The following is a 230686-nucleotide window of genomic DNA, read 5'->3' as shown; positions in this document are numbered from 1 at the left end:
TTTCCCATGGTGTTTGTACTGTGAGGTTGGAGAGAGAATTATGGGTATTCAAGTGACCTCACTACTAATCCGAGGATTAATTGGAAAGGAAGGCCATTTGCGGATTTGTACGCGGGTATAGTGAAAAGGATATTATTCAATGAAAAAAATATATGAAAAAGACATCATAAACCGGCTCAATGCTGTAATTAGCCCATTTTTACCTGTTTAGATCAGCTAAAAAATTTCTCAATGCCTGGCCTAGAGGTGGTGCTAGGCCATCTTCTGCTGCGTAGTTTTGCCGTAGCTTTATGCCCCACCTAGTGGCCTAACGCCCAGAAAATCCACCCCACCCAACCTCTTCCTACTGATGATGAATGTAGCCGTAATCGGTTCCGGCACCATGGGCAATGGCATTGCGCACGTCTTTGCTCAGCATGGTTTTCCCGTTTCTCTTATTGATATCAACCAACCGGCGCTAGACAAAGCCCTGGCCACCATTAGCAAAAACCTTGACCGGCAGGTTGCAAAAGGCACCCTTTCTGATACTGCAAAAACGGACACCCTCGGCCGCCTGACTACCTTTACCAGTGTGGCAGAAGGCGTAAAGAATGCTGATTTGGTGGTTGAAGCTGCCACGGAGAACGTAGAGCTGAAGCTGAACATTTTCCGGGAGCTTGACCAACACGCCCCCGCCCAGGCCATCCTGGCGTCCAACACCTCCTCAATCTCCATCACCAAAATTGCGGCCGTTACCCGGCGCCCCGCTCAGGTTATTGGTATGCACTTCATGAACCCGGTGCCGGTCATGAAGCTGGTAGAGGTAATCAGGGGGTATGCTACTTCGGATGAGGTAACGGAGCGCGTGATGGAGCTTTCCCGCCAGTTGGGCAAAACCCCAACCGAGGTGAATGACTACCCCGGTTTTGTGGCCAACCGCATTCTGATGCCAATGATCAACGAGGCTATCTACTCCCTGTATGAGGGTGTGGCCGGCGTTGAAGAAATTGACACTGTGATGAAGCTAGGTATGGCTCACCCCATGGGCCCGCTTCAGCTCGCCGACTTTATTGGCCTGGATGTGTGCCTGGCCATTCTGCGCGTGTTGCATGAAGGCCTGGGTAACCAGAAGTACGCCCCCTGCCCTTTGCTGGTGAATATGGTAATGGCGGGCCGCCTGGGCGTGAAATCGGGCGAGGGATTCTACTCCTGGGGCCACGGCACCAAAGATCTGGTGCTAGCAGAGCGGTTCCAGAAGTAAGCTTGCCTTTCAGTAAAACAGCGGCCTCCCAAGTGCACTTGGGAGGCCGCTGTGGGTTTATGGGTATTACAGATGGCTAAACTTTTTCACCCCGAATTTCCTTATTAGCGTATGACCGTTGAGCTGCTGCCCCTTGCGTTTGCAAGCAGTAGCAGCAGGCTGCCTGGCCCATGGGCTAGGCCTATTCTTATCACTTCAGAACGTTAGAAATACATGGAACAGGCAACGTTTGGTGCTGGCTGCTTTTGGTGCGTAGAAGCAGTATTTCAGAACCTTAATGGCGTAGAAAAAGTAGTGTCTGGCTACACGGGCGGCAAAATTGCCAACCCCACCTATAAGGAAGTTTGCAGTGGCCTTACGGGCCACGCGGAGGTAATCCAGATTACCTATGAGCCCAGCAAAATCACCTTTGAGGAGTTGCTGGAAATTTTTTGGAAAACTCACGACCCCACCACCCTTAACCGCCAGGGCGCTGACACGGGCACCCAGTATCGCTCGGCTATCTTCTACCACAATGAGGAGCAGCGGCAGCTGGCAGAGGCCTACAAGCAGAAGCTCAATGAGGCCCACGCCTTTCCTAATCCCATCGTGACGGAAATTGTGCCGCTGCCTACTTTCTACGTGGCAGAAAACTACCATCAGGATTACTTCAACCAGAATGGCCAGCAGCCTTACTGCCAGTTTGTGGTAAAGCCTAAGGTTGACAAGGTGCGCCAGGTGTTTGGGCACAAGCTCAAGTCGGCGGCAGGCGTTTAACCTGGGTGCCACCAGGCTACTAGTAACACAGCAAAAGGCCGCCCCGACACTGTCGGGGCGGCCTTCTCATTAGCAGCACTACTACTAACCTGGCCTAATACTGGCCTAGCGCGTTATCTGCTGCTCAATCTGAAACGGGCCGTGCTCCTGGCCCAGCACATAGTACAGGGCCAGCTTGTTGTAAAGCAGCCGTATGTAGGGCTGCGGCTCGTTAATCTCTAGAATCTGGTTGTCCTTCACGGCAATGAAACCCGTGAGCTGACCAGGATACGCACCATCCTCGCCTACTGCCGGAATGGGCTCAAACGGCGACACGTTGGTGACCGGAATGTAAGCCAGTTTTGGCAGCTCAAACAGGGTTTTGTCGCCAATTGGGATAAAGCCTTTTACGGAGGAGTAGCGGTAGTTGGGGTTCCAGAGCCAGTGCCCGTCAAAGATGTAATACTCCTGGGTACCCAAGCGCAAAAACTCCCGCAACTGAATATTTACTCCAATGCGCCAGTTGGTGCGCTCCTGCAGGGCATTCTGGATTACCGAGAGGCGTACGGGGTCGGGGGTATCGGAGAGCGGCTGGGTAAGGCGGGCCTGTACCACCAGCTCGCAGCCGGCGTACAGATTGAGTAGATGCTGGCGCCAGGCGTTTACCGGGCCTAGTTCGTAGGCCTCCTGCCGGGTCAGCTCGAAGAAGTTATAGGTGTAAGGGCCGGCAATGGCTACACCATCGCGGCCGTTGGGCTCGGCCCACTCCACCAGAAAACACGGGCGGCTTTTACCATCCACCCAGGGCAGCTCCCGATTAAAGGCTACCCGCATCTGAATGGATTCTGGCTCAATTCCCAGCTCCTGGGCAATGTACTCGCGCACTTCATCGCGGGCCTGCGCCGCGGAAACAACTTGTGGGTGTTTACTCATAAGAGAAGGTAATGGAGCGCGTTAAACAGCAACGTTGTGCTCGCGCAGAGCATCGTTGAGGGAAGTCTTGAGGTCGGTGCTAGGCTTGCGCTGACCAATAATGAGGGCGCAAGGCACGTGGTACTCACCGGCCGGAAACTGCTTAGGCAACGAGCCCGGTATTACCACCGAGCGGGCCGGCACGTAACCGCGATATTCCTTAGGCTCAGCGCCCGTTACGTCAATAATGCGGGTGCTGCCGGTGATGGTAACCCCGGCACCAATTACGGCTTCCTTACCCACAAAGCAGCCTTCAACCAGAATGCTGCGTGAGCCTACGAAGGCGCCATCTTCTACAATTACCGGAGCCGCCTGCACGGGCTCTAGTACGCCACCAATGCCCACGCCACCGCTCAGGTGCACACCCGCGCCTATTTGCGCGCAGGAGCCCACTGTAGCCCAGGTATCTACCATGGTGCCCTCGCCAACCCACGCGCCAATGTTCACGTAGCTCGGCATCATAATTACGCCGGAAGCCAGGTAAGCACCGTAGCGCGCCACGGCCGGGGGCACCACGCGCACACCCTGCTGCTCATAGTTGCTCTTTAGGCGCATCTTGTCGCGGAACTCAAAGGGGCCCACCTCAATGGTTTCCATTTGCCGGATGGGGAAGTACATGATAACTGCCTTTTTCACCCAATCATTCACCTGCCAGTCGGCTCCTTCGGTAGCGCCGGGCTGGGCTACGCGCAAGCGGCCCTTGTCAAGTTCTTCAATGATGTGGTGAATAGCCTCAGTGGTAGCAGCCTGCTGCAGCAAGCTACGGTCGTTCCAGGCGGCTTCTATGGTGTGTTGGAGGTCGGACATGAAAATGAGGGTGTCAGTAAATGAAGGTCAGTTTTGCGTAGTAAGCCATTGGTACAGGCGGGCAGACTAACAACTGCCACCCAACACCCAACAACTCACAAGCAAACTTACCATCTTCACGGCCAATATGCCGCGTTTCGTTACCATTTTACTCGCCTCCGTGCTTAAGCCGCTGGATGACACCCGCATGTTAGACAAGTTTGCCCGCACGCTGGCCCAGCGCCCAAACACCCAGGTGCACGTAGCTGGCCGCCTCGCTCCTGCCCCTGCTGGTCTGCCGAGTAACGTCTACACGCATGCCTTACTGGAGGGCACGCGCCTGAGCTGGGCTCGCCTGCAGGCGCAGTGGCACTACTGGCGGCTTTTGCAGCGGGTGCAACCCACCCTGGTAATTGTACACGCCCCAGAACTACTGCCTCTTACTGTGCTGTGGCAGGCGCTAGGCCAGGGTGGGCGCTTCGTGTATGATGTTCGGGAGAACTATGCGCTCAACATCCAGACTCAGCAGGTGTACCCGGCCTGGGCGCGGGGGCTGCTGGCGGGGCTGGTCAGGTGGCTGGAAGCGCTGGCGGCTCGGCGCGCCACTGCCGTGCTGCTGGCTGAGCGGAGCTACGCCGAGGAGCTGCCTTTCCTGCAGCCGGAGCACACGCTGATTATTGAAAACAAGTACCAGCCTTATACTGCTTCCCATCAGCAAAAGGCGCTAGGCCCCCTCCCGGCTACCTCTGAACCCTTGCGCCTGCTGTACTCAGGTACTATCTCCGCATTAAACGGCGTATTCGAGGCGCTAATCTTCTGGCACCAAGTACGGGCAGTGTGGCCGCTGGCTCACCTCACTATCATGGGGTTTTGTCAGCAACCGGCCCTGCTGGAGCGCCTGCGTGCCGCCGTGGCCGAGGCGGGCGCTGGCGTAACCCTGGTTGGGGGCAATACACTGGTGCCCCACGCCCATATTGTGGCTGAAATCGGGCGTAGCCACTTAGGTCTTTTGCCTTACCGGCCGCACCCAAGCACTGCCCAGTGCATTCCTACCAAGCTGTTTGAGTACCTCGCCCACGGCCTGCCCATGGTACTGCCGCCGAACCCGCTTTGGCGGGGCATCGTGGAGCCATATCAGGCCGGAGTCTGGGTTGATTTTCAAGCTCTAGGCCACTCCCCGCTCTCAAAAGCCACTTTACTAGCCCTATTACGGCAACCTTTTTACCCAGCCGGAGTCCCTGAGGAGGCATTTTGGTCCTCCGAAGCGGAAAAGTTACACCACCTTATGAATTCTATAAAGTAACTGCCGACCTTTGCGGCCCGTTTACGAGGTAGGATTCCGATTTTCTTTACATTCGGCTCCCTTTTTCGTCCTGTACCTCGCAACTCCCACCTGATGAGTAACACCCTACGATTTTCTGAAATTGCCGGTGTAGGCCACTACGTGCCCGACCGTGTTGTAACCAACGCCGATATTACCAGCCTGATGGAAACCACCGACGAGTGGATTCAGGAACGCACTGGCATTAAGGAGCGCCGCTGGTTTGAGGAAGGCAAAGACACCACCGCCAACATGGCCGCTAATGCGGCCCGCAAGGCTCTGGAAATGGCCGGCCTCACCCCCGACGATGTACAGATGATTGTCTTCGCCACGTTGTCGCCCGACTACTTTTTCCCTGGCTCCGGCGTGCTCTTGCAGCGTGAGCTGGGCATTAAGGCACCCATTCCGGCCTTCGACGTTCGCAACCAGTGCTCGGGCTTCGTGTACTCGCTCTCAATGGCCGATCAGTTCATCAAGACGGGCATGTATGACACGGTGCTGGTAGTGGGCTCTGAGATTCATTCCTCGGGCCTCGATATCAGCACCCGCGGCCGGGCCGTATCCGTTATTTTCGGTGATGGCGCCGGTGCTGTGGTACTGCGCCCCAGCACCAAGGAAGGCCATGGCATTCTGAGCACCCACCTCCACTCTCAGGGTGAGCACGCCGAAGAGCTGATTGTAAAGGAGCCAGGCTCCAACCGTAACAACCGGGTACAGTACGTGGTAGACAATGAGCTTGACATGTACCCCCACATGAACGGACAAAATGTGTTCAAGCATGCCGTTGTTCGTTTCCCGCAGGTAATCAAGGAGGCCCTCGACCAGAACGGCTACCAGCCCCAGGACATCGACATGCTGATTCCGCATCAAGCTAACCTGCGCATTACGCAATACGTGCAGCAGAAAATGGGGCTTTCCGACGACAAAGTCTATAGCAACGTGCAGCGTTATGGCAACACCACGGCTGCCTCAGTGCCCATTGCGCTAAGCGAGGCTTACCAGGAAGGCCGCATCAAGCGCGGCGACCTAGTGTGTCTGGCTGCCTTCGGCTCCGGCTTTACCTGGGCCTCTGCCCTGATTCGCTGGTAACAGCTTTAATGATCAATTAACAATGAGCAATTAGCAGTGACCAGCCCTCAGCTGGTAAGCGGAGACTCCGCTATTCATTGTTAATTGCTCATTGCTCATTGTTAATTTAGTTCACGTGCCTAGCTACACCGAGGAGAACTACTTAAAAGCCATCTATAAACTGGCCGAAGCTCAGCCGGGTGTTGAGGTCAGCACCAACCGGGTTGCGGAGGTGCTGCAGACGCGCGCGGCTTCCGTGACGGATATGCTGCGCCGCCTGGGTGAGAAGGGCCTCCTGCACTACACCCGTTACCGGGGCGTATCGCTGACGGAGGAAGGGCGGCGTTTGGCGCTGCTCACTATCCGTAAGCACCGGTTGTGGGAAGTGTTTCTGGTGCAGCAGCTCAACTTCAGCTGGGACGAGGTACACGACGTAGCCGAGCAGATGGAGCACATTGACTCCGACCTGCTCATTCAGCGCCTCGATGAATTCCTGGGCTTCCCACAACTCGACCCCCACGGCGACCCAATTCCGACGGCTGAAGGAGCCATCCTGCGCCCCCAGCACCGCCTGGTCGCCGACCTGCTACCCGGTGACCGGGGAACCGTTGTAGCCGTCAAAAACACCTCTGTTCCGTTCCTGCAATACCTGGATAAGGTTGGGCTTAACCTCGGCACCAAGCTTGAAGTATTGGATAAGATAGTATTCGATAACTCACTTGAGATTAGAATAAATAACACAGACAAATACCTGATATCTTCGGAGGTAAGCCGTAACCTGTACGTGACGGATTGATACCTAAATTAAGCACATCAAACCAGAACGTCAGGTCGAGCTGGTAGAGACATCTCGCGTGCCGACGTTTGGAACACGTGACCTTGCACTTCAGCACAGAGCACTAGGCACTAGGGTGCATGCCTGACAATACCCTTCCTGCGTCAGGAGGGCGTGTTTTTAAGTGAGCTACCCCTGCAACATCAGCACAGGAAGTGTTTCGCATGCTCGACGTGATGACGTATTGAAAGCAGATAAGTGCTCCTATCGGCATTTAACACTAACCCTGCATTCTACCTCCCTGTAAAGGCCTACCCACAGTAGTTGCTAGTGGCCTAGGCCACTACCGCGTACCTTTGCAGCTGTATCACTCATTCAGTTCCCGTGGCCTTACCACTCCCCGTTTCGCTTTCCGATACCATTGTGGCGCTGTCTACCCCACCGGGCTCAGGTGCCATTGCCCTCGTTCGTCTTTCGGGCCCGCAGGCCATCAGCATTACCGACAAGGTATTTGGGGGTAAGCGGCTGCAAGACCAAGCCGGACACACGCTCCACTTCGGTACCATCCGCGACGGGCAGAGGATTATTGATGAGGTGGTGGTATCTCTTTTCCGGGGCCCCAACTCCTATACCAAGGAAGATGTAGTGGAAATCAGCACCCACGGCTCCGACTTTATTGTGCAGGAGTTGCTGGCCCTGCTGGTGCGCCGCGGGGCCCGGCTAGCTGAAGCCGGCGAGTTCACCAAGCGAGCCTTCCTGCATGGGGCCTTTGACTTGGCCCAGGCTGAAGCCGTGGCCGACCTCATTGCCGCTGACTCGGCCCTGTCGCACCAGGTAGCTATGCAGCAGATGCGTGGGGGCTTTTCCCAGGAGCTGCGCGACCTGCGTGCCCGTTTAGTACAGTTTGCAGCCTTGCTGGAATTGGAACTCGACTTCGGTGAAGAGGACGTGGAGTTTGCTGACCGGACTGGCCTAGTGCAATTACTCCAGGAAGTCCAGGCCCTGGTTCACCGCCTGCTCCGCTCCTTTGAGCTCGGCAACGTTATCAAGCATGGCGTAACTACCGTTATTGCCGGGCGGCCCAATGCTGGCAAGAGTACCCTGCTTAACGCCCTGCTTAACGAGGAGCGCGCCATCGTTTCGGAAGTAGCCGGCACCACCCGCGACCTGATTGAAGATGAGGTCAGCCTTGATGGTATCCGTTTCCGGTTCGTAGATACCGCCGGCCTGCGCGATACCACCGACGTGGTAGAATCCATTGGGGTAGAGCGCACCAAGAAACGAGTACTACAAGCCGCTTTGGTTGTATATCTATTTGATATCACGACTACTTCCCCCCAAGAGCTTCAAGCAGAAATTGAAGCATTGCAACTTCCTGCAGCTGTCCCGGTGTTAGCCGTTGGCAACAAGCTTGATGTAGCTTCCGACACCGAAATTGCTGCCTTCCGCTCCCGTCCCGGCACCGCACTAATTGCCGCCTCTCGTGGCGATGGCCTCGACGAGCTACGGGAAACTCTGCTCAACGTAGTGCGCGGCGAAGGGCTTGACCGAACCGGCGGCACGACCATCGTCACCAACGTACGCCATGCCCGCAGCCTCGAGCAGGCCGCTCAGCATCTGGATGCTGTGCTGACTGGCCTAGCCACCGGCAGCGGCACCGAGCTGCTGGCCGCCGACCTTCGCCATGCCCTCGCTGACCTTGGCCAGATAACCGGTGAAATCAGCAACGAGGACCTGCTCACCAGCATCTTCACCCAGTTCTGTATTGGCAAGTAGGTAAGTGGCCTAGGCCACCTTCATACAGGCACATCAGTGTACCAGCACCTGGCGGAACGGATTTTTGCTGCCTACATGAGGTATCCTGCTGGAACTAGGTGCGTTCTGTCACTTATTGCCAGGTTATTCCTGACATAAGTGCTGTTGTAGCCAGGCCGGATAGTGCAACCTGATGGCATACCGCCTAAACTCACCTGGCTCGACGGGAGCCTTTCCGGAACAAGTGCTGTTGATATACTTGGTTGCCACTAGTCTTAACATCTGGTGGGCGGCTTCTGGCTCTGTACTAACATTGTAGCTTGTAACTGACACAATTTTCAGAGTCAAACTTATCGTTAAAAGGCAGTTACCCTTATCAACTTATATTCCTTCATCAAAAAAATAGTCTCTATACCACATATTTCCCACGTGGTCCTTTTCTTTGTGGCTTCACCTCAACGGCAAACAACAACCGGGCGGGTTTTGTAGTATAGACGCCAACTGCTCATGGGGATTCCGACTACTGGTAACTCCGTAGTCTTGCCCCGTAACCCACCCTCTAACCCACGCTTATGGCAGAATCTGCTGAACTTATCCTCGACGGGAAATCCATCTCTCTCCCCGTTATTGAAGGCACCGAACACGAAAAAGCATTCGACATCGGTAAGCTGCGTGACCAAACGGGCTACGTAACCCTGGATTCAGGTTATAAAAACACCGGTGCTACCAAGAGCGCCATCACCTTCCTTGATGGTGAGGAAGGCATTTTGCGTTACCGCGGGTATCCTATTGAGCAGCTGGCGGAGAAATCCAGCTTTATTGAGGTGGCCTACCTGCTGATCTACGGCAAACTGCCCACCCAGGCAGAACTTGCAGACTTCAGCAACCAGATTACCAAGCACACGCTGGTGCATGAAGACGTTCGGAAGATTTTCGACGGCTTCCCCTCGGCCGCTCACCCCATGGCTATTCTCAGCAGCCTGATCTGCGCACTCACTGCCTTCTACCCTGAAAGCGTATCGCCAGATCTGAACAAGGAGGAGATTGACCTGAATGTAATTCGGTTGATGGCCAAGCTGCCCACCATTGCCGCCTGGACCTACAAAAACCAGATGGGTCATCCGCTGAACTATCCGCGGAATGACATGGACTATTGCTCCAACTTCCTGCACATGATGTTCAGCTTCCCCACGGAGAAGTATGAGCTCAACCCGGTAGTTGTAAGCGCCCTCAACAAGCTGCTGATTTTGCACGCCGACCACGAGCAGAACTGCTCTACCTCTACCGTACGTCTGGTGGGTTCGGCCAATGCTTCGTTGTATGGCTCGGTATCGGCTGGTATCAACGCTCTATGGGGCCCGCTGCACGGTGGCGCCAACCAGGAGGTTGTTGAGATGCTGGAAGCTATTGAGCGCGACGGTGGTGACACCAGCAAGTTCATTGCGAAGGCCAAAGACAAGAATGATTCTTTCCGTCTGATGGGCTTCGGCCACCGCGTGTACAAGAACTTTGACCCGCGTGCTACCATCATCAAGAAGGCAGCCGATGAAGTTCTGACCGCTCTGGGTCTGGAGAATAGCCCTCTGCTGAAGATTGCCAAGGAACTGGAGCAAGCCGCTTTGACCGATGAGTACTTCGTGCAGCGCAAGCTCTACCCGAACGTTGACTTCTACTCTGGCATCATTTACAAAGCGTTAGGTATCCCCACCGAAATGTTTACGGTAATGTTTGCCCTGGGCCGCCTCCCCGGCTGGATTGCCCAGTGGAAAGAAATGCGCGAGAACAAAGAGCCTATCGGTCGTCCTCGTCAGATTTACACCGGCGAAACGGAGCGCGACTACGTATCCATTCAGGACCGCAACTAGTTTGCTCTTGTTAAGAACAACAAAAAAGCCTGCTGTTAGCGGGCTTTTTTGCGTTCTAAGGGCTTGTCACTGACTATCGCAGGTTCACGGCCGTCATGCTTAGTTTCGTTTGATCATAGAGCGCCATTTGACGGGGACGCAGAATGGTGGCCAAGTCCCACTCATAGCGCATTTGCACGTTAGCCATGGCTTCATCCAGAGCGGTGGCATCGTTGGCTAGCTGCTTGCGCAGTTCGGCGGTTTCAGTTAGCAGGCGCAAGTTTAGCTGGCGCACTTTTACATATTGGCCTTCACTCAGAGGAAGTTTCTCAGCCATCTGACGAGTCATGGCTTTAGCCCGCTCGCTCAGGCGTGAACCATCAGCTGGCGCAGCAGCTTGCGCAGTTCCAACGTAGCACATAGCACAAAGCAGCAGAAGAGTAGCGAAGTTTTTCATGGTGGGTAGAGTTAGGATTGGAAGGAAGAAAAGAATAAGACAGCGCCAGTGAATTTGCTTACTGACAAAAGCTCTATAGGTATGTGAGGGCACCGGAAAATTCAGAGGGCCTGCGTAAACAGGCCCTCTGGAAAGATGTTAGTGATTGGTTTGGCCGAGAGCCGTCATGCTAGTGCGTGCCTGCTGATACAAGGCTATCTGATTAGGGCGCAACAGACCCATAAGATCTGCTTCATACTTCGCCTGTGCATCAGCCATGCGTTGATCCAAGGCGGCTGGGTCACCGGCCAACCGGCTCTTAAGCTCATCCATCTCGGTGAGCATTTGCGTATTAAGCTGCTTCAGGCGCAGATACTGCCCTTCATCGAGCCGGGCTTTTTCAGCTACAGTACGCGTGAGGGCAGTGGCGCGCGCCTTTATGCTAGAAGTACCATCGCCCTCAGAGTTGGGAGTGGCGCTGGAAGCTAACTGCAGACCAACCATTAGGAAAGCGAAGAAGTAGGCTTTTTTCATAGTAGCGAAAATGTAGAATGAGTTGAATTGAAGGGCAGAGTACAATTCAAGGTGTTGAAAACACTGTCTGAGTACTAGGTGAACATCTAATGTTTCAGCAACCTCGATATCCAAATATACAAATCACTATTTAATAAAAAAATGAATTTTTATAACTATTCTATTCTATAACTTTTGCAAGATTATAGTACAAATCTCATTACCAGCCCTTTATTATGATCACATAAAAGAATGCCTATAAACAAAAAAAATCCATCTGCTTATGCAAATGGATTTTTAACAGCACTGTGGGTTCGTTTAGGGCTACAAGATTCTCAACTCAATCCGGCGGTTCTGCTGCCGGTGGGAGTCAGAGTCATTGGGCACTAGGGGTTTTGTTTCCCCATAGCCCTTAAAGCGTAACCGCGTTGCTTTAACTCCTTGGCCAACCAGATAGGTGTACACCGATTTGGCCCGGTTCTGAGAAAGTGAGAGATTGTCATCATCAGACCCTACATCATCTGTGTGCCCGGAAATCTCAACCTGAATATCCGGGTACTGTTTCATGAAAGTAACCAAGCGGCTAAGCTCAGTCCGGGACTTTGGCTTCAACTCATACTCGTTGGTATCAAAAAACAGATTATTAAGCACAATACTTCGGCCAGCCCGTACGGGCTCCAGGTAGATGTCCAGCGTTAGGGGGTCAAACGTGCGCTTGTCGCTGTAGTCGAAGCTCAGGCTCTTCATGAGGTACTTACCGGCAGCAGCATACATAGCGTACTGGCGGCCTTCGTTTAGCACCACGGTATATTCGCCGTTTTCAGCGTCGGAGCCTACGTATTGCACCAGCTCATCAGTATTGAGGTCATACAGCTGCACATCAGCCTGAATGGGCTGTTTTGTAACAGCATCAAACACGCGCCCCTGGGTATATGTGCTGGTTTCGCGCGCCCTAATCACTTCGGGCACCTCGAAACCAAACAATTCTACAGGCCGGTCGCGCTCTTGCTTTACGCCTGGCTCAGCCGCCCGCGAACGGGAGCAGAAGCCACGGCGGTTATCCGAGCTGATAAACAAGGAGGCTTCGTTCTCAAAGGTGTTGAGCGGATATCCCAGGTTGGTGGGCATACCCCATTTACTGGGCGCCTGCAGCTCGCAACGGTATATATCCAAGCCACCCATCCCCACAAGGCCATCGGTCACGTAATATAGCGTAGTGCCGCTAGCGTGAATGAAGGGTGCCATGTCTTTGCCCAAAGTATTTACCGGCTCCCCTAAATTGCGGGCGGGCGTCCAGTTGCCGTCGGCGTCGAGTGTGGTTACGTAAATATCTTCCTGCCCTTTGCCACCGCGCCGGGTACTGGTAAAGTAAAGGGTGCGGCCATCTGCCGAAAGACTAGGTTGCGAGTCCCACTCTGGTGAGTTAACGCTTCGGCCCAGGTTTTGCGGCTTGCTCCAGTTGTTGCCCGTTCGCCGGGAAATATACAAGTCACAGTTTCCCACCGAATTAGGTCGGTCGCAGGAGGCAAACACCAGCGTTTTACCATCGCCGGAGATAGTGCCAGCGCCTTCGTTGTAGGGTGTGTTAATAGCTGGCGAAATGGAAGTGGGCTCCCCAATGACACCCTCTTTGGTGAAGCGGCTTACAAAGAGGTCTTCTCCGCTATCAGCCATAGGCCTGCCGGTGAAGAGCAGAAAACGGCTATCGGCAGTTAAGGCAGGGAAATATTGAAAGCGAAAGTTGTTGAGAGGCTGGCCCAGGCGTTCAGGTTGGGGCCCAGTTGGGGCTGCCATGGCCTTCTCAGCAAACTCACAGTTGAGTAGCTGCCGTTGCGCCCGAGGTGCGTTACGTAAATTTCGGGCACCAGACTTCAGGTACTTACGGTAGCTATCGGCAGCCGTCTTGTACTCGCCAAAAGTCATAGCCAGCTCGCCCAGCGTGTAAAACTCATTGGCATGGCTGGCATCAATTGCAATCTTGCTCACGCCGTTGCGATAGGCCTCAAATGCCAAGCTGTTTTCGCCCATAGCCTTTAGCAGCGAGCCTTTCATCAGGTAAGGCTCCCCCAGCGAGGGAAACTTCTCGTTCAGCTGGGTGAGGGTTTCCAGTGCCTTGTCAAAGTCGCGGTCCTTAGCCTGACTTTGTGCTTTTTCCCAAAGGTTTCTGGCCTTGGTATTCGTAGTTGCCAGTTTGGCCTGCGCTGCGGCACTCATGGGTGACAGCCCGCCGGCCAACAGTAGCACAAACAAGGGAGCAGAAAGCAGACGGCGCATAAATAAGCAGAAGGATACTACGGAATGTCGAGAAACTTGTGGGTCTGTAACGAGACCTGCCACTTCGGGTTTTCCTTCACATAGTCAACAATGAGGGGCATCATCTGTGGGGCTTTGCTCCACTCAGGCTGCAAATACAGCCGGCAGCCTGGGCTAACCATTGCCGCATGCTGCTCTGCCCAGACAAAATCTGACTTGTTAAACACAATGATTTTCAGCTCGTGAGCCGCTGCCAGCACCTCTGGCAAGGGCGCTTTGAATTTCTTGGGCGAAACGCAAATCCAGTCCCAGTCCCCACTCAGGCGGTAAGCCCCAGAAGTTTCAATCCAGTTCTGGCACCCGGCGCTGTGCAGGGCCGCTGTTAGAGGGCCCAAATCGTGCATCAGCGGCTCACCCCCAGTGATTACTACGTTGCGCCCAGCATGGGCAGTAGCTGCCGATACAATATCCTCGATGCTTGCTTTGGGGTGCGCGTCTGCATCCCACGACTCTTTCACATCGCACCAAACGCAGCCCACATCGCAGCCCCCAAGGCGCACGAAGTAGGCGGCTCGGCCTGTATTAAAGCCTTCGCCCTGAATGGTGTAAAACTGCTCCATCAGGGGCAGTGCAGGTGCCGGGGCCCCACCTGTCGGGGCTACCGACGTAATAGGAAGTACGTGCAGCAAAACGGGTATTCTAAAACGGTAAGCCGGGCCGTCAGACAGAAGGTGATAGTTCAGCACCAATTCTATTTACTGACGGCCCGACTTTAAAAGTAGTATAACGCCACGAAATCTAAAAGCCTGAAGTAGCTTTAATTGGATTTTAAGAGGCGATTATCAGTTACTTGCAATGCAGAATCGGTTGGCAGCCTGTAGCTGGCTTTGCCGTGTGTCCCCTACACTACTTACTTTGGGTATACCTCACCCTTAGCGGCGCGCAGGGTATTTAGCAGTAGCATGGCAATAGTCATGGGGCCTACACCACCCGGTACAGGGGTAATGTAGGAACTCAATGGTGCTACCTCAGCGAAGTTAACATCACCTTTTAGGGCCCAACCAGATTTTTTCGTAGCGTCTTCTACGCGGGTGGTACCCACATCAATTACTACGGCACCAGGCTTTACCATATCAGCCGTTACGAACTCTGGGCGGCCCAGTGCGGCCACCAGAATATCAGCGGTACGGGTAATCTCGGCCAGGTTCTGAGTACGAGAGTGACATAAAGTAACGGTACAGTTACCAGGCTCTAAGTTCTTAGCCAATAGTATACTAACCGGCGTACCTACTATGTTCGAGCGCCCGATCACCACGCAATGTTTGCCATCGGTGGGCAGTTCATACCGCCGCAGGAGCTCCACAATACCAGAGGGCGTAGCCGGCAGCAAAGCTGGCAGGCCTGCTACCATCCGGCCAATGTTCATGGGGTGGAAGCCATCTACATCCTTCTCGGGGCGGATAGCCTCGATTACCTTTTCGGACGAAATATGGCGAGGAAGCGGTAGCTGCACAATGAAGCCATCAATGTTCTCATCTTGGTTTAGCTCCTCAACCTTAGCCAGCAATTCTGCTTCCGTGATGTCGTCTTCGTACCGCAGCAGGGTACTCTCAAACCCCACCCGCTCGCAGGCAAGCACCTTGTTGCGCACGTAGGTTTCAGAGCCACCATCATGGCCAACCAGAATAGCGGCCAAATGTGGCACCTTTTGACCAGCAAGTTTGCGCTGAGTTACCTCAGCGGCAATTTCTTCTTTAATGGCCTCGGCGGTATGCTTGCCGTCGATGAGGCGGTATGTGGTGGCGTCGGGGGCAGTGGTCATGCTAGGTATAGTTAGTGCTGTTCTTGGTTTTTCTTGGCTGCGTGGGCGGCTATGGCCTCATTGCCGGCCGCCATCAGGGCTTTCTCCATTTCAGGCCAGTCGTTGCGCCAGCGGAACTTCTGCTCTTGGCCTTTACGAATTTTTTCCAGCTGCTCAGGGCTCGTACAGTTCTTGGTTAGGCTGTTATTCATCTGTTTTGGATAATCATACCACGCCGTGCAAAGAAGTGTATGAGGTGAAAAATGGTGTAAGAGGAACGCAAAAAAAACGCGCCCTTGCGAGGCGCGTTTCAGTCTTTAATCGATTTTCAATACGGCCAGGAAGGCCTCTTGAGGTATTTCTACGGAGCCCACTTGGCGCATCCGCTTTTTGCCTTCTTTCTGCTTTTCCAGCAGCTTGCGCTTCCGGCTGATGTCGCCGCCGTAGCACTTGGCCAGTACATTTTTGCGCAGAGCCTTCACGGTTTCGCGGGCAATGATTTTTTGCCCGATGCTGGCCTGTATGGCAATTTCGAACATCTGGCGGGGGAGCAGTTCGCGGAGCTTCTCGCACAAGCGGCGGCCCCACTCATAGGATTTGCTGCGGTGCACAATGGCCGACAAGGCATCGACCTTTTCGCCGTTCAGCATGATATCCAGCTTCACCATGTCCGACTCGCGGAAGCCGATCAGCTCATAGTCGAGCGAAGCGTAACCGCGGGAGATGGTTTTCAGCTTGTCGAAGAAGTCGAACACGATTTCTGACAGTGGCAGCTCAAACGACAGCTCTACCCGCTCACTGGTCAGGTAGCTCTGGCCTTTAATGATGCCCCGCTTCTCCATGCACAGCGTGATGATGGGCCCTACATAGTCGGCAGCCGTAATGATCTGGGCCTTGATGAAGGGTTCTTCAATCAGCTTGATGGAATTTGGCTCCGGCATTTCGGAGGGCGCATTGATGGTCAGGAGCTGATCTTTGGTACCCGTGGCGTGGAACTGCACTGAGGGCACCGTGGTAATCACCGTCATGTTGAACTCGCGCTCCAGACGTTCCTGCACAATCTCCATGTGCAGCATACCCAGGAAGCCGCAACGGAAGCCGAAGCCCAGGGCCACGGACGTCTCAGGCTCCCATACCAGGGAGGCGTCATTGAGCTGCAGCTTTTCCATGCAGGAACGCAACTCCTCGTACTCGGTGGTATCAACGGGGTAGATACCGGCGAATACCATGGGCTTCACATCAGCAAAGCCCTGAATGGCTTCCATGGTAGGCCTAGCTACGTGCGTAATGGTGTCACCGACCTTTACTTCGCGGGCTTCTTTGATGCCGGAAATCAGGTAGCCCACATTGCCGGCGGAAATTTCGGGGCGGGGCTCCTGGTTGAGGCCAAGAATACCAATTTCGTCGGCGCCATATTCTTTGCCGGTGGCCATGAAGCGGAGCTTATCGCCCTTGCGCATGGTGCCGTTCTTAATGCGGAATAGTACTTCGATACCCCGGTAGGAGTTAAACACCGAGTCGAAGATGAGGGCCTGCAAGGGAGCCTCCGGGTCGCCCTGAGGCGCGGGAATACGCTCGCAGATGGCGTTCAGGATGGCTTCAATGCCAATGCCCGACTTACCCGAGGCCGGAATAATCTCATCCCGGTCACAGCCAATGAGGTCTACAATTTCATCTGACACTTCCTCCGGCATGGAGTGGGGCAGGTCAATCTTGTTGAGAACCGGGATAATAGTGAGGTCGGAACCGATAGCCAGGTACAGGTTCGAAATCGTCTGGGCTTCGATACCCTGCGAAGAATCCACGATTAGCAGAGCGCCTTCGCAGGCAGCAATGGAGCGGGATACCTCGTAGCTAAAGTCGACGTGACCAGGCGTGTCGATCAGGTTCAGCGTGTATATCTCCCCTTTATAGGGGTACTGCATCTGGATGGCGTGGCTCTTGATAGTGATGCCTCGCTCCCGCTCCAGATCCATGTTGTCGAGCAGTTGCGCTTGCATATCGCGCTTCGATACGGTACTGGTAAATTCCAGTAGTCGGTCGGCCAGGGTGCTCTTACCGTGGTCGATGTGGGCGATGATGCAGAAATTGCGGATGTTCTTCACTAGAGGCAGTTTTTTCCAAGGGCGAAGGTACTAAAATTGCCTCGTAAATGCTAACTGAAGCGGTTATTGCACCGTCAGCTAGCCCTATTCTACATTCTTGCTAGCCCTTTAGCATGGTTGGTTTGCCTAGGCCTGGGCGGTATTACAGGTCTATAACAGACCTAGGCCACAGACGTTCCCTGTAGTTTTTGGTGCTGACCGATATCAATCGGCCTCGCTTCCGGTTAAGTAGTGGCTAGCAATAGGCAAAATACCGTTGTAGGCAAAATCATTACATCTACTTAACCCCCAATCAACACCATGGGAATCTCCCTCGAACTTGCTCAACAAGCCATACACGCCGCTCATCAGAAAGCCCTCGACATGGGCGTTAAAATGAATATTGCCGTGGTTGACGCCGGCGCCAACCTAACGGCCTTCATCCGGATGGATGATGCCTGGCTCGGCTCTCTCGACATCTCCATCCGCAAGGCTAAAACTGCCCGCTACTTCGATATGCCTACCGGCGACCTGGGCAAGGCTTCGCAGCCAGGTGGCTCTCTCTACAATATTGAGCACTCAAATGGAGGCCTAATTACTTTCCCCGGAGGCATCCCAATTCTAGACGCTAGCGGCCGCGTTATTGGAGCCATCGGCGTGTCGGGCAGCACCGTAGAAGACGACCACGCCGTAGCGGAGGCGGGCGTGCGGGCCGTAGAAAACCAGTAGTATTAGTGGCCTAGGCCACTCAATGCAGCCGGACTGCCCAGCGGCGGTCCGGCTGTTTTATGTAGGTCAGTTACACAACTAGGTGGCTAGCGACCAACTGGGCGTAGCCAGGCCAAAATATCTTCACTGAAGAGCCTGGCCATTATGCGTAGCTGTTACGTCGAGTTGAGAGAGTCATTTCGCCTGTGTCGTTGGGTTACTACAGTAACCTCAGCACGCCAGATGCTTCCATTAGTTCAGGATGACGTTTTGCTGTGCCAATGAACGCTATTGAGTTTGGTTTATGCCATTAAATCTTCTTACAAAAATTGTTGCGCAGCTCGGCATTTTACCCGGCGTATTCGTTAGCAACTACTCTTGTTATACCTCAGCCTGATTTTACATGCCCGACTATCTCCCGCTGGAAGATTATGGCCTCATTGGCAACCTGCATACTGTGGCGCTGGTGTCGAAGCTTGGCTCCCTGGATTATCTGCCCTTTACTCGCTTTGACTCGCCCACAATATTCGCGGCGCTGCTGGATGCGGAAAATGGCGGCTCCTGGGTACTGCAGCCGGTTGGCACTGACGTACAGAGCAAGCAGCTATACCTGCCTGACACGGGCGTGCTGCTCACCCGCTTTTTCACGCAGGGCGGCATTGCGGAGCTCACCGATTTTATGCCCGTAAAGCGTGAGGCGCAGAACTGTGCCGTGGTGCGGACCGTGCGCGTAATCAAAGGCGCTATTGAGTTTCAGATGCGCTGCTGCCCCCGCTTTGATTATGCCCGCACTTCCCATGAGGCCCACCCGCAGGATGATGCCACCATTCTATTCAAGAGCAGAGGCCCCGACGGTTTTCAGTTTCGGTTGCTGGGCAACCAGCCGTTTGCACTCACAGATACGTGTGAGGCCACGGGCCGCTGGACCCTGAAAGCCGGCGAAACGGCCAGCTTCGTGATTGAGGCTACCCCAGTTGATGACCCCACATTTATTGCCCGCGACCTGCACCACTATACTGAGGCTGCCTTCGATGACACACTTACCTTTTGGCGCAACTGGGTGGAAAGCAGCACCTACACCGGCCGCTGGCGCGAAACGGTACTCCGCTCTGCCATTACCCTGAAGCTGCTGACATCCCTTCAGCACGGCTCAACGGTGGCGGCTGCTACGTTTGGCCTGCCGGAGAGTATTGGCGGGGAACGTAACTGGGATTACCGCTACACCTGGATCCGGGATGCCGCCTTTACCATGTATGCCTTTCTTCGATTGGGCTTCACCCTGGAATCAAAAGCCTTTCTGCGCTGGATTATGCAGCGCTGTCAGGAGCTTACCGATGCCGGCGACCTGCAGCTGATGTACGCCGTAGATGGCACCTCCGACCTCCCCGAGCAGGAGCTAGGCCACCTCAGTGGCTATCGGAACTCTCAGCCAGTACGCATTGGTAATGGCGCGGCCAAGCAGTTTCAGCTGGATATTTACGGGGAGCTGATGGACACCATTTACCTCTACAATAAGTATGGTGGCGGCATTACGTACAACTTCTGGGAGCAGGTTTGCCGCTTGGCTAATTACGTAGCCGAAAACTGGCGACGCCCCGACCACGGCATTTGGGAGGTGCGCGACGAAGAGCGCGAATTTCTCTCGGGGAAGATGATGTGCTGGGTGGCCCTGGACCGGGCCGTCCGCATTGCCCGCGACCGGTCGTTTCCCGCCCCGTTGGTGGAGTGGCTGCGGGTGCGCGATGAGATATACGAGGAAGTTTACCACAACTTCTGGAGTGAGGAGAAACAGTCGTTTGTGCAGTACAAGGGTAGCAACGTGCTTGATGCATCGGCCCTGCTCCTGCCTCTGGTCAGGATGTTTAGTCCGGCTGAGCCACGCTGGCAGGCTACCATGCGCGCGATTGAGAAGGAATTGCTGCTAGATTCCCTGCTTTTCCGATACCACAGTGAGGGCGGCGCCACCGATGGCCTCACCGGGGAGGAAGGCACCTTCACCATGTGCTCCTTCTGGTACATTGAAAACTTATCAAGAGGCGGTGAGCTTGACAAGGCGCGCCTATTGTTTGAGAAGCTGCTGGGTTTTGCCAGCCCTCTAGGCCTGTATTCTGAGCAGATTGGGCCGCAGGGCCAGCAGATTGGCAACTATCCGCAGGGCTTTACTCACCTGGCCCTCATCAGCACGGCCTTTCAGCTCAACCGCGACCTGGATGCTCGGCGAGCCGGCACTCCCGGCGGCCACCAGTTCGTATGAGCCTGACGCGCGCAGTAGTCTGTAGTAACCGCCGGATGTGGAGGTATACGTAGAGTGCGTGGGCTTAGCACTTGGCAGACCCAAGCCAGGACCACAGACTGCCCTACAGTGATGACGCCCTACCTAACTGGCGGAGCTCAGCGGCAGGAATATGCTAGGCTCTATCTTTTAAGCCGGTGTTCAGGGGGTTAGCTCAACCTTAACAGAAAGGCCGGGCGAGGCGTAAGGTATTGAGCAGATTGCATACCTCAATTTCTTGTTCACTTAACCTCTCCCCTCTTATGAGCATTCAATTGAACCCCGACGCTGTAAAGTTTGCCAAGCAACTCATTCAGGATGGCAAACTGAAGAATGACAAAGGCCACTGGGGCCAGCACAACCCCGATACCAGCGCCGAAAACAAGTTCTTGGATACCCACGAAATTCAAGAATACAGCCAGTGGCACCTGGGCCTGGACAAAAGCAAAGGCGAAGACACCAAAGGCCGCTACCACTTCCCCTACGGCGATTTCAAAACTGTGCACCGCGACGGCCTGATTGCCGCCAAGGAGCGCGCTGCCCAACAGGGCTACCGCGACATTGAAAAAGCCGCTGACGAGCTGCTGCAGACGCTGGAGAAAAAAGCCGCACAGTAATTGCTCCTAACTGAATACCCCACACCTGGGCCGCCACCAAGCAGCCCAGGTGTTTCTTTTGTGTATCTACCGGTTCACTTTCCGTTCTACTGCCTCCTAGCTTCCGCCCATTCTGCTCCGTACTTACTGCCGGTGGCAGCTTCCTGGCTGGGACTTCTCCCCTCCATGCCTCCTAAGCTTTCCCTCCTGTTTTCCTTTTTGCTGGTTAGTGCTAGCCTGCGTGCTCAAACCATCATTGAAGGCCGCATTATCAATACTAAAACTGGTGAGCCAGTGCCCTTCGCCACCCTCGGCGTGCCGCGTCGCAGCATTGGTACAGTAGCCGACGAGCAGGGCCACTACTTATTGCGCCTACCTGCTGGCCTGACAGATACCCTGATAGTTTCCAGCGTTGGATTTTCCCGCGAAGTAGTGCTGCCAAAAACCCTTGCCGCCGGCCAACGGGAGTTTCAGCTGGCGCCACAAGAGCAGACCCTACGCGATGTAATAGTGGAACACCGCCGCGTGCATCCTAGCCTATTAGGCCGCAACAATGCGAAAGGTGATATACTGTGGCTGGCGGGCTCTAGCGGCAAGGAGACGGTAGACGATGAATGGGGCTGGGAATTCGGCACCTTACTCAAGCCCACAAAACGCACCTACCTAGAGGAGTTTCACGTCTTTCTGGCCACCAACACCTACGAGCACCTGCGCTTCCGGCTGAACCTCTACGCTGTAGAGCAGGGCCGGCCCGGCCGAGTATTAGTCACGCGCGACATTCAACTTATTTGCACCAACAAGGAACACGGTTGGCAAACCATTGACCTGCGCCCCTACGCCCTGGAGCTAGAAGCCCAGCCTGTATTTGCTACTATTCAATGGCTGCAAAGCGAGAAGAAGGACCCGTGGGATAAGTACTTCTCCATCCCCGTCACGCGCCAAGCCAAGCAAGTAGTAGTAGAGCGCGAAAACAGCGAAGCCGCCTGGACTACCCACCCCATGCAGCCCAGCCTCTACTTCACCGTCATGACGGAGTAGTGAACTTAGTTATTATCTAGGCCAGTAGGAGCTGCAAATCGCGTTGGGCTTTGCTCATTAATGCTAGTAGTATTCACCTAACTGTATAAACAGCTTATGATATTACGTCTTACTCAGGCGTCATTCGGGCCTGTGGCGTTCGGATTACCCATTACCCTATTTTTCATCTTAATTATTGCGGGTTGCGCACCCCTGCTATCAGCTGTTATCGGGTTGGTATCCTGCGTAGGAGCACATTGGCTTGTACAAACAGGTTTAGAAATAGATACTACTAACAGACTTCAACGTACTTACTACACGGTCCTAGGTGATGTAGTAGGCTCTTGGGAACCGCTGCCCCCAATAGCAGGGGTGACACTTAAGTATTTTTCTACTGTCACTCACAATACCACCCCCTCATCAAAAAACAGTTGGGGAATCTGGAAGGATGATCACAAACGCAACGAAGAACTCATTGTCATGCTTTCAGTTGCCCAGTCCAACACAGGTATCACCTTGCAAGCATTTTCAATAGACAGACTGCAGGCGGCCCATGATTTTGGCCAGAGCTTAGCCAGCCAGTTTGGTGTTCCTCTCAATATATATTTGCCGCCTCACCTTGCTGCCCCACGCTGATACTCTTCTTTTTCACCGAACCACTCACAAGAACCTTGGTAATGAAAAGCCCTAGGCCACCTCGCCGGGGCTTTTTTCGTACCTTCGCTACCCCAAAATCCACCCAAATTCCCCCGCGCTATGCAAGCAGCTCCCGTAGCTCCGTATAAGCCTCAGAACCACATTCGCATCGTGACGGCGGCCGCCCTATTTGATGGGCACGACGCCGCCATCAATATCATGCGCCGTATCATTCAGAGCAGCGGTGCCGAGGTAATTCACCTAGGCCACAACCGCTCGGTGCAGGAAATTGTGGACTGTGCCATTCAGGAAGACGCCCAGGCCATTGCCATTACCTCCTACCAGGGCGGCCACAACGAGTACTTCAAGTACATGCACGACCTGCTGAAGGAACGCGGCGCCGGCCACGTGAAAATCTTCGGGGGCGGCGGCGGCGTAATTCTGCCCACCGAAATCGAGGAGCTAGAGGCATACGGCATCACCCGCATCTACTCGCCCGACCACGGCCGCGCCATGGGCCTGCAGGGTATGATTAATGATCTGCTCCAGAAGTCGGACTTCCCGACTGGCCAGAACCTGAACGGCGAGGCTGGCCACGTGAAGGAGAAAGACGCCCGCAGCATTGGCCGCCTGATTTCCGCCGCCGAGAACTTCCCCCAGGAGTTTGAGCGCGTGAAAGGCCAGCTGATTGCCGATTTTCAGCAGTCGGAGTTCGGCTCTGACCAACGGATTAACAATGCTTCCTCGGAGCCCAAGAAAGCCCCCATCCTAGGCATCACGGGCACGGGTGGTGCTGGTAAATCGTCGTTGGTGGATGAGTTGGTGCGCCGCTTCCTGCTCGACTTCCCGGAGAAGACCATTGCCATCATCTCCGTTGACCCCAGCAAGCGCAAAACCGGCGGGGCCCTGCTCGGCGACCGAATTCGGATGAACTCCATCAACTCGCCGCGGGTGTACATGCGCAGCCTTGCCACGCGCCAGAGCAACCTCGCCCTGAGCCGCTACGTGCAGGACGCCGTGGATGTGGTGCGGGCCGCCGACTTCGACCTGATTATCCTCGAAACCTCGGGCATAGGCCAGTCGGACACTGAAATCATTGAGCACTCCGATGCCAGCCTTTACGTGATGACGCCCGAGTACGGCGCCGCCACCCAGCTGGAGAAAATCGACATGCTCGATTTCGCCGACGTTATTGCCCTCAACAAGTTCGATAAGCGCGGCGCCCTCGACGCTCTGCGCGACGTGCGCAAGCAGTTTCAGCGCAACCACCAGCTCTGGGACAAGCCCTTGGACGAGATGCCCGTATTCGGCACCATCGCCTCGCAGTTCAACGATCCCGGCATGAACCGCTTGTACCGCGCCGTGCTGGCTACCGTAGAAGCTAAAACGGGCGTACCGTTTGCGTCCCACCTCGAAACCAGCAAGGAAGACTCGGAGAAGATTTATATCATTCCGCCCCACCGCACGCGTTATCTTTCTGAAATAGCCGAAACCAACCGCCAGTATGACCAGTGGGTTCAAAAACAAGCTGACACTGCTCAGCAGCTCTATGGAATCAAGCAAGCCATCGGAGCCGTCGAAAGCCTCGGAAACGCCACTGGCGGATCTGGCAGCGGGCACGGCAGCCACGCATCCGGAGCAGGAAGCCTCGTGGCCGGTCTGGAGAGCACCTTCGAGGAAATCAAGCTCCGTCTGGACGGGCAAAATTGGAAGCTTCTGGAGACCTGGCCGCAAAAGGTAGCTGCCTACAAAGCCCCGGAGTTTGTGTTTCAGGTGCGCGACAAAGAAATTCGCATCCAGACGCATACTACTAGCCTTTCTAACCAGCAGATTCCGAAGGTGAGCATGCCGCGCTACACCGCGTGGGGTGATTTGTTGCGCTGGCAGCTGCAGGAGAACGTGCCCGGTGAGTTCCCCTACACCGCGGGTGTGTTTCCCTTCAAGCGCGAGGGCGAAGACCCCACCCGTATGTTTGCCGGCGAAGGCGGACCCGAGCGCACCAACCGCCGCTTCCACTACGTATCGGCAGGCCTCCCAGCCAAGCGCCTGAGCACGGCCTTCGACTCCGTGACGCTCTACGGCGAAGACCCCGACCACCGGCCCGACATCTACGGCAAAATTGGTAACGCCGGCGTGAGCATCTGCTGCCTCGACGACGCCAAGAAGCTCTACTCGGGCTTCAACCTGGCTAACCCCACCACCTCGGTGTCGATGACCATTAACGGTCCGGCGGCTACGTTGGCGGCTTTCTTCATGAACGCGGCCATCGACCAGCAGTGCGAGCTGTACATTAAGGAGAATGGCCTGGAGGACGAGGTTGAGACCAAGATCAATCAGATCTATCAGGAGAAAGGCCTGGAGCGCCCCCGCTACCAGGGTGAGCTGCCCGCCGGCAACGATGGCTTAGGCCTCATGCTGCTCGGCGTAACCGGCGACCAGGTGCTGCCCGCCGACGTGTACGCCACCATCAAGGCGCGCACGCTCAGCCAGGTGCGCGGCACGGTGCAAGCCGACATCCTGAAGGAAGATCAGGCCCAGAATACCTGCATCTTCTCCACGGAGTTTGCCCTACGCCTCATGGGCGACGTGCAGGAGTACTTCATTAAGGAGAAGGTTCGCAACTTCTACTCGGTGTCGATTTCCGGCTACCACATTGCCGAGGCGGGCGCTAATCCCATTACTCAGTTGGCTCTCACCCTCAGCAACGGCTTCACCTTCGTGGAGTACTACGTGAGCCGGGGCATGGACGTGAACGACTTCGCCCCCAACCTGTCGTTCTTCTTCTCCAACGGCATCGACCCCGAGTACGCCGTAATTGGCCGCGTGGCGCGCCGCATCTGGGCGAAGGCGATGAAGCTGAAGTACGGCGCCAACGCCCGCTCGCAGATGTTGAAGTACCACATCCAGACCAGCGGCCGGAGCCTGCACGCCCAGGAAATCGACTTCAACGATATCCGCACCACGCTGCAGGCCCTCTACGCCATTTATGACAATTGTAACTCCCTGCACACCAACGCCTACGATGAGGCCATCACCACGCCCACTGAGGAATCGGTGCGCCGGGCCATGGCCATCCAGCTCATCATCAACCGCGAGCTAGGCCTAGCTAAGAACGAAAACCCGCTGCAAGGCTCCTTCATCATCGAGGAGCTGACCGACCTGGTAGAGGAAGCCGTACTGCTGGAGTTTGACCGGATTACGGAGCGCGGCGGCGTGCTGGGCGCCATGGAAACCATGTACCAGCGCGGCAAGATTCAGGAGGAAAGCATGCACTACGAGATGCTCAAGCACACGGGCGAGTATCCAATCATCGGCGTGAACACCTTCCTCTCCTCTAAAGGCTCACCCACGGTCATCCCGGCCGAGGTTATCCGCGCCACGGAGGAGGAAAAGCAGTATCAAATCACGATGCTGCAGAACCTGCACGCCCGCAACCAAGGCACCACTGAGCAGCGCCTGAAGCAGCTGCAGCAGGTGGCAGTAGCTAACGGCAACCTCTTCGAGGAACTGATGGAAACCGTGAAGTTCTGCTCCCTAGGCCAGGTGACTAATGCCCTGTTTGAGGTAGGCGGTCAGTACCGGCGGAATATGTAATTGGCTAGTTTACGCTAATGCAAAAGGGTGCTACCTTGCTGAGGTAGCACCCTTTTATGTTTTTATGGAAACTATATACATTCGTTTTTCTGACTTACGCCGCGCAGCAGAACAAGTACCAACCTTTGTAAAAGAGGCTCTTTGGTGGGAAGATGCCTATAACCTCCGAACGGGTATTGAGGAAGACATGGGTTGTGGTGGAGAGGACACAGAAGAATTACTTCTGAGTTTCTCTGAACGGTTCTCTGTTGATATATCAAACTTCGACTTTACCGGCCTTATCAGTTCAGAACCTGGGTCAGATGGCAATCCTCTCTATACCTTTTTGCTTCTATTTTATGTAGCCGTTTATCTTATAGCCTGGGTCGTCAAACTTTTAGTGGGTATATTCTATTGGCCATTTAATCCCAAATCAGCTACGAAGCTTATTAAAGAGCCTATTGGCAATCCATTCGCTTCTGAACTCCAACAGCCCAAATCACCCCAAGAGATATTAACTATTGGTGATTTAGTCGCATCAGCAGCAGCTGGGCACTTTGTAAAGCGGGAACGGGTGCGTTTTGTAATAGTACGCCCTGATCACTCCTAGAGCCTACTGCAACAGGTAGCTAACGGCAACCTCTTTGAAGAGTTGATGGAAACCGTGAAGTTCTGCTCCCTAGGCCAGGTAACCAATGCGTTGTTTGAGGTAGGCGGGCAGTATCGCCGGAATATGTAATTACAGCAGGTATCGAAATGGCACTGCACAACAAATCCTTTTTCAGTAACCTAAATCTTCAAACCGGTGGTTTTCCATCTTGGGATTCTATATCCGACGAAGAGTGGCGGAACGTGCTTAGCAATTACGTTTTCAAGATTTCTGACAGCTTTGCTTTTAATAGCGTTTTTAAAAAAGCAGATTTGTTTCCAGAAGGATTAAACTACTTTGCCGATTGGGAGCTTCACATCACTGGCTTGGCTGAAGCCGAAGGTGATATAGTTTGCAAATTTCGGCTCAATGATAATTGCCGATCTAAGCTTTTAGAATATGAATTTGCAGTTCACCATTTTGAAAGCGAAAAATTTCTTAACTATTATGAATTCGATAGCCTTTACTTTTTCAGTGATGACCGATTAATTACTATTTACATTAATCATGAAAGTGAGATTATGTTTCTCAATTTGAATGACAATGAAGATGCACTAATTGACACTTTAGAACCACATATTAAGAGCTCTTTTATCGATTCTTCTGTTTTTAGAGAAGCTATCATAGCGAGCAGAAAAACTTGAATTAGTGAGTTTCCTATCTCATCGACACCCTGCCTTCCCAACCCCGTGAAGGCAGGGTGTTGTGCGTGAAGGGGTCCCGCCCACCTTACCCATCCGCCCGCTACTCCAAGCTGCGCCAAGCTTCGGCAGCGGCGGTGGGTGGCAAGGTTGTTTACGGGAGCTTTAAGGATAGATCGGCAGGCCTATGAGCTTAATAAATCATTGCGAGAGGACCGGTAGGCCGCCTAACAAGCTTAAAACTATTAGGGGAAGGCGGGTGGAAACCTTATTAGGTACGAGTTTATTACAGCCTAATTAGCCCCAGCCACACCACAGCAACCCTAGCCTCCTCTGCCGCCCCAGCGGCGCGGTTGTGTTACGGTCAACAGGATTGCTATAGAGTTGCTACAAAGATGACAGCTCCCCTTATTCCTGGCCCTGCTCGGCGAGGATACGCTGGGCGATGTCGGTGTGCTTATCGTCGGCTTGTTTGGCTTCCTGCACGCAGGCTTTCAGGTTTTGCTCGGTTTGGGTGAGGCCGGCGGAGGCGGCATACGAGGCTACAGTGCCGAAGGAAGCAATCCAGTAGTGCAGGGCTAGTTGGCCGCTGGCGATGATGCCCAGGTCGCGCGCAGGGTCGGAGGTAGCTTTGGCCCGGATTTCCTTGCTCACGCGGTAATGGGCCTCCAGGATTTCATTGTTCTGGTTTTCGGCACCGCCTACTTCGGCAATGGCGTCCTCAATACGCTGAGCCCACTTCTTGGAAGTTTCGTTGCCTTCCTGCAGGGCGGCTTTCAGCTCGGGGTGCTTGGCATCGTTGGGGATTTCGTCGGTGGCTTTGGCTGCCACTTGGCTGCCGGCGCGCTGGGCCGATAAGCCATCTTTAATGAGTTGTTTCAGGTCGTCTGTGTTCATAGCTCAAAAGGATATAAGGTCAAGAGCAAGTAGTTCGTGCTCTGCCATTTCAACGGACCATATCCTGCTTGGTTTACCTCCGCAGGCATCAGCAACCACGGAGTATTTGATTGCCGTTGAGGCCTTATTATCAATATTTTACACGCACTGCTCATTAAATAATCCCTTCATAAAAGGGAGTAAACTCAACTGTTGAAATTCCCTAAATACAATTATAGTAGCTATACCACGTCTTGGGCTTTTGTTCTATTTATATCTTAAGAACAAAGAGCTATAAATCAGCAACATATCATTCACGTAGAAACGAAATTGTTATGAATGGGTCCCCCTTTCGTTTCACGCACAAATCGTTCTTAAATAATACTCTCTTGTTTACCGCGAACAGGGCAAACCAAGGACAGTTAAATTCTAGTTAACTCGCTCTTTAGGACTGACATGTGCGTCTAGCTTAGCCGAAAATGACAATATCCTGTAGGTAGCATTTCTGAAGCAGAGGGCCTATTTCTCGGTCGGCAGCAGCGGGCGATTGGCCTAGCCATGTGCGGAAGCCACAAGCTAAGCAGTGGCCTAGCGGCGCCTTCAAGCCAATGGAAACGGCAACAGCTACGCCCGACTGGGTGGGCAGCACATCTAGGACCTTGGCAACTACGTAAAGCACCCCAGATACCTCTGGCTTTACCTGTCTGCGATTTGGAGAATGAGTTTACTAACCGTGTTTCTGGTGCTGGTCACCTGTTCTTCCCTTCAACAGCAGCCAACTGACCTCCCCACTCAGGCACCCGATACCACCCTGCTCTACACCAAGCGGCGCGTGGTGCTACCAGAGGTGCCCCAACGCGGCCGCATCCTCGACCGCCACGACTCAGTGTTAGTGGCCACCCGCCCGCAATACCTACTCAAGCTCCCGCGCCGCCCGCCCCTCGATACCTTGGCGCTAGGCCAATTGCTAGGCTGGGGGCCCACCACCATCCGGAAACGCATTGCCGATGCCCTGCCTTATGAGGAAGCCCCGGCAGGCTACCCCGTCCAGCTCCGGCTTACGGCCACCGAGGCGGCGCGGGTACGCCGCAAAAGCGGCGAGTGGCCTAGCCTTACGCTAACGGAAAGCCGCCAGCGCGCCTATACCACCAGCGTAGGGGCCCACGTGTTGGGCTACTCAAATGCCGAGGCAGAATCCTTCTACAACCAAGCTAAGCGCTACCGCCGGGGCCGTTTCTACCAGCTGCGCAACGGGGGTATTGAGGGCTATTATAATGGCATTCTCAATGGGCGCCGGGGCGTTTTGCACCCCTTGGTGGATGTGCAAGGCCAGACGCAGGGCAGTTGGGCCCCCGATACTGCCTTCCAGCAAGGTCAGGACCTGCACCTAACCCTCGATGTGAAACTGCAGGCTTACGCCGAGCAACTGCTGGGCCGCCGCAAGGGCTACCTGGTGGCGCTAGACCCACGTACCGGCGAGATACTGGCCTACGTGTCGGCACCCATATACAAGCCCGCCACTATTACCGCGCCTGATCTGGCCGGGGTGCGGGCCAAGCTCTTGCAGCAAGAAGGTATGCCGCTGATTAACCGGCCCGCGATGCGCGCCAACCCACCTGGCTCCGTATTCAAACTGGTGAATGCCGCCGTGGCCTTGCAACTTGGCTCCATCACTCCCGCCACTGGTTTCCGTTGCGACCAGAAACTCATCAGCTGCGTGCATCGGCACCCTTCCCCTAGCAACCTAACCGCCGGGCTGAAATATAGCTGCAACCCCTACTTCTACCAGGTAATGGGGCGAGTCATCAACTACGTACCCGACAGTCTGGTGCAGGATACCGTAGCGGCCCGCCACGCCAACCTGGCCCAGTGGCGCCGCTACGTCCGGTCCTTTGGCCTCGACTCGGTGCTGGGCGTAGACATCCCGCGCGAGGCTCCCGGCTTCCTCCCTACCCCCGAATACTACGACAAGGCCCGGGGTACCACCCGCTGGCGCTACCGTTCCATCTATTCACTCAGCATCGGGCAGGGCGAAATCAACCTCACTGGCCTACAGATGGCTACTATGGCGGCCATCATTGCTAACCGGGGCTGGTACTACCCACCCCACCTGGTGCGCAGCATCGGGGACGGCGGGCCGCTGCCGCGCTTTACTGAAAAACGCTACACCCTCATCGACAGCGCTAACTTTGCGGCCTTGGTACCCGGGATGATAGCTGTCATGCAAAAGGGTGGTACCGCCGACGCCTCGAGCTTAGAAGATGTGGGCATTACGGTGGCCGGCAAAACGGGAACGGTAGAAAACGACGAAGGCGACGACCACGCGGCCTTCGTGGGGTTTGCCCCCGCCGACAATCCTACGATTGCCATTGCGGTGTATATCGAGTACGGGGGCTTTGGGGCGGATGCTGCAGCGCCCTGCGCCACCCTAGTCATGGAAAAGTACCTGCGGGGCAGCATTGCTGCCAAGCGCAAGAGCAGGGAAGCCCGTATTCAAGGCCGGGCCCGGCATGGGTACTGAGTGGTTCTGCCTAATATCAGTCGGCGGCCAGGGGCAGTTCATCTGCCCCTTGTTGGCACCTGGTGAGTGCCCTAAGGCAGCCTCGGGCCGTTGAGAAACGCTAGAGTCCGCGGCCCGGCTTGCGGTTAGGTCGGCCTGATGTATGATCAGTCCTGATCCGAAAGTCAGGCCTCCTGTATGGGTACAGCGGCACACCAGTTGCGGATATAACAGTAGTAAAACCGTTAATCTTAAAGCATGAAAGATCCTGAGAAGTCTCCCGGAGTAGCTCCCGTAACGCTTATTCGAGCCTTTGGCGTGGGCAGCGGGACCTTGCTGGTGGCAGGCATTGTGATTGGGTCGGGCGTGTTTAAGAAAATTGTGCCGCTGGCGCAGAGTGGCCTAAGCGCGGAATGGATACTGGCCGCCTGGATGGCGGCAGGTTTGGTGACCATCTGCGGCGCCCTGAACCTGTCGGGCATGGCCTCGCTCACCGAGGAGTCGGGGGGCGTGTATGAGTATTTGCGGCTGTCGTTTGGCAATTTCGCCTCCTTCCTGTTTGGGTGGACGGATTTTGCCATCATCGGCTCGGCTTCGGTGGCGGCGCTGGCTTTCATCTTCGCCCAATCCGTGAATGCACTCCTGCCCCTACCCAACCCAGCCCAGGCCTGGGCGCACCTCTCTGTTGGCGGACTCATTTATCCCTTCGCCGACTCCGGTATCAAGATACTAGCCATCGGCACTGCGGCCGCACTTACTTGGGTGAATTACCGGGGAGTGAGCGACAGCGGGCGACTTAGCAACATGTTTACGGCCGCAAAAATTGCGGGTATACTTCTGCTCATCATGGCGGGCTTGTTTCTGGCTTCGCCCGACTCCGGCAGCACATCGGCGGTGGTAGCGCCCGTGCGGGAAGTATCGCTGGCCAGTGCCTTTTTTGGCGCTCTGCTAAGCGTGTTCTGGGCCTACGATGGCTGGGTGGACCTGTCCTTTGTGACGGGCGAAATCAAAAACCCGCGGCGCAATGTACCCCGCGCCATTGTTGGTGGGGTGAGCATAGCTATTGTGCTGTATGTGCTCATCAACTACGTATACCTGCGCACCTTGCCCCTGGCCCAGCTGGCAGCCGTAGGGCCTAATGAAATTGGGGCGGCCGTGGTGGCAGAGGCATTATTAGGCAGATGGGGAAAAACGGGCGTAACAGTCTTGATTCTGGTGAGCGTGTTTGGCACCCTCAACTCGGTGTTGCTCTCCCACACCCGCGTGCATTTTCGTATGGCGCAGGAAGGATACTTCTTTAAATCAGCAGCGGCGGTGCACCCCCGCTTTCGTACCCCGTACCGCGCCCTGTTTTTTACCCTGACCTGGAGTAGCCTGCTGGTTATATCCGGCACCTTCGAGCGCCTGACGGATTTGGTCATTTTCGCCACCTTTCTATTCTATGGTTTGCTGGCCGTGGCGGTAGTAAAAATGAAACGACAGGGCCGCATTCCGGGTCCAGTGCCGGGCTACCCCTTCGTGCAGATCATTCTGATTCTGTTTGCCCTCACGTTTACCGGGCATACGCTCATTACGCAGCCCACGCAGTCGCTGCTAGGCCTAGGGCTTATCCTGACGGGTCTCCCCTTCTTCGTGTACTTCCGTCGGCAGCAGGCTCGTGCGTAAACAGTAAGCCGGTAAGCAAAGCCGGTGTCTAAACATGGAGTAGTTACCAGGCTAAAAGCTTAGCCTTTTATCAACTCAATGAAAGGGATAAATCAGCCCAGATTTGGCACAAAATCAGGTCAGCACGAATTACGTTTTTCTGTATTTGGCTACTGCTGTCACCTTTACCCCAGGAAGCACAGGCCCCACTTCAGCCAAATGTCTAGCTTTGCCTGATGCGTATGGCTTTCAACAGATGGCAAAATAAATTACTGGCCCTGCTAATAGGCCTAGCCGCCTGCTCATCGCCCGAACAACAAACCAGCGCCCCAGCCCAAGACCCCACAACGGGCGAAGTGTATGCCCGGCAGCGCGTGGTGGTGGCTGACTCCCTCATCCGGGGCCGCATCCTCGACCGCCACGACTCAGTGCTGGTGGATACCCGCCAGGTATTTCTGCTGAAGCTGCCGCGCCGCCCCCCGCTTGATACGCTGGCGCTAGGCCAGTTGCTGGGCTGGGATTCTACTACCGTTCGGCGACGAATTGCGGAGGCCCTGCCCTATGAAGAGGCACCCGCCGGCTACCCGGTTCAGCTTCGCCTTACGGCGGCTGAAGCCCGCCGCGTCCGCCGCGACAGCGCGGAGTGGCCCACACTCACGCTTAGTAAACGGTACCAGCGGGTGTATACTACTGCGGCAGGTGCGCCGGTGTTGGGCTATAAAAGCAGCGAGGCGCGGGGCTTTTATAGTCAGGCCAAGCGCTACCGCCGGGGCCGCTTTTACAGGTTGCGCAGCGGGGGCGTAGAAGCGTATTATAATGGTTTGCTCACCGGCCGACACGGCTACCTGCACCCACTGGTAGATGCTAAGGGTAAGCAACACGGCACCTGGGCGAAAGACACCACCTTCCAGCAAGGCCAGGATCTGCACCTGACCCTGGATGTGAAATTGCAGGCCTACGCAGAGAAACTGCTGGGCAACCGCAAGGGCTACCTGGTGGCCCTAGACCCACGTACCGGCGAGATACTGGCCTACGTGTCGGCGCCGGTGTATGATGCGGCTACCATTACCGCGCCCGACCGGGCCGGGGTGCGTGCTGAGCTGCTGGCCCATGAAGACCTGCCGCTGCTCAATCGCCCGGCCATGCTGGCTAACCCGCCCGGCTCGGTGTTTAAGCTCGTGAATGCGGCCGTGGCCTTGCAACTTGGCTCCATCACTCCCACTACGGGTTTCCGCTGCGACCAGGCGCTGATCAGCTGCGTACACCACCACCCCACCGCCAAAACCCTGACGCTGGGCCTGAAATACAGCTGCAACCCGTATTTCTACCAGACGATGCAGAACCTCATCAACTACGTACCCGACAGTCTGGTGCAGGATACCGTAGCGGCCCGCCATGCCAACCTGGCCCAGTGGCGCCGCTACGTGCGCTCGTTCGGGCTTGACTCGGTGCTGGGGGTAGATGTGCCGCGCGAGGCCCCGGGTTTCCTGCCTACCCCCGAATACTACGATAAGGCCCGCCGTACTACCCACTGGACGTACCGCTCACTCTACTCGCTCAGCATCGGGCAGGGCGAAATCAACCTCACTGGCCTACAGATGGCTACTATGGCGGCCATTGTGGCTAACCGGGGCTGGTACTACCCACCCCACTTGGTGCGCAGCATCGGGGACGTCGGGCCCCTGCCACGCTTCACCGAGAAGCGCTACACCCTCATCGACAGCGCTAACTTTGCGGCCTTGGTGCCCGGCATGGTGGCCGTGATGCAGAAAGGCGGCACCGCCGACGCCTCCAGCCTTGCCGATGTAGGCATTACGGTGGCGGGCAAAACCGGCACCGTCCAGAACGATGAGGGCGACGACCACGCCGCCTTTGTGGGTTTCGCGCCGGCTAGCAACCCTACAATAGCCGTGGCGGTGTACTTAGAAAACGCTGGGTTTGGTGCTACCGCCGCTGCGCCCTGCGCGGTAATGGTGATGGAGAAATACCTGCGCGGCAGTATTGCCCCCAAGCGCAAGCGTTGGGAAAAGCGCATTCAGCGTAGGGCACAGGGAGGGTATTAAGCAGTAGTGCGCGTACCTGAAGAAGGCGGCTCTGCCAGAGCAATTTGCACTATCGGATACAGCGGCTGGCACGCACTACGCCGCGGGCTGAGTACCCGTATAGGATAGGCTGGTCGCTTATGTTCACTCTAATCTGGTGCAATTAACGGCAACGTTATTTTGCACTTAATTGCCCCAGACGCTTTAATTTAAAGCCCCTGTCAGCCCTGTATTTCATAATACGCAATATCATTTTCTGATTTATCTTTATTTGCATAAATACAAAAAGCCCTTGAAGTATACTTCAAGGGCTTTTTGTATTTAGATTAGTGTCATAAATTATTATAAACCATCGGCCCGATGGTTATATTCTTTGAATATCTGGCCTACAGCTACGTATACCTTGTCCTTGTTCTTATCGAATACGTTGCCATCGGTAAGGCCGGAGGCATAGCCATGCCATACCTCTAACCCTTTTTCACGGTCAATCATCTGTAGCAGAATACTGCCCTTGTCCAGCTGTACTTTTTGTTGAGCATTGTAGGCGTAGGGCTCATTGGCTCCCCAGTATCCAGCACCCAGGTTGTCATTGCTGACGATTTCGGTGGGTTGCTCAAACGAGCGGAAGTTTACCACCAGGTCGCCGCCCGTTGGCATATATGTATAGCCCCTAGAGGCCATTTCGTGCTCAACTGCATCTACCACCATTCTCTTGAACAGCAGATCATTGAGAAAGAAGATACTGTTTTGCGGGTTGGAAATCTGTGAAGACCACGAGTACGTCTTGTATTTACCAAAGTCGGGGCTATCCGAGGCGTTGGTGGCTAGGGTAGTCCCTACCGTAGCATTGGTATCCCCGAGTTGGTCACTGCCTACCTTTACTCCGGATTCAGTCGCGCATCCGGAGGCAGCTAGGGCAAAGAAAGTGAAGAGTAGAATGGAGCGGGTCGTTTTCATGGCTGTAGTTTGTTAGGTTATAGGTTGTTCAACCTGAAGAGCTAGTACTGCCATTTTATACGCCAGCAAATATCCATCGTTTGAAATAATACCTATTGTACAAAAATATACAACTAACTAAAAATCAAAATCAATTCTAGTTTTATCAAATATAGTATTGATTTAAAATCACTCACCAACTTATCTCAAGCCGCAATACGGGATTTATCAATTCTTATTTAACCTCTGATGCCAATTTAATTTTCTGAATCAAGTTCAATTTCACCTGCCTACTAGTTTCGCCAGCGGTAAAGGATACATTACAACCATACTTTTCGCTATGGCTTCTTGAGGCAAGCGCGTGCTTGCTAGCCATACTAAACTTAATGCTGGATACTTTGGCTTGATTTCCGTATGTTCTCTATGCCCAAGACAATCACTATCGCTAAAAACTCCGCTCACCCACTTACTGTCAACCGGCTTGGTTACGGTACCATGCGCCTTACCGGGCCTGAGATTTGGGGTGAGCCCGCCAACCGCCCTGAAGCACTGCAGATCCTGCAGACTGCTATAGCAACGGGTCTAAACTTTATTGACACCGCCGACTATTACGGCGAGGACGTAACTAACCGCCTCATTGCTGAGGCCTTGCACCCCTACCCGCAAGACCTGGTGATATGCACCAAAGTAGGTGCCACCCGCCGCCCCGATAAAAGCTGGGTACCCTTCAATACCCCCGAAAACCTGCGCACCAGTATTGATAACAACCTGCGCACCCTCCGGCAAGATCAGATTCAACTGGTGCACCTGCGCCTGATGGGCCACGGCCCGGTGCCGCTCGAGGAGCAGCTCGGCGCCATGTTTGACATGCAGCGCGAGGGTAAGATCCTGCACATAGGCCTCAGCAACGTGACCCGCGAAGAGCTGGAAACTGGCCTGGGGCTAGGCCCCATTGCCACCGTAGAAAACATGTACAGCTACGCGCAGCGCACCACCGTGCAGCTACCTCATGGCGCTAACCCCGGCGGTGAGGAAGTGCTTGACCTCTGCGAGCAACACGGCATTCCGCTCATTCCCTTCTTCTCCCTCATACATGGATTGCCCAAGGCCGGCAACAGGATTGCCGAAATAGCCCGGAAGCATAACGCCACGGAAGCTCAGATTAACATTGCCTGGCTACTGCACAAGTCGCCTTGGATCCTGCCCATTCCCGGCACCTCATCGCTAGGCCACTTGCGAGAAAACCTGCAGGCAGCGGCTATTCAGCTTAGCTCCGAGGATATGGCCTATTTGGGCTAATCGGTGGGGTTTTGGGTGGGGCCTAAGCAACCTCACCCTCCCCGCCCGACTCTATTCATCACACTAGGTTTACTTGGTAAGATGAAAAGCATTAGTTGGTACGTTCTACTTATACCCCTTCTGCTAGGGGTGGCCCCTGCCCATGCTCAGTCGTTGGCAGGCATTTGGCAAGGTGTAGAAACCGACACGGGAGAACGAGAGCCGAATGCCACCTGGCCCGCTGAGCTGCGCCTGCAGAAGGGAAAAGGCAACACGCTGTTTGGAGTTCTATATCAGCAGGTAGGCGGGCAGCCTTGGGTTACCGTAACGTTTAAGGTACAGGCTACTCCTACCCCTACGGGTATGGAGTTAATGCACCAGCAGAAACTTAATGAAACTGGCCGCACACCGGGCTCTTACTGGTGCGAAGGCTCTATCACGTTCACCTACGACCCTAAGCTGGAGCGACTAACCGGGCATGCTACCTATACCCCCATTGGTAACTGCGACATCGGTACGTTTACTTTTTACCGCGTCAAGCTGAAGTCGCCGGCTAAAGTAGCGGCCGGCGTCGAAAGCACCATTCGGGTATCGGGCCGCAACGTGCTGTGGTACGCCGATGCCGACCTGAAGCAGCCGGTAACCACCGGTAATACCTACCGTACCAAGCTCACCAAAACCACTACCTTTTACCTTACTCAGGGCTACTATCCTACCCGGCAGAGTGCAGTAGTGCCCATTACCATTCAGGTTACGGGCAAAGCGCCGGCTAGGCCACCCGCCACGCCGGTAGCTCCCACTCGCCCGGAGGTTGCCCGCGCTGATACCGCGCGCCCCGTTCTTGCGCCAGTGCTGGCCCCCCAGCCAGTAGTGCTGCCTACCGTTTTGTTTAAGCTTGGCACACCCGAACTGCTACCCGAAGGCCTTCCAGCGCTTGATCAGTTAGCGGCCGAACTGAAGGCTAGGCCACTACTAAAGCTGCGGGTAGCGGGCCACACCGATAAAATTGGCGAGCCTGAGAAAAACCTAGTGCTATCAGAGCAGCGCGCCGAGGCGGTGAAGGCATATCTGGTGAAGGCCGGTGTGGCAGCAGAACGCCTTAGCACGGTTGGTTACGGAGACTCCCGGCCCCTATATCCCTCCCCCGATGCCCGCAACCGGCGCGTAGAGGTAGAAGAAATAAAGTAACAGGTAGTCCCCGGAGATGGGTTGTCTACTGAAAAACGCCTAAGCTTGTCTTTTAACTCCCAGACAAGCACATGAAGCAACAGTACCAACTACCCCTACTAGTAAAGCTAAGCACAACCCTGCTGCTAGTACCGCCTCTTAGCTCCTGCGATGCAGTATTCGGGAAGGAAATAGCGCGCCTCCCTATTAATGCCATTAGCACACAGGGGCACGAAGTGGTTAGGGAGGTTTCAGTACAATTGAAAAAAGACGAAAATATAGCCGTGTGGTCAGATATGGACATGGCGTATGAGGGAGAGGCGCCCGTGCAGTTTCAGGTTGAGATGCTAAAGGACGGAAAAGCCTTCAACCAACTCGCCATTGACCCCACTGATAAAAACATCACCATTGGAGAAGTAAAAACCTCTATCAACGGCAAAACCAACTGGCGCTTCTCAGGAAAAAACGCGGCATTTACAGTTCCAGAAAATGCTACTTACCTTTTCAGAGCCCGGTTGGTGGCTGCTGACAACCCCAGCTTAAAAATTGAAAAGGCGGAACTGGTACTCAAGAAATAGACTTTGCCCCAGCTGCGAGTGTGTGCGGCCATTAGCTTTACTCTTGTAGCAACTTCACTAGTGTAGCCCCCCCAACTACGTTGTTCTCCATGCTCAAACAGCTCATAGTAGCTTCGGTCACCCTAATGGCCACCTCCGTTGCCAGCCTGGCCCAAAGCCAGCCCGCCACCACTTGGAACAACAAGCAGTGCGCCGTAGTACTCACCTACGACGACGCCATTGATGTGGACCTCGACAACGCGGTGCCCGCCCTCGACTCCATGAAATTCCGGGGCACGTTCTACCTGATTGGGTCGTCGCCGGTAGTGGCTAAACGCTTGCCAGAGTGGCGGCGGGCCGCTCAGCGGGGACATGAGCTAGGTAACCACGCCCTCATGCACCCCTGCGACGGCAGCTTGCCCGGCCGCAGCTTTGTGACTCCCGACAACGACCTAAGCAAATACACCGTGAGCCGGGCCGTAAGTGAGATACGGGCCAATAATGTCCTGCTGAATGCTATCGACGGTAAAACCGCCCGCACCTTCGCCTATCCGTGCGGCGACCTGCAGATTGGGGGCGTGAAGTTTTACGACCAGCTGAAGAATGATTTTGTGGGTGCCCGCGGCGTAACAGGTGGCCTACAAACCGCGGCCGAGGTTGATTTAACCAACATTGATAGCTACATGATTAATGGCCAAACGGGCGAGCAGCTGATTGATCTGGTGAAAAAGGCCCAGCAGTCGCACACGCTGTTGGTGTTCCTGTTTCATGGTGTGGGCGGCGGCCACGGTCTTAATGTTGATCTGAAAGCGCACCGCCAGTTGTTGCGCTACCTGAAGGCCCACGAGAAAGATATTTGGGTGGCTCCTATGGTGGAGGTAGCGGAGAAAATCAGAGCTGTGCAGGGAGGCTCACACCCAGGCAAAGCCAAGGAATAGGGCCACTTACCCTATTGCGTCTCACTCAGAAAGGCCCGTTCCTATCAAGTTCAGGAGCGGGCCTTTTTGAGTGCGGCGCAAAGAACCAAGCCGTTATTTAGCGCTGTTGGGAGCAAGCTGTAGCTTTTGCTGGCGGCGTGCCTCCTCCTTCTCATAGAACGCCAGTTCTTGCCGATAAGGAGCGTAATTCCAGTTTGGGCGCGTAGCAACAGCTTTACGGGTTGCCTCAACAATAGCCTCATGCTGAGCGGCTGGCAGGAAAGACTGCACTGAATCTGCCAGCAGGGCCATGTGGCGTTCAGCCAGCAGGGCTTCCAGGGCCTGAATTTCAGGACCTCCTTTGCCTTTAAAAGTTTCCGGGGTGGTGCGTTTAACCGGTACTGTTTGCCCCTTGTAGCTGAAGGACGTTACCCCAAGCCCCGTAACCGGTGCAGCTCCAGCACCAGGTACCGATGCACTGGCAGAAGCGGCATTTTTTGTGGGTGCCGGATGTGATTTTCCGGCTTTTTTCTGCCGAGCCGCCATGCTGGCCGCACTTACGGCCAGCCGGGTGCCGCCCAGCAGCAGACTCATTTGAGCCTGTGCAAATTGCGCTGATAAAAGAAAAAATAGTGCAAAAAAGCATTTCATAGAGTTCAATATGTGTTAGAGACACAACAAGCTAACAATTAATTGTGTATTTTCAAGAACAGGCCTACTGCAATGAAAGCTAGTACCTATGACAGCTATTCATTCAATAGCAAGGCCCTGCACGTGCTTGCTGAAGCATGCGCAGGGCCTTGTAGTATATATAGTAGTGTGGGCTAGGCCACTTACAGGGTTACTTTGCCTGTTTCGCCGCCAGATACGCCGGAGCCGCTGCTGATACTGTTACCCCCTACATCGCCATCCTGAGCATTGCCGGGGGCGTCATAGTTAGGGGCCCCAGAGCGCACTCGGGCACCTTTGATTTCCTGGCCGCCTTCAGTGCCCCCGCTGCCGGAATTATCATCGGCGTTCATGCCGGTGTCGTGGCTACCGGGAAACTGCTGGCCCTCAGGCTGGCGTTGTTCGGCTGATTGTGAGGCGTCGGGGGTTTCATTGCGCGTGTTCATAGCAAGTGGGGTTAGGCTAGTTGATCGGGAGAAAGGATGCTCTGCTATACGGAGTGCTCAGGGCTAGCGTTGGCATCCAGCATACCACTACCCCATCAGACTACTGCCTACCCATTGGGTTTGCAGGTGGCCTAAACACACAAGAGCGTGCTGCCCGTCAGGTGTGGCAACACGCTCTTGCAATTACTATATGAGTACGTTACTTAATGAAGTTACCGGCAATTGCCAGTACCGTGTCGGGGTCCAGGGGTTCATCAAACGCTTCGGAGGCCTCTGCCATTGTCACGCCGAAAGCCGTGACCAGATTAACGCCCGCTTGCGTTACGTTAGCCTCACTAGGGTACGTTTCGGCGGGCATGCCGGGGCCGTAAACGGGGGCAGTGTACATGGGTGCCGGCCCGCCGTTGTCGTCGCCGGATATCCAACTTTTGGGGTTGGAAGTAAGCGGACCGGGTAAGCCCTGTGGGCCGCCCCTCCGCATGGTGCGGATGTGGGAGGCATGGCGAGCCTCTACGGAGTGAATGCCCAGAGCAGCCTCCAGAATAGTATTGTTGCTGATGAGCAGTGGAGCCCCTCCTTTATACGCCCTAACGCCCGTATCCTCAAAGGCCTGGGCTACGGCAAAGTAGGTTCCTGCGTTAGTAAACACATCAGGAAACAAAGCTGGCCTCTTGCCCCCCTTAGAGCCGGTATAGTCGAAAGCTCTGGCGCCGGGGTCTGGAATGGCTGCACTGCCCAGCACACTCCGCAGAAAATCTACGTGATTGCGCTCATCGTTGCGAATTATAGTTACAGACTCGCGCGCCGAGCCCGTAAGCAGGCCCGGGGCGTCAAGCCCCATCTGATAAAAGTAGTACTCGAGGTATTCGAGGCCGAGGGCAAAGTTGAGAACGTAAACAATCTGCTCACTCAGGCCCGTGGATTTGGGTTTGCCGTAGGCTTTCTGGAGCATGGAGCCCATTGCCAGCGGCACAGCCGCTACGGCTAGCTTCTTACCGAAGCCCGCAAAATGGCGAAACATCTGGCGCCGCTGATCAAGCCGCTCATAGACTTCCGGGTCTACACGCTCGATTTCAGAAATCAGGTTGAGGATATTCATGGGTAGGTTTTTGAACGATATGAGAACAGAAATGAAAACCTACCCTACTCGCGGGGTAGCTTGCTGACGTTGATTTTAGATCCGGGCTTGAGGTACTTATTGGCCATGGATGCTACCTGGGAGGGGCGCAACGATCTTTCTACGCTGGTGCTGGGATCCACAATATCCGGCGTAACGAAGGTGTTGTACTGAATCAGGTCGCGGATAAGCGCCGCGTGGCGCGCCTCCACCGACACAATTTTGCCGGCAAGGCCTAGGTAAACCGGGTTGCTGATGAGCGGGCCCGCCCCGTTGTATGCCGCTACTCCCAGGTCTTCAAAAGCCTTGGCAGTTGCCAGCACGCTGGTGCGGCTACCGAAGTTGACGCTTGAGAAGTCGGGCTCCAGATCTTCGATGGGGGTTCCGCCGTTAGCAGCAATGCCCGCTTTTAGAAACTCCCGGTGGATGCGCTCATGAGCCTCAATATCCTTGAAGACTGACTTTTCTGCCGGCGAGGCAGAAGCAAAGTACCCTCCGCGCAATACTTCGGCATAAAAAGCAGCTTCCAATTGCTCCAGAGCATAGGCAAAGTTCAGGATACCAAAGTCGCCGCTTCCTACATTTACTACGCGGTTATTGTCATCCTTGCTGTCACTACTCGCCGCCTCACTTAGCTCCTTGTCTAGCTGGTTGTCGTCGCAGCCGGCTAGTACCAGTCCTGTCAATACTACTCCGGCCCCGGTAAAGCGCAAAAATGATCGGCGCTTTAATGGTGTGCTGGCGTTGCCTTCAGGCAATGCAGCCGCGGAACTCTCGTTAAAAAGCTCAGTCATGTAGGTAGGATTTAAGCATGAAAAAAAATTACATATCTCAGCTACGAACCGCAGTTTGACTTCGGATTTACGCTGCCTGAATTCTATACAGGTATGTATAAAAACCCGTATTTATCGCGCTTATAATTGCACAAATGCCTGACTAACTAAACTTTACCGCTAACCAAATTAAGGCTTCACATGCTCTTGCCTAACTCAATCCCTACCACTGCGCCTGAATTGATTTGAGCTAACTTACAGGCCGGTAGCTACCCTTCGTAGTTACATCTGAAGATTACGCGAGTGGGCTTACCTTTAAAAGGCAACTCCGTAGTATAAAGTCCTATTTACCCTTGTAAGGTAAGGGCTTGCTCTCGAGAAGTTAACGGAACTACTATGACCAGGCTCTGCTGGCAGTAGGCGTAGTAGCAGTGAGGTATTGCCACTTATAAGCAGAGAGGAAAGCGTGTTTCTTGTAGTTTAGTAGCCGGGCTTTGGGTTCATTTCTGACTATCTACTATGCACCATATCGTAAGGGCACTAGGCCACTTCAGCTCCATTGTAGTGTTGCTGCTTCTGCTGATGCTAACCTCCCCAGCTACTGCCCAGCAACTCCCGGCCCCCCGCGATACTTCCTTCAGCACCCATAGTGCCTACACCAAGGCCAAGAAGCAGTACCCTAACATCAGTATTGCCCGTCCGCTCGTGCCGCGGGGCGTTAAGAGCCAGGCCAATGTTGCATACTGTACCCGCGGCACTCACGCACTCCAACTGGATGTGTTTTATACCAAACATAAGCGCCGGCAGCTAGTACCCGCCGTGCTTATTGTGCACGGCGGTGGGTGGCGCTCCGGCGACCGAAGCCAGCATGTGCCGCTGGCCCAACAGCTGGCGGGCAAAGGGTACGTAGCCGTAACAGCTGAGTACCGCCTCTCAACGGAAGCGCCGTACCCCGCCGCCGTACTAGACCTCAAAGCGGCCATCCGGTGGATGCGGGCCAACGCCCATAAGTATTCCATTGATACCACCCGGATTGCCGTGTGGGGATTTTCGGCGGGTGGGCAGTTGGCGGCACTGGTGGGCACAACCAATGGAGCCTCCCTCTTTGAGGATAACACCTGCTACCCCACGCACAGCAGCAATGTACAGGCCATTGTGGATGCAGACGGCATCCTGGCGTTCATTCACCCGGAGTCTGGGGAAGGAGATGATCGGAAGAATACCTCGGCAGCCACCTACTGGTTTGGCAGCCCCAAGACTGAACACCCTGAGCTGTGGGAGCAAGCGTCAGCCTTAACTCATGTGAGTGCGCAAACCCCACCTATGCTGTTCATAAACAGCGGGGTAGACCGTATGCACGCTGGCCGCGATGATGTGCGACGAAAGCTCGAACAGTATGGTGTTTACACTGAGATGCACCAGTTCCCGGAGGCCCCTCACCCCTTTCCCTTATTCAATCCGTGGTTTGAGCCCACGGTGCAGTACACGATTGATTTCCTGAACAAAGTATTTAAAACGCACTGAGGCTGGCACTTGTGGCTCAAGTAAGCTCTGCCGGGGGTTAAGTGATAAAGGCTGGTTCAACTCGTTTTATTGAAGCTACTTGCTGTGCTACCGCACTGGCAGCGTGCAACCTTCCGGGGCGAGGTCAGTAGGATAAGTAGATTTCCCACTACTCTGAAACTGCTTAACCTCCACCCTACTATGGCCACTAACTTCCATCCCTCAAACGAACAGAACAGTGCCACTGATCCTGCCAAGCTGGGCGCCGACCAAGGCCCCGGAGCCTCGCCGGAGGCCGATCCGCGTGATATGTCATCGGTACTGGCCGACCCAGGTAACTACCGCGACCAGGTAGCCTTACGGCATCCTGGCTCTACTGAGGCCACACCAGGAGGCACCGCCGCTCCCCAGCAAGGCTCAGAATTTGATCAGCAACGGCGCCAAGGTGCCACCGGCAGCGGCGACAATTCCGGCGCCGTAGGTGCGGGCGAGGGTATGGGTCGGGCAGGCTTTAACAACGACGAAGACCGTGGCTATGATCAAAGTGGGCACCGAGGTGGCCTAGGTGCCAGCGGAGGCCACGAAGATCTGTCAGACCGAGCGCTACCCTCCGACCAAAATGCCTTTACCGGTGGGTATGGCGGTGCCGACTATACACAACCGTCTTCCTCACAAACCAAGGATCTGGGCCTGAATAGCCCTAAACCCACTACTGGTGGAGCAGCACCTGATACACAAAATGCCGTGAACGAGTCGGATTAGGTTGGCGTGGTTTACTGAGTGCTTATGGGAGGTTCGGATGATGCCAGCCTCGTTTGTCTCCTACTCATCAAGTTGGCCCTCGCCATGCCCAAGCAACCTTCCGTAGCCTCACTTTTAAAGCGCTTTGATCGGTGGGCTACGCCCACTTTGGTGGCAGTAGGGCTGGCATTGCTGGTGCTGGAAACCATCCGTCCACTGCGGCGGCGTACCCGGCCCCGGACAGAACGCTGGTCGCGCAACTTGGGGCTGGCTGCCCCTTCGCTGGTGGCCATGCGCTTTACGCTGTTACCCGCGCTGGCGGGGCTTACCTACTGGGCCACCCGTAGGGGCTTTGGGCTGTTGCTGCGGCTACCCCCACCCCTGCGGATAACGGCCGAGCTGTTGGTGCTTGATTACGTGGCCTATACCTGGCACCGGCTGCTGCATGCCCCGGTGCTGTGGCGTTTGCATCGGGTGCACCACATTGATCTTGACATGGACCTGACCACAGCCTGGCGCTTTCACTTTGGTGAGATGCTGGCGAGTATCCCTTACCGGGCTGGGTTACCGGCCCTGCTGGGTGTCAGGCCAGGCACGGTACTGGCCTACGAGGTGGCCTTTGAAGCGTGCACGGCATTTCATCATAGTAACTTACGGCTGCCACTCAACTTAGAGCGCCACGTAGTGAAATGGCTGGTAACGCCCCGGGCGCATGGCATTCATCACTCAGTAGTGCACCGCGAAACGCAAAGTAACTTTGGCGTAGGCCTCACTCTTTGGGACCGGCTGCATCACACCTTACGCCTCAACGTGCCTCAGCAACAGATTACCATTGGCACGCCCGCCTTCCCCGACGCGGATGCGCAAACAATTAAAGATTTGCTTCGGCTACCGCTAGCGCCCCTGCGTCCATGGGTCCGCCCCGATGGCACCGTCCCAACCAGGCCCGAACCCATCAGCCCCCTGCATCAACTGGCCGAGTAAGCTTCTCCCACAGAAGTTTCTCCCTGAGGCTACTATCCTAATGCTACGCCAGGCTATGGATACGGCTGGGGTTAGGTGAAAAACTGCCACCGATCTGAGCAGAGACAAAGCATGACGGTCTCGCGAGTTGCTTTCAATGCTGCCCAGTAAAGCTATGAACGTGCGATTAGGAAACCCTTACGGAACGTATCTGCCCTGACTGTCAGGTTTTACCTTTCAGACTAAATAACTCGCGCCTTCTATCAGCCACTAAAGCCCGCTTAATTGCCGCCTGCTGAAGTGGCCTGGCACCCACTCAAGCACGCAAGGATGCGAGTGATCATTGAAGTGTGAAGGCTTGCATGTTTGCCTATGCGCTACAAAACATCGTTTAAATACCACCTTTTTATAGGCATAACTATTTATTTATCAAACCATTGACAATCAATATACAAAGCTTAGCATCAGGTATTCTAACCTCCTGTTGCTGAGGCCTTATCCAAATACAAGCAGCCTTCTCTGCCGACAAGAGGAATAAAAATGCTTGTCTATTTTTCGGTTGCGGAACGGTGGTAGCTCAGCTTGCTTTGCCTATGCTAGCAGTTAGCACACTTGTTCACGCTACCCACTTATCACACATGGAGTCGTTGTTTTTTCCTTCTTCCGCCGAGTGCTATCAGGCGCTTGTGGCCAAAGACGCTACGTACGAAGGCCGCTTTATTGCGGCGGTAAAAACTACGGGCATATTCTGCAGGCCCACGTGCACGGCCCGCAAACCCAAACCAGAAAACGTAGAGTTTTTTGCCACGGCAAAACAGGCTATGCTCCGGGGGTACCGGCCCTGCAAAGTATGTGCTCCCCTGCGGGCCCCCGATGCCACTCCCGCGGGGATTCAGGCCTTGCTGGAAGCACTTGCCCAGCAGCCCGCCGTGAAAATCACCGATGAGGCCTTGCGCCAAAAAGGGATGGAGCCGGCAACCGTGCGGCGGTGGTTTCAGCGTCAGCACGGCATTACGTTTCAGGCCTACCAACGGCTTAACCGGATCAATGTAGCCTTCAAAAAGCTTCAGGGCGGAGAATCGGTTACGGCAGCGGCCTTTGAGAGTGGCTATGAATCATTGAGCGGATTTCAGGACTCCTTTAAAGCGGTGTTTGGAGTTTCACCTCAGCAGAGCCGGCAACAGCAACTCATTCAGCTTACCCGCCTAGAAACGCCCCTTGGCACCATGCTGGCCTGCGCAACGGAGCAAGGCGTTTGTCTGCTGGAGTTTACCGACCGCCGGATGCTGGAAACAGAGTTGAAAGACCTGGCTCGTCGGCTTAATGCTCCCATTATTCAGGGTGATAATCCCTATTTCAGCGTGCTACGCGCTCAGCTGGCAGAATACTTTGCCGGCACCCGGCAAGAGTTTACCGTGCCGTTGTTTACGCCCGGCACCCCATTTCAACAGGCAGTGTGGCAAGAGCTGCAGGCTATTCCGTACGGCACTACCCGCTCCTATGGCCAGCAGGCACAGGCCTTACAGCGCCCCTCCGCCGTGCGGGCTGTTGCCTCAGCCAATGGCATGAACCGCGTGGCTATTCTAATTCCCTGCCACCGAGTACTTGGTGCCGACGGGCACCTCACGGGCTACGCCGGGGGCCTGTGGCGCAAACAGTGGCTGCTTGATTTGGAAGCCGGGCGCCGGGTGGCTTGAGCTACCTCTTCGCCATATGGGTACAACATTGTGGCTTTTACCTGCTCCTGAGTGCGCTATAAAAGACTCTCTACGTTGAAAAAACGCCTATTCACTTTGTTAACCGGTAAGGTAGTAAGACACTTCCCGTAATTGGGAGGCGAAGCGAATGGTATGCTTGTTGCCGAGCTCCACGCGCACCTGAATATCTGCCTCATGTTTCCTACCGAAGATTCATTTCGCACTGCCCTGCAGAAAGGGCAAATGAGCACTGCCGCTATTTTGCTGGCCCAGCTAATAGTTGCTCGCTATGAGCAGCACGCCCACTTGGGGCTGGTGCAGGAGGTGCAAGTGCATCAGTATTGCGCGCAGTTGCTGGAACAAGGTGCCAGTATGAATGCCGATACGTTGCTGGAAGCCGCCCAGCAATACATGCCCGCGTAAGCCACTTTTGCGTACGCAGGGGGTATGAGCACTACCCCACTTCCCTTCCCAGAGACTCCGGAACAGCCCGAAAAGTCCGATAGTGATTCATCACTGGAACAGCTCGCGGCCATCACCGGCCTATTCAATCCCGACCAGATTGTGGAGGAACTCAGGCAGCTTGATGAGCTTGACGCTGCTCAAGATCAAGTTTTACCCCCTGGCCCTGGTTCTACTGAATGAGGGCTAATTATCGCTTCTGCACGCCTATGTGCCAGTGCACACTGCCCCCGGCAACACACAATACGCCCCACGGACAGAAGGCCTGCTTACTAGCGGGCCTTCTGTCCGTGGGGCTATGGCATTACGGCTTATACGGTCTGGCGGCAATATCTGCGCTGCAAGGCTAGGCTGGTTTCCGGGCACTTTCGTACTATAGCGCCCCAATATTTGCTGCTGCCCTACCCATGAAAAGCTACTTTCAGGAGTTCCAACGCATTACGGCCAGCCAAACCTACGCTGAGCTGGCAACGGTGCCCGTACCAAAGCCAGAATATTTCAACTGGACCGCTGAGATATTTGAGGGGCTACATACTGCCCAGCACCCGGAAAAGGAGGCGTTGGTGCTGGTGGGTGACGATGGCGAGGAGCAGCATTTTAGCTACTCCGCACTAAGCCAGCAGGCCAACCAATTGCTTAATTTCTGGCGCCGGCATGAGGTAAAGCCTAGTGATGCGGTGCTGCTGATGGTGCCCGTAGTGGCCGAACTGTGGTTCACTTACCTGGCGGGTATTAAGGGTGGACAGGTGCTCATTCCCACGGCCACCATTATGTCGGTACCTGACCTGGCCTACCGCTTCGGGCGTTTGCTGCCCGCGGTGGTAGTTGCCGATGCGGAGAATGCTGAAAAGATTGATTTAGCTGAGCAGCAGGTAGGCCAGCGCATTCAGCTTAAAATGCTGGTTGGTGAAGGAGCCCGGCCGGGCTGGGTACTTTTCTCCGACTGTGCTGCGGAAGCTTCTACCGCCACAGCTGAAGCCACGCACGCCGACGACCCGCTGTTTCTATTCTTCACCTCGGGCACTACGGGTATGCCTAAGATTGTAACGCACACCCACTTCTCCTACCCCGTAGGCCACCTCAGCACCGCCGCCTGGATTGGCATCCGCCCCCACGATATCCACTGCAACATCTCGCAGGCTGGCTGGGCTAAGTTTGCCTGGAGTAGTTTTTTTGCTCCCTTGAGCGTAGGCGCCACTCTATTGGTGTACCGGCAAAGCGGTAAATTTGCGGCTGCTCCCCTTCTGAAAGTACTAGCGCAACAGGGTGTTACTACGTTTTGCGCTCCTCCCACGGTGCTGCGCCTTCTTATTCAGGAAGACCTACAGGCCTACCGGTTTACGTTTCGGGAGTGCGTGAGTGCCGGTGAGCCCCTCAACCCCGAGGTTATTGATGCCTGGCAGCGGGGCACGGGGCGGCTTATTAGGGATGGGTACGGGCAAACAGAAAGCACCGCCATGGTGTATAACCTTCCCACTAGTGAGGTTAAGCTGGGCTCGATGGGCCAGCCCTCTTTTCTGTATAAGGTAGTAATTGCGGATGAACAAGGCCAGGAATTAGCTCCCTACGAGGAAGGGCACATTGCCGTGCGCATGGATACCGGCCGGCCCAACGGCATTTTTAAGGAATATTTCGGGGAGCCGGAGCGCGGGGCCAGTGTGTTTCAGCACGGCCTATATTACACCGGCGACAAAGCCTACCGCACTCCCGATGGCTACCTGTGGTTTGTTGGCCGCGATGATGACGTAATAAAGTCATCGGACTATCGGGTGGGGCCGTTTGAGGTAGAAAGTGCGCTGGTGGAGCACCCGGCCGTGGTAGAAGCGGCAGTTGTTGGCTCACCCCACCCAATTAAGGGTCACGAAATCAAGGCTTTTATCATTCTACACCCGTCGGCGCAGGCCTCTGCCGCTACGGCCACCGAGCTGTTCCGGTTTTGCCGTGAGCAGCTGGCGCCGTACAAGATGCCGCGCATTCTGGAGTTTGTAACGGAGCTGCCCAAAACTATCAGCGGTAAAATCAGGCGGATAGAATTACGTGCGCAGGAGGCCGAATACCGTCAGCAGGCAGGGGCTACCAAACCGCAGGAATACTTTTACCACAAGGCCGGCTAGTGGTAAAGAGGTTCTGCTACGCAGGCCTAGGCCACTTCTCAGGCTAATACAGCCAGTTTACGCCAGGCTGGTTGTTGGCCTGAAGTAACTCTGGCCGGGGCGGCTCACGTAGAAAAAGCGTTTACCTGCTAGGGCTAAACATCCCGTCTGAACTCATCTTTGCCTGTGGCCTCCTCTCCTCTGGTTTCTCACGCCTTGCCTGGCGCCCACCCTGATGCCACACTGGGCATCAGCGACCGGCTGGCCCTGGAACGCACCCGTTTAGCCAATGAGCGGACGGTTCTGGCTTACCTACGCACCGGCATTGCGCTGGTGGTGGCCGGTTTTTCTCTGATTAACTTTTTCCGGGGCAATTTCTATGTGTGGGTGGGCGTAATACTGGTGCCCGTTGGCCTTGGCACGGTTGTACTGGGCTGGATCAGGTTCAGAAATAAGCGCCTTACCATTTTAGGTGTGTTGCACCGTCACCAGGCTCACCATCCCAGCACCTTGCTGGTAGAGGAATAGGCAAGCGGCTGGCACGCCACCTTATTTCACCACCAAGCTGCCGCGTAGCATGCCCATGCCGCAGGTAAACTCAAACCTGCCAGCCTGCTGGGGCAGCAGCTCAATGAGCGTAGTCTGAAAGGCCGGCAGCTCCCGCCGAATCCCGAAATCAGGAAACAACACTTCTTCGGAGCAGCTGGCTTCTTCATCGCGGTAAAAATGCAGCTGCACAGGCTTGCCCTTTTCCACCTCAATTACATCGGGTGAGTAGCCTCCTTTCACAGTGATATCAACCTCCTGCACCCCCGAGGAGGAAGATACCGCACTCACCGCCTCACGGGTTGAGAAAAAGAAGTACCACAGCACAAAAGCAATGAGGCTCAGGCCTACCAGGGTTACTAGTATTTCAGGACTTTCCATAGGGGGAAGTAGCATGCTTATGACTTAGCCCCTTCAAAGGAGCGCAGCCGCAGTGAATTGGTAAGCACCGATACGGAGCTCAGGGCCATGGCCCCGGCGGCCAGCATGGGTGAAAGGGCAATGCCGAACAGCGGATACAGTACCCCTGCCGCAATAGGAATGCCCAGCACATTGTAGATGAAGGCAAAAAACAGGTTCTGCCGGATGGTTCGGATGGTCTGCTTAGACAGCTGAATGGCCGTTACTACGCCCTGCAAGTCAGAGCGCATGAGCGTGATGCCGGCGGCTTCCATAGCTACGTCGGTGCCAGCCCCCATGGCCAGGCCAATATCGGCCTGCGCTAGCGCGGGGGCATCATTGATGCCGTCGCCCACCATGGCCACCACGCGGCCTTCAGCCTGTAGCTCCTGCACCTTGCCGGCCTTATCCTGGGGTAGCACTTCGGCAAAAAACCGCTTAATGCCCACCTGGTGCGCAATTTTTTCGGCGGTCTGCGGATTGTCGCCCGTCATCATTACCACTTCCAGGCCCATAGTCTGCAAGCGGTGAATTGCGGCAGCTGAGGTTTCGCGCACCGTATCGGCTACGCCAATTAGGGCGGCGGCCTGTCCCCCAATGGCAACGTATAGTACTGTTTTAGCCTGGCCCAGCAACTCGTTGGCTTGTGCTGCCAGCTCCGCAGACAGCTCTACCCCTGCTTCTGTGAGCAGGCGCTGGTTGCCAATAAGTACCTGCTCCCCGTTTGCGGTGGCGGTAGCACCGCGCCCTTCCACGGCCCGAAAGCCTTCCACTGCCGCGCGGGGCACCTGCTCAGCCTCCGCATACCGTACTACGGCCTCCGCCAGCGGGTGCTCAGACTGACGCTCCACGGCTGCCACTAGCTGGAGCACTTGGTTGATATCATAAGTCGCGGCTACAAGCACGTCCGTTACGGCGGGCTCTCCGCGGGTAATAGTGCCGGTTTTATCAAGCAAGATGGTAGTGACCTGGTGCGCTTTCTCCAGGGCTTCGGCGTTGCGGATGAGCACCCCATTTTCGGCGCCCTTACCGGTGCTCACCATGATGGCGGTGGGTGTAGCTAACCCCAGTGCGCAAGGGCAGGCAATGATTAATACGGCTACAAAGTTGACCAGAGCCAGTGGAAACCGCGTTGCAACGGGGGCCAGGTCAAACCAAAGCACGAAGGTGAGGATGGCGATGCAAACCACCGTGGGCACGAATACGGCGCTAACCTTATCGGCGAGGCGCTGAATGGGCGCCCGGCTACCTTGCGCATCCTCCACCAGCTTCACAATCTGCGACAGCATGGTTTCGGCGCCTACTTTGGTAACGCGAAAACGGAAAGAGCCGGTTTTATTCAGCGTAGCCCCAAAAACGCTGTCGCCAGTCTTTTTCTCCACTGGCAGACTCTCGCCCGTGAGCATGGCTTCATCCACGGCGGAGTGGCCCAGCACCACTACGCCATCGGTGGCTACCTTTTCTCCGGGGCGCACTACTACTACATCGCCAGGGCGCACCTGCTCAATGGGGAGGTCAATTTCCTGCTCTCCGTGCACTACGCGGGCGGTTTTAGCCTGCAGACTCATCAGCGACTTAATGGCGGCGGAGGTTTGGGTTTTAGCCCGTTGCTCTAGCACCTTCCCCACCAGAATCAGGGCGATAATGGTGGCAGTAGTATCATAATACACCTCCGGCATAAGGCCATGCTGCATAAAGAACTGCGGCGCCACGGTGGCCGCCAGGCTATACAGGAAAGCTGCACCGGTACCCACTGCAATAAGAGTGTCCATATTGGCCGCCCGGTGCAGGAAGGCGTTCCAGGCAGACGTATAAAACTCCCGGCCGCTGTACAGTAGTACTGGCAGGGTAAGACCCAGCAGCACATAGTTGAGCCCTTGCATATTGATACGGGCGGCTAATGCGGGCCATAGCATAACCATGGTGAGCAGCATAACCAGAGCAGCCAGTCCCACCGCCACCCACAGGCGGCGCTTAAGCTTTTGGTAGGCCACGGCTTTCTGCTGGTCTAGCTCAGCCTGGCGGTCGGCGGCGCTGGTATCGGGGGCGGCAGGGGCCGCTACTCCGTAGCCGGCCTTCATCACGGCCTCTTTCAACGTTTCCGGCGAGGCTTGGGTAGGCAGGTACTCCACGGTGGCCCGCTCAGTGGCGTAGTTCACTAAGGCTTTGTGTACGCCCGGCGTACGCGACAATGACTTCTCCACGAAGGAGGCACAGGAGGCACAGGTCATCCCCTCGATATCAAGGGTAGCCAGCGCAGTATCGGCGGGGGCCTGGGTGGGCGGAGCTACCTGCTCCCTGGCTGATTCAGCCTGCCGGGTTGCTGCGGCCGCCGGAGATGCTGCCGGTTCGGCGGCAACGTATTGGGTAGGGTTTGCCTCAAACTTATGTTGGCAGTTTGCGGAGCAAAAAACGTACTCTTTATCATGGAAGTGCGAACGATGCGTGGCCGTAGCCTCATCAACCATCATTCCGCACACTATATCTTGCTGATTCATAGCGTAAACGTCGGGCGTAAGGGAAATTACCTCCCTCCCTACAAATCAACAGCTCACAAGGGCCGTTGGCTGTACGGGATTCTGGATAAACGTTACAGAATTCCGTCGGGTGCCACTATCAGCAGTGCAACTAGCCGTGTTTAAGTGGTTTGTATCACCTAGCCAAACACCTTATGGCAAGCCGAAAGGCTTTCGGGTACGTCTTCAGCCAAATACCTCTGCGCCATGGTGGCCTAGCCAAGTCGCGCAAGCTCATAGCCTGAGTCGGTGGGCTTCCCTATAGCTCACCTAAGCGCTTGCCTTGTTCGCGGCCCAGGCCCAGGTGCTTGGCCTGGCCAATCATCTGGGCTGAGTAGATACCCCGGTGCCCCGAAAATAAGTAGGCCACTACGCACGCTAGCCCCAAATAAACGCCTCCCTGAATGCCAAATAGCTCCAGCCCCATGAGCGTACAGGCCAGCGGGGTGTTGGCGGCTCCTGCAAACACGGCCACAAAGCCCATGGCCGCCAATAGCGCCACCGGCAGCGGCAGCACCATTGATAGCGCGCTACCCAGCGTAGCCCCAATAAAAAACAGCGGGGTAACCTCTCCTCCCTTAAAGCCGCTACCTAGGGTGAGGGCCGTAAGCAGCAATTTCAGGGTGAAATCAAGTGGCGGCAGAGTCACGTGAAACGCCTCCACAATTACTGGCACCCCTAGGCCACTGTAGCGAGTAGTGCCCAAACTCCACATGGCTGCCACCACCAGCGCCCCCCCTAATACGGGCCGCAAGGGTGCGTAGGCCACCCGGGCAAACTGCCGGCTAACCCAGTGAGTAAGCGTTGCGAAACTGCGCGCGGTGAGCCCAAATAGCCCCCCGGCCAGTAAGGTGCAGCCCAGCCCAAGGGGCGTGAGAGGCAGTGCAGCCAGCTGCGGGTAGTGCGTGTGGCCTACGCCCCAGGCTCGGGTAACAAAATCGGCGCTGACGGCGGCCAGGAAGGCCGGTAGCACGGCATCGTACCGAATAGTGCCCAGCAGAAACACCTCCAGCCCAAATACTGCTCCTGCCAGCGGCGTACCAAACACCGAAGCAAAGCCGGCACTCATGCCCGCAATAAGCAACAGGCGCCGGTCGCGGGGCCGGAGCCGAAAGACGCGGGTAAGCTGGTCGGCTAGGGCGCCACCCATTTGCACGGCTGTCCCCTCACGGCCCGCTGAGCCCCCAAACAGGTGCGTGATAAGCGTGCCGCCCAGCACCAGCGGTACCAGCCGGAGCGGAATGAGCATGCGGGGCGCATGAATCTCCTCTAATACCAGATTGTTGCCGCGCGCTACCCTATCACCAAAGTAATGGTACCCAGCTCCTACAACCAGCCCGGCCAGGGGCAGCCACATAATGATCCACTCGTGCAGCTCGCGGTAAGTTGTTACCCACTCCAGAGAAACCAGAAAGTAGGCCGATGCCGAACCAGCCAACACGCCAATTAATGCGCTGAGCACCAACCACCGCAATATAAAATACAGGGTAGCAGGCAGGTTGAGGGCGCGCAGCCCTGAGAACAAGTGAGTAAGAGAAACGGGACGAAGAGGCATAAGGCGAACAACACGATGAAGCAGGCAGCCGCCCAACGTGAGCAGCCGTTCAGTAGGAATCATCAGCGCAGAGCCGGGGCTGCTGGCGGTTCGCGGTGGAAATCCATCACCATATGCTCAGCAAATATAGGTGCTGTGGCCTCAGAACCGCAATACTTGCGCTAGGTTACGCTACTGACAGCCCGTGGCACCAATTTCGCACAGATCATAAACATCTTATTTATAGAGTTTTACAGTATTACCATTGGTTTAAACACAACCCTACACATCTAACTTCGTTGCAGACCGGCCACTGCACCACCTGAGTGTTTAGGGTGCCTTCTTCATCAGGCTTTCTTCTCAAATAAATGATGCTTGCATAACACTTTCTTAACTTTTGCATAGTATCTTTGCACTCAATAAACTGAATTACATCAACATACATAAAGCACTATGAAAAAGAGCACTGCTGCCGTTTCTTCTCTACTTGTTCTGGGAGGCCTGGGGTCGTTGCGCTATCTGGCTGCTCAGGTACGCGACATGAACCTATTTTTCGACCTACGCGACGAAGAAGAGTTGCACTTCTGCTAAGTGGTGCCGCTCTTAGTCATTTCCACGAACTCCGCCCCCGGCGGAGTTCGTGGCGTTTAGGCCTACCCGTACTTGCGGCCCTACCTGTTAGGTGTGTTTCTGTGGAGTTGTGGTGCAATTCAGCCGTATAGTTTTTTGGCTATCACCCAGAGCTAGCTTCCTCTTTTGGCCGCTTGAGTGCACTAGAAGTAATAATCCGGCTTTCACCATCAAGGGGTTAGCAGCTCGGCATCAAAAAAACCGCATCCATTCCCGGCAGTTTACTGTACTTCACAGTTCGGCGGCTCGCGCGAGTCGCCGGTATTACTCACCGCTGCCGGTGCTGGCGCCTCCTGCCGAAGGGTAAGAGCCGCCGCGCGCCGCGCTGCATACCACACCAAATATGAACCTGACCAGCCTGAAAGAGCAGATCAGCTACATCATTGGGCGCGACATGGCCCGCAACTTTGCGCAACAAGGACTCGACATTGATGTTGATACGTTTGCGCAGAGCATGAAAGAAGCTCTGGGCGGCGAGCCCAGCCGCCTCACCCCCGAGCAAATGCAAGCCGCCATGCAGCAGCTGCAGGAGCAAATGGGTGTTGGGCAGGAAGAAGATGAATCTCAAGACTCCAACTCTATGAACAACAAAGCAGAAGGCGAAGCTTTCCTCGCGGAAAACAAGAACAAGCCCGGCGTGCAGACTCTGCCCAGTGGCCTACAGTACGAAGTGCTGACGGAAGGCACCGGCAAGAAGCCTGGCCTCGGCTCATCGGTTACTACTCACTACCACGGCACGCTCATCAACGGCAACGTGTTTGATAGCTCTTACCAGCGCGGCCAGCCGGCTACGTTTGGCGTAAATCAGGTAATTGCCGGCTGGACAGAAGCGCTGCAGTTGATGCCCGAAGGCTCTAAGTGGCGCCTCTACATTCCCTCTGATCTGGCCTACGGCCGCCGTGGCGCTGGCCGCGACATCGGCCCGGATACCGCGCTTATCTTCGACGTGGAACTCCTGAAAGTCAACAACTAAGCTATTGACATTTCAAGCCCCGCTTTCTGGAACAGCCCGCCCGCTTCAGGGGAGCTTTACCGGGTAGCGGGGCTTCTTTTTGTATGTCTATTCCGCCTCCCTCTTCTCCTGATCCCGCTGAGGATTCCTCCGCAGCTACTGGCCCGCCGCCCGCGGAGCCGGGCACGCCGCACCCTACTGCTCAGGCACCTCAAGCAGCTGATGGCACTCCCCTGCCTTTAGGTAGCCAGAACTCGGGCTTTTTCTTGCTGCCCCCACCCCCACCGGAGCAGTTTACCGTGGTGCGCAGTGAAGATGGCCGCATGGCCCTAACCAACGACACCCTGGAGGTGAACGGACAGGCCTACGGATGGCGGGAGCTGGCCGGCGTAGATGTGCAGCCGGTGCGCTGGCTGCTCTGGTTTCTGCTGGGCGGTTTTATACTGGCGGGCTTTATGCTGGGCTTTCTGCAGAACTGGCTGCGCACTATTCCGGCCGCGGCGGGCATGGCTCTTGGTGCGCTACTGCTGGCCTTTGGTACCCGTGGCTCTAACCGGTGGCGCCTGCACCGGCCGGGGCAGGAAGCTGTTTACTTCGCCTTGTCGGGGGCGGCGCGAAGCTGGCAGCAGCTGGCGGCCGAGGCCAACCGCCGCATTCGGAAGCGCCACGATGAGGCTGCCGCTGCCGACGAGTATTGGTTGCAGAGTTCCTGGAATGCCAGCCAGGCGGCTAAGTTAACCTCCTCACCGTCAGATCTTTTCTAGGCCACTCTTTACTTTAGGAGCCCCTTCGCCTACGTTTGCTTACGGCTGCTATTGCTGCATGTCCTACCTTTGGCGCCGCTTTCACACTAGCCATTACCCATTTATCCCCTCACATGGACGCAAAACATCAGCACACCGCTGTGTCGACGGCCGGTTTGCTTATCGCCCTCGGTATTATTTACGGGGACATTGGAACATCTCCGCTGTACGTGATGAAATCCATCATCCAGTCGCAGTCGGTAAGCCCGGGGCAAATTGATTCGCATTTGGTGTATGGCGGTATCTCCTGCGTTTTCTGGACGCTCACGCTCCAGACCACCATTAAGTATGTACTGCTCACCCTCAACGCGGATAACAACGGGGAAGGCGGTATTTTCTCTCTGTACGCCCTGGTTCGGCGGCGGGCGGGGTGGCTAACAATCCCGGCTATCATTGGGGGTTCTGCCCTGCTGGCCGACGGAGTAATTACGCCGCCCATTTCGGTTTCGTCGGCCATTGAGGGGCTTGAAGCCGTGTATCCGCATATTCCTACGGTGCCCATTGTTATTGGCATTCTGATGGCCCTGTTCCTGCTGCAAAGCTTTGGCACCCAGATTGTGGGCAAGGCATTCGGGCCGATCATGCTCATCTGGTTCTCCATGCTGGGCGTGCTGGGCGGGGTCTGGATTGCCGAACACCCCCAGATCCTGAAGGCCCTGAACCCCTATTACGCTTACGACCTGCTGGTGCATTACCCGGGCGGTTTCTGGCTGTTGGGGGCCGTATTCCTGTGCACCACCGGGGCCGAGGCCTTGTACTCCGACTTAGGCCACTGCGGCAAGGGCAACATCCGCATCAGCTGGATTTTTGTAAAAACGGCTCTGCTGCTCAATTATATGGGCCAGGGAGCTTGGCTAATTACCCACCAGGGCGAAATGCTGGGCACCCGTAACCCCTTCTATGAGCTTATGCCCGAGTGGTTCCTGCTCATCGGGATTGGTATTGCCACCATTGCGGCTATTATTGCCTCCCAGGCCCTTATTACGGGCTCATTTACGCTGGTAGCCGAAGCCATTCGCCTAAACATGTGGCCTAAGGTAAAGCTCAACTACCCCACCGATGTAAAGGGCCAGCTCTACGTACCTAGCATGAACCGCCTGCTACTGGCGGGCTGTATTGGAGTAGTGCTATACTTCCAGAAATCAGAGAACATGGAAGCGGCCTACGGCCTGGCCATTACGCTCACTATGCTCATGACCACACTGCTGCTTACCATGTGGCTGTACTCTAAGCGGGTGCCTATGGTGGCTATTGGCTTGTTTGTGCTGGTTTATGGTGCCATTGAGGGCTCCTTTCTGGTGGCCAACCTCATCAAGTTTCCTCACGGAGGCTGGGTATCATTGGCTATTGGGGCCACGCTTATGGGGGTAATGTACGTGTGGCTACGAGCTTATTACATCAAGCGCCGCCTCACCGAGTTTGTGAAGATTGAGCCCTACATGGAGGCCCTCAAGCAGCTCTCCGACGATGAATCCATTTCGAAATACGCCACCCACCTCGTGTTCATGAGCTCTGCGGAGCGGGCCTCGGAAATCGAATCAAAGATCATCTACTCCATTTTCCAGAAGCGGCCGAAACGGGCCGACATTTACTGGTTTGTGCACGTAGATACTACTGATGAGCCATATACCATGGAGTATAAGGTAACAGAGCTGGCCCCCGACGATGCCTTCCGCATTACCTTCCGCCTGGGCTTCCGGGTGGAGCAGCGCATTAACCTGTACTTCCGCAAAGTGGTAGAAGACCTGGTGCGTAACAAGGAAGTAGATATAACCTCCCGCTACGAGTCGTTGAGCAAGCAGCACGTAACCGGCGACTTCCGCTTTGTGGTGCTGGAGAAATTTCTGTCAGTGGAAAATGAGTTCCCGCTGGTGGAGAAGCTGGTCATGCAGGCCTACTTCTACATCAAGCAGTTCATTGCTTCGGAAGACAAGTACTTCGGTCTGGATACCAGCTCCGTGAAAGTGGAGAAAGTACCACTCGTAATTACGCCCGTCCGCGACGTGGCCTTAAAGCGGATTCAATAGCTTTCAAACCCTTCACACAAAAAGGCTCCTCTACCACCAGGCAGAGGAGCCTTTTTTGACTGCCATGTGGGGAGTGACGTGGAGTTTACGGTGGTGATGCAGCGCGCCTCCAACGATGTTAAGTCGCTTTCATTGGCTATGAGCGGTAATGCCCCTGGCACCGTGGGCGGCTCATCAGTAGCAACCAGCAGCATGGCCGGTATGGAATGGGCCCGCTCCCCACTGACACCCGCGCCCAGCTCATGAGCCGCCTTATTGCCGCCAGCAGCAGCTTTGGGTGGGGCCGTGTAGATGTGGCCACTGCAATAGGTGGCCTACCGCTTTAAGGTGTTGACTATGATTGTTGGTTGCTGCGTTCTGAAATATTAACCAGCTAATACCTGCCAGCAGCCAAACAAAAAGGCCCGATGCATACACTGCATCGGGCCTTTTTTAGGAAGTGGTGGTATGGTACGCTTAGCGTACAGGTAGCCACTTATTGAGCACGGTCTGCTGCTCAGCGGTTGGGTTGGTCTGGCGCTCAATGCGGTAGCGACGAGCCGAAGAAGCCAATAGCGGGAACGTTAGCTCCTTGGTTTGGCCTTCGCGGGCTACAAGCAGTTTCACCTGCGAGCCTACTGCGCGGTTGGTCATTAGCTTATTGGGGTCGTCGGTAACGCGCGCACCATCAACAGCCAGAATCTCGTCGCCCACACTTAGGCCACCTTGCCAGGCGCTGCCGTCGCGCAAGACACTGGAAACGGTTTGCTTGCCACCCGCAGCGCTGAAGTTTGCGCCCAGGGCTACGTCAGTAGCTGCAGCAGTAGCCACTGAAAGCTTCAGGCCAGCATAGCCCAGAGCTGTTTCGTAGGGCAGCGTTTCGGTGCCATATACATAGCGGCGGAAGAAATCATCAAAGCGGCGGCCGGCTACTTTAGCTACCGCATCCTGGTACTCCTCATCGGTGAAGCCCCGACCCAGCTTTTTATAGTACTGGTCGTAGAGGTAGCGCATTACATCGTCGAGGTGCTTCTGGCCTTTGGTTTCGTTGATTACCATCAAATCAAGTACGGCGCCAATTACCTCCCCTTTGTCATAGTAGCTGATGCCAGTATTAACCGAGTTTTCGTTGGGGCGGTAGTACTTAATCCAGGCATCATAGCTCGACTCAGCAGCCGATTGCTGCTTATTGCCGGGGGTGTTTTCTACGCGGTTGATGCTGTTGCTCAGGTCCCCAAGATACTCGTCGGGCGTCAGGAAGCCCGCGCGCTGCACAATCAGGTTTGAGAAGTACTCCGTACCGCCCTCACTCACCCACAGCATATGGGTGTAGTTTTCATTGTCGTAATCAAACGGCCCCAGCGCAATTGGCCGGATGCGCTTTACATTCCACAGGTGGAAGTATTCGTGCGCCACCAGGCCCAGGAAACCCTTCCAGCCAGCCTCCGAAGAGTACGCGTTGCGCGACACCGACAAGGTGGTAGAAAACAGGTGCTCCAAGCCACCCGTGCCCCGGTCAATGTTGTGCACAATGAACAGGTAGCGGTCCAGGGGGTTGCGGTCTACTACGCGTTGGGCCTCCTCACACACGCGCTTCATGTCACGCGTCAGGCGGGCTTCATCCACTTTCGGGTCGCCGTACATAGCCACCGTGTGGGGTGTACCATTGGCGGTGAAGGTGTAAATCTTCTGGTTACCGATTTCAATGGGGGAATCGGCCAGCTCATCGTAGTTGGATGAGGTGTAGGTAAACGTACCTCCGGCGGGCTTGAGGCTGGTGCTGACCTGCGTCCAGCCCTGGGCGGGGTGCACCTCCAGCGTACTGCCCAGCTGCTTGTTATCAGCGGGGTACATGAATACGCTGCTGCCATTAAGGTAGCCATGAGCGGCATCAATAAAGCTGGTGCGTACGCTCAGCTCAAACGCATACACGCGGTAGTTTACTTTAACTTCCTTGCCCTTGGCATGGTATACGCGCCAAGTATTCTTGCTAATCTTTTCAGTTCGCAGCTTCTCGCTGCCCGAGGTGGCCTGGAAGCCCTCTACATTTTTAGCAAACTCCCGCACCAAGTATGAGCCAGGAGCCCACACGGGCATTTTTAGGTCGGTGTAGGCCTTGTTAAAGCCGTTCAGCGTTGTTTCTACTTCAAAGTAGTGCGTTTGCGGCGCCGGCATCGACAAGACGTAGCGCAGCGTAGGAGACGCGGCAGAAGCCAGGTTGAACTGGCTTAGCAGTGCCACCAAGGCCGCCGCCAACAGCAAGCGGGTACGGGAATGGAGCATGGGTTGGGGGGAAGGATTGAAAAATGAGGTGATGAACCACGTAGCGCGGGTGCAGCCACTACCGGGTGGCCAAAGAACGGGCAAAACCACCTGAGGCTGCAAATGCGGATTGAAATTTGCGCTGTTTAGGTAGGTTAAGCTCCACCTTTAGCGGAACCTGAGCACTGCCCGCCCCGTTACGAACGATATATAGGCCCCGGCCACTTTGTTATGCGATACATTTGGCTTGTTTTCCTGACCTTAGCTGGTGTGCTGCTAGGCCGCCTGGCCTGGGTGCACCTACGTCCTGCGGCCGTGCCCGTAGCCACCGGCACCAGTGTTCCGGCCGCTACACCGGTGCAGCGCGTAGCTTATGTGGTCAGCAGCAAGCGGGTACCCGTGCGCGCCGATAGTATAGTGGCCTTTGCCATGCGCCAACTAGGCACCAACTACTGCTACGCCGGTAGTACTCCCGCAACCGGCTTTGATTGCTCGGGCTTCGTGAACTACGTTTTTGCCCGTTACAAAGTCCCTGTTCCGCACTCTACAGCCTTACTTATAAATATTGGCAGAAGTGTGCCGCGCCAGGAAGCCCGCCGCGGCGATATTGTAGTATTTACCGGTACGGCCAGCAATTCAACCTCTCCCGGGCACGCGGGCATTGTTATCTCTGACCCCGGCCAGCCCCTACGCTTTGTGCATTCCTCTTCAGCGCGCCGCGAGTCTGGCGTGAAAGTCAGCCAGGTAGAGGGCACCGACTACGAGCGCCGCTTTATGCAGGTCCGCCGGGTGCTATAGTAATTTGGTGATTAGCAGACTATATGCAGTGGCCTAGGAGCTCTGCTACTGCTTCGTTGTGCCATTTCGTAAACTCATCACTCCTATTTCAACTATCCCTAAAAAAGCGATGCCCGGTCGCCTATGCAGTACCATGTAGGGCTGCTGGGCGAACCGGGCATCTAATCCTTCAAATCTTACCAAGCGATGAGTCTGGGGTACAGCCCCATCATCCACTTATCAAGTAAGACCTTGCCAGAATGCGGGAATAACTCAAATAGGAGCGAATTCCGCGCGAAAGCTGTTGTTAAGCGCGTCCGGCGGTGAAGCGGACTACATTCGACAGGCTTGGCAGGATTTGTTTGGGACTACTAGACATTTTGTACCTCCTTTCTTTAGATCCGACATAACCCGGGCTTCGCTTCCCAGCACCTTAGGGCTGCTTGGCGGGGGCTGTAGCACTCGCTACGGTTAGTAAAGTTAAAATCCCCCCGGATGGTTCAAAATAAAAAGGCCATTATTTACGCGCCCCAGCCCGTTTACTGGGCATACCCTTGATGATCAGGGGCTTTATTTTTTTACCACGGTAGCAAATGCCCACTCTATTTTCTCTGGCCTCAAACTTGTCTATTCCTCTGCGCACAAACACTACAGGTAACTGGCTGGACTGATCAGTTTTTGTTTTATCTTTTTCACGAAAAACCCACACTTCCCTATCACCATGAGAAAAACCCTGTTCCTTTGTCTAACCCTGTTGCTTGGTGTGATTGGCGCTGCCTCGGCCCAAAAACTCTCCCCCTTGGGCGTCTGGACCAACTCCGAGAAGAAAGCCACCTTTGAGATTTACCAGTGTGGCAATAAGCTCTGTGGCAAAATTGTATCGCTCACGGTCCCGAACGATCCTAAGACCGGCAAGCCCAAAACTGACTCCATGAACCCCGACCCCAAGCTGCGCAGCCGTCCGCGCCTGGGCCTGGTATTTATGCAGGGCTTTGAGTATGACGAAGACAATAAGTGGGACGACGGTAAGATCTATGACCCCGAAAGCGGCAAAACTTACTCCTGCTACATGAAGATGGAAAACCAGAACACCATGGAGGTGAAAGGCTACATTGGCTTCTCGCTGATTGGTAAGTCTCAGACCTGGACGCGAGTACGCTAGATTTCACTAGTACTAGGCCATTATCTTGTAAGCGACGCTTCTACTCAGAAGCGTCGCTTTTTTGTTAATTATCTTACCGTTACTTGGTAGTAAGCATCATCAGCACTCCTTCCTATTGCTTTAGAGAGCAACTTATGACACAGCGCACTCCTTGGTTTATGCGTTTATCTGCCCTGGCCCTAGGCCTGTGCGTCTCAACCACAGGCTTGGGCCAGGGCCTCTCTCCCGTTGGTGTCTGGCTTGATGACTCCAGCAACACGCACATTGAGCTGTATACCTGCAACGATAAGCAGCTGTGCGGCAAGCTGGTGTGGCTGCAGCCCATGGCGGATAGCGCCGCCCGCAGGCCCCAGCTTGATGCTCATAACCCCGACGCTACAAAGCGCCAGCATCCGCTCCTAAACCTGCAGGTTCTGCGCGGCCTGCGCTACGATGCCAGTGACGCACGCTGGGAAGACGGCGAAATCTATGACCCCAATAATGGCCGCACCTACTCCTGCTATCTTCGCCTCCTTTCCAAAAACCGCCTGGAGGTGAAGGGCTACATTGGCTTTCCCTTCATTGGCCGCTCTCATTACTGGACGCGGGTGCGCTAGGCCTGGCTGTTTGTTTTTAGTAGAGCAGGTAAAAGGGAGCAAAACTACCTCACGGCCCTCTTGTAGCGTTGCAGGTCCGGGCCCCTCCTTCTATTTCTATATGCCGGCCGCTATAGCTAGGCTACAGAATTTCCTTGATTTTATATGATTTGCCCCGGAACGTAAACGTGTCGCCGGAGTGCGCCTGTGCCATGGCCTGGTACAAGGGTGAAAAGGCCGACAGCGCAAAGTACGGCTGCCCCTCCACCTTTATTTCGCCTAGGCTCACTGACACGTAGAACCGCTGCGAGTCTGTTACCACCACGGAGCCCAGGCCCGCCTGGTTGGGTAGTGGCTTTACCTCGGGCACCCGCCGTAACACCTGTAGGCCACTAAGAGCCTCATCTAACTGCCGCGCAAACAGGTCGCGCTGGCGCTGGCACACCTCCCGAAACGACTCCATAGCTTCCTCGGCCGTGTCGCCTTCGAGGGCGCTTTCTTGCACCTCCAGCATGGCCTGCCGGGCATTATGGACTTTCTCTTCCTGAATGCGGCGACACTCCGCCAATAGTTGGTGTTTGAGAACAGCAGATGCACGAGTTGTAGACATGGCAGAAGCTAGATTTCATTCATTAAGCAAGACAGAAATGGACCCATCCGGGGCGCTCCGGTTGCAGCTGCCTAGAAAACTATTTAAGCAGGCATATGTTACTCCTGAAACTCCCCCGCCCTTGTTACCCTTTCTCAAAAAACTTTTTTCATCAGGGTCTGCGGCTTCTGCCACTGATTGGCAGCCCCTGCAGCGCAGCGCAGCCGAAGAGCGGCTGCGGCAGCAATGGGTGCAGGAGCAAGTGTATCTGAACTGGATGGGCCCCTATTTTAAAGCCTATCATTACCAGAAAGCAGGCCTTCCCAACGCCACTTTTCGGGTGCAATTGCTCCACGAAGAAGGCCGGCAGGGTGCTTTGTTCTTTTACGATCCCAGCATTGGCCCCGGCAACTTCCGCCACCTCTTCGATTTTATGCGTGACCGGGTAGTGGCGCTTGGCTACAACCTTTCCACCTCCGATCAGCGCAGCGTCCACCACGCCTCCTATACAGAAACTATTTACAAGCATTTCCTAAAGCCCCAACCCCGCGACTGCACCCAAACGGGCCGTTGCAACCAGCTTTATGGCAACATCACCATTGATCTGGTAAGCATAAATGGGCAACCGGGTTTCCTGCGCCTCTTTAGCAACCCCTTCGCCAACGACATTTTTACCCCGGCCCACAGCTTTGACGAAATGCTGGCCGCCATTCTTGATATGCCGCCGGCCCCACCCGAAGTACAGAAGCTAATCAAGAAATACGCCCGCAAGTAATCTTGAGCCTAGAGCATAATCAAAGAGCGGGCTTCTTCTAATGAGGAAGCCCGCTCTTTGTGTGAAAGCTACAGTCTTGGGCTACACCTAGTCAGAAGCTCTGACAAAACGTGCGCGGGCCACACTTCCATCGGGTGAGGTGAGGCGCAGGTGATATATTCCGGGGGCTAAGGTGCGGGTATCAAGCACCGGCGCAGGAGCAGTAACTACCTGGCGTAACACCACCCGCCCGGTAGCATCAACCACCTCCGCCTGTGCGCGACTCAGCTTCAGGTCGGTAATTCGTAATTGGTGGAGGCAGGGATTAGGGTACACGTGTAAGGTAGTAACCGTAACCGCGTTCTTGGTGGCCAGCACCAGCCCGTTGTCTCGGGCTACCGAGCCGGCCCCGTTCAATATCCACTGGTCCGGGTCAATCACAATGTTACTGAGTATCCGGCTTTCAGTGAGGCCTAGGCCAGTCACGGGCTGATCTTGGCGCAAGCGCACTGTGCGGGAGGTGCCATCCGTAAACTCCAGCCGCAAATCTACCTCCGTATTGAAAAATGGCGTGACAGTGGGCATAGAAACCGATTCCGTTGACTGCAGATAAACTGTTTGCCCCACCTGATTCCAGCGCACAGCGAAAGTGGGGTACCCTTGGCCCCTGAACCACTGATCAAAGAAATACTGCAACGACACGCCGGCTTCTGCCTCAAATATGCGCTGCAGATCGCGGGTGCGGGCCGTGCGGCCGGCGTAAGTGGTCTGATAGGTTTTCAACGCCCTGAAGAACTTCTCATCATCAGTAAGCAAGTACCGCAGCATGTGAATAAGGGCCGCTCCCTTCTTATAGCTCAGGCGGGAGCTGAAAATCCGGTTCACATCCGAAGTATCCGACACAAATACGCTTCCGCTGGGAATGGTCATGACGGAGGCATGGGCCTGGTCCATCCACTGCCGCGCCGCCTGAGCCGTGGAGAACTGGCCTAGCGAGATGTACTCCCCGTACGAAGCAAAGCCTTCATTCAGCCAGATATCTTCCCAGGCCCCGCAGGTTACGTTGTCGCCGAACCACTGGTGAAATAGCTCGTGGGCGGTAAGGGTGAAGTTGAAGCCGCCCTGGGTGGTCATGGTCTGGTGCTCCATGCCGCTGCCCGTACCAATGGGCGCCATGCTGTGGCCGTACTTTTCTTTGGCAAATGGGTACAGGCCTACCAAGCGCGAATAGTTCTCAATGAAGCCCGGCGTACGGTCTATTTCAGTGCGGTAAGTAGTAAGCGCCGCCTGGTTATAGAGGTAGTTAACAATAGGGATGCGGGGACCTCCTACTGGATTGGCGTAGTTTACATACTCTACGTACGGCGCTACGGCCACTGAAATCAGGTAGTAGTCAATGGGGTACTTTGATTTCCACTCGTAGCGTACTTTGCCGTTGGGCTGGGGAGTTACGGCCTGCAGAAGCCCATTGGAGCCCACCTTATTAATGGCCGAGGTAGTTACCCACACTTCCGAAGAATCAGCCTTATCAGTGAGCACCTGCTTGCAGGGAAACCACTCATAAGCATTGTAGGGCTCTGAGAGGCTCCAGGTAGTGCTCACGCCGTAAGTAGGCGCAACCGCCGAGTTGAGAGCATTACCAATTGCCGCCGAGTTGCCGTTGGGGGCAGTGCCACGGTAGTAAATGAGCGCATTGAAAAACACCTGGTTGCCAACTGGCTGCTGCAAGGCGGCAGTTACATCGCCGGCCGCCCGGCGCCAACCCGGGCTCTTGCGGCCATCCACTACCACTGAGTCGATAACTAAGGTTGGGTACAGCTCAAACGCCAGGGAATCTAAGCCTGAAGTCAAGGAGCGGGCTTTGATGCGCACTGCCCCGGCTACGTTGCGGGAGTTGTTTTCCAAGCTGATATCCAGCTTATAAAAGCTCACATCATAGCGCGCCATACGCTGCCGATGGTTTAGGCTGGCATAGGCCACCCGCCCGGCATCACTGATGCGCGCCTGCGCGCAGCCCTCAGCAGCGCCTAGTATATCGGCGGGACGGGCCTGGTACGTGGGCAGTTGCGCCAGCGAAGCATGGCCTAACAGCAATAACCCTGTCGCTAACGCGGCGAAAACTCGGGACATATACAGAGTAAGTAAAATAGGAAACGGGATTACCAGCGCGACAATATACCCTGCCAAGATACGCCCCTGAAGCTGAAATATGCATGTAACGGATTGGGCTTAAAGCCACGCGGCCTGTGGCTTACTTGGCAAACCATGCCCTGGCTTAACGCAAAACGTCCCTGGCTCTCTGCAGAAGCCAGGGACGTAAACAGCTCATAGCCTAAGCTACTAGTACAGAAACAGAAAGGCAGCAAACAGCCCTACCCAGAGCACATCAATAAAGTGCCAGTACACGGTAATCATGTGCAGCTGCAAACGGCGGTACGGGTTGCGGATGAATACCAGGTTACGCACCCCATCACGGGAGGCATGAATGGTACGCAGCAACAATGCCAGCAGAAACAACATACCCCCAAAAAGGTGCACCACGTGCAAGCCCGAAATCAGATACACAAACGTGCCGGTAGCGGATTGGGGGTCGTTGAGTAGTACGCCCTGGGTGCGCAGCTCATTCCAGCCTAGCAACTGCAGACCGGCAAAAATACTGCTCAGCAGCAGCGTAGCGCCCAGGCAGCGTACCAGGTTCTGCATATCATCTTGCTGGTACAGTCGTTTTGCCTGGCTGATGGTATAGCTGCTCACCAGCAACACAATGGTGCTTAGGGAGAAGTAGCGCGGAAATGGATGGTTACCAATAGGGACATCAGTGGAGTAGCGCAGGCGCGCGTAGGCCACCACCAGCACCACAAACAACACCGTAATTCCAACCAGCCCTAGATATAGCATGACGAGCAAAACGGGCATCCGCTCCATCTTCTGGAAAGTGGAGGCGGCACGGCCAGCTCCTACTTTATCTCTATGTTCTCTGTCAGAATTCATCGGGCGGAAAAAATGGGCAGCTTCGTGGTTATGCAAACCAATCGGGAGCCCATTAGTTCCAGCCGGGAAGCACCGGGGGCACATAGGGGCGTACCAGCAAGATACGTAAAAATGCCACCCTGGCTGTTTCAATTTTCAGGCTTTTTGGACCTTAATTTCCCTTGAAAAAAGAGCCTATCTTTCCGAGGACGGCATTAAACGTAATTTTAGGGGAGTTGCCCGCGCCAAAGGTTACGTGCGTTTTGTTGGCCACGCGCAAATCCAGCACCAGCCCTAAGCGCAGGGCCAGTTCATTGAGTTGCTTTAAGGGGTCGGGCGCATTTGGGTCTTTGGCTTTTTTAGGCGCGCTGGGGTCCTTGGGCGGTCCGCTCGTAATCTTGTCAAACACCCGCTGACTTGGGAAATTAATTATTAGATAGGTCCCAACAGCCACAATTTTAACGTCGTCGCCATCCAGGGTAACCACCAACTGCGCATCTATCTCGAGGCCGCTAGCCAAGGGAAATAGGAGTTGCGGGTGGCAACGTGGCGGCCGGCGGGTTCTCGCCGCGGGTACGGATGCGCAAGGCTCCGTTGAGGCGCCACGTGGTAGGAGAGCTGGGGTTTTGCGCATTTGGCATTTGCAGCTCCATCTGATCGAAATTCAGAGCCAGCTCTACGCCGCCAGAAAGCTTTGAAAGTAAGGAAGCCGCGGTATCGGCCCAAGAGGGTTGGGAGTTTGGGTCAGGCATGATGAATGCGTGGTAAGAGAATGAAAGATGATAAAAGCCACCGGCCGTTCTTAGAAAGATGCCAGTTGCTTTAGGAGCGTATGCATGGCCGCCAGCCGAAAAATTTCTGCTTAGCAGTGATAATTCTCAACGATAGGGCCGCGCGCAAGTTACATCAGCCTCTGTAATCAGTGAGGTGGTGGCGTATTGGCAGGCCATTTGCACTGGCTTGCTGTAGTGCTTGGACTTTTGAGGTGGACCGAAGCCCAACCAGACAAAATCCTAAGCAGCTAAACTGCGTATGCAGCCAGTAACTACCCTTTCACCCTCCCTTGCTTTATGACTTCCCTTTCCCGTTTCCTTTCTTTTGCTTCCACGCTGGTACTAACGGCTGGTTCCGCGCTGGCCCAGCAGCAACCCGCTGCTGATGCCAGGCCTTTCGGCCTTACCGACAGAATGGAAATAGTGTATCAGCTACAGGATGGCAAAGGGAAACCCGTGGGCGTTATCCGGAACCGGGTGGTAAACTTCACTACTGAGCAAAACAAGAAACAAACCATCACTACTACCACGGCCCTGCTCAAGAGTGGGATGTATGATACTAAAAACAAGCTTGAGAACCTGCAGGACCTCCGCTATATGTGCCGCCAGGACACATGCTTTACCGATGGCACCAGCGAGTTAAATGCAGAAAGCCTTAGCTCGTTCCGTAACCGGCTCTTTACCTATGATCCGGTTCCGCTGGCCTGGCCTAACCACCCTACGGTGGGCTCTACCCTGCCTTCGGGGGGCGTTACGGTGCAAGTAAGCAGCACGGCCGTGGATATTGCCAAGGTGTATGCCACGGTTAAGAACCGGAAAGTAGTTAGTGGGCAAGAGCCAGTGACTACCCCAGCGGGTACTTTTCAGTGCTACAAGGTAGAGTCAGAGCGGGAACATGGCACTGCCGCCCGCGCCGACTTAATAATGCGTAGTTCTCAGCGGGTGGTTGATTACTATTCGCCGGAAATAGGCATGGTAAAAAGTGAGTTTTATGATAAAAAAGGTAATCTTGAGCAGGTTCGGTTGCTGACCATGCGCAACGGCTCAAGCGCGCAAGCAACAGAGCCACTGCATCAGAAAGTCAAAACCAAGCTTAAATAACCCCTCAGTTAACTTTTTGCGGATTATGGGTTTCAACGCTTTTCGTAATCTGCTGGCCGCTGCCGTAGTGTTGCTGCACCTGGGAGCCTGCCAGTCGGCGCCGGAAACGGCCGCTATTCAGGGTAGCTCCCCTGCCGCTACGCCAACCCTTACGGGTAAAACCTACGGGGAGGCCATTAGTGCCAGCGGGGCCCAACCGATAGCTACACTGCAACAGGTCCTCGGCAGTAGAGACTCGGCCCAGGTGAAGCTGGTTGGCACCGCCGATGCTGTGTGCCAAGCCAAAGGCTGCTGGCTAACCATGAAAACCCCGGACGGCCAGCCCATGCGTGTCCGCTTTAAGGACTACGCTTTCTTTGTGCCGAAGGACATTGCCGGTAAGACCGTGATAATTAATGGCTGGGCTCACCGCGAAACCGTTCCCGTTTCTGACCTACAGCATTACGCCCAGGATGCAGGTAAGTCAACGCAAGAGGTGGCAGCCATTACCGAGCCTGAGCAGCAGTATACCTTTGAAGCTGATGGGGTACTAGTAGCCGATTAACCCAGCCAGCAGTACTCCCCTTTTTTTTAGCAAGCTCCCTCGCACGTGTGAGGGAGCTTGCTGTTTTTTTAGCGTAATAGGTTCAGCAGTATTACTCTACTCCGCTAGCCCACTCGTTCTGAAAATATGGGCCGGCTAGACCCGTATTACCGCCTTTTCTTTGAGCACGACAAATGCCCAATGCGTAGCTTGCGCACCTGTTGGCGGCGTTTGGTTTGCCCATTCAGCTGCCAGCAACGTAAGCTTCTGAGCCACCCAAGCGAAGTTCCATGACCGACATTCAGCAACAGATAACCGCTTTAACGGAGCGGCTGCACCACCTCAACTATCAATATTACCAGCGTGACATTTCTGAAGTGCCTGACCAGGACTTCGACCACATGCTAGCAGAGTTGGCCCGCCTAGAGAAGGAATACCCCGAATTTGCCCACCCCAACTCTCCTACTCAGCGCGTGGGTGGCACTATAACCAAGCAATTTCCCACGGCTGAGCACCGCTACCCCATGCTCAGCCTTGGCAATACCTACTCAGAGGCAGACTTACGGGAGTTTGATGAGCGCGTGCGCCGGGGGCTGGAAGGCGCCGATGTAGCATATGTTTGTGAGCTGAAATTTGACGGCGTTGCTATGAGCCTGACCTATCAGGATGGGCAGCTCACCCAGGGCGTTACGCGCGGCGACGGTACCCGTGGCGACGTGGTAACCAACAACGTGCGCACGATCAAGAACCTGCCCCTGCACCTGCGCCCGGCAGCCAACCAGCCTAAAGAGTTTGAAGTGCGCGGCGAGATTTTTATGCCCCTACCGGTATTCGCAGACCTGAACATAGAGCGTGAGGCCAACGGTGAGCAGCTGCTGGCTAACCCGCGCAATGCAGCTAGCGGTGCGCTCAAGCTCCAGGACTCGGCACTGGTGGCGGCCCGCCGTCTGCGCTTTTACGCGTACGCCTACCTTACCCCAGGGCGGGGATCTTTCCCTACGCACAGCGCGGCCCTGGAGGCTATGTTGAGCTGGGGCTTACCCGTTTCTGATACCTGGCGCCGCTGCCACTCTATTGAGGAGGTGCTGGCCTTTGTGCATGAGTGGGACAAGCAGCGCTTCACGCTGCCCGTTGCCACCGATGGCATAGTCATCAAGGTTGATGACTTCCAGCAGCAGGAAATACTGGGGTTCACGGCCAAGAGCCCACGCTGGGCTATTGCCTACAAGTACCCCGCTGAAGCCGCCCGCACCCGCCTCAACAGCATCCAATACCAGGTGGGCCGTACGGGGGCAGTAACGCCAGTAGCCCTCCTCGACCCCGTGCCGTTGGCTGGTACCGTGGTGAAGCGCGCCTCAGTGCACAATGCCAACCAGATTGCGGCCCTTGACCTGCGCCTTAACGATATGGTATTTGTGGAAAAGGGTGGTGAAATCATTCCTAAAATTACGGGGGTTGACCTGAGCGCCAGGCCGGCAGAAAGTCAGCCTATTCAGTACCCTACAGAGTGCCCCGCCTGCGGTACGCCCTTGGTTCGGCCGGAGGGCGAAGCGCACTTCCGCTGCCCCAATGACCGCGGCTGCCCACCTCAGCAGAAAGCCCGCCTAGAGCACTTTGTGTCGCGCAAAGCTATGAACATTGATGGTTTGGGAGCCGAAACTGTTGGCCGCTTCTTTGACCTGGGCCTCGTGACCGATGCCGCCAGCCTCTACGACCTACCCGCCCATGCGGTCGAGCTGGCCCAGCTCGACCGCATGGGCGAGAAGTCGGTGCAGCGGCTTGTAACTGGCCTGGAGCAAAGCAAACAGGTGCCCTTTGACCGGGTACTGTTTGGCCTGGGCATCCGGTACGTGGGGGAAACCGTGGCCGAAAAGCTAGCCGCTCACTACCGCACTATAGAAGCGCTCAGCGCTGCCAGCGCCACCGATCTGGCTGCCGTACCCGAAGTGGGCGGCGTAATTGCCGAATCGGCGGCGGCGTGGTTCCAGGAGCCCGAAAATCAGGCTCTGATTAGTGGCCTACGGGCAGCAGGTGTGCAACTGGCGCTTACTGGTGAAGCTCCGCAAGCCGTTAGTGACCGACTAGCCGGGCTGACATTTGTGCTTTCGGGTGTGTTTGAGCAGCATAGCCGCGAAGACCTGCAGCAACTCATACAGCAGCACGGCGGTAAGGTAACGGGCAGCATCAGCAAGAAGCTCAGCTACCTAGTGGCCGGCGACAAAATGGGGCCGGCCAAGCGTGAAAAAGCTACTGAACTGAAAGTGCCCATCATCACGGAGGCTGACCTGCTGGCCATGTTACCAACCGGCACCACTGCGCCCGAGGAAGATGAACCGAACGATACCCCTTCCCTCCTGACAGCTGAATTGCTCCCGGCTCCGGATACCACCGGCAACACCACCGCTGACGAAAAGCCAGGTACTGGCCTAGGGAAGCAGGGCTCGTTATTTTAACAAGGGCTTACGGTTACTATACCCATTCCAAACGTGCGCCCCAAAAGGCTGGCTCAGGGCTGGTACTGGCCTATCTAAGGAACATTCTCCCGGACAGGCCAGTTACCCAAAAGCCAGCCGCCCCTACAACGTGCTCCGCTACTTCCTTACTTAGAACTCCATATGATCCGTTTTGCTTTTCTAGCCTCAGCTCTCTTCTTGGCCGCCACTGGTGCCTTCGCGCAGGGTCAACCCCAGTCAGGTTCTCCTGCTGCTGGCACCGCCCCAACCACAGTTGTAGCGCCCACGGTGCCCGTAGCCTCCTTGGCAACAGTACAGCGGGCACTGGCGAAACCCGGCGTGGTTCTGCTGGATGTGCGTACCCCTGAGGAGTATGCGGCGGGCCACCTCAGCAATGCGCAGAACGTAAATTTTCGGGCTGCAGATTTTACCACTCAGGTCAGTCAGCTTGACCCCACGAAAACCTATGTATTGTACTGCGCCTCCGGAAACCGCAGCGGCAAAGCCACGGTGCTCTTTCAGGAAAAAGGATTCAAGAATGTCATTAATGCCGGGGCCTTTAAAACGCTGCAGGAAGGCGGCGTGAAATAGCCACCTACGGGTGAGCATACTATCCTGAAACTGCTAGTGGCCTAGAAGCCATGGCCTCACCAAACACAACGGCCCGGCCCACCAGATAGGTGAGCCGGGCCGTTGTGTTTGGCACTGTACTATTGCTTAGAAGCTCTGTACAATGCTGTTATGCAGGGTGCGAGGACTCCAGTAACCGCTGGCAATAATCCGGCGGATGGTGAACAACGGGTCTTGCTGGTCGCGCTTCTCGGCCAGCACGAAAGCGGCATCCATACCGCGCTTCTTTAGCTCCGGGAAAGCCTCAGGGTTCCAGAGGCCGAAGGGATAAGCGAAGTAGTTGATCTTCTTGCCAGTAATTTCCTCCAGCTGCTTGGTGGGCTTCTCGATCTGGGTTACCCAATCCTGGCCCTGGTATTTCTTCACGTTGTGGTGGTCCCAGGTGTGCGAACCGATTACGTTACCTTCATCGGAAAGCTGCTTCACCTGTGCCTTAGTCATGTAGTTGGGGCGGCCCAGGCTCACGGTCATCACAAAATACACGGCCTTGTAGCCGTACTTGTCCAGCGTGGGCCGGGCAACGGTGAACTGGTCGAGGTCGGTATCGTCGAAGGTGAGCATGATGGGCTTGCTTGGCAGCGGCGCCCCGGTGGTGAGGTAGGCAAATAGCTGATCGGGCAGAATGCTGTGGTAGCCGGAGTCGGCCAGCATTTTGATCTGCGCCTTAAATTGCTCTACCGGTACGATGTAGTCTTTGGCTCCTTTCGAGTCTTTGGCGCGCCAGTCGCGAATCTGGTGGTAGCACAGAATGGGCACCTGGGGCCGGGCCAGAATGGCGGCGGCATCGGCACGCTTGCTGGCCGGGATGGTGGCCGGGCTGCCGGTGCTGATGTCGGCGGCGGTAGCGTTGCCAGCGGTGGTAATGGTAGCCGTAGAGGCTGAGTCAACGGCAATGGCCGTGGCAGATGCTGCATTTTCGGCGGCTGTGGCCGTTTTGGCGTCGTTGCAGGCCGTTAGAGCGCTGAGCGTGGCGATGGTGGCAGCTGCCAGCAACGGGTAATAAGTGAACTTCATGAAATGGGTTAACGCGACCGGCCCGGAGAGCCGAACTTTTACAGGAAACGAGCTGACCTTCGCCGTTGGCATAGTACCTTCGCTGCGGGTCTTCCCATTACAAATCAACCGCTAATTTCCCGCATGGACAAACTCCGTGGCACTGGCGTAGCCCTCGTTACTCCCTTCACTCCTACTCCTGATTGCGCCGTCGACTACGACGCTCTGCGCCGTCTAGTTGATTTTACCCTCGAAGGTGGGGTAGAATACCTCGTTATCAACGGCACCACGGCCGAGTCGCCGACTCTCACCACGGAAGAAAAGGCCGAGATTTTGCGCGTAGTGCGTGCGCAAGTTAATGGCCGCGTACCACTGGTGTATGGCATTGGCGGGAATGATACGGCCGCCGTAGTTCGCACCATTCAGAATACTGACCTATCGGGTATCACGGCGCTGCTCTCAGCCAGCCCCCACTACAACAAGCCCAGCCAGCGCGGCATCATTGCCCACTATGAGCGCATTGCCGACGCTTCGCCGGTGCCAGTGTTGCTTTATAACGTGCCCGGTCGCACCAGTTCTAACCTTACCGCCGCTACTACCCTGCTACTTGCCCAGCACGCCAACATCATTGGCATCAAGGAGGCCAGCGGCAACTTAGAGCAGTGTATTGCCATTGCCGCCGCTAAGCCAGAGGACTTCCTCTTGATTTCGGGTGATGATATGATGACCACTTCCCTCATCAGCTTCGGCGCCGTAGGCATCATCTCGGTACTGGCCAACGCCTTTCCGCGCCGCTTCTCCGACATGACCCGTCACGCCCTGACCGGCGACTATAAAGCAGCCAGCCAGTTGCTGTTCGGCTTTGTAGAGCTCAACCCGCTGATGTATGAGGAGAGCAACCCGGTGGGCGTAAAGGCCGCTTTAGAAAGCCTTGGCGTATGCTCCGGCTCCGTGCGCCTCCCCCTCGTGGATGCCTCGGAAGGCCTCAGAACTCGGATTCAAAAACTAATCTAGGCCACTCAGGTTCGGGCAAGGACGTAGCGCTTGTAAAGAGGCTGTTCTTATGTGAGCACTCACACTTGTCAATCTAAAAGCCCTTACCTCCACCACGGAAGTAAGGGCTTTTTGTTACTTACTGCTTTTACCGCTACAGAAGGGAGCCTACACCAACCGACAATTGCTGTGTCCTTGCCCGGGCCTGAGTAGCCTACCAGCCGCTGGCCAGCACATCGGCTACGTGTAGCGTCTTGATGGGCTTTTTTTCGCGGCGAATGTAGGCATCGAGGTGCATGAGGCAGCTGGTGTCGGTGCTGATGAGGTAGTCGGCGCCCGTGGCCAGGGCATGTTCTACTTTCTGTTCGGCCATGGCCACGGATATGGCTTCGAACTTCACGGCGAAGGTGCCCCCAAAGCCGCAACAGGTTTCAGTTTCGGCCATCTCAAGGCGCTCTAGGCCAGGTATGGCATCTAGGAGCAGCCGCGGCGCTTCCCGGATACCGCACTCGCGCAGGGCGGAGCAGGAGTCGTGGTAGGTGTACTTGCCTTGCAGGCGCGCCTGCGGAATGGACTTCACGCCCATTACATCCACCAGAAACTCGGTCATTTCAAACGCCCGCCGCTCTACGCCGTGGTAACGGCCAGCATCAGGGGTGCCCTCAAACAACTCAGCGTAGGTGTTGCGCACCATCCCGATGCAGGAAGCCGAGGGACTCACGATGTACCGTTCGTGTTGGGTAGGGAAATCGTCGAGAAACTTGCAGGCTACTTCCCGGCTCTGCTCTTTGTAGCCGGCGTTGTAAGCGGGCTGCCCGCAACAGGTTTGGGCGGCATTATAGTGTACCTCGCAGCCCACTGCTTCCAGAACCTTCACCATGTTCATGGCGGTTTCAGGAAAGAGCTGATCTACGAAGCAGGGAATAAACAGGTCGACTTGAGGGGCAGACATACTGAAGGGTACTGGTGATGCTTGATAAAGAGATTGATGGCACGAATGAGGCAGGTCGAACTAGGGTAATATCAATAAAACATTCCTACCAGCGTTCCAAGCAAGTATTTGCAAGCGATATCCTCTGAGTTAAAGCTCAGCAAGTTCGTTTTTTTACCTCGCTCGCTGTAATACACCTCCCAGGCCTGACCGTTCCTATTCAGGCACATTGCCTCGTTGGGAAAACCACCTCTCAAGTCGTAAGAGTCGTTGCGAATTTTCATTCGCGTCAAAATTCACGCTAAATCGAGGCTATTCATGCCAAGTAGTACTCACTAGTTGCCACTTATTACAAGTGCTCTTCCCACTAATTAGGCTAGTAATGCCCAGCAAAAATCCGCTGATTCCACTCCAGGGCATCAGTGAGAGCTTCTAAATTGAGAATGGGCTCCTCTTCCACTGTCACGCCAAACTCCAGTAGGCGCTCGGTGGGCATATTGCCGGTCAGCTGGTCAGCGGCCATAGGGCAGCCGCCATAGCCGCCCAGGGCACCGTCAAAGTGGCGGCAGCCAGATTCATAAGCGGCCTGCACTTTCTCCTGCCAGCTATCAGGGGTAGTGTGCAGGTGAGCACCAAATCGGATGTTCGGGAAGGCCGCCGTCAGCTCCCGGAAGGCAGGACTGATGGTAGCAGGCGTAGAGGCGCCAATGGTATCAGAAAGCGCCACAATAGACACGCCCAGCGCATCAAGTTTCTGGGTGAACTCTCCCAGTACACCGGGGCTCCACGGGTCGCCGTAGGGGTTGCCGAAGCCCATGCTCAGGTATACCACCTGCTCCTGCCCAGTGCGGGCGCACAGTTCCTGCATCCGCGCTACATCATCGAAGGCCTGGGCGATGCTCTTGTTGGTGTTTCGCTGCTGAAAGGTTTCAGACACCGACAATGGAAAGCCGATGTACCGTATTTGGGGGTGCTGGGCGGCGGTTTCGGCTCCGCGCAGATTAGCCACAATGGCCAGCAAATGCGTGCCCGACTGGCCTAGATCCAGCCCGTCGAGCACTTCGGCCGTGTCGGCAAGCTGCGGAATAGCCTTCGGCGACACAAAGGAGCCAAAGTCGAGGGTTTGAAAGCCTACCCGCAGCAGTGCATTGAGATAGGCAATTTTATCGGCGGTGGGTATGAACGTAGGCCAGCCCTGCATGGCATCGCGGGGGCATTCGGTGAGGTGGAGCATGGAAGGTGGGGCTTGCTTGGGAGCGTAAAGGTAGTGGTGGCTGCCGACTGTTCTGCGGCCAAGCTATACCATATGCCTAGGGAGGCCAACAGCAGCTGAGCAACAGATGATGGAAGCAATCCAGACCGAACTACTACGCGGCGGCGGGGGTTTATCTTATTACTTATCTACCATCGCCTGATCCTCTTCCATGCTGCACCGCCTTCGTGCCCTGCCTGCCGTAGTTCTTGTATTATTTCTTACCGCCTGTAGCCAGAGTCAGACGCTGCAGGGTATATTCCAGAAATCAACGCCTCACGAGGAATACGCCCGCCGGCTGCGGCAGGCACGCCTGGATGAAACTGCCCTGGGCAGAGACTGGTTGCGTGCTGCCGAGCAGGCCTTGCACGACTCCCTGACCATCACACTGCCTTTCCAGGAAAGCGGCTTCTTCCCCGCCGACCGCGCCACGGCCGTGGGCTACCGGTACAAAGTCAGGAGTGGCGAAACCATTCACGTGAGCCTCAAGCTGGCCCCCGGCACCGATGCCCGTGTGTTTCTTGATGCCTTCGAACTCCATCCTGCCCAGGCCAAACCTACGCTGCTGGCCTCAGCCGATACCACCGATCTATCGTTCCGGTACACCGCCAGCAACGACCAGCAGCACGTATTGCGCGTGCAGCCGGAGTTGCTGCGGGCCGGCCGGTATACACTACGCGTGCAACGAGAGCCTAGCCTGAGCTTCCCGGTCCGGGGCAAGAATGATGCAGCCGTAGGCAGCTTCTGGGGTTCCGACCGTGATGGTGGGGCCCGCCGTCACGAGGGAATTGATATTTTCGCCAAGCGAGGCACCCCAGCCATTGCTGCCGCCAATGGCTTCATTACACGCGTCAACGAGACCAACCTTGGGGGCCTGGTGGTTTGGCTGGCAGATAATGAGCACGGGCAACACCTGTATTACGCCCACCTTGATAAACAACTGGTGCAACCAGGCCAGCAGGTGCGCATTGGCGATACGCTAGGCCTGGTGGGTAACACCGGCAATGCTCGCACCACCAACCCGCACCTGCATTTTGGGGTGTACCGCAGTGGTTCCGGTGCCGTTGACCCTTTCCCGTTTGTGCGAAGAGCTGATGCGCTGCCCCCTGCGCCGCGTGTCGCTCCGGAGCGCCTAGGCCAGTGGGTGCGCGCCAAGGAGGCCAAGCTGGCGCTGCACCGTAGTCCGGCTGCCAAAAGCAAAACAGTTGGCACCACGGCCAAACCCACCCCCCTGCTGGTGTTAGGCGTAACCACTGACTGGCTACGGGTGCAGCTGCCCACGGGCCGCACTGGCTTTGTACCGGCGCGCACGGTGCTTAAGGCCGAGCCATTACGGCGCGAGTCATTGGCCGTAGCCACTGATTTGTTTGCCCTGCCGCAACCTAATGCCCAAACCCTTGACTCGGTACCCGCTAAGGCCACGGTGGCTGTGCTGGGTGAGTTTGCAGGGTACCGCCTGGTACGACGCACAAATGGCCGCGTAGGGTGGCTGGCTCCCACGGCTTCATAAGCCAGGCTATTTTAGGGCTGCCACTACCAAACATGGCATAGTATTCTGAAGTAGGCAAGCATTACACCATTACTTGACTTACAGCAGAAGGTAGGCCACTAGCGCGCTTCATGCTTTGTTCATGCACCCACCGCTACGTTTGGTACGGTGATTGGAGTACAACGCAGTGTAGCCTTCTCAGGAAGGTTGCACCGCGTTTTTTGCGCATACCCAACGTTAGTAGCATACAAAAGGCCCGACTATTCTTAGTCGGGCCTTTTGTATGCAAGGACAGCTAAAGAAATTTGGCCTTTACTCGGCAATAACTACGGCTTTGCTGAGCTTTTTGGAGTATGCTAAGCGCCGCTCACGCCCGCCAGACCCTATATAGTCAAAGCCAACGGCCTTATTATCATCCTTCACAGAGCTCCAGGAGAGGACATCCACGTTTTGTGGTTGCACCGACGTTTTTGGGATGGCGGGCTGCACAAAACGGTCGTCGCGGAAGAAAGTATTCATGCCTTGCAGAATGGCAATTTCCTTATCGCGCGTAGTTGCTACGGCCGGATCAGTTAAGTCACGCTCATTGATCAGGGCAGAAGCGGGCATTACCTCTTTGCGTAAGGTGTCACCTTTGCTGCTTAGAATGATAAAATTAGCCTGAGCCGTGGCAATCTTGGTGCCGCGCAGCTGCAATACAAAGTTGTCTTTGGTTTTGGTGTTAGAGAAGTAGTGCGATGCATTTACCGTCCGGAGTACGCTGCGCTCCGTTAGGCGGGCGCGGCTACCTTCAGGTGTGGGTGTAAATACCTTTTGGGCATTTTTGGAAGTCCCCACTTCGCGCTCCGTGTTGATGCAGGAGGTAGTTTGCACCAGTAGAAAAGCGCAAGCTACAGGGAGTATATACTTTTTCATGTGAAGGAAATCAACCATCGTTCAATTCGCCAAAATACGAATCCTCCCGACAGATAGGCGGATAGCCGGGAGGGCTAGCCAGTATTATATGAAAGGAGTTGTGAATAACTACGTGACCTAGTTAGCTATACGCCAGTAAAACCGGCTACAACAGCATCAGCAACGTTGCCAATGAACCACAGGCCATGAAAACCTGACCTGAACAAAAGAGCCTTTCACCGCTTTTTACGCTTATTTGATCTTGCCTGGTTTAACATTTCTAGTAAATCAGCGCTTTTTCGCACAGTATCACTTACTTACACAAGGATTTGCTACAGCAGCTTAGCCGAATCAAAACAGACCAAGCTCAATTCCGATAGTCCACCTTGGCAGCTCAGGGTAGTTGGCCGGTGCTGTTTCAGTAAAGGTATCGGTTAAACGGTAGCGAACAACAGCCGCGTAGCGGTTAGAGCCCACTCTTGCCCCTACTCCAGCGGGCCACCGACGCATGTAAGACAGGCCCCGTTCATGCACCACGACGCGCGCGGCACCTGTTACCCCCTGGCGGTCTTCGTACGTGTGCACGGTGCCTGCCACCCAACCTGCCCAACCGGTTACGTCTAGGTAGTGGCCTACCACGTTGCCCCTGCGCCCAACATTAAAGCGCACGTACGGCTCAGCTAGCACTTCATGCAAAGCCAGGGCCTCAGAATAGTGCTGGGCCGAAGATGGTAGTACCTTATCAGTGGTTTGTGCTAATGCATACGTGAGCCGGGTATACCGAACGTCAAACCCGGTTGCCAGGCTGTTAGATAACCGATACTTGTGCCGCAGGCCCAAAAAATACTCCCCCGACTTAAATGGTCGCAGCTCAGCCCCGGGGCCGTTAGCCGCACCTACTACGGGAGCATACCCCACGTATAGGTGGCGAAAAAATGCGCGGTTAGGCCCGTAGGTTGCTCGCACAGTATCGCGGCTGGTAGTTGACCTGAGCAGCACCCGCTGCGCCAGGCTACGGTGAGCCCCACAAAGCCCTAGCAACAAGGTGGAGGCGAGGGCAACCGATGAAAACCTCATGAGGCAGAATACGCTTGAGTGAAACCACGGTAGTGCACGCGCAGCACATCACCTGGCCGCAGCCGCTCTAGCGGCACCCGTAGCACGGCACGCTGGGTTACCTCAAGCACTTGGTAACGCCGCACTACCCCGTTTGCGTCCAATATTTGCCAGTACAAGTAATCGGGCGGCACGGGGCCCACTACCGGCTCCTGATTAGGCAAGGAGGGTTCTGGCTGGTGAGAAGCCTCCTGGCCTAGCTTGGCCACGGGAGGCGCATCGGAGCCGTTGGGCGTTACAGCCCCAATGGAGTCTGCGTAGAGAGGTAGAGTACGGGCGGGGATGAAGGCAGCTTCAGGCCGGATAATAATAGCCACGGTAGAATCCTGACGAACAAAGTCGAAGGACGGAGCTATTGCATTCGGTGTGCTCTGGGTGAAATAGGCCGCCTGGGGCATCCCGTAGCCATGAGCGTAATCGAAGTATGGAAAGAGGCTGCCGGAACTCTGAATTTTCTGAAATAAGGTCATAACGGGCAAGTCGCGCTGCTGCTGCAACACACAGGCGGCAAAGCCCGCCATGAGCGGACTGGAGAAGGAGGTGCCCTGAGTACGTACATACCCGCCCGGAGCCGCTGCCATCACCGTTCCGAAGGCCGCCACGTTAGGCTTCAAGCGCTTATCGGCCGTAGGCCCATAGCTGCTAAAATCAATATGCAGATAGGTGTCAGGGTCAATGCCGCCCACAGCCAATACGGAGTCGCCGTCGGCGGGGGTGCCTACGGTGCGCCACTGCGCATCATCCCCATCATTACCGGCCGCATTCACCACCAGAATACCCTTACGCACTGCAAGCTCAGCGGCCCGGGCAACCAAGCTGGTGCGGCCGTTCATTTGCTCCGGAAAGTACCGCCGGGTGGTGTAACCCAAGGAAGAGTTGATGATATCGGCACCATTACGGTCGGCCCATTCCGCTGCGGCCAGCCAGGCCAGTTCCTCAGCGTACCGCTCCCGGTACATTTGCTCGGTACGGGCCAGCAGAAACTCTGCTTGCGGGGCCAGGCCTAGGTACGTACTGTCGGGCAGGCGGCCGGCAATGCAGGACAGTACTTCGGTACCATGCGAACCACCCTGATAAACATGGGGGGTGTGCTTGAGAAAGTCGTAGGTCTCAACAATGGCTTTCCGCTTCCGCAGATGGGCAAAACTCACGTGCTGATCTGCCCCATTGAAGCCTACATCAAAAATTGCAATTCGCACGCCCTGCCCCGAGAGACGAGCCCGCTGAAACTCCCGTCCTCCCAAGCTTTCCGTCTGCCGACGGGCCAGTTGCCGGTCAGTAGCCGAGAGGTTCATGGAGCCACCAGCCAGCTCGGTTGTGCGGGCGGCGGGGAGCAGCGCGGCTTCTGGCAGCGCCTCAACTGTACGCACACCAGGCAACTGGCGCAGTTTGGCCGCCTGAGCGGGAGTAGCGCGGCACGCTACTGCATTAAACCAACGGCTCACGAACTGTGGAGCTCCCACTTGCTCCTGCACGCGGGCCACATAATCCGGACGGACAGGAAAATCAGTGCTGTCGAAGGCGGGCAGGTGCTGCCGTTGTCGCCGTGCCTGGGCCTGGGGGCTGAAGTACTGATCTGGCGAAAACCGCTGGCCTGCTTTATCCGTGAATACGACCCAATACTGGCCTGGGTCAGGTGCCTTGGTTACGGCGGCGGATTGCGCGGTTGCAGTACGCCCCGCTACCAACAGCGTGCTACTCAGCAGCAACCGCCACACAGCAGAAGTAAGCGAAGACCGGTGCAAGGGAAAAAGACTAAGGGTACACTCTACAATTGTCTCCCAAGGTACGGCAAATGCTTGTTGGCACAGAGAATTGCCGTCATTATGCATGTTCCAGACCCTATATAACTGTTAGGCTAGGCTAACTCAAAAGGCGTCAGCTAAACACGTAAACTCAGCTTCTCTTATGTGCATTTTTCACGATTATCTGAAGAGCGCACTGTGAAAATATCGCAGTAGTATCAATAACGGTAATTGGCTAAATGTCATCATTCCTAAGGCCTTGTAAGGTTTTAAGGCATTAAGGAGTATGACTATTGATTTTCCACTTGCACTACTCATGTACATACGTTCTACAAGCAAGAACACCACTTTTTTCTTAACAGAAACTAGTTCTTTATCTAATGAGCTTTAAAACGTAGTGCTTTTACTTCCAACAGCTTTACCATATTAAATACAAGGGCTTAGCAAAGTGAAGATACCACTCCTAATTTTCCTGTATTGATGATAGTCATAATCAATCTCATAGCTAGCATATCACTGATCTAGGAGCTATTCACGCACTCGTTTCCCATGTGGTAAGCGAATAAATTATTTATACACTTATCTTTTAATGGGCGGTTAGCTTCATGTTAATTAGCTAAACAGTTTACCCAAGCTGTTCTCATCCCTACTGAAGTTAGGCGGAATAAAAATGTAGCAGCACCCTTACCCTGTGTCGGTTGTAAAGTTAACATTTCAGGATAAGAGAAGGGGATATGTTTACTAGTTTTATCATTGACTATCAACTACTTAAAACATTTACAAGTACTACACTGCATTATTGTGTGCACCTAACGTACGTTGAGCATTTAAAAATTTGGATAAGCTTATTGATGCATCACACCAATTAGGCCGCGAGCTTTCCCAAAATCAGGCATTCCTAAGTATTCCCAATTCAACCAAACATTATTTGTCTAACGTGCGTTTTTATTACACCTTTGAAAATCATTTACTCTAAATAAACACTAACATGGCCGCTCCCGACCTCAATAAGCTCCAGCAAATTTTGGCTAGTGCAGAAGAAAACGAATATGTAATCAGCCAGATTCGGAAGAACATGACGAAAGTGGCCGAACTTATTGCAGAAGTTAACACGATGTTGGAGCCCGGTTTTAAGCCTGAGCGTAAAGAGCGCAAGCCACGTGCCGTTTCTGCCACTGGCAAGCGCCCCGGCCGTCCGAGAAAAAGCGAAAACCCTGCTTAAATAATTAAGCATTACTTATAAAGAAAGCCCGGTAAGCTATTCGCTTACCGGGCTTTCTTTATACTAGCCAGCTACATAGTCTAACGGGAATTGCTCTATATTTTCCCAATTTTGACCGTTATGCTTAAATAAATAAAGCTCTTTTATTAGAAAGGCAGCTTGATATTCACGGCGGCTAAATTCTTCTTGTAACGCGGGCACTGCGGCTGGCGGCAAATCACGGGTTGCAAGCGTCATGTGGGGCGTAAAGGACCTTTTTTCAGGCGTAATGGTGGGCAATTGCTCACTGCACCACGTTTGCAAAGCGGCGTGTAGCACTAAGAGTTGCTGTGTTTCAACCACCCTAACAAACAGGGTACGCGTCCCAAACCAGGAAAAATTATGGAGGCCGACATTACATGGTGAGTGGTTCCTGGCAAATTCTGATAAGACCGCCGTGGCCTGAGCCTCAAACCCGGTAGCCTGGCGAGTAGGCGGAATGAGGGTAATATGCGGAGGCAGCCGGATAGCATTACGGCTTCCAGTGCGCTCATGCACCTCTTGTTTCAAGGCCCACACCTGGCCTAGCACGGGTTCAGGAGGAAGCACAGCTACCAAATACAAATCCATATACTCTTGCAACCACTCTTAAGAGTTGGGTTACTTACGCAGTAATATGCTGGTTAGATACGCCAGAAACACGAAGCGCTACTATCACCTCCAACCCCTGACAAGGAATTGAAAGTGGTAGCAGCGCTTCGTGTTTCTGGCTGCGGGCAGCCGTAATCTACTGGCCTAGAGCCCGTATTTGCTGATCAGATAAATCAGAGAAGCCATACTGGCGCCCCCTAGCTCCAGTTCCCGACGGTTTACTTTATCAAAGGTATCGGCGGCGGTGTGGTGAATATCAAAGTACCGCTGAGAGTCGCATTCATAGCCGATGAGGGCTTTGGCCTGGCTCTTCAGGGGGCCGATATCGGTGCCGGCGTGACCGGGCGTAAACTCACCGCTACCGTACGGCACGAAAAGGGGCTCCCACTGCTGCACTTTGCGTACAGTAGCGGCATCGGCCTCAATGTTGAAGCCACGCGGCGTAAAGCCCCCCCATCCGATTCCATAGCGGCCAAGTGCTTCTCCCCGGCGCTCTTTGCCAGCTCCGCATACTTATTACCACCGCGGGTGCCGTTCTCTTCATTCATAAACAGCACCGCTCTTACCGTTCGTTCAGGGCGTAGGCCACTAGCTTTCAATAGGCGTAGCACCTCCATGCTCTGCACGCAGCCAGTGCCATCGTCGTGGGCGCCCTGGGCCAGGTCCCAGGAGTCGAGGTGGCCGCCCACGGTAATTATTTCATCGGGGTACTTAGTACCCTTTATCTCTCCTACCACATTATAGCTTTTTACCTCGGGTAGGGTCTGGCAGCTCATTTCCAGCTCTACCGTCAGCGTTTTATCGGCTTTCAGCAGTTGGCTAAGCTCATCGGCACCGTTGGTGCTCAGGGCAGCGGCCGGCACCTGAGTTACGCCATCCTCATAGCGCATAGTACCGGTGTGCGGGAAATCGTCGTGGGCCAGGGACAGACTGCGTACGAGCGCACCTACTGCTCCGCGCTTGGCCGCTTCGGCGGCTCCGCTCCGGCGCTGGTCGCCGGCCTCTCCGTAGGCCCGGCCCGTTTCAATATACAGCGGGTTCATGGGCCGATTAAAAAACACAAATTTGCCCTTAACCTGGTCAGCTGGCAGCGCAGCCAGCTCCTGCATGCTTTGCACTTCTATAACCTGCGCCTTGAGCTTGCCATTGGTACCCACAGAGCCACCCAGGGCGCACACGTTAAGCATTATGCCCTTGCCTTTGGCCCCGCGCGCCTGCGCTTTTTCCTTCGCGCCACGCACCCAGTGAGGCACCATTACCTCCTGCAGGTACACCCGGTCGAGGCCCATTTTCTCCATAGTGGCTTTCCCCCACTGCACTGCCTTTTCGGCCTCGGGCGAGCCACTCAGGCGCCCCCCAATGGTGCCCGTAAGCTCCCTGAGGTTAGCATAGCTTTGCCCGTGGGCCAGGGCCTCATCGTAGATTTTACGGATGTTGAGTGAATCAATGGTGTTGATGCGGGCCGACTGGGCCGTAGCCACCAGCGGCACGGCCGGCAACATGGCCGCCAGCAGTACACTGCGGCAAAGGGAAGAAATGCGCATAAAATGGAACAGGAAGAGGTATGCGAACAAAAGTGCGGAATAGAAGCGAAAATGTTGAGCAGGTTGCAGGCAGTGGCCAACGTTGCCCCAAGAATTGGCCTAAGCCTCCTTCAGCGAAATAACGCCATCAGTGCTAATGGCTCACCCCTTATTTGCCGGCACCGTAGCGGCGCGCAACGGCGGTAGGAGTCTTAGTAGAGTCCCGGGGCATGGTCACCTCCAGGAAGTAATTGTACTCGTTGTCGGCAACGGTGGGCACGGGCCGCGGCGCACCAAGGGCCTCTACCGTTTCAAGAATGGTGTTGGAGTGGCCTACTACCAACACGGCCTTACCAGGGTAGTCGCGCCGGATGCGGGCAGCCAGAGCGGGCAGCTGGCGGGCATCATACACCTCAACTGGAACCTGCAACTGGGTGGCCAGCGGCATGGCCGTAGTGCGGGTCCGGAGAGTGTTAGTGCTGAAGATGACAGACACTGGCTTGGGTGCTTTTGTGAGCTCTTCACGCAAGGCCTGCGCCCGTTGCTGCCCTACCTCGGTCAGGGCTGGGTCGGCGAGGCCAGGCGTTGGGTCTTTCTCGGCGTGCCGAGCTATATATACGGTAGTGGGGCTACCAACGGAGCGCAAGTGCGCCGAGCCGCCGCAGCTGCTTAGCAGGGTTACGAGTGGCAGCAACCAACACAATGGGTTCAGGAGGTTTTTCATCCTAACTCTTAGAGTCTACAAAAGTCAAAGTGGTGAACTAGTGCGCAGTAGGGTGGCTTAGCTGCGCAGCTAGGCCACCCTGCCGCGCAGGAAGTCTATTTAAGGGCCAGTATCTGTTTCAGCTCCGCATCAGTAACGGTCAGCAGGCCTACTTTGGGAAGGCGTTGCGTGAGCGTGCGCCAGTTAGGGTCTTGCTTGAAAATAGGAGCCAGCAGTTTGAGGGCAGCGGGTACCTGTTGCTTATTGGCCAGGCTGATGGCGTGCCAGTACTTCATTTCCAGGTTTTGTGGGAAAAGCTTTTCGGCGGCTTCATACTCCCGGATGGCGCCCGGCACGTCGTTTTTCTCCACGGCCAGGTCACCGGCATTCATGTGCTCATAGGCCCGGTGTAAGCTCAGCAGGCGGCTTAGCTCGCGCAGGGGCTCGGCGGCATCATCTACGCGCAGGTCAATGAGGCGGTCGGTCCAGGGGGCATCAGTGGCTTTGGCGCGCACCACCAGCAGGGCCGCCGACTGCCGCCCCCGTATGTCGCCGCCAGCGGCCTGGGCAGCCTGTAGCGCCGATACCACCCGCTCAGCGAAGGGCAACTTGGCATTTTGCTCATACGCTTTCTGCATGGCGGCGGGCACCGTATTGTTGAGCATCATATTAGCCTGCACCGAAAACTGACTGCCTTGGCGGTGCCCAGCCATATCAATGCACTTAGCACCGGTATGAGTAGCCACACGCCCTTGGTTATCGACTATGGCTACCTGCCGAACGTCGCGGCCTTCATCCGTGCGCAGCAGCTCATCAAGGGCCTCCTGGGCCGACTTACCACTTTTCAGCAGGGCCAGGCCGCGCGGGCCAAATGATTTGTTGGTGAAAGACTGCGTAGCCACGGCGCCTACTCCGGCCTCAGCCCAACTGACGGATGTGCCCACTGAAAACCAGTGGCTTTGCACGGCCACGGCAAAGTCGCCGGTTTGCGGGTCGCGGGCTACAATAGAGTAGGTATGCGCCAGCGGGTCGGAGGCGGTATATACCTGGGCAACAGCGGGCTTAACTATGCCCAGCCAAAGAACGGGCAGCAGGCTAAGAAGAACTTTTTTCATACTGGAGGTGGGAGAAGTTGGGTTGCAAGTGGGCAAGATACACACTAGGCCAGGTGCGGCCCAAGCCTGGCCTACTGGCCTCAGCAAAACAGCGTGGCCAAAGCTTTAAGATCACTATCTCAAGATTCCCTTCTACCTTTCATGGTTCGTAAACCAGCCCCTGCGCGTGACCTCTTCCCCTCCCACTGCCATTCAAGCCCACCAGCTCAGCAAGCGCTACGGCTCCCACACGGTGGTGCAGAACGTTTCATTTGAGCTCCCCGCTGGTGAAACGCTCGTGCTGCTGGGGCCCAGCGGCTGCGGCAAAACCACACTGCTGCGTATGCTTAACCGTTTGGTAGAGCCCGATTCCGGGCACGTAGCCATTCATGGGCAGGATGTACGTACCCAGCCGGCCGCCGAGCTACGCCGCGGCATTGGCTACGTGATTCAGCAGGTAGGCCTGCTGCCCCACTACACCGTGGCCGAAAACGTGGGAGTAGTGCCGCGGCTGCTAGGCCACGCGCCCGACCAGGTTACTACCCGCACCCAGGAGTTGTTGGAGCGGCTGCACCTGCCCCCCGATCGGTTTGCCGGACAGTACCCGCACCAACTCTCCGGCGGGCAGCAGCAACGGGTTGGGCTGGCCCGGGCCCTGGCTGCCGACCCTCCCATCATTCTACTGGATGAGCCCTTCGGGGCCCTCGACCCCATAACCCGCGCCAGCATCAGAAGGGAGTTTCGGGAGCTGGAAGAACTGCGGCGCAAGACCGTGGTACTGGTGACTCACGATGTAACCGAGGCCTTTGAATTAGCCGACCGGATTATGCTCCTGAATGCCGGTCAGGTGCAGCAATTAGGCACTCCACGTGAGCTGCTATTCCGGCCAGCCAATGATTTTGTGCGCACCTTCTTTGAGGCCGAGCAACTCTCCTTACAACTACGCACACTCCGGCTGGCTGACGTATTGGCACACATCGGTTCTGGGCACGAAAAACCAGCAATAAACAATTACATATCAACCGATAACACACTTCCACTTAGTGCTTCAGTTCAACAAGCTATTGAAGTACTAAGCGCTTTGGCGGCCAATCAACCTAACCCTGCCGAAGAAACAGTGGCGTGGGTTGAGTCAGAAAAACCAAGCCCCGCAGCAACCCTTCTGCCCCTTACGATGCCCGGGCTTATGACGGCTTTTGGCCAGGCTCTCCAACAGGCGCATACTGTATGAATACGCTCACCGAACTCCTGGCTTTCTGGCACGCTCAAGCCGATAAGCTAGGCCAGCAAACCCTCCAGCACATCGGCCTAACGGCCGCTTCCCTCCTGCTTGGCGTACTGCTTGGCGTGCCCCTAGGCCTACTAGTTACGCGCCGCCCTAAGCTGGCTCCCTGGGTGCTAGGCGGCGCCAGTATCCTGCAAACCATACCCAGCATTGCCTTGTTAGGCTTCCTGATTCCGGCATTAGGGATTGGGCCAGGGCCCGCCATTTTTGCGTTGTTCCTGTATGCGCTGCTGCCCATTGTGCGTAATACCGTAGCGGGCATTCAGGGCGTGGATGCGGCTGTGGTGGATGCCGCCCGCGGCCTGGGCCTGACCGATAAACAGGTGCTGCGCCGGGTAGAGTTGCCGCTGGCCTTACCCGTGTTGTTTGCGGGTATTCGCACGGCAGCCGTAATCAACGTGGGCGTAGCTACCCTGGCCGCGTACATAGCGGCGGGTGGCCTAGGCGAATTCATATTCGGGGGTATTGCCCTGAATAACCCTGCCATGATTTTGGCCGGTGCAATTCCGGCCGCAGCGCTGGCATTGGCTTTTGATGGTGCCCTAGCACTGTTGCAACGCCAGCCGGTGCGGCGGTTGGTGCGCGTAGGCCAGGCTCTGCTACTCGTGCTGCCCATTTTGGCGGGGCTGTACCTGCTGCCGCGCGCCACCAGCCGCCTGCTAGCCGGGTTCAGCCCGGAGTTTGTGGGCCGGGCCGATGGCTTGCCGGGGCTGCAGCAGAAGTATGGCCTCCGCACGGCCTCAGTAGTGCTGGCCCCGGCGTTGGTGTATGAGGCGGCCCACCAGGGCGATGTTGACGTCATTGACGGCTACTCCACCGATGGGCGCATCAGGGCCTACGACCTGCGCGTGCTGCGTGACGACCGCCAAGCCTTCCCACCTTACCAGGCGGCGCCCGTGGTGCGGGCCGAAACCTTGGCTCAGCACCCGGAGCTAACACCGGTGCTGGCCAAGCTGGAAGGGCAGATTTCTGACTCTGTGATGACGGAGCTTAACTACCGCGTTGACTATCTGCACGAAACTCCCCGGGCCGTAGCCCACGCCTTTCTGCACCAGCGGGGCCTGTGGCACGACCCATTGCCGGTGGCCGGTGGTACTATCCGGCTGGGTTCCAAGATCTTTGCCGAGCAGTACATTCTGGCTGAGATGTACGAAGCGCTTATTCGGGGCTACACCGGCCTCGATGTGGATTCTAAAACTGGCCTAGGAGGCACCAGTATTTGCTTTGAGGCCCTGCGCGCCGGCTCCATCGACCTCTACCCCGAGTACACAGGCACAGGGCTGCTGGTGGTGCTGCAGCCTGCGCAAGCGGCTATTGACTCGCTAGGCGGCCGGCCGGGGGCAGTACTGGCCTACGTGCGGCAAGAATTCAGGCGGCGCTACGGGCTGGAATGGCTGGCACCTTTGGGCTTCAATAACACTTACGCCCTGCTTATGCGCCGCCAGCAGGCTGAGCAGTTAGGCATTGCCTCGGTTTCAGAGTTGAGTGCCTTCCTTCGCAAGTAAGCACCTTAGCACTAGAGTCTACATTTTGCCCTGCCGAATAAACCGGCGGTAGAGGCGTACTAACCGGGCCTGCGATACGCCCAGCCAATGCAACACGGCAATGAGGGTAAAAAGGCCCTGCAGCCGGAACACGCCATTATCATGGTACTTGCGGGCGGAGGTTTCTACGGCCTGTGGCAACACCCGAAACGGCCCCGCCTTCCGCAGGCGGCCAATAATTTCCTGGTCCTCCATAACCAGCAGGTCTTCCCGAAAGCCACCGGCTTGCGCGAACACCGGGCGCTGCACAAACAGACTTTGGTCGCCGAACCGAATCAGGTCAATATCAAAGCGGGTACACCAGGCGTTGGCGCGCAGAAACCAGTGGGTATCGTTGAAGCGGAGCCGAAAGCAGCCACTGCCAGCGCCGGCCGCCACGGCCGCCCGAATATGGGTTAGAAAGTCAGGGGGCGGGTACGTATCGGCGTGCAAGAAGTACAGGATGCTGCCCTCAGCCGCCGCCGCACCCGCGTTTAGCTGAGCCGCCCGGCCCTTACGGGCACAGGTTACAACTCGGGCACCGGCCTGCCGGGCAAGCTGGGCGGTGCCATCGGGGCTGTTGCAGTCGGCCACCAGTATTTCTACTGCCTCGCCGGGGCCGGCAGCTGCCCGCAGGTGGCCTAGCAGCCCGGCAATGCCGGGAGCCTCGTTGTAAGTTGGGATGATGATGCTCACCAGGGCCGGCGCCGCAGCCGAGGACGGAGAGTTGGCGTGGCTCACGGGAATATAGAATGCGTCAGGAGGCAAATACGTCGGTTAGGGCCAGCAGGATACCGGGCAGCGGCCCAAAAGTAGCCACGGCGGCCTTGGACCGGTAAAATTAGCGCCGCCCACCTGCTCCGTTCATGCACTCTTCACGCCTGGGGTACGTATGTTGCAGCATCAACTACTTCTCTAGGTCTCTATGCACGTTCTTATTGTAGAAGACGAAAAAAGCCTGCACCAGGAAGTGCAGCAGTTTCTACTGCAGTCTCAGTACCTCGTCGACTCGGCCTTCACCTTTGCGGAGGCTTCCGAGAAGATCTTTGTGAACAGTTACGACTTTGTGCTGCTTGACCTGGGCCTGCCCGATGGTGACGGCCTGGAGCTGCTGCGCGAGGCCCGCCAGAACGACAAGCAGGAGGCCTCCTTCATCATCCTGACGGCCCGCGGCGCCCTCGATGACCGAATCAGGGGCCTAGATTTGGGCGCTGATGATTATCTGCCCAAACCTTTCTCGCTGCTGGAGCTGCAAAGCCGCATGCAGGCCATTATGCGCCGCAAGTTTGGCCTGAAACGCCAGGAAATGCTGTTCGGTGATGGGTTCCAGCTGGATGCCACGGGCCGCACGTTACGCTACAATGGACAAGATGTGTCGCTGACCAAAAAGGAGTTTGATTTGCTCCACTATCTGCTGCTGCATAAAAACCGCGTGCTTACGCGCCTGCAGTTAGGTGAGCACCTATGGGGCAACGTGCTGGAAGACGATTCCGACTCCAATTACATTGATGTGCACATCAAGAATATTCGTAAAAAGCTCAGCCAGTTTGCTCCCGCCGACTTTCTGGAAACCGTGCGAGGTATTGGTTACCGCGTAGCCGAGCCCAGCTAATTGTGGCATTCCTGAACTCCGTTCCTTATTTCACTAGTGTATGTGCGCATGCGTTTAGAGGCTAAGCTTGCCCTGTTTAATGCCCTCTCAAAGCTGCTGCTGGTGTTATTGGGTGCCGTAGTAATTCCGCCGGTGGTAAGCCGCGTGGCGGTAGGCCACACCGATCAGCGCCTGCTGGAGAAGCAAGCGGAAGTAATGCAGCTCATCCGGCGCAATGGTATCTCGGCGTTTGTGAAGGGAGAGGCCTACGCCGACTACAACATTCTGAAGCAGGAGTACATTACGCTCACTCCGCTGCCCGCAACCACCGAGCCGCCAGGCATGCACCGCATTTTCGACGAGCCCCGGCAGGTAGACAATGAGATTGAGGATTTCCGGATTCTGAGCTACAATTTCAATATCAACCAGAAAGAGTACCGCCTGGAAATTGGCTCCTCACTGGCCACCGTGGAGCTGCTCACGGACACGCTGCGCCACATGGCCCTGTGGGTACTGGTAATTGGGGCCCTGATTACAGTATGTACTGATGCGGCTTTTGCGCATTACCTGCTACGCCCCCTGCGCCAGCTGATTCTGCGCAAGCTGGAAGGCGTGCACCACCCCTCCGCCTTCTCCTACACTCCGCTCGAGACGGACACTGCCGACTTCCGGCGCCTGGATGAGAGCCTGAACGAGATGATGCGCAAGATTCAGTCGGCGTTTGAGAAGGAGCGCGAGTTTATGTCAAACGTATCGCATGAGTTGCTGACCCCGGTGAGCATCCTGCAGTCGCGGTTTGAGAACATGCTCCAGGACCCTGAGCTGGGCCACGCGCACTCACTCAAGATCGTTGACTCGCAGAAGACCCTTTACCGCCTGCGCAATACCGTTAAGACCCTCTTGCTCATTGCCAACATCGAGAATGAGCAGTACCTGCGCGAAGACACGGTATCGGTTGCTACCGTGCTGGCCGAGGTAACTAACGAGCTGGAAGACCGGCTGGCCCAGCGGGAGCTGCACCTACTGGAAGATCTGCAGCCCGATTACGTGCTGCTCAAGGCCAACCGCACCTTGCTGTTTACGCTCCTGTTTAACCTGATCAGCAACGCCATTAAGTACAACAACTGGGGCGGCAGCATTACGGTAGTGGGCCGCCCGCATCAAGGGGGTGGCTACACGGTTTCGGTTACGGATACCGGGCCTGGCATTGCCCCCGAAAACATACCGCATTTATTTGACCGTTTCCGGCGGTTCCAGAAGGGCGCTTCTGCCCCCGAAGGGTACGGCCTAGGCCTGCCCATTGCCAAAACCATTGCTGAGTTTCATAAGGCAACCCTCACCGTAGAGTCAGAAGTGGGCAAGGGCACAACGTTCAGCTTACGCTTTAAATAACGCCGGTTTCACGCATCCTTCACGTTGGCGGAGGTAGCTTATACCTATTGTTGCCCTTGCCCCATCCTTCCCATGAAAAAGCTGCTTTTGGCGGTTTTGGCACTGGCTGCAGGAACTGCGCTGGCGCTGCTGCTACGGCAGCCACCATCACCTGCCCACCCCCCGGTTGCCGCCGTCCCCATCATCCGTAAACCCATTCACGACGTTGCTCCCATTAAGCACGTGACTACAGTGCCCCCTGCCCTATATGCTGGGCACCACCATACTGCAACCAAGTAGCAAGCACCTACACCATAGGCAAATACAGCCGTAGCGCTCCTGGCAACCACCTCCATTACACCAGGCGCAACGGCTTGCTGAAATTGTGGTAGTTACCTGGAGCGCTACGGCTGCTTGCATGTAGCGAGGCGCCTGAAGTGGCCTAGCCTAGCCCCTCAGCAGACTCGCCGGGTGCAGGGGTGGCACTGCCCTGCGTGGGGGCCGGCTGCGCATTTGCCGGCACAGTGGTAGATAAGTCCCACTGCGAGTTCATTTCCCCAATGGCATGCAACGCAGTCAGATCAAATTGACAGGGCACAATGGAAATGTAATTATTGGCCAGGGCCCACTCATCGGTATCGGTACCCTTGTCTAAATTCACAAACTCCCCAATGAGCCAGTAGTATGGGCGGCGGTGCGGGTCGTGGCGCAGGTCGAAGTCTTCCTGCCACTTGGCCCGAGCCTGGCGACACACGCGGGCTCCGGCGATGGGCGTCTCGGAGTTTTTGGGAATATTGATGTTCAGGGCTGTACCCTGCGGTATCCCGTGCTCCAGGGCCTGCCGGGTCAGGTGCTCAATCCAGGGTTCAGTGTGAGAGAAATCGGCATCGTGGCCGTATTCGCAAAGCGAGAACCCAATGGCAGGCAGCCCCTCAATAGCCGCCTCAATGGCCGCCGACATAGTGCCGGAGTACAGCACATTCACGGAGGAGTTTGAGCCGTGGTTGATGCCTGAGACTACCAGGTCGGGGCTCCGGTCGCGCAGCACAAAGTGCTTGGCCAGCTTCACGCAGTCGGCGGGGGTGCCGCTGCACTCGTAGGCCTCAATGCCCTCAAAAATAGTACTGGCATCGAGGCGGAGCGGGTGGCCAATGGTAATAGCGTGCCCCATCCCCGACTGGGGCGAGTTAGGAGCCACTACTACTACCTCGCCAATGCGACTCATCACGCGCACCAGCGTGGCAATGCCAGGGGCCGTAATGCCGTCGTCGTTGGATATCAGAATCAGGGGCTTGCGGGCGGGTGCAGTCACGGGCAATGGGTTGATTTAAATTGAAAGGTGCGTAAAGGTACGTAGGCCACCACGGAGAGGTAGTTAGGGTTCTGCTACGGTTGTGCGGCCAGAAGGGTCTGTTCCGGACCAACAACCCGCCCCTGCCGCTCGTATGCACATCATGCTCAATTCGTTCACGTCTATACTCTGCCTGTGGCCCGTGGCCGGCACCCTCCTGTTGCTAACCAGCTGCAATGGGCAGCCCGGCAACTCCGCTGGCGCCACTACCACCGCCGAACAACCCTTTGTGCCCGCTGATGGTACTCCGGTTACTTCTCCGGGCGCCGCTCCCGTAGCGCAAATGGCCCCTGCTACCCCCCCGATGAGCGGGGCCCTCACTCCCGACTCATTGCACCTGATCAGCCCCGGCCGGGCCGGGCGTCTGCGTCTCGGCATGACGGAAGCCAAACTGAAAAAAGTAGTGCCCACCCAACTTTTGCGCCGCACAACCTACCTTGATAAGGGCCAGCCGCTTCCGGCCTACGAAATGCTGGATGCCCAGCAGCCTAGCGCCCCCGCCACCGTGTTGCACTTCATCGGCGACTCCGTGGGCGGTTTCCGCTTGCGCCGTATTCGCATCTATGACCCGCAGTACCGTACGGCAGAAGGTATTGGGGTTGGCTCTCCCTTTGGAGCGGCCCGCCAGAACCTGGGCCTGACTAAAGTGCGCCCCACACCAGCGGGGTTTGCGGCGGTATCGGGGCAGGTGCAAATGGCCTGGGTTATTGACCCCAAGTCATTGCCCGAAAAGCACCCCGAGGAAATGAACTCCGCCGATATTCCGCCTGCTGCCCGCATTACAGGCGTATTACTTTACCGGTAAGCTAACCAGTGGGCCAGTTGTATTACGCCACAAAACTTGTACTTTGGCAACGCAACGCTTCCTGCAGAGACCTGTTCCCTCTATAACTAAGCAACCGGCTTCTACCCGCTCTTTTGCCCATGGCCCTGTTTGAAAACCGCTACAAAACCCACGACCTAGGCCTCTTGATTCTGCGCGTGGGTATTGGGGTCATGTTTACCATTCATGGCTACCCTAAGCTTATTGGTGGCCCCGAGGCCTGGGCCAAAGTAGGGAGCACCATGAAGCTGGTTGGGCTTGATTTTGCGCCGGCCTTTTGGGGGCTGCTAGCGGCCATTGCCGAAGCCGTGGGCGGACAGCTACTAGCCATTGGGTTGTTCTTTAGGCTGGCTTGCGCCCTGTTACTGGGCACAATGCTCATGGCTACCATCCAGCACGTAAGCTCCGGCGATGGGTTTCAGGTGTATTCTCATGCCCTGGAAGCGGCCTTTTTGTTTATGGGCCTACTGTTTGCCGGGCCCGGTCGCTATAGCCTGGATCAAGTGCTGTTCCCGGCGCGCCGCCGGCTATACTAGTTTTTTTACGGTTTTACTGATCTGGTGTAGGTCACCCCGCGTATTGGGGTGGCCTACTTTTTTTGGGTGGAACCACTACCCGTGAGGTGGCCTCTTACTGGCCTATGAGCTGCTGGGCCAGCTCACTGAAACCGACGGATTCTTTCCAGTTTCGGTCAAATTTGCCGAACGTTGCCCTTATGCTGTCATTTCTGCTTTCTGCCCTCCTGCTTACCTCGCCCACAAACGCTACGTCCAAAACTGATTGGCGCACCCCCTTCGAGAAGGGGAAAGGCAACACTACCACTACCTACGCCGAGTGCATTGCCTATTATCAGCGGCTTGACAAGGCCTACCCGGAGATTAGGTTGCAAGTAGCAGGCACTACGGACAGCGGAGAGCCGTTGCACGAGGTAATTGTGTCGCTGGATAAAACCTTTGACCCAGCGAAAACCCGCAGCAAAAACCGGCGAGTCGTACTCATCCAGAACGGTATTCACCCTGGTGAGCCCGAGGGTATTGATGCGGCCATGATGCTGGCCCGCGACTACGTGCAGAAGCCGGAGCTGCGCCAGCAGCTGCAGGATGTAACGCTGGTTATCATCCCAATTTATAACGTGGGCGGCTCACTTAACCGCAACAGCACCACCCGCGCCAACCAGAATGGGCCGGAGCAGTACGGTTTCCGGGGCAATGCCCGCAACCTTGATCTGAACCGCGACTACGTGAAGCAGGACTCGCGGAACGCCCGCAGCTTTGCGGAGCTGCTCACCCGCTGGCAGCCCGATGTATTCGTGGACACGCACACCTCCGACGGAGCTGATTATCAGTACGTGATGACGCTCATTGCCACGCAGCAGAGCAAGCTACACCCGGCGCTGAGCAAGTACCTGAATGGTAGCCTCCTGCCCCAACTCTACCAAGGCATGAGCCAGCGCCAGGAACCCATGACGCCCTACGTAGACTTTGAAGGCCGCACACCCGATGCCCGCGGCCTGGTGGGCTTTCTGGAAACGCCCCGCTACTCCAGCGGCTATACGGCGTTATTTAATACCATTGGGTTTATCACCGAAACACACATGCTGAAAGCCTACACGCCCCGCGTAAAAGCTCAGTATGACTTTCTGGACCTGATGATTAGGGCTGTAGCACATGATGCGGATGCCCTAGGCCAGGCCCGTGCCGAAGCCAACCGCCAGCTGGCCGCTCAAACCACCTTTCCGCTGGCCTGGAAACTAGATACCACTGCCGTTGAGCAAGTTACTTTTTTGGGCTACGAGGGCCGGATGAAGCCCAGCGAAGTAAGCGGCAAGTCCCGGCTTTACTACGACCGCACGGCCCCTTACTCCCGCCAGATCAACTACTATAACACCTTCCGGCCCACCGTTACCGTAGCGCGGCCAGCGGCTTACCTTATTCCGCAGGCCTGGGGTGAGGTGGTAGAGCACCTGCGGCGAGCCGGCACCCAACTACAGCGCCTCACCCGCGACACCACCATTACCGCGGAGGTATATTACATTCAGGATTACAAAACCGGTACCAAACCCTACGAGGGTCACTACCTGCACAACCAGGTAGAGCTACGCCCAGGGCAGCAGCTCCTCACTTTCCGGCAAGGAGATTATGTAGCATGGCTCAACCAGCCGGCCGCACGCTACCTGATTGAAACCCTGGAGCCTCAAGCCACCGACTCCTTCTTCGCCTGGGGGTTCTTTGACAGCATACTACAGCAGAAAGAGTACTTCTCCGACTACGTGTTCGAAGACGTAGCCGCCGACCTGCTCCGCCAAGACCCCGCCCTGCGGCAGCGACTAGAGAACCTCAAGAAGCAAAATCCCGCCTTCGCTGCCAGTGGAGCCGCTCAGCTTGATTGGGTATACCGGCAGTCGCCGAACTACGAGAAGGCCCACCTGCGCTACCCCATCGTTCGGTGGAATGGCGGCAAGCTTCCGCAAGCAAAAGTGAAGTAGGCACTGATTGACGGGTAAAGTAGCCTGGTGCCAGCGCGAGGGCAATAACAGAGTTCCTCACCAGGTACTTAGTTAAGCCACCCTTATTCAACTCTGAGCCTTGGTCCAAGCAAAAGCCCTTACTTCCACGCAGGAGGTAAGGGCTTTTGCTGTGAGAAGAGAATAACTATAGTATACTGCTGGGGCTTAGGCTCTGGACTTATGAAGCTACATGCAGCCCCTGGAGCTTGCCCACTCTCTACTTTATTGTTTCACTTTATCACCACTTAGCGAATTGGCATAGTTTACAATGTAGGCCAGCTCACGAGGATCGGTGAAGTCAAGCTTGTTGGTTTTTGCGTACTGCTCAACCTGCCGAGAGTAACTATGAAAGAAGGAAAGCAAATCCTTTTTCGTGTTGCGCAAGGGCAGCACGTTACCGTCGGGCAGGCCCAGAAAGAAGCTGTCTTTTACCTCGGTGTAGTAGGCGGTTGGGCGCCCCATCCCATATGGGGCGCCATAACCATATCCGTAGTCATAAGGCGAGTTATACGTAACGGGGCGTTGCACCAGTCCCTCCCGCCGCAGCAGAATAACGGGTCCGCTGCTGAGCTGCTCAAAGAAACCAGGGGTTCTGAAGTCGCTGTAGTCATTGTCGCGGTTCCAGCGGTAAGTACGGAACACGCGCACCAGCGCCGTATCGGGCCGCTCCCGGCGCCGAGGTAGCGGCATAGAGTTAAAGTAGGGGTTGCCGTAATAGTACCCCTGCCGCATGGCGTAAAAGTCGTCGTAATAATACTGCTCGCGCTGTCGGTTGTATCGCTCTCCCTGCACGGCAAAGCTCTGCACGTTCACGGCCGGCAGCGTACGCACCGTATTATCCGACATGGTCATGGTCAAAATATCCTCAGAGCGGTGCAGCGCCAAAGGGCCAGCAATGGTATCACCGGTAGAGAGCAAAACGGTGGCATTGGTAAACTGCTGAGTAAACCCCTGCCCGCCGCGCTGAGCCTGGGCCTCTAATGCTAAACACAGCAAAGCCGGTAGTAGCAGCCGAAACCCGGGTAGGCCAGTGGTGGAAAAACGGAAGTAATGGGAGGCTTTCATGATAAAGGAAAGATACATTTCCGCAACGGCTTCCTGCGCCAGGATGTTCCCGGAAATGTAGGCTATAGGTGCTAACAAGAGCAGAAATGAAGCTATAGGAAGCTTCGTTTTATAGTGGCCAGTAGTTGGCACTTGCTATTGCTCATCTGAGTGTTCTATAGTTTTAGAGTTGCAAATAGTGTTAGGGTTAAAAACTACCTCTATCAGATCAGAATGACTTTTACTCGACAGGCAACCCAGTCACTATATACTATTTTAAAGAAATCATACAAAAAGCCCCGACTCAGCAGCAAGGCCAGGTCGGGGCTGTAGAGAGCAACTCAGTAAATAAGGATTTACACGGCCGCTTCCGTATCAGGGTGTGGGGTACGGTCTTTGTGCAGGATGGTGTGGCCTAACTTGTCGCGCTTGGTGGTGAGGTAGCGCTCATTGTGCTCATTGGGCTCTACCTCAATAGCCACGGAATCCACAATTTCGAGGCCGTAGCCGATGAGGCCGGTGCGCTTGCGGGGGTTGTTAGACAGCAGGCGCATCTTGCTGATGCCTAAGTCGCGCAGGATTTGAGCCCCCACGCCGTAGTCGCGCTCATCAATGCCGAAGCCAAGTTCTACGTTGGCCTCTACGGTGTCGCGGCCCTGCTCCTGCAGCTTATAGGCGCGCAGCTTGTTTAGTAAGCCTATCCCGCGGCCTTCCTGGTTCATGTACACAATCACGCCGCGGCCTTCGCGCTCAATTTGCTGCATGGCGCGGTGCAGCTGGGGGCCGCAGTCGCAGCGGCAGGAACCGAAGATGTCGCCGGTTACGCAGGAGCTGTGCACGCGCACCAGTACGGGCTCGGGGCCCGAAATATCACCTTTCACCAGGGCCAGATGCTGGGCGTTGGTGGAGGTTTGGGTGTAGGCAATCAGGTCGAAGTCACCGAACTCCGTGGGAAGCTTCACCGAGATTTCGCGGGTAATGAGGCTTTCCTGCTTCAGGCGGTACTTAATCAGGTCCTGCACCGAAATCAGCTTGAGGCCCCACTTGGTGGCCACCTCGCGCAGCTCGGGCAGGCGGGCCATTTCGCCGTCTTCGCGCAGAATCTCTACCAGCACGCCAGCGGGCTCAAAGCCAGCCAGGCGAGCCAGGTCAATGGCGGCTTCAGTATGACCAGCCCGGCGCAGTACGCCCTCTTTGCGCGCTTTCAGCGGGAATATATGGCCAGGCTTACCCAGTTCTTCGGGCTTGGTTTCGGGGTCAATGAGGGCCAGAATGGTCTTGCTGCGGTCAGAAGCGGAAATACCAGTGGTTACACCGTTTTTCAGCAGGTCGATGCTTACGGTAAAGGGCGTGGCGTGCAGGGCGGTATTGCGGCCTACCATCAGCTCCAGGCCCAGCTCTTCGCAGCGCTGCTCAATGAGCGGAGCACACACGAGGCCCCGGCCGTGGGTGGCCATAAAATTAATGACTTCAGGTGTGGCGCAACGGGCGGCGCAAATAAAGTCGCCCTCGTTTTCGCGGTCTTCGTCGTCTACAACCACTACCACCTTTCCGGCGCGGATGTCGGCAATGGCGTCTTCGATGGAATCAAGCATGATTCGCTGATTAGCTAGGAGTGAAATAATTTCGCTGAGCGCCGGATAAGATCATACGGCCGCGAAGCTGGAGGAACAACCACCAACGGCGCCGCGAAGTTACACAAACGGTGAGTTAGTGATGGAGTGACTTAGTAAAGTAGCCTGGCAGCACGGCCAGTGCGAGCAGCACGAAGCAATCCTTCCTTCAACTTCTGTAAGCTTAATTTACCTACACAAAAGCCCTTACTCCCCTGTGGAAGTAAGGGCTTTTATCCTTTTGCAGAAGTGTCATCTTACGCAAGGGAGGATTGCTTCGTGCTGTATCCTCGCTATAACACGCTGCTTAAGGTACTTAGGCACTACCTCATTCACTGGCCAACTCAGTGGCGCGCTGCTGGGCGGCTTTTATGCCGGAAATGAGTGTTTCCTGCAGGCTCCCAGCCCGGAACTCCCGGAGGGCAGCTTCGGTAGTGCCGCCCTTAGAGGCTACGTTGGCAATGAGCTGGTCGAGGCTTTGGTCAGAGTTATTGAGCAGGTGAAAGGCGCCAATCATGGTTTGCTTCACCAGCAGCCCGGCCACTGACTCAGAGAAGCCCAGCTCCTGCCCGGCCCGCATCATGGCCTGCACGATGTAGTAGAAATAGGCCGGCCCGCTCCCGCTCACAGCTGTCACGGCATCAAGCATGCTTTCATCTTCCAGAAAGATGGACCGGCCCGTGGCATTCAACAGGTTCTCTATGCGGTGCATGAGGGTGCGCTCTACCTCGGGCGCGGCCGTAAACCCGGTGATGCCCATGCCTAGCAGCACGGGGGTGTTGGGCATGGCCCGCAGCACTTGCCGGTGATTCAGCTCCCGTTGCAGGCGCGCAATGGGAATACCGCCCATAATAGAGAGAACGGCTTGCTCAGGCCGTAGCACGGCGCGCAGGCTACCGGCAGTTTTGCTGAAATCCTGGGGTTTCACGGCTACTAGCACGATATCGTAAGTGCCCGTTTCTGCCGTTAACTGGCCTACTGGCACATCAGCTTGTGCTAGGCGCAGGCGCTCACACTGGCCATCGTCCTTGCCAATGAGCAGCAGGTCTTCGCGACGAATAAGGTTGTATTGCAGGAAAGCTTTGGCGAAGGCAAGGCCCATGTTGCCGCAGCCCAGAATAGCGATGCGTATGTTTTCCATGAGCGCCAAGGTACTAGGCTACGTGGACTGTAGGCTAAAAATGACCAACATGCATCATCTGATTTCTGCTGGCGAAGCGTCTCCAAGGCTTCGTTTAGCAAGCTACAAGCTAGGCCAGTGGATAAGCCAGAGATAAAGATGCTTCAGCTGCGCTCAGCATAACGGCCAATTTTAGCTCATACTCTCTCTTGTTCAAATGAGCATTCATGCTCCTACTTGCTCTGTTGAAACCGCTGGGTAGGCTCCCAGACCGTGGAGCGCACACCGCGCAGAAAGCGCCAAAGCCCCACAAACAAGGCGGCGTTCATGCTGTAAAAGTGCGTGATGAAGCGGAGCAACCGGGAGTGCGTGCCCACTCGGCGCAGGGCCACATCTAAGAGCAACAGCAAGGGTACGCCCACCTGGCCTAGCAGCGTGAGCCTGTAAACCCAGCCGGCCCCCAGCGCCACCAGCACAGCATTGGCCAGCAACATGAGCACCAGCAGCAGCGGCGTGAGCCAGCGCAACACCTTATGCGACCAAAACGCGAAGCTCACCCCGTGCCAGGGCGGCCACAAGAGTCGCCGGAAAGCCAGCAGGTTCTGGAAGTTGCCAGCCGAGATACGCGCCTTCCGCCGGAACTCCTCTGGTAGCCGGTCAGAAACGTCCTCGTAGCACACTGCATCAAGCTCATTGATAGCCTGGTAGCCATCTTGCAGCACCGCCATGGAAATGAAGAAGTCATCCACCAGAAATGAGGCCGGCGCCGGGTGGTAGCAGGCGCGGCGTACGGCAAAGCAGCCCCCAAAGGCCCCAATCATGGCACCCCACACTATGCCTTCCTGAAACTTAATTAAGTTCTCCCGCTCCAGATAGGCCTTTTCCTGACCCGATATTCCCTCCCGCCGGTGCTCGGGGTTTATAATGTTGCCCCCTACCTGGCCTACCACTGGGTTGCAGAAGTGCTTGACGAGCTGATAGATCGTATCGGGCGCGAAAAAAACGTTGGCGTCGGTGAGCACCAGAACCGGGGCGGTGGCCTCCTGGCCTAGCGCCTCTATTACACCGGGCTTGCCGGTGCGCTGGCTAAATGGACGGAACCGTAGGCCAGGGTACTCCTGCGCCAGCCGCTGCACAAGGGCGTTGGTACCGTCCTGGGAGTTATCGGAGCCGATGTAAAAGGTGAGCTTATGGAGCGGATAGGTGGTGGTAAAAGTGGTGCGGATTTTCTCCTCTATCACCTGCTCCTCGTTATACACGGCCAGCAGAATATCCACAGCGGGCAAATCGGGAGCATCGGGGGCGTACACCTGCTGATTCTGGCGGCGGGAGCGGGCCATGCGGGCCAGCAGCAGCGGGAACAGCACGTAGGTATGCGCCACCAGCAACAGGCTCATCCATAACACAAAAGCGGCCACTACCCCTAGCATTTGGCTCGCTCAGGGAGTAAGATGGTGTACAAATCCTGGAAGCTTTCCACCACGCGCTGGTTATCATATAGCCGGGCAATGGTGTGGGCGGCTTCGAGGCCAATAGCAAGGTGGCCTAGCTCGTTGCGGTAATAGCGGCCAATGCACTCTACCCAGGCGGTAGGCTCATCGCGCAGCACAATATCAAAGCCGTCGCGCACGTGAATGCCTTCGGAGCCGAGGCAGGTGCTGATGATGCACTTGCCCAGCGCCATGCCCTCAATAATCTTGATGCGCATACCGCCCCCGCTCAGCAGCGGTACCAGCATTACATCATATTGCTGCATAAACGCCGCCGCCGACTCCACAAACCCGTGTACTACAATGCCGGGCACTTTCAGCTGCTGGAAGCGCAGGGGCATTTCCTTGCCGGCAATGTGCAGCTCCAGATCAGGGTAAAGTTTGGACACCGTAGGCCACACGTGAGCCAGCAGCCAGTCGAGGCCCTCCTGGTTGGGCAGCCAGTCAAGGGAGCCAATCATGAAGAGCGTGCGGGGCTTGGGGTTGATGCGCGGGTCGGGCTGGAACCGGGCCATGTCTACGCCCGCGGGCACAAATACCACGGGCTCCTGGCAGCCCATGGCGCGCAAGCGGCGCTGGTCGGGCTCGGTAATGGCGGCTACGGCGTCGAACTGCGGAAACACATGCTCCTCAAAGCGGCGCAGACGCTGGGCCAGGTGGCGCAGATACACGCGCTTAAGCACGTTGTGCTCCCGCTCAGCCAGCATCTGCCAAATAGTGTACTCCACGTTATGAGCCCGAAATACCACCGGTAGCTCCGGCGCCAGGCGCTTGAGTGTTTCGATGTACCAGGCGGCTAGGCTTCCTTCAATCTGGGCGACGTCAAACTGCTCCGCACGCAGGAGCTCCAGCAGCTTCGCCTCCACCTCAGGGCTCACAAAGCGCTCAATATTATAGGGCAGCTTGCTGAACAGCAGGTTGCGCAGGGCGTTTACCGGTGAAAGGCGCGTATCCACTTCCACGGGCACCAGGCGCACGTTGGGACCCAGGTGGTCGAGCACTTCGGCGGGCTGATGGTGCTTGGGGGTATTGAGGGCCAGCACCGTCACGCGGTGGCCGGCCCGCGCCAGGCCTGCCGTTACATCATACATGGCAATAGCGCCTCCATCGGTGGGCGGATACGGAACGCGCGGACAGAGCTGCAGGATGTGCACGGAAGCGAGGAAATCTGGGCCAGAAGTGCACAAAGCTACGCAGGAGCAACCGACATGCAGCGGCTCCTGGTAGCAGGCAACCGCTAAAGCACAACGCATCAATGCCTTTCCTAGCGTATAGCCAGTACCTGATTAGGCAGAAAGCGGCGTAGCCATTGAACAGCAACGGCCTGTAAACTGCTAGCCTTACAGACAGAACCGTTTTGTCATGCGTAGTTTACCTTAACGCTTCGACTCCCCTGCTTCCTTCCGAAACTGGTTTAGCACAGTAGTGATCTGCTCATCGGTACCCAGAAACAGAAATACGTCGCTGGGGCCCGGTATCAGATCGGCAGACGGGCTCACCACCAATTCGCCATCGTGGCGCTTTAGGCCAATGACCGTGGCCCCGGTGCGGGACCGAACATTCAGGTCGCGGATGCTGAGCCCCTGGAGCTCCTGCCGCATCTCGCTGGTGCTAAGCTCCTCCAGCCGCAGCTTTCTGGGGCCTAGGCCACTGATCATGTCCAGAAACCGGATTACCTCGGGCCGCATAACCAGGTTTGCCATGTGCGAGCCGCCAATTTCATCGGGCATCACTACGGAGTCGGCGCCGGCCCGCAGCAGCTTGGTTTCGCTGCTTTTCAGGCTGGCGCGGGCAATAATGGTGATGTGCGGATTAAGCTCGCGGGCTGTGAGGGCCACAAACACGTTATCGGCATCTTTGGGCAGAGCCGTAATAATGGCGCGGGCCCGGGCTATACCCGCCCCCCGCATGGTTTCATCGAGGGTGGCGTCGCCGATAACCGAGGCAATGGCTTCGCTGGAGTCCTCCACGGCATCCTTCAGCAGGCTGTCGTTCTGTTCTACCACTACTACCTGCGCCCCACTAGCCCGCAGCTCGTGGTAGGCCTTCTGCCCATTGCGCCCAAAGCCGCAGACAATTACGTGGTTTTCGAAGCGACGAATTTCCTGGTCGTTTTTCAGCATGGCGAACATGTTGCGCAGGCCCCCGTCGAAGATGTAGGTGGTAAGCACCGACAACAGGTAGGCCAGCATCAAGAGGTTAAAGAAAATATACAGCGACACAAATACCCGCCCGGCCGGCGACATGGGGTGCAACTCCCCAAATCCCACCGTTGATACGGTTATCATGGTCATGTAGAAGGCATCGATGAAGTTGAACTTCTCAATCCACATGAAGCCGCCAATGCCCACGGCAAAGCTGCTGGCCGTGAGCACCAGCGCGCCCACAAACCGACTAAGATTAAAACGGTGCCAGATGGCGCGCACGTAGCGCAAAGCCCCCGACGAGTTAGACTTCGATTCAGGCATAAAATGACAGGCCTACAAGCGAGTGTAGCGGGGTGAAGGTACCTTCTACTTTCGGAGTGTACACAATGTTCCTGCCAGGGCCGGCTCCAACGGCCGCTAAGTCAATTAAGCTCCCCTGGGAATAACCGTCCCGAGCATGCTGGCCAGTTGGTTGTCCATTTGCTTAAGCAGCCGGATGGTTTGCAGGTGCTCCATCATGGTGTCATCATCAAGGGGGTGGCGCAGGGCTTCGAGGCGTACGGCCAGCTCCCGCTCCACGTTTACCTTATTGAGGCGCAGAATAGCGTTATCGCAGGCAATCTGCAGCTGATCCAGTTCCCGGGGTACGTAAATCTGGTGAGTAGTCCAGTTGGGGCTGAGTTCGTACTTTTCCGTGGCCAGCTCCGCTACCAGGGCCCTGATATCACTACGCCCATGCTGGATGAGGGTGCGCACCTCGGGCCAGCGGCCCTGCTCCAGCTCCTCGCGGCACAGGTGCAGCAGGTCGCCGTAGATGCCGGTTTTAAAGGGAGTGTCGTCGAGTTGCTGCAGCAGGTATTGCGCCACGCTTACCTCCGGAGCCAGCGGCTGGGGTGAGTACAGCAGCAATAGGCGCACCACCTCCCGTTCGCAGCTTTCCTGCACATCGGGCACAGGCTCCAGGTCTTCCTTGGGCGCCAAGAAGGTGTCGCCGCCGTTTCCGGCCAGGTCTTCGGGAGAGGCACCGTACATGAGCGCTTCGGCCTCTTCTTCGGGGCTCATAGGCCTGGGAGCCGGCCGCGGGGCTGCAGTACCAGGGCCGGCAGCGGCGCTGCTCCCACCACCAGCGCTGCCCGTGGAGCTGGGGTTGCCACCGGCGGCTTTGCCCGTAGCGTTGCGCACCAGCTTGTTGTACTCCGTAATCAGCACCTGCTCATCAATGCCAAAGGCATGCGAGGTTTGCTGCAGAAATACCTGCCGCTTAATGGGGTCGGGCACTTTGCCAATGCTTTGCAGCACGTCGCGGATGGCCTCGGCCTTTTTCACCGGGTCCTGGGCGGCTTCGCGGGCTACCAGGTCCGTTTTAAACTGAATGAAGTCCTGGCTGGCGTTTTCGAGGTGGTCCTTGAAACGCTGGTCGCCTACTTTCCGAATGTAGCTGTCGGGGTCGTCACCATCGGGGAACAGCACCACGCGCACGTTCAGGCCACCTTCCAGCAGCATGTCAATGCCCCGCAGCGAGGCCCGGATGCCGGCCGCGTCGCCGTCGTAGAGCACCGTTACATTATCCGTATAGCGCTTGATCAGGCGGATCTGCCCATCGGTGAGTGAGGTTCCCGATGAGGCCACCACGTTCTTGATGTCGCCCTGGTGTAGGCTCAGCACATCTAGGTAGCCCTCTACCAGATAACACAGCTCTTCGGTCCGGATAGCCTGGCGGGCCTGGTACAGGCCATAAAGCACATCCGACTTGTGATAAATCTCTGACTCAGGCGAGTTGAGGTACTTGGCGGTTTTATCGTTGGGCTTGAGCGTACGCGCCCCAAAGCCAATCACACGGCCCGAGACATTATGAATCGGGAACATCACGCGGCCCCGGAAACGGTCGTAGCGGCGGCCAGTATCCTTGCCCTGCTCGTCTTCGCGGGTAATGATGAGGCCCGTCTTTTCCAGGTATTTGCGCTGATGGCCCTGCTTCTCGGCAGTTTTCAGGAGGTCGTCCCACTGATCGAGGGAGTAGCCCAGCTCGAAGGTTTTGATGGTAGCCTGGTTCAGGCCCCGCTGGCGCAGGTAGCTAAGCCCGATGCTCTGGCCTTCATCGGTGTTGAGCAGCAGGCTATGGTAGTGGTCTTTAGCCCAGTTAGAAACGATGAACTGCGAGTCCTTCTCATTCTGCGCCAGCTGCTCCTCGGGGGTCTTTTCCTCCTCCTCTACATCAATGCCGTACTTCTTGGCGAGGTACTTCAGGGCCTCCACATAGCTGGTGCCCTCAATATCCATGATAAACTGCACTACCCCACCGGCCTTGCCGCAGCCAAAGCACTTATAGAGCCCCTTAGCCGGCGCCACCGAGAAGCTCGGCGACTTCTCGTGGTGGAAAGGGCAGCAGGCCCACATGTTCTGGCCTTTGCGCTTCAGCGAGACAAAGTCGCCCACCACCTCCACAATATCGGCGTGATGAATAATTTGATCAACGGTTTCCTTCGGGATGCGAGCCATACACCTACAAAGGTAGGCACGAACCTGATCTGCCTTACGCAGCTTTTCACAGGTGGCCTAGAACTCGCTGGTTTTATTCTTGTAGCCGCTATATACAGCTGTACTGTCAGTGCAGCTCAAGTACTGTCTAATGAGTTCTGGCCTTGCAACCCCAATGTAGCTAACAATGCTACGTTGTGGCGCTTAACCACAAGTCAGAGCCAGTTTCGCAACTCTGCTTGGTGCACCTCTTTTAATACTTCAAAAGCCGCCCTATACCTCTGGTGTCCGCCTCCTGGCCCTTGGTGCAGGAAGTAAGTACCAAGGGCACAAGGCTTTGATGCCAGCTTTATCATTTATTGAAAGACTCTCATTATAAGCGCATTACCATAATTTAAATTATATAAGTGGTGAATCAAGACAAATTAAAAGTGTATTTTCCATAACTTTATAACAAAATCAATATTTCAACCACGCATAAATATAGACATAGAAAGACACTTTTTCTATCAACCTATCATTTAAACTCTCATTATTAGATGGTTAATTTTAATATTAAACAACAAACCATAAGTCAATTACCTCTCGCAATAATTATAATTTTATAATTATTGCACTCTTTCAATTGTATACATAACAGTACTGTTTACTTCTCAAGTAATGACAACAACTCTACCTTACGTTTGCTCATTCCTGCTGATGCTTGGGCTGTCTTTGGGGCAGGCTACGGCCCAGGCGCCGAGCAGCACGGTTGCCTTATATGTGAATGACGCCGCAACTACCGGCGACGTTTTCACTACCGCTGCCGGAAGTGATGCGACTGGCAACGGCTCCACGGCGGCGCCTTACGCCACAATTGCTCGGGCCCTGGCCCAGGCAGATTCCGGTACCCAAACGATTTTTATCGACGCTGGCACCTATAAGGAGCGTATCATCCTCAATAAGAACGTGAACCTGCGAGGAGCAGGTACTGCCACGGCCCAACCAGCGAGTGCAACCATTTTCGAGGGCGGCCTCCAGCCTAATCCAACCCAAACCCTGGAGGTTGGGCTGCTGCTCACTGCCAGCGGCGGCACAAGCACTCAGCCTCTCCGGATTGCTAACCTCACCATACGTGCTTACGACTTCGGCATCCAGACCGATGGCGCAGCACGCGCCAACGTGTTGGTAGAAGACGTGGAAACTATTGCCAACCGACAGTGCGGTATTTTCTGGAACTGCCTGGGAGGTGCTCAAAACCTTACCTTCCGGCGAGTAACGGCTTCTCGCAGCGCTGAGGGAGCCAACACCAACAGTAATGGAGCAGGCCGTGGCTTGTTTCTGGTAAACGGCCACAAGCAGAATATTGTGATTGAGAACGGCGTGTTCGAGGGCAACCGCCGTAGCGGCATCGATGTGAACGATGGCAGCGTGAGCGGGCTGGTTGTGCGCGGTAACCTGTTCGAGCAAAACCTGGAGCCAGCTTTGGCTGTGTTAGGCGCCGGAGGTCAGCGCGACGCCAATGGCACCTTTACCAGCTCGTCCGCCCTTATTGAAGGCAATATTATCCGAAACAATGCGGCGGTAGGTATGGAGCTGAAATCGTGTACCGGTAATGGTCAGCGGAGCGGGGCGGGCAGTTTCGTGGTGCGCAACAACTATATAGCTCGCCCCTTGAGTGCCTCGGCAGCCCTAAGCATTGATCATGCGGGCATTGTATTCATTGACCGTGACCGGAACGTTATTAATGCGGGCGGCGGCCGTAACGGCGACTTACTCACGGGTGGTGCTTACATTCAGGGAAATACCATTCGTGGCTTCTTGGCCGATGCATCCAGCTCAGCTAGCTTTTTTAATGGGTTTGGTGTGGTTATAGAGGGCATCAGCAACAAAGTTTTCGGCAATGTGGTTGCGCAGTGTCAGATTGCGGTGCAGGTGCAGGACCGGCCTGACAATAGCACCGGCGCCACCCCTTTCTTTAACATGTCCCGCAACGGCTACCTTCCCTCCGTAGGCGACAGTGTTCGAGGCAACCGATTAGATAGCTGCGTCACGGCCATTCGGGCTATTAACCTGACCAACGTAGTAGATGCTTCATTGAACTGGCTCGGCAGTTCCCTACCCGCCACCGTGCGCGGCACAGCGGGCATCGACGGGTCTGTGGTAACGTTAGGCGGGCCAACTACCAATTTTGCGCCTGTATCCAGCTTTGCGCCTACCGGCCTGATTGACTTTTCGCCCTATCTCCATACCGCCGCCGATGCTGGAGCAGCATCTGGCGCTGCCACCATGTATGCGTATCTGCATACAGAGGCTAACAGCCCGCAGGCCGGACCAGTACCCCCTCTACAAGAGGCAGCTAATCTGCTAGCTGACAATGGCACCCTAAACGCCACTGACGGCCTCTATAAGGGTGATGTGATGGTAACACGCAGCCTGACTCTGGTTAACACCGGGGCTACCTCCTTACAGAACCTGACGCTGAATGCGCCTGGTAAAAACCTGACCATGGCCGCTCCTTTTACCCTGACGGGGGCCCTTACATTAATCCAAGGGCTGCTGCAAACCTCCCCCTCTGCCCTGCTTACCGTCAGCAACCACGCCACGGCCACGGAAGGCAGCCCCAGTTCTTATGTTGAAGGTCCAATCCGTAAGCAAGGCGGGCAGGCATTTGTGTTTCCCCTGGGGAAAGGCGGCCAATGGGCCCGACTAAGCATTACGGCTCCAGCAGACACTACTACGACTTTCACAGCTGAATACATACCGGCTTCTTTCACCATTCGCACGGCTACGGCCCCCTTGAGTGAGGTAAGCCAGGTTGAACACTGGATTTTGGAAGGGTCAGCCTCAGCTAGTCCGGTTACGGTAGGACTGTATTGGGAAAACGCTTTCCGCAGTGGCATAGACGACTTTTCGCAGGATCTGCAGGTAGCACGCTATAATGGCAGTGCTTGGACAACTGTCGGAAATAGTAGCCTGGGGGGCGGTTTGAGCGCAGGCGTTGTAGCATCGGGCCAACCGGTCAGCGGCTCTGGCATCTTTACGTTTGGCTCTCTATCGCCAACTATCAACCCGCTTTCAACCCAGATGTCGAGCTTTACCGCGGCTCAGCCACAGCCGGGCACAGTGGATTTGGAATGGTCTATGACCAGCGAAGGCAGCACGGCCGGCTATGCCGTAGAGCGTTCCCCTGATGCCAGTACGTGGCAGCAAATTGCCCTTGTTGCCAGTCAGGGCATTACGGCCCAACCGCTGAAGTACACCTTTCAGGATCAGGGAGTAGCAAATATGAAACAGGCTTTTTACCGGTTGCGGCAGTCGGGTGCCAGTGGCGTACGCTACTCTGAGATAAAAACCGTTCTACTTCGTGCAAGCATTCTGGCTGTAGCGAAAGAGCAGTCAAACCAATTCGCCCTGTACCCGAATCCGGCCACTGACCGCGTAACGCTGTTACTGCCAAAGGCTACTCCGGAGCCTGTACAAATTACTCTGCGTGACTTGAGTGGTCGTACTGTTCTAAACCATACCCTAAATAAAATCACCCAACTGGCGGTTCCTCTGCAACTACCTGCTTTCTTAAATGCTGGCGTATACCTACTGTATCTACAGGGTACTGGGCTCCCTCTCATTCCACAGCAGTTAATTCTACACTAATCAAAAGCTGCTTAACATACAAAAGGCTGCCTTACGGGCAGCCTTTTGTATGTTAAGCATTTACAGCCTTAAAAGATCCAGCATAGACTTAACATATTTGTTTAAACTCATTTTCTGACCTGCAATACAGCTAATTTGGCCTCCTTGCGCATTCCTTCATTAAGCCGCAGATCATTTCTGCCTACATGTAAGGGGCAGCAATAGCCGCAATGGCAATACTAAATCACTTCATTTGCTAAATAACCATCCAGCTGGTGCTAAGCAACTCTCAGAAAGCAAGGAAGCTGTTGACTTGGGTGATTTTCTAAACTGCGTCAGTTTCATCAGAAAAGACCGGCTGATTACTGCTTTTACCTGAGTATCTGATTAGTGAAGAGACAGCTGAAATAACGTCATAGAGAGAAATAATGGTTTTAGGCAGATGCCTTCTAATCTCTCAGCCCTGTGGCACTCGTTTTCACTAAACGCCAGGAGTGTATTTTACTGTTCCTTTCCAAGCAACTTCCGGCGTTGATTCCGGGTTATCTTTGCGCTTTGCATCTGCACTTTCCCGACTGACATATAATGGCAACTATCACCAAAGAAGACGTTCTCAAGGCCCTGAGCTACGTGGAGGAGCCTGACCTGGGCAAAGACCTCGTAACGCTCAACATGATTGAGGACGTGGTAATTGAAGGCAACCGCGTATCGTTTACGGTGGTTCTTACCACCCCGGCCTGCCCGCTTAAGCAGCTCATTCACGATGCCTGTGAGCGGGCCATCCATACGATGGTAGACAAAGACGCTGAAGTGGTTATTGTGATGACCTCGCGCGTGACCACCATGCGCCAGAACCGCGACATCCTGCCCGGCGTCAAGAACATTATCGCCATAGCCTCGGGCAAGGGTGGTGTGGGCAAAAGCACGGTTACGGCTAACCTGGCCATTGCCCTGGCCAAATCTGGCGCCAAGGTGGGCCTGGTTGATGCTGACATTTCGGGCCCTAGCATGCCACTGATGTTTGGCGTAGAAGATGCCCGCCCGCACGTGTACCAGTCTGCGGAGGGTCGTAACCTGATTCAGCCCGTGGAGGCGCATGGCGTAAAGCTGATGAGCATCGGCTTCCTGGCCCCCGCCGAGTCGGCTATTGTGTGGCGCGGCCCCATGGCATCGTCGGCGCTGAAGCAGTTCATTACGGAGGTAGAATGGGGCGAGCTGGACTACCTGCTCCTCGACATGCCTCCCGGAACCTCCGACATCCACCTGACCATGGTGCAGACGGTGCCCGTTACTGGCTCACTCATCGTAACCACGCCGCAAAAAGTGGCCCTAGCCGATGCCGAGAAAGGCCTGCAAATGTTCCGCCTGCCCCAGATCAATGTTCCCGTTCTGGGCATTGTGGAGAACATGGCCTGGTTTACCCCCGCCGAGCTGCCCGATAACAAGTACTTCATCTTCGGGGAAGGCGGCGGCAAAGGTCTCGCCGCGAAGCACGAGGTACCGCTGCTAGGCCAGATTCCGCTGGTGCAGAGCATCCGCGAAAACGGCGACCAGGGCACACCTGCCATTTTGCAGACCGGCACGCCAGCTGCGGAGGTATTCGAGCAGTTGGCCGAAGAACTGGCCCGCCAGGTGAGCATCCGGAACGCGGTGGCTCCTAAAACGAATATCGTGGAGATGAACCGGTAACTGCACCGGTTTAGCAGGCGTTTAGGCCTTCGCTGAACGCTCCTCGAACTTACCCTGCCAGCTTTTGGTTGGTTCTTAAACAGTCAATAGCTGTATCTTTACCCGGTGTTACTTGCTAGGCCACTCCTTACACGGGCCTGGAAACGCACCATCAGCGCCGTCCCAAACCCCGCGATTCATGAATTTATCTGCCACCGTCGAAGCACATCCGCTCCTCCCCCGCATCGAGCAGGCCCTGGATACCATCCGGCCCTACCTGGCTGCCGACGGAGGCAATGTGCGCGTGCTGGAAATCACCGACGATATGGTGCTGCGCCTGGAGCTTCTGGGCGCCTGTGGCACCTGCCCGATGTCGCCGATGACGCTGAAAGCCGGCGTGGAAGAGTCGGTGAAAAAGGCTGTTCCGGAGATTCGCTCCGTAGAAGCCGTGAACGTAACGCCCATGAGCGAGCAGCCCGCCGGTCAAACCGGCCACCCCGTTTCGCCCGCTCCGGTGCCTACGCCGCAGTTTTAATTCCTAAGTTCTCTTAATATTAAGCCGGCTTCTCTTACGAGGAGCCGGCTTTTTCTGTAGGTCAAACGCTATTTGTTAAGCTAAACCCATGCTATGCTTTATTTGTACCCAAGATTTAATTCTTTTATTTCGAAATAACAACTTTCACAAACAAGCCTGATATCTGCAAAAGCCATCGAATTATCATTCCATCCGCCCTCTTTTTGCCTTACCTGCTCACACTTATCACACCAGGCTTGAAAATCATCGTCTTCTTCAAGCTCCATGTTTTCATAGGTTTCAAATGATTCTTCAAAACCTGCTTTGGCACGGGTATTTAAATGATTGCAGATGAATGCCCTCCTACCGTATTCATGAGTACCACATTTAATATATTTATCTTTAATATTTTGCGCAGTTTCCTTATCAACGAATTCTAGCAAAACCATAAAGACTAATAGGTGCTCTGAAATGGGTCTATAAACCCCTATACTGTTGGTAAGCTTAGCGGTTATTGCAGTAAATTCCCACGCCTCTTCCTCACTACTTTCAAAATAACCATCGGTTAGCTTGCTAAACTCTGACTGATAACCAAAATCCTTTACAGTGATTATTTCCTCTTTTATAGTAGGTAAAGTATTCTCATTATCCCACGACCATTTCCATGTATTAGTTTGTCTAGAAAAAGTTCCAACCGATAAATATTTGAAGTTGATTTCTTCTTCCCCAGTTGAAAAAGTTAGCAAACCTGTAGATTGATTATAAAACCAGTTCTCATACCATTCAATATCGTATTCGCTTTTGAATTCATCCTGCAAATCTATTAAATCCTGCAGACAAGATTGGGCGAAATCACTATATATCAACTGATTCATAATTATTTTCGATTGGAAATGGATTAGCTGTGCTAGTGCATTTGAAGAAGAGAGAAGAAAGGTACAAGTAGCACTTCCATTCTCCAAAGCTTCTTATCTACTTGCCATTCCCCTCGCCCCGCTACCTTTGCCCCTCCTTCCACTACCCAACCCACAATGGCTAACCCGAACGACCCCGCGCTCCGCTCCTGGATTGATATTGTTCCTGAAAGTGACTTCCCGATTCAGAATCTGCCATTTGGCGTATTTGAAACCGATGAGCGTGGGCCGCGCGTGGGGGTGGCCATCGGCGAGTATGTGCTGGACTTATATGCCGTAGCTCAATTCGGGTTTTTTGAGGACCTGGACCTGGGGCCGAAGATGCCCAAGATATTTCGCCGCCGCAGCCTCAACCAGTTTATTGCCCTGGGCCGGCCGGCGTGGCGGGCCGTGCGGCAGCGCGTTTCGGAGCTGCTGCGCCACGACAATGATGCACTACGCTCCGATGAGGTGATGCACGAGTGCTTGGTGCGCCAGAGCGAGGTGCGGATGCTGCGCCCCATAAAGCCCCAGAACTACACCGACTTTTACAGCAGCATTGAGCACGCTACTAACGTGGGCATGATGTTCCGCGACCCCGCCAACGCCCTGCTGCCCAACTGGCGTCACATTCCCATCGGCTACCACGGTCGGGCCAGCAGCATCGTGGTGAGCGGCACCGATATCCGGCGCCCCAATGGGCAGCGCAAGGCCCCTGATGCTGCTTCTCCCACATTCGGCCCCTCGCAGCAGCTTGATTTTGAGCTGGAAATGGCCTTCGTAGTAGGCCGCAGCACTCAACTCGGCGACACAGTGCCCATCCAAAACGCCGAGGACTACATCTTCGGGATGGTGCTGTTCAACGACTGGAGCGCCCGCGACATTCAGAGCTGGGAGTACGTGCCGCTAGGACCGTTCCTGGGCAAGAGCTTCGGTAGCAGCGTGTCGGCGTGGGTGGTAACGCTGGATGCGCTGGAGCCCTTCCGGGTGGCCGGCCCGGTGCAGGAGCCCGAGCCCCTGCTCTACCTGCGCCAGCTTGATGAGCATAATTTTGACATTAACCTGGAGGTAGGAATTCAGCCGGAAGGTGGCCTGGAAACCACCGTTTCCCGCTCCAACTTCGGCCTTATGTACTGGAGCATGGCCCAGCAGCTCACGCACCAGGCCTCCAACGGCTGCAACCTGCAGGTAGGCGACCTGTACGCCAGCGGCACCATCTCGGGCACCACCCCCGATTCGTTGGGCTCAATGCTGGAGCTTGCCTGGCGCGGCACCCGCCCCGTGCCCCTCGCCGATGGCTCGGAGCGCAAGTTCCTGCAAGATGGCGACACCGTAACGATGCGCGGCTACTGTGAGAAAGATGGCCTACGCCTTGGATTCGGGGAGGTAATCGGCACGGTACTCCCCGCTCCCATAATCTAGGCCACTCATGTAGTGCTCCTTTGAACTATAAGCCCGCCCTGCTCATTCATGGCGGGCTTGTTCATTCTGGGCCATACCCTAGCCCGGTATCCTGAACTTTCCGCGCCTAAAGCAAGTGCTCTGATGCCATCCATACTGGCCTAGCGCTTTGTTCTCACGGGTTATGCGTTTGTGTAGGCCACGTTGAACTGCCCTTGGCGGTTGCGCACTTTGGTAATGGAGCCATAGTCGATATCTAAGCGGAAGGCATGGGCTAGCGGCAGGCCCAGGCAGTGGCACAGGAGGCTACGAATAACGGCCGAATGACTAACGATAACAATCGTCGCATCAGGCTCGGCAGTGGCCAGTGCCTCGGTCAAGAATGCCGTAGCGCGGTGGTGCAGGGCCTGGAAGGTCTCGCCGCCAGGGGCGGGCACGTGCACAAAATCGGCCATCCAGGGGTTTACCTCATGGGCGGGTAACGCATCCCAGGGCTGCAGCTCCCATTGCCCAAAGTCGTACTCCATAAGGCGGTCGTCAAGCATGAGGCCCGTCGGCACCAGAGCCTCCGCTAGTTGGCGGCAGCGGCGCAAGGGGCTTGCGTAGGCCACCAGTGAACCAGCCAACACCATTGGCTCCAGGCGGGCGCGCACAGCGGCTTCGTCCTCGGCATACGTAGCAGCCACGTCCACATCGGAGCGGCCGTAGCAGATGCCGGGGGCAGTGGCCACTTTAGTGTGCCTGACTAGGTAAATGTCCATACTGGTGAGTGAAAGAGTTAGACCACGGCAACCGGCGTATTGCCGCTTCACCTTGTCAGTCGTTAGCACAAATGTGCGCTAATCGCGCTTACCTAGAGCAAACGGCACTATGGCTTCTCGAGATGGCCTAGCAACAGTTAGTGCCCAACTGCTCCAGACCCAAACTCAGACATGTAGCCAGCAAGAGTCTTCTACTAGTTCGGTGGCTCAAAATTATCCTCTGCTATTCATACCACACGCATTTTACTTCAGTAGATAAAAAAAGCCGGCTCTTGCGAGCCGGCTTTTCTAGCTAGTACCTGGCGCGCCAGTTACTTGCGCCCTGCAATAATCTCATCTACTACTGCGGGGTCGAGCAGCGTAGTGGTGTCGCCGAGGTTAGAGATTTCCCCCTCGGCTACCTTACGCAGGATGCGGCGCATGATTTTGCCGGAGCGGGTTTTGGGCAGGCCTGATACTATCTGAATTTTATCGGGCTTGGCGATTTTGCCAATTTGGGCCACGATGGTTTCAATGATGCTGGCCTCAATGTGGGCTTTGTCTTTGTCTCCATCGCAGGTCCCGGGCTGGCAGATGACGTAGGCATAAATGCCCTGCCCCTTCACATCGTGCGGGAAAGCCACCACCGCCGATTCTACTACGTTTTGATTGTGGTTGATAGCGTTTTCAATTTCAGCCGTGCCAAAGCGGTGGCCCGATACGTTTATCACGTCATCAACGCGGCCAATGATGCGGTAAAGACCGTTTTCGTCGCGGCGGGCACCGTCGCCGGTGAAGTAGTAGCCTTTGTAGGGCGCAAAGTAGGTTTGCACGGCCCGTTCATGGTCGCCGTAAGTCGTCCGGATGATGCCCGGCCAGCTGTGCTTAATGGCCAGGTAGCCCTCCTCATCGTTGCCCTCAATTTCCTTACCCTCCTGGGTGAGCAGCACCGGCTGCACGCCGGGCATGGGCAGGCCGGCGTGGGTGGGCTTGCTGGGTGTAATGCCGGCCATGGCCGAAATCATAATGCCACCCGTTTCCGTCTGCCACCAGGTATCCACCACGGGGCAGCGCTCTTTGCCCACGTGCTGATAATACCAGTACCAGGCCTCCTCGTTGATGGGCTCTCCCACCGAGCCCAGCACCCGCAGAGAATCGAGAGAGTAGCTGAGCACGTTATCCAGGGGGGCGGCCATCAGGCTGCGAATAGCCGTGGGCGCGGTGTAGAAAATGCTAACGGAGTGCTTGTCAATCACCTCCCAGAAGCGGCCCGCATCGGGGTATGTGGGGATGCCCTCAAACATGAGAGAGGTGCTGCCGGCCAGCAGCGGACCGTAGAGCAGGTAGGTGTGGCCCGTTACCCAGCCAATGTCGGCGGTGCACCAGTAAATATCGTTTTCCTCAATCTGAAACACGTTGCGGAACGTGTAATCAGCCCACACCATGTAGCCGGCAGTGCTGTGCACCACGCCCTTGGGCTTGCCGGTGCTGCCGGAGGTGTAGAGAATGAACAGCGGGTCCTCGGCGTCCATTTCCTCGGCGGGGCAGGTTTTGGGCACATCTGCGGCTTCTTCATGGTACCACACGTCGCGGCCTTCCTTCATTTGCACGGGCCAGCCCAGGTGCTCCACCACAATCACGCGGCGCACGCCGGGGCAGGTTTCCAGGGCCTCATCCACCACGCGCTTCACCGGAATCTGCTTGGCGCCGCGGTTCAGGCCGTCGGCGGTGAGCACCACGGTGGCCTGAGCATCGTTCACGCGGTCGGCAATGGCCGTGGCCGAGAAGCCCGCAAAAATTACGGAGTGCACGGCGCCAATCCGGGCGCAGGCCAGCACCGCAATAGCTAACTGCGGAATCATGGGCATATAGATGCACACCCGGTCGCCCTTTTCCACGCCGTTGTTGTGCAGCACGTTGGCAAACTTGCACACCTCCTGGTGCAGCTCGCGGTATGTGAGGCGCAGGTGGCGGGTTTTGGGGTCGTTGGGCTCGTAGATAATGGCCAGCTTGTTGGCCCGGGTGGCCAGGTGCCGGTCAAGGCAATTCTCCGTGATGTTCAGGCGCGCCCCCTGAAACCACTCGTTGCGGCCCGCGGCCATATCGGAGTCGAGCACCTTGCTCCATTTACGACGCCAGGTGAAGGGCTCCGCCACCTCGGCCCAGAACTGCTCGGGGTTTTCAACGCTGCGGCGGTAGGCCTCCTGGTATTCTTCAAGGGTGCGGATGCGGGCGTGTTTGGTGGGCATGTCAGGCATGAGATATGGGAGTTAGGAAGTGTAGTGTACGTGTGATAATGTGGGTTCAGACGTTCGTGCCGATGAGTTCTTTGATAGTAGTCATGAGCTGGCGAGTGCTGAACGGTTTAGGAATGTAGAGGTCGGCTCCAGCTTCGTACCCCTTCTGAATATCGGCCTCCTTGCTTTTAGCCGACAGAAAAATGACCCGGGCATGGCGCTGCTCAGGCAGCTGGCGCAGCTGGCGGCACACCTCATACCCATCCACATCAGGCATCATCACATCAAGCAGCACCACCTCAAATGGGCTTTGCTTGAGGGCGTCAAGTGCCTCAGTACCATTGCGGGCAATACTTACGCGGTAGCCGTTCTTGCGCATGAGAAATTCAAGCGACATGACAATGTTGGGCTCGTCATCGACAATAAGGATGTGGGGAGTCGTAGGCATGACGAATGGTTGTTTTCGAGAGAGGATCTGGCATTTTTCAGTCCGCAGCGGGCGCCGTGCTTTCAGGCGCAGGGGCCGAGGTGATTCAGCTTGTCTCGCTGGCTGCAATGGGTAATTCAAAGGAGAAGCGTGCGCCTTGCTCGGGCTGGCTTTCTACCCAGATGCGGCCGGCGTGCAGCTCTACTATTTTCTTGGTGATGGCCAGACCCAGGCCTGAGCCTTCGGGCTTGCGCATGGTCTGGTTGCGGGCCTGGAAGAACTTGTCGAAGATGAGCTGATGAAACTCCGGGTCGATGCCCTTACCGTTGTCCTCCACCCGTATGCGGAGCGTATCTGCGGAAGCCTCGGCCACCACGCTAATGCGGCCACTACCATCGGCCCGGCACGATTTCACGGCGTTAGAAAGCAAATTCACCAGCACCTGCATGAGCCGGTCTCGGTCGCCGGACAGCAGCGGTAGGCCCGGGGGCACCACCACATCCAGCTGAATCTGCTTGTCGCGCAGGAGCTGGCCCACCGATTCCAGGGCATCATGCAGCACCTCGGGCACGTCTACCAGGCTCTTTTCCAGCGTTGCCATCCCCGACTCATACTTCTCCAGATCAAGCACCAGCGTAATCAACCGGCTCAACCGCTCCGATTCTTTCGTGATAGTGAGCAGAAAGCGGTGGCGCTCTTCTTCCTCCATCTCGGGGCTGTCGGTCAGGATTTCGGAGAGGGCCCGAATGCTGGTAAGCGGGGTGCGCAGCTCATGCGTAACGGTGTAGAGAAACTCATCTTTATGCTGATCAAGCTCCTGCAATTGGTTATAGGCCTCCTGTAACTGGCCTGTAAGCCGCTGCAATTGGCGCTGCTGCTTCTGGAGCTGGCGGTTGGCTTCCAGCAGCTGCTGGCTTTCGCGCAAGATGCCCACTACGTTATCAAAGCTGATATCCTCCACCCCCACCGATGACGAGAGCAGCAGGCGGGCTGAGGCCGGGCCGATGCTGCCTGCCAGCAGCTTTTCGGCGTAGGCCAGTAAGCGGGGGTCGGCCTGGGGTGGGGCTACGTTCTCGGAGGTAACATGGGCTTCGGGGAAACGCTCAGCAAAGGCGTGCAGGGCCTGGGAGGTCCGTTTTTTACCTAGGAACCCCGTAAGCAGGGCCCGCACATCGGGGAGCGGGGTGCCGGCCTGCCACCCGGCGGGCCCCTCAAAGCCGGTGCGGTAATGAAACACCCCCACAAACTCCTCGGCCAGCCGCTGCTCCAGCGCCGAGGGCATCCGCAGCAACGAGACGCCCACGTAGAGGCCTACGTTGAAAAACCAGCTCCAGAATAGCCCGTGCGAGAGGTAGTCTAGGCCAGTTAAGCCAAACAGCGCAAAGGGGCGTAAGCCACTCCAGCCGCCCAACCCTTGCTCCAGAATTGAAGACGGCAGCAGATCAGGCCCCACCATGGTGGGCACTACCAGCGTAAAGAACCACACCACGAAGCCAGCCAGAATGCCCGCCGTAGCGCCTTGCCGGGTGCCCCCCTTCCAGTAAAGTCCGCCTAGCACCACCGGCACAAACTGCGCCACGGCCGCAAACGACACCAGCCCAATGTTTACGAGGGGCAGCAGATGGCCTACCGCCGCGTAATAACCGTAGGCCAGGAGCAGCACCGCTACCACGGCCAACCGCCGACTATGCAGGGCCACCTGGCCCAGATAGGCAAACCAGCTGGGGCTTTCGGCGCGGGCGGGTGGCAGGCGCACCAGCAGCGGCATTAGCAGGTGGTTGCTCATCATCACGCTCAGGGCAATGGTTTCCACGATGATCATGCTGCTGGCCGCCGACAACCCCCCGAGGTAAATCAGTAGGGCTAGCCACGGGTGACCCGCCTGCAGGGGCAGCGCCAGTACAAACGTATCGGCGTCAATGGACTGGCCCGCCAGCAGGCGGCCGCCGAACGCCAGGGGCAGCACAAACAGGTTAATGATAATGAGGTAGAGCGGAAACAGCCACATGGCTTTGCGCAGGTGGTTCTCGTTCACGTTCTCCACCACCGAAACCTGAAACTGCCGGGGCAGCAGCAGAATGGCCGACATGCTCAGCACCAGCAGCGTAAACCACTGCGTACCGCTGGTGCCCGCCCCTTTCAGGGTAAATAAGCGGCTCAGATCAGGTACTGCCGCCGCCTTCTCAAATACGTCGCCGAACCCTTTGAACAAGCCAAACGTCACGAACAGACCCGCCGCCAGAAAAGCCACCAGCTTCACCAGGCTTTCCAGGGCTACGGCCAGCACCATACCCTCGTGGCGCTCTGTGGCCTCCACGGAGCGCACTCCAAAGATGATGGTGAAGAAAGCCAGGGCGCCGGTGGTTATAAGGGCGGAGCTGCTGGCCACGGTACCTTCCGCTAGTATAGAGGTCTGCCCCCCGCGGGTCAGGATATCAAAGGAGGCGGCAATGGCTTTGATTTGCAAAGAGATGTAGGGCACTACCCCCAGCACGCACACCACCGTCACCAGCGCTCCTAAGGAGGCACTCTTGCCATACCGCGCCGAAATAAAATCGGCGATGGAGGTAAGGCGCTGCACGTGGCAGATACGAATGATTTTGCGTAGCACCAGCCACGCTACCGGCGCCATAAGCGTAGGCCCCAGGTATATCCCAACAAACTCCAACCCAAAGTACGCGGCCCGGCCAACTGAGCCGTAGTACGTCCAGGCGGTGCAGTACACGGCCATGCTGAGGGCGTACACATAGGGGTTGCTCACCAAGCTCCGCCGCGCCGCCGAGCGCCGCTCAGCTGCGTAGGCCACCCCAAACAGCAAGGCCAGGTAGCCAAAAGAGAAGCAAATAACGAGCAGGGTGTTCAAGTTTTTGGAAAGGAGGTGATTGGGTGAGGAAGTGAGTTGAGTGGGGAGACGATTGGGTACTGGGGTGCTGGGGCAAGTAGGGTAGCCTGGGCCAGTTATGAAATGACGAGGAGAGACGGTAAATGGTAGACTTCAACTCTAATTACCCCATTACCTCCTCACTTCCTCACCCATTAACTACAACTCACTTTGTTGCTTTGCTTCCTCTCACCAGCAGGCCTGTTAAGAGCACCAGTGCGGCCCAGGCCAGGAGCACGTAGAGATACAGCACCGGAATGCCCAGCACGCGGCCGCCCTGGTCGAATACGGCCAGCAACGGGAAGTTCAGCAGCACGGCAAACAGCAGACTCACGAAGAGCAGCCGCTGCCCTCGGCGTTGCTCCTGCTGCTCCTGAGGCGACATGGGTAGCATAACGGGGTTGGGTAGAATACTGAGTGGGTAAGCCTCTTCAGACGTACGCTTGCACACTACCGGGCCTGGGCTGGTGTGAAGCGGATTTAATGACGTGCGGGCGGCTATGTAGCAGGAAGTCCGCCGAACCTGGGGCTCGGCGGACTTCACAACTACCATTCTTTGCAAAGAGCGGATGCCAGCCCTCTGGCAGTGGGTAGGCTAGTACTACTGAGCCGTATCGTCCATGAGCTTCACGTTGCGCACGTCCTTCATCAGGGCCTGGCCAATAAACCAGCAGATGAGGGCAATACCCACCGGATACACGAGGCCGGCCAGCGTGCTGTGCTCCTTAATGAAAGCCGAGTCTGAAGCGGCGGCCCGCAGGGTAAGAGCCGTAGCAATCAGTGGCACGAAGCCCCCAAATACCCCATTACCGATGTGGTAAGGCAAGGAAAGCGAAGTATACCGCACCTTGGTGGGGAACAGCTCTACCAGGTAGGCAGCAATGGGACCGTAGGCCATGGTCACGAACAGAACCAGGCAGAACACCAGGGCCGTCATTCCCACCAGGTTCGGTGAGAGGGCCTTCATTACAGCCGGCACGGCTTTGCCGGTAGCGTCTACAGTGGCGGCCGTAACCTCAGTGAGGGGACCGGCAAACTGCTTAAGGCCGTAGAAAATGGGAAACGTAAACAACGCGCCGCAGAGCAGGCCCATCATGATGATCTTCTTGCGGCCGATGCGGTCTGAGAGCGAACCGAAGTACACGAAGAACGGAGTGGCCAGCACCAGCGCCACGCAGAGAACTATGCTGGCGTCTACCAGGTCAAGCTTCAGCGTGTTCTGCATGAAAGAATAGGCGTAGAACTGCCCAGTGTACCACACCACGCCCTGTCCCATGGTGGCGCCAAACAGTGAAATAAGCACCAAGCGACGGTTTACGGGATTTACAAACGACTCGCGCAACGGGTTGGAGCTCGTCTTGCCTTCTGACTTAGCCTTGGCAAACAGTGGCGACTCGTGCAGCTTCCGGCGGATGTAGTAGGAAGCAATAACCAACAGGCCCGAGAGCAGGAACGGAATGCGCCAGCCCCACTCCTTGAAGGCCTCTTCGCCCATGGTTTTACGGGTGATGATGATTACCAGAATGCTCAGCAGCAGACCCGCGGTTGCGGTAATCTGAATGAAGCTGGTGTAATACCCCCGCTTGTTATCAGGGGAGTGCTCAGCTACGTAGGTGGTAGCCCCGCCGTATTCGCCGCCCAGGGCCAGGCCCTGCAGCAAGCGGAGCAGGGTTACTATCACTGGGGCAGCAATGCCTATCTTATCATAGCTCGGTATCAGGCCCGTGACGAAGGTAGCTCCCCCCATAATCAGCAGGGTAAGCAGGAAAGTGTACTTACGCCCAATCATGTCGCCGATGCGACCGAAAAACAATGCCCCAAAGGGCCGCACCACAAAGCCCGCCCCAAACACGGCCAGCGTACCCAGAATGGTATCCTCAATCTTGCCCGCCGAGCCAAACAGCACCGGCCCGATGATTGCGGCCAATGACCCGAAGATGTAGAAGTCGTACCACTCAATAACAGTACCCACTGAGGAGGCGGTGATTACCTGCCAGATCTTGCTGGTCGAAACGGCGTTGTTGTCGTGGGTTACGGCATCGTTGGCCGATGCCCCGCCCATAGGCGTGGCCCCCGCGTAGGCCTCGCGCTGCGGTAAGTTGTGGTTCATGCGTGGTGGGAGTTGTGGTGAGTTGAAAGAAAACAGCCCTGGCGCCGGTGCTCATGTGGGAAGCAGCCGGTGAAATTGGGCAAGATGTATTACAGGAAAATCTGCGTTTGCAGTGTAATCTCGGGCTTGTAGTCTAGGGTATTGAAGTTTCCGGTGGCGGGCACGTAGCCTTCAAAATCGGGGCGGGCGCGGTAGTTTAGCGTCACCTTGGCATTGTGGCCGTCTAGCAGCACGTTCACACCCGCATCGTACACGTTCACGGCCTTGGTGTCGCCATTGGTGTAGTGCAGGCCCTCGTAATTGCTGTGCAGATAGGCTACGTAAGGCTGCAACCGGGCTTTCGGACCGAAAATCTGCTGTGGCAGCAGAAAGCCTGCCTGTCCGTAGAAGGAGCCTCCCGTACCAGATTGCGGCACCGCGTTGCCACGGTTGGCAGTAGTGCCATACCCAGGATTGTCGGGTCCTATAAAGCGTACATGATTAGGCCCCATATTGTAGTTGTAGTACACGCCGTAAAGCGTGAGGGCCGTGCGCGAGGCAGTATCCAGGGGCACATCATAGAAGGCATCAATGCCAAATAACTTCAGGCTGTGCTTATTAGTAGCAACCTGCCCGAAAGGATCAGCCGTGATGGAGGGGGTCACGGTCACTACACTGGACGTGGGCCGCGAGTACATGGCATCTTTGTTATAAAGGAAGCCCGCGCCTACGCTAAATACCCGTTTTGCCCCCAGATAAGTACCCGTGAAGTAAGGCAGCAGGTTAGCCTCAGGCTCAAAAAAGTTGTAGCTCACGTAGCCCTGATACACATGGCTGGTGTTCTGCGGATTGTAGGCGGCCACTCCCGTGCCGGTGTTAGTGGTTACCCCGGCGGCAGTACTGCTAGAGCCTAGGCTGAGTGGGGTGCTGGCCTGGTTTGTCAGGAAAGCATCGCTAACAGAAAAGCGGTAATCGAGCTTATTGATGCGCCCCTTGGCGTAAATTCCCAGCCAACGCGCAAACTGGTCGGCGGCCTCAATAGTAGGGAAGTTAGTAAGGGGCAGGTCCAGGGGCAGAATGCTGGTGGTACTGGCACTGGTGATGCGTGAAATGCCGTTGAGATAGTGCAAACCGCCGCCTAGGCTCAAGTACTTATTCACTTTGTACTCCGTCACGGCTTCGTGAATGAAGAACTGGGGCTTCTTGCCGTCGGCAGCTGGGGTTAAACCTCCGCTCACTGCATTCTGGTTGTTGATACCCATGTGGGTATAAATGACAAAGCGCGGGTTGAGCTGAGCGAGCAGCACCAAACGCGAGCGACGCAAGCCAAAGTCAACCTGCCCTTTTTGTGGCTTACCCGGTGCCCGGAGGGTGCCGGTATTATTCTCGGTGTAGCGGGTGTACACCTGATGCCAGGTGAGGAAACGCAGATACTTGGAGCCGTCCGGAGAGAGGTTAATCTTCATTCCCGCGCCGTACGGCGCCGATTTAGCAGGCGCAGGTGGGGCCGGTGTGGGCGCTGGTGCTGCCGGTGGCGGGGCCGGCTGCTGGCCGGCTGGAGGAGGCTGAACTTGCGCTACAGCGCCAGCGGAGACCATCAGGGCGCTGACAGCCAGTGCGTAACGAGTATTTCGCATAGGAATGGGGGTGGGTTGGGGAGTGGTGAGAATAGAACCAGCCGCAACCAGGTTGTAACACCCGGATCAGCTCCTCCAAATAGAACAATCCCCTGATGGGAATCACCCCCTTGCTATACTTCTGCTAAACCTATAGCTCTAAGCCTGCCGGAACCGCTCCCATCGAATCATCATGTACTTGTCGCCTAGTTCTGTTACTACTAGCCCGGCCCCCTTCAGGTGCTGCGGATCCTGAAAATACTCAGTCAGCTCCCTCTGATTTAGAATCTTATAAGTAGGGTGATATTCCGTTTGGCGAGGTGCCTTCATGCCATATTTCTTCACCCAGTTCATTACGCTCACGTGGCTCACTCCCAATAGCCGCTCAATCTCCCGGTAGCTTACGCCCTCCACATATAGCTGCAGGGCCTTGATAACATAGTAAGGATTTATCTCCTTGCCCGTTTTGGCCACTGAAAAATGGTAGCCGCAGTTCTTGCACTTAAACCGCTGCCGGCCGCCTATTATACCGCTTTTGGTAGCATCCGTTGATTCACACTTGGGACAGGCTGGCTTTGACATACGGCGGGTGAGTAAGTGGTTACTAGCAAGCTATATCTATTTAGTAAAGATATAGTATTTTAGCAACTATCTTACGCTACTCCTATATAAAAGGATACTCCCAACATATTAGGGAGTTCCTTAAGTAGTACTCAACCCTAGTCAGCAAGTGCTGAGCATTAGCTGACAGGAGCAAGTATTATGCAGGCTGGCCCACAAGCCATTAACTTCAAACTCAAGTGGTCTAGATACTCAGTACCACCGCCAGCAGCGCATTAACGCTTAAGCCTAGCCGGCGCATGTCAAGGCGGTCAAGTGTATCCGTTATTTCGTGATAATGCTTGTTGCGGTAGAAGGCCGTATCAGTGAGCAACACCGCCGAGTACCCAAACTGCCAGTAGTTGAGGTGGTCGGAGAAGTCGATGCCTGGCAGCCAGGCCGGAGCCTTGAAGCGCTTTACAGGCAGGCCAGCCTCGCGCTTGTACAACCGTGCGAACTGACGGCCGAAGTGGCCATTTCCAAATTTCTGAGCCACGGTTACATAGTTGCCCCGACTGCCATATACTGCCTTCAGCGGGCCGACAGGGTAGTCTTGGCTGCCTTTGCGGTCATCGAAATACCCCAGCATCTCTAGAGCCACCATGCCTTTTACGTCTACCTTTTCATCGAGCAGCTGCTTGGCATGCACGTAGCTGCCCATGCTTTTGGTGCGGAAGAAGGGCGGCTCTTCCAGGGTGTAGGCCACCAGATCAATGCGGTAGGTCAGGTTAGGTTGCTGACCCAATAAGCGCGCCAGCTCTAGCAGGGCCGTCACACCGGTGCCGTTGTCGTCGGCACCGGGCTGCTCACCGCACACATCGTAATGCGCCCCAATGATAAGCCGCGGCCCATCCTCCGGCCCGAAGCTACCAATCAGGTTACGGTAGGTGCGCCCCTGCACGCGGTACGCCTGTTCTGAGGGGCGGGCCCCGGCGGCCACTAACTGCGCACTAATGTAGTCGGCGGCTTGGTTGAGGCTGGCTTCGTGGAGGTAATTGCGGGGCTCGGGAGTAGTAGTGAGAGCCACCAGGTGCTGGCGCAACCGCGCCGTATCAGCCGTAACCGACTGGCCCAGCGCGGCCACAGCAACCAATGAGAACAGCAGCAGAGAAACAAGGCGAAAGAGCATAGAGGCAAAGGACTGTTATTTCGAGCAGGACAAAGAAGCTGGGCACCTTGGTGTAACCCCGGTTTTCTAGTGCTCCTCAAGCTGACACGTATAGAATAGGCTTGCCTGACAGATCACCACTAGTGCTAATTGGTTGCTTCCGGTATCACGCAGAAGGTAGGTTTACTTCCAGAACTGGCCTACACCAAAGTTTCCGCAACAAACGCGAACTTCGGGCCACCAATTTCCCACCCCGTTTCTACATGCCCACTCCCACCCCATTCCGCTCCATCGTTCCCACCGACCTTAAGCCCAGCGAGTGGCACCCCTTTATGGTGGGCGCCGTAGCGCCGCGGCCCGTTGCATTTGCTAGCACCATTGATGCGACTGGGAATGTGAATCTTAGCCCCTACAGCTTCTTTAACTGCTTCGGCTCCAACCCGCCCATTCTGGCCTTCTCGCCCGCCAACCGCGTTCGCGACAACTCTCAGAAGCACACCCTGGAAAACCTGCGCGAGGTGCCCGAAGTGGTCATCAATATCTGCGACTACGCCATGGTGGAGCAAATGTCATTGGCCAGCACCGAGTATGCCAAGGGCGTGAATGAGTTTGTGAAGGCTGGCTTCACGGAAGTAGCCAGTCAGCAGGTGCGTCCGCCCCGCGTAGGCCAGGCTCCGGCTGCCTTTGAGTGCGTGGTGGAACAGATTATTGAGCTGGGCACCAACAACGGCGCCGGCAACCTGGTCATCTGCCGGGTAGTGCTGGCCCACTTCCGCGAGGATATCATCCTGCCCTCCGGCATCGGCATCGACCCCCACAAGCTCGATGCTATTGCCCGCCTTGGCGGCGACTGGTACACCCGCGCCTCGGGCAGCAGCCTGTTTGAGGTACCCAAGCCTAACCGCAACCTAGGCATCGGCATAGACCAGCTACCAGAGCACATTCGCAACTCCGACATCCTCACCGGCAACAACCTGGGCCGCCTCGCTAACATCGAAGTGCAATCCATGCCTTCCGCTGAGGACGTACAGGCCTACCGCCACGAGCCGCTGGTGACCTACACGTTGCAGAAGTACCAGACGGACCCAGCTCAGCAACGCCAAGAGCTGATTTTGTTGGGCAAGAAGATTCTGGAAGAAGGCCGGCTGCAGGAAGCGTGGAAGGTGCTGTTGCTGGCGGGTAAAGAGCAAGTCAGCTTAGCCTAACTACCGAAACGGCCTCTAAACACACCGATTAGCACAATTACGGATAGCAGGCCGGTGTGTTTAAAGGCCGTTTGCTTCACTTTATAGACCCTAGGCCAGTAGGCACACCATTTCGTACAGCGCTAGGTCTGTCTGCGCCCAACCGCAGGCCCGCATAAAATCTGTGCCAGGTCCTTCCGGAACTAGGCAAGGCACTATAGTTGGGTAATCTGGAAACCGGGCCTCCAGGGCCCTGACTAAGCGCGTACCCCACCCTTGGCGGCGGTAGGCACGCGGCACTAGTAGCATCTGTACGAACTGCCCGTTAGCATCGGGCCTGATTAGGGCGTAGGCCTGTTCCTGCAACCGAAAGGCTTTAGTTGGCTTAGTAATACTCAGCAGAGTTTCGCCACTGCTCATCCAAGGCAAAGGCTCCTCTGTTTCACGAATAACTACACGCGCCAGTTCTAAGGGGTCCATTTCCGTGAGCATCTCCCCTGTATTAGGGGCTGCGCCGGCCTCTTGCCGAAACCCCAATAGGCGCCTGGTACGCCTAAAGCCGAGCCGTTCATACAACCGAATTGCGGGTACATTCTCCGTAAATACCTCCAGCAGCATCGACTGGTCGCCGCGCTGCTGGGCCTCCTTAAGGGCAGTACCGAGCATAATCTTGCCTAAGCCCTGGCTTCGGTATTCGGGCACCAATCCCATAGCCGCCACCCGGCTCTGCCAGCCCCGCCGCGCGATGAACACCACGCCCACCAGCTCATCTCCCTGAAACCACAGCCGACTTGCTGCCGGGTCTAGGTGCTCACCCCGGAAACGGCGCTCAAAGGCGGCGGCATCAAACACCATCGGCACGAAATAGTGCTGAAAGGAGCGCGTCATGGCCGCCGCTACCTCCGCAGAAGTAAATTCCAAGATTGGGCGGGCAATGAAATTCTTCATCACTTTACAACGGCATCAAATGTGATTAGCATTCTTCCTGCCAATACTTTCCTTCTCCCAAAAAAAATCTCGCATGTATGCATATTGATGTTTATCTAAAGCGAGAAAATAAATTAGGCCATGCACTAATGTGTATAGTAGGTAAACTTGATAGTTATTCAGTAATAACTGGACAATATTTTCACCATTCAGCTATGCTAAAACTATTGTTTGTCGGAGAACTGAGAAGAGAATAAAAAAGGTAAATGCTACTCTAAACCTTATTCGAAATGTTTAGCTGTTAGTGACCTATAAAAACAGATTTATTAGTAGATCAACTATATAGAAGGACTTAAGTAACAGAAAGAAGCCTACTCGCCCTTTTTGTCCTAAGCAGAGAAGTAAAGCAAGAGCAGAAAGTACAGATGAAAGGGTTACTACAAATCTGTACACAACTGAATATGCTAGTTTCGCACGGCAATCATTAACGCCAGCTCTTTGTAGCGCATGTTGAATTTCTTGGCGATGCTGGCGTTGGTGAGGGAGCCCTTATAGATGTAGACGCCGGAACGGAAGTGCTCATTGGTGAAAAGTACTTCGTTGATGCCGCCGTGCTGACTGATTTCCTGCAGAATGGGCGTAAAAATGTTACTCAGAGCATTAGTAGCAGTGCGCGGCACGCGGGAAGCAATGTTCGGCACGCAGTAATGAATCACGTCGTACTTGCGGAAAACGGGCTTGCTGTGGCTGGTCATCTCACTCGTCTCGAAGCAGCCGCCCTGGTCAATGCTCACATCAATAATCACCGAGCCGGGCGCCATCTGCGACACTACATCTTCTGACACCATGAACGGAATGCGGCCTTCCTCAGCGTTCAGGGCCCCAATTACCACGTCGGCGCGGCGGATCTGCTGGTTGAGAGCGTAGGTATCGAGGGTGCTGGTGTAGAGCTGGGGGGTGCACAGGTTCATCTTGAGCCGGCGCAGCTTGTAGAGGTGGTTGTCAAATACCTTTACCTCAGCACCTAGGCCAGTGGCGGCGCGGGCCGCGTACTCAGCCACCGTGCCGGCACCCAAAATCACCACCTGGGATGGGGGCACACCCGTAATGCCGCCCAGAATAATGCCCTTGCCTTCGTTGGAGCGGGCCAGGTACTCGGCCGCAATCAGCATCACGGTAGAGCCGGCAATTTCGCTCATGGCCCGCACCACGGGGCGCGCGCCCGAGGGGTCTTTGATCAGCTCGAAGCTAATGGCGTTGATTTTTTTGCGGGTGAGAGCCGTAATGTACTCGCTGGTGAGCGAGCCAAACTGCAGGGCCGAAATCAGGGTTTGGCCCCCGCGCATAAACTCAATCTCATCATAGGTGGGCGGGGCCACTTTCAGGATGATATCGGCCTCAAATACTTCTTTCTGCGAGTAGGCAATGGTAGCCCCCGCCTCAGAGTAATCGTGGTCGGAGTGTTTGCTGGGCTCCCCGGCGCCGCTTTCCAGCAGTACCTCGTGGCCAGCCTCTACCAAGTGCTTCACGGCCTCAGGCGTGAGGCAAATCCGGTTTTCCTGGAGGGAAGTCTCGCGGGGCAGCCCGATAAACAGCTTGCGCTTCCGTGTTTCCACGGCCAGCATGGATTCCTGGGTGAAGTAGGCGCGGCTCGTAGCCAACGACTCAAATCCGGGGGGTACTGCTTCGGGCATTTTCTATAATTAAAAATCAAGAATTAAAAATTAAAAATCTTGATTGGCAGCTCATTAAACGTTTTAGGACGGCCAATGGCTCAACTCTTAACTTTTAACTTTCAATTTTTAATTCCCTGGTTTCTAGGCCAGTGACGGTGAGCGTTATGAGCAGCCGATCCGGAGGCAATAATTCCTCAATGCGGCTAGGCCACTCTATCAGGCAAAGATAGCCAGAATCGAAGTACTCCAACGCCCCAATTCCTTCCGCCTCCCGCGGAGTATCAAGCCGGTAAAAGTCGAAGTGGTAAATCGGCTGGTTTTGGGCATCGCGGTACTCATTCACCAGCGAAAATGTGGGGCTGCTTACTTCATCCTGCACGCCCAGGCATTGGCATAGGGCTTTGATGAACGTGGTTTTGCCGGCACCCATCTCACCTTCAAAGCAGATGATGGAATGCCCACGCAGGGCTTCACGCACTTGGGCAGCGGCGGCAGGCAGGGCGGCCAGGCCAGAGATTTCTAGGGTCAGTAGAGACATAAGCAGGCAAATAGGCTGCAAGTTTACGAGGCCTGGGCCACTCCTGCACTAATAGTGGAGCGGGCTAATTGTTCAGAAACGGATACTGGAAATCCTTCAGAACCACGTACTCTGTTACCTTTGACCGACCCAAAACATACTAGCTCATGCAAGTTTCGAGAATGGCCGGCAGCCTGATTGGCTCCGAAATCATCAAAATCGGCAATGAAGTCAATGATATGATTCGCAAGGGGGAGCAGATTTGCAACCTCACCATCGGCGACTTTGACCCGTCAATTTTTCCAATTCCGGAAGAGCTTCAACAGGAAATTACCCTGGCCTACCAGGCCGGTCATACCAACTATCCGCCCGCAAATGGCATGGTGGGCCTGCGCGAAGCCGCGGCTGCATTTACTAAGTCACGCCTGGGCCTTGAGTACTCGCCCAACGACTTTCTGGTGGCTGGCGGCTCTCGCCCCCTGATTTATGCCACGTACCTGGCCCTGGTTGACCCCGGCGACAAAGTGGTATTTCCGGTGCCGAGCTGGAATAACAACCACTACTGCCACCTCTCCTCTGCCCAGAGCGTGATGGTAGAAACCCGCGCCGAGAACAACTTCATGCCCACGGCCGAGGAGCTTGCACCTCATTTGGAAGGCGCTACCCTCCTGGCCCTGTGCTCTCCGCTCAACCCCACCGGCACCGTATTCACCCGCGAAGGCTTGGAAGCCATCTGCGACCTGGTGCTGGCCGAGAACAAGCGCCGCCAACCCGGCGAGAAGCCCCTCTACCTGCTCTACGACCAGATTTACTGGCTCCTAACCTTCGGCACCACCGAGCACTACGACCCCGTGAATCTGCGCCCAGAGCTGCGCGACTACACCATTTACATTGATGGTATCTCGAAGTGCCTGGCGGCTACCGGGGTGCGCGTGGGCTATGCGTTTGGCCCGCTGGCGGTGATTGATAAAATGAAGGCCATTCTGGGCCACGTGGGGGCCTGGGCCCCTAAAGCTGAGCAGGTTGCCACGGCCAAGTACCTGCCCCAGGCAGAGAAAGTTGATGGCTTCATGAGCCAGTTCAAGGATAAGGTGCAGCGCAGCCTAACCACTCTCCACCAGGGGTTACAGGCCCTGAAAGCCGATGGGTACCCCGTTGACTCTATGGTGCCGATGGGAGCCATTTATCTTACGGCTAAGCTGGATGTGCTCGGGAAGACTACGCCCGCCGGGCAGGTACTCACCACTACCAAGGAGCTGACCTCCTACCTCATCAGTGAGGCTCGCTTGGCGCTGGTGCCCTTCAGCGCTTTCGGCAATGAGCACACCGCACCGTGGTTCCGGATGTCGGTGGGTGGTGCTTCGCATGAGTCTATTGAAGCAGCTTTGCCCCGCCTGCGCGCCGCTCTCGATGCGCTAGTGTAGGCTAGCTTTTAATAGTCAGCTAGTTGTAAGATTGCCCTGCCCATCCTGCCAGGATTTGGGCAGGGCACTTTTTGAGTTAATGAATTTTTCATGAGCTAGGTAGCACTCCTGCCCATTGAAGTTTCCCAAAAATGGGTAATATGCCTATCTTTCCGACCAACTGACCTGCATTCTGGTACTGGAGGAGCCACTACTTCTGGGTGCCATCTCTCCCTTCCAAACCTATTGCACGATGTTGCTTCACAACCAACTCATCGTGTCTATGCCATTTGCTTTGCCCGGTTTTCTGGGCCGTTTTGGGCTAGTTGCCAGTATAGCGCTACTGCCCGCCTCTGTAGTTGCTCAGGCCCAGTCGGCCCAGGTGCGCGGCCTTGTACGCGCTACCTCCGGCAGTGTCCTTGAATACGTTACGCTTACCCTCCACCGAGCTACCGACTCGGTAGCTGTTAAAACTGAATTCAGCGACGCCCAAGGCGCCTACCTCCTCCTTGCTCCTCCTGGTCGGTACCTGGTATCGGGGGCGCTGGTAGGCTATGGCCGCGCCTGGACTCCTGCCTTTGAGCTGTCGGCCGCTGGCCTTACCCTGCCGGATCTGCGGCTGGCGGCTACGGCAGCCACTACCCTGAAGGGCGTCACTGTTACAGGTCAGAAACAACAGTTTGAACGCCTCTCTGACCGTACCGTAGTAAATGTTGAGGGCACCCCGCTAAGTGCCGGCAATACTACACTGGATGTACTCAGCCGTGCCCCCGGCGTAACCGTTGCGGGCAACGACAACCTGGCCCTGCGGGGAAAGCAGGGCTTGCTGGTGCTCATTGATGGCAAGCGCGTGCCCCTTATTGGCACCGAGCTAGCCGATTACCTGCGGGCCCTCCCCGCCGAGCAGGTGCGCAGCATTGAGTTAATCACCAATCCACCAGCCAAATATGATGCGCAGGGAGGAGCAGGCATCATCGCCATCAACTTAAAGAAGGATCAGCGCCTGGGCACCAACGGTAGCGTAAACACCAGCTACGGGCGCGGACAATACGGCAAGTTTACTTCAGGGTTCTCTCTCAATCACCGGCAACAGAAGCTAAACCTGTTTGCTACTTATTCTTACGCTGACCGGCAGAGCTTTCAAAAGCTCAACTTTTCCCGAATTTTTTACCAGGACGACCAGCAGGTACGCAGCCAGAGCATTCAGTATAACGATGCCCGGGGGCACCTGCAGTCGCATACCTGGCGCGCGGGCCTCGACTACACACTCACTAAAAATACGCAGTTGGGAGTGGCGGTGAGTGGCCTAGCAAGCCGGGTACCTTCACAGGGAGAAAACACTGGCCTGTTCCTGAATGCGCAGACGCAGCCCACGGCCCAATTCACCTCGGATATTTACCGGAACCTGCGCACTCCCAACCAAACGGCAAACGTATCGGTGCGGCACCGTTTCGCTCCTGATTCATTGGGTACCCCGGAGCTGTCGGCTGATTTTGATTTTGGCCGGTACGGGACCTACCGCACCCTTGACTTGCTCAACCACTTTACGCTGCCAACCGTACTGGATAACCGCCTGATTGGCGACCAAAACGGACGACTCTCTATCTGGTCGGGTAAGGCCGACTACATTCGGCCCCTGCGTCATAATCTGCGCCTGGAAGCCGGGGTGAAAGCCAGCCGGGTCAACTCAGATAACGATGTATTATTTCTGAAGGTGATTAATGGGGTCCAGAGCGTAGATACCCGCACTACCAATCAGTTTCATTATGATGAGGATATTCGGGCGGGGTACCTCACCCTTTCCCGCACCCGGCCGGGCCTCACGCTCACCGCTGGCCTACGCGGAGAACAAACGGTAGTAGAAGGTCGCCAGGCCATCGGCGACCAACGTTTCCGCCGCAATTATTTTCAGCTGTTTCCCAACTTCAGCCTGGAGCGGGTGCTAAATCCTCAGCATACACTGGCCCTGAACTTCAGCCGCCGCATAGACCGCCCTACTTATAACACCCAGCTCAATCCCTTCCGCTCCTATATTGATGCGGTTTCTTACCGCAGCGGCAACCCCAACCTCTGGCCCCAAACCAACCTGGTGGCGGAGCTAACGCACACCTTCAAGCAAAAGCTGGTAACAGGGCTTAGCTACACGCGTACCTCCCGCCCCATTGTAGGCGCCACGCTGCTGGATGCCGATGGCCTCGTAGTTGCTACCTTCACCAACCTGGAGGCTCAACATTATTACGCCTTCACATTTACCGCTCCCCTCAAGCCTACTAAGTGGCTCAATCTGTACGCAAATGCAGAGGTATTCTACATTTATTTTGAGGGACAGCTGACCAATGGTTCTAAACCAGCTTCGGGGCGGCCGGCGGCCATACTTAGCGGCAATGCAAACCTGAGCCTGGGCAAAGGCTGGACCCTCGACCTAAACGGCAACTACCATACCCCGGAGCGGTATGCCTTTGAACGCGTCCGGTCCTTTGGGCAAGCCGCGGCTGGGGTGCAAAAAGGGCTTGGCAGCCATGCCTCCTTGCGGTTCAACGTAACCGATATATTCTACACGGCCCCTCTACGCTCTACCTCTACGTACCTGCCTTTGCAGGAAGTATTCCGCAACCGGCAAGACTCCCGGGTTGCCACACTGGCCTTTAACTACCGGTTTGGCAACGACAAAGTAGCCCCTTCGCGCAGGCGAGCTACGGGCGTGGAAGATGAAAAGCGCCGGGCCGGCAACGTTCAATAGCTCTTCTACCCCTAATTCTTCAGGAAGCCATTCTGCCCGCAGAGTGGCTTTTTTATTGTTCCATCCCCAGCTATTGGCGCTAGGCCACTTCCGCACCCATAACAGATTCAACTGGCCCTCTGAGAAATTATTTTTCTGACCTCGGGCAACCTTTATGATACATCATACATCTATATGATATATCATTAAAATTCCTAATGCTCTCTTCAATCATCTTCTACTCCCTTGATAAAGCTATCAGGCAGTACCGCAAAATGGCGCAAGCCAATATTGACCGGGCAGGTGTTGCCATTACAGTTGATCAGTGGCTGGTACTGCAGGTGATTCAGGAGCACGACGACCTAACGCAAACCGGTATTGCGGAGCGTGTTTTCAAGGACCAGGCCTCCGTGGCCCGCATGATCAGTTTACTGCTGACGCGTGGACTATTGGTCTCGGAGCCTTCGCGAAATGACGGGCGCCGTTCGCGGCTACGGGTAACGCCCACTGGCCTACAAACACTGGCGGCCGTGGAGCCAGTGGTGCTCAACAACCGTAGTGTGGCGTTGAGAGGCATTTCTGAGCGGGAACTAAGCGTACTGAAGGAGCTTCTGGAGCAAATCTCTGCTAACTGCTCTGCTTCCAGCTAACCCCAATCAACTACTGATTTGAAGACAGCTATAGCAGAATAGACATACTATTTTTTGTTAATACGAAAACTTTCGTACGTTTACTACGAAGCACTTCGTACTTCATTTTCACCCTACTCCCTTCCTGGCCAGCAGCGAGCGGGGCGACCTGTTATACCCCAATTTTCACCTCCTGGAAGTCATGAAAACTTCGATTTGTGGGCTGGTCTTCCGGCCATTATTTCTGCTTATACTAGGCGCTGCCAGTTGCAACGATGCGCAGGCCCAGAATGCCAGCGGTTTGGCAGGCAGTGTAAAAAGTGCGTCTGGCCTTCCCCTTGAGTATGCCACTGTGGTACTGCACCGGGCCAGTGATTCAACTGTGGTGAAGTCAGAGTTCAGCGACGGGGAAGGCAGCTTCCGCTTTGAGTCAGCGGCAGCTGGTCGTTATCTGGTTTCGGCCTCACAGGTAGGGTTTACCCGCTCCTGGAGCAGGCCCCTTGAACTGCCCGTGGCCAGCACTTTTTCCCTTACGCTCACGCTGCAGCCTACCGGCGCTACCAACCTTAAGGAGGTGACGGTATTAGGTCAGAAGCCGCTTTACGAGAGGGAAGCTGACCGCACCATTGTTAACGTGGAAAATAGCACCCTATCGGCGGGTAATACTACGCTGGATGTACTGCGCCGCGCCCCGGGGGTTACGGTAGATGGCAACGACAACCTGGCCCTACGGGGAAAACAGGGCTTATTGGTACTCATTGATGGCAAACGCCAGCCCATGACCGGCACTGAGCTGGCCGATTATCTGCGGGCCTTACCAGCTGAGCAGCTTAAGAACATTGAGCTGATTACCAACCCGCCGGCCAAGTATGATGCCCAGGGTGGGGCCGGTATCATCGCCATCAACCTCAAAAAAGACCAGCGCCTGGGCACTAACGGCAGCGTGAACACCAGCTACGGCCGTAGCTTTTTCGGGGGTAAATTCACCTCTACCCTCTCGCTGAACCACCGCCGCAAAGGGTTAAATATTTTCGGAAGCTATACTTACTCAGACCGCCACAACCAGCCACTGCTCGCCATCAGTCGCGACTTTTATAGCGTGCATGACCTCGGCGGCCCCGAAGCCAACCGCACCTTCACGGGCAGCAGTGAGCAGGACAACCGCAACCAGGTACACGGCCGCAACCACGCCGCCAAAGCCGGCTTCGACTTCACCCTCTCTGAGCGGACGGTGGTAGGCGTGGCGCTCAACGGTTTCACAAACCAGGTACCCCAGAATGGCACCAACTTCACCCAGTTCTTCAGTGCCGAGGGTGGTCTACTGGAAACCTACCGCTCCACCAACGTGCGTACCTCCCATTCACCGAACGGAGCCGCCAACATCAACTTCAAGCACACGTTCCCGGCCGACTCAGGTAATACGCGGGAGCTGACTGCCGACGCTGATATAGCCCGCTACTCTACTGACCGCACCCAGAACCTCACCACCCGCTACGAAGGAGGCCGCCTGCCGTTTGTGCTGCGCGGTAGCCAGGAAGGCGACCTTACCATCAAGTCGGCGAAGGCTGATTACGTCCAGACGCTTGGCAAACAGCTGCGCCTGGAAGCCGGCGTCAAGGGTAGCCAGGTGTACTCTGATAATGACGTGCTGTTCATTAACAACCTCAGCCGCACTGGCCTAGACTCCGTGGATCTGGGCAAAACCAACCGCTTCCGCTACAACGAGAACATCAGCGCCGCTTATGGCACGCTCACTTTCACACCCCAGCCCGGCTTTACGCTCACGGCGGGCTTGCGTGGCGAGCAAACCAATGCCAAGGGCCGCCAGTCGGTAGGGAACGAGGGGTTTGACCGCAACTACTTCCAGCTGTTCCCGAGTGCAGCCCTGAAGCACCAGCTCAGCAAAGACCACGAAGTAGCCGTATCGTTGAGTCGCCGGATTGACCGGCCCAGCTACAACCAGCTCAACCCCTTCCGGGCGTACATTGATGCCACCACGTATGGCTCCGGCAACCCCAACCTGCGGCCTCAAACCAGCTACAATGTAGAGCTAAACCACACGTTTAAGCAGAAGTACACTACGGGCCTCAACTACACCAAAACCTCGCTGCCTATTATTCAGGTAGTGCAGCCGGCTCCTAGTTCTGAAGGGCGGCAGCAGGTAGTATCTACCAGCGTAAATCTGCAGGCACAGGAGTACTATGCCCTGGACCTAACGATACCATTGGAGCCCATGAAGGGCTGGAGCATTTATAATAACGCGGTGGTGTACTACTCCCGGTTTATGGGTAACCTGGCAGGCACCAACCTTAACCGGGGCCGGGCCGCCTTCAACATCACCAGCAACAGCTCCTTCACGTTTGGCAAAGGCTGGTCGGCTGATTTAAGTGGCAGTTACCAGTCGCGGGAGTTATATGGGTTCCTGGATGTGCGCCCTCAGGGCCAGGTAACGGCCGGGGTACAAAAGGCATTCTGGGACCGGAAGGGCACCCTGAAGCTAAACGTAACGGACATCTTCTTCACCAGCCCCGTCCGCGCTACGTCGTCTTACGCCAACTACGTAGAGCGCTTTTACCAGCGCCAGGACTCCCGCGTGGCCACTCTTTCCTTTGGCTACCGCTTCGGCAACGACAAGCTGAGCACCAACCGCCGGCGTACGGGTGGCGCCGAGGAAGAAAAACGCCGGGCCGGATAAGCCTGGTGGCCTAGCCGCGCAACTTCCTAAACAAGCCTTCCGGCCGCCTGCAAGCATCTGACACCCCCAAAAAGCGGTGCATTCAGATGCCTGTCGGTGGCCGGAAGGCTTGTCCTAGGCCAGTAGGTTACCTCTTGTCCTTCAGGGGGTCGTGTCCCCAGTTCATGAGGGAGTAGCGCCAACGGGATGTTTCTACATCTTCCTCATGATGAGGCCCCTGCCCAAGATGACGGCTCACATAACTGTGCACTTTATGCATGTGAGCTTCATCGTCGGAGGTTAAGTCGGCCTTTTTCTTGTGCAGAATTCGGATGATGTGCTCCCCCGATTTGTGCCCAATGCTGGTGCCATCGCCACTATCCTGGCCTACGGATTTTGATTCATCAGTCTTGAGCCATTTTTCCAGCTCACTTGCGGTCATATTTACATCCTGCTTAAACTCGTTGTAAATATCTGAGGCGGAAGAATCTGAGGTTGCCATATGCCAACAGGGTTAAGTGACTACGCCCACCAACCAAGGTGGCTTCAAGTTCTTACGCAAGTGCTGCCCCTCAGTTAATACAACTCTTTGTCCTGCTGAGGTTTTTCGCTGCCTCTTTTATCTGCCGTGTAGGCAGGCCACTACTCCGTGGGGCCCGCGTCTACGGTGCTCTCAAGCTTGGCTTGGACTGCCGGTGAAACGGCCGACAGCAGATCTAGGCCAGTAGCGGCTTCAATGGCATCAACGCTCACACGGTACTGGCCCCAGTTGCTGCCGATGCTGTTATCGTTGGGCGAGTCAATGGCAATAACGCGCGTACCCGTACTAACGCGAGCCGCATCATTACTGCCTATGGGCAGTATTATCACTACTTTCCAGCACCGGCGTGGCACCGTCACGTGCCCCTCGTCAATGGTTTGGGTTACTCCCCCATCGGAGCCGCTGCCACCTTTGCCGTAGCTCCCACATAGTATATATAGTTCTTTGCCTGTATCGGCCAAGGAGCGGCAGTACTCCTCCAGCCGGGCCCAGGTTTGCTGATTACTGCGCGGCGCCTGAGGCGTCATGTTGGTCATCAGAAAAGTGGCCGAGTTATCGGCTACTGTTTTGGTGCGGTCGGCGGAGGGGCAGTTATGGCCCCTATCAAAGCCAGAGCCTTGGTAACTACTCCCCTGCACCTGGTACCACCCCTCCGGTAAGGCATCATCGGCCCGGAAGTCATCTTGGCGGGGTGCTGCCCCCCGCCAAGTATTATCCAGGTGCCAGCTCACCCAATTCGGAATTCCACGGTCGCGGTGGTAGCTGAGCGCATACTGTGGTTTCAGCAGCAAGTAGTTAGTAGGCTTTTTAACATCAGCTACCGCTCCGCTGGGGTTGCCGAGCGTGAGATGTACACTGGTTGCCTTCGGGGTAGGATCAGGCGAGTTACTGGAGTCGCAACTAGTTGCGGCAGCCAACACCAGCAGCAGGTAAGCGGGTTTGGTTAGTAGTTTCATAGGGAAGGTGTGCGGAAGAAGGAATCGGCAGGTATACTCAGGACAATGTTACTGCTTGGCAACTCGTAAAGAAGGGGCTACCAATACCACCACTTCATGTAGACTCCATAAGCCAGTGTTACTACGCTGGACACCCCCTAAACGAGCAAGCTTACATAAGCGGCCAAGCTTCACCATTTGAAAAGCGTATTCTTCTCTTTGAAAACTTTACAAATGAATCGTAGAGAGGCCAAGACCTTTGACTACCTGGCCTCGTAAAAGGCAGGCGGCACTACCCCAAGAGCCCGCCGCCATCGCGGGCAAAGCCCTGCTCGCTGCCACTTTGGTGGCGTGCACTTTAGTCTGCCTTCGGGCGAATTCTCTTTGCCACTTATTCCCGATTAAGTATGCAGTCTGATTTATTTCCTGAGGACCAGCCCGAGGCATCGCGGCCGGCAGATGGCTCACGCCGCACCTTCATGCAGCAAGCCGGGGGCATTCTGGGCTTCGCGTTGGCTTCACCTATCGCCAGCCAGGCTGAAACGCTGGCCGAGAAGCTGGCGCCTAACAACCCCATCGTATCAGGTGCCAGCCCTCTGCAGCTCACCATCAACGGTCAGGTAAAAAACCTGACCCTGGAACCCCGCACTACCCTACTCGACGCCCTGCGCGAATACCTGGACCTGACCGGGACCAAAAAAGGCTGCGACCACGGCCAGTGTGGGGCCTGCACCGTGCACGTTGACGGCCAACGTACCCTGTCGTGCCTGACCCTGGCCGTGATGGTGAAAGGCAAGGAAATTACTACCATCGAGGGCTTGGCCACAGGCGAGCAACTACATCCCATGCAGGCGGCATTTGTCAAGCACGACGGTTTTCAGTGCGGCTATTGCACACCCGGTCAAATCATGTCGGGTGTAGCCTGCGTGCGCGAAGGCCACGCCACTTCCGACGACCAAGCCAGGGAGTGGATGAGCGGCAACCTATGCCGCTGCGGCGCCTACGCCAACATTCTGGCCGCCGTGCGCGAGGTGGCTGGCCAACAAGCAAAAGGCTAAGCTCATGAACAACTTCAGCTATACTCAGGCCACCTCGGCAAAAGAAGCCACGGGCCGGTTAAAGGACCAGGACCAGGCCGCTTACATTGCTGGCGGCACCACGTTGCTTGACCTAATGAAGGCAGGCATTCAGGAGCATCCGCTGCTGGTCGATATCAATTTGCTACCCTTTAAAGGCATTGAGCAAACCAAGGAAGGGCTGCGCATCGGGGCCATGGAGCGCATGAACGCCGTGGGCGAGCATCCACTCGTAGTGCAGCAATTCCCCGCCGTATCGCAGTCGCTGCTGCTGGCGGCCTCCCCGCAGTTGCGCAACATGGCCAGCATCGGGGGCAACATCTTGCAGCGCACCCGCTGCGGTTACTTCCGCGACCCGGCCTTTCCCTGCAACAAGCGCGTACCCGGCTCGGGCTGCCCCGCCCAAACCGGCGACAACCACAACCTGGCCATCCTGGGCGTGAGCGAGAGCTGCATTGCCAACGCCTATCCCGGCGACCTGAGTGTGGCTCTGTCGGCGCTGGACGCGGTGCTGACGCTGGAAAACCATAAGGGCAAGCAGCGCCAGGTACCTGTGACCGAGTTCTACCTGCTGCCGGGCAGCACGCCGCAGAAGGAAAACGTACTCGAACCCGGCGAGCTAATTGTGGCCGTGACCATCCCGCAGGCCGCCCATGCTCAACGCTCTACCTACCTAAAGGTGCGCGAGCGGGCTAGCTACGCCTACGCTCTGGCTTCGGCTGCGGTGGGATTGGATGTGCAGAGCGGCACCATTCGCTCGGCCCGCGTGGCGCTGGGGGGTGTGGGCGCCCAGCCCTGGCGCAGCCGTGAAGCCGAAAGGGTGCTTACCGGGGCACCGCCCACCGAGGCCACCTTCCGGGCGGCGGCAAAGGCCGCACTGCAGGATGCCCGCCCCCGCGAGCACAACGCCTACAAGGTGGAGCTGGCGCAGAATACGCTGGTGCGCGCCTTACAGCAGGTAGTCGGCGCGTAGCGCCCCCTGCCCTCTCTCATTCCGTTACGCCTCATTACTTTTTATGGATAGCGAACCAACTTTTGCCCAAACCAACCCAAAGGCCGCCGCCGTCGGGCAGCCGCTGAGCCGCGTGGATGGCTACGCCAAGGTGACGGGCGCGGCCAAGTACTCGGCCGAGTACAATCAAGTGCCGGGCCTGGTGCATGCCGTGCTCAAGACCAGCGACGTGGCCAAGGGCCGTATTACGGGCTTTGACGCCAGCGCCGCCCAACGTGAGCCAGGCGTGCTGGCCATCCTCACTCACCAGAACCTCCCCAAGCCGGCCCTTACGGCCGAGTCGAAGGAGGGCAAGCAGGCCATTGGCCCCTCGGTGCAGCAAACTTTTCTACCCCTGACCAGCGACCAGATATTCTATGCCGGCCAGCCGGTAGCTGTGGTGGTGGCCGACACCCTGGAGCACGCTCAGGCTGCCGCCGCCAAGCTGCGTGTAATGGTCGCGGCTGAGCAGCCCGTGGCCTCGTACCACGACCCCAAGGCAGAACTGTTTAATCCTGGCGGGCAACCCGACGCCGCGGCCGAGGGCACCGAGCGCCGGGGACAGGCCACCGCTGCTTTCGCCGCCGCGCCGGTGCAGCTCACGGCCACTTATACCCACGCCGCTAACCTACACAACCCCATGGAGCCGGGCGCTACCATCGCCCACTGGGAAACGCCTACCCGCATTACTCTCTACGATACGGCCCAGGGTGTTTCGTGGCAGCAGCGGGCCGTGAGTGCCTACCTAGGCCTGCCCCAGGATCAGGTGCGCATCATCAATAAATACCTGGGCGGGGGCTTCGGCTGCAAAGGCCCCATCTGGCCCCATACCGTGCTCACGGCCCTCACAGCCAAAGCAGTAGGCCGGCCGGTAAAGCTGGTACTCACCCGCCCCAGATGTTTACCAGCATGGGCTTCCGCGAAGACCAGGAGCAAACCGTACAGCTGGGCGCTACCAAGGGAGGCAAGCTGCTGGCCCTAGTGCACAATAAGGTATCGACCGTGTCGCCCTGGGACGAGTACGCTGAAACCAACAGCAAGATTACGGGCATGCTCTACGCCTGCCCCGCCTTCGCGGCTGTGACTAAGCTAGGCCGGTCAAACGTAATGACTCCCAGCTGGATGCGCGCTCCTGGTGAAGCCCCCGGCTCGTTTGCCCTCGAAAGCTCAATGGACGACCTGGCCTACCAGGTGGGCCTCGATCCCATTCAGGTACGCCTGCTCAATTACGCCGATAAGGACCCAAGCACTGGCAAGCCCTGGAGCAGCAAAAGCCTCAAGCAGTGTTATGAGCGAGGGGCCGAGCTCTTTGGCTGGAGCAAGCGCAACCCCCAGCCCGGGCAAACCCGCGAGGGTAAGGTGCTGGTGGGCTGGGGCATGGCCTCGGCCAGCTACCCCGTGCACAGCGCGCAGGGCAATGCTCGCGTGCGCCTCTTTGCCGACGGTCATGCCGTAGCGCAGGCCGCTGCCACCGACCTGGGTACCGGTACCTACACCGTCATCACCCAAACGGCCGCCGATGCGCTGGGCCTGGCCCCCGACAAGGTGCGCTTCGAGTTGGGCGACTCGGTGCTGCCTACAACCGTTATTTCGGGCGGCTCGATGGCGGCCGGCACAGTGTCGTCGTCGGTATACCTGGCGGCGCAGGATGTGTTGCAGCAATTGGTTAAGGTGGCGGTGATGGACAAAAAATCGCCACTCTTCAAAGCTAAGCCTGCCGACGTAGAAGTCGTAAAAGGCCGCCTCCAGCTCAGGGCTACGCCCGCCAAGGGCGAAGGCTATGCCGAGGTGATGCAGCGGGCGCAGATGACCGATGTGGAGGGCATAGCCACCGGCCGCTACGGCGCGGGCTATGAGTCGGCCCAGGCCACGCTGAACGCCAAATCCGATGACGCCGGTAAGGATGCCGCCGGGCAGCACTCCATGCATTCGTTTGGGGCGCACTTCTGCGAGGTGCACGTCGACCCCGAGCTGGGCACGGTGCGGGTGACGCGCTGGGTGAGCGTGGTAGCCGGCGGACGCATCCTCAACCCCAAGACTGCCCGCTCGCAAATTCTGGGCGGGGCTGTGATGGGCATTGGGGCGGCCCTGATGGAAGCCGGCGTGCGCGACCCCCATCTGGCTCGCTATACCAACGCTAACCTAGCCGACTACCATGTATGCACCAACGCCGATATCCCGGACATGCACGTGGAGTTCATCGACGAGCACGACCCTTACATTAATGCCATGGGCGTAAAGGGAATCGGCGAAATATCTATTGTAGGCACGGCCGCCGCCGTGGGCAACGCTATTTTCCACGCCACCGGCCGGCGCCTGCGCTCAGTGCCGATTACCCCCGACAAGGTGCTGGAAGCCATGCGCCAGCCTGCTTAGCCTGCCATCTTATAATTTCAGCCTGCTCACCCCAAGAAGCCGCTCCCCACCCTGCTATCATGCGGTTAGGAAGACTTCGCTCACGGTGTACACTTGGCATGCTGCTGCAAACAGGCGAGACCCAGCCAGCCGGCACACCACTCTCTAACCATCTACAGGCCACTGTCACTATGTAGGCCTACACGACCAAGGGCGGTTTATGATGCCGGGCATTAGGCGGTAAGCCGTGCCCACCAGAAACAGCAGCGGCGTGTGGGGCCGGAGGAAATTGACGCCGACGTGGCGGCTGAAGGCGTCGCAAATCAGTTGTTTCGACTCGAAGCTGCCAGCCGCTCGCAGAAATTTTTATACCTGAAGCGGGATAATGCTTTGCCCAACGGAAAAGTAGATTATGGTGTCTCAGCCGAGTCGGCCGGCAGTACCAGGTCGGCGTAGAGGGGAAAATGGTCGGAATTTATATCCGGCAAACGCTTAAGCTGAGCCACGGTGAATTGGTGCGTCACGAAAATGTGGTCCAGCGGCCAGCGCATTATAAGCGAGTGAGCATCAAACGTATTGAACAAGCCGCGTCCCAGACGCACGTTGCGTAACTGGCCATCAGAATCAAGGCGCTTTACCACCGACGACCACGCCACGTCGTTGAAGTCGCCAGCTACCACGGCCGCTTCCTCCACGTTTATCATCCGCCGAACCGAGTCGAATGCGTGGTCGGCGTGGCCAACACTGCTAGGGTATTCATCGGGAATTGGGGGCGGTGGGTGAATGGCATGCAGCATTAGCCGGCGGCCGTTACGCAGGTGTACGAGCACGTGCAGGGAGGGTACCCCATCCTGCTCCAGGTGCAGTACCCGCGGCTCACCCAATGCAAGCCGGGAGTACAGGACCATGCCGTACGTGTTGTCCTGCGCCAGCTCTATACGGTGCGGAAATTCAGCCCGCAACGGCTGCAGCGCTTCCACCCACCACTGGTCGGTTTCCATGGCTAGTACGATATCTGGCCGCACGTTTTGCACCAGCCGGAGCAGCGGCTCAGCCTGGCGGTTCTTCATGTAAACATTGCTGATGAGCAGACGCAAGTGGTTGCTTTTCCGACCGCTGCGGTTGGCAGTCCAATCGGGCACCGCCTTCGGGGCAAGTGGCAAGTATGGCACCAAATGATACGCTTGAATGGCCAACCCCGCGAGCGTTCCGCCCAGTAGTGCCCAGCGTAACGCGTGCCGGTTCCAGCTCCGCAGGCCAATTAGGCCTAGTAGTACCACTACGTGCCCCACCAGCAGGTGCAGGCGAAGGAAGTCAAGCACTTTAAGCCACCACACCGGCGCCGGGGCAATAGATAGCAGGCTGGCCGTTACGGCGAGCAGCCCGGCAACGACTAGTAACCAACGTAGAAACGTAACGAGGTGCTTCATAGTTAAATGATCAGCCTGGGCCGCTCCAAAAAACGACTTCAAGTGTACTGCAACGGTAAATCTACCTTATTGACTAGCGTAAGCCACAACTTGCTCGTTTAGCAAGCGTTGGCTCCTGCACAATGCGTGCATGAAAAAAAGTCACTGCGCTCTTCCGTCTTACATTAGACCTCCAACAAAAAGGCCGGTCAGTTGACCGGCCTTTTTATTATGCAGTTTACCATTTACCCTTTCGGGCTCAGCACCACGTAAGGAATAATGCACTCCTCCAGGGAAATGCCACCGTGCTGGAACGTGTCCTTGTAGTAGTTCACGTAGTAGTTGTAGTTGTTGGGGTAGGCGAAGAAGTAGTCACCAACCGTAAACACGTAGGCCGTGCTCACATTTTCGCGGGGCAGGAAAATGTGCTCCGGCTTGCGCACGGTGTACACATCACGCGAGTCATCAAACCCCAGGTTTTTGCCGTGCTTGTAACGCAGGTTAGTATTCGTGTTCCGGTCGCCTACAATCTTATAAGGACGCTTAACGCGGATGGTGCCGTGGTCGGTGGTGATGATGAGCTTGCCCTTCTTCTCCGAAATAACCTGCAGCATTTCGTACAGCGGCGAGTGCAGGAACCACGACTTGGTGATGCTGCGGTACGCTGATTCTTCGGCGGCCAGCTCCCGAATCATGGCCATGTCGGTACGGGCGTGGGAGAGCATGTCCACGAAGTTGTAGACGATGGCGTTGAGCTTATAATTGTTGTGCAGGTTAGCCATTTTGCCCAGCAGGTCTTTACCGGCCTGCAGGTTAGTCACCTTGTTGTAGCTGAACTTGTGCTTCTGGCCGGCCTTCTGGAACATGATTTCCATGAACTCCGCCTCGTGCATGTTCTTGCCTTCATCGTCGTCATCCCACACCCACAGGTTGGGGTATTTCTTCTGGATTTCGCCGGGCATCATGCCCGAGAAGATGGCGTTACGAGCGTAGGCCGTAGTAGTAGGCAGAATGCTATAGTAAGTCTCCTCAGAGTCTACCGTGAACATTTCGGCAATAATGGGCTCCAGTACCTTCCACTGATCATAGCGCAGGTTGTCAATGAGCAGGAAGTACACGGGCGTGTCGCCGGTTTCCTTGAGCATCGGGAACACGCGCTCCTTGAACAGCTGGTGCGACATCAGCGGGGCTTCTTCGTCACCATTCACCCAATCCTCGTAGTTCTCCGTGATGAAGCGGCCGAAGTAGGTGTTAGCCTCGTCCTTTTGCATGTTAAACACGTCGGCCATACTCTTGCCTTCTGTCTCAGCAATTTCCAGCTCCCAGTATACCAGCTTCTTATACACATCGGCCCACTCCGAGGGACTAAGGCGGTCGGAGAGCTGCATGCCCAGCTGCCGGAAATCACGCTGGTAACCGCTGTTAGTGGCCTCACTCACGAGGCGCTTGTTATCAAGCACCTTCTTTACCGAGAGCAGAATCTGGCTCGGGTTCACGGGCTTGATGAGGTAATCAGCAATTTTGGCCCCTATGGCCGATTCCATGATGTGCTCTTCCTCACTCTTGGTAATCATTACCACAGGCACGGTAGGCCGGGTGGCTTTGATTTCAGTGAGGGTTTCCAGGCCCGTGAGGCCCGGCATATTTTCATCCAGGAACACGATGTCGTAGGTCTGCTCCTGAATCTGCTCAATGGCATCGGCGCCGGAGTTAACTCCGGTTACGTCGTAGCCTTTTTCCTGCAGAAAGAGAATATGGGGTTTCAGGAGGTCGATTTCGTCATCGGCCCAGAGGATGCTGTAACGTTGCATATAAAGTGGAAAGGTTTACGCTTTGAAAACAACCCGCCAAAGTAGCCTCGACTGGCCTAGCAACGGGTTGGGAATGGAAAAACACGGCTCAAGTGGTGGCCTAGGGTTTTCGGGCTAAAGAGCGCACAAAGCCTTGGTCAGTTGCAAATGAGGTTTCGTAAGTAGCTTTACTGCCAATCCCTGGTTTTTGGTTTTCAAAAATTACCTTAATCCGATATTTCGGCGTTAACTCCGCTGTAAAGAAGCCGAAAATAGTTGGTTTCGGTTCCTAGGCCAGGCAACGCTACGTATCAACCCGGCGTTTTCATCGCCCAACTGGCCTAGTATTTCTACCAAACCTCTTGCTCTTCGGGGCCCTACGCCATTGCTTGGCGCCCCTGCTCCTACATGAACAAAAAGAAAATCTTCAACGACCCGGTTTACGGCTTCGTCACGATTCCAACTGAGTTGCTGTTCGACCTGATCGAGCATTCCTACTTTCAGCGCCTGCGCCGGATTCAGCAGTTGGGTCTTACCATGTTTGTGTACCCGGGTGCGCTGCATACGCGCTTTCACCACGCGCTGGGTGCCATGCACCTCATGACGCTGGCCCTGCGGACGCTGAAAGATAAAGGTATCAAGATTTCAGCCAAGGAGGGGGAAGCTGCCATGGCCGCCATTCTGCTGCACGATATTGGTCACGGCCCCCTCTCTCACGCTCTGGAGCGGAGCATCTTTCATGAGGTGCACCACGAGGAGCTCAGCCTGCACCTCATGCGTAAGCTCAACGCGGAGCACCACGGGGCGCTAGACCTAGCCATAAAGATCTTCGAAGGCACCTATTCCCGCCCCTTCTTCCACCAGCTGGTAAGCAGCCAGCTAGACATGGACCGCCTCGACTACCTCAACCGCGACTCCTTTTACACCGGCGTGCAGGAGGGCCGCCCCGGCGCCGACCGCCTCATTAAAATGCTCACGGTGGTTGATGAACGGCTGGTGCTGGAAGAAAAGGCGGTGTATAGCATCGAGAACTTTCTGGTGAGCCGCCGCCTGATGTACTGGCAGGTATACCTGCACAAAACCGTGACCAGTGCTGAGCAGATGGTCATCCGGATTATGCAGCGGGCCCGCGACCTGGTGCGGGCCGGGCATAACGTGCCGGCCTCACCGGCCCTGCACTACTTTCTATCCAGAAATGTGTCGCAGAAAGAGTTTGAGCAAGACGACCAGATTCTGCGCCGCTTCACCCGCCTTGATGATACCGACGTGTGGAGCGCCGTGAAGCTCTGGGCCGACCACCCCGACACCGTACTGAACTACTTGGCCCAAAGCCTCCTCGACCGCCACTTATTCAAGATCAGCCTACAGACTGAGCCCTTCGAAGAAGAATTTAAGCTGGGCATCATTGAGTTGATTGCCGAGCATTTCCGCCTACCCCACGAGGAAGCCGCTCAGCTGATGATTGCGGGCCGCATCAGCAACAACGCCTATGACGCCGATGGGAAGGACACCATTGATGTACTCACGAAGCGCGGTAAAGTGGTGAACGTAGCCGAAGCCTCTGACCTGCCTAACATTAAGGCGCTAGGCCAGCGGGTAGAGAAGCACTACATCTGCTACCCCAAGGAGATACTGTAAATCAGGATGTTGAGGTTTCAGGAAAATGGAGGCTTGGCTTATTTTCAAAAAAAGATAACGGCTCCACACCCAAGACCCTGAGCTTCCAAGTCCCTAAGACCCCAACATTTCCCTACTTTTGCCCGATGGAATTTACCGTAGGCCAGATAGCAGAAGTACTGCGCGGAGCAGTCGAAGGTGACAGCACCCAGCGCGTAGATCGGCTGGCAAAGATTGAAGAAGCCCAGGCCGGCTCCCTCTCCTTCCTGTCGAACCTGAAGTACGAGCACTACCTTTATACTACCGGCGCTACCGCCGTTATTGTGAGTCGTGCGCTGGAGCTGAAGCACCCTACCCAGGCTGCCCTCATCCGCGTAGACGACCCGTATACCAGCTTTACCACCCTGCTTGAGTTTTATCAGCAGGCCACCCGCACGGGCAAGCGCGGTGTGGAGGGGCCCGCCTACATGGGTGCGGGCTCGCGCATCGGCGAAAACCATTACCGGGGAGCCTTTTCCTATATCGGGGAGAACTGCGAGATAGGCCAGGATGTGGTAATTTTTCCCCACGCCTACATCGGCGACCGGTGCAAAATTGGTGATGGCACCATTATTTATGCCGGCGCCAAGATCTATGCTGAAACGGTTATTGGAGCCAACTGCACGGTGCACGCCGGCGCGGTAATTGGCTCCGATGGCTTTGGCTTTGCGCCCCAGCCAGATGGCTCCTATCGTACCATCCCCCAGATAGGCAACGTGGTGCTCGAAGACAACGTGAGCATTGGGGCCAACGCTACTATTGACTGCGCTACCATGGGCTCTACCATTATTCGGGAGGGCGCCAAGATTGATAATCTGGTGCAGATTGCGCACAACGTAGAAATTGGCCGTCACACCGTGGTAGCATCCCAAACCGGTATCTCGGGATCCACTAAAATTGGCGACTTCTGCGTGCTAGCCGGACAGGCAGGCCTAGCGGGCCACCTCACCCTGGCCAACCGCACCACCGTCACGGCGCAATCGGGGGTGGGCAAATCTATTAAGGAGGAAGGGGTGTTTCTGCAAGGCTCGCCCGCCTTCAATCTTCGCGACAGTTTGCGGGCCAATGCCATCTTCCGCCGCCTGCCCGAACTAGAACGCCGGGTAGATGAATTAGCACGTAAGCAGGCTCAACCGGAAAAGTCCTAGCTTTGCACCCCTTAGAGTTGCCAGTTGTGACTTGCCAGCTGCTAGTATCATTTGAACTGGCCGCTGGTTACTCTCAACTGGCAACGGATAACTCACCAGATGAACGACAAGCAACATACCATTAAGGCCCCCGTCACCGTGAGTGGCATTGGCCTTCACACCGGCGTGCAGGCCACCATGACGTTCTGCCCCGCTCCCGTAGGCCACGGCTATAAGTTTCAGCGTATTGACCTGCCCGGCCAGCCCATTGTGGATGCCGACGTAGACAACGTGGTAGACCTTTCCCGCGGCACTACCATTGAGCAAAACGGTGCCCGGGTAAACACGGTAGAGCACACGCTGGCCGCATTGGTTGGTCTGCAAATCGATAACGTGCTGATTCAGCTGGATGGCCCGGAGCCGCCCATCATGGATGGTTCCAGCTACGAGTTTATCAAGCCCCTGAGTGAAGTAGGCCTGGAAGAGCAAAACGCCCTGCGCAACTACTTTGAGATTCCCGACGAAATCCGGTACGTTGACAATGCCCGGGCCGTGGAAATTGCCGGCTTGCCCCTCAACAACTATCGCCTCACGGTGATGGTGGATTACAACTCGCCGGTGCTGGGCTCCCAGCATGCCTCCCTCACGGATATCTCGCAGTTTGAGAGCGAAATTGCCTCCTCACGCACTTTCTGCTTCCTGCATGAGCTGGAGGCCCTCTACAAGCAGAACCTCATTAAAGGCGGCGACCTGAGCAACGCCATTGTGGTGGTTGACCGCGTGGTAAGCGAAGATGAGCTCAGCGACCTAGCCACCATGCTGGGTAAGCCCAAGGTAGCCGTGAAGAAGGAAGGCATCCTTAATAACGTTGACCTGCGCCACAAGAATGAGCCTGCCCGCCATAAGCTCCTTGATCTGGTAGGTGACCTCGCCCTCGTAGGCCGCCCCTTGAAGGGCCAGATCCTGGCGGCCCGGCCCGGCCATGCGGCTAACGTGGCCTTTGCCAAACGCATCAAGAAGAAAATGATGGAGGCCGATAGCAGCCCCATACCAACCTACGACCCATCTCGGCAGCCGGTGATGGATATCAACCAGATTGCGGCTACCCTGCCCCACCGCTACCCGTTCCTGCTCATCGACAAAATCATTCACCTGGATGCCCATACGGTAACTGGCGTGAAGAACGTGACGATGAACGAGCCCTTCTTTGTAGGCCACTTCCCCGGCAACCCCGTTATGCCAGGCGTAATTCAAATTGAGGCCATGGCCCAAACGGGTGGGATTTTGGTACTGAACACCGTACCCGACCCCGAGAACTACTGGACGTATTTCCTGGGAATTGAAAACTGTCGGTTCCGCCGCAAGGTTATTCCCGGCGACACCATCATTTTCAAATGCACGCTCACGGCACCTGTGAAGCGCGGCATTGCCAAAATGAGTGGCAAGGCTTACGTGAACGGTAAAGTTGTGATGGAAGCCGAAATGTCGGCCAGCATCATCCGCAAAGACGCTTAAATGTCAATGAACAATGAATCAGGAGCATGAGCGCGTTTTCTCAATTTCGTGAAGACCGCTCATCCAATCTCCATCATTCGTTGCTCATTATTCATTGTTAATTGAAAAGAATGAATCAGCCACTCGCCTACATTCACCCCGAGGCTAAAATTGCGCAAAACGTAGTAGTAGAGCCCTTCACGACCATTGACAAGGACGTTGAAATCGGGGAAGGCACCTGGATTGGCCCCAACGTGACGATTATGTCCGGCGCCCGTATTGGCCGGAACTGCAAGATTTTCCCGGGCGCCGTCATTTCCGCTACTCCCCAGGACCTGAAGTTTGCCGGCGAGAAAACCACCGTTCACATCGGCGACAACACCGTAATTCGGGAGTGCGTAACGGTGAACCGTGGCACCGTTGACCGCCTGAGAACCGTAGTGGGCGCCAACTGCCTGCTTATGGCCTACGTGCACATTGCCCACGACTGTATCATTGGCGACAACTGCATTCTGGCCAACACGGTGCAGGTGGCTGGCCACGTTGAAATTGGCGACTACGCCATCGTGGGTGGGTCGTCGGCGGTGCACCAGTTCGTGCGCGTTGGGCAGCACGCCATGATCTCGGGGGGGTCACTGATTCGGAAAGACGTGCCGCCCTTTGTAAAGGCTGGCCGCGAGCCACTCACTTACTCCGGCATCAATAGCATAGGCCTACGCCGCCGTGGCTTCTCCGACCAGAAAATTTCTGAGATTCAGCAGCTCTACCGCTTGCTGTTCCTGAGTGGCCTCAACAACGCGGCTGCGCTCGACCAGATTGAGCTGGAGCTTTCGCCCTCGCCGGAGCGAGATGAGGTGGTAAACTTCATTCGTAATTCAGGCCGGGGCGTAATTAAAGGCTATTCCCGCAACGGCAACGGCATCAGCGAATAATACTAGCAGAAAGATTCCAAGAGCTTAGAGCTAAGAAGACGTTCTGACGCAAGGGTTGTCAGAGCGTTTTCTCCGCTGTAAGCTCTTCTTTCTAAGCTCTATACTATGCAGCTAACGGCTACCGGGTTAAGTAAGCGCTTCGTCAGGGAATGGATTTTCCGGGACCTCACGCACACGTTTCAGCCGGGCACAGCTACGGCCATTCTGGGGCCGAACGGAGCAGGCAAAAGCACGCTGCTTAACACCTTATCGGGGCAGCTGTTGCCCTCTGCGGGTACCCTAGCCTACGAGCACCAGGGCCAGCAGATACCCGTGGAGGAAGTTCCGGCTTACCTGGCCTACGCAGCCCCCTATCTGGAGCTGATTGAGGAGCTGACGCTTACAGAGCTATTGCAATTTCACATCCGCTTCAAACCACTAAGGTCAGGTTTTACTCCCGAAAAACTCATCAGTCTGATGTACCTGGAGAAGTCCCGGCACAAGCTGGTACGGGACTTCTCCTCGGGCATGAAGCAGCGTCTCAAGCTGGCACTGGCTCTTTACGCAGAAGCCCCCCTCTTATTGCTCGATGAGCCCACTACCAACCTCGACCGCACCGGAGTAGATTGGTACCTGGAGCACGTGCGGGCGACCCTAGCGGGCCGCACGGTACTAGTATCCAGCAACGTGCCCGAGGAATACGATTTCTGCCAACAGCAGCTCCTGATTACTGACTTTGGTGCCAAAGCCGCGCGCTAGCTGGCGCCTACTCGTTTGGCTAGTGCTACTCCCCCACGTGCAGTTTATAGGGCTCAACTATTCAAGGCATATTCGTGCTGCAGCCGGAGGAGTATGATGCGGGGCTGCTAGCAGTGTGGCGGATATAGCAGCTGGTTTACCTTGAAATTATTGGCAGCAGGAAGTGCCTGATTCTCTCACAGAAGCAGTATTTTAGGTTTACTGCGTAGCGCTACCGTAACCATTTAAACTGGTACCCACGTATCTTCGCAGCCGGAGTGACGCCTTTTCAACTGAACATTTTCACCCTTACGCCCTGACAAGGCCATGAGACAATACGACGACCTCGACGACGATTTCCTCGACGATGACGACGAGCTGGATACCTTCGCTAAAACCGGCGGCAGCAAAACCCGCGGAAGTTCCGAAGATCAGCTTTCCGCCAAGTACGCCGATTACCTAATGTGGCGTGATACCGGCTCTTCGCATGATGAGGCCCTGGACCTTGCCAGCATGACCGAAGAAGAGTACACGGCTGCCGAGGCGGAGGAAGACTCCGAAGGCGGTAGTGGCTTTAGTTCGCTAGATGACCTGGACGATGACGACCTCTCCGATGACGATAATGACGAGTACGGTAGCTCAGGCAGCTCACGCAACAGCCGCCGCAACTCTGATTACGACGACTATTAACCGATAGCTCCAGGCCACTAAAAAGCCCCATCAGAAATTCTGACGGGGCTTCTTAGTGGCCTGGAGTAACTCAAATGCCAGGTGCTATTTGCGGCCAAACACACGCTTGAGCAGATCGGTAGTGCGGGCCACGGGGTTTTCCCGAATGTTGGCTTCCTCCTGGGCAATGAGGGTAAACAGGCCATCAATGGCCTTGCCGGTGGCGTACTGGTTTAAATCGGTTTGCACGGGCCTCACGAGCGGGATTTTGTTATAGCGCGTGGTAAGGTCAGTGTAGTAGCGGGTAGCCCCTACTTTATCTAAGCTCTGCTGAATGATGGGCTGAAAGGCAACCGTGAGCTGCTGGGTAGTGGTGCGCTTGAGGTAGTTGGTGGCGGCATCCTTCTCCCCTGTCAGAATTCCCCACACATCGGAAAAAGTCAGGCTCTTGATGGCCGAGATGAAGATAGGCTTGGCGCTTTTAGCGGCATCCTCGGCCCCGCGGTTAAGCGTTAGCTCAAATTTATCAACCTGGCTGCCAAGGCCAATGGAGCGCAAGGTGGTGGCTACGCGCTGAGCATCGGGTGGAAAGGGAATCCGAATCAGGCGGTTTAGGTTAAAGCCATCCTGCTTAGAGGCCTGGTCGGCGCCCTTACTGATGCCTTGCACCAGCGCCTCTTTGAGGCCATTGGCGGCCTCAGTATTAGATAGACCACCCGTGCTGGTAGTGGTTTTAGTAGAGGGCTGGGGCAGCGTGATACCACCAATTTTTGGAAGCTTGATAAACTGGGCCGAAGCCGCAGTGCTCAGCCCCAGCGAGGCCATAAGCAGTATAGCTAAACGTATCTTTTTCATTGGGAGCGAAAAAAGCAAAAGCAGGAATCAGCCCGTAGGCTACTCCTGCCTTTTGCAGAAACCGGACCAAACTACGCAGTATCTAGCCCGGCCCCAAAGTCAATCGTAAAAGTAATGTCTAAGCAAAAAAATTCATTCTGAACCTAGCAACAAACCCACGCCCTGGCCTGGTAGCCTCCTAGGTATTTTACAGGGTTCAGAATGAAATGCAGCGGTATGGTTATGAGGGGCTAGCTGCACCCCGAAGTTTAGCGGCCGAATACCCTTTTTAACAGCTCTGTACTCCGAGACCCTGGCCTCGACCGAATGCGACCTTCCTCTTCTGCAATAAGGGTAAACAGGCCATTTACGGTTTGCTGGGAGGCGTAGGGCACCAGCTCGGCGTTAATGGGCGTCATCAGCGGGATCTTATTGTAGCGGTTCACCATCTCAGCGTAGAGCCGGGTGGCCCCCGTTTGATCTAGGGACTGCTTGATAATGGGCTGAAACGACGACTTGAGTTGCTCTTCGGCACTGGAGCGCAGCAACTGAGTAGCCATGTCGGGTTGGCGAGAAGTGGCCAGCGTTAGGGCATCCTGAAAGCTTAGATTCTGTACTGCCCCCAGGAAGATGGGCTTGGCCTGGGCCGCGGCTTTCTCAGCGCTGTGGTTCAGGGCCACCTCAAAGTTATCTACCAAGGCTCCCATGCGCAGGCCGCGCAACGTGGTAGCTACAAGTTGGGCATCGGGCGGCATAGGAATGCGGATATCGGCGTTGTCGTTGAAGCCGTTTTCAGCGCCGGCAATATCAATGGCGCGGGCTACGCCTTGCGTCAGGGCTTCGCGTAGGCCACTGGCGGCCTCTTCGGCGGTGAGGGGAGCTACTACGGGCGCGGCTACCGGAGCTTTGGTAGTGACTTTTGAGGTGGTTTTAGTGGCCGCGGGTTTCGCCGTGGTGGTCTTTTTAGTGGCGGTTGCAGTTTTTTTAGCGGTGGTTTTGGTCTGAGCATGGCTCAGTTGCGTAGTGGCGAGGGCAAGACCCAGGCCTAAAGCAAACGTGCGAAACGTGGTCATGTGAATAAAGACGAAAAACCTGACGGCCTACGTGGCGGTCTTATTCATCCAGAGGCGAATATTGCGCCAAATTCGGCACCCATCCTAACAGCTCTACCCCATGCCAACTCCTCCCGTCGTTGAAATCATGACTATTGGCGACGAACTGCTCTACGGGCAGGTTATCGACACCAACTCTGCCTTTATGGGTCAGGAATTGGGCAAGCTCGGTCTCCGCGTCAGGCAGATTACCAGCGTTTCTGACTTTGCCGATGAAATAGTGGCGACCCTGGATCAGGCCCGGCAGCGCGCTGATGTAGTGCTAATGACCGGCGGCCTGGGCCCTACGAAAGACGATCTTACCAAGCATGTGCTGGCCCGGTACTTTGGGGCTGAGCTGGTACTGCACGAGCCCACGTTGCGCCACGTGGAAGGCATTTTTGCCCGCTACAACCGCCCCATGCTGGAAGTAAACCGCCAGCAGGCCCTGGTGCCCAGCAACTGCACGGTATTACATAATGCCTTAGGCACAGCGCCCGGCATGTGGTTTGAAGACCGCGGCACCATTTTCGTCTCGATGCCGGGCGTACCGTTTGAAATGAAGGGACTGATGAAAGACGAGGTACTACCGCGTTTGCAGCAGCACTTCCAGACCCCACCCATTGAGCACGTAGTTGTGCAGACGGTAGGCCTGGGCGAGTCGTACCTGGCCGAGAAAATTGCCGACTGGGAAAACGCCCTGCCGGGTAACATCAAGCTGGCCTACCTGCCTTCTTTAGGTGGGCTGCGGCTGCGCCTCTCCGGCTACGCCGATGGACAGCCCGATTTGCGCGGCCGTATGGAAGCCCTGCTGCCCGCCCTGCGTGAGCGAATTGGCGAGGTAATTTTTGCCGTGGGCGAAGTACCGCTGGAGCAGGCCGTAGGCCAGTTGCTGCTGGAGCGCGGCCTCACGGTGGGCACCGCCGAAAGCTGCACTGGCGGCTACGTGGCCTACCGCCTCAGCAGCGTACCGGGCAGCTCCCGCTACTATCAGGGCAGCGTAGTGGCCTACAGCAACGATATAAAAATGCGCGAGTTAGGCGTTAACCCCGCCACCCTAGCAGAGCATGGTGCCGTGAGCGAAGCTACCGTACGGGAAATGGCGGAGGGCCTGCGCCAGCGCCTGGGGGTAGATGTTGCCATTGCCACAAGTGGCATTGCCGGGCCCGATGGTGGCACGCCGACCAAGCCCGTGGGTACTATCTGCATTGCCTACGCCGACAAGTACCAGACCGTAAGCCGGCAATTTAGCTTCGACCGTGGCCGCCAGCTTAACGTAGAGTACACCTCCACCGCCGTCCTGAATCTGCTGCGCCTGAGCTTGCCTGTGGCCTAGCTACTATGCTGGCGCTGGCCCAGGCTTTTTCCTGGTTGCTGAACCAACGCGGTGCGTAACTGAAATAGTAGGCATATCTAGGATTACGCCCACAACAACTACCTTTGGCTTGCTTTTCGGGCCGTACACCCACCCAATTACGCGGCCTGCAGTAGCAGATACCAGACCTTCAACTACCCACCATCCCCCTAACACCCCCTACTAACCGCATGGCACGAGTGGAAATGACGATGCCCAAGATGGGCGAATCCATCATGGAAGGCACCGTTCTGAAATGGCTCAAACAGATAGGCGATACCATTGAGCAGGACGAATCTGTACTGGAAGTAGCTACTGATAAGGTAGATACCGAAGTACCTGCCCTCCACGCCGGCGTATTGCAGGAAATTCTGGTGCAGGAAGGCCAAGTTGTGGCCGTGGGTGCTCCCATTGCCGTTATTGAAACGGACGCCGCCAGCGCGGGTACTTCCGCTCCCGCCGCGGCAGCCCAGGCCTCCGCTCCTTCCATAAATGGCGCAGAGAAGCCCGCCGCTGATGTTCCGTTCGTACCGGAAACTGCCGCTGCCCCAGTGGCGGCTTCGGCGGCGCAACCTCAGCCCGGCCGCTTCTACTCGCCCCTCGTGCTGAGCATTGCCCGTGAAGAAGGTATCTCTATGGCCGACCTGGAGTACCTGCCTGGCACCGGCAGCGAAGGCCGCGTTACAAAAAAAGACATTCTGGACTACGTGGCTGCCGGTAAGCAGCCGTTAGCTCAGCAAGCGGCTCCGGCGGCCCCCGCTGAGCAGCCCCAGGCCGCTGCGGCCCCGCAGGCTGCTCCCGCAACTGCCCCTGCTGCTCAACCAGCGGCCGCCCCCGCGGCTCAGGCAACCCCTGCTGCCCCTGCTACCAAGGCGGTGCCTTCTATCAGTGGTAACCAGGAGCTGATTGAGATGGACCGCATGCGCAAAATGATTGCTCAGCGCATGGTAGACTCCAAGCGGATTTCTCCCCACGTTACCTCGTTTGTGGAGGCCGACGTGACCGACATCGTAAACTGGCGCAACAAGCACAAGGATGCCTATAAGAAGCGCGAAGGCGAGAACCTCACCTTCACGCCTATATTCATTCAGGCTATTGCCCGTGCCATCCAGGACTTCCCCAACATCAACGTTTCTATCGAGGGCGACTACATCATAAAGAAGCGCGATATCAACGTGGGGGTGGCCGTGGCACTGCCCTCCGGCAACCTGATTGTGCCGGTAATTCACCATGCTGATCAGCTCAACCTCAACGGCCTGAGCAAGAAGCTGAATGATCTGGCTAACCGCGCCCGTACCAATAAGCTGAAGCCCGAAGACCTGGAAGGTGGCACTTATACGGTTTCCAACGTGGGGTCTTTCGGCAATGTGATGGGTACGCCCATCATCATGCAGCCACAGGTAGCTATCATGGCCGTGGGGGCTATCAAGAAGAAGCCCGCCGTTATTGAGACACCTCAGGGCGACCTGATTGGCGTGCGTCACTTCATGTTCCTCTCGCACAGCTACGACCACCGCGTGGTGGATGGCTCATTGGGCGGCATGTTCGTACGCCGGGTGGCCGATTACCTGGAGCAGTTCGATCCTAATACCACCATCTAATGCTGCGGTAAAGTTGTTGAGGGTTGGTTGCTGCGTCAGATACTGGCCTAGCAGCCAACCCTCCTTCTTTTTAGCCTTGTACACTTCATGAATAAAGCCTTGCCCCTGGTGGCCCTGCTTATTGCACTGGGTCTTATCTTCTTCCTGTACCAACGGCTCCGGACAGCAGAAACTGCCCTGGAATTGTCAGAGAAACGCTTTCACGATTGTGAACAGGTAAATTTCCAACTGCAAAACCAACTGGTAGCCGCCACCCGCGGCCCAGTGCCCGACAGCCTAAAGGTGCAGGATTAACCAGATTCACTTTGCCCTCAGAACACTAGCGGAGTGGCCTAGCATCAATACACTTGATGCTAGGCCACTCCGCTGTCAGTTTAGTTAAGGACATTTTGTTTACTCCAGTATCCAAGTCACCTTTTCGGCAAGGGGGCGGCGTATGCTGCGGACAGCGGCACCAGGTTTAGGATAGCCCAGCATAAAGAAACCCAGCAGGCGGTCATCGGGGCCTAAGCCGAAGAAGGGTTTCGCTTCTTCGAGGTACGTGACGCCCCCGCTGCTCCAGAACCCCGCCAGGCCATGCGCCACAGCTGAGAGGTGCAGGTTTTGTACGGCGCAGGCTACGGCCGCAATTTCCTCTACCTCGGGTACTTCCTGGCTGCGCTTGAGCCCGATGGCAATAACATGAGAGCTGAGCAGCGGGCTGTTCTGCAGCTTTTCAAACTTGTTCTGCTGAAACTTCTCGCCCGCCTTCTCGCGGTATAGCTCCGACTAAAACGTAGCCAATCGTTGCCGGCCAGCCCCGCCAAATACTACAAAGTGCCAGGGCTCAGTGCGCTTGTGCGTAGGAGCCCAAGTGGCTTTTTCTAGCAGTTCACGGAGCAGCTCATCTGGCACTACGCGGCCTGCTTCAAACTGCACGGGCTGCATGCTCCGCCGCCCCCTGATCAGCTGCGTAACCTGGGCGGCATCAATGGTTAAAACTGTTTCTTGTTGCGTGTTCATACAGGGCAAAATAAAACCCAAACAGGATGTCTATTAACCAAGCGCCCGCCCTTGGGTAAGGGCGGGCGCTTGTACGTGTTTAGTCTGATTGAAGGAAGAATTAGGGGCGGCCGCCGCTGGGCCCCTGAGCGGGCGTAGAGCCAGCGCCGTTGCCGCCGTCGGAGTTGCCGCCGTCCTTCAAGTCGTCGTTGCTAACAGAACGGCGGCGCTTGGGCTGGGCCATACTCATCTTGCCAATCCGGTAGCTCATATTCACGCGGAAGCCCATGCGGTGCAGCACGTTCACACTGTTCTGATCAAGGGTATACGAGCTGATTTCGCTACGGATTTTGTTGGTTGGCGTGAAGAAGTTATCGGCATTGAAGCCAATGCTGCCTTTCTTCTCGGCAAAGTCTTTCTTGAAGCCGAGGCTATATACCCCGAAACCGCCCTGGTAGCCTTGCAGCTGCACCTGGCGCCCCCGGTAGAAACTAAAGAACTGCAGCGCCCACCCTTTCGTGAAGTTATAGCCACCCATGAGTCGGCCGCTCACTACCAAGCCCTCGTTCTTAGCGGCAAAGCGCACATCAGAGAGGTTGTTGTTCAGTAGCGCGTAGTAGATATCAGTACCGCCCCCCAGTGTGAGCTTGTTGTTGATGTTTACGTTGGCGAAAATGCTGCCGCCGTACGCATTCTCTTCTCCAATATTCTGGTATGAGGTTTTCACCGTGTCGCCGCTGACGGTGCGTACCGCCTGAATGGAGCCGGTGGTATTGCGGGCGAAAGCCGTGAAGTTGAGCGAGGTTTGCTTGATGAAGGTGTTGTACCCTAGCTCAAAGTTATTGGTGTACTCTGGGCGAAGTGATGGATTACCCTGACTGATATTGAGCGGGTTGGCTGCCTGCCGGTTGGGGTTCAGAAACTGCAGCGAGGGCCGCTGAATGCGGCGGTTATAGCCTGCTTTCAGGGTATTACCGCTGGCAAACTTGCGGGAGAGGTTTACGCTCGGTACCAGTACACCGTATGAAGGAATCGAGACATCCTCGGCATTCTTAAAGTTGGCGTCGATGGTGGTGTATTCAAAACGGCCACCCGCTTTCAGGGTGTAGTTTTTCAGAAAGCCCAGCGTGTACGAGGCGTAGCCGGCTGCCACGTTCTGGTTGTAGGTAAACACGTTGGAGAGGCCTACGCCCTGCTGCGGCTGTCCGTTGAGGTAGGTAGCGTAGTCGCTGTTTACCTGCCGGATGATGTCTTTACCACCAAACTCCAGCATCTGCGTTTTGCTCAGCGGCGTCTGGTAATCAGCTTGAATGGTGATTTCCTGGTTGTAGCTATCGTTCTCGTTGCGCAGCTGGCTACCCGACTGCAACCCTTCACGGATGTCGTTGGTGAAGTTATTTGTCCGGTTATTGCGGCTATACTGGCCTAGCAGGCTGAACTCGCGCTGGGGCGTCTCAAACGTATGGGTGTAGTTAAGGGTGGCGTCAAGGGTATTGGAGCGGTCCAGCACCTTCACATCGCGCAAGCTATTAATCACGCTGCCATCGGCCCGCACGGTGTTGGCGAAGAGCCCGTCCTGGTAATTGGTACCGTTGCGGACACCCAGCTGCACGGAGGCCGAGAGGAAGTTGTACTTGTTGATGTCGTAGTCCCAGCCTAAGCTGTAGCGCCCGAAGAGGTTGTTGTTACGCGTATCGGCCCGCTGCGTGGTGGTACTGATCAGGTCCCGATCGAGGTCGTAGGTACGCTGCGTGTTGGTGAAACTCCCCGGCGTGTTGTACTGCGCCCGGCCCCCGCCACCTAGTGAGAAACCCATTTTGCCGCTGCGGTACGCTGCATTCAGGCCCAGGTCGGAGCTACGCAGGCCAGCGCTGCCGCGGGCATCCAGGGTGAAGCCCTGCAGGTTATTCTGCTTGGTGACAATGTTGATGATACCCCCGGAGCCTTCGGCATCATACTTAGCCGAGGGCGAGGTTATCACTTCTACGCTCTTGATCTGGTCGGCCGGAATCTGCTTCAGCGCATCGGCAATGCTGCCAGCCGTAATAGTAGAAGGCCGGTTGTTGATGAGCACCCGAATGTTCTGGCTGCCCCGCAGAGTCACGTTACCATCAAGGTCAACGGAGAGTGAGGGCACGCGCTTGAGCACGTCGGTGGCGTCGCCGCCACGGGTGGTTTCGTCTTTCTCGGCGTTGTATACGGTACGGTCAACCTTCTCCTCAATCAGGCTGCGCTGGCCTTCTACCTTTACCTCCCCCAGCGCCTGCGCCGACGACTCCAGCGGCACACTGCCTAGGGCCACCGTGTTGCCATCCTCGGTAATGACCACCCCAGGTTTCTCGACCAGCTTATAGCCGATAAATGTAATCTGGATGGTGTAGGTACCCGCTGGCACGCGCGGGATGCTGAACTTGCCATTATCGTCGGCGGCGGTGCCATCTATTGGCTTACCGGTGATAGGGTTCAGCAGAGCAATAGTAGCATAAGGCACTGGCTGCTTGGTGGCCGCATCAACGATGGTACCGGTTACGCGGCCGTTACCCGACTGCGGTGCAGGTGCCTGTCCACCGGCAGGCCTGCCAGTTCCGGCGGGCCGTTCGCCGGCAGGCATTTGGGCTAATACGGCATGACCACCGCTGGTCAGCACTATAAAGAGAATAAGCTTTTTCATGTACTTGAGGGGAAATAACCTTCACCCGGCAAACCGCAGTCAACTACTGACTGATTGTATTATCTGTAAAACTACTTTCCCCGCTTCCGCACCACCAATTAACCCGACCAACTGACCGATTTATGCTGCAGATGCCGGAGAATGTTCGTGAGTATGCCGGGCAACCGCAGCACAGACGCAACTTTCTGATTAGGGTGGCACGTGGGCCCGAATATTTCTAGAATTACGCTAGGCCCCACGCAAACGGCCACTCCATAACCGGAGTGGCCGTCAGTTGTTTACAAGAAGCAACCTTACACCTCAATACCCAGCAACAACAGCATAAAGGCGTACTGCCGGGCCGTGTCATGAATAGATTTGAAGCGGCCGGACGCCCCGCCGTGGCCGGCCTCCATATCGGTGTGCAGGAGCAGCAGATTATTATCGGTTTTGAGGGTACGCAGCTTGGCTACCCATTTGGCCGGCTCGAAATACTGCACCTGCGAATCGTGCAGGCCAGTTGTCACTAGCATATTGGGGTAGGCCTGGGCCTTTACCTGGTCGTAGGGCGAGTACGAAAGCATGTAGTGGTAATACTCCTGCTGGTTGGGGTTGCCCCACTCGTCGTATTCGCCGGTGGTCAGCGGAATAGTATCGTCGAGCATGGTGGTTACTACATCCACGAAGGGCACGGCGGCTATTATACCCTTGTAATACTCGGGGTGCAGGTTTACCACGGCTCCCATCAGTAAGCCACCCGCCGAGCCGCCCATGGCAAACAGCGTCTTGGGGGAGGTATAGCGCTGGTCAATCAGGAAACGGGAGCAATCGGTGAAGTCGGTGAAGGTGTTTATCTTCTTCAGCTTTTTGCCGTCTTCGTACCATTGCCGGCCCAGCTCCTGCCCGCCTCTGATGTGGCAAATGGCATAGGCAAAGCCCCGATTAAGCAAGCTCAGGCGGGCCACGCTAAAGGTGGCATCCATGGAAAGGCCATAAGAACCGTAGGCGTACTGCAGAAGCGGCGCTTGGCCGTCTTGCCGGAACCCTTTCTTGTAGACGATGGAGACGGGGATGCGCGTCCCGTCGAGGGCCGGGGCATACAGCCGCTCGGTTACGTAATCTTCTCTGTTGAAGCCGCCCAGCACCGCCTGCTCTTTCAGGAGCGTTTTGGTGCGGGTAGTCATGTCATAGTCAAACGTGGAGTGGGGCGTGGTGAGCGAGGTGTAGCCGTAGCGCAGCACCGTGGTATCAAACTCAGGGTTGATGCTGATGCCAGCAGTATAGGTTGGCTCGCCGAAGTTGAGGTAATGCTCCTGGCTGTCCTGCCACCGGATTATGCGCAGCTGCAACAGCCCTTCCTTCCGCTCACCCAGCACCAGGTACTCCCGGAACAGCTCCATGTTCTCCAGAAACACATCGGGCCGGTGCAAAATCACTTCCTGCCACTGTGCCTTGGCAGTATTATTTACAGGCGTTTTGAGCAGGCGAAAGTTGGGAGCTCCCGCGTTGGAGAGGATGTAGAAATGATCCTCGAAGTGCTCTACCTCATACAAGTGGTCTTCTTCGCGGGCCAGAAATACCTGTGGCTCCTCCGTAGGCCTGTCGGCGCGCAGGTAGCGCGTCTCCGACGACATGGTGCTGCTCATGTTCAGGAAAATGTAGTCCCTGGACTTTGAGCGCCCCACGCCGGTGTAAAAGGTGTTATCCAGTTCCTCATACACCAGCACGTCCTGGGTGGGGTCGGTGCCGAGGGTGTGGCGATACACCTGAAACGGCAGCAGCGTATCTACGTCCTTTTTGGTATAAAACACCGTCTGGTTGTCGGCGGCCCACACGGCCTCGCCACTGATGTTTTGAATCTCCTCGGGGTATAGCTCGCCGGTTTGCAGGTTGCGGAACCGCAGCGTGTAGAGGCGGCGGCTCACGGTATCCGTGCTGTAGGCCAGTAGCTCGTTGTTGTCGCTGACCTCAAAATCGCCAATATCGAAGTATGACTCGCCCTGGCCCATCTCGTTGGCGTTGAGCAGCACTTGCTCCGGCGCACTCAGGCTGCCCTGCTTGCGGCAGTAGATGGGGTACTCCCCTCCTTCTTCGTAACGGGTATAGTAGTAGTAGCCGTTGCGGCGGTACGGCACCGACTCGTCCTGCTCCCTAATACGGCCCTTAATCTCCTGAAACAGCTTCTCCTGCAGCGCCTTGGTGGGGGCCATCTGCTCCTCGAAGTACGCATTTTCCGCAGTGATATAGTCGATAACTTCCTGGTTTTCCGGCTCGTTGAGCCAGTAGTAGTTATCAATACGGGTGCCGAAGGGTGAGGTAAGTTCGCGGGGCTTAACAGCCGCTATAGGAGGTTGATACATAGTACTATACAAAGAAAATTAGTGAAGCCTATATAGGCACAAGCTCCAGTAGGGCAGAATGGTTTAAATGCGTCATCCTGAGCTGAGGCAAGGAATCTGCTTACACCAGCACGAGGCACTAGGCCAGTCGTTGCGGCATAACCAGATCCTGCCCTCAGCTCAGGATGAGCATTTTGACGTTACTGAGTGGCCTAGAGCGCCGCTAGGCTCTGCTCCAAGGCCGTAATCTTCGACTCAGCGTCGGCCAGCTTCTGCCGCTCGCGCTCTACCAGATCAGCTTTGGCATTAGCCACAAACTTCTCGTTGCTGAGTTTCTTCAGTACCGAGTCGCGGAAGCCTTGGGCATACTCCAGCTCCTTGGTTAAGCGCTCCTTCTCGGCACCGAGGTCAATCTGGCCTTCCAGCGGTACAAAGAACTCCGCACCACCCGACACAAACCCAACGGAAGCGGCCGGGGCTGCATCTACCACACTGATTTCAGTGAGCGAAGCCAGCTTGCGGATGATACCGTCGTAGTCGGTGAGTAGACCCGCGTCGTCGGTTTTAGCGGCCAGGGTCAGGGGCTTATTGGGCCCCAGACCCTTCTGGTTCCGGATGTTACGCACGCCGGCCACAATGTCGAGGGCTTTATCCATGCGCGCCAGCAGTTCCGGGGCACCAGCTACGGGCTGCTGCTTGGGCCAGGTGGCTACGCACACGTAATCCTTCGGGCCGCGCTCAGCCAGCTCATGCCAGATTTCCTCCGTAATGAAAGGCATGAAGGGGTGCAGCAGCTTCAGCAGCGTCTCCAGAAAGCCAGTGGTGTGGCGCAGCGTTTCGGGGTCGATGGGAGCCTGGTAAGCCGGCTTGATCATCTCCAGGTACACCGAGCAGAAGTCATCCCACACCAGCTTATACACCGTCATGAGCGCATCACTGATGCGGAACTTCTCAAAGTGGTCGTCGAGCTCTACCAGGGTGGTCTGCAGTTTTGCGGTAAACCACTCCACTGCCTTGTTGTTGGCGAAAGGCAAGGTGGCATCCACCTCCCAGCCCTGCGTGAGGCGGAAGGCGTTCCAGAGCTTATTGCAGAAGTTACGGCCCTGCTCCACCAGCTTCTCATCGTAGAGCAAATCGTTGCCGGCCGGGGCTGAGAACAGCATACCCGTCCGCACGCCATCGGCGCCAAACTGTTTGATAAGATCCAGCGGGTCAGGTGAGTTGCCGAGCTGCTTGCTCATCTTACGGCCCTGGGCATCGCGCACAATACCGGTGAGGTACACATTGCGAAACGGAATTTCGCGGCGGAACTCCAAGCCAGCCATAATCATGCGGGCCACCCAGAAAAACAGAATATCCGGACCCGTTACCAGGTCATTGGTGGGGTAGAAATAGTTGATATCGGCATTATCAGGGTCCTTGAACCCATCAAACACCGAAATCGGCCAGAGCCACGAGGAAAACCACGTGTCCAGCACATCCTCATCCTGCCGCAAGTCCGTGAGCTGCAGGTTAGCGTTGCCGCTCTGGGTGCGCGCTAGTTCGAGAGCTTCATTGGGGGTGAGGGCCACCACGTAGGTACCATCGGGCAGGTAGTAGGCCGGAATCTGCTGACCCCACCACAGCTGCCGCGAGATGCACCAGTCGTGCACGTTTTCCATCCACACCCGGTAGGTGTTCTTGAACTTGGCGGGGTGCAGCTTTACCTGGTCGCTTTCCACTACTTCCAGGGCGGGCTTTGCCAAGTGCTCCATTTTCAGGAACCACTGCATGCTCAAGCGCGGCTCAATAACGGCCTTGGTGCGCTCCGAAGTCTGCACAATGCTGGCGTACTCCTCTACCTTCACCAAGTGGCCGGCCTCCTCCAAATCTTTTACAATGTTGCGGCGCGCGGCAAAACGGTCCTGCCCTACGTAGAGCACCGCCTTTTCATTCAGCGAGCCATCGTTGTTGAGGATATCAATAACCGGCAGGCTGTGCTTCACGCCCAACTCGTAGTCATTCAGGTCGTGGGCGGGCGTTACTTTCAGGGCACCCGTACCAAAATCGATGCTTACGTACTCATCCAGAATTACCGGAATCTCGCGGCCTAGCAGCGGGATGCGCACTTTGGCGCCGTGGAGGTGGGTGTAGCGTGGGTCGTTGGGGTTCACGGCCACGGCCACGTCTGCCATGATAGTTTCTGGGCGCGAGGTAGCCACTACTAAGAACTGAGAGTTGAGACCCGAGAACTCAGCTTGTTCTACATGTGCCTTCTCTGGGTTCTCAGCTCCATTATCCAACCTCTCCGCACCCACTACCGCATACCGCAAGTGGTACATCTTGGCCATCACATCCTTCGGAATTACCTCCTCGTCGCTGATGGCAGTCTGGCTCTGCGGATCCCAGTTTACCATCCGGATGCCACGGTAAATCAGGCCCTTCTGGTGCAGATCCACGAATACGCGCAGCACGGCCTCGGTCAGCTCAGGCTCCATGGTAAAGCGCGTGCGGTCCCAGTCGCAGGAAGCGCCCAGCTGCTTTAGCTGCTCCAGAATAATGCCGCCATACTTCTCTTTCCAGGCAAACGCATGCTCCAGGAACTGCTCACGGGTGAGGTCCTTTTTCTCAATGCCCTGCTCCTTCAGCAAAGCTACTACCTTGGCTTCCGTGGCAATGGAGGCGTGGTCGGTGCCAGGTACCCAGCACGCCTCCTTGCCCTGCATGCGGGCCAGGCGCACCAGCACATCCTGAATGGTATTGTTCAGCATGTGGCCCATGTGGAGCACGCCCGTTACGTTGGGTGGCGGAATCACCACCGAGTACGGCTGCTTGCGGGGGTTAGCTTTGGCTTTGAAGAAGCCCTGCTCCTGCCAGCGCTGATACCATTTGGCTTCAACGTCGGCGGGGGTATAGGTTTTGGCGATAGACATCGTCGGAGGGAATCAGTTCAGAATGGGGACAAAAGTAGGCATTTCGAAGGTGGGCGGGAAATGCCGTCGTATCATGCGGTACGGTGTGGCTTAGGCCAGTAGCAATGCAACTGATGAGTGTACCCGGCGGCGCATTGTGCTATTAAGTAATCCAAAACAAAAAGAGCCGCTCCAGGAGCGGCTCTTTTTGATGCATTGTGGGTTCAGCCAGTGGCCTAGGCCTCCTGGTGCAACCACTGCTTCTTTTTGAGCAGATCCTGTTGTGCTTCGCGGTAGTCGGGGTCATCCACGCAGCAGTCTACGGGGCAGACGGCCGCGCACTGGGGCTCCTCGTGGAAACCCACGCACTCAGTGCACTTGTCCGACACGATGTAGTAGTACTCGTCGGAAATAGGCGTTTGTGGGGCTACTCCCGAAACGGTAGAGCCGCCATCAATTTCCACTTCTTTCAGGCTGGTGCCATCGGCCCAGCGCCACTGGGCACCTCCCTCGTAAATCGCGGTGTTGGGGCATTCCGGTTCGCAGGCACCACAGTTGATGCACTCGTCGGTTATCATGATGGCCATAGCCTATATCTCGTTTGGGAGTGAGGTAAAGAGAGTCTGTTAGAACATATACGCACGATGGAAGGTGCGCGAACGGGCAAAATTAGAAATTACCCGTACACTCTTGACTACTTTTGATGCATTGATTTTGTTTCTTTCTAATGAATCACTCCGAACGGTTAGCTGCTTTTGTAGCTCTAGGCCACCATCTCACCCAACTTCCCGACGAAGAAATCACGGAGTTGGCATATCGTACCCGTAATCAAAACCCGTGGTTTGACCGTCCTAACGTGGCGGCTGCTATCAAAGGCATTGCGCATTTGCTACAGGAAGAACCCCTGCGCCATTGGGCCGCCCGCTACCGCCCCGAGCCTACTACGCCCCGGCAAATTGGGGTAGTAATGGCCGGCAACATTCCGCTCGTCGGCTTCCACGACCTGCTGTGCGTGCTGCTTTCAGGCCATACGCTGCTGGCCAAGCTCAGCAAAGACGATACCTTTTTGATGCGTTGGATTTCCAGTGAGCTGCTGCGCCTAGAGCCCCGCTTTGCCGAGCACCTGCAATTTGTGGAGCGCCTGAACGCCGCCGATGCCTTCATTGCTACCGGCTCTGATAATACCTCGCGCTACTTTGAATACTACTTCGGTAAGAAGCCCAACATCATCCGGCGCAACCGCACCAGCCTGGCTATCATCACGGGCCGGGAGTCGGAGCATGATCTGGGCCTATTGGGAGCGGATATTTTCCGGTACTACGGCTTGGGCTGCCGCAACGTGAGCAAGCTGTACGTACCCGAGGGGTACAACTTCAAGGAGCTGCTCGACTCGCTGGCGCCCTGGCACCACATTCTGGACCACAACCGCTACCAGAATAACTACGATTACAACAAGAGCATTCTGCTGGTAAACCGCGTGCCTCACTTCGACTCGGGCTTCCTGCTGGTTACGGAAAACGCCCAGCTGGTCTCCCCTATCTCGGTGCTGCATTACAGCGTGTATACCAGCGAGATAGATCTAGTCGATCAGCTCACCGATGTAGCCGCTCAAACCCAGTGCCTGGTCTCGTCGGGGGGCTTGTATCCCGGTAGCTTTCCCTTCGGGCGGGCGCAGGAACCCGGTGTTGCTGACTATGCCGATGGCGTAGATACCATGGCCTTTTTAGCAGAATTGGCGTAAACAAGCGATATAATAGCCGGGTGGAGTATACCAGTGCAGCGCCTCATCCGTTCTTCACTTGGCATCTGACATCTTACTTACCTGCGCTTCCCAACCTCGACTTACCTACTTGCGTCATGTTACCTGAACTGAAAACCACTGATCCGGCCGTTGAAACAATTGAGAAGGAAACCATTCCTCAATTGCGTTTCGCACAGGAAGATGTTTTAACCGATAAAGCCGCTATCCAGCGCCGCCGCCACGATGCCGAAAGGGCTGCCACCTTAGGCAATGCCTACCACGGCAAGCTCGATATCTATTTCCGAACTGAAGATGGCGTAATTAAGCGCGTGCACACCACCGTGTGGGCCACGCACGAGGAGTATCTGACCCTCAAATCGGGCATTGCCCTCCCCCTGCGAGCCATCCTAAGCTTCGACTTTTATTAAGCGAGGCCGTTACTAGCGTCGCTCTACCCCAAACAGAGAGGCCCGTTTCCAGCTTTGGAAACGGGCCTCTCTGTTTGGGGTGCAACTGGCCTAGCGGCAGCTATGTGAGCCGCTAGGCCACTGCTGCTTACCAGTAAATGGTGTAGAGAGCAGTCAGGATAACCACAATCACCATAGCCCCAATTGCAAAGCTGGGCTTAGGCTTGAACATGCTGGAATCAACCTCCAGGCCGTTGGTTTTCACGCCGCGGCTGGTCTGTAGTAGGCTGATAATGATCATGGCCACAATACAGATGATGAACACAAAGCCCATGCGGTCGAGGAAGGGAATCTCATAGACATTGGAGCCCTCAGGCTTTACCGCGAAGCCAAAAGGAGCCAGGAACGAGAGGTCCATGATGTTAGGCAGGAACTTGAACATCACCGACAGCAGGAAGCCTCCAATGGTGGCAAACAGGGCCGCTGCCGAAGTGGTGCGCTTCCAGAAGAAGCCCAGGATGAACATGGCGAAGATACCCGGCGACACGAAGCCCGTGTATTCCTGAATGTACTGGAAGCCGCCTTTTTTATCGATACCCAGGTGCGGTGCAATCAGCACGCCCAGGATCATGGCCACTACCACCGCAATTTTACCCACGCTCACCAGGTTTTTCTCGGTGGCATTGGGGTTAATTACTTTATGATATACGTCGAGGGTGAAGATGGTGGCAATGGAGTTTGCCTTACCAGCCAGGGAGGCTACCACAGCCGCCGTGAGGGCCGCGAAGGACAACCCCTTCAAACCAATTGGCAGAATGTTGAGCAGCACCGGGTAGGCCCGGTCGGGGTTAAGGTCGGCACCTTGGCCAAACTCAGCGGCACCAAATACATCCTGTTTATAGAGCACGTAGGCCGCAATGCCAGGCAGTACTACAATTACGGGCATCAGAAGCTTCAGAAAAGCGGCAAACAACAGACCCGAACGAGCCGTGGGCAGGTCGGCACCAAGGGCGCGCTGGGTGATGTACTGGTTACAGCCCCAGTAGTTCAGGTTTACAATCCACATACCGCCCAGCAGCACGGTTAGGCCCGGCAGGTCAAGGTAGTTAGGGTTGTCGCGCTTGAAGATCATCTGGAAGTGGTCACTGGCCTGGTCGGTCATCAGGTTAAAGCCGTTCATCACGCCCGACTGGCCGTAGTGCTCAGCCACCATGTTCAGAGCCAGATACGTGGTGGCCAGGCCACCTAGAATCAGGAAGAACACCTGAATTACGTCGGTAAAGCCAATAACCTTCATACCACCCAGGGTGATGATGATGGCAAAGGCCGCCAGCGCATACAGGCAGAAATCGAGGTTCAGACCCGAGATACTGCTCACGGCAATGGCGCCCAGGTACAGAATAGACGTGAGGTTTACCACCACGTAGAGCATCAGCCAGAAAATGGCCATGATCATGGCCACCGTGCCATTGTAGCGCTGGTGCAGGAACTGAGGCATTGTGGAAATGTTGTTCTTCAGATATACTGGTATGAAGAATACGGCCACAATAATGAGCGTGAGAGCCGCCATCCACTCGTAGGTGGCAATGGCCAGGCCCATTTTAAAGCCGGATCCCGACATGCCCACGAACTGCTCGGCGGAGATGTTGGAGGCAATAAGGGACGAGCCAATGGCCCACCACGTCAGGGAGCCTTCCGCCAGGAAGTAGTCCTTGGAATCTCCTTCTATCGTTCCGTCGTGGCCCGTCTTTCGGCGGTAAATCCAGATGCCGTACCCGGCAACTATCACGAAATAGATAAAGAAGACAATGTAATCTAGAGTGGCCAGCTGATGCATGATGCTACTACAAGGAATGAAAAGTGTGCTTATTGAAAGGGAAGTGGGGGCATATGGTAGAGGGATAAGGTGGCGTAACCAGACACCACTCAAATCGACGTACTATTTAAGACTATTTGCGCACACCAAAGCGGTATTCTGTAGTAGACCGGAAGGTTTCTCCGGGCTTGAGAATGGTGGAAGGGAAATTTGGCTGATTTGGAGAGTCAGGAAAGTGCTGTGTTTCAAGGCAGAACCCATAATTCTGCGTGTATTTGGTATTTCCCTTGCCCACTAAATTTCCTTTTAGAAAATTACCGGAATAAAATTGCACGCCCGGTTGATCGGTGTATAGGTCCATGGTGCGACCAGTAACCGGCTCGTACACCGTGGCCGCCAGCTCGGGGCTGGGGCGCATTTTATCAGCCAGAACCCAGTTATGATCGTAGCCTCCGGGTGCATCGCCGGGCACCTGCTTAATTCGCTCCCCAATAGCGTGCGGCTGGCGGAAATCCATGGGCGTACCCTGCACCATCCGCAGCTCCCCGGTGGGTATCAGGGAGGCATCAACTACCGTGAACCGGTTGGCGTTCAGCGTCAGTATGTGGCCTAGCGCATCTTTGGCCTGGCCGTGGTTGAGGTTAAAGTAGCTGTGGTTGGTGAGGTTGATGGGCGTAGCCTTGTCGGCGGTGGCGGTATAGTCGAGGCGCAAGGCATCGTTGTTGGTGAGCGTGTATACCACTTTTACCGTCAGATTGCCGGGGTAGCCCTCCTCCCCATCTTCACTGCGGTAGGTGAGCGTGAGGGTCTGGCCATCGGCGGAGGTGCCGGGCTCTGCCTGCCATACTACTTTATCAAAGCCCTGAGTGCCGCCGTGCAAGCTGTTTGCGCCGTTGTTGGTAGCCAGGGTGTACTGCTTACCATCGAGCGTAAATTTCCCTTTGGCAATGCGGTTGCCGTAGCGCCCAATGAGCGCCCCAAAGTAGGGCCCCTCCTTCAGATACTGAGCATTGGTATAGCCATTCAACGTATCAAAACCCAGCACCACGTCGCCGAGCTTACCGGTTTTATCGGGCACCAGTAGGCTGGTGAGGGTACCGCCGTAGTTGGTGATGGTAGCCTTCAGGCCATGCGCATTGGTAAGGGTATAGAGCTGCACCTCCGTGCCGTCGGAGGTTTTGCCGAACAAGGTGGAAGTGGGCATGATGATAGTAGTTTGACTGGAATCTGGAGTGGTGGCCGCACTAGCAGAGCCAGTGGTCTGCTCAGAGGTAGTAGCCTGGTTGCAAGCAGCCAGCAAGAGCAGGCTAGCCAGAGCAGTGTTCCGGGAGAATTCAATCATTATACGGGAGATATGGAAGCGAAAAGCAACGTCTGAGCTGTTAGGGAAATGCTACTTCCGGCGGATGCTATTTGCCCTCGCCCTGCGCGGTTACCAGCTCGTTTTCCAGAATAAAGTTTTCGAAAGTGGCCGTGGCTGTGGCCGGACCTTTTACCAGCACGCCAGCGCGCACACCACGGTCCCAGGGCGGCAAGTAGGAGCCATTAATAGAGCCCGTAACGCCGGGCATGTTCTGCCAGGATTTGCCCCCATCAATGCTCCACTCAAAGCGGAACTGGTTGCCTTGCTGAGCCCGTAGGCGCAGGGTAATGGCGGTGGCAGCCGTGGCGGGCAGCTTCACCTCGCTTAGGTTTTTCTGCTTGCCTTTCTCCAGCTGCCAGAGCTGCAGCTTACCACTGCCAGCCGTGAAGGCCAAGGTATTTTCAGGGTCGCCGTGGGCGGCAATGCCGGCAACCGTGCCGACCGGGAGCTTGGCGGGGTTCAGCAGCGTGGTAGTGGCGGTATAGTCGGCGGTGGTGGTGTGCTGGCCTAGCACAGCGCCGCTGTGCTGGGGCCGCGCCGTAACGTACAGCTTGCCATCACGCACGGCTACTGTAGGCCTCTCCTCTACCGGCCACTGCCAGGAGGGCAGCAGGGTAGCACTCGTAAACTCATCATTGAGGTTGCGGGGCACCATGGGGGCCGCCTTGGTAACCACGCTACCACCCTGGCGGAACTCCGGCCAGCCGGCGGCAGTCCAGCTAAATTCACTGATTACCCCTTGCCGGCCCACAAACTCAAAGCTGCGGGTGTCATAGGCGTGGTGCAGCATATACCAGCGGTTGCCGCGGTTAAACACGGTACCGTGGCCGGGGCAGGCCCACTTCTCACTTTTGGTGAGTATAGGGTTCTTCTCATACTTCTCCCAGGGCCCCAGTAGGCTCTTGGCCCGGGCCACCCCTACGCCATAGGTGCAGTTGTGGCCGCAGCAGCCATTGCCGGCATAAAAGGCGTAGAAGTACCCATTATGCTTGATCATGCTCACGCCCTCTACCAGGTTGCCCTCCCAGGGCGTAGTGTTACGGAATAGCTCCTTCTTCTCCCCTAGTAGCGCCGTGTGCTCTTCATTGAGACGCTGGGCCCAAATAGGCGTGGGTTGGTTTACGCTGTTGCCATCTTCCTTCCAGATCAGGTAGAGCTCATTTTTCTCATCGCGCATCGGGAAGCCATCGATAGAGCCATCTTTCTGGCCGACCAATGGGCCTAGGTCGCGGTATGGGCCAGCGGGGCTGTCGGCCACGGCCACTCCTACCGCCAGGTTACCACCTTTCTGGTGAGCCGTGTAATAGATGTAGGTTTTGTCGCCTTCCTGACTGATTTCGGGCGCCCAGAAATAATAGTCGGCCCAGGCGGGCAGCTCATTCGGGAACACGTGGCCTACCAGGTCCCAGTCGGTGAGGTTAGTGGATTTCAGGAGTGGAAACGCTGGCCCCCAGTTAGAGGAAGTAGCCGTGGCCCAGTACGTGTCGCCTACTTTGGTAATGGAGGGGTCAGGAAAGTCGCCGGCCAGCACCGGGTTCACGATGGACAACGCCGGTTCATCAGCTTCGGCCTTGGTTTCAGCGGTGGTAGCAGTTGGCGTGCTGACGCTGGTCGTCGTCGACGTGGTTTGGCAGGCGCCCAGTAGGCTCAGCGAGAGGCCTAGCGCCAGAATAGTCGTGTGGTTCAGTGCCATGAAGTAAATGGGCTGCAATCACTAGATTGAGAGATGACGGGCTTATTCGCCGGCGGGCTTGGGCAGCGCCGTACCCAGGGCCACGGGGGTACCGAAGTTGGGCGTGCCATCGGCATTCCAGGTAAACTTCTGCATCCGGGGGCTCCGGTTGTCGCCGCAGCCCTGGCCAATTTGGGGGTTGGCATGGTAGATTATCCAGTCCTCGGTGCCATCCTTCGACTGAAAGAAGCCGTTGTGTCCGGGGCCGTAGGCCTGTCCGGCGGGGTTCTTCACGAATACTGGGGTTGCCGTTTTGGTCCAGGAGCTGGCCTTGAGCGGATCGGCGGTGGCGGAGGCTGTGAGCAGGCCCAGCGCGTAGTCATCGGTACTGCAGTGGCTGGCCGAGTATACCACGAAGGTTTTGTCGCCATGTTTCAGTATTTCCGGGCCCTCGTTTACGGAGGGTGTGCCCTGCTGCTCCCAGCCAAACTCAGGCTGCGATATTTCTACCCGCGGCCCTACCAGCGTCCAGGGGTTGCCCATTTCGGCAATGTAAAGGCGCTGAGTCTGGCTGCTGGCTACCTCATGGCCCGACCACAGCAGGTAGCGCTTGCCGTTTTGCTCCAGCACGGTACCATCAATGGCCCATAAATCCTGCCCCGGTACAGCAATACGGCCCTTGTCTACCCAAGTGCCAGTAGTGGGGTCAGCGGCGGTGTTTTCCAGCACATTAATGCGGTGGCCGTCGCAGCACATGGGGTTTGCCGAGTAGTAGATGTACCACTTGCCATCGAAGTTATACAGCTCAGGCGCCCATATTTCGCGCTGGTTTACGCCGGCCTGCTGGGGCGTCCAGACCACGGTGCTTACCGCGGAGCCCAGCTCCGACATCTTCGCCGTTTTGCGAATCGTCAGGTTGTTGCCGGTGGTACTCATGTAGTAATACACGTCGCCGCGGCGGTACACCCATGGGTCGGGGCCCACCGAAAGCAGCGGATTGGTAAAGGTGGTGGCCGTGGGAGTGGTAGGGGGCGCCGGGGTGGGTGCTGGCGGCGCCGATGAGCTTTGGCACGCCAGCACAAAGGCTAGCATGCTAACGGGCAGCAGTCGAAATATGGAAGTCATAGCGGGTGGAAAACAGACAAATGGCAGAACAGATACTGTGGGGTAGATGCCTCCTGGCATCTGCTAATCTAGCCTATAAACAAGAGCCGCCCCGACCCACGGCCGGAACGGCTCTTATTCAATAGCCTTTTAGCTGGCCTACCAGCCAGGGTTTTGCGTCAAGCGGCCCAGATCAACATCGCTCTGCACCAGCGGCAACAGGCGCGACTTGCCTAGTACGAAGTTGTTGAAATCGGGGTCGTGAGCCCGGAGAAGCGCCAGGCCAGTAGCGTTTTCCAGCAGGCCCCAGCGCTGTAAGTCAAACCACCGCACACCTTCGCCCGTCAGCTCCGTTACCCGCTCGTGCATGAGTTGGGTACGCAGCGTGGCCTGCGTGAAGGCCGAGGCAACTAAGGGTGCAAGGCCGGCACGCTGCCGCACCTGGTTAATAAGCGGAATGGCCGCCGAGGTTTGGTTTTGCTCATTCAGGGCTTCGGCCTGCAGCAGCAGCACATCGGCGTAGCGCATCACGCGCTGGTTGATGGGCGAGTCAAAATCCTCGAAGTTGCGGTAGTAGTCGGTTTGGTATTTGCGCCAGTACACGCGGGCGCGGTTGCGGGCATCTTTGCCGTATCGCGTCAGGAAGCCCACACCGTAGGCCAGGGTGTCGGCATCGGAGGGCAGTGCCGTTGGGAACTGGGTTAGGTCACGGCGGTTATAAAACACCGTGGCCGCCAGCCGAGGGTCGCGCTGCCCCGTAGTGGTCGGCTCCTGTAGCAGTTCGCGCACTACCCAGGGCCGCACCTCTCCATCGTTAAAGCCAAAGCCCGGCACGCCCCAGAACTGCGAGCGTTGTCCACCCTGCGAACTGGTAGCATCGGGGCCGCCGCCGGCGTCGTTGCCGCCCTTCTTCTCATCCGAGAACTGCACCTCAAAAATAGATTCTGCGTTGTTCTCGGTGGTGTGGCGGAAGTTATCGGCGTAGTTAGCAGTCAGGCGGTACTGGCCCGAGCTGATTACCTGCGCAAACTGCCCTGAGGCGTCAGCCCAGCGCTTGTTCTGCATGTAAGCTTTGCCCAGCAGCGTAGTGGCCGCGCCGCGGGTAGCCCGGCCTACATCGGCTCCGGTATAGGAAATGGGCAAATCGGGCTGGGCGGCCTGCAGGTCACTTATTACCTGCGTCCATACCTGCGCTTCCGTGCCCTGGGGGTAGGCCTCATTAAGGTTGGCCGGAGGCGTAAGCGCAATAGGCACATTGCCATACAACGACACCAGATTGAAGTAGCTCAAAGCACGCAGGAACTTAGCTTCTGCTATTACGCGCTTTTGCAGGGTGGCATCCATCCCCGTTATGGTGGGCACGTTAGCAATGATCTGGTTGCACCGGAAAATAGTGCGGTAATGGTCGCGCCAGATGTTCTGCGACACTTCAAAGTTGTAGTTCGTCTGCACGAACTTGGTAAAGTCGGCCAGCTCGCCCCAGGGGCTTTGGCTGAAGCCGGTATCATCGCGCAGGTCAAAGGCAAAGTTGAGCCAGCGGCGGTACATGCCCAAGCCCTGCAAGCCGGCGTAGGCCGCCGTAGAGGCTTTCACCGCGTCGTCGGAGTTTTTCCACGACGACTCCGTGGTGGGCAGGTTAGGGTTTACTTGGTCGAGGATGTTTTTCTCGCAGGCCGTAACGCTTAGCAACAGGGTTCCGGCCAGGCTCCATCGGGTTAATACTGATGATTTCATATCAAAGGAGAATCTAAGGATGGGGGGAATGGCCTAGAAGCCAGCCTGAATACCAAGCGTGAAGGAGCGCAGGTTGGGGTACGAGCCCTCATCAACCCCACGCGCCAGGTTATTAGCTAGGGAGTTAAAAGCACCACTACCCACCGTTTCGGGGTCGTAGCCCGTGTATTTGGTAACGGTAAACACGTTCTGGCCTGTGGCGAAAATCCGCAGCGAAGACACGTACTTAGAGCGCTCCAACAAGGGTTTAGGCACCGTAAAGCCAATCTGCAGGTTCTTCAGGCGCAGGTAAGAGCCATCTTCCAGCCAGCGGGTGCTGTTAAAGCGGGCATTGTTGCCAGCTGCAATACCGCTGTTACCCCCGGCAATAAGGGCACGGGGCGTAGTGTTGGAAGGGTTGGTTGGCGTCCAGGGGCTGAAGTCGGAGCGGTAGTTGCCGTTATCGTCGGTGCGGTCGAGCCAGTACCGGCTGGTGTTAAACACGTCGTTGCCCTGCACCCCCTGGAAGAAGGCCACCAGGTCAAACGCCCCAAACCCTAAGTTCAGGTTGGCGCCGTACTGCAGTTTAGGGAATACCCGGCCCACATGCACCCGGTCTTTGTCATCAATCACGCCATCGGCATTGTTATCTTTGTACCGAACATCACCGGCCTGTAGGCCACTCGGGATGTTGCTGTCACCGGACTGGTAGATGCCATCAAACTCATAGAGGTAGAAGGAGCCCAGTTCGTAGCCCACCTCTGTGCGGGTAATTCCGTTGGGGCCACCGTTAAAGAAGTTAGCAGCGCCGCCTTCGTCGCCACTGGCAGTACCCAGCTCCAGAATCTTGTTTTGGAGGGTAGTCAGGTTAACCGTTGCGCCGTAGCGGAAGGGCTTGCTAGTCTCATTGTAGCCCAATTGCAACTCAAAGCCCTTGTTTTCGAGCTTGCCCAGGTTCCGGAAAGGGTTAGACCCAGCGTTGCCGAAGGTGAGAGCCAGATCGGGGTTGATGAGAGCATTATAGGTTCTCGATACGTAGTAGTCGGCCGATAACGTAAGCCGGTCATCTAGGAAACCCGCATCGAAGCCGACGTTGGTCGTGCGGCGGTCTTCCCACCGAATGCCCGTGCTGGCGTAAGCCGTCTGGATTCCCCCATTCTGGATACTGCCTCCCAACACATAGTTGGCGTTGGTATTTATGTAGCCTTGCGAGAGGTAAGAGCCACCGTAGGCCCCATTGAGCAGGTCATTGCCTAAGCGGCCATACGATGCGCGTAGTTTCAGATTAGAAACTGCTGTCACATCCTGGAAGAAGGCCTCCTTCGACACCCTCCACCCTAATGAGGCTGCCCCAAAGTTGCCCCAGCGGTTGCTGGGGTCGAAGCGGGAGGAACCATCACGGCGGAAAGCCGCCGTAACCAGATAGCGCTGGTCGTAGTCGTAGGTCAGCTGCCCGAAGTACGACTGCTTGGCCCACACATAGGAGGAGCCAATTACCTGTGGCGTCTGGCTGCCAGCGTCAAGTGCCCAATAGTAGGTCGGGCCCGTGCCATAGCCAAAGTTTACGCCCCGGGTAAACTCCTGCCGAAAGCGCTGCTGGCTGTAGCCGGCCACAGCCGTGAGGTTATGCTGGCCAAAGCTCTTATCAAACGTGAGGGTATTCTCAGCCATTCCAAACAGCTCATTACCTTGGCTGTCACCAAAGTTAGAGGGGGTGGTAGCATCGTTACGCCGCCAGATGCCAAACTGCCGCCGCTGCTGGTCATGGAAACCGTGGTATTCGGTGGCCAGGTTGAGGCGGTAGCGCAGGAAGTCGAAGAGGCTAAGCTCTCCGTACACATTGCCCTGTAAGCGGTTAGAAGTGCCCGTATCATTGAGCAGCTTTTGCAGGGCAATGGGGTTGGTGCCGAAGGTAACGGCGTTATCTGTACCGATGCCAAAGCCGCCGGGAATGGCGGGGTCATACACCGGAATTACCGGCAGCATCCGCACAATGTCAATGAAAGGCAGCCCGTTTAGGCGGGTTTGGTTCGTGCGCGAAAGCAGGGCGTTCTGCCCAATCTTGATTCGGCCGCGCGTGAAACCTGTGTTTACCCGGAAGCTGTAGCGCTCAAACTTAGGGCCCTCAACGGTGCCATTCTGCTTGAAATAGCCACCCGAAACCAGGAAATTTGAGTTGGGGCCACCACCCGAGAAACCCAGGTTATAATCCTGAATAGAGCCTTGCTTGAAGAACTCCTTTTGCCAGTCGGTGTCAATACCCGCGGGTGGGTTAGCGGCATATGGCTGCGGGTTTAGGCCAGCGTTCTGGTAGGCCTGCCGGTTGATGGCGGCCCACTCGGCGGCATTCGTCAGGTCAAGCGTATTTACCAGGCGCTGCACGCCGCCATTAGCGCTGAAGTTGATGCTGGCCGTGCCCGCTTTGCCCTTTTTAGTGGTAATAATAATAACCCCATTTGCGCCGGAGGCGCCATACGGGGCCAATGAAGCTGCATCTTTCAGCACCTGCACCGATTCAACGTCGGCGGGGTTAAAGTCGCGCTGGCCGCCCTGGCTTTGCACCCACAGGCCATCAATCACATACAGCGGGCCGCTACCGCTGGCAATGCTGCCCAGCCCCCGAATGTTGATGTTAGGCGCCTGGCCCGGCTGGCCCGAGTTGGTTACCTGCACACCAGGCAGCCGCCCCTGAATGGCTTCGCCCACTGAGGCCACCGGAGCCCGGCGCACTTCCTGTGCCCCCACTGAGGCCACTGAGCCGGTTACATCCTGCCGGTTTTGGGTTAGGTAGCCTACGACTACCACCTCATTCAAGGCTTTGCTGTCGGGAGCCAGGTTTACATCAATGCTGGTGCGGCCATTTACCGGCACCTCCTGCGTGGTGTACCCCACAAAGGAGAAAGTGAGGGTCGCATTATCGGCCACCGTGAGAGAGTAGCGGCCATCCGTGTCGGTGGTGACGCCATTGGAGGTTCCGCGCTCCAGCACGGTAACTCCCGGCATCCCCTGCCCCTTTTCGTCTACAACCCGGCCTGTTACGGTGGTGGCTACCAACTCGGGCGTTTCCGCGCGTAGGCGCAAGGCCTCGGCCGCGGCGGCACCGGGCATTCCGGCTAATGCAACGGGCAGGCTAACCAGCGCGGCTGGTACCGTTAGCCTTCGCAATCTGAGTAAGGTGTCTTTCATGGGAATTGGTGGGGATGGAAATGATGGCTAAGGATTTTGCAAACGTTTGCACAGATATGCATGATGCAAACGTTTGCACGCACTCGGCAAAAAAAGCCCCGCTTATGCTGCTAGCGAAGTAATAACCCTGAAAAAGGCCGGTATGATGAGGGCAGCTTCAATCCAACGGGACCTCAACAAGAGCCAAGGTCGGCGTAATGTTAACCATGAATTACGCTAATGTCAAGATTATATATAAGATTCTTGTTAACCGATTTTATATCAAAAGCCTGTGCGATAACGCGGCAACCGCGTAGAACGGCATAAAACCTATTCTAAACCACCTGAAGCCATTTTATGTACCGTAAGCTCAAGCGCAAACGTTTGCAACTGCGTAAGGTTACATTACGGGTCACTCTTTCGATTTTATGTCATCTCGCCCGGACATAAAATACCCTACTGCCCTTACTTCTCGCCCGAGGGCCGGGGTAAGGCTACTCCTGGTGCAATAGGCCGGCCAAAATTGGGAGTATCATCATTGTTCCAAGTGAAAGGCTGGGCCCTGGGAGAACGGAAACGGCCACACCCTTGATCAGGCGCATCATTGGCGTGGTACAGGAGCCAGTCCTGGGTGCCGTCCGGTGAGCTGAAGAACGAGTTATGGCCCGGCGCGTATACCCCCGCCGCAGGGTCTTGCTGAAACACTGGCCGCGCCGATTTTGTCCAGGAGCCCGGCAGCAGCAGGTCACTGTCAACAGGAGCGGTGAGCATACCCAGGGCGTAAAAGTCGGTCCAGCAGCCGCTGGCGGAGTAAATGAGCACTATCTTATTGCCGTGGCGTAGTACTTGGGGGCCCTCGTTTACATCTACGTGGGGTGGGTTCACGGCATCGTGCAGGTCGCCGTTTCGCTCCCAGGCGTACACCGGGGTTGATACCTTTAGCCGCTCACCCGCAATGGTCCAGGGATTTTTCAGGCGGGCCAGATAAATATCCTGGCGGCCATTGGCATCTCCCTCCCACCCCGACCAGACGAAGTACAACTGGCCTTTGTTTTCGAACACAGAGCCGTCAATAGCCCATTTGTTTGAGGCGTCGCGGAGCTGCCCTTTATCTACCCAAGTTCCTTGCAAAGGGTTGGGCGAGCTGTTCTCCAATACCCACAGGCGGTGGTCTTCGTTCTTGCCACCATCGGCCGCATAATACAGATACCATTTCCCATTTAGCCAGTGCAACTCCGGGGCCCAGATGTGTTGGGAGTTGGGCCCGGTTGCCGGGGGTGTCCAGACTACCCGGTGCTCAGCAGTACGTAACTGACTGAGCGAGGTAGTCTTCCAGAGGGTGATGTTAGCGCCGGTAGTATGGGTGTAGTAGTAATACCCGTCGTGGTAAATGCTCCACGGATCGGCACCGGAGGGCAACAGCGGATTCGTGAAGGTAGTGGCGGCGGCGGTGCTTTGTTGCTGTGCGTGGCCTAGAGTGCTCGTCAGAAGTCCAATGCTCAGCGCAAGGTGTTGCAGCACACGCAGCAGCAAAGCCCGCCTGCTCACGAAGTTACTAGGTGATGTCTTCCGCATACTGGCAATTGAGAGTGAGTATAATGCGTGGCCACAACTGGCCTACGGTGCCCGGCTACGTACATTACCTCCTACAAGGTCCTATTCCTGATCTGGGGGCGTAGGCCACCTATTTACCATTGAGGCTACGAATCAGAGTGGCCTCGTCTTCACGGTAGGGGCGGCCATCTTTCCGAAATACCTCATGGAACCACTCCACCGGCTCACTTCCATCGGGGAGCGGGGTTTCCCATTGGTATTTAGTGTTCGTTTTGCCATCCACCAGGCCCCAGTTGATGGCCCCTACATGGCGCTTTTTGAGCAGCGGCATAATGGTAGCAAAACGGCTGTTGCGCGTCCGCGCCATGTACTCCGTGCAGATAAGGGGGCGACCGTGGGTCTCGAGAAGATCAATTATGCGCTGGTGGGTGCTGGTTTCGTCGTAGCAATGATAGGTCACGATATCAGAGTGCAGCGCCTGGTACGTATTCAAGGCAGTAAAATCCCAGTTCCATAGGCCTATGCTAAGCGGCTGCGTTGGGTTCACCTCCCGGGCCCAGGCAAACACATTGCGCACCAGGGGCAGCGAGCTGTTGAGCTTTCCACTGTTGCCGGGCTCATTGTATAAGTCCCAGAGCAGTATGCGCTTGTCGGTGCTAAAGGTGCGTAGTACATCCTGCACGTATGGCTTGAGGGCTATAAAGGCCGCTGAGTCGCGGGAGATGGGCTCGCCGGGGTCCTGCACCCAGCCAGAGTTGTGAATTCCGGGCTTGGGGGCCGGCTGAACGCCCGCCTTGGGTTCCTTGTTCCAGCAGTCATCGAAGAACACGAACATCGTCTGAATATGATGTTTATCGGCTATGCCTAAATAGGTGTTCATTCGGTCTTTAAACCCCTTGGGGTCCTGTTTCCAGGCCAGGCTGTGCAGAAACACGCGCATGGTGTTAAACCCTATGCCCTCCGCGTAGCCTAATTCCTTATCAATAGTGGTGGGATCAAACGTGCTGGCCTGCCACATTTCCAACTGGTTGATTGCCGTGCTGGGCGTGAAGTTGGCCCCCGAAATCCAGGGGTGCCCGGCGTACCACTCCTGCGCCTTGTCAATCGACCATCGGCGGCTGTCTGCTGCTATTCCTGCGGGTGCGCCTTTAATTTTGACCTTGGTTTTTTGCGCGTACGTGCCGTGCGAAACCAGTAAAACCAGTAGATAGAGCAGGACTTTTTTCATCGAGGTGGGTCTTGGAATGATGGAAGTATAACGGCTCCGGTTAGATAGATAGAAGTTACAGCAACTGCATGCTGGTTTGTCTACCACTTAGCCTACCTGCCTGGAGCCATACTCCAGAGCATTGCTTGGGTTATTGGCTCCACGCAAACGATTGTATGCTCAATACTTAACCCTAGCGGTTTGCATTAGATAAGTAATTTCCGAGCTGAAATTCTATTCAGGGCTTACAGTGCTCCTGTTTACTGATTTCATGGTTTAGCTAGTACCTTAAGTAGAGCCCAAAGGAGGTATGTAGACGTTGCAAGCTAAGTTTATGTTATAATTTATGCAAACGTTTGCATTTTTCTACTCATCTTAGCTTCTCTGAGTGCTGTCCTTTTGTGCTACTCCTTACATAAGCAGTACTACTGCGCCCAACTTATCTGCCTAGCATCACTTTGCTCCTACTCGTTGCGCGCCAGCTTCCGCACGCACTATCTCTGTAACAGCGTCCAAGAATGAGCTGTAAGCACAGAAGCATCTTTGCTCTTTACCTCTCCCATCAAGCTTTTTACCCGTATGCCCTCTCGTCGTCATTTTCTGCAGCAAGCTACTGCGGGCCTAGCTTCCCTGGCAATCCTACACCAAGCGGCGGCCCGGGCCTCTGCTCGCACTTACACCAATCCTGTATACGCTGGCCAGTTCCCCGACCCCTTCGTGCTGCGCCATCAGGGCCGTTATTACGCCTTTGGCACCACGGGCCAGGGCCGCACCCCCGACGGGCGGATTTTCACCTTGCTTACCTCCACCAACTTAGTTGACTGGAAAAATGCAGGCGGCGCGCTCACCCCACCCGCCGGAGCTGCCGGAGCCGACTTCTGGGCGCCTGAGGTCATTTACCATAATGGCACGTTTTACATGTACTACTCCATGGGGGGCGGGGCTATTGGCGCGAGCGTAGGCCACCGTTTGCACGTGGCCACCAGCAAAACCCCCGAGGGTCCCTACCAGCAGGTGGCCTTGCTGGATGTGCCAGACAGCAAGTTCACCATTGATGCCCACCCCTACCGCGACTCTGATGGACAGTGGTACCTGTTCTATGCCCGCGACTTCATTGATACCAACAATGGGTACCGCCCCGGCACTGGCCTGGTAGTTGACCGCCTCGTGAACATGACCAGCCTGGCCGGTGAGAGTAAAACCGTTATGCGGGCCCGCCACGACTGGACGGTGTTTGAGAAAAACCGCACCATGCCCCTCTATGACAACCAAACGTTTAAGGAGTGGCACACCCTGGAAGGCCCCTTTATGCGCAAGCACAACGGCAAATACTACTGCTTCTACAGCGGCGCAAACTTCCTCACCCCGCGCTACGGCGTTGATTATTGCGTGGCCGAAACTATTATGGGCCCCTACTCTGATGCGGGAGCCGAAAAGGGCCCACGCGTACTTCATGCCGTAGAGGGCCATGTACGCGGCCCCGGCCACCACTCCCACGTGCTTAGCCCCGATGGCAAAACGGAATACCTGGTGTACCATGCCTGGGATAAAGGCATGAAGGAACGGCAGCTCTGTATTGATAAGCTCGCCTGGACGACGCAGGGCCCCCGTTGCCAGGGCCCCACCTACACGCCCCAACCGCTTCCGAGCTAGAGCCCGTTGCGGGGCTTTGCCAGTTACGTATTCTGGAAGTACAAAGGTTGAAGCCCATAATACTTCAAACCTAACTCAGCTGTATTATTGCATTGCTTTGCGTGAAATTTGCGCAGTTGTTTGCATTGATTTTTGCTTATCCTTTTAATAGTCACGCCCCTTGGCCCGCGCAAAAGCCTCCATTACTGACCTTGCCAAACAGCTTAGTATCTCAGTGTCTACGGTTTCGCGGGCTCTGAGCGACCACCCAAGCATTAGTGACTCTACCAAGAAAAGGGTCTGGAAGCTGGCCAAGGAACTTCACTACCAGCCCAACCATATGGCGGCGGGGTTACGCAAGGGTCGTAGCAATCTGCTGGGCGTAATGGTCCCCCACATTGATGGGCACTTCTTCACGATGGTGGTGAAAGGCATTGAGATGGTAGCCAGCAAAGCGGGCTTCAACGTCATGATTTGCCAATCAAATGAAGATGTGGCCCATGAGCGCAAAAACATTGAGTCGTTGTTAAGCGCGCAGGTAGAAGGTATTTTAGTATCACTGGCTCGTAACACTCTTGACTTTAAGCACTTTGAGAAAGTCCAGAAGCAGGAGATTCCGCTGGTTTTCTTTGACCGGGTGTTGGATGGCCTCGATGTGAATGCCGTAGTGATTGATGACCGCGCGGGAGGCTACCAGGCCACCAAACATCTGATAATGCAAGGTTGCCGCCGTATTGCGCATTTCACCGGGCCCCAACACCTTAACATTTACAAAAACCGGCGCCAAGGCTATATTGATGCCCTGCTGGAACAAGGATTGCCCGTAGAGGAGGAACTGCTGTATGTCTGTGATATGACCTTGGAAGATGGCGTAACGGGCATGCAGCGCATGTTAGCTCTCCCACAACGGCCTGACGCTGTTTTCTCAGCCAGTGATTTTTCTGTTGTAGGGGCCATGCAGGAACTCAAGCGCCACCACTTACGGGTACCCCAGGATATGGCTCTGGCAGGCTTTAGCAACGAAACATTTACTTCCCTGACCGAGCCTATGCTCACTTCCGTAGATCAGCGCTGCGAGCAGATGGGACAGTCGGCGGTGCGACTTCTGCTGGAAATTCTGCGGGAGAGCAACACAAACTTTTCTCCCCGTCGAGTAGTGCTGCAGCCCGATTTGCTGGTTCGAGCTTCTTCAACGCTAAAAAAGAAATAGCCATACAAAGAAGCCCCCGGCCGGTCTGTTATCAGACCAGTCGGGGGCTTCTTTATGCCAAAATAAAGGCAAGTGTGGCCTAGCGCCACCTAGCGTGGGCTATACCCGGTCCAGCGTTTTGGCAATTAAATCATTAATCACGGCCTCTGAATTGGTAGCGAATTCACCAGACGCGCGGTTGGCTACAATAGCATTCAAAGACACTACCTCGTGGCCTAGCATGCGGCCCAGCGCGTAGTAGCCCGCGGTTTCCATCTCAAAGTTGGTGAGGCGGAACTCGCCCTCGGCGCTCTGATGGCGGAACTGCTGGAACTGCTGGATGAGAGTGGGCAGGCGCAGATCAAGACGCAGCACGCGGCCCTGAGGCCCGTAGAAACCGGGGCAGGTAAGCGTGTTGCCGGGTATCATGCCAGCCCCCAGCTGCTCACGGAGCAAATCAGAGCCGCGCACGCAGTACGGGCGGTAATCAAGCTGTAGGCTCTGCTGAATTTCGCGCGCTACTTCTACTTCCAGGCCTGTCTCCACGAGTGGGTAAAACTGCATCAGCGAGTCGAGACCCACGGCGTGTTCCGTCACTAAGTGAGAACCTACCGGAATATCGGCCTGCAATGCGCCGCTAGTGCCCACCCGGATAATGCGCAGGTTGATGCGCTCCTCAAGTGGCCTAGCCTCGCGCGTAACAAAATCGATATTCACCAACGCATCAAGCTCATTGAGCAGAATGTCAATATTATCGGTGCCCATACCCGTGCTGATAACCGTCAGGCGTTTGCCGCGGTAGTACCCCACGTGCGTAACAAATTCGCGCTTTTGGATTACGGTTTCAATTGAGTCGAAGTGCTGGCTCACCGACGGCACCCGGTCTGGGTCACCCACCGTGATGATGGTGTCCGAGATATGATCGGGCAGCAGGTTCAGGTGGTAAATGCTGCCGTCTTTATTCAGGATCAGTTCGGAGTCAGGGATGGCCATAGAAAAGGAGATTTTTGGAAAGGAAGGTGCAATGGTACGGAAAAACGAATTGGGGGGTGGCCTAGAAACCACCATCCTGCCGAGGGGGAAGAAAACGCACTATTACCAGCGCCAGACCTTATCTGAGACGCAGGCAACAGTTGCTTCTTCCTTCGGCAGGATGATACGGTTTAGGACCTGGGAGGTTAGCGGGCCGGTGCCCGGTATGATAACAGCCCCTGCTCAGGGTTGTAGTTGTTGCTGAGTTTAGGATACGTGCCGGTGCCATCGTAGGGGCGCTTATCGGGGTGCTCCTGGCAAATGGCAGAACAGGCCCCATCTAGCTGCTCAGCACAGGATTCGCACAGGGGTACGTGCGCGTTGCAGTGCGGGTTGGCACAGTTCACCATCCGGTCGGAGGGCGTGTGGCAATGATGGCAATTGCTGATGACGGTGGGGTTAACGCTGTTTACGTCAACGGCCACGCGGCCATCAAACACATAGCACTTGCCGTCAAAGTCTTCGCCGCCAGCTTCCAGGCCATATTTAATGATGCCCCCATGCAGCTGGTACACGTTCTCAAACCCTTGATCGAGCAGAAAAGCGCTGGCCTTCTCGCACTTAATACCGCCGGTGCAATACGTGAGAATCTTTTTGCCCTTGTACTGCTCCAGCTCCTCAACTTTCTCAGGAAACTCCCGGAAGTTTTCAATGTCAAGCGTAACAGCATTCTTGAAGCGCCCCAGCTGGTGCTCATAGTCGGAGCGGACATCAAGCACCACCACATCTTCCTGATCTTTCAGGTCCCGAAACTCCTCCGGCGACAGATGAATGCCGGTACGCTCGTAGGGCCTGATGTGAGGCAGGCCTACGTGCACAATTTCCGGCTTCACACGCACGTGCAGCTTCTGGAAAGTATGGGCCGGGGCCTCCTCCACTTTAAACTCCAGTGCCGCAAAGCGCGGATCAGCCTTCACAATGCGCATGTACTCCTCACAGTCAACCCGGCGGCCCGATACCGTGCCGTTTAGCCCCTCAGAGGCCACAATAATGCGCCCCAGCAGGTTTAGGCTCAAACACAGCCGGTGGTGCTCCTCCCGAAATTGCTCGGGGTTCTCGATGGGCGTGTAGCAATAGTACAGCAGAACGAGGTAGTCCATCTTATTCAATAGAAGTGAGTTATCAGACCTTAGAACTAAGAATAGTTTGTACTGTATCTCAGTTCTGAGCACTGTCTTCTAAGTTCTCGAGTTTATACTTTTTGGGCAGGGTTACCGAAAACAGTTTGGTTTGCGGGTACATCGGCCACCACTACTGAGCCAGCGCCTACGCGGGCCTTGGCGCCAATTTTAACGCCGGCCACAATTACAGCTCCGGCCCCAATGAAGGCCAGCTCTCCCACCGTAACCTCGGCATTGAGAATAGCACCGGCACCCAGTTGAGCAAAGTCACCGAGTTCAGCCTTCACGTCTACCACGGCGTTGGCCCCTACAATGCACCCGTCGCCGAGCTTGGCCGTACCAGCCACCACGGCGTTTGGGCCAATGAGGTTACCATGCCCCAGCCACGCGTGCTTTGATACGCTGGCTCGCTCATGAATGGCATTTACCGGGGCCACTTCGTACTCCTCGCGCAGCATATTGGTGAGACTGCGGCGGCTGGCCGTGTCCTCGGTAGCTACAAAAACTTCACACTTCTTGCCCAATAGCTTGAGCAGTTCCTTATCATCGGTATTGCCCATTACGGGCACATCATTCAGCTCAGTATTCTGCAGCTTGGCATCATCATCGAGCAGGCAGTAGATAACTACGTCGTTGCTCTGAAAGGCATCTAGTGCGGCCGTACCAACGGCTTGCGCACCCAGAATGATTACGGGGTTTTCCATAGAATCGAAAAACGGCCCCAAGCAGGCCGACAGTTTATTTCAAAAGGCAAAGATACGGGTTGCCGAATGGTTGTGCCCTATTGCTTACACATTGCCGGGCTCCAGGCGGCGCTGCAGGCGAGCTACGTAGCTGTTCTGCAAAACCACCAACAACAGATAAGGCAAAAAAGATACCCGGTAGCGACTCAAGGTGCCTAAGTTGGGAGTGGTAAGGCCTAAAAGTGCCGCCAGTAATACGCAATACACCAGTAAGGATAGTACCACGGCAAACGGCAGCAGTCCGCGCTGCCGCTCCGTTAGGCTGGCTACTGCCACAAGTAGCAGCACAAGCAGCAGAATATTTTCGAGGCCAGCAATTACGTACAGAAAGCCGCCCCCCTCCCACGGCCGCGGGTACGTAAGCACATTAGCCACGGCCCTGGGGGCATTCTGCAGTACGCTCTCCGTGGTGGGGGCCAGCGTAGGATACTCCAGATGAGGCCGGTTGCGGGAAGACCGTAACAGCTCGGAGTAGTTGCGCTGGAGCTGGCTTGTGAACTTGTTCAGGCGGAAGGCCGGGCTTACTTCACTCGCGGCCCAAGCCCCGCCCGCCAGTAGACTTACCAACAGCACCACTTGAGTTAGCCTGTGCCGGGCACCTCCTAGCTGCTGCATTGTTCTAATGAGGCATAAGCCACTAAGCACCCCCAGCAGCGCGGCCGCTGAAAAAAAGCGCATTTTAAAATGTAGTAGCGCCACCACAGCCAGCACAAGGAGTAAGCGGGGGGTGCTGCTGGTTTTGCCGTAGCACAGTTGCAGCACGCTGGCTACTACCAAGGCACCACTCCCCACCAGCAGGCTCTCTTTGGTCAAGCCAGACGTCCAGTACACGATGGTAGGCCACAGCAGGAAGCCCCCAACCGCGCCCCGTGCCACCGTAGTTGACCAGAGGTGGCGCAGCATTCTCACTAGCTCCCAGCTGCCCCAAAAGCTGAATAACGACAGGTAGCACGAGTTTAACCATACATTTCCGCCCGATGCCAGATTGAGCACCGAAATTACCTTCATGATGAAAAAGGTGTTGGAGAACCCGTGGAACACCAGGTGCCACGTGCCAAAATGAAATTCATCCTGGGTAAGCATGTGAAGCCAGGCGGTAGGCTGCTGCCACAGCTGATCGGTCATGCGCTGTGCCCACACCAAGAAGTAACGCGAGTCGCCGCTCAGCAGCACTACCGACAACGCAGTGGCAACTCCCTTCAGAACCAACGTTGGTATTAGCCAGTCGCCCAGCTGCGGAATTCGGCGTAGGCGTACCAGCCAGTACCTCATCACCCACAGTAAGGCTCCATTCAGCACTATAGCCAACAGGATTTTCAACGAGATACTAGGTTTGGTTGAACAAGGCGGCTGCCGATAGTGCAGTGCAAGCAACGCCGGGGCGTGCAATAGCCGCGGTGCAACGCCAGCAAAGCCTGCGAATCGGCGGCCGTACGGTGCTGAAAGCCCAGAGAATCATACAACTCGGTGATATGGTTTTGCTCGGCGGGCAGCTGTTCCAGCAAAGCTACGGTGGCTTCCACTAAATCGGTGTTGCCCACGTGGCGGGCGTAGGCCACCCGCAGCGGCACTACCACATTGGTAATAAGCAAGTGCATACTACTGCGGCCTAATGCGGGCACTTTGCCCGGCTTGCCCGGCCGGTAGTGGCTTCGCCAGTACTCCGGCACCGAAACCGTAAAAAAGTGCTCTAACGCAGGCACATCAGCGGCCGATAATAAAGCATCGAAAAGCGAAGGTCGCGCATGCAACAGGCCTACCAGTTGCGCCAGTCGCACCGTAGGGAAGTTAGCCGGCCGGAGGCGCAGGAAATTCCAGTCGTGGAGAGCTAGGCCAGTACCGACCAGGTTGTACTTGTGCTGCAGAAACGCAAACTCCTGCTGCAGGTCTCGGATATACAGGTCATGGGCAGTATCGGGGTGCTCTGCCAGGAAACCGGCCTGCCCAAACATAAGAGCAGTTAGTTGCCGCAGATCATGGCGGTGCCGCCGCAGAATGCCTAAGGGCAGCACTTTGGCCAAACGACTTAAAGGCTCAGTATTTTTCTTAAAGCCAAATGCTGCGGCCAGGGCATGCCAGGCCGTGGCTTCCCAGTCTTGCCCCAAGCCCTCGTACAATACCGCCAGGGCATCCGCTTTCTGCTCTACTCGCTCTAACAGGGCGCGGTCTAACATGAGGGTGCGGGTAAGCTCTGATACCTGGCCTAGCAGCGGGGCACAGGGCAGCGGGTGGCCGTTGGGCTGGTCCAGCAGGCGCTCATAAGAGGCCAGCAATCCTGCGGGCAACCGAGACCCTAATGCCAGCACGGGTATTACGCTGCCATCGGTGCGGTACACGGGCTTGTCGGCAGTGTGCACCACGTGCAGAATTACTTGGTCGTACTTGGGGTCTTGCTGGTGCAGGTGCCGATACCAGTCAGAGGCCTTCAAGTGGATTTCTACGGAGCCGTTCCACTCTACCTCCCCTAGCTGCAGGCGCGCATTCGGGAAATCGGGGCCCGCATCAGTGTGCCGAAAGCCTGGGCGCAGAATGGTGAGCGGCTGCCCATCATCGGTCGCTAAATCGGTTCTATCAAAATACTGGTGTTGCCAGACATAGTGTAGAAAATCCTCTTTCATAGTAATTCAGTATCAGCTACAGCTCGTCAACAGATAGCCAGAGTAAATATAATCCTAATTAGCACCCTTCAGCAACGAATGTATTGCCTGCTTGCCAATATGCGCGCTGGAAGCGTCCAAAAACAAACAGCCCGCTCCTGCTGACTGCAGGAGCGGGCTGTGTAAAGAGGCAGGAGTGGCCTAGCGCAGGTCAATCACCTTTACCCCTTTGTATTTCGATTTGTCGAAGTTGAAGGTAGTAGCATCAACCGGAGGATTTGGCTGAAACTTGCTGATCTTATAGGTGTAGCGGTTGCCGTTCTTTTTGAACATCTGCCAGCTTTTCACCGATTTATCTGCTTTGCTAACCTTCAAACGCACCTTAAACACGGGGTTCGACCGATCTTCCGGCGACAACTCAATTATGTCGACGGCTTCTCCACCCTCTTTGCCTTCCTCTACATAGGCATACTTGTAGCCTTTCTTGTACAGAGTATAGATCTGGGAGGGTGAAATCTCCTGGTCTTCGGGGTCATAATCCGAGATGTTCACCTCGTTTTCGGCCTTCATGTAGGTCCACATGGTTTGGCCGTTGTTGATTACCTCCTGGCCGCTCATCTTCAGGCGAAACTTCTGGCCGCTCACCGTAATGTCGCCGCTCAGATTTTCCTTCACCTTAGCGGCGTCATTCTCCAGAGTTTGGGTAAATGAGGCCCTGAAAGCCTTCATAGCCTGGTATTTCGCACTCATCTGGTCGAGGATCTTACCGGCTTTAGGATCTTGTTGCGCCGAAGCAGCCGTCGAGACCGACACCGATAAAGCGAGCAGAGCGAGATATTTTTTCATTTCTTAAAAAAGAGGTGTGTTGGAGTAGTACGCGTTAAGACATAAAGAGGGACGCAAAGTTTAAACAATCGAATCCCGAATAAAGTCCCATGTAATGCAGTACTACGGACTATTTTGGTAGAGTATTCAACAACTGTTCCAAACTATACTCATCCGGAATTAAAACCTCTCGTGCCTTGCTGCCTTCGAAGGGCCCAACAATACCGGCGTGCTCCAGCTGGTCGATGAGGCGACCGGCGCGGTTGTAGCCCAGCTTCAGGCGGCGCTGCAGCAGAGAGGTGCTGCCCTGCTGGTGCGTAACAATAACCCGGGCCGCTTCCTCGAACATCGAATCGCGCTGAGCGGGGTCCATGTCCTCCATGTCGCCGTTGCCGCTGCCGCTTTCCCCTACTACTTCGGGCAAGTGATAGGCATCGGGGTAGCCCTGCTGCTCACCAATGTAGTCGCAGAGGTGGTCAACTTCGGGCGTATCAATGAAGGCGCACTGCACCCGAATCATATCGGAGCCCTGGGAGATAAGCATGTCACCCTGACCAACCAGCTGATCGGCACCGCCGGCATCAAGAATAGTCCGGGAGTCAATCTTTGAGGTCACCTTGAAGGAAATCCGGCAGGGGAAGTTGGCCTTGATGATACCGGTAATAACGTTTACCGAAGGGCGCTGGGTGGCCACAATCAGGTGAATACCAATAGCCCGGGCCAGCTGGGCCAACCGGGCAATAGGAGTTTCCACTTCTTTGCCGGCCGTCATCATCAGGTCAGCCAACTCGTCAATCACCAGTACAATAAAGGGCATGTAGCGGTGGCCTTTCTTGGGGTTGAGGCGGCGCTCCACAAACTTGCGGTTGTACTCTTTTAGGTTGCGGCAGCCAGCGTCTTTCAGCAGGTCGTAGCGCCGGTCCATTTCCATGCACAACGAGTTGAGCGTGTTTACCACCTTCTTTGTGTCGGTGATAATCGGCTCATCAGTATCGGGCAGCTTGGCTAGGAAGTGGCGCTCAATCTTATTGAAGATGCTCAGTTCTACCTTTTTGGGGTCAACCAGCACAAACTTTAGCTGCGACGGGTGGCGCTTGTATAACAGCGAGGCCAAAATCACGTTTAGGCCCACCGACTTACCCTGGCCCGTTGCCCCCGCCATAAGCAAGTGCGGCATCTTGGCCAGGTCTACTACAAACACCTCGTTGGTGATGGTGCGCCCAAAGGCAATAGGCAGGTCCATTTCGCTGTTGATGAACTTCTCGGTGTTGAATACCGAGCGGATGCTCACCATTTCCTTCTTGGCATTTGGCACTTCAATACCAATAGTGCCCTTGCCCGGAATGGGAGCAATGATACGGATACCCAGGGCTGCGAGGCTCAGGGCAATATCATCTTCAAGGCTCTTGATCTTGGAGATACGCACGCCAGCGTCGGGCACAATCTCATAGAGCGTAACCGTGGGGCCAATGGTGGCCTTAATGCTGGCGATGTTGATACCGTAGTGGCCTAGCGTTTCTACAATGCGGTCTTTGTTGGCTTCCAGCTCCTCTTTGGTCACCTGCGCTTTGGCCACTCCGTAGTCGTTGAGCAGTTCCAGGGTGGGGTACTGATAACGCGGCAGATCCAGCGTGGGGTCGTAGTCGCCGGCGGGCATTACCTCCGCATCCTCTTCCTCCTCGGCAATTACGGCCATGTCGGCCCCCGCTGAGGGGTCTAGCTCATGGGAAGTAGCATCTTCTACTTCAAACGACAACCCACTGGTGATTGATGAAACCGGCGTGGCCGCTACCGGAGCGGGTGCGGGTACAGGCAATGACGCGTTGTCATCAGCCAGGTCGGCCAATGATAGCGGCGTGGGGATGCTGGAGCTTACGGGAGTTACAGCCGGAGCATCGGCCACGGGTGCCTCAAACGAGAAGCTTGGGCCCGCCACCGCGGGAGCTGCCGCCCCAACAGCACTAGCCGCCGCTGAAGCAACCGTTAGGGGCAGCGCAGTGGCGCCAGATGAGGTAGCTAGGCCACCGGCAGCTACTGTAGCTGCGGCGGCAGCCGCTGGAGCAGCTACGCTAAAGGACGGCCCAGATGGCACAACCGGGCCAGTGCGTACTGGCTCCGGCTGATAGTCTTCTTCCTCCTCATCGTAATCATCAAAGCTGGAAGGGGCAGGTATGAGTGGGGCTGCTGCCAGCGGCCCCACTCTTTTCAGTGTAATACCCAAGGAATCCTCTTCTTTCTCCTCCTCAGGCTCGTTGGCAGCAGCATACGCTGCCCGGTTACCTGCTGGCTCGGGCCGGCTGAAAGGATTGTCACTGATGCCTTCATCTTCGTCCACCTCTTCTCCACTCCGGCGGATGGTGAGGTTGAGCGTAGTTACATTGAAGAAGAATACCACGAAGGAAATCAGTACAAAGGCCAGCAGCAGTACCGTACCCCACCCAATCAGGCTATCAAGCCAGAGGGCGGTTTCGTAGCCTATGCCCCCGCACAGGAAATCAAGGCGGTGTGCCAGGGTGGGGTCGGCATCGGGTGCCTGAATGGTCAGAACCACGTAGCCCAGCAACACGCTCAGCCACAGCATCGTGAACAGGCACAGGCTCAGCACATAGCTAATTGATAGGCCCGCGCGGCGGAACACAATTTTATAGCCCAGGAAAAACACAATGGGCACCACTGCAAACGCCGCTACCCCAAAGCCTTTGTAAATAAGAGCCTGGGCAAACACCGCACCTACCAGGCCTAGCCAGTTGCCCGTTTCCTGGCCAGCATCTTTCACGGGTGTGCTCCCCAAGGTTTCCACCACGCTCTGATCGGCATGTCCCGTGAACAGGAACGACAGGAAGGCAATGGTCAGGTAGATGGAGGACAGTAGGAAGAAGAAGCCGAGGAAAAGCTGGAAACGCCGGTCGCGCAGGAAGCCGAACACGCCACCCAACCGAATGGAGGGCATCTTCAGGGGCTTGCGAGGCGCTTTGGGCGCAGTAGTGCCTTTCGGCTCGTTGCGGCGGGTTTCGCGCGCAGGTTCAGCGGCAGCCGGCCGCGACTGATTACGCGTAGGGCGCGCTTCAGTCGGCCGGGGCTCGTTGCCGCGGCTCGGGGCCGCGTTGGGTTGTTGCTTGTAGGTATTTTTAGCCATTCTAACGCACCAAAGCACCAAATCTAGGCAATTGCATTGAGTTATAGGCAGCCCACACTCTGACTATCTGAGTTCCTGTTGACTATAATAAGAATATAATTCTGTCTATGAATTGCGCAGTTGCGCTGGGTATTCACTCCTCCCCTGCTCCTGCTGTTTGCGCAAACACCACATACCACACCTACTAGGCCAGTACCTTAGCCGGGAAGTGTATAGCAGTCCTTCATGGTGCTAGCAGAAGCTAGCGGCAGCCAAACGAGGCATATGCTGTAGCAGTTCCAGGCCATTCACGGTGCTCTAGCTGCGCGGGTGAAACTCCGTAATCACCTGCCGCAGATAGTCGCGGTCGAGGTGGGTGTAGATTTCAGTGGTGGTAATGCTTTCGTGGCCCAGCATCTCCTGCACGGCGCGCAAGTCGGCGCCGCCCTCAATGAGGTGCGTGGCAAAGCTATGCCGGAAGGTATGCGGACTAATGCTCTTGCGCACGCCGGCTTTATCGGCGGTTGCCTTGATGATGTTGAACACCATCACGCGGGAAAGCTTACTGCCGCGCTTGTTCAGGAACACAACATCCTCGTTGCCGGGCTTGATGTCGAGATGGGCCCGGATGCCCTGTAAGTAGAACCCCAGGTGTTTTAGCGCATCGCGCCCAATGGGCACCAAACGCTCTTTGTTGCCCTTGCCGGTTACGCGCACAAAGCCCTGGTCGGCGTACAGGTTAGATAGACGCAGGTCGGTGAGTTCACTTACGCGCAGGCCAGAGCTATAGAGCACCTCCAGGATAGCCCGGTTGCGGGTCCCTTCGGGCGTACTCATGTCAATAGCCTCCAGCAGCTGCTCAATCTCGGGGTAGCTGAGCGTGTCGGGGAGCTTGCGGCCGGTTTTGGGGGCCTCCAGTGTATCAGTGGGGTCAAGGGCCAGCATATCCTCCATAATCAGGAAGCTGTAAAAGGCCTTAATTCCGGACAGCGTCCGGGCCTGGGAGGTAGCGGTCATGCCCAGTCCCCCCAGCCAGGTCAGGAAGTCGCGCAGGATGCGGGTAGTAACCTGCTGGGGCGAAGCCGGGAGCTTCTCCAGCTCTAGGTATTGCTGCAGCTTGCTCACATCGCGCACGTAGGCCTCCACGGAGTTGCCCGAAAGGGACTTTTCCAGTTGGAGGTACCCTTCAAACTGTTTGATGGCAACGGACCAGGTAGACATGGTGTGGGGTTTTGGGAACTTAGGATCTTGGGTGAGTAAAGGTACGGGGCAATAGTCGCCGCGCCTGCCCTTGTCAGGCGCGGCGACTATTGATCAAATCAGCCATCCTATTACGTGCCACAATCAACGTTACCTTTACCCACCTAAGCCCTTAAGCCTCTAACACCCTCAGCCCCTATACCATGCAAATCCTTCTGCTCAATGGCCCTAACCTCAACTTGCTTGGCCGGCGCGAGCCTGGCATCTACGGTACCCGCTCCTTCGACGACTTCTTGCCGGAGCTACAGGAGGCCTTCCCGCAGTTTGAGCTGGTTTACTTCCAGAGCAACCACGAGGGCGAACTGCTTGACAAGCTGCATGAAGTAGGGTTCACATACCATGGCATTGTGTTCAATGCCGGCGGCTACACGCACACCAGCGTGGCCCTTGCCGACGCCATTGCAGCTATTGCCGCTCCCGTGGTGGAGGTGCACTTGAGCAACCTGCACGCCCGCGAGGAGTTCCGCCAAAAAAGCCTCATCGGCCGCAACTGCGTCGGTAGCATCAGCGGTTTCAAGCTCGACAGCTACCGCTTAGCGCTGCACTACTTCGATGGCCTCCGCCCTAAGCGCGTGGGCTTCAAGATCTAGGCCAGTAGAGCGCCATTAGGTACCACAAAAAATTCTGATCTTTTGACGAAGCCGTGCTCGGCGTACGTTTAAGCACCTTGGCTTACCCGCGTTTGGCGGCCGCTGGCTGTTTTGTATTTAAGGGTTGAGCAGCCGCGCGCCGGGAGTATTTCTCCTGCACGCTGTTTTTCTGTTTCTACCTTTGTGTTTCCCGTTCCCTAGCTGTTTCTTCTATATGTATACATTCAATCCCGGCCCGTCGCAGGTATACCCTCAGGTGCGCCAATACCTTCAGGATGCCTTCGACGAAGGCTGGCTATCGGCGCAGCACCGCGGTGAGCGGTTTGTGCAGCTCATGCGCCAGACAGTAGCTGAGTTGAAAAACAAGCTTAATATTCCTCAGGACTACACCGTGTTCTTTATGAGCTCGGCCACGGAATGCTGGGAAGTATTAGCTCAAAGCCTGACGCCCAACAAGAGCCTGCACCTCTACAGCGGAGCTTTCGGAGAAAAATGGTTCGACTACGCCAAGGCCCTGCGTCCCAATAGCACAGGCATTAAGTTTGGCCTCGATGAAGTTCCCAACGCCAACAACCTGCCCGGCTTGGATGAGGAAACGGATTTGGTGTGCATCACGCAGAATGAGACCAGCAACGCCACCCAGCTCCGCGACGGTGTAATTCTGAACCTGTATAACCGCCTGCCCGGTAATACGCTGCTGGCCGTTGACGCTACCTCGTCCTTGGGGGGGGTTCAGCTGAAATATATCAAGGCTGATATCTGGTACGCCTCGGTGCAGAAGTGCTTTGGGCAGCCCGCTGGCCTCTCTATCATGCTCCTGTCGCCGCGGGCGGTAGAGCGCTTCCGTAAGATCAATGAGCGCAGCCACTACAACTCGCTCACGGCCCAGTACGAGAAGATGCTCAACTTCCAGACCACCCATACGCCCAACGTGCTGGGAATCTACTTGCTGAGCCGCACCCTTCACGACCGCCCAGGCATTAAAGTAACGCATCAGCACCTGCAGGATCGGGCAAGCAAGCTCTACGATTACTTTGACCAGGCTACCCAGCTTACGCCCATGGTGCAAACTCCCGAAACCCGCTCTACCACGGTAATTGGCCTGCAGGGTCCTGCCCCGTTAATCGACGAGGTAAAGCGCCGTGCCCTGGCGCAGGGCCTGCAGCTTGGGAGTGGCTACGGCAACTGGAAACCTACCAGCTTGCGCATTGCCAACTTTCCCGCCATTCCTGATGCGGCTTTTGAACAACTGGTACAGTTCTTCGCCAAGGAATTTGCTTAATCGGTGAGTGAGTGATTTAGTGAAACCGAGAGTTTGCCGAGTTACAGGTCTAGGCCACACTACTCGAGTATTTCGTGCTGATGGCACGTTAAACTCACCATTCCACTAAGTCGCTTACTCCCCACTCCGCCTATGTTCAGCCTCAAAGAAATAGCTTCTGTTACGCTCACGCTCTTCGCCGTAATTGATATTCTGGGCTCCATCCCAATCATCATCCAGATTCGGCAGCGTGAGGGCAAAATTCACTCAGAGAAGGCCACGCTGGTAGCGGGCGTTCTGATGGTGGTGTTTCTGTTTCTGGGCCAAAGCATCCTTTCCTTATTCGGCGTTGACTTTCAGTCGTTCGCGCTGGCCGGCGCGGTTATCATTTTCCTTATTGGCATGGAGATGATTCTGGGGATTGAGCTGTTTCGGCACAACCCGTTGGCGGCGTCGGGCTCCATTGTGCCGCTGGCGTTTCCGCTGATTGTGGGCGCCGGCACCATGACTACGCTCCTGTCGTTGCGGGCAGCTTATCAGTTGCCTAATGTGCTGGCCGGCGTGCTTGTGAACCTGCTCTTTGTGTATCTGGTGCTGAAAAGTAGCGCCTGGATTGAGCGGAAGCTGGGCAAAGCCGGCGAAGACATTCTGCGCCGGGTATTTGGCGTGATTCTCCTGGCCATTGCCATCAAGCTCTTCAAATCGAATTTCTAAATGAAAGGTTGATTGCTAGTAGTTAATGATTGCTGGTCAATGCACGTCACCTCGACAACCATCAGCCATCAGCCATCAGCCATCAGCCATCAACAACCATCATACCCTCTAAACAAGTAATACCCAGTTTGATTTACTTATTCACCGATGGCTCCTCACGGGGCAACCCGGGGCCGGGCGGCTACGGCGCAATCCTGCGCTTTGGTCAGCACGAGAAAGAACTAACCCAGGGCTTCCGCCTCACCACCAATAACCGCATGGAGTTGCTGGCCGTGATTATAGGCCTAGAGTCTATCACGCGCCCCGAGCTGCCCATTACCGTTGTGACCGACTCGAAGTACGTGGTAGACGCCGTGGAAAAGAAATGGGTATTTGGCTGGATGAACAAGCCCGATTTTGGTAAAAAGGCGAACGAAGACCTTTGGCGCCGTTTTGTGAAAGTGTACCGTCAGCGCAACGTGCAGTTCCGCTGGGTACGCGGCCACAACGGCCACCCCGAAAATGAACGCTGCGACCAGCTGGCGGTGCGCAGCGCAGTGCACGGCCCCCTGCTAATTGATGAAGGCTACGAATTGCTGGAGGCCAAACGCGCCTAGGCCACTGCATAGCTGATTTGGCGTGGCAAACTCCTATTTCCAGTTCAAGCAATTCAAGGTAGAGCAAGGCGCGTGCGCCATGAAGGTGAGCACCGATGCCTGCGTACTTGGCGCAGTGGCTGACCTGGTCGCGGCGCAACGGATTCTGGATATTGGCACGGGCACTGGCCTACTGGCACTTATGGCAGCGCAGCGCAACCCTACGGCTCACATTGAGGCCGTAGAACTTGATGCAGCAGCTGCTACCCAAGCGGCAGCAAACTTTCGTGCCAGCCCCTGGAGCAACCGGCTTACGGTGCATGCAGCTTCGCTAGGCCAGTTTGCGGCCACTCAGCCCCAGGTTTTTGACCATATCATCTGCAACCCGCCTTTCTTCCGGCACTCGCTCCGCTCGCCTGATGCGCAGCGCACCACGGCCCGCCATACCGCCCCCGATTCCCTTACTTTTCAGGAGCTGGCCGAGTTTGCAGCTCAGTTCCTTGATCCGCTAGGCCACCTCACGGTGCTGCTTCCACCTCCTGAAATGCAGCATTTTGAGCGGGATGCTTCGCGGGCTGGCCTCTACCTAAGCTCCCGGCTGGTAATTCGCCATAGACCCGACAGTAAGCCTTTGCGCTATATTACTGCCTTTGCTAAGCAGGCATCTGCTACAAATACTCAGGAGCTCAGTTTACATGAAGCCGCTTCAGAAACATATTCAGAGGCTTTTAAGCAGCTCCTGGCTCCTTTTTACTTAGCGCTCTAGACATCTCGCTCGGCTTGTGCTCCAGTGGCACTAGTGAGACTTAGAGGGATAGGTCGCTATTCACAACCCTACTCATCTGCACAAGTCCGGTGGGCAGGAAGGGGTAAGCCGGTCGTAAGGGCGTGTTTACTTGCTATAAGCTCGCCCTGCTGCACTTTCTAGAACTCAATACATTATACAAAGTAAGAGCCACACCTTTGAGGGGTGTGGCTCTAGTGCAATAGGTGTTTAGAACGGATTTAAATTTCCAGCGAAGAAAGAAAAAGTAAGTCGGTTGAGCTAACGTATATCAAACTAAGGTAACTACATATAAAAGTACACCTTTCTTGTGTAGTTGCTTCCTCAAAATGAGAAAACACAGGATTTTATTCTCAAAAAGAATTTTGGTTGATATACCTGCCAGATCATTATGCCACCCCAGTGCACAGCATTTAAGATAAGCAGATAGGTAGTACCCCCTAGTTATTGTTGCGGTATAGGTGTCTGCTGCTAGCTTGGTAGTGAGCCACTTCTCTTTTCAGGGCATCCTATGCACCCGCCTTGCTTACAACAGTGCGTTTAGCCTGAATTGCCTTTTCCTCTTCGAACCGGATGTTGAAGTCTTCCGCCAGCTCCGCTAATATCGGAGTGTATAGGCTGGCCTGGGTAGGAATTACTACTCCTCGCTGCTGAACTTCACCCCGCGCCAGGCGGCGCACGGCCATGCCCAGGGGCAGACCTACAGTTTTGGCCATAGCCGTATGCGTGCTGTCGTCGCCGAGTACAACGAGCGAAGATGTGTGAACATAATATTCACCCTCAAGCTCATACTCGAACAGATGCTGCATCACAATCATATCCCGGTCGGTGGGCTCAAGCCGCCACTTGCGGGTGAGCAGATGCTCCAGCAGCTGGGCCGGGGTGGCATTAGCTAGGCCTACGGGCTCATCAGTAAATAAGCCGAGCCAGTGCAGGCGCTGCATATCTGCTGAATTTTGCGCCAGGCCCAGGTGCTTGGCCACCAACTCAGGCACTGACTCTTGTGCGGTAGGTGCCGTGGGCAGATAGGCGCTCATAAGTTCTTTCCAGCTCATCTCGGCGGGGTTGCCTAAGGGTCCAGAATCATCGGTAAGGCCCAGTTTGACCAGAGCGCTCCAGCCCCCGCAATACCCCGGCTGCCGTAGCGTACCCCGTAGAATGGTAGGAATATCTTCTAGGCCATACGGAGCGCGGTAGCTCAATGAATCACGGTTCGCATACCCCTCAAACAGTCCGTACCCCGGCACCGCAATCTGCTCGGTCTGCACAAACAGCTGCTGATACGGGATAAAGCGCAAATGCCCGTTTTGCTTGAACTTGGCAGTACCCTGCCCAGCCAGCACCACGTTGCGCGGGTTCCAGGTAAACTTGTATTTCCAGGGGTTCTCACCCTCTGAGTCGGGAGCCAGCAGCCCCCCACAGTATGATTTGAAGCTTTTAATATGGCCGCCTTGGGCGCGCACTTCGTCAATAACCTGCATAGCCGACATATGGTCGAGCCCGGGGTCGAGGCCACATTCCATGAGTAGCGTTATTCCAGCCTGCTGCGCATCAAGGTCTAGCTCCCGAATAGGCTCACTCACATAGCTGGCAGTAGCCAAATGGCGCTTATACTGCACGCAGGCCCGAGCAACCAAGGGATGAAAGAGCGCTGGCAACATAGAAATTACCAGGTCTGCCTCTTGTACCAGTTCCTCCAGCCGAGCCTCATTCTGAATGTCAAAGGCTACGGCACGGGCGTATTGAGCATGCGCCGCTAATACTGGCGCTATGTGGGCGGGGTTCACATCTGCTACGGTCAGTTGCCAGTTTTCCTGGGGCGCGTAGTGCAGCAGGTAGTTTATAAGAGAAGAGGCCGAACGCCCGGCCCCAAGCAATAACATACGATATGACATGGGCAGCTGTGGGTGGGATGATGCCTACGAAACCATCAGGGCTCCGCAGTTAGTCCTCAATAATCGGAAAAACCTGCTAACCAATCTGCGCCCGCACTTCCACTCGTGCTTTTCGTGCACACGATTAGAGAAATTGTAGTACATTCACCGCCCCCTTTCCACTCGCCGGGGCCGCTATTCGGTCTCGGAATGCTTTCCCGCCCGTAGATGGCCCATCCCCTACAGCTTACCATTACCGTTGAGGTAACATCCGAAGCCGACCTCACTCCCGCCGAAACTGCTACCTGGCAAGCGGCCCGTGCTGCTACCAACCACGCATACGCCCCCTACTCCCACTTTCATGTGGGCGCTGCTTTACTGCTGGATGATGGAACAATTTTTCGGGGTACCAACCAAGAAAACGCAGCGTTTCCCTCTGGCCTTTGCGCCGAGCGTACGGCGCTTTTTGGCTTAGCAGCCTCCCAACCAGAGCGCCACATTGTAGGAATGGCCGTAGTAGCCCGCCCCGCCGACGGAGATTTTGTGGCCGTTTCTTCTTGCGGTGCCTGCCGGCAGGTAATGGCTGAGTATGAGCACCGGCAGCAGCAAGCTATTCCGCTGCTGCTCCCCGGCCCCAATGGTAGCATCTATCGCTTTCGGTCGCTCTCCGATCTGCTCCCCTTCGGCTTTAGTGCCGCCGACCTACCGGAGCCCCGAGCTTAGGACACGGTTTGTTGCTGGCTGGTTCCGCCTGGGGCTGTGGTTTCGTGCGCATACCCCATAACATAGCGCTAGTACTGGCACGTATGAAGCTCTTTTCCCGATAAGGGCTATTCGTTTTAGAACAATTGCTGATGGCAGCCCAGGAAAACCATTTGCCTGTTACCCGCACGGCACGCTATTACCAGTTAGGCATTCTGTCGGGAAGCACGCGGCGGATATGGTTTGTGTGCCATGGCTATGGGCAGCTGGCTGCGTATTTCATTCGGCACTTCACTCAACTCACCGACGCGGACCCTGATTTAGTTGTTATTGCTCCTGAGGGCCTCTCCCGTTTCTACCTGCAAGGCACGGGTGGGCGGGTGGGCGCCACCTGGATGACTCGCGAAGACCGCCTGACGGAGATTGACGACTACGTGAACTACCTCAACCAGTTAGCTGATCTGGTGCTTGCTGAAACCGGGCTTTTAGTGCCAGTAACAGTGCTGGGGTTCTCGCAGGGAGCCGCTACCGTGAGCCGGTGGTTGTCGCGGGCACATTTTAAGCCCGCTCATCTCATATTGTGGGCTGGCGCTTTTCCGCCCGATATGGAGTTTCCCGTGGCCACCCGCCTGTTACAGAACTTGTCGGTAACCTTGGTTTGCGGTGATGAGGATGAGTTTATCAGACCCGAACACGTAGTGCAGCAACAAGACTTTTTGCGCAAGCTGGGTGTAGAGGCTCAGATACTTTCCTTTGCCGGGAAGCATACACTAAACGGCCCCATTTTGCGCAGACTAGCTGGCCTGGATCAATTACCAGCGTGATTCCTCTTTCTCCATAATGAGAAAAGCCCCGCTAGGTAGCGGGACTTTTCTCATTACTGACCTATTTAAATAGCTAGGCTTTCTTGATAACGGTAGCTGCAGCCTGCGCAGCCGGTAGTATCAGTACTTCGGCAATATTTACGTGGGCCGGACGGGTTACCATAAACTGAATCAGTTCGGCTACGTCTGTGGCTTTGAGCGGCTCAAACCCTTGATATACCGTAGCAGCCCGGGCGTTGTCGCCCTTGAAACGCACCTGAGAAAACTCCGTTTCTACTGCCCCCGGGTTCACCTCCGCCACCCGAATATTGTGGGGCAGCAGATCTAAGCGCATTCCCTTGGTGAGAGCAGCTACGGCCGCCTTTGATGCGCAATACACATTGCCGTTGGCATACGTTTCATGCCCGGCAATTGAGCCTATGTTGATGATGTGGCCTACATTGCGCCGGGTCATGCTGGGCAGCACAGCCTTACTCACGTATAGCAGCCCTTTCACGTTACCGTCCATCATATCATCCCAATCCTGCGGATCCCCGTCCTGGATGGGTGCTAGGCCATGGGCATTGCCGGCATTGTTGATGAGCACATCAATATCCTGAAATTCTGCGGGCAAGCTTTGCACCGCTTCTTCTACTGCCTGGCGGTTTCTAACATCAAACGTGAGCAGATGGGTAGGCACGTTGCCTAGCTCCCGGGCTAGCTCCTCCAGCCGGTCACGACGGCGGCCGGTAAGCACCAATCGAAAGCCAGCCTGGCCTAGTGCCACGGCAGTAGCCCACCCTATACCCGACGAAGCTCCTGTGATAAATGCGGTTTTAGTCATCTAGAACAAACAGTTAGCGGCCCGACCAGATATTCAGGTAGAGGGTCACGGTATTGGTTTTCATGCTTTGTAGGCTGCGGCTGTACACATCATTTGCGGGAGTGTATAGGTTTTTCAAGCCGTGGGAAAACCGCAGCTCCGGTGAAAACTTGAAAAATGGGTAAAACAAGTCTAGGCCTACTCCATACTCAATAGCCACATCGGAGTTGGCCGCTTGAAGCAGATTTACCTCTGGGTCTTTGCGGCGGTTGCCAATGTTGAAGTTAGGCTTTACCCCACCCACTATGTATACCCGCGTGTTGCGTCGCCGCTCCGACTTAAGCTTGAGCAGCAAGGGCAAATCAACCTGAGTAGAGGCAATTTCCTGGTTGGTAATTTTTCCTGGCTCCGGATCAACTGATTCTTGTGGTGCGTACCCCAACTCCTTAAACTCTACCCGGCGCGTCATAAAACTGACGCCTGGCGCAACGTTTAAGCTCAGATAATCCGTAATGCGCAAGTCACCTAAAAAACCAACTGATAAGCCGGGGCTGATCATGGAATTGGCCGATACCCCTTGGCTGAAGTACGCCGGCGACTGCTCAATATTGTAGCGCGAGAAATTAGGCGCAATGTATAGGCCTAGGTGCAGCGAGCGGCTATCGTAGCCCGGCAGGTTCTCTACCGTTACGGATTTAACCTGCCCATTCCGGCCCCGGCTTGCACTGCTACGGCTTTTTTTCTGGGCCTGAGCAGCAAACGGAAGCGTGGCGGCGGCCAGAAGCAACAGGCCTACCCGGCCTATTTTTGTGCAGTGTAAATAGAGCTGATGCCGAACGTGAGGGGTTGCCATGCAGGAGAGGTAAAGCCGACCTTACGCAGAATGGCCAGAAAATCGGGGCCATCCGGAAATGCCTGCACCGATTCGGGCAGGTAGGTGTAGGCGGAGTTGTCTTTTGAAATAAGTTTTCCAAATACCGGCAGTATTCGCCGGAAGTAGAAGTTGTAGGCCTGTTTGAGAGGAAACGCGGTGGGTTTAGAAAACTCCAATACCACCAACTTACCACCAGGCCGTAGTACTCGCCGCATTTCGGCTAGGCCCTTCTCCAGGTTCTCGAAGTTGCGCACGCCAAAAGAAGCCGTTACAGCGTCAAACTCGTTATCGGCGAAAGGCAGGCTTTCAGAATCACCGAGCTCCAACTTAATACGGTGGCTTAAGCCTTTCGCTTCCAGCTTACGCCGGCCTACGTCTAACATACCCTCCGAGATGTCAACTCCCGTGACTTTGGCATCGGGAGCTGCGGCCCGAAGGGTTTCAATAGCAAAATCAGCTGTGCCTGTGGCAATATCCAGAATTCGTGCCGGACGCAGTTGCTTCAGCTCACTCACGGCCTTACGCCGCCAGTAGATATCAGTGCCTGCACTCAAGAAGTGGTTCAGGAAATCGTACTTGCCAGCAATGCTGTTGAACATGTTCGCCACCTGCGACTTCTTGCCGGAGGTGTCGTCTTTGTAGGGTACTACGGCCATAATGCTTATTGCGAAGAACGGCAAAACAAGGGCAAAATTGCTTCATCATAACGCCAACCCCGGCATTATGTTGAAAAAAAACGGGTCGGGCACAATGCCCGACCCGTTTCTAGCTTGACTACAAGACGATTAGTCGTTGTCGGTCTTCACTTTGGTCTTAGAACCATCAGCCTCTTTCACCTTCGAGTCGATGGTACCGTCCTTGGTTACGGTCTTGCTCTTCTCGTCGTTGGCACCTTTAGTTTTAACTTTTACTTTGTCGCTGTCCTCATCCACCTTGGTTTTTACCTTAGTGCCATCGGGCAGTTTTACTTTGCTCTTACCAGGTGCCAGTGGTACGGTAGTACGAGAAGTGCTAGACGAACTGCTGGTAGTGCTGGTACTAGTGGTACCGGTGCCGGTACCGGCACCCGTCCCTGGATTGAACTGAGGCATAGCTTCGCCTTCCTTTAGAATCACGCGGAACTCTACGCGGCGGTTAAGCTGCATGTTCTCCGGCGAATCGTTCGGGGCAGCCGGACGACGCTCACCGTAGCTAACCGTTACCATGCGCGTCTCAGGTATACCTGACTTCTTCAGGTAGTTGTACGAAGCATTGGCGCGGTTCTGGCCCAGTACAATGTTGTACTCGTCGGTGTTGCGTGAGTCGCAGTGACCTTCAATAGAGATGTTGATGCCTGGGTTAGCCTTCAGGATGTTAGAGATGTTGTTCAACTCCTGAATCGACTCGGGCCGCAAGTTGTACTTGTCAGTATCAAAGTAGATCTTCTTGAACTGCGAAGCTAGCATCGAGGTAGTATCGATGTAGTCAACGTAGAAGTTCTTCTCTACTACCGTTGAGTCGTTGGTAGAAATCGGAACGGCAAATTCCTGCGTTTCAATGTTTTTACCGTCCTTCGACACGGCTACCTGGTACGTACGGCCCGAGAGCACGTTTACTTGGTAGTCACCGGTGATAGGCTTGGTTACATCACGGTAGCTCAGGGCGGTTTTGTCGGCCTGAGTGCCGCTGAACACCAGCTCTACACCCGGAATGACGGTGCTGCTGTCGCGCTTGCTGAACACCTTACCCCGAATGATGGCATTTTTGATGTAGTTGATGGTGTAGATATCCTTTTCACCGTAGCCACCAATGCGGTACGACGACAGGTAAGCATAGCTACCATCAGGGCTTAAACGATAATAGGTATCATCGTCGGGAGTGTTGATGGGGTAGCCCATGTTCTCTGGCCGGCCCCACTTGTTGCCTACAGAGTCCCAGTCTGATTTGAAGATATCGTAGCCACCCATGGTGTTGTGACCACGCGAAGAGAAGTACAACGTTTTACCATCGCGGCTCAAATAAGGGCTATCATCATCGTAGAGCGTGTTAATAGCTCCTCCTACCGACTTGGCAGGACCCCAGTCGCCGCCTGGCTGGCGAGTAGAGTAGTAAATATCCAGCGTACCATCCTCAGAAAACTTACCCGTAGAGAAGTAGATGGTCCTGCCATCTGGCGTAATGTAAGCATCAGACTCAAAAGCCTTTGAGTTGATATTATTATTCAACTTCTTGGGCTCCGTCCAGTCGCCGCCAGAGCGCTCAGAATAGAAAATGTCACCATTTTCATCCTGACGGTACATCAGCATTTTGGTATCGTTGTCGAATACCTGAATAGAAGCATCGTGACCTTTACCGTTCAAAGCACCACTCAGTGAACGAGGCTTTTCCCATTCATCCTCGTCAATGCGCTTTGCCTCAAAGATGTCTTCGTAGTATTCACCATCGGCCGCAACGTTGCCCTTGCTTTTGCCGTTGGTGGCGCCGGCACCAGTTACATTCTCGCCACGCGAAGTAAACAGCAGCAGTTTGTCATCATTGGAGATAACCGGGCTGTGCTCTGAGTACTGCGTGTTAATGGTGGGGCCAAGGTTTTTTACAAAGATATCCTTGGGACTGTTGAACTGCACTTTAGCGTTTTTGCTGTGCTGAATCAGCTGCGCTAGCTCCTTCTTGCGCGAGTCTTTCTGCTTCAGGGTAGTGTTGTACGCCTGGAAGTGCTGAATAGCCTCGTCGAAGTTATAGTTCAGGTGATCTACCCGGCCCAGCCAATATTCTACATCTTTTGAAACCTTCGGCTTCAGCTTTTGCGCTTTGTAGATGTAATCACTAGCCTTTTCCTTATCGAAGGACATGTAGGCAATACCAGCCCGAAACAGCGCGAGAGCGTTGTTCGGCTCCTTGGCCAATACTTGTTCGTAAAAAGGAATAGAAGCCCGGTAATTCTCCTGATCAAAGTACTTATTAGCCGTTTTTAGCTGTTTACGCGTGCTTTGGGCCAGGGCAGGTTGGGCCACAGCCGCCGTTAGCGCAAGCGCACACGAGGCCTTCAATAACCTTCTGACTAAGTTGTCCATTGTAGGAGGGTTTAGGGAAATAAGGAGTTGCAAGGGAGAGTATTTTGACTACCTGCCGTCTTGGATAACGACGATTTTCATGAGTTGCCTCTTATACTGAAAATAGGTGCCAGGGTTAAGCTGTTACGTGTATTTTTATGGATTTTGTAGCTATTATTAAAAGCTACCATCTATAAATACTTGGGTGTATGCATTCTTACCCAAGGTCAATTCGCGGCCAAAGATAGAAATTTTATAATACGGCCTTTCTCGCATCCTATTAATGAAAGCTGTTTCATCACTTATAGAGTAATGATTTTCATTTGATCATGCTTTGATTCTGGAATAGGAATAGCGCAAATATAGCCGTGCTTCTTAAATAGCAAGGTTTTGAACAAAAAAAATGTAACATAACTGAGCAAGGTAAATGGCTACCTTTGTAGCTTATCATTCTGCCGCTTATGATAATTCGCGAAGCGAAATTTCTAATGAGCAACTCCCGCGTGGAGCAATGCCCTGCCCCTACTCTTCCTGAATACGCCTTTATTGGGCGCTCCAATGTGGGTAAGTCTTCCTTAATCAATATGCTCACTGGGCATAAAGGTTTAGCAAAGACTTCTTCACTGCCAGGTAAAACTCAGTTGATCAATCATTTCCTGATTAATAATGAGTGGTACCTGGTAGATTTACCAGGTTACGGTTACGCCAAAGTAAGTAAAGAGGCCCGTGTAAAATGGGGCCGCATGATTAATTATTATTTACACAAAAGAGAAAATTTAGCCTGCGTTTTTGTTTTACTGGATTCACGTCATCCGCCACAAGCAGTTGATCTTGATTTTATGGAAACGCTTGGTTCTGGTGGTATTCCATTTGTAATGGTATTTACGAAGGCGGATAAACTTTCGGGTTCACGCGCACAGCAAAATGTTGTGGATTACCTGCGCAAGATGGAAGAGACGTGGGATGAGGTTCCGCGCCACTTCATCACTTCGGCAGAAGAAAAGCTAGGCCGGGAGGAAGTGCTAGGCTTTATCGAAGAAGTCAACCGCCAACTGGCTGAAGAAGCGTCAAATACGTAAATTTGGCCTTGTAATTGCCTGGGTTGTCATACGTAGACACTTCATTTCGCTTTTCTCATTTACATGAAAACATTCCCCCTCCTGCTGGGTATCGGCTTGCTAGCCCTGTCGGCGCCGGCTATGGCTCAGAAAAAGGCTCCAATTAAAACGGATGCGCCTTCTCCAGAAACCGCACCTGCTCAAGAGGCACCGGCTTCAGCGCAGAAGGCTATTCCGGTAGCAGAATATTACGAAGGTGGCCAAGATGCCATGTACGCCTTTATTATTCAGGAGCTGAAATACCCTATTCTGGCTAAGCGCAACCGCATTCAGGGCCAGTGCATTGTAAGCTTCACGCTCAATACCGACGGCACTCTTTCCGGAATTAAGCTGGTGAAGAACATTGGCGGTGGTTGTGGTGAAGAAGCGTTGCGCGTTGCACGCTTGCTGAAGTTCAAAAAGCCTGATTACGCTATTTTAACTAGCCTGCCCATCACCTTCAAGCTCTAGCACCCTACTCCGGCAGCTACTACTGCGTACCTTAGCACTTTCAACAACTGTTTTTTCTTATGCCCTACGACCTGAAGGAAGTTGCCGCCATCAGCGGAATGCCCGGTCTGTACCGCCTGCTGAAGCCCACCCGCGCTGGCGTTATTATTGAGTCTCTGGATGCTAAAGCAACCCGTTCCGTGGCCTCGGCCCGCAATAAGGTGTCGCTGCTCCATGAAATTTCTATTTATACCCAGGACTACGACCAGACCGTGCCCCTTACCGAGGTGTTTGACCGCATTCATCAGAAGTACGGCGCTGAGTTGCCTTTGAGCAACAAGTCTGATGATCGGGATCTGACGGCCTTTATGGGCGAGATTATTCCGGACTACGACCGTGACCGGGTATACATGTCAGACATTAAGAAACTGGTGACCTGGTACCGCGCTGTAAGCAGCACCCTGGAATACCAGGCGCCTGCTACTGACGGGGCTGAGGCTACTGAAGAAGCAACTCCTACGGAGGCTACAAAAGCCGCTAAACAGGACGTGCCAGCCAACGATGAAGCCATGAGCACCGCGGGCATCATTCCGGCAACGGAGGAGGATAACGCTGCCGCTAACCCAGAGGCTGCTACGCCCAAAACAGCTAAGAAGGCCAGCAAAAAAGCGTAAGCTTTTACGGCGTCTCTGCTGCTTACCCAAAGCCAAACGGCCTCCCGACTCACGTCGGGAGGCCGTTTGGCTTTATTATTTTTGCCTTTATAGTGGCCTAGCCATTAACTACTTGGCTAGCAGCATGTTCGTTAGCCAAAAACTCTTCAGCCTTATCTACCAGCTCAGGTGAGCCAATGAATAACGGACACCGCTCGTGCATTTCCTTGGGCTCAATTTCCATGGTGCGGCGGCGGCCATTGCTGGATTTGCCTCCGGCCTGCTCCACAATAAAGGCCAGCGGGTTGCACTCGTACATGAGGCGCAACTTACCGTTGGGGGCCTTTGCGGTGGGCGGATACACGTAAATGCCACCCTTGAGCAAATTCCGGTGGAAGTCAGCCACCAGGGACCCAATGTAGCGCGCTGAATAGCTCTGTTCTTTGCAGTGCGACACAAACGCTTTCATGCCCTCAGAAAAAGATTCTGAGCTTCCTTCGTTGATAGAATAAATAGCGCCGGAACTCGGAGTTTGGATATTGGGGTGCGAAAGGAAGAACTCGCCCAGTGAAGGCTCATACGTAAAGCCATTCACGCCATTGCCGGTGGTGTACACCATCATGGTGCTGGAGCCATAGATAACATAGCCGGCCGCAACCTGATGAGTCCCGGGCTGCAGGAAATCCTGACTGGTACCTTCGCTCCCTGTAGGCGACACGCGCCGATAGATGCTGAAGATGGTCCCGATGCTAACGTTCACGTCAATGTTAGAAGAGCCATCGAGGGGGTCGATGGCTACTACGTATTTGCCTTGCACGTTACCCGTCTGGATTACGTCCTCATCTTCCTCGGAAATGATGGTGCATACCTCTCCCCCGTTGCGCAGTGCCCGAATGAAGCGGATGTTGGCAATAACATCAAGCTTCTGCTGGTCTTCGCCCTGCACATTGCGGTTGCCATAAGCGCCGGCAATATCAATCAGGCCGGAGCGGTTTATTTCGCGGTTCACGATTTTGGCTGCCAACGCAATATCACGCAGTAATTGGGAAAGCTCCCCGGTGGCATACGGAAAGTCTTCCTGCTTACGCATGATAAAGCGGTCAAGAGTAGTGCCAACGGGCAGGGCCAGTTTGTCGTGTTGATTCATAGGGAAGTAAATAATGTGCGGGTGGTGGGTGGTCAAAATTACTCTTTTCTTCCGGGCTTTGGCAAAGGGGCTATGGGCTACCCCTCATACCTAGTAAACATTGTACTGGGTGGGCACCTATTCAATAAGTCCAATGCAACCAGCCGCCTGCGTAGTGGCCTAGCGTAGTGGCAGTCCGTGCAGCAATGCTGTTAAAATAGGCTACCATCTCCGCTCCGCATTACCCATACTCATACGCGCAGGTACTTGGCTGTTGCGGAATGAGCCACTGGAAGCAGCACCTTTTGGGCGGTTCATCCTACATTTGGGGCCATGCAGAAACCGCATCAGCTTACTATTTATAAGTTCGGAGGCGCATCAGTGAAGGACGCCGCCGCCATCCGGAACCTCCGTCATATTGTAGCTACTACGGGCGCGGGCCTTGAGCTGCTCATTGTAGTATCAGCCATGGGCAAAACAACTAATGCCCTTGAGGAGATATTTCAACTGGCCTACAATGGGCAGGAGTATGAGGCGGCTTTTGCGCAAGTAGCAGACTTTCACCGGGTAGTAGCGGCTGAGCTCTTTCCTGATGCGGCAGCTGCTCCCAGTCACCCCGTGCACGCCTTGCTGGAGCAGCTCCATGACCGGCTGGCTACCCTCACCCCCGGCGACTACGACAAGCAGTATGACCAGATAGTTAGCTACGGGGAGTTGCTGGCCACGCGTATTGTGGCGGAGGCCCTGCAAGCGCAATGGTTAGACTGCCGCCCCCTGCTTCGTACTGACCACACCTGGCGCGAGGGTCGCCTAGACTGGCCTACCACGGAGCGCACCCTACGCACCACCGTCCCCCCTCTGTTGCAACAAGGGCCCGTGGTTACCCAAGGCTTTTTGGGGGCACAGCTAGCGGACAAACCACTACCCTGGGCCGGGAAGGCTCAGACTACACGGCCGCCATTCTGGCCTACTGCCTGGATGCGGCAGCAGTAGTGATTTGGAAAGATGTGGCAGGCCTGCTGAATGCCGACCCCAAAGTGTTTCGTGATACGGTGCGCTACCCAGAGGTGAGCTATCAGGAAACCATTGAAATGGCGTATTACGGAGCCTCCGTTATCCATCCGAAGACTATAAAACCCTTGGCCGTCCGCCAGATTCCGCTGCTGGTGAAGTCGTTTCTGGATCCAGCGGCGGAGGGCACCAAGATTCACAATTGCCGCCACGGTCTGCTGGCGCCCGCCTACATCCGCAAAACCAACCAGTGTTTGCTGTCATTTGAGTCGAAGGACCTGACGTTTATCTCGGAGGAAAACCTGGAGGTGATATTTGGCGCGTTGGCTCAGGTACGGCTCAAGATTCACCTGATGCAGAACTCCGCTATCAGCTTTTCCGTGTGCACTGATTTTTCAGCCTACCGCCTCGATAAGTTACTGGCCCTGCTGCGCGACCAGTTCTCTATTCACTATAACACCGGCCTAGACCTGTATACTATTAAGAACTACAACGCGGCCAGCATCCGGCGCCTGACCGAGGACCGCCAGCTGCTGCTGGAACAACGCACTCGCCAAACTTTTCAGTTCGTGTGCCGCACTGACTCGCACGAGCACCTGCGCTGATAGCGGTCTGTAGGCCAGGCCCGGAGAGCAAACTTTAAGTAGGCAATTCACTGATTGTAGCCCTTACCAGCCCGAGTCTTTTGCGGGTTTCTGGCCGAAAGCGTTGCCCAGCAAAAGGGCATCTGTGTATCTTTGCGGAGAATTATTCTTGTCTGGTGAGCCATTCCACTGATCCTCATTCTCTTTCAGCCCCGCCCACTCAAGACCAATTGCGCGGCCGTTTAGGCCAGGCGGGCCTCCGGGCCACCCGCCAGCGGGTAGTCATTCTAGAAAGCCTCCTGACGCTGCCAGGCCACCCAACGGCGGAGCAGGTACACCGCCGGGTAGTAACGCAGGAACCTACCATTTCGCTGGGTACGGTGTACAAAGCCCTCGACGCCTTTGTAGCGGCCGGCCTTACTCGCCGCGTAGCATCGGCAGAAGGGGCTTCGCGCCGGTACGATGCGGATTGCTCAGAGCATCATCACTTGTTCTGCACCAACACCCAGGAAATCATGGACTACTGCGACCCGCAGCTCGACCATCTGATTCGGGACTTTTTTGCCGCTCGGGGGCTGCAGAACTTTCAGCCTCATTCCTTTTCGCTGCACATCACTGGGGTAAAGCGCCCCGATTAACCTGGGCCAGAGCGCACCCCGCAGTGGACCTATTTTTTCAGTGAGCGTATACAGCTGATAGTCAGCAATTTTACACTCTCCCTCCCCCGACTTACTTTTTCATTTCTTAACTACCCCAATTCATGTCAGTTCTTGTTGGCAAACGCGCTCCTTCTTTCAAAGCCACCGCTGTTATCGACGGCGAATTTGAGGAGGACTTTTCTCTCGACCGCTACCTGGGCAAGAAGCACGTGATTTTCTACTTCTACCCCGCCGACTTCACGTTTGTGTGCCCCACCGAAATCATTGCTTTCCAAGAGCGCTTAGCTGATTTCGAGGAAAAAGGAGTGGCTATTGTTGGCTGCTCTACCGACTCGCACTTCTCGCACTTTGCCTGGCTGCAAACCGCCCGCGACAATGGCGGCATTGAAGGCGTAACTTACCCACTCGTGGCTGATGCCAGCAAAACCATTGCGGCTAACTACGACGTGCTGGGTGGCCACTATGATTATAACGAAGCCGGCGAGATGATTTTCGTGGGCTCGCCCCTGGCCTATCGTGGCCTGTTCCTGATTGACAAAGACGGCATTGTGCGCCACCAGGTGGTAAACGACGGGCCGCTGGGCCGCAGCATTGATGAGGCTATGCGCATGGTTGACGCCCTGCAATACTTTGAGAAGAACGGCGAAGTGTGCCCCGCAAACTGGGAAGAAGGCAAGGAGGCAATGTCGGCTACCCGTGAGGGCGTAGCCAACTACCTCGGTAAGCACGCTGCTCACTAAGTTTACCCCTATGCTGGCAGCATCCTAACAGCTGCTAGGCCAGTACCTGCTAAAAAAAAAGCCCCAGCCATAGCGGCTGGGGCTTTTTTAATGAATTTACCCATGAGGTAGCAGAACCATGTACTTTTGCACCATGCTACTTCGCCGGGCCACCGTGGCTGATATTCCGCACATCGGGCAGTTGTTCTATACCACCATCACCGAGATCAACTCCGCCGACTACTCTCCCGCTCAGATAGAAGCCTGGCGGGGCGGGTGGCAGAACACGGCGGGGTGGCAAGCCAAACTAGAGGCCCAGTACTTTCTGGTAGCCGAAGCGCCTGATGGGCTGGCCGGATTTGCCTCCCTGTGCCCCGATGGTTACTTAGACTTCCTCTTTGTAAGTGCCCAGCACCAGCGCCAGGGAGTAGCCCGAGAGCTGCTGCAAGCACTGCTGCAGCAAGCGGCTGCGCTAGGCCTATCCACGGTGCATACCGATGCCAGCCGAACGGCTCGCCCGTTTTTTGCACATCATGGGTTTGTGGTGGAGCGGGCACAGCAGCCGGTAATTCGGGGGGTTGAAATCCCCAACTTTCGAATGGTGAAACCACTCACCTTTCTTCACTCAGACAATCAGCTTTAGCCGTTGCTTTTTCTCTATTCACTTGGTTTGCGCCTCTATGCCCTGCTACTGCGGCTGGTGGCTCCCTTTGTGCCCAAAGCGGCGCACTGGGTAGCAGGCAGGCAAAACCTACTCACTCATATCCAGACCGCCCTGCGTGGAGAAACTGCGCCGCTGGCCTGGTTTCACTGCGCTTCACTGGGCGAGTTTGAGCAGGGCCGCCCCCTCATGGAGGCCTACGCCGCCCAGTACCCGCAGCATAAAATTGTGCTCACGTTTTTCTCACCCTCAGGCTACGAAGTACGCCAAAACTGGCCCGGTGCGGCCTACGTGTTCTATTTGCCCCTGGATACGGCTTCCAACGCCCGTATCTTTTTGGATGCGGTACGGCCCCGGCTAGCCGTGTTCGTAAAGTACGAGTTCTGGTATTACTACCTCACGGAGCTGCATCGCCGTCAGGTTCCCACTATCAGTGTATCGGCTATCTTCCGGCCTGAGCAAAACTTTTTTAAGCCTTGGGGCGGATTCTTCCGGCGCATTCTAGCGCGGTTTACGCACATTTTCACTCAGAACGATGAATCTGTACGCCTGCTGCGGCAAGCGGGCCTGACCCAGGCCAGCAAGGCCGGCGATACGCGTTTTGATACGGTAGTGCGCACGGCGGCGGCCCCTCCTCGCCCTCTGCCCCTGGTGGAGGCCTTTGTCCAGGATGGCGCCCCGGTGTTCATCATTGGCAGCAGCTGGCCCGAAGATCTGCCCGTACTCACTCCGTTGCTGCGGCAGTATGCGCAGCAACTCCGCTTCATTGTGGCCCCCCATGAAGTCAGCGAAACCAACCTGCGGTTGGTGGAGCAGGCCCTGCTGGGGCAGGTGGTGCGGTACTCACAGGCTGATGTAACCACCGTAGGCCAGGCGCGGGTTTTACTCATGGACAACGTGGGGCTGCTAAGCCAGCTTTACCGCTTTGGGCAGTACGCTTATATTGGAGGGGCTTTCGGGAAAGGCTTGCACAACACACTGGAAGCGGCAGCATTTGGTCTGCCCCTTTTCTTTGGACCCACGTATGGCAAGTTTCAGGAAGCGCAGGATCTGGTGGCGCTGAACTGTGCCTTCCCCATCCAGCAACCCACTGACCTGCTCCGCAGCTTTGCCTACCTCTACCAGGATGAGTCGGCCAGACTACGTATTCTAGACAACAGCCTCGAATATGTGCACCAAAGCAGCGGCGCCACCGAACGTATTATGCGCTGGCTGGATGGTGCAGTGGTGAGGTAGTGAATTCACTGCGGCGGTGGCGCTATCCAGGTGGCCTAGGTTGCTACGCTGCATAATTCATTTCTTCACTTCTTCTAGAGTTTTACCTCTCACAACTTCCCCTTTCACCATTCCCCCTATGACGGGTATTGTTGTTAAATCCACGGGCTCGTGGTACCTGGTACGCGAAATTGCTACGGGGCAGCTGCACCGCTGCCGCCTGCGCGGCAAGTTCAAGAACAAGGGCCTGAAAGTAAGCAACCCCCTGGCCGTTGGCGACCAGGTAGATTTCACCGTGGAGGAGCAAACCGAAGGTGCCGGCGTGATTCATCATATTGAGCCCCGCCGCAACTATATTATCCGCCGCTCCGTGCACAAGAGTGAGCACGCCCACATAGTAGCGGCGAACCTCGATCAGGCCCTGCTGGTAGTTACGCTGGCTTCTCCGGCCACTTCGTTTGGGTTTATTGACCGGTTTTTGGTTACGGCTGAGGCCTACCACATCCCGGTCACGCTGATCTTCAATAAAACCGATATTTACGACGAAGACCTGCTCGATTATCAAGAGCAAATAGCCAACATGTACCAGCGCGTGGGCTACGCTAGCCTGCGCAGCTCAGCGCATACGGGCGAGGGTATTGGTGACATTGATGCCCTCCTGGACAACAAGGTCAGCTTGCTCTCAGGCCACTCGGGGGTAGGAAAAAGCACCCTTATCAATGCGTTGGTGCCTGACCTCGACCTAAAAACCGCCGAAATAAGCCAGTTCTCCGATAAAGGCGTACACACCACTACCTTCGCGGAAATGCTGGAAGTGCGGCGAGGCACTTACTTAATTGACACGCCCGGCATCAAGGAGTTAGGCCTGGTAGACGTAAAAAAGGGTGAGCTGGCACATTATTTCCCCGAGATGCGGGCCCTGCTTAACCAGTGCCGCTACCACAACTGCCAGCACATTCATGAGCCGGGCTGCGCCGTACGCGAAGCCGTGGACAAAGGCAAAATAGCCCTCCCCCGCTACGACAGCTACGTAAGCATGCTGGAAGGCGACGACAACCGACACTAGTGGTTGGTAAACACAATGCCGGCTGACTGGTTGGTTACACTCTGTTCAGGGGCCTGGGTCTGCAAGAGTGTACATCCTGTCTTGGACCAGGGGAGGCTGTTCACTTTTCTATTAATCACGAAAGCACTAACAATGTCTTATACCGTTGCCTTTTTAGGCCTGGGAAGCATGGGATTGGCTATGGCCACCAACTTACTTAAGGCCGGTTACCAGCTAACCGTTTACAACCGCACTGCCAGCAAAGCCGACGAGCTACAGGCACAAGGCGCCACCGTGGCCACTACGCCAGCCGAAGCCGTACAGGATGCTGATTTCGTGTTTACGATGGTGACTGATGATGCCGCGCTTCAGGAAATTTGCACGGGACCCAATGGCATCTTACCCGCCATGAAGCCCGGCGCCATTCACGCCTCCTGCAGCACTGTAGCCCCCGATACCAACCGCCGCCTGGCCGACGCACACACCGCCCACGGTAGCCACCTGCTGGCTACCCCCGTGTTTGGCAAGCCCGATGTTGCAGCCGCCGGTAAGCTCTGGCTGGCCTCAGCCGGTGCCGATGCAGCGGCCCGCGAGAAGACCCGGCCGCTGCTGGAAGCACTAGGCCAGGGGGTACACGATTTTGGTGACGACCCCGGTGCGGCCAGCGTGGTAAAGCTATGCGGTAACTTTATGCTGGGTGCCGCCATTGAAGCCATGGCTGAAGCCTTCACGCTGGCTCAAAAGAGTGGCCTAGACCGGCAGCAGGTGTACGAGTTTTTCACGAGCACCATCTTTAATACCCCCATCTATAAAAGCTACGGCAAGCTGGTAGCAGAGCGGCATTACCAGCCGGTAGGTGCTCCGCCGGCCATCATTCGGAAAGACATGCGTTTGGTGCTTGATGAATCGCGCGCGCAAACTGCCCCCATGCCCTTTGCCAATATCATTCATGATAACCTTTCTACCACCGTTGCCAAGAACGAACAGGTAGATTGGGCCGGCTTTGCCGAACGTGCCGCAGAAAACGCTGGCCTCTAGGCCAGTAGAAGACCAGAGGCCGCCGCTTCCTGCGTCAACTGAATGCCCTGCCACACTAGTGTAGGCATCAGGCAGGCTTCGGCCAGCGTCCAGTAGCTTAGTCTAGCAAACAAAAAAAGCCCGGCTGAAGCAGCCGGGCCTTTTTAACCAATCAGGAAATCTTGGGGGGCTATTTGCCTTCCGGCAGCAGAACATTGTCGATTACGTGCGTGACGCCGTTGCTGGAAATCACATCCGGAATCTCTACGTTGGCATTGTTGATCATCACCTTGCCGTCTTTCACCGACACCTTGATTTTCTCGCCGTTTACGGTAGTCAGCTCCTGGCCATCTTTCAGGTCCTGAGCCAGCAAACGACCGGCAATTACGTGGTAGGTGAGCACGCCTTTCAGCTTCTCTTTGCTCTCAGGCTTCAGTAAGCCAGCCAGCGCGCCTTTAGGTAGTTTATCAAAGGCGGCGTTGGTGGGTGCAAATACCGTGAAAGGTCCGGTACCGCTTAGAGTACCATCAAGGCCAGCGGCCTGCACGGCTTTCACCAGCGTAGTCACGCTTTTTGCCTGTACAGCATTCTGTACAATGGTGCGGTCGGGCGTCATGGCCACGCCATCTACCAGTACTCCCTCCTTCTTACCCATCCGCGCCGAGTCAGTGAGCATGGCCGTTGAGTCGACGGTGGTTTCGGTGGTAGTTTCGGTAGCGGTGCTGGTAGTTTCGGCCGAGTTGTTGTCGCTGCAGCTGCTAAGGCCGAAGGATACCGTACCAGCCGACAGTAAGGCTAGCGTGGTGATACGCAGAGTCTTCTTCATAAGAAGGGAGAACAGGAGGTTGGGGAAAGGTGAGAAAGAATAGAATTTTCAGAGGCAAGGCTCCAGAATATGCTTACGAAACTCGCTCCTACCTCGGATGTTTCAGGGCGCCTAAATTGGCTACATTTGCGGCCCTTGCACCGGCACTAGCCATCCGTGCGTATACCCTCATCACCCAACATTTTACCCTACATGAAAACTGCCGAAATCCACACCAATAAAGGTGTAATGAAAGTGGAGTTCTATGAGCAGGACGCTCCGAACACCGTGAAGAACTTCACCGATCTGGCTAAGAAAGGCTTCTACGATGGCCTGAAGTTTCACCGCGTTATCCCCAACTTCGTGATTCAGGGTGGCTGCCCCAACACACGTGAAGGCGCTAAGGGCAAGCCCGGCACCGGTGGCCCCGGCTACAAAATCGACTGCGAGCTGACCGGTGACCATCAGTACCACGAGCGCGGCGCGCTGAGCATGGCGCACGCTGGCCGGAACACGGGCGGCAGCCAGTTCTTCATCGTGCACGACCGCCAGAACACCGCCCACCTCGACCGCAACCACACTGTGTTCGGTAAAGTAGTAGAAGGCCTAGACATCATTGACCAAATCAAAGCCAACGACACCATCGAAAAAATTGTGGTGAACGAGCAGGTGTAACCTTCTCGTGGCTGATTTTGCGTGCCCCTGTTTGCTTCGGCGAGCAGGGGCTTTTGTTTACCGGGTAACTGCTCCTGTCTGGCAAGTACTCATAACCCATCAGTACTTACCCCGTAAACTCTGATACACTACCCACTATTACTTCTGCTGTATGAACATCGTGAACAATACCACCAGCCTTCGTTTTCTATCGTTTGGGTTAGGAGCTACTCTTTTACTCAGCAGTAGCTGCACTATTTTCAAATCAGATCTGGATTCAAGCAACCCGGTTGTAGCCGCTCAGGCTCAACGCGTGAGTGACCTTCGCAACCAAATCAGCGACCAACAGCGGGTTGTCAACACAGAGAAAGCGAAACTGAAATCTTTAGAGTATCAACTCAAAAGCGCCCAGCAAGAACTCAAAGCCCGCAAACTGTAAAACCCACCTACAACACCTCTCACATAGAAATCCCCGCGTACCAATCGGTACGCGGGGATTTTTTTGCATTAACACGCAGCAGGATTCTGCTTCCAGCGGTCGATAGAGCCTAATACGTCCTTATCGGCGACGGCCGCGCTGGGGCTTTTCGTCTTCGTCCTCATCGTCGTCATCTTCACCGAAGCTGGGCATGGTAAACATCGACGACAACAGATCCTTGAACTGAGCACCGGCCGTGAGGCGGTTGCGCGAAATCAGGCTGTATTCGGAGAGGCCGTGCAGCAGGAATTCCATCAGGAAGTAAGTGGTTTCCGCATCCTCATTAGGGTGCAGTTCCTTCACAATGTCGCGGAGGCCGGGTACCTGGTCGAGGGCGGCGTGGTACTCTTTGTCGGAGGCATCGTGCAGTATGTCGACGGTGTGGCCATTGCCAAACCATTCCTGCACGGTTTTATAAGGGCTGGGGCGACCTTTTAGCTTTTTGGCTTTGTCGGGGTCGGGGAAGTAGTTTAGGAAGAGCGTGCGCAGGGCTTTGCCCATCAGTTTCTCTGCCACAATACCGGCCCCTTCCTGTTCGCCTTCATACACCAGCTCCACTTTACCCGTGATGGCGGGTACTGCCGACACAAAATCAGCAACGCGCACATAGGTTTTTGTTTCGCCATTGATGAGAGCGCGGCGCTCAGCACCGGCTACCACCTGCTCATAGGCTGAGATAGTCAGACGAGCCGATACACCACTCTTGGCATCTACAAACTCTGAGCCGCGCGCCTCAATAGCCACCTGCTCTACCAAGTCGTGCACAATCTCATTGGTGGTCACCAAGCCTTTCTGCTCCTCTTTAATGCGGGCTTCCTGCTTGGTAATGCGCTTGCCAATTTCAATTGATTTGGGGTAGTGCGTGATGATCTGGGCGTCGATACGGTCCTTAAGCGGGGTTACAATGGAACCACGGTTGGTATAATCCTCGGGGTTAGCCGTGAACACAAACTGCAGATCCAGCGGCAGGCGCACTTTAAAACCCCGAATCTGGATGTCGCCTTCCTGCAGAATATTAAACAGCGACACCTGAATGCGGGCCTGCAAGTCGGGCAGCTCGTTGATAACGAAAATGCCCCGGTGGGCCCGCGGAATCAGGCCGAAGTGAATTACTCGTTCATCAGAATACGGCAGCTTCAGGGTAGCCGCTTTAATGGGGTCGGCATCACCAATGAGGTCAGCTACCGATACGTCAGGAGTGGCCAGTTTCTCGGTGTAGCGGTCGTCGCGGTGCAACCAGGTAACGGGCGTATCGTCGCCGTGCTCGGCAATCAGGTTTTTGGCATACACCGACAGAGGCTGCAACGGATCATCATTCAGTTCCGAGCCTTCTACCACGGGCACGTACTCATCGAGCAGGCCAATAAGCAGGCGGGCAATGCGGGTTTTGGCCTGGCCGCGCAGACCTAGTAGGTTGATGTGATGGCCAGCCAAAATAGCACGCTGCAGCTCCGGAATTACGGTTTCCTCGTAACCGAAAATACCCGGAAATACATCTTCTTTATTCCGCAGCTTGGCAATGAGATTATCACGCAGCTCTTGTTTCACAGACCGCGGCTGGTACCCGCTGGCCCGCAGTTGGCCCAGCGTACGAATGGATTCTTGTTTCATCGGGAGGTTTAGAGGGGAGTAAGGCCCCGGTTCAGTTAACTGCTAAAGGGCAGCGCAGGTTCTGGTATGCTGGCCGTTGCGCTGCCACCGCATTAATTGGGTGTAGATTAAGCCCGTAGGCCACGTAATAGGGTAGCCGCGCCGCCGCAGTAGGCCAGATTAGCTTCTTACGGCAAAGCTGGCCCGTGCTTATTAGGTAAGCTGACGGAAATACTTATACCGACTTCCGGCGGTTACGCTTGTAGTCTTCAAAGATCAGGTGGCCTAGTCCTTTGAGGGAGCTGTAGTACGCCTTGCCTTGGTTTACCTCCGTAAACTCCTGCACAAATTGCTGCAGGTAAGGGTCAGAGGCAATCATGAAGGTGGTAATGGGCACTTTCAGGCGCCGGGCTGCCGCCGCCAGATTCAGGGTTTTGTTGACCACTTTCCGGTCGAGACCAAAGGCGTTTTTGTAATAGCCATTGCCCTCCTTCAAACAGGTGGGCTTGCCATCAGTAATCATAAAGATCTGCTTGTTAGGCGTTTTACGCTTGCGCAGCAGATCCAGGGCCAGCTCCAGGCCAGCGACGGTGTTGGTATGGTAGGGGCCCACCTGCAGGTAAGGCAGTTCCTTCACCTCAATCTGCCAGGCATCGTTACCAAACACGATAACATCGAGGAAGTCTTTGGGGTACTTTTGCTTCACCAGCTCCGCCAAGGCCATGGCCACCTTCTTGGCGGGCGTAATCCGGTCTTCGCCATACAGAATCATGGAGTGCGAGATGTCAATCATCAGCACCGTGCTGGTCTGCGACTTATGCTCGTTCTCACGCACTTCCAGGTCACCCTCGGTCAGCATGAAGTCGCCGGTGCCGAGGCCGTGGTTAAGCTGGGCATTCCGGATTGACTCGGTCATGGAAATCTGATCAAGCGAGTCGCCGAAGCGGAATTCCCGCATGTCGGTGCTCTGCTCATCGCCTTGGCCGGTGTGTGGCGTGCGGTGGTTGCCCTGCCCAGATTTCTTCAGTTTGCCGAATATTTCCTCAAGCGCAGATTTACGAATCGTCTGCTCGCTTTTGGCCGTGATATTGAAGGCGCCCTGCTCCTGCGGGTCTTCATCGATGTAGCCCTTCTTTTTAAGGTCTTCAATGAAGTCGCCCATGCCGTAGCCATCGTCGGTGAGGCCGTATTGTTTATCGAGCTCGTTAAGCCAGGAAAGGGCCTCACCTACGTCACCGCTGGTGATGGTAATGAGCTGCATGAATATCTTGAAAAGGGAGTCGAAACCTTTCTCGGTTGACTCCTTGGGCACGAAGTCCCGGAAACGAAAGCCTGCTGCCATATAAAGGGGGAGTGAGTTATCAGAACAACTACACCGGCAGCAATGTTCGTTTTGTGCACCGGCCCGTGCCAGAGGCATTTGCCGGATAGTGCTACTGGCCTAGGAGCCCATTTCTCAAGATACCCATTTCACCTAATCCCTCACCACATCTCATGAAAGCTATCTGGAATAATACCGTAGTGGCAGAAAGCGACGACACTATAGTAGTCGAGAACAACCACTACTTCCCCGCCGACTCTATAAAGCGGGAGTTTTTTGAGGACAGCATTGCGCACACCACCTGCCCCTGGAAGGGCCGCGCCAGCTACTACTCCCTACGCGTGAACGGGGAGCTTAACAAAGATGCTGCCTGGTACTACCCAGAACCCAAGGAAGCTGCCAGTCAAATTGAGGGGCGTGTAGCCTTCTGGAAAGGCGTGAAAGTAGAAAATTAGCAAACAGAAAGGCCGGTTTAACACCGGCCTTTCTGTTTGCTAACCTTGTTTAGCCAAAGCGCACATTGCGTTTATTTGCTTAGTGTCTCACAACATGCGCAATAGACTCCGGACATTCCGGACTCGCAATGGTATAGATGGGCTAACAGCTAAACAGTAGCCTACGTATAGGCAGCTCTCCTTACATTTTTCTGCATGAAGCATTCGTTACCCTTTCTAGGCCTGTTAGCAACGGTCACCGGCCTTTCGCTTTCCAGCTGCGATACCACCCGCGAAACGGTTTCTACCGCTGCCTCTCCCGCCACTATGCGCTCTGAAGCTAATGGCCTAGACACCATTACCAGCTACCACCGCGACTTAACCCAGGGCACAACCCAATACAACGTAAAAACCACGGGCGATGGAAGCATGCGAATGTTAACCGTAGCCGTGCGCCAGAATGGCCGGCCGCTCGCCTCCAGGCAAGATACCCTTGATGGCGAAGTGCAACAGACTGCCCTGCTGCTTACTCCTGGGGGACAACCGAATCTGCTGGTGTTTGTGCAGAGCGCTGGTAGTGGCTCGTACGGCCAACTGTATGGGTACTGGGTTGATGGCCAGGCACTACGGCGGTTACCTGGTTTGCCAGATCTGGCTGGGGCAGCCAGCCAAGGGTACCAGGGCCACGATTCATTGCAGGTACTTAGCCAGGAAGTAGTGCGCTCCTTCCCTATCTATGCTCCCGCCGATGCTAACTGTTGCCCCTCTGGCGGGCAACGGACGGTGCGGTATACCTTAGTGAACCCCAGCCAGGGCTGGCGCCAGGTTCGGGTAGAGCAAACCAGCGCCAAGTAACTCTGGCCCTTTCTTGACCGCGGCTACCGCTCCGCAGGCACTAAGCTCAACAAAACATATTGGCCTAGAATAATTTATTGATATTCCTTATATTAATATTGGTTTATATAGATAGCTTTGCTTTGCACTATGCAGCAGGAAAAATACAACTGATTTGTTTCACTTTCGTTTACTTGCTTAGTCTCTCCGGACTAATATCCTGCTTAGCAGTAAGCTAGCTGTGTATTCGTCTTTCCTAACCCATTCACCACTATGCGTACGTCTTCCTTCACCCTACTCCTACTTGCTTCTGGCATGTGCGCGGCGCTAACGGCCTGCGACTCCACTCGGCCGGTTGCCAGCGAAAGTTCCGACGACTCGGCTTCTACCACTCCAACCGTAGAGGCTTCTGATGTAAGCTTTGATCGTGAGATTACCCAGGGAAACTACCGCTTCACTGTTAAGACGTTCGGCACGCAAGAGCAGCGCGTAGCCAGCATCCGCTCGTATCGGGGTACGGCTCAAACTATTGACCCACTCCGCACCGACATCATGGGTGCAGTAACCAACGTGGTTTCCGGCGACCTGAACGGCAACGGCAAGCCTGAGCTGTACATCTTCACTGACAACAAGAAGGCCAATGGCGGCCTGTATGCCTACGAGTTTGGCGAGCGGGGCTATACGCCAATTACTTCGCCTAGTACGCCTACTGGCAGTGCAGGTACCGGTTATGCCGGCCAAGACACCTACCAGATCATGGGCAACAAGCTGGTGCGCACGTTCCCGGTAACCAGCGCTACCGCCGCCGCCGCTGGTACTACCCCAGCCGCCACCAGCCGCACGGTTGAATATACTCTTGATCCTTCGGGCAAGCTCGTGATGGGGCAGTCAATGGACGCACAACGCTAACCCCTTTTACTCAGGTCATCAAAAAAGCCCCGCAACATCTGTTGCGGGGCTTTTTTGCTTATTCAGTTGTGCTTAAGCAGGCCTAGCGACCTACTTCGTCAATCCATTTGAACTTGTACTCCAGTTTAGGCACCGGCATACGGTCGGCTACGCGGCGCAGGCGGTTAGGCAGGGCCACTACGTACTCGCGGGCTTTCTCGGCGGCGCTGTTGAGACCGGTCATCTGCTCAATCTTCCAGTCCTGAATCAATGATTCCAGAATGTCAGTGTAGTCCTGGCTGGTGTACACTCCCAGGCGCTGGGCAGCATCGGTGAAGTGACCGAATGTCTTGCCCATTTCCACTCCCAGTTCCCGCATATAGTGAGCAGGCATTACAATCTTCTTGCGCATCATGTCCTCGAAGGCAAGCATCATCTCTGAGGGGTCAACCTCAAAAATCTTCTCCACGAAGGTTTTGTACACCCGAGCGTGGCGGGTTTCATCACCGGCAATCATGCCGCAGATTTTTGACAGTTGCTCGTCGCCGGCTTTGCGGGCCAGCTGGCCCACTCGACGGTGCGAGATGTTAGTGGCCATTTCCTGGTAGCTCGTGTAGATGAAGGCACGATACGGGTCGTGGGCAGTGCCCAGGTCAAAGCCATCGGCAATGAGGTGCTGGGTGCTGGCCTCAAACTCGCGCATGTTCACGCGCCCTGAGAGGTAGAGGTAGCGGTTGAGCAAATCACCATGGCGGTTTTCCTCGGCCGTCCACCCCCTGATCCACTGCGCCCAGCCGTTGTTATGGTCGCGCTTCAGATCATCGAGCTGATGAAACCAGGCCTCGTAGTTGGGCAGAGCCTCTTCCGTAATGGTATCGCCAATGAGCACGGCCAGCAAGTCGTAGCTAAGTTCTTTGGCTCGCTCACGCAGGAGTTTTACCTCATCGAAGAAGGTGTCGAGGCTGGAGTCAGGCAGAAAGTCGGTGGGCTGCCAGCTGGCCTCAACACTTTTGAGAAAGGAACCCATGTTTTCTTTCAGAAAAGATTCGAGGTGCTGCAGTACTTCCGCACGGGAGGTGACAGTTGCAATCATGGTGGTGACGGAAAGAGAGAAAGGAAAACTGAGCCAAATGTATGTATTCAGTACCCCGTATTACGCGGAATAAGTCCCAAAGCCCCCTTATAAAATTTTGGCTTTTTCCGTTACTTCATCCTCACTACATATTCATTCACCTCATTCAAATCACTAACTTTCAGTCTTTTAAATCTAAATTCCACCCTTAATGAGTCGGCACTATGTTTGAGCCGTAAATGCCGATTGAGCAGGTTAGCTCCCTTCGGTGTAAGTAGCCAGCGCACATTGGAGTGCAAAGCAAGCTGGTGCAGGGCCTGCGAAAAACCACGTGTACCAGTGAGGTGGTTCCGAAAACCGGGCTGCGATGGGTCTAGCGTCTGCCAGCCCATAAGCGACAATACCTTTACGCGCGAGCCGAAAACGGGGTCAGTAAATGGTGAGGACGACTTATAGGTGGGCTCTACCCCATCTGAGACTAATAATTGCCCAGCGTTAGCTGCCCCCAGCAACAAGTGCCGTTGAGCTTCGTTTGCCCGCTGCTCTTGCAGAAGTACGGTGTGCCGGTGCCAGGTTTTATAGCCATACGGCACGGCTGCCAGCAGCAATACTGCTCCTACGGCCATTACGGAGTGGCCTAGCGCACCGCGCGCCTGTTTACAGAGGTAGATGAGGCTGGCCAGCAACCAGAAATCGAGGAGTGGCAGGGCTACCCGCGGCGGCAGCTTCAGCCCTACTCCCAATACCAGCAGCAAGCCCCCAAAGCCCGCTTGTACCACCCAAAATTCTCCCCGATGCGGCACCCGCAACAACCGGCTTACCTGGTAGGCCACTACCAGCAGCGCCAGCAGCATGGGAAAGTAGTCGCGCACAAGCTGCTGCAGCAACACCCAGAGTTTAACCGGGGCCGTTTGCTGCAGGAAGTACGCTACATCAAACGGAGCCACCCGCGTGAAAAACGCCTCATTCACTAGCGTAGAGTCGCTGAGCATCCAATGCTGCACTTCTGCCAGGGCCAAACTATCGGGGGCGGTGCGCGGCTGCGGATGGTAGAGCTGGTAGTCGTTGATATTTGATTTCAGCACATCGAGCCGCCGGAAAGTAACCTCTACGGGGCTCCAGGTAAGGTTGAGCCACAGCGCACCGAGGGCCGCCCAGCTAACGGCTCCGGCCACTACGGGCAACGTCCGCCACCGCGC

The 230686-nt window shown here is 55.8% G+C and carries 195 protein-coding genes, 2 pseudogenes and 1 riboswitch (2 of these 198 only partly in view); of the genes and pseudogenes, 101 read left to right on the top strand and 96 right to left on the bottom strand.

The window, feature by feature from the left end; translation table 11 throughout:
- Window positions 1-8, bottom strand: the start of a protein-coding gene (locus HMJ29_RS17190; protein WP_171592649.1) for a lmo0937 family membrane protein. The gene continues 163 nt to the left of window position 1, outside the view; 8 of the gene's 171 nt are visible here — the first part of the coding sequence; the start codon lies at window positions 6-8; its stop codon lies off the left edge, out of view.
- A gap of 341 nt (window positions 9-349) precedes the next feature.
- Here HMJ29_RS17190 and HMJ29_RS17185 point away from each other — a divergent pair, with 341 nt between their 5' ends.
- The gene (locus HMJ29_RS17185; RefSeq protein ID WP_171592648.1) at window positions 350-1240 is read left to right on the top strand and encodes a 3-hydroxyacyl-CoA dehydrogenase family protein; all 891 of its coding nucleotides are present in this window, start codon (window positions 350-352) and stop codon (window positions 1238-1240) included.
- Between the two features lie 213 nt (window positions 1241-1453).
- Complete coding sequence (msrA, locus tag HMJ29_RS17180; RefSeq protein ID WP_171592647.1) at window positions 1454-1996, top strand: peptide-methionine (S)-S-oxide reductase MsrA; 543 nt, start codon at window positions 1454-1456, stop codon at window positions 1994-1996.
- Window positions 1997-2101: 105 nt separating this feature from the next.
- Here the strand turns inward: msrA and HMJ29_RS17175 are convergent, their stop codons facing one another.
- Window positions 2102-2908, bottom strand: coding sequence for a hypothetical protein (locus tag HMJ29_RS17175; RefSeq protein WP_171592646.1), 807 nt, complete (start codon window positions 2906-2908; stop codon window positions 2102-2104).
- Between the two features lie 21 nt (window positions 2909-2929).
- On the bottom strand, window positions 2930-3754 hold the full coding sequence (locus HMJ29_RS17170) for a 2,3,4,5-tetrahydropyridine-2,6-dicarboxylate N-succinyltransferase (protein ID WP_171592645.1): 825 nt from the start codon (window positions 3752-3754) through the stop codon (window positions 2930-2932).
- 127 nt (window positions 3755-3881) lie between these two features.
- Between HMJ29_RS17170 and HMJ29_RS17165 the strand changes: the two genes are divergently transcribed.
- From HMJ29_RS17165 to HMJ29_RS17145, 5 genes are all read left to right on the top strand, one after another.
- Complete coding sequence (locus HMJ29_RS17165; protein ID WP_171592644.1) at window positions 3882-5036, top strand: glycosyltransferase family protein; 1155 nt, start codon at window positions 3882-3884, stop codon at window positions 5034-5036.
- A gap of 93 nt (window positions 5037-5129) precedes the next feature.
- On the top strand, window positions 5130-6143 hold the full coding sequence (locus HMJ29_RS17160) for a 3-oxoacyl-ACP synthase III family protein (protein ID WP_171592643.1): 1014 nt from the start codon (window positions 5130-5132) through the stop codon (window positions 6141-6143).
- Between the two features lie 115 nt (window positions 6144-6258).
- On the top strand, window positions 6259-6918 hold the full coding sequence (locus HMJ29_RS17155; RefSeq protein ID WP_171592642.1) for a metal-dependent transcriptional regulator: 660 nt from the start codon (window positions 6259-6261) through the stop codon (window positions 6916-6918).
- Window positions 6919-7281: 363 nt separating this feature from the next.
- Window positions 7282-8673, top strand: coding sequence for a tRNA uridine-5-carboxymethylaminomethyl(34) synthesis GTPase MnmE (gene mnmE, locus HMJ29_RS17150; protein WP_171592641.1), 1392 nt, complete (start codon window positions 7282-7284; stop codon window positions 8671-8673).
- 551 nt (window positions 8674-9224) lie between these two features.
- A complete protein-coding gene (locus tag HMJ29_RS17145; RefSeq protein ID WP_171592640.1) occupies window positions 9225-10517 on the top strand; it encodes a citrate synthase in 1293 nt (430 codons plus the stop codon).
- Between the two features lie 73 nt (window positions 10518-10590).
- On the opposite strand, the gene HMJ29_RS17140 is transcribed toward HMJ29_RS17145, so the two are convergent.
- The 7 genes from HMJ29_RS17140 to lepA all read right to left on the bottom strand — a co-directional run bounded on the left by HMJ29_RS17140 (window position 10591) and on the right by lepA (window position 17604).
- Entirely contained in the window at window positions 10591-10953 is a 363-nt protein-coding gene (locus tag HMJ29_RS17140) for a DUF4890 domain-containing protein (RefSeq protein ID WP_171592639.1), read from the bottom strand.
- 138 nt (window positions 10954-11091) lie between these two features.
- Window positions 11092-11466, bottom strand: coding sequence for a hypothetical protein (locus HMJ29_RS17135; protein ID WP_171592638.1), 375 nt, complete (start codon window positions 11464-11466; stop codon window positions 11092-11094).
- A 303-nt stretch (window positions 11467-11769) separates the two neighbouring features.
- Window positions 11770-13719, bottom strand: coding sequence for an OmpA family protein (locus HMJ29_RS17130; protein WP_171592637.1), 1950 nt, complete (start codon window positions 13717-13719; stop codon window positions 11770-11772).
- A gap of 17 nt (window positions 13720-13736) precedes the next feature.
- Window positions 13737-14318 carry a 7-carboxy-7-deazaguanine synthase QueE gene (locus HMJ29_RS17125; RefSeq protein WP_171593388.1) on the bottom strand — a complete coding sequence of 194 codons (582 nt, stop codon included), beginning with the start codon at window positions 14316-14318 and terminating at the stop codon, window positions 13737-13739.
- A gap of 290 nt (window positions 14319-14608) precedes the next feature.
- Complete coding sequence (locus tag HMJ29_RS17120) at window positions 14609-15520, bottom strand: bifunctional 5,10-methylenetetrahydrofolate dehydrogenase/5,10-methenyltetrahydrofolate cyclohydrolase (protein WP_171592636.1); 912 nt, start codon at window positions 15518-15520, stop codon at window positions 14609-14611.
- 11 nt (window positions 15521-15531) lie between these two features.
- Window positions 15532-15711, bottom strand: a complete 180-nt coding sequence (locus HMJ29_RS17115) for a hypothetical protein (protein WP_171592635.1) — start codon at window positions 15709-15711, stop codon at window positions 15532-15534.
- A 105-nt stretch (window positions 15712-15816) separates the two neighbouring features.
- Entirely contained in the window at window positions 15817-17604 is a 1788-nt protein-coding gene (gene lepA / locus HMJ29_RS17110; protein WP_171592634.1) for a translation elongation factor 4, read from the bottom strand.
- 300 nt (window positions 17605-17904) lie between these two features.
- Between lepA and HMJ29_RS17105 the strand changes: the two genes are divergently transcribed.
- The 8 genes from HMJ29_RS17105 (at window position 17905) to HMJ29_RS17070 (ending at window position 27678) form a co-directional block, all read left to right on the top strand.
- The gene (locus HMJ29_RS17105) at window positions 17905-18312 is read left to right on the top strand and encodes a GlcG/HbpS family heme-binding protein (RefSeq protein WP_171592633.1); all 408 of its coding nucleotides are present in this window, start codon (window positions 17905-17907) and stop codon (window positions 18310-18312) included.
- A 382-nt stretch (window positions 18313-18694) separates the two neighbouring features.
- Window positions 18695-20545: a glycoside hydrolase family 15 protein gene (locus HMJ29_RS17100; protein ID WP_171592632.1), complete on the top strand. Its 1851-nt coding sequence runs from the start codon at window positions 18695-18697 to the stop codon at window positions 20543-20545.
- 281 nt (window positions 20546-20826) lie between these two features.
- A complete protein-coding gene (locus tag HMJ29_RS17095; RefSeq protein WP_171592631.1) occupies window positions 20827-21180 on the top strand; it encodes a hypothetical protein in 354 nt (117 codons plus the stop codon).
- Window positions 21181-21345: 165 nt separating this feature from the next.
- The gene (locus tag HMJ29_RS17090; RefSeq protein WP_171592630.1) at window positions 21346-22197 is read left to right on the top strand and encodes a carboxypeptidase-like regulatory domain-containing protein; all 852 of its coding nucleotides are present in this window, start codon (window positions 21346-21348) and stop codon (window positions 22195-22197) included.
- 96 nt (window positions 22198-22293) lie between these two features.
- Window positions 22294-22812: a hypothetical protein gene (locus HMJ29_RS17085; RefSeq protein ID WP_171592629.1), complete on the top strand. Its 519-nt coding sequence runs from the start codon at window positions 22294-22296 to the stop codon at window positions 22810-22812.
- A 120-nt stretch (window positions 22813-22932) separates the two neighbouring features.
- On the top strand, window positions 22933-26406 hold the full coding sequence (locus HMJ29_RS17080) for a methylmalonyl-CoA mutase family protein (protein ID WP_171592628.1): 3474 nt from the start codon (window positions 22933-22935) through the stop codon (window positions 26404-26406).
- Between the two features lie 64 nt (window positions 26407-26470).
- Window positions 26471-26995: a DUF1493 family protein gene (locus HMJ29_RS17075; protein ID WP_171592627.1), complete on the top strand. Its 525-nt coding sequence runs from the start codon at window positions 26471-26473 to the stop codon at window positions 26993-26995.
- A 146-nt stretch (window positions 26996-27141) separates the two neighbouring features.
- Window positions 27142-27678, top strand: a complete 537-nt coding sequence (locus HMJ29_RS17070; protein WP_171592626.1) for a hypothetical protein — start codon at window positions 27142-27144, stop codon at window positions 27676-27678.
- A 405-nt stretch (window positions 27679-28083) separates the two neighbouring features.
- Here HMJ29_RS17070 and HMJ29_RS17065 read toward each other — a convergent pair whose 3' ends face one another.
- Window positions 28084-28572, bottom strand: coding sequence for a YciE/YciF ferroxidase family protein (locus HMJ29_RS17065; RefSeq protein ID WP_171592625.1), 489 nt, complete (start codon window positions 28570-28572; stop codon window positions 28084-28086).
- 697 nt (window positions 28573-29269) lie between these two features.
- Between HMJ29_RS17065 and HMJ29_RS17060 the strand changes: the two genes are divergently transcribed.
- From HMJ29_RS17060 to HMJ29_RS17050, 3 genes are all read left to right on the top strand, one after another.
- The gene (locus tag HMJ29_RS17060; RefSeq protein ID WP_171592624.1) at window positions 29270-31072 is read left to right on the top strand and encodes a peptidoglycan D,D-transpeptidase FtsI family protein; all 1803 of its coding nucleotides are present in this window, start codon (window positions 29270-29272) and stop codon (window positions 31070-31072) included.
- 237 nt (window positions 31073-31309) lie between these two features.
- A complete protein-coding gene (locus tag HMJ29_RS17055; protein WP_171592623.1) occupies window positions 31310-32716 on the top strand; it encodes an APC family permease in 1407 nt (468 codons plus the stop codon).
- A 221-nt stretch (window positions 32717-32937) separates the two neighbouring features.
- Window positions 32938-34758 (top strand): peptidoglycan D,D-transpeptidase FtsI family protein, encoded by a 1821-nt coding sequence (locus HMJ29_RS17050; protein WP_171592622.1) that lies wholly within the window; start codon window positions 32938-32940, stop codon window positions 34756-34758.
- 321 nt (window positions 34759-35079) lie between these two features.
- Here the strand turns inward: HMJ29_RS17050 and HMJ29_RS17045 are convergent, their stop codons facing one another.
- A complete protein-coding gene (locus tag HMJ29_RS17045; RefSeq protein WP_171592621.1) occupies window positions 35080-35694 on the bottom strand; it encodes a DUF4136 domain-containing protein in 615 nt (204 codons plus the stop codon).
- Between the two features lie 402 nt (window positions 35695-36096).
- Between HMJ29_RS17045 and HMJ29_RS17040 the strand changes: the two genes are divergently transcribed.
- The 4 genes from HMJ29_RS17040 (at window position 36097) to HMJ29_RS17025 (ending at window position 39613) form a co-directional block, all read left to right on the top strand.
- Window positions 36097-36972, top strand: a complete 876-nt coding sequence (locus HMJ29_RS17040; RefSeq protein WP_216634067.1) for an aldo/keto reductase — start codon at window positions 36097-36099, stop codon at window positions 36970-36972.
- An 81-nt stretch (window positions 36973-37053) separates the two neighbouring features.
- A complete protein-coding gene (locus HMJ29_RS17035; protein WP_171592619.1) occupies window positions 37054-38139 on the top strand; it encodes an OmpA family protein in 1086 nt (361 codons plus the stop codon).
- Window positions 38140-38210: 71 nt separating this feature from the next.
- Window positions 38211-38696, top strand: a complete 486-nt coding sequence (locus HMJ29_RS17030) for a hypothetical protein (RefSeq protein ID WP_171592618.1) — start codon at window positions 38211-38213, stop codon at window positions 38694-38696.
- Window positions 38697-38785: 89 nt separating this feature from the next.
- Window positions 38786-39613 carry a polysaccharide deacetylase family protein gene (locus HMJ29_RS17025; protein ID WP_171592617.1) on the top strand — a complete coding sequence of 276 codons (828 nt, stop codon included), beginning with the start codon at window positions 38786-38788 and terminating at the stop codon, window positions 39611-39613.
- A 93-nt stretch (window positions 39614-39706) separates the two neighbouring features.
- On the opposite strand, the gene HMJ29_RS17020 is transcribed toward HMJ29_RS17025, so the two are convergent.
- The 4 genes from HMJ29_RS17020 to HMJ29_RS17005 form a co-directional block, all read right to left on the bottom strand.
- Entirely contained in the window at window positions 39707-40186 is a 480-nt protein-coding gene (locus HMJ29_RS17020) for a hypothetical protein (RefSeq protein WP_171592616.1), read from the bottom strand.
- 239 nt (window positions 40187-40425) lie between these two features.
- The gene (locus tag HMJ29_RS17015) at window positions 40426-40707 is read right to left on the bottom strand and encodes a hypothetical protein (RefSeq protein ID WP_171592615.1); all 282 of its coding nucleotides are present in this window, start codon (window positions 40705-40707) and stop codon (window positions 40426-40428) included.
- A 199-nt stretch (window positions 40708-40906) separates the two neighbouring features.
- On the bottom strand, window positions 40907-41806 hold the full coding sequence (locus tag HMJ29_RS17010; protein ID WP_171592614.1) for a ferritin-like domain-containing protein: 900 nt from the start codon (window positions 41804-41806) through the stop codon (window positions 40907-40909).
- Window positions 41807-41850: 44 nt separating this feature from the next.
- A complete protein-coding gene (locus tag HMJ29_RS17005) occupies window positions 41851-42618 on the bottom strand; it encodes a ferritin-like domain-containing protein (protein WP_171592613.1) in 768 nt (255 codons plus the stop codon).
- Between the two features lie 498 nt (window positions 42619-43116).
- Here HMJ29_RS17005 and HMJ29_RS17000 point away from each other — a divergent pair, with 498 nt between their 5' ends.
- The 7 genes from HMJ29_RS17000 to HMJ29_RS16970 all read left to right on the top strand — a co-directional run bounded on the left by HMJ29_RS17000 (window position 43117) and on the right by HMJ29_RS16970 (window position 50584).
- Window positions 43117-44121, top strand: a complete 1005-nt coding sequence (locus HMJ29_RS17000; RefSeq protein ID WP_171592612.1) for an alpha/beta hydrolase — start codon at window positions 43117-43119, stop codon at window positions 44119-44121.
- Window positions 44122-44301: 180 nt separating this feature from the next.
- Complete coding sequence (locus tag HMJ29_RS16995; RefSeq protein ID WP_171592611.1) at window positions 44302-44862, top strand: hypothetical protein; 561 nt, start codon at window positions 44302-44304, stop codon at window positions 44860-44862.
- A gap of 84 nt (window positions 44863-44946) precedes the next feature.
- On the top strand, window positions 44947-45825 hold the full coding sequence (locus HMJ29_RS16990) for a sterol desaturase family protein (protein ID WP_171592610.1): 879 nt from the start codon (window positions 44947-44949) through the stop codon (window positions 45823-45825).
- A 617-nt stretch (window positions 45826-46442) separates the two neighbouring features.
- Complete coding sequence (locus HMJ29_RS16985; RefSeq protein ID WP_171592609.1) at window positions 46443-47501, top strand: bifunctional transcriptional activator/DNA repair enzyme AdaA; 1059 nt, start codon at window positions 46443-46445, stop codon at window positions 47499-47501.
- A gap of 195 nt (window positions 47502-47696) precedes the next feature.
- Window positions 47697-47924, top strand: coding sequence for a hypothetical protein (locus HMJ29_RS16980; protein WP_171592608.1), 228 nt, complete (start codon window positions 47697-47699; stop codon window positions 47922-47924).
- Between the two features lie 446 nt (window positions 47925-48370).
- Window positions 48371-50077 carry an acetate--CoA ligase gene (locus HMJ29_RS16975; protein WP_171592607.1) on the top strand — a complete coding sequence of 569 codons (1707 nt, stop codon included), beginning with the start codon at window positions 48371-48373 and terminating at the stop codon, window positions 50075-50077.
- A gap of 165 nt (window positions 50078-50242) precedes the next feature.
- Window positions 50243-50584 (top strand): DUF202 domain-containing protein, encoded by a 342-nt coding sequence (locus HMJ29_RS16970; RefSeq protein ID WP_171592606.1) that lies wholly within the window; start codon window positions 50243-50245, stop codon window positions 50582-50584.
- Window positions 50585-50605: 21 nt separating this feature from the next.
- Here HMJ29_RS16970 and HMJ29_RS16965 read toward each other — a convergent pair whose 3' ends face one another.
- The 3 genes from HMJ29_RS16965 to HMJ29_RS16955 form a co-directional block, all read right to left on the bottom strand.
- The gene (locus HMJ29_RS16965; protein WP_171592605.1) at window positions 50606-50983 is read right to left on the bottom strand and encodes a cupredoxin domain-containing protein; all 378 of its coding nucleotides are present in this window, start codon (window positions 50981-50983) and stop codon (window positions 50606-50608) included.
- 17 nt (window positions 50984-51000) lie between these two features.
- Window positions 51001-53499: a heavy metal translocating P-type ATPase gene (locus HMJ29_RS16960; RefSeq protein WP_171592604.1), complete on the bottom strand. Its 2499-nt coding sequence runs from the start codon at window positions 53497-53499 to the stop codon at window positions 51001-51003.
- A gap of 277 nt (window positions 53500-53776) precedes the next feature.
- On the bottom strand, window positions 53777-55072 hold the full coding sequence (locus tag HMJ29_RS16955; protein WP_171592603.1) for a chloride channel protein: 1296 nt from the start codon (window positions 55070-55072) through the stop codon (window positions 53777-53779).
- A gap of 46 nt (window positions 55073-55118) precedes the next feature.
- Window positions 55119-55192: riboswitch (Fluoride riboswitch) on the bottom strand.
- Window positions 55193-55504: 312 nt separating this feature from the next.
- On the opposite strand from HMJ29_RS16955, the gene HMJ29_RS16950 reads away from it, so the two are divergent.
- The 4 genes from HMJ29_RS16950 to HMJ29_RS16935 all read left to right on the top strand — a co-directional run bounded on the left by HMJ29_RS16950 (window position 55505) and on the right by HMJ29_RS16935 (window position 59463).
- Window positions 55505-55642 (top strand): hypothetical protein, encoded by a 138-nt coding sequence (locus tag HMJ29_RS16950; protein ID WP_167855174.1) that lies wholly within the window; start codon window positions 55505-55507, stop codon window positions 55640-55642.
- A gap of 382 nt (window positions 55643-56024) precedes the next feature.
- A complete protein-coding gene (bamJ, locus tag HMJ29_RS16945; protein ID WP_171592602.1) occupies window positions 56025-56654 on the top strand; it encodes a BamJ family beta-barrel-assembly machinery protein in 630 nt (209 codons plus the stop codon).
- 83 nt (window positions 56655-56737) lie between these two features.
- On the top strand, window positions 56738-57397 hold the full coding sequence (locus HMJ29_RS16940) for a hypothetical protein (RefSeq protein ID WP_171592601.1): 660 nt from the start codon (window positions 56738-56740) through the stop codon (window positions 57395-57397).
- A 113-nt stretch (window positions 57398-57510) separates the two neighbouring features.
- Window positions 57511-59463 (top strand): KUP/HAK/KT family potassium transporter, encoded by a 1953-nt coding sequence (locus tag HMJ29_RS16935; RefSeq protein ID WP_171592599.1) that lies wholly within the window; start codon window positions 57511-57513, stop codon window positions 59461-59463.
- A 456-nt stretch (window positions 59464-59919) separates the two neighbouring features.
- Here the strand turns inward: HMJ29_RS16935 and HMJ29_RS16930 are convergent, their stop codons facing one another.
- Window positions 59920-61725: a M61 family metallopeptidase gene (locus HMJ29_RS16930; protein ID WP_244679108.1), complete on the bottom strand. Its 1806-nt coding sequence runs from the start codon at window positions 61723-61725 to the stop codon at window positions 59920-59922.
- Between the two features lie 210 nt (window positions 61726-61935).
- On the opposite strand from HMJ29_RS16930, the gene HMJ29_RS16925 reads away from it, so the two are divergent.
- The 3 genes from HMJ29_RS16925 (at window position 61936) to HMJ29_RS16915 (ending at window position 64239) form a co-directional block, all read left to right on the top strand.
- Window positions 61936-62502, top strand: coding sequence for a C40 family peptidase (locus HMJ29_RS16925; RefSeq protein ID WP_171592598.1), 567 nt, complete (start codon window positions 61936-61938; stop codon window positions 62500-62502).
- Between the two features lie 700 nt (window positions 62503-63202).
- The gene (locus tag HMJ29_RS16920; protein ID WP_171592596.1) at window positions 63203-63643 is read left to right on the top strand and encodes a DUF2147 domain-containing protein; all 441 of its coding nucleotides are present in this window, start codon (window positions 63203-63205) and stop codon (window positions 63641-63643) included.
- Between the two features lie 158 nt (window positions 63644-63801).
- Window positions 63802-64239, top strand: a complete 438-nt coding sequence (locus tag HMJ29_RS16915; protein WP_171592594.1) for a DUF2147 domain-containing protein — start codon at window positions 63802-63804, stop codon at window positions 64237-64239.
- A gap of 121 nt (window positions 64240-64360) precedes the next feature.
- On the opposite strand, the gene HMJ29_RS16910 is transcribed toward HMJ29_RS16915, so the two are convergent.
- Window positions 64361-64828, bottom strand: a complete 468-nt coding sequence (locus HMJ29_RS16910) for a hypothetical protein (RefSeq protein WP_171592592.1) — start codon at window positions 64826-64828, stop codon at window positions 64361-64363.
- A gap of 121 nt (window positions 64829-64949) precedes the next feature.
- Between HMJ29_RS16910 and HMJ29_RS16905 the strand changes: the two genes are divergently transcribed.
- Entirely contained in the window at window positions 64950-65582 is a 633-nt protein-coding gene (locus HMJ29_RS16905; protein ID WP_171592591.1) for a hypothetical protein, read from the top strand.
- An 87-nt stretch (window positions 65583-65669) separates the two neighbouring features.
- On the opposite strand, the gene HMJ29_RS16900 is transcribed toward HMJ29_RS16905, so the two are convergent.
- The 4 genes from HMJ29_RS16900 to HMJ29_RS16885 form a co-directional block, all read right to left on the bottom strand.
- Window positions 65670-67691, bottom strand: a complete 2022-nt coding sequence (locus tag HMJ29_RS16900; protein ID WP_171592589.1) for a M1 family metallopeptidase — start codon at window positions 67689-67691, stop codon at window positions 65670-65672.
- Between the two features lie 210 nt (window positions 67692-67901).
- Window positions 67902-68552, bottom strand: a complete 651-nt coding sequence (locus HMJ29_RS16895) for a cytochrome c oxidase subunit 3 (RefSeq protein WP_171592588.1) — start codon at window positions 68550-68552, stop codon at window positions 67902-67904.
- A 151-nt stretch (window positions 68553-68703) separates the two neighbouring features.
- On the bottom strand, window positions 68704-69051 hold the full coding sequence (locus HMJ29_RS16890; RefSeq protein WP_171592587.1) for a hypothetical protein: 348 nt from the start codon (window positions 69049-69051) through the stop codon (window positions 68704-68706).
- On the bottom strand, window positions 69044-69283 hold the full coding sequence (locus HMJ29_RS16885) for a hypothetical protein (protein ID WP_171592586.1): 240 nt from the start codon (window positions 69281-69283) through the stop codon (window positions 69044-69046). The genes HMJ29_RS16890 and HMJ29_RS16885 overlap by 8 nt, the downstream gene beginning before the upstream one ends.
- A 318-nt stretch (window positions 69284-69601) precedes the next feature.
- Here HMJ29_RS16885 and HMJ29_RS16880 point away from each other — a divergent pair, with 318 nt between their 5' ends.
- The 4 genes from HMJ29_RS16880 (at window position 69602) to HMJ29_RS16865 (ending at window position 73972) form a co-directional block, all read left to right on the top strand.
- Window positions 69602-70405, top strand: coding sequence for a TapB family protein (locus HMJ29_RS16880; RefSeq protein WP_171592585.1), 804 nt, complete (start codon window positions 69602-69604; stop codon window positions 70403-70405).
- A gap of 25 nt (window positions 70406-70430) precedes the next feature.
- Window positions 70431-70949 carry a DUF4920 domain-containing protein gene (locus tag HMJ29_RS16875; RefSeq protein WP_171592584.1) on the top strand — a complete coding sequence of 173 codons (519 nt, stop codon included), beginning with the start codon at window positions 70431-70433 and terminating at the stop codon, window positions 70947-70949.
- Window positions 70950-71218: 269 nt separating this feature from the next.
- A complete protein-coding gene (ligA, locus tag HMJ29_RS16870; RefSeq protein WP_171592583.1) occupies window positions 71219-73381 on the top strand; it encodes an NAD-dependent DNA ligase LigA in 2163 nt (720 codons plus the stop codon).
- A 162-nt stretch (window positions 73382-73543) separates the two neighbouring features.
- Entirely contained in the window at window positions 73544-73972 is a 429-nt protein-coding gene (locus tag HMJ29_RS16865; protein WP_171592582.1) for a rhodanese-like domain-containing protein, read from the top strand.
- A 126-nt stretch (window positions 73973-74098) separates the two neighbouring features.
- Here the strand turns inward: HMJ29_RS16865 and HMJ29_RS16860 are convergent, their stop codons facing one another.
- Window positions 74099-75025 (bottom strand): polysaccharide deacetylase family protein, encoded by a 927-nt coding sequence (locus tag HMJ29_RS16860; protein WP_171592580.1) that lies wholly within the window; start codon window positions 75023-75025, stop codon window positions 74099-74101.
- Between the two features lie 123 nt (window positions 75026-75148).
- Here HMJ29_RS16860 and dapA point away from each other — a divergent pair, with 123 nt between their 5' ends.
- Window positions 75149-76018, top strand: a complete 870-nt coding sequence (dapA, locus tag HMJ29_RS16855) for a 4-hydroxy-tetrahydrodipicolinate synthase (RefSeq protein WP_171592579.1) — start codon at window positions 75149-75151, stop codon at window positions 76016-76018.
- A gap of 193 nt (window positions 76019-76211) precedes the next feature.
- Here dapA and HMJ29_RS16850 read toward each other — a convergent pair whose 3' ends face one another.
- Together HMJ29_RS16850 and HMJ29_RS16845 are read right to left on the bottom strand one after the other, a co-directional pair.
- On the bottom strand, window positions 76212-76949 hold the full coding sequence (locus HMJ29_RS16850) for a (Fe-S)-binding protein (RefSeq protein WP_171592578.1): 738 nt from the start codon (window positions 76947-76949) through the stop codon (window positions 76212-76214).
- A 355-nt stretch (window positions 76950-77304) separates the two neighbouring features.
- Window positions 77305-78162, bottom strand: a complete 858-nt coding sequence (locus tag HMJ29_RS16845; RefSeq protein WP_171592577.1) for a hydroxymethylglutaryl-CoA lyase — start codon at window positions 78160-78162, stop codon at window positions 77305-77307.
- A 190-nt stretch (window positions 78163-78352) separates the two neighbouring features.
- On the opposite strand from HMJ29_RS16845, the gene HMJ29_RS16840 reads away from it, so the two are divergent.
- Window positions 78353-79690 (top strand): M23 family metallopeptidase, encoded by a 1338-nt coding sequence (locus HMJ29_RS16840; RefSeq protein WP_171592576.1) that lies wholly within the window; start codon window positions 78353-78355, stop codon window positions 79688-79690.
- Between the two features lie 291 nt (window positions 79691-79981).
- Here HMJ29_RS16840 and HMJ29_RS16835 read toward each other — a convergent pair whose 3' ends face one another.
- The 3 genes from HMJ29_RS16835 to HMJ29_RS16825 form a co-directional block, all read right to left on the bottom strand.
- Window positions 79982-80584: a hypothetical protein gene (locus tag HMJ29_RS16835; protein ID WP_171592575.1), complete on the bottom strand. Its 603-nt coding sequence runs from the start codon at window positions 80582-80584 to the stop codon at window positions 79982-79984.
- A gap of 330 nt (window positions 80585-80914) precedes the next feature.
- Window positions 80915-81640 carry a hypothetical protein gene (locus HMJ29_RS16830; protein ID WP_171592574.1) on the bottom strand — a complete coding sequence of 242 codons (726 nt, stop codon included), beginning with the start codon at window positions 81638-81640 and terminating at the stop codon, window positions 80915-80917.
- Window positions 81637-83424 carry a S8 family serine peptidase gene (locus tag HMJ29_RS16825; RefSeq protein WP_171592573.1) on the bottom strand — a complete coding sequence of 596 codons (1788 nt, stop codon included), beginning with the start codon at window positions 83422-83424 and terminating at the stop codon, window positions 81637-81639. Before HMJ29_RS16825 ends, HMJ29_RS16830 begins: the two co-directional genes overlap by 4 nt.
- A gap of 988 nt (window positions 83425-84412) precedes the next feature.
- Between HMJ29_RS16825 and HMJ29_RS16820 the strand changes: the two genes are divergently transcribed.
- Complete coding sequence (locus HMJ29_RS16820) at window positions 84413-84646, top strand: hypothetical protein (protein ID WP_171592572.1); 234 nt, start codon at window positions 84413-84415, stop codon at window positions 84644-84646.
- Window positions 84647-84709: 63 nt separating this feature from the next.
- Here HMJ29_RS16820 and HMJ29_RS16815 read toward each other — a convergent pair whose 3' ends face one another.
- From HMJ29_RS16815 to HMJ29_RS16800, 5 genes are all read right to left on the bottom strand, one after another.
- On the bottom strand, window positions 84710-85255 hold the full coding sequence (locus tag HMJ29_RS16815) for a 2'-5' RNA ligase family protein (RefSeq protein ID WP_171592571.1): 546 nt from the start codon (window positions 85253-85255) through the stop codon (window positions 84710-84712).
- A 165-nt stretch (window positions 85256-85420) separates the two neighbouring features.
- Window positions 85421-85648, bottom strand: a complete 228-nt coding sequence (locus HMJ29_RS20725) for a hypothetical protein (RefSeq protein ID WP_366670661.1) — start codon at window positions 85646-85648, stop codon at window positions 85421-85423.
- Window positions 85588-86820, bottom strand: coding sequence for a M20/M25/M40 family metallo-hydrolase (locus HMJ29_RS16810; protein WP_366670659.1), 1233 nt, complete (start codon window positions 86818-86820; stop codon window positions 85588-85590). Before HMJ29_RS16810 ends, HMJ29_RS20725 begins: the two co-directional genes overlap by 61 nt.
- Before the next feature lie 148 nt (window positions 86821-86968).
- Complete coding sequence (locus HMJ29_RS16805; RefSeq protein ID WP_171592570.1) at window positions 86969-87523, bottom strand: histidine phosphatase family protein; 555 nt, start codon at window positions 87521-87523, stop codon at window positions 86969-86971.
- A 95-nt stretch (window positions 87524-87618) separates the two neighbouring features.
- Window positions 87619-88617: a DUF1028 domain-containing protein gene (locus HMJ29_RS16800; protein WP_171592569.1), complete on the bottom strand. Its 999-nt coding sequence runs from the start codon at window positions 88615-88617 to the stop codon at window positions 87619-87621.
- 166 nt (window positions 88618-88783) lie between these two features.
- Between HMJ29_RS16800 and HMJ29_RS16795 the strand changes: the two genes are divergently transcribed.
- Entirely contained in the window at window positions 88784-89827 is a 1044-nt protein-coding gene (locus HMJ29_RS16795; RefSeq protein ID WP_171592568.1) for an ABC transporter ATP-binding protein, read from the top strand.
- Window positions 89824-91386, top strand: coding sequence for a glycine betaine ABC transporter substrate-binding protein (locus tag HMJ29_RS16790; RefSeq protein WP_171592567.1), 1563 nt, complete (start codon window positions 89824-89826; stop codon window positions 91384-91386). The genes HMJ29_RS16795 and HMJ29_RS16790 overlap by 4 nt, the downstream gene beginning before the upstream one ends.
- Window positions 91387-91404: 18 nt before the next feature.
- On the opposite strand, the gene HMJ29_RS16785 is transcribed toward HMJ29_RS16790, so the two are convergent.
- On the bottom strand, window positions 91405-92172 hold the full coding sequence (locus tag HMJ29_RS16785) for a TIGR04283 family arsenosugar biosynthesis glycosyltransferase (RefSeq protein WP_253805653.1): 768 nt from the start codon (window positions 92170-92172) through the stop codon (window positions 91405-91407).
- A 157-nt stretch (window positions 92173-92329) separates the two neighbouring features.
- On the opposite strand from HMJ29_RS16785, the gene HMJ29_RS16780 reads away from it, so the two are divergent.
- The 3 genes from HMJ29_RS16780 (at window position 92330) to HMJ29_RS16770 (ending at window position 94666) form a co-directional block, all read left to right on the top strand.
- The gene (locus tag HMJ29_RS16780; protein ID WP_171592566.1) at window positions 92330-93016 is read left to right on the top strand and encodes a response regulator transcription factor; all 687 of its coding nucleotides are present in this window, start codon (window positions 92330-92332) and stop codon (window positions 93014-93016) included.
- 48 nt (window positions 93017-93064) lie between these two features.
- On the top strand, window positions 93065-94387 hold the full coding sequence (locus tag HMJ29_RS16775; protein WP_253805679.1) for a sensor histidine kinase: 1323 nt from the start codon (window positions 93065-93067) through the stop codon (window positions 94385-94387).
- Window positions 94388-94459: 72 nt separating this feature from the next.
- On the top strand, window positions 94460-94666 hold the full coding sequence (locus HMJ29_RS16770; protein ID WP_171592564.1) for a hypothetical protein: 207 nt from the start codon (window positions 94460-94462) through the stop codon (window positions 94664-94666).
- Between the two features lie 142 nt (window positions 94667-94808).
- Here HMJ29_RS16770 and surE read toward each other — a convergent pair whose 3' ends face one another.
- Window positions 94809-95684 carry a 5'/3'-nucleotidase SurE gene (gene surE, locus HMJ29_RS16765; protein WP_171592563.1) on the bottom strand — a complete coding sequence of 292 codons (876 nt, stop codon included), beginning with the start codon at window positions 95682-95684 and terminating at the stop codon, window positions 94809-94811.
- A gap of 136 nt (window positions 95685-95820) precedes the next feature.
- Between surE and HMJ29_RS16760 the strand changes: the two genes are divergently transcribed.
- The 3 genes from HMJ29_RS16760 (at window position 95821) to HMJ29_RS16750 (ending at window position 99025) form a co-directional block, all read left to right on the top strand.
- Complete coding sequence (locus HMJ29_RS16760; RefSeq protein WP_171592562.1) at window positions 95821-96522, top strand: hypothetical protein; 702 nt, start codon at window positions 95821-95823, stop codon at window positions 96520-96522.
- A gap of 119 nt (window positions 96523-96641) precedes the next feature.
- On the top strand, window positions 96642-97076 hold the full coding sequence (locus tag HMJ29_RS16755; RefSeq protein WP_171592561.1) for a DoxX family protein: 435 nt from the start codon (window positions 96642-96644) through the stop codon (window positions 97074-97076).
- 179 nt (window positions 97077-97255) lie between these two features.
- A complete protein-coding gene (locus HMJ29_RS16750) occupies window positions 97256-99025 on the top strand; it encodes a M14 family zinc carboxypeptidase (protein ID WP_171592560.1) in 1770 nt (589 codons plus the stop codon).
- Between the two features lie 243 nt (window positions 99026-99268).
- Here HMJ29_RS16750 and HMJ29_RS16745 read toward each other — a convergent pair whose 3' ends face one another.
- The 7 genes from HMJ29_RS16745 to dnaG all read right to left on the bottom strand — a co-directional run bounded on the left by HMJ29_RS16745 (window position 99269) and on the right by dnaG (window position 108959).
- A complete protein-coding gene (locus HMJ29_RS16745; protein WP_171592559.1) occupies window positions 99269-100111 on the bottom strand; it encodes a hypothetical protein in 843 nt (280 codons plus the stop codon).
- A gap of 335 nt (window positions 100112-100446) precedes the next feature.
- Window positions 100447-101685 carry a bifunctional 3,4-dihydroxy-2-butanone-4-phosphate synthase/GTP cyclohydrolase II gene (locus HMJ29_RS16740; protein WP_171592558.1) on the bottom strand — a complete coding sequence of 413 codons (1239 nt, stop codon included), beginning with the start codon at window positions 101683-101685 and terminating at the stop codon, window positions 100447-100449.
- A 346-nt stretch (window positions 101686-102031) separates the two neighbouring features.
- A complete protein-coding gene (gene proC / locus HMJ29_RS16735) occupies window positions 102032-102835 on the bottom strand; it encodes a pyrroline-5-carboxylate reductase (protein ID WP_171593385.1) in 804 nt (267 codons plus the stop codon).
- Window positions 102836-103056: 221 nt separating this feature from the next.
- Window positions 103057-104253: a glycosyltransferase gene (locus HMJ29_RS16730; RefSeq protein WP_171592557.1), complete on the bottom strand. Its 1197-nt coding sequence runs from the start codon at window positions 104251-104253 to the stop codon at window positions 103057-103059.
- Window positions 104247-105500, bottom strand: coding sequence for a glycosyltransferase family 4 protein (locus HMJ29_RS16725; protein ID WP_171592556.1), 1254 nt, complete (start codon window positions 105498-105500; stop codon window positions 104247-104249). The genes HMJ29_RS16730 and HMJ29_RS16725 overlap by 7 nt, the downstream gene beginning before the upstream one ends.
- A gap of 189 nt (window positions 105501-105689) precedes the next feature.
- Complete coding sequence (locus HMJ29_RS16720) at window positions 105690-106781, bottom strand: potassium channel family protein (protein WP_171592555.1); 1092 nt, start codon at window positions 106779-106781, stop codon at window positions 105690-105692.
- Between the two features lie 105 nt (window positions 106782-106886).
- A complete protein-coding gene (gene dnaG, locus HMJ29_RS16715) occupies window positions 106887-108959 on the bottom strand; it encodes a DNA primase (RefSeq protein ID WP_171592554.1) in 2073 nt (690 codons plus the stop codon).
- Between the two features lie 639 nt (window positions 108960-109598).
- On the opposite strand from dnaG, the gene HMJ29_RS16710 reads away from it, so the two are divergent.
- The 3 genes from HMJ29_RS16710 (at window position 109599) to HMJ29_RS16700 (ending at window position 114753) form a co-directional block, all read left to right on the top strand.
- Window positions 109599-112571, top strand: coding sequence for a T9SS type A sorting domain-containing protein (locus HMJ29_RS16710; RefSeq protein WP_171592553.1), 2973 nt, complete (start codon window positions 109599-109601; stop codon window positions 112569-112571).
- Window positions 112572-113135: 564 nt separating this feature from the next.
- Complete coding sequence (locus tag HMJ29_RS16705) at window positions 113136-114239, top strand: Mrp/NBP35 family ATP-binding protein (protein ID WP_171592552.1); 1104 nt, start codon at window positions 113136-113138, stop codon at window positions 114237-114239.
- 178 nt (window positions 114240-114417) lie between these two features.
- Complete coding sequence (locus tag HMJ29_RS16700) at window positions 114418-114753, top strand: NifU family protein (protein WP_171592551.1); 336 nt, start codon at window positions 114418-114420, stop codon at window positions 114751-114753.
- A gap of 98 nt (window positions 114754-114851) precedes the next feature.
- Here the strand turns inward: HMJ29_RS16700 and HMJ29_RS16695 are convergent, their stop codons facing one another.
- Complete coding sequence (locus HMJ29_RS16695) at window positions 114852-115607, bottom strand: DUF6882 domain-containing protein (RefSeq protein WP_171592550.1); 756 nt, start codon at window positions 115605-115607, stop codon at window positions 114852-114854.
- 156 nt (window positions 115608-115763) lie between these two features.
- Here HMJ29_RS16695 and fahA point away from each other — a divergent pair, with 156 nt between their 5' ends.
- Complete coding sequence (gene fahA, locus HMJ29_RS16690; protein WP_171592549.1) at window positions 115764-117047, top strand: fumarylacetoacetase; 1284 nt, start codon at window positions 115764-115766, stop codon at window positions 117045-117047.
- Between the two features lie 161 nt (window positions 117048-117208).
- Here the strand turns inward: fahA and cobC are convergent, their stop codons facing one another.
- The 9 genes from cobC to HMJ29_RS16645 all read right to left on the bottom strand — a co-directional run bounded on the left by cobC (window position 117209) and on the right by HMJ29_RS16645 (window position 128745).
- Entirely contained in the window at window positions 117209-117787 is a 579-nt protein-coding gene (gene cobC, locus HMJ29_RS16685) for an alpha-ribazole phosphatase family protein (protein ID WP_171592548.1), read from the bottom strand.
- Window positions 117788-118098: 311 nt separating this feature from the next.
- Window positions 118099-120024 (bottom strand): acetate--CoA ligase, encoded by a 1926-nt coding sequence (gene acs / locus HMJ29_RS16680; RefSeq protein ID WP_410780012.1) that lies wholly within the window; start codon window positions 120022-120024, stop codon window positions 118099-118101.
- A gap of 46 nt (window positions 120025-120070) precedes the next feature.
- The gene (locus HMJ29_RS16675; RefSeq protein ID WP_171592547.1) at window positions 120071-120451 is read right to left on the bottom strand and encodes a response regulator transcription factor; all 381 of its coding nucleotides are present in this window, start codon (window positions 120449-120451) and stop codon (window positions 120071-120073) included.
- A gap of 85 nt (window positions 120452-120536) precedes the next feature.
- On the bottom strand, window positions 120537-123293 hold the full coding sequence (locus tag HMJ29_RS16670) for a sensor histidine kinase (RefSeq protein WP_171592546.1): 2757 nt from the start codon (window positions 123291-123293) through the stop codon (window positions 120537-120539).
- 184 nt (window positions 123294-123477) lie between these two features.
- Window positions 123478-123705 carry a hypothetical protein gene (locus HMJ29_RS16665; RefSeq protein WP_244679120.1) on the bottom strand — a complete coding sequence of 76 codons (228 nt, stop codon included), beginning with the start codon at window positions 123703-123705 and terminating at the stop codon, window positions 123478-123480.
- A gap of 207 nt (window positions 123706-123912) precedes the next feature.
- Complete coding sequence (locus HMJ29_RS16660; protein WP_171593382.1) at window positions 123913-125373, bottom strand: MFS transporter; 1461 nt, start codon at window positions 125371-125373, stop codon at window positions 123913-123915.
- A gap of 137 nt (window positions 125374-125510) precedes the next feature.
- The gene (locus HMJ29_RS16655; protein WP_244679122.1) at window positions 125511-127037 is read right to left on the bottom strand and encodes a hypothetical protein; all 1527 of its coding nucleotides are present in this window, start codon (window positions 127035-127037) and stop codon (window positions 125511-125513) included.
- 138 nt (window positions 127038-127175) lie between these two features.
- Window positions 127176-127598: an IS1/IS1595 family N-terminal zinc-binding domain-containing protein gene (locus HMJ29_RS16650; RefSeq protein ID WP_171592545.1), complete on the bottom strand. Its 423-nt coding sequence runs from the start codon at window positions 127596-127598 to the stop codon at window positions 127176-127178.
- A 223-nt stretch (window positions 127599-127821) separates the two neighbouring features.
- Complete coding sequence (locus HMJ29_RS16645) at window positions 127822-128745, bottom strand: M28 family peptidase (protein WP_171592544.1); 924 nt, start codon at window positions 128743-128745, stop codon at window positions 127822-127824.
- Between the two features lie 242 nt (window positions 128746-128987).
- Here HMJ29_RS16645 and HMJ29_RS16640 point away from each other — a divergent pair, with 242 nt between their 5' ends.
- Window positions 128988-129929: a flavin reductase family protein gene (locus HMJ29_RS16640; protein WP_171592543.1), complete on the top strand. Its 942-nt coding sequence runs from the start codon at window positions 128988-128990 to the stop codon at window positions 129927-129929.
- A gap of 90 nt (window positions 129930-130019) precedes the next feature.
- Here the strand turns inward: HMJ29_RS16640 and HMJ29_RS16635 are convergent, their stop codons facing one another.
- The 3 genes from HMJ29_RS16635 to tsaE all read right to left on the bottom strand — a co-directional run bounded on the left by HMJ29_RS16635 (window position 130020) and on the right by tsaE (window position 133049).
- The gene (locus HMJ29_RS16635) at window positions 130020-130829 is read right to left on the bottom strand and encodes a GNAT family N-acetyltransferase (protein WP_171592542.1); all 810 of its coding nucleotides are present in this window, start codon (window positions 130827-130829) and stop codon (window positions 130020-130022) included.
- Between the two features lie 470 nt (window positions 130830-131299).
- The gene (locus tag HMJ29_RS16630) at window positions 131300-132529 is read right to left on the bottom strand and encodes an alanine dehydrogenase (protein WP_135530701.1); all 1230 of its coding nucleotides are present in this window, start codon (window positions 132527-132529) and stop codon (window positions 131300-131302) included.
- Between the two features lie 94 nt (window positions 132530-132623).
- Complete coding sequence (gene tsaE, locus HMJ29_RS16625; RefSeq protein ID WP_171592541.1) at window positions 132624-133049, bottom strand: tRNA (adenosine(37)-N6)-threonylcarbamoyltransferase complex ATPase subunit type 1 TsaE; 426 nt, start codon at window positions 133047-133049, stop codon at window positions 132624-132626.
- A 146-nt stretch (window positions 133050-133195) separates the two neighbouring features.
- On the opposite strand from tsaE, the gene HMJ29_RS16620 reads away from it, so the two are divergent.
- From HMJ29_RS16620 to HMJ29_RS16605, 4 genes are all read left to right on the top strand, one after another.
- Entirely contained in the window at window positions 133196-134452 is a 1257-nt protein-coding gene (locus tag HMJ29_RS16620) for a pyridoxal phosphate-dependent aminotransferase (protein ID WP_171592540.1), read from the top strand.
- A 232-nt stretch (window positions 134453-134684) separates the two neighbouring features.
- Window positions 134685-137171 (top strand): TonB-dependent receptor, encoded by a 2487-nt coding sequence (locus HMJ29_RS16615; RefSeq protein ID WP_244679123.1) that lies wholly within the window; start codon window positions 134685-134687, stop codon window positions 137169-137171.
- 197 nt (window positions 137172-137368) lie between these two features.
- Window positions 137369-137800 carry a MarR family winged helix-turn-helix transcriptional regulator gene (locus tag HMJ29_RS16610; protein ID WP_171592539.1) on the top strand — a complete coding sequence of 144 codons (432 nt, stop codon included), beginning with the start codon at window positions 137369-137371 and terminating at the stop codon, window positions 137798-137800.
- Between the two features lie 181 nt (window positions 137801-137981).
- Window positions 137982-140474 (top strand): TonB-dependent receptor domain-containing protein, encoded by a 2493-nt coding sequence (locus HMJ29_RS16605; protein ID WP_171592538.1) that lies wholly within the window; start codon window positions 137982-137984, stop codon window positions 140472-140474.
- A gap of 127 nt (window positions 140475-140601) precedes the next feature.
- Here the strand turns inward: HMJ29_RS16605 and HMJ29_RS16600 are convergent, their stop codons facing one another.
- Together HMJ29_RS16600 and HMJ29_RS16595 are read right to left on the bottom strand one after the other, a co-directional pair.
- A complete protein-coding gene (locus HMJ29_RS16600) occupies window positions 140602-140955 on the bottom strand; it encodes a DUF3140 domain-containing protein (protein ID WP_171592537.1) in 354 nt (117 codons plus the stop codon).
- Window positions 140956-141095: 140 nt separating this feature from the next.
- Entirely contained in the window at window positions 141096-141950 is an 855-nt protein-coding gene (locus HMJ29_RS16595) for a DNA/RNA non-specific endonuclease (protein ID WP_171592536.1), read from the bottom strand.
- 386 nt (window positions 141951-142336) lie between these two features.
- Between HMJ29_RS16595 and HMJ29_RS16590 the strand changes: the two genes are divergently transcribed.
- From HMJ29_RS16590 to HMJ29_RS20540, 4 genes and pseudogenes are all read left to right on the top strand, one after another.
- Window positions 142337-142987: a (2Fe-2S)-binding protein gene (locus tag HMJ29_RS16590; RefSeq protein WP_171592535.1), complete on the top strand. Its 651-nt coding sequence runs from the start codon at window positions 142337-142339 to the stop codon at window positions 142985-142987.
- 4 nt (window positions 142988-142991) lie between these two features.
- Window positions 142992-143978, top strand: a complete 987-nt coding sequence (locus tag HMJ29_RS16585; protein WP_171592534.1) for an FAD binding domain-containing protein — start codon at window positions 142992-142994, stop codon at window positions 143976-143978.
- 43 nt (window positions 143979-144021) lie between these two features.
- A pseudogene (locus HMJ29_RS20545) lies at window positions 144022-145166 on the top strand (xanthine dehydrogenase family protein molybdopterin-binding subunit); the annotation flags it as partial.
- The gene (locus tag HMJ29_RS20540; RefSeq protein ID WP_366671529.1) at window positions 145167-146372 is read left to right on the top strand and encodes a xanthine dehydrogenase family protein molybdopterin-binding subunit; all 1206 of its coding nucleotides are present in this window, start codon (window positions 145167-145169) and stop codon (window positions 146370-146372) included. It begins immediately after the preceding pseudogene.
- A 389-nt stretch (window positions 146373-146761) separates the two neighbouring features.
- On the opposite strand, the gene HMJ29_RS16575 is transcribed toward HMJ29_RS20540, so the two are convergent.
- The gene (locus HMJ29_RS16575) at window positions 146762-147781 is read right to left on the bottom strand and encodes an endonuclease/exonuclease/phosphatase family protein (protein WP_171592533.1); all 1020 of its coding nucleotides are present in this window, start codon (window positions 147779-147781) and stop codon (window positions 146762-146764) included.
- 224 nt (window positions 147782-148005) lie between these two features.
- On the bottom strand, window positions 148006-149571 hold the full coding sequence (porX, locus tag HMJ29_RS16570) for a T9SS response regulator signal transducer PorX (RefSeq protein WP_171592532.1): 1566 nt from the start codon (window positions 149569-149571) through the stop codon (window positions 148006-148008).
- Between the two features lie 387 nt (window positions 149572-149958).
- Between porX and HMJ29_RS16565 the strand changes: the two genes are divergently transcribed.
- From HMJ29_RS16565 to HMJ29_RS16540, 6 genes are all read left to right on the top strand, one after another.
- Window positions 149959-151188 carry an HD domain-containing protein gene (locus HMJ29_RS16565; RefSeq protein ID WP_171592531.1) on the top strand — a complete coding sequence of 410 codons (1230 nt, stop codon included), beginning with the start codon at window positions 149959-149961 and terminating at the stop codon, window positions 151186-151188.
- A 125-nt stretch (window positions 151189-151313) separates the two neighbouring features.
- Window positions 151314-152354, top strand: a complete 1041-nt coding sequence (lpxD, locus tag HMJ29_RS16560) for a UDP-3-O-(3-hydroxymyristoyl)glucosamine N-acyltransferase (protein WP_171592530.1) — start codon at window positions 151314-151316, stop codon at window positions 152352-152354.
- A 99-nt stretch (window positions 152355-152453) separates the two neighbouring features.
- Window positions 152454-153848, top strand: a complete 1395-nt coding sequence (locus HMJ29_RS16555; RefSeq protein WP_171592529.1) for a bifunctional UDP-3-O-[3-hydroxymyristoyl] N-acetylglucosamine deacetylase/3-hydroxyacyl-ACP dehydratase — start codon at window positions 152454-152456, stop codon at window positions 153846-153848.
- A 110-nt stretch (window positions 153849-153958) separates the two neighbouring features.
- A complete protein-coding gene (gene lpxA / locus HMJ29_RS16550; protein ID WP_171592528.1) occupies window positions 153959-154759 on the top strand; it encodes an acyl-ACP--UDP-N-acetylglucosamine O-acyltransferase in 801 nt (266 codons plus the stop codon).
- Between the two features lie 105 nt (window positions 154760-154864).
- Window positions 154865-155497 (top strand): ABC transporter ATP-binding protein, encoded by a 633-nt coding sequence (locus tag HMJ29_RS16545; RefSeq protein WP_171592527.1) that lies wholly within the window; start codon window positions 154865-154867, stop codon window positions 155495-155497.
- A gap of 306 nt (window positions 155498-155803) precedes the next feature.
- Window positions 155804-156166 (top strand): hypothetical protein, encoded by a 363-nt coding sequence (locus tag HMJ29_RS16540; RefSeq protein ID WP_171592526.1) that lies wholly within the window; start codon window positions 155804-155806, stop codon window positions 156164-156166.
- 84 nt (window positions 156167-156250) lie between these two features.
- Here HMJ29_RS16540 and HMJ29_RS16535 read toward each other — a convergent pair whose 3' ends face one another.
- Window positions 156251-157000, bottom strand: a complete 750-nt coding sequence (locus HMJ29_RS16535; RefSeq protein WP_171592525.1) for a DUF4197 domain-containing protein — start codon at window positions 156998-157000, stop codon at window positions 156251-156253.
- 248 nt (window positions 157001-157248) lie between these two features.
- Complete coding sequence (locus tag HMJ29_RS16530) at window positions 157249-158052, bottom strand: DUF4197 domain-containing protein (protein WP_171592524.1); 804 nt, start codon at window positions 158050-158052, stop codon at window positions 157249-157251.
- Window positions 158053-158152: 100 nt separating this feature from the next.
- Here HMJ29_RS16530 and HMJ29_RS16525 point away from each other — a divergent pair, with 100 nt between their 5' ends.
- From HMJ29_RS16525 to HMJ29_RS16515, 3 genes are all read left to right on the top strand, one after another.
- On the top strand, window positions 158153-159406 hold the full coding sequence (locus HMJ29_RS16525) for a competence/damage-inducible protein A (RefSeq protein WP_171592523.1): 1254 nt from the start codon (window positions 158153-158155) through the stop codon (window positions 159404-159406).
- 209 nt (window positions 159407-159615) lie between these two features.
- Window positions 159616-161025, top strand: coding sequence for a dihydrolipoamide acetyltransferase family protein (locus HMJ29_RS16520; protein ID WP_171592522.1), 1410 nt, complete (start codon window positions 159616-159618; stop codon window positions 161023-161025).
- 87 nt (window positions 161026-161112) lie between these two features.
- Window positions 161113-161319 (top strand): hypothetical protein, encoded by a 207-nt coding sequence (locus HMJ29_RS16515; RefSeq protein ID WP_171592521.1) that lies wholly within the window; start codon window positions 161113-161115, stop codon window positions 161317-161319.
- 99 nt (window positions 161320-161418) lie between these two features.
- On the opposite strand, the pseudogene HMJ29_RS16510 reads toward HMJ29_RS16515, so the two are convergent.
- The 5 genes and pseudogenes from HMJ29_RS16510 to HMJ29_RS16490 all read right to left on the bottom strand — a co-directional run bounded on the left by HMJ29_RS16510 (window position 161419) and on the right by HMJ29_RS16490 (window position 170473).
- A pseudogene (locus HMJ29_RS16510) lies at window positions 161419-162027 on the bottom strand (nitroreductase family protein).
- A gap of 100 nt (window positions 162028-162127) precedes the next feature.
- Complete coding sequence (locus HMJ29_RS16505; protein ID WP_171592520.1) at window positions 162128-164677, bottom strand: TonB-dependent receptor; 2550 nt, start codon at window positions 164675-164677, stop codon at window positions 162128-162130.
- A 293-nt stretch (window positions 164678-164970) separates the two neighbouring features.
- Window positions 164971-167016: a S9 family peptidase gene (locus tag HMJ29_RS16500; RefSeq protein WP_171592519.1), complete on the bottom strand. Its 2046-nt coding sequence runs from the start codon at window positions 167014-167016 to the stop codon at window positions 164971-164973.
- A 191-nt stretch (window positions 167017-167207) separates the two neighbouring features.
- On the bottom strand, window positions 167208-169907 hold the full coding sequence (locus tag HMJ29_RS16495; RefSeq protein WP_171592518.1) for a valine--tRNA ligase: 2700 nt from the start codon (window positions 169905-169907) through the stop codon (window positions 167208-167210).
- Window positions 169908-170122: 215 nt separating this feature from the next.
- Window positions 170123-170473 (bottom strand): 4Fe-4S dicluster domain-containing protein, encoded by a 351-nt coding sequence (locus tag HMJ29_RS16490; protein ID WP_171592517.1) that lies wholly within the window; start codon window positions 170471-170473, stop codon window positions 170123-170125.
- Window positions 170474-170613: 140 nt separating this feature from the next.
- On the opposite strand from HMJ29_RS16490, the gene HMJ29_RS16485 reads away from it, so the two are divergent.
- Window positions 170614-171627 (top strand): acyl-CoA reductase, encoded by a 1014-nt coding sequence (locus HMJ29_RS16485; protein WP_171592516.1) that lies wholly within the window; start codon window positions 170614-170616, stop codon window positions 171625-171627.
- A 116-nt stretch (window positions 171628-171743) separates the two neighbouring features.
- Window positions 171744-172055, top strand: a complete 312-nt coding sequence (locus HMJ29_RS16480; RefSeq protein WP_171592515.1) for a hypothetical protein — start codon at window positions 171744-171746, stop codon at window positions 172053-172055.
- A 127-nt stretch (window positions 172056-172182) separates the two neighbouring features.
- Here the strand turns inward: HMJ29_RS16480 and HMJ29_RS16475 are convergent, their stop codons facing one another.
- The 8 genes from HMJ29_RS16475 to HMJ29_RS16440 all read right to left on the bottom strand — a co-directional run bounded on the left by HMJ29_RS16475 (window position 172183) and on the right by HMJ29_RS16440 (window position 185649).
- Window positions 172183-173871 carry a sodium:solute symporter family transporter gene (locus HMJ29_RS16475; RefSeq protein ID WP_171592514.1) on the bottom strand — a complete coding sequence of 563 codons (1689 nt, stop codon included), beginning with the start codon at window positions 173869-173871 and terminating at the stop codon, window positions 172183-172185.
- Window positions 173872-173983: 112 nt separating this feature from the next.
- On the bottom strand, window positions 173984-175192 hold the full coding sequence (locus tag HMJ29_RS16470) for an aldose epimerase family protein (RefSeq protein WP_244679127.1): 1209 nt from the start codon (window positions 175190-175192) through the stop codon (window positions 173984-173986).
- A gap of 67 nt (window positions 175193-175259) precedes the next feature.
- Window positions 175260-176906, bottom strand: coding sequence for a family 43 glycosylhydrolase (locus HMJ29_RS16465; RefSeq protein ID WP_244679128.1), 1647 nt, complete (start codon window positions 176904-176906; stop codon window positions 175260-175262).
- 42 nt (window positions 176907-176948) lie between these two features.
- Window positions 176949-178010, bottom strand: coding sequence for a glycoside hydrolase family 43 protein (locus HMJ29_RS16460; protein ID WP_171592513.1), 1062 nt, complete (start codon window positions 178008-178010; stop codon window positions 176949-176951).
- 138 nt (window positions 178011-178148) lie between these two features.
- Complete coding sequence (locus tag HMJ29_RS16455; protein ID WP_171592512.1) at window positions 178149-179723, bottom strand: RagB/SusD family nutrient uptake outer membrane protein; 1575 nt, start codon at window positions 179721-179723, stop codon at window positions 178149-178151.
- Window positions 179724-179756: 33 nt separating this feature from the next.
- Window positions 179757-182888, bottom strand: coding sequence for a SusC/RagA family TonB-linked outer membrane protein (locus HMJ29_RS16450; protein WP_171592511.1), 3132 nt, complete (start codon window positions 182886-182888; stop codon window positions 179757-179759).
- Window positions 182889-183332: 444 nt separating this feature from the next.
- The gene (locus HMJ29_RS16445) at window positions 183333-184442 is read right to left on the bottom strand and encodes a glycoside hydrolase family 43 protein (protein ID WP_171592510.1); all 1110 of its coding nucleotides are present in this window, start codon (window positions 184440-184442) and stop codon (window positions 183333-183335) included.
- A gap of 109 nt (window positions 184443-184551) precedes the next feature.
- A complete protein-coding gene (locus tag HMJ29_RS16440; protein WP_171592509.1) occupies window positions 184552-185649 on the bottom strand; it encodes a glycoside hydrolase 5 family protein in 1098 nt (365 codons plus the stop codon).
- A 558-nt stretch (window positions 185650-186207) separates the two neighbouring features.
- Here HMJ29_RS16440 and HMJ29_RS16435 point away from each other — a divergent pair.
- Window positions 186208-187281 (top strand): glycoside hydrolase family 43 protein, encoded by a 1074-nt coding sequence (locus tag HMJ29_RS16435; protein WP_171592508.1) that lies wholly within the window; start codon window positions 186208-186210, stop codon window positions 187279-187281.
- 214 nt (window positions 187282-187495) lie between these two features.
- Complete coding sequence (locus HMJ29_RS16430; RefSeq protein ID WP_244679131.1) at window positions 187496-188470, top strand: LacI family DNA-binding transcriptional regulator; 975 nt, start codon at window positions 187496-187498, stop codon at window positions 188468-188470.
- A 99-nt stretch (window positions 188471-188569) separates the two neighbouring features.
- Here HMJ29_RS16430 and HMJ29_RS16425 read toward each other — a convergent pair whose 3' ends face one another.
- The 8 genes from HMJ29_RS16425 to xerD form a co-directional block, all read right to left on the bottom strand.
- Window positions 188570-189442: a nucleoside phosphorylase gene (locus HMJ29_RS16425; RefSeq protein WP_171592506.1), complete on the bottom strand. Its 873-nt coding sequence runs from the start codon at window positions 189440-189442 to the stop codon at window positions 188570-188572.
- 185 nt (window positions 189443-189627) lie between these two features.
- Window positions 189628-190581: an oxygen-dependent tRNA uridine(34) hydroxylase TrhO gene (trhO, locus tag HMJ29_RS16420; protein ID WP_171592505.1), complete on the bottom strand. Its 954-nt coding sequence runs from the start codon at window positions 190579-190581 to the stop codon at window positions 189628-189630.
- 92 nt (window positions 190582-190673) lie between these two features.
- Window positions 190674-191306: a NeuD/PglB/VioB family sugar acetyltransferase gene (locus HMJ29_RS16415; protein ID WP_171592504.1), complete on the bottom strand. Its 633-nt coding sequence runs from the start codon at window positions 191304-191306 to the stop codon at window positions 190674-190676.
- An 84-nt stretch (window positions 191307-191390) separates the two neighbouring features.
- Window positions 191391-192617: a hypothetical protein gene (locus HMJ29_RS16410; RefSeq protein ID WP_171592503.1), complete on the bottom strand. Its 1227-nt coding sequence runs from the start codon at window positions 192615-192617 to the stop codon at window positions 191391-191393.
- A 44-nt stretch (window positions 192618-192661) separates the two neighbouring features.
- Entirely contained in the window at window positions 192662-193963 is a 1302-nt protein-coding gene (locus HMJ29_RS16405) for a DUF2851 family protein (protein ID WP_171592502.1), read from the bottom strand.
- Between the two features lie 180 nt (window positions 193964-194143).
- Window positions 194144-194788, bottom strand: coding sequence for an outer membrane lipoprotein periplasmic chaperone LolA1 (lolA1, locus tag HMJ29_RS16400; protein ID WP_171592501.1), 645 nt, complete (start codon window positions 194786-194788; stop codon window positions 194144-194146).
- Window positions 194789-194897: 109 nt separating this feature from the next.
- Window positions 194898-197903, bottom strand: a complete 3006-nt coding sequence (locus HMJ29_RS16395) for an FtsK/SpoIIIE family DNA translocase (RefSeq protein WP_171592500.1) — start codon at window positions 197901-197903, stop codon at window positions 194898-194900.
- A gap of 297 nt (window positions 197904-198200) precedes the next feature.
- Window positions 198201-199103 (bottom strand): site-specific tyrosine recombinase XerD, encoded by a 903-nt coding sequence (gene xerD, locus HMJ29_RS16390; protein WP_171592499.1) that lies wholly within the window; start codon window positions 199101-199103, stop codon window positions 198201-198203.
- A gap of 182 nt (window positions 199104-199285) precedes the next feature.
- Between xerD and aroQ the strand changes: the two genes are divergently transcribed.
- From aroQ to HMJ29_RS16365, 5 genes are all read left to right on the top strand, one after another.
- Window positions 199286-199732, top strand: coding sequence for a type II 3-dehydroquinate dehydratase (aroQ, locus tag HMJ29_RS16385; RefSeq protein ID WP_171592498.1), 447 nt, complete (start codon window positions 199286-199288; stop codon window positions 199730-199732).
- Between the two features lie 214 nt (window positions 199733-199946).
- Entirely contained in the window at window positions 199947-201014 is a 1068-nt protein-coding gene (locus HMJ29_RS16380; protein ID WP_171592497.1) for an aminotransferase class V-fold PLP-dependent enzyme, read from the top strand.
- Window positions 201015-201146: 132 nt separating this feature from the next.
- Complete coding sequence (locus tag HMJ29_RS16375; protein ID WP_171592496.1) at window positions 201147-201707, top strand: MarC family protein; 561 nt, start codon at window positions 201147-201149, stop codon at window positions 201705-201707.
- A 128-nt stretch (window positions 201708-201835) separates the two neighbouring features.
- Complete coding sequence (gene rnhA / locus HMJ29_RS16370; protein ID WP_171592495.1) at window positions 201836-202303, top strand: ribonuclease HI; 468 nt, start codon at window positions 201836-201838, stop codon at window positions 202301-202303.
- A 22-nt stretch (window positions 202304-202325) separates the two neighbouring features.
- Window positions 202326-203048, top strand: a complete 723-nt coding sequence (locus HMJ29_RS16365) for a tRNA1(Val) (adenine(37)-N6)-methyltransferase (protein WP_244679132.1) — start codon at window positions 202326-202328, stop codon at window positions 203046-203048.
- Window positions 203049-203575: 527 nt separating this feature from the next.
- On the opposite strand, the gene HMJ29_RS16360 is transcribed toward HMJ29_RS16365, so the two are convergent.
- Window positions 203576-204961 (bottom strand): saccharopine dehydrogenase C-terminal domain-containing protein, encoded by a 1386-nt coding sequence (locus HMJ29_RS16360; RefSeq protein ID WP_171592494.1) that lies wholly within the window; start codon window positions 204959-204961, stop codon window positions 203576-203578.
- Window positions 204962-205168: 207 nt separating this feature from the next.
- Here HMJ29_RS16360 and cdd point away from each other — a divergent pair, with 207 nt between their 5' ends.
- Both cdd and HMJ29_RS16350 read left to right on the top strand, forming a co-directional pair.
- Complete coding sequence (gene cdd / locus HMJ29_RS16355; protein WP_171592493.1) at window positions 205169-205663, top strand: cytidine deaminase; 495 nt, start codon at window positions 205169-205171, stop codon at window positions 205661-205663.
- 131 nt (window positions 205664-205794) lie between these two features.
- Window positions 205795-206466 (top strand): alpha/beta hydrolase, encoded by a 672-nt coding sequence (locus tag HMJ29_RS16350; RefSeq protein ID WP_171592492.1) that lies wholly within the window; start codon window positions 205795-205797, stop codon window positions 206464-206466.
- A 73-nt stretch (window positions 206467-206539) separates the two neighbouring features.
- Here HMJ29_RS16350 and HMJ29_RS16345 read toward each other — a convergent pair whose 3' ends face one another.
- The 4 genes from HMJ29_RS16345 to HMJ29_RS16330 all read right to left on the bottom strand — a co-directional run bounded on the left by HMJ29_RS16345 (window position 206540) and on the right by HMJ29_RS16330 (window position 211135).
- A complete protein-coding gene (locus HMJ29_RS16345; protein WP_171592491.1) occupies window positions 206540-207289 on the bottom strand; it encodes an SDR family NAD(P)-dependent oxidoreductase in 750 nt (249 codons plus the stop codon).
- A gap of 13 nt (window positions 207290-207302) precedes the next feature.
- On the bottom strand, window positions 207303-208121 hold the full coding sequence (gene porT, locus HMJ29_RS16340; RefSeq protein WP_171592490.1) for a type IX secretion/gliding motility protein PorT/SprT: 819 nt from the start codon (window positions 208119-208121) through the stop codon (window positions 207303-207305).
- Window positions 208070-208798 carry a bifunctional demethylmenaquinone methyltransferase/2-methoxy-6-polyprenyl-1,4-benzoquinol methylase UbiE gene (gene ubiE, locus HMJ29_RS16335; RefSeq protein WP_171592489.1) on the bottom strand — a complete coding sequence of 243 codons (729 nt, stop codon included), beginning with the start codon at window positions 208796-208798 and terminating at the stop codon, window positions 208070-208072. Before ubiE ends, porT begins: the two co-directional genes overlap by 52 nt.
- 129 nt (window positions 208799-208927) lie before the next feature.
- Window positions 208928-211135: an OmpA family protein gene (locus tag HMJ29_RS16330; protein ID WP_244679133.1), complete on the bottom strand. Its 2208-nt coding sequence runs from the start codon at window positions 211133-211135 to the stop codon at window positions 208928-208930.
- A gap of 500 nt (window positions 211136-211635) precedes the next feature.
- Here HMJ29_RS16330 and yihA point away from each other — a divergent pair, with 500 nt between their 5' ends.
- The 3 genes from yihA to HMJ29_RS16315 all read left to right on the top strand — a co-directional run bounded on the left by yihA (window position 211636) and on the right by HMJ29_RS16315 (window position 213395).
- Window positions 211636-212253: a ribosome biogenesis GTP-binding protein YihA/YsxC gene (gene yihA / locus HMJ29_RS16325; protein WP_171592487.1), complete on the top strand. Its 618-nt coding sequence runs from the start codon at window positions 211636-211638 to the stop codon at window positions 212251-212253.
- Between the two features lie 63 nt (window positions 212254-212316).
- Window positions 212317-212742: an energy transducer TonB gene (locus HMJ29_RS16320; RefSeq protein WP_244679134.1), complete on the top strand. Its 426-nt coding sequence runs from the start codon at window positions 212317-212319 to the stop codon at window positions 212740-212742.
- A 59-nt stretch (window positions 212743-212801) separates the two neighbouring features.
- Window positions 212802-213395 (top strand): DUF5606 family protein, encoded by a 594-nt coding sequence (locus tag HMJ29_RS16315; protein ID WP_171592486.1) that lies wholly within the window; start codon window positions 212802-212804, stop codon window positions 213393-213395.
- A 97-nt stretch (window positions 213396-213492) separates the two neighbouring features.
- Here HMJ29_RS16315 and fbp read toward each other — a convergent pair whose 3' ends face one another.
- Window positions 213493-214521, bottom strand: a complete 1029-nt coding sequence (gene fbp / locus HMJ29_RS16310; protein WP_171592485.1) for a class 1 fructose-bisphosphatase — start codon at window positions 214519-214521, stop codon at window positions 213493-213495.
- A 312-nt stretch (window positions 214522-214833) separates the two neighbouring features.
- On the opposite strand from fbp, the gene HMJ29_RS20535 reads away from it, so the two are divergent.
- From HMJ29_RS20535 to HMJ29_RS16275, 8 genes are all read left to right on the top strand, one after another.
- A complete protein-coding gene (locus HMJ29_RS20535; protein WP_253805650.1) occupies window positions 214834-215493 on the top strand; it encodes an amino acid kinase family protein in 660 nt (219 codons plus the stop codon).
- A complete protein-coding gene (locus HMJ29_RS20530) occupies window positions 215427-216116 on the top strand; it encodes an amino acid kinase family protein (RefSeq protein WP_253805678.1) in 690 nt (229 codons plus the stop codon). The genes HMJ29_RS20535 and HMJ29_RS20530 overlap by 67 nt, the downstream gene beginning before the upstream one ends.
- Window positions 216117-216271: 155 nt before the next feature.
- Entirely contained in the window at window positions 216272-216733 is a 462-nt protein-coding gene (locus tag HMJ29_RS16300) for a Fur family transcriptional regulator (protein ID WP_171592484.1), read from the top strand.
- Between the two features lie 122 nt (window positions 216734-216855).
- The gene (locus HMJ29_RS16295) at window positions 216856-217494 is read left to right on the top strand and encodes a peroxiredoxin (protein WP_171592483.1); all 639 of its coding nucleotides are present in this window, start codon (window positions 216856-216858) and stop codon (window positions 217492-217494) included.
- 133 nt (window positions 217495-217627) lie between these two features.
- Complete coding sequence (locus HMJ29_RS16290) at window positions 217628-218116, top strand: GNAT family N-acetyltransferase (RefSeq protein ID WP_171592482.1); 489 nt, start codon at window positions 217628-217630, stop codon at window positions 218114-218116.
- Between the two features lie 3 nt (window positions 218117-218119).
- The gene (locus HMJ29_RS16285; protein WP_171592481.1) at window positions 218120-219370 is read left to right on the top strand and encodes a 3-deoxy-D-manno-octulosonic acid transferase; all 1251 of its coding nucleotides are present in this window, start codon (window positions 218120-218122) and stop codon (window positions 219368-219370) included.
- Window positions 219371-219488: 118 nt separating this feature from the next.
- Window positions 219489-220415 carry a ribosome small subunit-dependent GTPase A gene (rsgA, locus tag HMJ29_RS16280; RefSeq protein ID WP_171592480.1) on the top strand — a complete coding sequence of 309 codons (927 nt, stop codon included), beginning with the start codon at window positions 219489-219491 and terminating at the stop codon, window positions 220413-220415.
- A 132-nt stretch (window positions 220416-220547) separates the two neighbouring features.
- A complete protein-coding gene (locus HMJ29_RS16275) occupies window positions 220548-221432 on the top strand; it encodes an NAD(P)-dependent oxidoreductase (protein ID WP_171592479.1) in 885 nt (294 codons plus the stop codon).
- A 169-nt stretch (window positions 221433-221601) separates the two neighbouring features.
- On the opposite strand, the gene HMJ29_RS16270 is transcribed toward HMJ29_RS16275, so the two are convergent.
- Window positions 221602-222237, bottom strand: coding sequence for a fasciclin domain-containing protein (locus HMJ29_RS16270; protein ID WP_171592478.1), 636 nt, complete (start codon window positions 222235-222237; stop codon window positions 221602-221604).
- 192 nt (window positions 222238-222429) lie between these two features.
- Between HMJ29_RS16270 and HMJ29_RS16265 the strand changes: the two genes are divergently transcribed.
- On the top strand, window positions 222430-222891 hold the full coding sequence (locus HMJ29_RS16265) for a peptidylprolyl isomerase (protein WP_171592477.1): 462 nt from the start codon (window positions 222430-222432) through the stop codon (window positions 222889-222891).
- 151 nt (window positions 222892-223042) lie between these two features.
- Complete coding sequence (locus HMJ29_RS16260) at window positions 223043-223309, top strand: hypothetical protein (RefSeq protein WP_171592476.1); 267 nt, start codon at window positions 223043-223045, stop codon at window positions 223307-223309.
- Window positions 223310-223429: 120 nt separating this feature from the next.
- Here the strand turns inward: HMJ29_RS16260 and HMJ29_RS16255 are convergent, their stop codons facing one another.
- Complete coding sequence (locus HMJ29_RS16255) at window positions 223430-224959, bottom strand: sigma 54-interacting transcriptional regulator (protein WP_171592475.1); 1530 nt, start codon at window positions 224957-224959, stop codon at window positions 223430-223432.
- A 214-nt stretch (window positions 224960-225173) separates the two neighbouring features.
- Window positions 225174-226280: a vWA domain-containing protein gene (locus HMJ29_RS16250; protein ID WP_171592474.1), complete on the bottom strand. Its 1107-nt coding sequence runs from the start codon at window positions 226278-226280 to the stop codon at window positions 225174-225176.
- A 152-nt stretch (window positions 226281-226432) separates the two neighbouring features.
- Between HMJ29_RS16250 and HMJ29_RS16245 the strand changes: the two genes are divergently transcribed.
- From HMJ29_RS16245 to HMJ29_RS16235, 3 genes are all read left to right on the top strand, one after another.
- Entirely contained in the window at window positions 226433-226714 is a 282-nt protein-coding gene (locus HMJ29_RS16245; RefSeq protein ID WP_171592473.1) for a DUF427 domain-containing protein, read from the top strand.
- Between the two features lie 195 nt (window positions 226715-226909).
- Window positions 226910-227548 (top strand): hypothetical protein, encoded by a 639-nt coding sequence (locus HMJ29_RS16240; protein WP_171592472.1) that lies wholly within the window; start codon window positions 226910-226912, stop codon window positions 227546-227548.
- Between the two features lie 252 nt (window positions 227549-227800).
- Entirely contained in the window at window positions 227801-228436 is a 636-nt protein-coding gene (locus HMJ29_RS16235; protein WP_171592471.1) for a hypothetical protein, read from the top strand.
- An 82-nt stretch (window positions 228437-228518) separates the two neighbouring features.
- Here HMJ29_RS16235 and HMJ29_RS16230 read toward each other — a convergent pair whose 3' ends face one another.
- Together HMJ29_RS16230 and HMJ29_RS16225 are read right to left on the bottom strand one after the other, a co-directional pair.
- A complete protein-coding gene (locus HMJ29_RS16230; RefSeq protein WP_171592470.1) occupies window positions 228519-229508 on the bottom strand; it encodes an acyl-ACP desaturase in 990 nt (329 codons plus the stop codon).
- A 110-nt stretch (window positions 229509-229618) separates the two neighbouring features.
- On the bottom strand, window positions 229619-230686 hold the 3' portion of the coding sequence (locus HMJ29_RS16225) for a hypothetical protein (RefSeq protein ID WP_171592469.1). It continues 558 nt past the right edge of the window; the window shows 1068 of its 1626 coding nt (coding positions 559-1626); the start codon falls outside the window, past its right edge; it ends in the stop codon at window positions 229619-229621.

Source organism: Hymenobacter taeanensis (genome assembly GCF_013137895.1).
Classification (GTDB): domain Bacteria; phylum Bacteroidota; class Bacteroidia; order Cytophagales; family Hymenobacteraceae; genus Hymenobacter; species Hymenobacter taeanensis.
Note: the sequence above shows the minus strand (reverse complement) of the source record. Positions and strands in the feature narration are given on the sequence as shown.

Bases quoted from the DNA above. Each gene is read 5' to 3' on its own strand.
- HMJ29_RS17185 (WP_171592648.1), top strand. From the start codon at position 350: ATGATGAATGTAGCCGTAATCGGTTCCGGCACCATGGGCAATGGCATT.
- msrA (WP_171592647.1), top strand. From the start codon at position 1,454: ATGGAACAGGCAACGTTTGGTGCTGGCTGCTTTTGGTGCGTAGAAGCA.
- HMJ29_RS17175 (WP_171592646.1), bottom strand. From the start codon at position 2,908: ATGAGTAAACACCCACAAGTTGTTTCCGCGGCGCAGGCCCGCGATGAA.
- HMJ29_RS17170 (WP_171592645.1), bottom strand. From the start codon at position 3,754: ATGTCCGACCTCCAACACACCATAGAAGCCGCCTGGAACGACCGTAGC.
- HMJ29_RS17165 (WP_171592644.1), top strand. From the start codon at position 3,882: ATGCCGCGTTTCGTTACCATTTTACTCGCCTCCGTGCTTAAGCCGCTG.
- HMJ29_RS17160 (WP_171592643.1), top strand. From the start codon at position 5,130: ATGAGTAACACCCTACGATTTTCTGAAATTGCCGGTGTAGGCCACTAC.
- HMJ29_RS17145 (WP_171592640.1), top strand. From the start codon at position 9,225: ATGGCAGAATCTGCTGAACTTATCCTCGACGGGAAATCCATCTCTCTC.
- HMJ29_RS17140 (WP_171592639.1), bottom strand. From the start codon at position 10,953: ATGAAAAACTTCGCTACTCTTCTGCTGCTTTGTGCTATGTGCTACGTT.
- HMJ29_RS17135 (WP_171592638.1), bottom strand. From the start codon at position 11,466: ATGAAAAAAGCCTACTTCTTCGCTTTCCTAATGGTTGGTCTGCAGTTA.
- HMJ29_RS17130 (WP_171592637.1), bottom strand. From the start codon at position 13,719: ATGCGCCGTCTGCTTTCTGCTCCCTTGTTTGTGCTACTGTTGGCCGGC.
- HMJ29_RS17125 (WP_171593388.1), bottom strand. From the start codon at position 14,318: ATGGAGCAGTTTTACACCATTCAGGGCGAAGGCTTTAATACAGGCCGA.
- HMJ29_RS17120 (WP_171592636.1), bottom strand. From the start codon at position 15,520: ATGACCACTGCCCCCGACGCCACCACATACCGCCTCATCGACGGCAAG.
- HMJ29_RS17115 (WP_171592635.1), bottom strand. From the start codon at position 15,711: ATGAATAACAGCCTAACCAAGAACTGTACGAGCCCTGAGCAGCTGGAA.
- HMJ29_RS17105 (WP_171592633.1), top strand. From the start codon at position 17,905: ATGGGAATCTCCCTCGAACTTGCTCAACAAGCCATACACGCCGCTCAT.
- HMJ29_RS17100 (WP_171592632.1), top strand. From the start codon at position 18,695: ATGCCCGACTATCTCCCGCTGGAAGATTATGGCCTCATTGGCAACCTG.
- HMJ29_RS17095 (WP_171592631.1), top strand. From the start codon at position 20,827: ATGAGCATTCAATTGAACCCCGACGCTGTAAAGTTTGCCAAGCAACTC.
- HMJ29_RS17090 (WP_171592630.1), top strand. From the start codon at position 21,346: ATGCCTCCTAAGCTTTCCCTCCTGTTTTCCTTTTTGCTGGTTAGTGCT.
- HMJ29_RS17085 (WP_171592629.1), top strand. From the start codon at position 22,294: ATGATATTACGTCTTACTCAGGCGTCATTCGGGCCTGTGGCGTTCGGA.
- HMJ29_RS17080 (WP_171592628.1), top strand. From the start codon at position 22,933: ATGCAAGCAGCTCCCGTAGCTCCGTATAAGCCTCAGAACCACATTCGC.
- HMJ29_RS17075 (WP_171592627.1), top strand. From the start codon at position 26,471: ATGGAAACTATATACATTCGTTTTTCTGACTTACGCCGCGCAGCAGAA.
- HMJ29_RS17070 (WP_171592626.1), top strand. From the start codon at position 27,142: ATGGCACTGCACAACAAATCCTTTTTCAGTAACCTAAATCTTCAAACC.
- HMJ29_RS17065 (WP_171592625.1), bottom strand. From the start codon at position 28,572: ATGAACACAGACGACCTGAAACAACTCATTAAAGATGGCTTATCGGCC.
- HMJ29_RS17060 (WP_171592624.1), top strand. From the start codon at position 29,270: ATGAGTTTACTAACCGTGTTTCTGGTGCTGGTCACCTGTTCTTCCCTT.
- HMJ29_RS17055 (WP_171592623.1), top strand. From the start codon at position 31,310: ATGAAAGATCCTGAGAAGTCTCCCGGAGTAGCTCCCGTAACGCTTATT.
- HMJ29_RS17050 (WP_171592622.1), top strand. From the start codon at position 32,938: ATGGCTTTCAACAGATGGCAAAATAAATTACTGGCCCTGCTAATAGGC.
- HMJ29_RS17045 (WP_171592621.1), bottom strand. From the start codon at position 35,694: ATGAAAACGACCCGCTCCATTCTACTCTTCACTTTCTTTGCCCTAGCT.
- HMJ29_RS17040 (WP_216634067.1), top strand. From the start codon at position 36,097: ATGCCCAAGACAATCACTATCGCTAAAAACTCCGCTCACCCACTTACT.
- HMJ29_RS17035 (WP_171592619.1), top strand. From the start codon at position 37,054: ATGAAAAGCATTAGTTGGTACGTTCTACTTATACCCCTTCTGCTAGGG.
- HMJ29_RS17030 (WP_171592618.1), top strand. From the start codon at position 38,211: ATGAAGCAACAGTACCAACTACCCCTACTAGTAAAGCTAAGCACAACC.
- HMJ29_RS17025 (WP_171592617.1), top strand. From the start codon at position 38,786: ATGCTCAAACAGCTCATAGTAGCTTCGGTCACCCTAATGGCCACCTCC.
- HMJ29_RS17020 (WP_171592616.1), bottom strand. From the start codon at position 40,186: ATGAGTCTGCTGCTGGGCGGCACCCGGCTGGCCGTAAGTGCGGCCAGC.
- HMJ29_RS17015 (WP_171592615.1), bottom strand. From the start codon at position 40,707: ATGAACACGCGCAATGAAACCCCCGACGCCTCACAATCAGCCGAACAA.
- HMJ29_RS17010 (WP_171592614.1), bottom strand. From the start codon at position 41,806: ATGAATATCCTCAACCTGATTTCTGAAATCGAGCGTGTAGACCCGGAA.
- HMJ29_RS17005 (WP_171592613.1), bottom strand. From the start codon at position 42,618: ATGACTGAGCTTTTTAACGAGAGTTCCGCGGCTGCATTGCCTGAAGGC.
- HMJ29_RS17000 (WP_171592612.1), top strand. From the start codon at position 43,117: ATGCACCATATCGTAAGGGCACTAGGCCACTTCAGCTCCATTGTAGTG.
- HMJ29_RS16995 (WP_171592611.1), top strand. From the start codon at position 44,302: ATGGCCACTAACTTCCATCCCTCAAACGAACAGAACAGTGCCACTGAT.
- HMJ29_RS16990 (WP_171592610.1), top strand. From the start codon at position 44,947: ATGCCCAAGCAACCTTCCGTAGCCTCACTTTTAAAGCGCTTTGATCGG.
- HMJ29_RS16985 (WP_171592609.1), top strand. From the start codon at position 46,443: ATGGAGTCGTTGTTTTTTCCTTCTTCCGCCGAGTGCTATCAGGCGCTT.
- HMJ29_RS16980 (WP_171592608.1), top strand. From the start codon at position 47,697: ATGTTTCCTACCGAAGATTCATTTCGCACTGCCCTGCAGAAAGGGCAA.
- HMJ29_RS16975 (WP_171592607.1), top strand. From the start codon at position 48,371: ATGAAAAGCTACTTTCAGGAGTTCCAACGCATTACGGCCAGCCAAACC.
- HMJ29_RS16965 (WP_171592605.1), bottom strand. From the start codon at position 50,983: ATGGAAAGTCCTGAAATACTAGTAACCCTGGTAGGCCTGAGCCTCATT.
- HMJ29_RS16960 (WP_171592604.1), bottom strand. From the start codon at position 53,499: ATGAATCAGCAAGATATAGTGTGCGGAATGATGGTTGATGAGGCTACG.
- HMJ29_RS16955 (WP_171592603.1), bottom strand. From the start codon at position 55,072: ATGCCTCTTCGTCCCGTTTCTCTTACTCACTTGTTCTCAGGGCTGCGC.
- HMJ29_RS16950 (WP_167855174.1), top strand. From the start codon at position 55,505: ATGAAAAAGAGCACTGCTGCCGTTTCTTCTCTACTTGTTCTGGGAGGC.
- bamJ (WP_171592602.1), top strand. From the start codon at position 56,025: ATGAACCTGACCAGCCTGAAAGAGCAGATCAGCTACATCATTGGGCGC.
- HMJ29_RS16940 (WP_171592601.1), top strand. From the start codon at position 56,738: ATGTCTATTCCGCCTCCCTCTTCTCCTGATCCCGCTGAGGATTCCTCC.
- HMJ29_RS16935 (WP_171592599.1), top strand. From the start codon at position 57,511: ATGGACGCAAAACATCAGCACACCGCTGTGTCGACGGCCGGTTTGCTT.
- HMJ29_RS16930 (WP_244679108.1), bottom strand. From the start codon at position 61,725: ATGCTCCATTCCCGTACCCGCTTGCTGTTGGCGGCGGCCTTGGTGGCA.
- HMJ29_RS16925 (WP_171592598.1), top strand. From the start codon at position 61,936: ATGCGATACATTTGGCTTGTTTTCCTGACCTTAGCTGGTGTGCTGCTA.
- HMJ29_RS16920 (WP_171592596.1), top strand. From the start codon at position 63,203: ATGAGAAAAACCCTGTTCCTTTGTCTAACCCTGTTGCTTGGTGTGATT.
- HMJ29_RS16915 (WP_171592594.1), top strand. From the start codon at position 63,802: ATGCGTTTATCTGCCCTGGCCCTAGGCCTGTGCGTCTCAACCACAGGC.
- HMJ29_RS16910 (WP_171592592.1), bottom strand. From the start codon at position 64,828: ATGTCTACAACTCGTGCATCTGCTGTTCTCAAACACCAACTATTGGCG.
- HMJ29_RS16900 (WP_171592589.1), bottom strand. From the start codon at position 67,691: ATGTCCCGAGTTTTCGCCGCGTTAGCGACAGGGTTATTGCTGTTAGGC.
- HMJ29_RS16895 (WP_171592588.1), bottom strand. From the start codon at position 68,552: ATGAATTCTGACAGAGAACATAGAGATAAAGTAGGAGCTGGCCGTGCC.
- HMJ29_RS16885 (WP_171592586.1), bottom strand. From the start codon at position 69,283: ATGCCTGACCCAAACTCCCAACCCTCTTGGGCCGATACCGCGGCTTCC.
- HMJ29_RS16880 (WP_171592585.1), top strand. From the start codon at position 69,602: ATGACTTCCCTTTCCCGTTTCCTTTCTTTTGCTTCCACGCTGGTACTA.
- HMJ29_RS16875 (WP_171592584.1), top strand. From the start codon at position 70,431: ATGGGTTTCAACGCTTTTCGTAATCTGCTGGCCGCTGCCGTAGTGTTG.
- ligA (WP_171592583.1), top strand. From the start codon at position 71,219: ATGACCGACATTCAGCAACAGATAACCGCTTTAACGGAGCGGCTGCAC.
- HMJ29_RS16865 (WP_171592582.1), top strand. From the start codon at position 73,544: ATGATCCGTTTTGCTTTTCTAGCCTCAGCTCTCTTCTTGGCCGCCACT.
- HMJ29_RS16860 (WP_171592580.1), bottom strand. From the start codon at position 75,025: ATGAAGTTCACTTATTACCCGTTGCTGGCAGCTGCCACCATCGCCACG.
- dapA (WP_171592579.1), top strand. From the start codon at position 75,149: ATGGACAAACTCCGTGGCACTGGCGTAGCCCTCGTTACTCCCTTCACT.
- HMJ29_RS16850 (WP_171592578.1), bottom strand. From the start codon at position 76,949: ATGTCTGCCCCTCAAGTCGACCTGTTTATTCCCTGCTTCGTAGATCAG.
- HMJ29_RS16845 (WP_171592577.1), bottom strand. From the start codon at position 78,162: ATGCTCCACCTCACCGAATGCCCCCGCGATGCCATGCAGGGCTGGCCT.
- HMJ29_RS16840 (WP_171592576.1), top strand. From the start codon at position 78,353: ATGCTGCACCGCCTTCGTGCCCTGCCTGCCGTAGTTCTTGTATTATTT.
- HMJ29_RS16835 (WP_171592575.1), bottom strand. From the start codon at position 80,584: ATGAAAAAGTATATACTCCCTGTAGCTTGCGCTTTTCTACTGGTGCAA.
- HMJ29_RS16830 (WP_171592574.1), bottom strand. From the start codon at position 81,640: ATGAGGTTTTCATCGGTTGCCCTCGCCTCCACCTTGTTGCTAGGGCTT.
- HMJ29_RS16820 (WP_171592572.1), top strand. From the start codon at position 84,413: ATGGCCGCTCCCGACCTCAATAAGCTCCAGCAAATTTTGGCTAGTGCA.
- HMJ29_RS16815 (WP_171592571.1), bottom strand. From the start codon at position 85,255: ATGGATTTGTATTTGGTAGCTGTGCTTCCTCCTGAACCCGTGCTAGGC.
- HMJ29_RS16810 (WP_366670659.1), bottom strand. From the start codon at position 86,820: ATGCGCATTTCTTCCCTTTGCCGCAGTGTACTGCTGGCGGCCATGTTG.
- HMJ29_RS16805 (WP_171592570.1), bottom strand. From the start codon at position 87,523: ATGAAAAACCTCCTGAACCCATTGTGTTGGTTGCTGCCACTCGTAACC.
- HMJ29_RS16800 (WP_171592569.1), bottom strand. From the start codon at position 88,617: ATGAAAAAAGTTCTTCTTAGCCTGCTGCCCGTTCTTTGGCTGGGCATA.
- HMJ29_RS16790 (WP_171592567.1), top strand. From the start codon at position 89,824: ATGAATACGCTCACCGAACTCCTGGCTTTCTGGCACGCTCAAGCCGAT.
- HMJ29_RS16780 (WP_171592566.1), top strand. From the start codon at position 92,330: ATGCACGTTCTTATTGTAGAAGACGAAAAAAGCCTGCACCAGGAAGTG.
- HMJ29_RS16775 (WP_253805679.1), top strand. From the start codon at position 93,065: ATGCGTTTAGAGGCTAAGCTTGCCCTGTTTAATGCCCTCTCAAAGCTG.
- HMJ29_RS16770 (WP_171592564.1), top strand. From the start codon at position 94,460: ATGAAAAAGCTGCTTTTGGCGGTTTTGGCACTGGCTGCAGGAACTGCG.
- HMJ29_RS16760 (WP_171592562.1), top strand. From the start codon at position 95,821: ATGCTCAATTCGTTCACGTCTATACTCTGCCTGTGGCCCGTGGCCGGC.
- HMJ29_RS16755 (WP_171592561.1), top strand. From the start codon at position 96,642: ATGGCCCTGTTTGAAAACCGCTACAAAACCCACGACCTAGGCCTCTTG.
- HMJ29_RS16750 (WP_171592560.1), top strand. From the start codon at position 97,256: ATGCTGTCATTTCTGCTTTCTGCCCTCCTGCTTACCTCGCCCACAAAC.
- HMJ29_RS16745 (WP_171592559.1), bottom strand. From the start codon at position 100,111: ATGAAAGCCTCCCATTACTTCCGTTTTTCCACCACTGGCCTACCCGGG.
- HMJ29_RS16740 (WP_171592558.1), bottom strand. From the start codon at position 101,685: ATGCTTGATTCCATCGAAGACGCCATTGCCGACATCCGCGCCGGAAAG.
- HMJ29_RS16730 (WP_171592557.1), bottom strand. From the start codon at position 104,253: ATGCTAGGGGTAGTGGCCGCTTTTGTGTTATGGATGAGCCTGTTGCTG.
- HMJ29_RS16720 (WP_171592555.1), bottom strand. From the start codon at position 106,781: ATGCCTGAATCGAAGTCTAACTCGTCGGGGGCTTTGCGCTACGTGCGC.
- dnaG (WP_171592554.1), bottom strand. From the start codon at position 108,959: ATGGCTCGCATCCCGAAGGAAACCGTTGATCAAATTATTCATCACGCC.
- HMJ29_RS16710 (WP_171592553.1), top strand. From the start codon at position 109,599: ATGACAACAACTCTACCTTACGTTTGCTCATTCCTGCTGATGCTTGGG.
- HMJ29_RS16705 (WP_171592552.1), top strand. From the start codon at position 113,136: ATGGCAACTATCACCAAAGAAGACGTTCTCAAGGCCCTGAGCTACGTG.
- HMJ29_RS16700 (WP_171592551.1), top strand. From the start codon at position 114,418: ATGAATTTATCTGCCACCGTCGAAGCACATCCGCTCCTCCCCCGCATC.
- HMJ29_RS16695 (WP_171592550.1), bottom strand. From the start codon at position 115,607: ATGAATCAGTTGATATATAGTGATTTCGCCCAATCTTGTCTGCAGGAT.
- fahA (WP_171592549.1), top strand. From the start codon at position 115,764: ATGGCTAACCCGAACGACCCCGCGCTCCGCTCCTGGATTGATATTGTT.
- cobC (WP_171592548.1), bottom strand. From the start codon at position 117,787: ATGGACATTTACCTAGTCAGGCACACTAAAGTGGCCACTGCCCCCGGC.
- acs (WP_410780012.1), bottom strand. From the start codon at position 120,024: ATGCCTGACATGCCCACCAAACACGCCCGCATCCGCACCCTTGAAGAA.
- HMJ29_RS16675 (WP_171592547.1), bottom strand. From the start codon at position 120,451: ATGCCTACGACTCCCCACATCCTTATTGTCGATGACGAGCCCAACATT.
- HMJ29_RS16665 (WP_244679120.1), bottom strand. From the start codon at position 123,705: ATGCTACCCATGTCGCCTCAGGAGCAGCAGGAGCAACGCCGAGGGCAG.
- HMJ29_RS16660 (WP_171593382.1), bottom strand. From the start codon at position 125,373: ATGGGCGGGGCATCGGCCAACGATGCCGTAACCCACGACAACAACGCC.
- HMJ29_RS16655 (WP_244679122.1), bottom strand. From the start codon at position 127,037: ATGCGAAATACTCGTTACGCACTGGCTGTCAGCGCCCTGATGGTCTCC.
- HMJ29_RS16650 (WP_171592545.1), bottom strand. From the start codon at position 127,598: ATGTCAAAGCCAGCCTGTCCCAAGTGTGAATCAACGGATGCTACCAAA.
- HMJ29_RS16645 (WP_171592544.1), bottom strand. From the start codon at position 128,745: ATGCTCTTTCGCCTTGTTTCTCTGCTGCTGTTCTCATTGGTTGCTGTG.
- HMJ29_RS16640 (WP_171592543.1), top strand. From the start codon at position 128,988: ATGCCCACTCCCACCCCATTCCGCTCCATCGTTCCCACCGACCTTAAG.
- HMJ29_RS16630 (WP_135530701.1), bottom strand. From the start codon at position 132,529: ATGCCCGAAGCAGTACCCCCCGGATTTGAGTCGTTGGCTACGAGCCGC.
- tsaE (WP_171592541.1), bottom strand. From the start codon at position 133,049: ATGTCTCTACTGACCCTAGAAATCTCTGGCCTGGCCGCCCTGCCTGCC.
- HMJ29_RS16620 (WP_171592540.1), top strand. From the start codon at position 133,196: ATGCAAGTTTCGAGAATGGCCGGCAGCCTGATTGGCTCCGAAATCATC.
- HMJ29_RS16615 (WP_244679123.1), top strand. From the start codon at position 134,685: ATGTTGCTTCACAACCAACTCATCGTGTCTATGCCATTTGCTTTGCCC.
- HMJ29_RS16610 (WP_171592539.1), top strand. From the start codon at position 137,369: ATGCTCTCTTCAATCATCTTCTACTCCCTTGATAAAGCTATCAGGCAG.
- HMJ29_RS16605 (WP_171592538.1), top strand. From the start codon at position 137,982: ATGAAAACTTCGATTTGTGGGCTGGTCTTCCGGCCATTATTTCTGCTT.
- HMJ29_RS16600 (WP_171592537.1), bottom strand. From the start codon at position 140,955: ATGGCAACCTCAGATTCTTCCGCCTCAGATATTTACAACGAGTTTAAG.
- HMJ29_RS16595 (WP_171592536.1), bottom strand. From the start codon at position 141,950: ATGAAACTACTAACCAAACCCGCTTACCTGCTGCTGGTGTTGGCTGCC.
- HMJ29_RS16590 (WP_171592535.1), top strand. From the start codon at position 142,337: ATGCAGTCTGATTTATTTCCTGAGGACCAGCCCGAGGCATCGCGGCCG.
- HMJ29_RS16585 (WP_171592534.1), top strand. From the start codon at position 142,992: ATGAACAACTTCAGCTATACTCAGGCCACCTCGGCAAAAGAAGCCACG.
- HMJ29_RS20540 (WP_366671529.1), top strand. From the start codon at position 145,167: ATGGACGACCTGGCCTACCAGGTGGGCCTCGATCCCATTCAGGTACGC.
- HMJ29_RS16575 (WP_171592533.1), bottom strand. From the start codon at position 147,781: ATGAAGCACCTCGTTACGTTTCTACGTTGGTTACTAGTCGTTGCCGGG.
- porX (WP_171592532.1), bottom strand. From the start codon at position 149,571: ATGCAACGTTACAGCATCCTCTGGGCCGATGACGAAATCGACCTCCTG.
- HMJ29_RS16565 (WP_171592531.1), top strand. From the start codon at position 149,959: ATGAACAAAAAGAAAATCTTCAACGACCCGGTTTACGGCTTCGTCACG.
- lpxD (WP_171592530.1), top strand. From the start codon at position 151,314: ATGGAATTTACCGTAGGCCAGATAGCAGAAGTACTGCGCGGAGCAGTC.
- HMJ29_RS16555 (WP_171592529.1), top strand. From the start codon at position 152,454: ATGAACGACAAGCAACATACCATTAAGGCCCCCGTCACCGTGAGTGGC.
- lpxA (WP_171592528.1), top strand. From the start codon at position 153,959: ATGAATCAGCCACTCGCCTACATTCACCCCGAGGCTAAAATTGCGCAA.
- HMJ29_RS16545 (WP_171592527.1), top strand. From the start codon at position 154,865: ATGCAGCTAACGGCTACCGGGTTAAGTAAGCGCTTCGTCAGGGAATGG.
- HMJ29_RS16540 (WP_171592526.1), top strand. From the start codon at position 155,804: ATGAGACAATACGACGACCTCGACGACGATTTCCTCGACGATGACGAC.
- HMJ29_RS16535 (WP_171592525.1), bottom strand. From the start codon at position 157,000: ATGAAAAAGATACGTTTAGCTATACTGCTTATGGCCTCGCTGGGGCTG.
- HMJ29_RS16530 (WP_171592524.1), bottom strand. From the start codon at position 158,052: ATGACCACGTTTCGCACGTTTGCTTTAGGCCTGGGTCTTGCCCTCGCC.
- HMJ29_RS16525 (WP_171592523.1), top strand. From the start codon at position 158,153: ATGCCAACTCCTCCCGTCGTTGAAATCATGACTATTGGCGACGAACTG.
- HMJ29_RS16520 (WP_171592522.1), top strand. From the start codon at position 159,616: ATGGCACGAGTGGAAATGACGATGCCCAAGATGGGCGAATCCATCATG.
- HMJ29_RS16515 (WP_171592521.1), top strand. From the start codon at position 161,113: ATGAATAAAGCCTTGCCCCTGGTGGCCCTGCTTATTGCACTGGGTCTT.
- HMJ29_RS16505 (WP_171592520.1), bottom strand. From the start codon at position 164,677: ATGAAAAAGCTTATTCTCTTTATAGTGCTGACCAGCGGTGGTCATGCC.
- HMJ29_RS16500 (WP_171592519.1), bottom strand. From the start codon at position 167,016: ATGTATCAACCTCCTATAGCGGCTGTTAAGCCCCGCGAACTTACCTCA.
- HMJ29_RS16495 (WP_171592518.1), bottom strand. From the start codon at position 169,907: ATGTCTATCGCCAAAACCTATACCCCCGCCGACGTTGAAGCCAAATGG.
- HMJ29_RS16490 (WP_171592517.1), bottom strand. From the start codon at position 170,473: ATGGCCATCATGATAACCGACGAGTGCATCAACTGTGGTGCCTGCGAA.
- HMJ29_RS16485 (WP_171592516.1), top strand. From the start codon at position 170,614: ATGAATCACTCCGAACGGTTAGCTGCTTTTGTAGCTCTAGGCCACCAT.
- HMJ29_RS16480 (WP_171592515.1), top strand. From the start codon at position 171,744: ATGTTACCTGAACTGAAAACCACTGATCCGGCCGTTGAAACAATTGAG.
- HMJ29_RS16475 (WP_171592514.1), bottom strand. From the start codon at position 173,871: ATGCATCAGCTGGCCACTCTAGATTACATTGTCTTCTTTATCTATTTC.
- HMJ29_RS16470 (WP_244679127.1), bottom strand. From the start codon at position 175,192: ATGATTGAATTCTCCCGGAACACTGCTCTGGCTAGCCTGCTCTTGCTG.
- HMJ29_RS16465 (WP_244679128.1), bottom strand. From the start codon at position 176,906: ATGGCACTGAACCACACGACTATTCTGGCGCTAGGCCTCTCGCTGAGC.
- HMJ29_RS16460 (WP_171592513.1), bottom strand. From the start codon at position 178,010: ATGACTTCCATATTTCGACTGCTGCCCGTTAGCATGCTAGCCTTTGTG.
- HMJ29_RS16455 (WP_171592512.1), bottom strand. From the start codon at position 179,723: ATGAAATCATCAGTATTAACCCGATGGAGCCTGGCCGGAACCCTGTTG.
- HMJ29_RS16450 (WP_171592511.1), bottom strand. From the start codon at position 182,888: ATGAAAGACACCTTACTCAGATTGCGAAGGCTAACGGTACCAGCCGCG.
- HMJ29_RS16445 (WP_171592510.1), bottom strand. From the start codon at position 184,442: ATGCGGAAGACATCACCTAGTAACTTCGTGAGCAGGCGGGCTTTGCTG.
- HMJ29_RS16440 (WP_171592509.1), bottom strand. From the start codon at position 185,649: ATGAAAAAAGTCCTGCTCTATCTACTGGTTTTACTGGTTTCGCACGGC.
- HMJ29_RS16435 (WP_171592508.1), top strand. From the start codon at position 186,208: ATGCCCTCTCGTCGTCATTTTCTGCAGCAAGCTACTGCGGGCCTAGCT.
- HMJ29_RS16425 (WP_171592506.1), bottom strand. From the start codon at position 189,442: ATGGCCATCCCTGACTCCGAACTGATCCTGAATAAAGACGGCAGCATT.
- trhO (WP_171592505.1), bottom strand. From the start codon at position 190,581: ATGGACTACCTCGTTCTGCTGTACTATTGCTACACGCCCATCGAGAAC.
- HMJ29_RS16415 (WP_171592504.1), bottom strand. From the start codon at position 191,306: ATGGAAAACCCCGTAATCATTCTGGGTGCGCAAGCCGTTGGTACGGCC.
- HMJ29_RS16410 (WP_171592503.1), bottom strand. From the start codon at position 192,617: ATGAGGTACTGGCTGGTACGCCTACGCCGAATTCCGCAGCTGGGCGAC.
- HMJ29_RS16405 (WP_171592502.1), bottom strand. From the start codon at position 193,963: ATGAAAGAGGATTTTCTACACTATGTCTGGCAACACCAGTATTTTGAT.
- lolA1 (WP_171592501.1), bottom strand. From the start codon at position 194,788: ATGAAAAAATATCTCGCTCTGCTCGCTTTATCGGTGTCGGTCTCGACG.
- HMJ29_RS16395 (WP_171592500.1), bottom strand. From the start codon at position 197,903: ATGGCTAAAAATACCTACAAGCAACAACCCAACGCGGCCCCGAGCCGC.
- xerD (WP_171592499.1), bottom strand. From the start codon at position 199,103: ATGTCTACCTGGTCCGTTGCCATCAAACAGTTTGAAGGGTACCTCCAA.
- aroQ (WP_171592498.1), top strand. From the start codon at position 199,286: ATGCAAATCCTTCTGCTCAATGGCCCTAACCTCAACTTGCTTGGCCGG.
- HMJ29_RS16380 (WP_171592497.1), top strand. From the start codon at position 199,947: ATGTATACATTCAATCCCGGCCCGTCGCAGGTATACCCTCAGGTGCGC.
- HMJ29_RS16375 (WP_171592496.1), top strand. From the start codon at position 201,147: ATGTTCAGCCTCAAAGAAATAGCTTCTGTTACGCTCACGCTCTTCGCC.
- HMJ29_RS16360 (WP_171592494.1), bottom strand. From the start codon at position 204,961: ATGTCATATCGTATGTTATTGCTTGGGGCCGGGCGTTCGGCCTCTTCT.
- cdd (WP_171592493.1), top strand. From the start codon at position 205,169: ATGGCCCATCCCCTACAGCTTACCATTACCGTTGAGGTAACATCCGAA.
- HMJ29_RS16350 (WP_171592492.1), top strand. From the start codon at position 205,795: ATGGCAGCCCAGGAAAACCATTTGCCTGTTACCCGCACGGCACGCTAT.
- HMJ29_RS16345 (WP_171592491.1), bottom strand. From the start codon at position 207,289: ATGACTAAAACCGCATTTATCACAGGAGCTTCGTCGGGTATAGGGTGG.
- porT (WP_171592490.1), bottom strand. From the start codon at position 208,121: ATGGCAACCCCTCACGTTCGGCATCAGCTCTATTTACACTGCACAAAA.
- ubiE (WP_171592489.1), bottom strand. From the start codon at position 208,798: ATGGCCGTAGTACCCTACAAAGACGACACCTCCGGCAAGAAGTCGCAG.
- yihA (WP_171592487.1), top strand. From the start codon at position 211,636: ATGATAATTCGCGAAGCGAAATTTCTAATGAGCAACTCCCGCGTGGAG.
- HMJ29_RS16320 (WP_244679134.1), top strand. From the start codon at position 212,317: ATGAAAACATTCCCCCTCCTGCTGGGTATCGGCTTGCTAGCCCTGTCG.
- HMJ29_RS16315 (WP_171592486.1), top strand. From the start codon at position 212,802: ATGCCCTACGACCTGAAGGAAGTTGCCGCCATCAGCGGAATGCCCGGT.
- fbp (WP_171592485.1), bottom strand. From the start codon at position 214,521: ATGAATCAACACGACAAACTGGCCCTGCCCGTTGGCACTACTCTTGAC.
- HMJ29_RS20535 (WP_253805650.1), top strand. From the start codon at position 214,834: ATGCAGAAACCGCATCAGCTTACTATTTATAAGTTCGGAGGCGCATCA.
- HMJ29_RS16295 (WP_171592483.1), top strand. From the start codon at position 216,856: ATGTCAGTTCTTGTTGGCAAACGCGCTCCTTCTTTCAAAGCCACCGCT.
- HMJ29_RS16290 (WP_171592482.1), top strand. From the start codon at position 217,628: ATGCTACTTCGCCGGGCCACCGTGGCTGATATTCCGCACATCGGGCAG.
- rsgA (WP_171592480.1), top strand. From the start codon at position 219,489: ATGACGGGTATTGTTGTTAAATCCACGGGCTCGTGGTACCTGGTACGC.
- HMJ29_RS16275 (WP_171592479.1), top strand. From the start codon at position 220,548: ATGTCTTATACCGTTGCCTTTTTAGGCCTGGGAAGCATGGGATTGGCT.
- HMJ29_RS16270 (WP_171592478.1), bottom strand. From the start codon at position 222,237: ATGAAGAAGACTCTGCGTATCACCACGCTAGCCTTACTGTCGGCTGGT.
- HMJ29_RS16265 (WP_171592477.1), top strand. From the start codon at position 222,430: ATGAAAACTGCCGAAATCCACACCAATAAAGGTGTAATGAAAGTGGAG.
- HMJ29_RS16260 (WP_171592476.1), top strand. From the start codon at position 223,043: ATGAACATCGTGAACAATACCACCAGCCTTCGTTTTCTATCGTTTGGG.
- HMJ29_RS16255 (WP_171592475.1), bottom strand. From the start codon at position 224,959: ATGAAACAAGAATCCATTCGTACGCTGGGCCAACTGCGGGCCAGCGGG.
- HMJ29_RS16250 (WP_171592474.1), bottom strand. From the start codon at position 226,280: ATGGCAGCAGGCTTTCGTTTCCGGGACTTCGTGCCCAAGGAGTCAACC.
- HMJ29_RS16245 (WP_171592473.1), top strand. From the start codon at position 226,433: ATGAAAGCTATCTGGAATAATACCGTAGTGGCAGAAAGCGACGACACT.
- HMJ29_RS16240 (WP_171592472.1), top strand. From the start codon at position 226,910: ATGAAGCATTCGTTACCCTTTCTAGGCCTGTTAGCAACGGTCACCGGC.
- HMJ29_RS16235 (WP_171592471.1), top strand. From the start codon at position 227,801: ATGCGTACGTCTTCCTTCACCCTACTCCTACTTGCTTCTGGCATGTGC.
- HMJ29_RS16230 (WP_171592470.1), bottom strand. From the start codon at position 229,508: ATGATTGCAACTGTCACCTCCCGTGCGGAAGTACTGCAGCACCTCGAA.